General features: G+C 58.8%; 184 protein-coding genes, 5 tRNA genes, 3 rRNA genes, 1 other RNA gene and 3 pseudogenes (2 of these 196 running past the window's edge). 122 read left to right on the forward strand and 74 right to left on the reverse strand.

Annotated features, from left to right (window positions below):
* Nucleotides 1-256: the beginning of a TetR/AcrR family transcriptional regulator gene (locus RHP74_RS03810; RefSeq protein ID WP_010463768.1), read on the reverse strand. It extends 395 nt beyond the left edge of the window; 256 of the gene's 651 nt are visible here — the first part of the coding sequence; the start codon lies at nucleotides 254-256; its stop codon lies beyond the left edge, outside the window.
* 206 nt (nucleotides 257-462) lie between these two features.
* Entirely contained in the window at nucleotides 463-1,383 is a 921-nt protein-coding gene (locus RHP74_RS03815) for a LysR family transcriptional regulator (RefSeq protein ID WP_010463766.1), read from the reverse strand.
* A gap of 139 nt (nucleotides 1,384-1,522) precedes the next feature.
* Between RHP74_RS03815 and RHP74_RS03820 the strand changes: the two genes are divergently transcribed.
* The 13 genes from RHP74_RS03820 to RHP74_RS03880 all read left to right on the forward strand — a co-directional run bounded on the left by RHP74_RS03820 (nucleotide 1,523) and on the right by RHP74_RS03880 (nucleotide 22,139).
* Entirely contained in the window at nucleotides 1,523-2,872 is a 1,350-nt protein-coding gene (locus RHP74_RS03820) for an aspartate aminotransferase family protein (RefSeq protein ID WP_311097915.1), read from the forward strand.
* A 64-nt stretch (nucleotides 2,873-2,936) separates the two neighbouring features.
* On the forward strand, nucleotides 2,937-4,430 hold the full coding sequence (locus RHP74_RS03825) for a CoA-acylating methylmalonate-semialdehyde dehydrogenase (RefSeq protein ID WP_010463762.1): 1,494 nt from the start codon (nucleotides 2,937-2,939) through the stop codon (nucleotides 4,428-4,430).
* Between the two features lie 625 nt (nucleotides 4,431-5,055).
* A 16S ribosomal RNA gene (locus RHP74_RS03830) occupies nucleotides 5,056-6,594 on the forward strand.
* 82 nt (nucleotides 6,595-6,676) lie between these two features.
* Nucleotides 6,677-6,753 (forward strand) — tRNA-Ile (locus RHP74_RS03835).
* Between the two features lie 27 nt (nucleotides 6,754-6,780).
* Nucleotides 6,781-6,856: transfer RNA gene (locus RHP74_RS03840), tRNA-Ala, on the forward strand.
* Nucleotides 6,857-7,105: 249 nt separating this feature from the next.
* Nucleotides 7,106-9,997: ribosomal RNA gene (locus RHP74_RS03845) — 23S ribosomal RNA — on the forward strand.
* A 158-nt stretch (nucleotides 9,998-10,155) separates the two neighbouring features.
* Nucleotides 10,156-10,271, forward strand: a 5S ribosomal RNA gene (gene rrf / locus RHP74_RS03850).
* The 16S, 23S and 5S rRNA genes sit together here with 2 tRNA genes alongside, the layout of an rRNA operon.
* Nucleotides 10,272-10,427: 156 nt before the next feature.
* Nucleotides 10,428-13,880, forward strand: coding sequence for an exodeoxyribonuclease V subunit gamma (gene recC, locus RHP74_RS03855; RefSeq protein WP_311097917.1), 3,453 nt, complete (start codon nucleotides 10,428-10,430; stop codon nucleotides 13,878-13,880).
* Entirely contained in the window at nucleotides 13,877-17,566 is a 3,690-nt protein-coding gene (recB, locus tag RHP74_RS03860; RefSeq protein ID WP_311097919.1) for an exodeoxyribonuclease V subunit beta, read from the forward strand. The genes recC and recB overlap by 4 nt, the downstream gene beginning before the upstream one ends.
* Complete coding sequence (gene recD, locus RHP74_RS03865) at nucleotides 17,563-19,674, forward strand: exodeoxyribonuclease V subunit alpha (protein WP_102595236.1); 2,112 nt, start codon at nucleotides 17,563-17,565, stop codon at nucleotides 19,672-19,674. The genes recB and recD overlap by 4 nt, the downstream gene beginning before the upstream one ends.
* Before the next feature lie 114 nt (nucleotides 19,675-19,788).
* On the forward strand, nucleotides 19,789-20,364 hold the full coding sequence (locus RHP74_RS03870; protein ID WP_010463742.1) for a YfiR family protein: 576 nt from the start codon (nucleotides 19,789-19,791) through the stop codon (nucleotides 20,362-20,364).
* Nucleotides 20,361-21,629, forward strand: coding sequence for a diguanylate cyclase domain-containing protein (locus tag RHP74_RS03875; RefSeq protein WP_145309835.1), 1,269 nt, complete (start codon nucleotides 20,361-20,363; stop codon nucleotides 21,627-21,629). The genes RHP74_RS03870 and RHP74_RS03875 overlap by 4 nt, the downstream gene beginning before the upstream one ends.
* A gap of 6 nt (nucleotides 21,630-21,635) precedes the next feature.
* The gene (locus RHP74_RS03880; RefSeq protein WP_010463740.1) at nucleotides 21,636-22,139 is read left to right on the forward strand and encodes an OmpA family protein; all 504 of its coding nucleotides are present in this window, start codon (nucleotides 21,636-21,638) and stop codon (nucleotides 22,137-22,139) included.
* Here the strand turns inward: RHP74_RS03880 and RHP74_RS03885 are convergent.
* Entirely contained in the window at nucleotides 22,136-23,083 is a 948-nt protein-coding gene (locus RHP74_RS03885; RefSeq protein WP_010463739.1) for a LysR family transcriptional regulator, read from the reverse strand. The genes RHP74_RS03880 and RHP74_RS03885 overlap by 4 nt on opposite strands.
* Nucleotides 23,084-23,246: 163 nt before the next feature.
* Between RHP74_RS03885 and RHP74_RS03890 the strand changes: the two genes are divergently transcribed.
* Nucleotides 23,247-24,773, forward strand: coding sequence for a CoA-acylating methylmalonate-semialdehyde dehydrogenase (locus tag RHP74_RS03890; protein WP_010463738.1), 1,527 nt, complete (start codon nucleotides 23,247-23,249; stop codon nucleotides 24,771-24,773).
* Between the two features lie 10 nt (nucleotides 24,774-24,783).
* On the forward strand, nucleotides 24,784-25,671 hold the full coding sequence (gene mmsB / locus RHP74_RS03895; protein WP_077747330.1) for a 3-hydroxyisobutyrate dehydrogenase: 888 nt from the start codon (nucleotides 24,784-24,786) through the stop codon (nucleotides 25,669-25,671).
* Between the two features lie 218 nt (nucleotides 25,672-25,889).
* Here mmsB and RHP74_RS03900 read toward each other — a convergent pair whose 3' ends face one another.
* Nucleotides 25,890-26,234 carry a cupin domain-containing protein gene (locus RHP74_RS03900; RefSeq protein ID WP_007946320.1) on the reverse strand — a complete coding sequence of 115 codons (345 nt, stop codon included), beginning with the start codon at nucleotides 26,232-26,234 and terminating at the stop codon, nucleotides 25,890-25,892.
* A 520-nt stretch (nucleotides 26,235-26,754) separates the two neighbouring features.
* On the opposite strand from RHP74_RS03900, the gene RHP74_RS03905 reads away from it, so the two are divergent.
* The 11 genes from RHP74_RS03905 to RHP74_RS03955 all read left to right on the forward strand — a co-directional run bounded on the left by RHP74_RS03905 (nucleotide 26,755) and on the right by RHP74_RS03955 (nucleotide 41,453).
* Nucleotides 26,755-27,324: an acyl carrier protein gene (locus RHP74_RS03905; protein ID WP_010463734.1), complete on the forward strand. Its 570-nt coding sequence runs from the start codon at nucleotides 26,755-26,757 to the stop codon at nucleotides 27,322-27,324.
* Nucleotides 27,325-27,332: 8 nt separating this feature from the next.
* Nucleotides 27,333-28,607, forward strand: coding sequence for a beta-ketoacyl-[acyl-carrier-protein] synthase family protein (locus tag RHP74_RS03910; protein WP_010463731.1), 1,275 nt, complete (start codon nucleotides 27,333-27,335; stop codon nucleotides 28,605-28,607).
* Nucleotide 28,608: 1 nt separating this feature from the next.
* Nucleotides 28,609-29,667 carry a beta-ketoacyl synthase gene (locus RHP74_RS03915; RefSeq protein ID WP_172792203.1) on the forward strand — a complete coding sequence of 353 codons (1,059 nt, stop codon included), beginning with the start codon at nucleotides 28,609-28,611 and terminating at the stop codon, nucleotides 29,665-29,667.
* Nucleotides 29,664-30,959 carry a beta-ketoacyl synthase gene (locus RHP74_RS03920; RefSeq protein WP_083375108.1) on the forward strand — a complete coding sequence of 432 codons (1,296 nt, stop codon included), beginning with the start codon at nucleotides 29,664-29,666 and terminating at the stop codon, nucleotides 30,957-30,959. Before RHP74_RS03915 ends, RHP74_RS03920 begins: the two co-directional genes overlap by 4 nt.
* Nucleotides 30,956-32,173: a beta-ketoacyl synthase N-terminal-like domain-containing protein gene (locus RHP74_RS03925; RefSeq protein ID WP_311097930.1), complete on the forward strand. Its 1,218-nt coding sequence runs from the start codon at nucleotides 30,956-30,958 to the stop codon at nucleotides 32,171-32,173. The genes RHP74_RS03920 and RHP74_RS03925 overlap by 4 nt, the downstream gene beginning before the upstream one ends.
* Before the next feature lie 45 nt (nucleotides 32,174-32,218).
* Entirely contained in the window at nucleotides 32,219-35,089 is a 2,871-nt protein-coding gene (locus RHP74_RS03930) for an aminotransferase class III-fold pyridoxal phosphate-dependent enzyme (RefSeq protein WP_311097932.1), read from the forward strand.
* A 9-nt stretch (nucleotides 35,090-35,098) separates the two neighbouring features.
* Nucleotides 35,099-35,836 carry a 3-oxoacyl-ACP reductase family protein gene (locus RHP74_RS03935; RefSeq protein WP_010463726.1) on the forward strand — a complete coding sequence of 246 codons (738 nt, stop codon included), beginning with the start codon at nucleotides 35,099-35,101 and terminating at the stop codon, nucleotides 35,834-35,836.
* Nucleotides 35,833-36,597 carry an SDR family NAD(P)-dependent oxidoreductase gene (locus RHP74_RS03940; protein ID WP_010463725.1) on the forward strand — a complete coding sequence of 255 codons (765 nt, stop codon included), beginning with the start codon at nucleotides 35,833-35,835 and terminating at the stop codon, nucleotides 36,595-36,597. The genes RHP74_RS03935 and RHP74_RS03940 overlap by 4 nt, the downstream gene beginning before the upstream one ends.
* Before the next feature lie 2 nt (nucleotides 36,598-36,599).
* Nucleotides 36,600-37,898, forward strand: coding sequence for a DUF1302 family protein (locus RHP74_RS03945; RefSeq protein ID WP_010463724.1), 1,299 nt, complete (start codon nucleotides 36,600-36,602; stop codon nucleotides 37,896-37,898).
* 69 nt (nucleotides 37,899-37,967) lie between these two features.
* Nucleotides 37,968-38,804: an outer membrane lipoprotein-sorting protein gene (locus tag RHP74_RS03950; protein ID WP_010463723.1), complete on the forward strand. Its 837-nt coding sequence runs from the start codon at nucleotides 37,968-37,970 to the stop codon at nucleotides 38,802-38,804.
* Nucleotides 38,805-38,837: 33 nt separating this feature from the next.
* Nucleotides 38,838-41,453: an MMPL family transporter gene (locus RHP74_RS03955; protein ID WP_311097935.1), complete on the forward strand. Its 2,616-nt coding sequence runs from the start codon at nucleotides 38,838-38,840 to the stop codon at nucleotides 41,451-41,453.
* 64 nt (nucleotides 41,454-41,517) lie between these two features.
* Here the strand turns inward: RHP74_RS03955 and RHP74_RS03960 are convergent, their stop codons facing one another.
* The 3 genes from RHP74_RS03960 to RHP74_RS03970 all read right to left on the reverse strand — a co-directional run bounded on the left by RHP74_RS03960 (nucleotide 41,518) and on the right by RHP74_RS03970 (nucleotide 43,649).
* A complete protein-coding gene (locus tag RHP74_RS03960) occupies nucleotides 41,518-41,928 on the reverse strand; it encodes a MerR family transcriptional regulator (RefSeq protein ID WP_200667718.1) in 411 nt (136 codons plus the stop codon).
* Between the two features lie 199 nt (nucleotides 41,929-42,127).
* Nucleotides 42,128-42,703 carry an NAD(P)H-dependent oxidoreductase gene (locus RHP74_RS03965; protein WP_077747337.1) on the reverse strand — a complete coding sequence of 192 codons (576 nt, stop codon included), beginning with the start codon at nucleotides 42,701-42,703 and terminating at the stop codon, nucleotides 42,128-42,130.
* Nucleotides 42,704-42,758: 55 nt separating this feature from the next.
* Complete coding sequence (locus tag RHP74_RS03970) at nucleotides 42,759-43,649, reverse strand: LysR substrate-binding domain-containing protein (protein ID WP_010463719.1); 891 nt, start codon at nucleotides 43,647-43,649, stop codon at nucleotides 42,759-42,761.
* 203 nt (nucleotides 43,650-43,852) lie between these two features.
* Here RHP74_RS03970 and RHP74_RS03975 point away from each other — a divergent pair, with 203 nt between their 5' ends.
* Nucleotides 43,853-44,617, forward strand: a complete 765-nt coding sequence (locus RHP74_RS03975) for a sulfite exporter TauE/SafE family protein (protein ID WP_102595224.1) — start codon at nucleotides 43,853-43,855, stop codon at nucleotides 44,615-44,617.
* Here RHP74_RS03975 and RHP74_RS03980 read toward each other — a convergent pair.
* Complete coding sequence (locus RHP74_RS03980; RefSeq protein ID WP_311097941.1) at nucleotides 44,607-44,921, reverse strand: putative quinol monooxygenase; 315 nt, start codon at nucleotides 44,919-44,921, stop codon at nucleotides 44,607-44,609. The two genes, RHP74_RS03975 and RHP74_RS03980, sit on opposite strands and share 11 nt — an antisense overlap.
* 161 nt (nucleotides 44,922-45,082) lie before the next feature.
* Between RHP74_RS03980 and RHP74_RS03985 the strand changes: the two genes are divergently transcribed.
* The 8 genes from RHP74_RS03985 to RHP74_RS04020 all read left to right on the forward strand — a co-directional run bounded on the left by RHP74_RS03985 (nucleotide 45,083) and on the right by RHP74_RS04020 (nucleotide 53,725).
* A complete protein-coding gene (locus RHP74_RS03985) occupies nucleotides 45,083-45,673 on the forward strand; it encodes an NAD(P)H-dependent oxidoreductase (RefSeq protein WP_010463714.1) in 591 nt (196 codons plus the stop codon).
* Nucleotides 45,674-45,809: 136 nt separating this feature from the next.
* Nucleotides 45,810-46,721 (forward strand): LysR family transcriptional regulator, encoded by a 912-nt coding sequence (locus RHP74_RS03990; protein ID WP_145309814.1) that lies wholly within the window; start codon nucleotides 45,810-45,812, stop codon nucleotides 46,719-46,721.
* Nucleotides 46,722-46,824: 103 nt separating this feature from the next.
* Complete coding sequence (locus RHP74_RS03995; protein ID WP_077747342.1) at nucleotides 46,825-47,718, forward strand: NAD-dependent epimerase/dehydratase family protein; 894 nt, start codon at nucleotides 46,825-46,827, stop codon at nucleotides 47,716-47,718.
* Nucleotides 47,719-47,923: 205 nt separating this feature from the next.
* Nucleotides 47,924-49,369, forward strand: a complete 1,446-nt coding sequence (locus RHP74_RS04000) for a SulP family inorganic anion transporter (RefSeq protein ID WP_311097943.1) — start codon at nucleotides 47,924-47,926, stop codon at nucleotides 49,367-49,369.
* Nucleotides 49,370-49,551: 182 nt separating this feature from the next.
* Entirely contained in the window at nucleotides 49,552-50,901 is a 1,350-nt protein-coding gene (locus RHP74_RS04005; protein ID WP_145309808.1) for a gluconate:H+ symporter, read from the forward strand.
* A 15-nt stretch (nucleotides 50,902-50,916) separates the two neighbouring features.
* Nucleotides 50,917-51,777 (forward strand): MurR/RpiR family transcriptional regulator, encoded by an 861-nt coding sequence (locus RHP74_RS04010; RefSeq protein WP_077747344.1) that lies wholly within the window; start codon nucleotides 50,917-50,919, stop codon nucleotides 51,775-51,777.
* Between the two features lies 1 nt (nucleotide 51,778).
* The gene (locus RHP74_RS04015; protein WP_311097947.1) at nucleotides 51,779-53,236 is read left to right on the forward strand and encodes a D-aminoacylase; all 1,458 of its coding nucleotides are present in this window, start codon (nucleotides 51,779-51,781) and stop codon (nucleotides 53,234-53,236) included.
* A 120-nt stretch (nucleotides 53,237-53,356) separates the two neighbouring features.
* Nucleotides 53,357-53,725, forward strand: a complete 369-nt coding sequence (locus RHP74_RS04020; protein ID WP_311097949.1) for a glyoxalase superfamily protein — start codon at nucleotides 53,357-53,359, stop codon at nucleotides 53,723-53,725.
* A 117-nt stretch (nucleotides 53,726-53,842) separates the two neighbouring features.
* Here the strand turns inward: RHP74_RS04020 and RHP74_RS31345 are convergent, their stop codons facing one another.
* Nucleotides 53,843-54,706: a methyl-accepting chemotaxis protein gene (locus RHP74_RS31345; RefSeq protein ID WP_409201930.1), complete on the reverse strand. Its 864-nt coding sequence runs from the start codon at nucleotides 54,704-54,706 to the stop codon at nucleotides 53,843-53,845.
* 42 nt (nucleotides 54,707-54,748) lie between these two features.
* A pseudogene (locus RHP74_RS31350) lies at nucleotides 54,749-55,762 on the reverse strand (methyl-accepting chemotaxis protein); the annotation flags it as partial.
* Nucleotides 55,763-56,025: 263 nt separating this feature from the next.
* Here RHP74_RS31350 and RHP74_RS04030 point away from each other — a divergent pair.
* Both RHP74_RS04030 and RHP74_RS04035 read left to right on the forward strand, forming a co-directional pair.
* Nucleotides 56,026-56,697, forward strand: coding sequence for a histidine phosphatase family protein (locus tag RHP74_RS04030; RefSeq protein ID WP_311097951.1), 672 nt, complete (start codon nucleotides 56,026-56,028; stop codon nucleotides 56,695-56,697).
* Nucleotides 56,698-56,723: 26 nt separating this feature from the next.
* On the forward strand, nucleotides 56,724-57,587 hold the full coding sequence (locus tag RHP74_RS04035) for a phosphatase PAP2 family protein (RefSeq protein ID WP_010463694.1): 864 nt from the start codon (nucleotides 56,724-56,726) through the stop codon (nucleotides 57,585-57,587).
* Here the strand turns inward: RHP74_RS04035 and RHP74_RS04040 are convergent.
* The 4 genes and pseudogenes from RHP74_RS04040 to RHP74_RS04055 form a co-directional block, all read right to left on the reverse strand.
* Nucleotides 57,538-58,977, reverse strand: coding sequence for a glycosyltransferase family 39 protein (locus RHP74_RS04040; protein WP_311097954.1), 1,440 nt, complete (start codon nucleotides 58,975-58,977; stop codon nucleotides 57,538-57,540). The genes RHP74_RS04035 and RHP74_RS04040 overlap by 50 nt on opposite strands.
* Before the next feature lie 84 nt (nucleotides 58,978-59,061).
* The gene (rimJ, locus tag RHP74_RS04045; RefSeq protein ID WP_154913999.1) at nucleotides 59,062-59,649 is read right to left on the reverse strand and encodes a ribosomal protein S5-alanine N-acetyltransferase; all 588 of its coding nucleotides are present in this window, start codon (nucleotides 59,647-59,649) and stop codon (nucleotides 59,062-59,064) included.
* A gap of 61 nt (nucleotides 59,650-59,710) precedes the next feature.
* A pseudogene (locus tag RHP74_RS04050) lies at nucleotides 59,711-59,947 on the reverse strand (RAD55 family ATPase); the annotation flags it as partial.
* 276 nt (nucleotides 59,948-60,223) lie between these two features.
* The gene (locus RHP74_RS04055) at nucleotides 60,224-61,630 is read right to left on the reverse strand and encodes a DUF2252 domain-containing protein (protein ID WP_311097956.1); all 1,407 of its coding nucleotides are present in this window, start codon (nucleotides 61,628-61,630) and stop codon (nucleotides 60,224-60,226) included.
* Nucleotides 61,631-61,762: 132 nt separating this feature from the next.
* Here RHP74_RS04055 and RHP74_RS04060 point away from each other — a divergent pair, with 132 nt between their 5' ends.
* The 5 genes from RHP74_RS04060 to RHP74_RS04080 all read left to right on the forward strand — a co-directional run bounded on the left by RHP74_RS04060 (nucleotide 61,763) and on the right by RHP74_RS04080 (nucleotide 65,753).
* Complete coding sequence (locus RHP74_RS04060) at nucleotides 61,763-62,692, forward strand: YeeE/YedE thiosulfate transporter family protein (protein WP_010463686.1); 930 nt, start codon at nucleotides 61,763-61,765, stop codon at nucleotides 62,690-62,692.
* Nucleotides 62,693-62,750: 58 nt separating this feature from the next.
* Entirely contained in the window at nucleotides 62,751-63,002 is a 252-nt protein-coding gene (locus RHP74_RS04065) for a helix-turn-helix domain-containing protein (RefSeq protein WP_010463684.1), read from the forward strand.
* On the forward strand, nucleotides 62,999-64,198 hold the full coding sequence (locus RHP74_RS04070) for a type II toxin-antitoxin system HipA family toxin (protein WP_311097961.1): 1,200 nt from the start codon (nucleotides 62,999-63,001) through the stop codon (nucleotides 64,196-64,198). The genes RHP74_RS04065 and RHP74_RS04070 overlap by 4 nt, the downstream gene beginning before the upstream one ends.
* Before the next feature lie 96 nt (nucleotides 64,199-64,294).
* Nucleotides 64,295-64,864: a type IV toxin-antitoxin system AbiEi family antitoxin gene (abiEi, locus tag RHP74_RS04075; protein ID WP_042932396.1), complete on the forward strand. Its 570-nt coding sequence runs from the start codon at nucleotides 64,295-64,297 to the stop codon at nucleotides 64,862-64,864.
* Nucleotides 64,851-65,753, forward strand: coding sequence for a nucleotidyl transferase AbiEii/AbiGii toxin family protein (locus RHP74_RS04080; RefSeq protein WP_145309794.1), 903 nt, complete (start codon nucleotides 64,851-64,853; stop codon nucleotides 65,751-65,753). Before abiEi ends, RHP74_RS04080 begins: the two co-directional genes overlap by 14 nt.
* Nucleotides 65,754-65,803: 50 nt before the next feature.
* Here RHP74_RS04080 and RHP74_RS04085 read toward each other — a convergent pair whose 3' ends face one another.
* The 5 genes from RHP74_RS04085 to RHP74_RS04105 all read right to left on the reverse strand — a co-directional run bounded on the left by RHP74_RS04085 (nucleotide 65,804) and on the right by RHP74_RS04105 (nucleotide 68,848).
* Entirely contained in the window at nucleotides 65,804-66,058 is a 255-nt protein-coding gene (locus RHP74_RS04085) for a hypothetical protein (protein ID WP_311097963.1), read from the reverse strand.
* A 35-nt stretch (nucleotides 66,059-66,093) separates the two neighbouring features.
* The gene (locus RHP74_RS04090) at nucleotides 66,094-66,465 is read right to left on the reverse strand and encodes a DUF6124 family protein (RefSeq protein ID WP_311097965.1); all 372 of its coding nucleotides are present in this window, start codon (nucleotides 66,463-66,465) and stop codon (nucleotides 66,094-66,096) included.
* A 391-nt stretch (nucleotides 66,466-66,856) separates the two neighbouring features.
* Complete coding sequence (locus RHP74_RS04095) at nucleotides 66,857-67,024, reverse strand: hypothetical protein (protein WP_172792220.1); 168 nt, start codon at nucleotides 67,022-67,024, stop codon at nucleotides 66,857-66,859.
* On the reverse strand, nucleotides 67,021-67,746 hold the full coding sequence (locus tag RHP74_RS04100; RefSeq protein ID WP_077747356.1) for a zeta toxin family protein: 726 nt from the start codon (nucleotides 67,744-67,746) through the stop codon (nucleotides 67,021-67,023). Before RHP74_RS04100 ends, RHP74_RS04095 begins: the two co-directional genes overlap by 4 nt.
* A gap of 178 nt (nucleotides 67,747-67,924) precedes the next feature.
* The gene (locus tag RHP74_RS04105) at nucleotides 67,925-68,848 is read right to left on the reverse strand and encodes a hypothetical protein (protein WP_311097967.1); all 924 of its coding nucleotides are present in this window, start codon (nucleotides 68,846-68,848) and stop codon (nucleotides 67,925-67,927) included.
* Nucleotides 68,849-69,265: 417 nt separating this feature from the next.
* Here RHP74_RS04105 and RHP74_RS04110 point away from each other — a divergent pair, with 417 nt between their 5' ends.
* The 10 genes from RHP74_RS04110 to RHP74_RS04155 all read left to right on the forward strand — a co-directional run bounded on the left by RHP74_RS04110 (nucleotide 69,266) and on the right by RHP74_RS04155 (nucleotide 84,027).
* Nucleotides 69,266-70,198: an NAD-dependent epimerase/dehydratase family protein gene (locus tag RHP74_RS04110; RefSeq protein WP_010463668.1), complete on the forward strand. Its 933-nt coding sequence runs from the start codon at nucleotides 69,266-69,268 to the stop codon at nucleotides 70,196-70,198.
* A gap of 62 nt (nucleotides 70,199-70,260) precedes the next feature.
* A complete protein-coding gene (locus RHP74_RS04115; protein ID WP_311097970.1) occupies nucleotides 70,261-73,074 on the forward strand; it encodes a bifunctional glycoside hydrolase 114/ polysaccharide deacetylase family protein in 2,814 nt (937 codons plus the stop codon).
* Nucleotides 73,052-76,645, forward strand: a complete 3,594-nt coding sequence (locus RHP74_RS04120; protein WP_311097972.1) for a tetratricopeptide repeat protein — start codon at nucleotides 73,052-73,054, stop codon at nucleotides 76,643-76,645. The genes RHP74_RS04115 and RHP74_RS04120 overlap by 23 nt, the downstream gene beginning before the upstream one ends.
* 28 nt (nucleotides 76,646-76,673) lie before the next feature.
* A complete protein-coding gene (locus RHP74_RS04125; RefSeq protein ID WP_010463662.1) occupies nucleotides 76,674-77,192 on the forward strand; it encodes a hypothetical protein in 519 nt (172 codons plus the stop codon).
* Nucleotides 77,193-77,197: 5 nt separating this feature from the next.
* Nucleotides 77,198-78,565 (forward strand): PelD GGDEF domain-containing protein, encoded by a 1,368-nt coding sequence (locus tag RHP74_RS04130; RefSeq protein ID WP_145309782.1) that lies wholly within the window; start codon nucleotides 77,198-77,200, stop codon nucleotides 78,563-78,565.
* A complete protein-coding gene (locus RHP74_RS04135) occupies nucleotides 78,543-79,532 on the forward strand; it encodes a lipopolysaccharide assembly protein LapB (protein ID WP_010463659.1) in 990 nt (329 codons plus the stop codon). The genes RHP74_RS04130 and RHP74_RS04135 overlap by 23 nt, the downstream gene beginning before the upstream one ends.
* The gene (gene pelF, locus RHP74_RS04140; protein WP_010463656.1) at nucleotides 79,529-81,043 is read left to right on the forward strand and encodes a GT4 family glycosyltransferase PelF; all 1,515 of its coding nucleotides are present in this window, start codon (nucleotides 79,529-79,531) and stop codon (nucleotides 81,041-81,043) included. The genes RHP74_RS04135 and pelF overlap by 4 nt, the downstream gene beginning before the upstream one ends.
* Nucleotides 81,044-82,414: an exopolysaccharide Pel transporter PelG gene (gene pelG / locus RHP74_RS04145; RefSeq protein WP_010463655.1), complete on the forward strand. Its 1,371-nt coding sequence runs from the start codon at nucleotides 81,044-81,046 to the stop codon at nucleotides 82,412-82,414.
* 193 nt (nucleotides 82,415-82,607) lie between these two features.
* Complete coding sequence (locus RHP74_RS04150; protein ID WP_311097978.1) at nucleotides 82,608-83,567, forward strand: enoyl-CoA hydratase/isomerase family protein; 960 nt, start codon at nucleotides 82,608-82,610, stop codon at nucleotides 83,565-83,567.
* 37 nt (nucleotides 83,568-83,604) lie between these two features.
* Nucleotides 83,605-84,027 (forward strand): organic hydroperoxide resistance protein, encoded by a 423-nt coding sequence (locus tag RHP74_RS04155; protein WP_102593588.1) that lies wholly within the window; start codon nucleotides 83,605-83,607, stop codon nucleotides 84,025-84,027.
* A gap of 119 nt (nucleotides 84,028-84,146) precedes the next feature.
* Here the strand turns inward: RHP74_RS04155 and RHP74_RS04160 are convergent, their stop codons facing one another.
* Nucleotides 84,147-84,524 (reverse strand): DUF6124 family protein, encoded by a 378-nt coding sequence (locus RHP74_RS04160; protein ID WP_145309778.1) that lies wholly within the window; start codon nucleotides 84,522-84,524, stop codon nucleotides 84,147-84,149.
* Between the two features lie 520 nt (nucleotides 84,525-85,044).
* On the opposite strand from RHP74_RS04160, the gene RHP74_RS04165 reads away from it, so the two are divergent.
* Nucleotides 85,045-85,581: a dihydrofolate reductase family protein gene (locus RHP74_RS04165; protein WP_077747361.1), complete on the forward strand. Its 537-nt coding sequence runs from the start codon at nucleotides 85,045-85,047 to the stop codon at nucleotides 85,579-85,581.
* A gap of 549 nt (nucleotides 85,582-86,130) precedes the next feature.
* Here the strand turns inward: RHP74_RS04165 and RHP74_RS04170 are convergent.
* The 17 genes from RHP74_RS04170 to RHP74_RS04250 all read right to left on the reverse strand — a co-directional run bounded on the left by RHP74_RS04170 (nucleotide 86,131) and on the right by RHP74_RS04250 (nucleotide 108,246).
* A complete protein-coding gene (locus tag RHP74_RS04170) occupies nucleotides 86,131-89,742 on the reverse strand; it encodes an SIR2 family protein (protein ID WP_223508468.1) in 3,612 nt (1,203 codons plus the stop codon).
* Nucleotides 89,743-90,162: 420 nt separating this feature from the next.
* Nucleotides 90,163-90,459: a hypothetical protein gene (locus RHP74_RS04175; protein WP_223508467.1), complete on the reverse strand. Its 297-nt coding sequence runs from the start codon at nucleotides 90,457-90,459 to the stop codon at nucleotides 90,163-90,165.
* On the reverse strand, nucleotides 90,456-91,436 hold the full coding sequence (locus tag RHP74_RS04180) for an integrase domain-containing protein (protein WP_311100424.1): 981 nt from the start codon (nucleotides 91,434-91,436) through the stop codon (nucleotides 90,456-90,458). The genes RHP74_RS04175 and RHP74_RS04180 overlap by 4 nt, the downstream gene beginning before the upstream one ends.
* Nucleotides 91,414-91,761, reverse strand: coding sequence for a hypothetical protein (locus RHP74_RS04185; RefSeq protein ID WP_223508466.1), 348 nt, complete (start codon nucleotides 91,759-91,761; stop codon nucleotides 91,414-91,416). Before RHP74_RS04185 ends, RHP74_RS04180 begins: the two co-directional genes overlap by 23 nt.
* A complete protein-coding gene (locus tag RHP74_RS04190) occupies nucleotides 91,745-93,145 on the reverse strand; it encodes a YfjI family protein (RefSeq protein WP_223508465.1) in 1,401 nt (466 codons plus the stop codon). Before RHP74_RS04190 ends, RHP74_RS04185 begins: the two co-directional genes overlap by 17 nt.
* 1,325 nt (nucleotides 93,146-94,470) lie before the next feature.
* Nucleotides 94,471-95,130: a hypothetical protein gene (locus RHP74_RS04195; protein WP_252879409.1), complete on the reverse strand. Its 660-nt coding sequence runs from the start codon at nucleotides 95,128-95,130 to the stop codon at nucleotides 94,471-94,473.
* Nucleotides 95,120-96,253 carry an XRE family transcriptional regulator gene (locus RHP74_RS04200; RefSeq protein ID WP_311097986.1) on the reverse strand — a complete coding sequence of 378 codons (1,134 nt, stop codon included), beginning with the start codon at nucleotides 96,251-96,253 and terminating at the stop codon, nucleotides 95,120-95,122. The genes RHP74_RS04195 and RHP74_RS04200 overlap by 11 nt, the downstream gene beginning before the upstream one ends.
* Nucleotides 96,254-96,743: 490 nt before the next feature.
* Nucleotides 96,744-97,259, reverse strand: coding sequence for a helix-turn-helix transcriptional regulator (locus RHP74_RS04205; RefSeq protein WP_311097987.1), 516 nt, complete (start codon nucleotides 97,257-97,259; stop codon nucleotides 96,744-96,746).
* A 332-nt stretch (nucleotides 97,260-97,591) separates the two neighbouring features.
* Nucleotides 97,592-98,848, reverse strand: a complete 1,257-nt coding sequence (locus tag RHP74_RS04210; RefSeq protein ID WP_311097989.1) for an integrase domain-containing protein — start codon at nucleotides 98,846-98,848, stop codon at nucleotides 97,592-97,594.
* Nucleotides 98,849-99,036: 188 nt separating this feature from the next.
* Nucleotides 99,037-99,430, reverse strand: a transfer-messenger RNA (tmRNA) gene (ssrA, locus tag RHP74_RS04215).
* Nucleotides 99,431-99,545: 115 nt separating this feature from the next.
* Entirely contained in the window at nucleotides 99,546-99,797 is a 252-nt protein-coding gene (locus RHP74_RS04220) for a hypothetical protein (protein ID WP_010463560.1), read from the reverse strand.
* A gap of 367 nt (nucleotides 99,798-100,164) precedes the next feature.
* Entirely contained in the window at nucleotides 100,165-100,440 is a 276-nt protein-coding gene (locus RHP74_RS04225; protein ID WP_083375056.1) for a hypothetical protein, read from the reverse strand.
* 206 nt (nucleotides 100,441-100,646) lie between these two features.
* Nucleotides 100,647-103,457, reverse strand: coding sequence for an FAD-binding and (Fe-S)-binding domain-containing protein (locus RHP74_RS04230; protein ID WP_311097992.1), 2,811 nt, complete (start codon nucleotides 103,455-103,457; stop codon nucleotides 100,647-100,649).
* Complete coding sequence (locus RHP74_RS04235; RefSeq protein WP_311097994.1) at nucleotides 103,454-104,125, reverse strand: lactate utilization protein C; 672 nt, start codon at nucleotides 104,123-104,125, stop codon at nucleotides 103,454-103,456. Before RHP74_RS04235 ends, RHP74_RS04230 begins: the two co-directional genes overlap by 4 nt.
* Complete coding sequence (locus tag RHP74_RS04240; RefSeq protein ID WP_010463552.1) at nucleotides 104,125-105,579, reverse strand: LutB/LldF family L-lactate oxidation iron-sulfur protein; 1,455 nt, start codon at nucleotides 105,577-105,579, stop codon at nucleotides 104,125-104,127. Before RHP74_RS04240 ends, RHP74_RS04235 begins: the two co-directional genes overlap by 1 nt.
* The gene (locus tag RHP74_RS04245) at nucleotides 105,576-106,400 is read right to left on the reverse strand and encodes a (Fe-S)-binding protein (RefSeq protein WP_311097998.1); all 825 of its coding nucleotides are present in this window, start codon (nucleotides 106,398-106,400) and stop codon (nucleotides 105,576-105,578) included. The genes RHP74_RS04240 and RHP74_RS04245 overlap by 4 nt, the downstream gene beginning before the upstream one ends.
* A 151-nt stretch (nucleotides 106,401-106,551) precedes the next feature.
* Complete coding sequence (locus RHP74_RS04250; protein WP_077747381.1) at nucleotides 106,552-108,246, reverse strand: lactate permease LctP family transporter; 1,695 nt, start codon at nucleotides 108,244-108,246, stop codon at nucleotides 106,552-106,554.
* A 262-nt stretch (nucleotides 108,247-108,508) separates the two neighbouring features.
* Here RHP74_RS04250 and RHP74_RS04255 point away from each other — a divergent pair, with 262 nt between their 5' ends.
* On the forward strand, nucleotides 108,509-109,276 hold the full coding sequence (locus RHP74_RS04255; protein ID WP_010463546.1) for a GntR family transcriptional regulator: 768 nt from the start codon (nucleotides 108,509-108,511) through the stop codon (nucleotides 109,274-109,276).
* 123 nt (nucleotides 109,277-109,399) lie between these two features.
* On the opposite strand, the gene smpB is transcribed toward RHP74_RS04255, so the two are convergent.
* The gene (smpB, locus tag RHP74_RS04260) at nucleotides 109,400-109,882 is read right to left on the reverse strand and encodes an SsrA-binding protein SmpB (protein WP_007900551.1); all 483 of its coding nucleotides are present in this window, start codon (nucleotides 109,880-109,882) and stop codon (nucleotides 109,400-109,402) included.
* Nucleotides 109,883-110,000: 118 nt separating this feature from the next.
* On the opposite strand from smpB, the gene RHP74_RS04265 reads away from it, so the two are divergent.
* From RHP74_RS04265 to RHP74_RS04275, 3 genes are read left to right on the forward strand one after another with little or no spacing between them, the layout of a single operon-like run.
* Nucleotides 110,001-111,404: a sodium-dependent transporter gene (locus tag RHP74_RS04265; RefSeq protein ID WP_010463541.1), complete on the forward strand. Its 1,404-nt coding sequence runs from the start codon at nucleotides 110,001-110,003 to the stop codon at nucleotides 111,402-111,404.
* A 7-nt stretch (nucleotides 111,405-111,411) separates the two neighbouring features.
* A complete protein-coding gene (locus RHP74_RS04270) occupies nucleotides 111,412-111,846 on the forward strand; it encodes a type II toxin-antitoxin system RatA family toxin (protein ID WP_010463538.1) in 435 nt (144 codons plus the stop codon).
* Nucleotides 111,839-112,153, forward strand: coding sequence for an RnfH family protein (locus RHP74_RS04275; RefSeq protein ID WP_102593595.1), 315 nt, complete (start codon nucleotides 111,839-111,841; stop codon nucleotides 112,151-112,153). The genes RHP74_RS04270 and RHP74_RS04275 overlap by 8 nt, the downstream gene beginning before the upstream one ends.
* Before the next feature lie 61 nt (nucleotides 112,154-112,214).
* On the opposite strand, the gene RHP74_RS04280 is transcribed toward RHP74_RS04275, so the two are convergent.
* Nucleotides 112,215-112,742 carry an outer membrane protein assembly factor BamE gene (locus tag RHP74_RS04280; protein WP_010463534.1) on the reverse strand — a complete coding sequence of 176 codons (528 nt, stop codon included), beginning with the start codon at nucleotides 112,740-112,742 and terminating at the stop codon, nucleotides 112,215-112,217.
* A gap of 97 nt (nucleotides 112,743-112,839) precedes the next feature.
* Between RHP74_RS04280 and fur the strand changes: the two genes are divergently transcribed.
* On the forward strand, nucleotides 112,840-113,244 hold the full coding sequence (fur, locus tag RHP74_RS04285) for a ferric iron uptake transcriptional regulator (RefSeq protein WP_003197684.1): 405 nt from the start codon (nucleotides 112,840-112,842) through the stop codon (nucleotides 113,242-113,244).
* A 75-nt stretch (nucleotides 113,245-113,319) separates the two neighbouring features.
* On the opposite strand, the gene recN is transcribed toward fur, so the two are convergent.
* Nucleotides 113,320-114,993: a DNA repair protein RecN gene (recN, locus tag RHP74_RS04290; protein WP_010463523.1), complete on the reverse strand. Its 1,674-nt coding sequence runs from the start codon at nucleotides 114,991-114,993 to the stop codon at nucleotides 113,320-113,322.
* 239 nt (nucleotides 114,994-115,232) lie between these two features.
* Between recN and grpE the strand changes: the two genes are divergently transcribed.
* From grpE to RHP74_RS04330, 8 genes are all read left to right on the forward strand, one after another.
* Entirely contained in the window at nucleotides 115,233-115,799 is a 567-nt protein-coding gene (grpE, locus tag RHP74_RS04295; protein WP_077747384.1) for a nucleotide exchange factor GrpE, read from the forward strand.
* 103 nt (nucleotides 115,800-115,902) lie between these two features.
* Complete coding sequence (dnaK, locus tag RHP74_RS04300; protein ID WP_077747385.1) at nucleotides 115,903-117,819, forward strand: molecular chaperone DnaK; 1,917 nt, start codon at nucleotides 115,903-115,905, stop codon at nucleotides 117,817-117,819.
* A gap of 297 nt (nucleotides 117,820-118,116) precedes the next feature.
* Complete coding sequence (gene dnaJ, locus RHP74_RS04305; RefSeq protein ID WP_010463516.1) at nucleotides 118,117-119,241, forward strand: molecular chaperone DnaJ; 1,125 nt, start codon at nucleotides 118,117-118,119, stop codon at nucleotides 119,239-119,241.
* A 10-nt stretch (nucleotides 119,242-119,251) separates the two neighbouring features.
* Nucleotides 119,252-120,055 (forward strand): 4-hydroxy-tetrahydrodipicolinate reductase, encoded by an 804-nt coding sequence (dapB, locus tag RHP74_RS04310; protein ID WP_010463514.1) that lies wholly within the window; start codon nucleotides 119,252-119,254, stop codon nucleotides 120,053-120,055.
* A gap of 258 nt (nucleotides 120,056-120,313) precedes the next feature.
* Complete coding sequence (carA, locus tag RHP74_RS04315; protein ID WP_010463512.1) at nucleotides 120,314-121,450, forward strand: glutamine-hydrolyzing carbamoyl-phosphate synthase small subunit; 1,137 nt, start codon at nucleotides 120,314-120,316, stop codon at nucleotides 121,448-121,450.
* 121 nt (nucleotides 121,451-121,571) lie between these two features.
* The gene (gene carB, locus RHP74_RS04320; protein ID WP_010463509.1) at nucleotides 121,572-124,793 is read left to right on the forward strand and encodes a carbamoyl-phosphate synthase large subunit; all 3,222 of its coding nucleotides are present in this window, start codon (nucleotides 121,572-121,574) and stop codon (nucleotides 124,791-124,793) included.
* On the forward strand, nucleotides 124,790-125,266 hold the full coding sequence (greA, locus tag RHP74_RS04325) for a transcription elongation factor GreA (protein ID WP_010463507.1): 477 nt from the start codon (nucleotides 124,790-124,792) through the stop codon (nucleotides 125,264-125,266). The genes carB and greA overlap by 4 nt, the downstream gene beginning before the upstream one ends.
* Nucleotides 125,267-125,294: 28 nt before the next feature.
* Nucleotides 125,295-125,699, forward strand: a complete 405-nt coding sequence (locus tag RHP74_RS04330) for a hypothetical protein (protein ID WP_010463505.1) — start codon at nucleotides 125,295-125,297, stop codon at nucleotides 125,697-125,699.
* A gap of 9 nt (nucleotides 125,700-125,708) precedes the next feature.
* On the opposite strand, the gene RHP74_RS04335 is transcribed toward RHP74_RS04330, so the two are convergent.
* Nucleotides 125,709-126,017 carry a YhbY family RNA-binding protein gene (locus RHP74_RS04335; protein WP_008057408.1) on the reverse strand — a complete coding sequence of 103 codons (309 nt, stop codon included), beginning with the start codon at nucleotides 126,015-126,017 and terminating at the stop codon, nucleotides 125,709-125,711.
* Nucleotides 126,018-126,122: 105 nt separating this feature from the next.
* Here RHP74_RS04335 and rlmE point away from each other — a divergent pair, with 105 nt between their 5' ends.
* From rlmE to RHP74_RS04415, 16 genes are all read left to right on the forward strand, one after another.
* Complete coding sequence (gene rlmE, locus RHP74_RS04340) at nucleotides 126,123-126,752, forward strand: 23S rRNA (uridine(2552)-2'-O)-methyltransferase RlmE (RefSeq protein WP_008005470.1); 630 nt, start codon at nucleotides 126,123-126,125, stop codon at nucleotides 126,750-126,752.
* 202 nt (nucleotides 126,753-126,954) lie between these two features.
* The gene (gene ftsH / locus RHP74_RS04345; protein WP_010463496.1) at nucleotides 126,955-128,868 is read left to right on the forward strand and encodes an ATP-dependent zinc metalloprotease FtsH; all 1,914 of its coding nucleotides are present in this window, start codon (nucleotides 126,955-126,957) and stop codon (nucleotides 128,866-128,868) included.
* Between the two features lie 8 nt (nucleotides 128,869-128,876).
* Nucleotides 128,877-129,728, forward strand: a complete 852-nt coding sequence (gene folP / locus RHP74_RS04350; protein ID WP_102593597.1) for a dihydropteroate synthase — start codon at nucleotides 128,877-128,879, stop codon at nucleotides 129,726-129,728.
* Between the two features lie 16 nt (nucleotides 129,729-129,744).
* Complete coding sequence (gene glmM, locus RHP74_RS04355) at nucleotides 129,745-131,082, forward strand: phosphoglucosamine mutase (RefSeq protein WP_010463493.1); 1,338 nt, start codon at nucleotides 129,745-129,747, stop codon at nucleotides 131,080-131,082.
* A 66-nt stretch (nucleotides 131,083-131,148) separates the two neighbouring features.
* The gene (gene tpiA, locus RHP74_RS04360) at nucleotides 131,149-131,904 is read left to right on the forward strand and encodes a triose-phosphate isomerase (protein ID WP_010463491.1); all 756 of its coding nucleotides are present in this window, start codon (nucleotides 131,149-131,151) and stop codon (nucleotides 131,902-131,904) included.
* 4 nt (nucleotides 131,905-131,908) lie between these two features.
* On the forward strand, nucleotides 131,909-132,292 hold the full coding sequence (gene secG, locus RHP74_RS04365) for a preprotein translocase subunit SecG (RefSeq protein WP_010463489.1): 384 nt from the start codon (nucleotides 131,909-131,911) through the stop codon (nucleotides 132,290-132,292).
* A 22-nt stretch (nucleotides 132,293-132,314) separates the two neighbouring features.
* Nucleotides 132,315-132,400 (forward strand) — tRNA-Leu (locus RHP74_RS04370).
* A 96-nt stretch (nucleotides 132,401-132,496) separates the two neighbouring features.
* Nucleotides 132,497-132,573, forward strand: a tRNA-Met gene (locus RHP74_RS04375).
* A gap of 138 nt (nucleotides 132,574-132,711) precedes the next feature.
* Nucleotides 132,712-133,170: a ribosome maturation factor RimP gene (rimP, locus tag RHP74_RS04380; RefSeq protein WP_010463487.1), complete on the forward strand. Its 459-nt coding sequence runs from the start codon at nucleotides 132,712-132,714 to the stop codon at nucleotides 133,168-133,170.
* A 47-nt stretch (nucleotides 133,171-133,217) separates the two neighbouring features.
* Nucleotides 133,218-134,699, forward strand: coding sequence for a transcription termination factor NusA (gene nusA / locus RHP74_RS04385; RefSeq protein ID WP_010463485.1), 1,482 nt, complete (start codon nucleotides 133,218-133,220; stop codon nucleotides 134,697-134,699).
* A gap of 27 nt (nucleotides 134,700-134,726) precedes the next feature.
* Nucleotides 134,727-137,255, forward strand: coding sequence for a translation initiation factor IF-2 (infB, locus tag RHP74_RS04390; protein WP_010463483.1), 2,529 nt, complete (start codon nucleotides 134,727-134,729; stop codon nucleotides 137,253-137,255).
* 159 nt (nucleotides 137,256-137,414) lie between these two features.
* Nucleotides 137,415-137,816, forward strand: coding sequence for a 30S ribosome-binding factor RbfA (gene rbfA, locus RHP74_RS04395; protein ID WP_007942872.1), 402 nt, complete (start codon nucleotides 137,415-137,417; stop codon nucleotides 137,814-137,816).
* A gap of 3 nt (nucleotides 137,817-137,819) precedes the next feature.
* Nucleotides 137,820-138,737, forward strand: coding sequence for a tRNA pseudouridine(55) synthase TruB (gene truB, locus RHP74_RS04400; RefSeq protein WP_034148331.1), 918 nt, complete (start codon nucleotides 137,820-137,822; stop codon nucleotides 138,735-138,737).
* 117 nt (nucleotides 138,738-138,854) lie between these two features.
* Nucleotides 138,855-139,124: a 30S ribosomal protein S15 gene (rpsO, locus tag RHP74_RS04405; protein ID WP_003176135.1), complete on the forward strand. Its 270-nt coding sequence runs from the start codon at nucleotides 138,855-138,857 to the stop codon at nucleotides 139,122-139,124.
* Nucleotides 139,125-139,319: 195 nt separating this feature from the next.
* Nucleotides 139,320-141,425: a polyribonucleotide nucleotidyltransferase gene (pnp, locus tag RHP74_RS04410; RefSeq protein ID WP_010463478.1), complete on the forward strand. Its 2,106-nt coding sequence runs from the start codon at nucleotides 139,320-139,322 to the stop codon at nucleotides 141,423-141,425.
* 128 nt (nucleotides 141,426-141,553) lie between these two features.
* Nucleotides 141,554-141,629, forward strand: a tRNA-Thr gene (locus RHP74_RS04415).
* Between the two features lie 11 nt (nucleotides 141,630-141,640).
* On the opposite strand, the gene RHP74_RS04420 is transcribed toward RHP74_RS04415, so the two are convergent.
* Nucleotides 141,641-142,675, reverse strand: a complete 1,035-nt coding sequence (locus tag RHP74_RS04420) for a hypothetical protein (RefSeq protein WP_311098033.1) — start codon at nucleotides 142,673-142,675, stop codon at nucleotides 141,641-141,643.
* A 315-nt stretch (nucleotides 142,676-142,990) separates the two neighbouring features.
* Here RHP74_RS04420 and RHP74_RS04425 point away from each other — a divergent pair, with 315 nt between their 5' ends.
* Nucleotides 142,991-143,296, forward strand: coding sequence for a DUF6388 family protein (locus RHP74_RS04425; protein ID WP_077747454.1), 306 nt, complete (start codon nucleotides 142,991-142,993; stop codon nucleotides 143,294-143,296).
* Between the two features lie 83 nt (nucleotides 143,297-143,379).
* On the opposite strand, the gene nadC is transcribed toward RHP74_RS04425, so the two are convergent.
* Nucleotides 143,380-144,228 carry a carboxylating nicotinate-nucleotide diphosphorylase gene (nadC, locus tag RHP74_RS04430; protein WP_010463472.1) on the reverse strand — a complete coding sequence of 283 codons (849 nt, stop codon included), beginning with the start codon at nucleotides 144,226-144,228 and terminating at the stop codon, nucleotides 143,380-143,382.
* A gap of 283 nt (nucleotides 144,229-144,511) precedes the next feature.
* Between nadC and RHP74_RS04435 the strand changes: the two genes are divergently transcribed.
* The 4 genes from RHP74_RS04435 to RHP74_RS31355 all read left to right on the forward strand — a co-directional run bounded on the left by RHP74_RS04435 (nucleotide 144,512) and on the right by RHP74_RS31355 (nucleotide 150,532).
* Nucleotides 144,512-146,719, forward strand: coding sequence for a DUF1631 domain-containing protein (locus tag RHP74_RS04435; RefSeq protein ID WP_311098036.1), 2,208 nt, complete (start codon nucleotides 144,512-144,514; stop codon nucleotides 146,717-146,719).
* A gap of 64 nt (nucleotides 146,720-146,783) precedes the next feature.
* Nucleotides 146,784-147,359, forward strand: a complete 576-nt coding sequence (ampD, locus tag RHP74_RS04440) for a 1,6-anhydro-N-acetylmuramyl-L-alanine amidase AmpD (RefSeq protein WP_311098039.1) — start codon at nucleotides 146,784-146,786, stop codon at nucleotides 147,357-147,359.
* Nucleotides 147,356-148,192, forward strand: a complete 837-nt coding sequence (ampE, locus tag RHP74_RS04445; protein ID WP_010463467.1) for a regulatory signaling modulator protein AmpE — start codon at nucleotides 147,356-147,358, stop codon at nucleotides 148,190-148,192. The genes ampD and ampE overlap by 4 nt, the downstream gene beginning before the upstream one ends.
* 1,635 nt (nucleotides 148,193-149,827) lie before the next feature.
* Nucleotides 149,828-150,532, forward strand: coding sequence for a methyl-accepting chemotaxis protein (locus RHP74_RS31355; protein ID WP_371857853.1), 705 nt, complete (start codon nucleotides 149,828-149,830; stop codon nucleotides 150,530-150,532).
* Nucleotides 150,533-150,580: 48 nt separating this feature from the next.
* On the opposite strand, the gene RHP74_RS04455 is transcribed toward RHP74_RS31355, so the two are convergent.
* A complete protein-coding gene (locus RHP74_RS04455; RefSeq protein WP_010463463.1) occupies nucleotides 150,581-151,357 on the reverse strand; it encodes a TatD family hydrolase in 777 nt (258 codons plus the stop codon).
* 3 nt (nucleotides 151,358-151,360) lie between these two features.
* Nucleotides 151,361-152,356: a catabolite repressor/activator gene (cra, locus tag RHP74_RS04460; RefSeq protein WP_010463461.1), complete on the reverse strand. Its 996-nt coding sequence runs from the start codon at nucleotides 152,354-152,356 to the stop codon at nucleotides 151,361-151,363.
* A gap of 291 nt (nucleotides 152,357-152,647) precedes the next feature.
* On the opposite strand from cra, the gene ptsP reads away from it, so the two are divergent.
* The 4 genes from ptsP to RHP74_RS04480 all read left to right on the forward strand — a co-directional run bounded on the left by ptsP (nucleotide 152,648) and on the right by RHP74_RS04480 (nucleotide 159,907).
* Nucleotides 152,648-155,509, forward strand: a complete 2,862-nt coding sequence (gene ptsP, locus RHP74_RS04465) for a phosphoenolpyruvate--protein phosphotransferase (protein ID WP_311098043.1) — start codon at nucleotides 152,648-152,650, stop codon at nucleotides 155,507-155,509.
* Complete coding sequence (gene pfkB / locus RHP74_RS04470; RefSeq protein ID WP_010463457.1) at nucleotides 155,509-156,450, forward strand: 1-phosphofructokinase; 942 nt, start codon at nucleotides 155,509-155,511, stop codon at nucleotides 156,448-156,450. Before ptsP ends, pfkB begins: the two co-directional genes overlap by 1 nt.
* Before the next feature lie 11 nt (nucleotides 156,451-156,461).
* Nucleotides 156,462-158,201: a PTS fructose-like transporter subunit IIB gene (locus RHP74_RS04475; RefSeq protein ID WP_077747395.1), complete on the forward strand. Its 1,740-nt coding sequence runs from the start codon at nucleotides 156,462-156,464 to the stop codon at nucleotides 158,199-158,201.
* A gap of 164 nt (nucleotides 158,202-158,365) precedes the next feature.
* Nucleotides 158,366-159,907 carry an alkaline phosphatase gene (locus tag RHP74_RS04480; RefSeq protein WP_102593602.1) on the forward strand — a complete coding sequence of 514 codons (1,542 nt, stop codon included), beginning with the start codon at nucleotides 158,366-158,368 and terminating at the stop codon, nucleotides 159,905-159,907.
* A 131-nt stretch (nucleotides 159,908-160,038) separates the two neighbouring features.
* Here RHP74_RS04480 and RHP74_RS04485 read toward each other — a convergent pair whose 3' ends face one another.
* Complete coding sequence (locus RHP74_RS04485) at nucleotides 160,039-162,567, reverse strand: sulfite reductase flavoprotein subunit alpha (protein WP_311098045.1); 2,529 nt, start codon at nucleotides 162,565-162,567, stop codon at nucleotides 160,039-160,041.
* 231 nt (nucleotides 162,568-162,798) lie between these two features.
* Nucleotides 162,799-165,114, reverse strand: coding sequence for a TonB-dependent siderophore receptor (locus RHP74_RS04490; RefSeq protein WP_311098047.1), 2,316 nt, complete (start codon nucleotides 165,112-165,114; stop codon nucleotides 162,799-162,801).
* Nucleotides 165,115-165,320: 206 nt separating this feature from the next.
* Between RHP74_RS04490 and RHP74_RS04495 the strand changes: the two genes are divergently transcribed.
* Entirely contained in the window at nucleotides 165,321-166,001 is a 681-nt protein-coding gene (locus RHP74_RS04495; protein ID WP_311098049.1) for a Fe2+-dependent dioxygenase, read from the forward strand.
* Nucleotides 165,998-166,774 carry a tetratricopeptide repeat protein gene (locus RHP74_RS04500; protein ID WP_311098051.1) on the forward strand — a complete coding sequence of 259 codons (777 nt, stop codon included), beginning with the start codon at nucleotides 165,998-166,000 and terminating at the stop codon, nucleotides 166,772-166,774. The genes RHP74_RS04495 and RHP74_RS04500 overlap by 4 nt, the downstream gene beginning before the upstream one ends.
* Nucleotides 166,775-166,849: 75 nt before the next feature.
* On the opposite strand, the gene RHP74_RS04505 is transcribed toward RHP74_RS04500, so the two are convergent.
* The 5 genes from RHP74_RS04505 to RHP74_RS04525 all read right to left on the reverse strand — a co-directional run bounded on the left by RHP74_RS04505 (nucleotide 166,850) and on the right by RHP74_RS04525 (nucleotide 172,196).
* Nucleotides 166,850-168,013 (reverse strand): type III PLP-dependent enzyme, encoded by a 1,164-nt coding sequence (locus RHP74_RS04505; protein ID WP_010463443.1) that lies wholly within the window; start codon nucleotides 168,011-168,013, stop codon nucleotides 166,850-166,852.
* Between the two features lie 732 nt (nucleotides 168,014-168,745).
* Complete coding sequence (locus tag RHP74_RS04510; RefSeq protein ID WP_311098053.1) at nucleotides 168,746-169,903, reverse strand: ABC transporter ATP-binding protein; 1,158 nt, start codon at nucleotides 169,901-169,903, stop codon at nucleotides 168,746-168,748.
* Nucleotides 169,900-170,553 (reverse strand): ABC transporter permease, encoded by a 654-nt coding sequence (locus tag RHP74_RS04515; protein ID WP_010463438.1) that lies wholly within the window; start codon nucleotides 170,551-170,553, stop codon nucleotides 169,900-169,902. The genes RHP74_RS04510 and RHP74_RS04515 overlap by 4 nt, the downstream gene beginning before the upstream one ends.
* A gap of 12 nt (nucleotides 170,554-170,565) precedes the next feature.
* Complete coding sequence (locus RHP74_RS04520) at nucleotides 170,566-171,459, reverse strand: glycine betaine ABC transporter substrate-binding protein (protein ID WP_145307006.1); 894 nt, start codon at nucleotides 171,457-171,459, stop codon at nucleotides 170,566-170,568.
* Between the two features lie 20 nt (nucleotides 171,460-171,479).
* Nucleotides 171,480-172,196 (reverse strand): ABC transporter permease, encoded by a 717-nt coding sequence (locus tag RHP74_RS04525; protein ID WP_145307004.1) that lies wholly within the window; start codon nucleotides 172,194-172,196, stop codon nucleotides 171,480-171,482.
* Nucleotides 172,197-172,560: 364 nt separating this feature from the next.
* Between RHP74_RS04525 and RHP74_RS04530 the strand changes: the two genes are divergently transcribed.
* The 5 genes from RHP74_RS04530 to RHP74_RS04550 all read left to right on the forward strand — a co-directional run bounded on the left by RHP74_RS04530 (nucleotide 172,561) and on the right by RHP74_RS04550 (nucleotide 178,564).
* Nucleotides 172,561-174,144 (forward strand): peptide chain release factor 3, encoded by a 1,584-nt coding sequence (locus RHP74_RS04530; RefSeq protein WP_010463432.1) that lies wholly within the window; start codon nucleotides 172,561-172,563, stop codon nucleotides 174,142-174,144.
* Nucleotides 174,145-174,521: 377 nt separating this feature from the next.
* Entirely contained in the window at nucleotides 174,522-175,907 is a 1,386-nt protein-coding gene (locus RHP74_RS04535; RefSeq protein ID WP_311098057.1) for a DUF6002 family protein, read from the forward strand.
* A 14-nt stretch (nucleotides 175,908-175,921) separates the two neighbouring features.
* Nucleotides 175,922-176,956 carry a hypothetical protein gene (locus tag RHP74_RS04540; RefSeq protein WP_311098059.1) on the forward strand — a complete coding sequence of 345 codons (1,035 nt, stop codon included), beginning with the start codon at nucleotides 175,922-175,924 and terminating at the stop codon, nucleotides 176,954-176,956.
* The gene (locus RHP74_RS04545) at nucleotides 176,949-178,133 is read left to right on the forward strand and encodes an MFS transporter (protein ID WP_077747404.1); all 1,185 of its coding nucleotides are present in this window, start codon (nucleotides 176,949-176,951) and stop codon (nucleotides 178,131-178,133) included. Before RHP74_RS04540 ends, RHP74_RS04545 begins: the two co-directional genes overlap by 8 nt.
* Nucleotides 178,134-178,300: 167 nt before the next feature.
* Nucleotides 178,301-178,564: a hypothetical protein gene (locus RHP74_RS04550; RefSeq protein WP_409201924.1), complete on the forward strand. Its 264-nt coding sequence runs from the start codon at nucleotides 178,301-178,303 to the stop codon at nucleotides 178,562-178,564.
* Between the two features lie 177 nt (nucleotides 178,565-178,741).
* On the opposite strand, the gene RHP74_RS04555 is transcribed toward RHP74_RS04550, so the two are convergent.
* From RHP74_RS04555 to RHP74_RS04590, 8 genes are all read right to left on the reverse strand, one after another.
* Complete coding sequence (locus RHP74_RS04555) at nucleotides 178,742-179,722, reverse strand: peptide ABC transporter ATP-binding protein (protein WP_010463420.1); 981 nt, start codon at nucleotides 179,720-179,722, stop codon at nucleotides 178,742-178,744.
* Entirely contained in the window at nucleotides 179,722-180,690 is a 969-nt protein-coding gene (locus tag RHP74_RS04560) for an ABC transporter ATP-binding protein (RefSeq protein WP_010463418.1), read from the reverse strand. The genes RHP74_RS04555 and RHP74_RS04560 overlap by 1 nt, the downstream gene beginning before the upstream one ends.
* A 10-nt stretch (nucleotides 180,691-180,700) precedes the next feature.
* Nucleotides 180,701-181,630, reverse strand: coding sequence for an ABC transporter permease subunit (locus RHP74_RS04565; RefSeq protein ID WP_409201925.1), 930 nt, complete (start codon nucleotides 181,628-181,630; stop codon nucleotides 180,701-180,703).
* Between the two features lie 7 nt (nucleotides 181,631-181,637).
* On the reverse strand, nucleotides 181,638-182,648 hold the full coding sequence (locus RHP74_RS04570; protein ID WP_038978933.1) for an ABC transporter permease subunit: 1,011 nt from the start codon (nucleotides 182,646-182,648) through the stop codon (nucleotides 181,638-181,640).
* 74 nt (nucleotides 182,649-182,722) lie between these two features.
* Nucleotides 182,723-184,318: an ABC transporter substrate-binding protein gene (locus RHP74_RS04575; RefSeq protein ID WP_102594418.1), complete on the reverse strand. Its 1,596-nt coding sequence runs from the start codon at nucleotides 184,316-184,318 to the stop codon at nucleotides 182,723-182,725.
* Nucleotides 184,319-184,396: 78 nt separating this feature from the next.
* Complete coding sequence (locus tag RHP74_RS04580) at nucleotides 184,397-185,815, reverse strand: OprD family porin (RefSeq protein ID WP_010463411.1); 1,419 nt, start codon at nucleotides 185,813-185,815, stop codon at nucleotides 184,397-184,399.
* Nucleotides 185,816-185,987: 172 nt separating this feature from the next.
* Nucleotides 185,988-187,589: an ABC transporter substrate-binding protein gene (locus tag RHP74_RS04585; RefSeq protein ID WP_010463409.1), complete on the reverse strand. Its 1,602-nt coding sequence runs from the start codon at nucleotides 187,587-187,589 to the stop codon at nucleotides 185,988-185,990.
* A gap of 307 nt (nucleotides 187,590-187,896) precedes the next feature.
* Entirely contained in the window at nucleotides 187,897-189,522 is a 1,626-nt protein-coding gene (locus RHP74_RS04590; protein ID WP_083375031.1) for an ABC transporter substrate-binding protein, read from the reverse strand.
* A 1,083-nt stretch (nucleotides 189,523-190,605) separates the two neighbouring features.
* On the opposite strand from RHP74_RS04590, the gene RHP74_RS04595 reads away from it, so the two are divergent.
* Complete coding sequence (locus RHP74_RS04595) at nucleotides 190,606-190,974, forward strand: DUF6124 family protein (protein WP_311098067.1); 369 nt, start codon at nucleotides 190,606-190,608, stop codon at nucleotides 190,972-190,974.
* Between the two features lie 219 nt (nucleotides 190,975-191,193).
* On the opposite strand, the gene RHP74_RS04600 is transcribed toward RHP74_RS04595, so the two are convergent.
* Nucleotides 191,194-191,910 carry an SIMPL domain-containing protein gene (locus RHP74_RS04600; RefSeq protein WP_010463403.1) on the reverse strand — a complete coding sequence of 239 codons (717 nt, stop codon included), beginning with the start codon at nucleotides 191,908-191,910 and terminating at the stop codon, nucleotides 191,194-191,196.
* 343 nt (nucleotides 191,911-192,253) lie between these two features.
* Here RHP74_RS04600 and RHP74_RS04605 point away from each other — a divergent pair, with 343 nt between their 5' ends.
* The 4 genes and pseudogenes from RHP74_RS04605 (at nucleotide 192,254) to RHP74_RS04620 (ending at nucleotide 196,895) form a co-directional block, all read left to right on the forward strand.
* On the forward strand, nucleotides 192,254-193,516 hold the full coding sequence (locus tag RHP74_RS04605; protein ID WP_010463401.1) for an ATP-binding protein: 1,263 nt from the start codon (nucleotides 192,254-192,256) through the stop codon (nucleotides 193,514-193,516).
* Entirely contained in the window at nucleotides 193,509-194,069 is a 561-nt protein-coding gene (locus tag RHP74_RS04610; RefSeq protein WP_007901386.1) for a response regulator transcription factor, read from the forward strand. Before RHP74_RS04605 ends, RHP74_RS04610 begins: the two co-directional genes overlap by 8 nt.
* Before the next feature lie 96 nt (nucleotides 194,070-194,165).
* Nucleotides 194,166-195,892: pseudogene (locus tag RHP74_RS04615) on the forward strand (ABC transporter ATP-binding protein/permease).
* A 253-nt stretch (nucleotides 195,893-196,145) separates the two neighbouring features.
* The gene (locus RHP74_RS04620; RefSeq protein ID WP_031318393.1) at nucleotides 196,146-196,895 is read left to right on the forward strand and encodes a FadR/GntR family transcriptional regulator; all 750 of its coding nucleotides are present in this window, start codon (nucleotides 196,146-196,148) and stop codon (nucleotides 196,893-196,895) included.
* Here RHP74_RS04620 and RHP74_RS04625 read toward each other — a convergent pair.
* From RHP74_RS04625 to RHP74_RS04635, 3 genes are all read right to left on the reverse strand, one after another.
* Nucleotides 196,892-197,116 carry a hypothetical protein gene (locus RHP74_RS04625; RefSeq protein WP_221108279.1) on the reverse strand — a complete coding sequence of 75 codons (225 nt, stop codon included), beginning with the start codon at nucleotides 197,114-197,116 and terminating at the stop codon, nucleotides 196,892-196,894. The two genes, RHP74_RS04620 and RHP74_RS04625, sit on opposite strands and share 4 nt — an antisense overlap.
* Nucleotides 197,117-197,368: 252 nt before the next feature.
* Nucleotides 197,369-197,560 (reverse strand): hypothetical protein, encoded by a 192-nt coding sequence (locus RHP74_RS04630; RefSeq protein WP_311098072.1) that lies wholly within the window; start codon nucleotides 197,558-197,560, stop codon nucleotides 197,369-197,371.
* 13 nt (nucleotides 197,561-197,573) lie between these two features.
* Nucleotides 197,574-198,875 carry a phospholipase gene (locus RHP74_RS04635; RefSeq protein WP_311098074.1) on the reverse strand — a complete coding sequence of 434 codons (1,302 nt, stop codon included), beginning with the start codon at nucleotides 198,873-198,875 and terminating at the stop codon, nucleotides 197,574-197,576.
* Nucleotides 198,876-199,111: 236 nt separating this feature from the next.
* Between RHP74_RS04635 and kdgD the strand changes: the two genes are divergently transcribed.
* The 5 genes from kdgD to RHP74_RS04660 all read left to right on the forward strand — a co-directional run bounded on the left by kdgD (nucleotide 199,112) and on the right by RHP74_RS04660 (nucleotide 205,751).
* The gene (kdgD, locus tag RHP74_RS04640; protein ID WP_010463384.1) at nucleotides 199,112-200,023 is read left to right on the forward strand and encodes a 5-dehydro-4-deoxyglucarate dehydratase; all 912 of its coding nucleotides are present in this window, start codon (nucleotides 199,112-199,114) and stop codon (nucleotides 200,021-200,023) included.
* A gap of 58 nt (nucleotides 200,024-200,081) precedes the next feature.
* On the forward strand, nucleotides 200,082-201,527 hold the full coding sequence (locus tag RHP74_RS04645; RefSeq protein ID WP_010463382.1) for an aldehyde dehydrogenase family protein: 1,446 nt from the start codon (nucleotides 200,082-200,084) through the stop codon (nucleotides 201,525-201,527).
* 165 nt (nucleotides 201,528-201,692) lie between these two features.
* Nucleotides 201,693-203,060, forward strand: coding sequence for an MFS transporter (locus RHP74_RS04650; protein ID WP_010463380.1), 1,368 nt, complete (start codon nucleotides 201,693-201,695; stop codon nucleotides 203,058-203,060).
* 11 nt (nucleotides 203,061-203,071) lie between these two features.
* Nucleotides 203,072-204,625, forward strand: a complete 1,554-nt coding sequence (garD, locus tag RHP74_RS04655) for a galactarate dehydratase (RefSeq protein WP_010463378.1) — start codon at nucleotides 203,072-203,074, stop codon at nucleotides 204,623-204,625.
* Nucleotides 204,626-204,809: 184 nt separating this feature from the next.
* Entirely contained in the window at nucleotides 204,810-205,751 is a 942-nt protein-coding gene (locus RHP74_RS04660; protein ID WP_288112301.1) for an AEC family transporter, read from the forward strand.
* Between the two features lie 101 nt (nucleotides 205,752-205,852).
* Here RHP74_RS04660 and RHP74_RS04665 read toward each other — a convergent pair whose 3' ends face one another.
* The 6 genes from RHP74_RS04665 to gatC form a co-directional block, all read right to left on the reverse strand.
* Nucleotides 205,853-206,233 (reverse strand): carboxymuconolactone decarboxylase family protein, encoded by a 381-nt coding sequence (locus RHP74_RS04665; protein WP_010463373.1) that lies wholly within the window; start codon nucleotides 206,231-206,233, stop codon nucleotides 205,853-205,855.
* Nucleotides 206,230-207,288, reverse strand: coding sequence for a calcium/sodium antiporter (locus RHP74_RS04670; RefSeq protein WP_282412071.1), 1,059 nt, complete (start codon nucleotides 207,286-207,288; stop codon nucleotides 206,230-206,232). The genes RHP74_RS04665 and RHP74_RS04670 overlap by 4 nt, the downstream gene beginning before the upstream one ends.
* A gap of 50 nt (nucleotides 207,289-207,338) precedes the next feature.
* Nucleotides 207,339-207,713, reverse strand: coding sequence for a septal ring lytic transglycosylase RlpA family protein (locus RHP74_RS04675; RefSeq protein ID WP_102594410.1), 375 nt, complete (start codon nucleotides 207,711-207,713; stop codon nucleotides 207,339-207,341).
* A gap of 148 nt (nucleotides 207,714-207,861) precedes the next feature.
* Complete coding sequence (gene gatB / locus RHP74_RS04680; protein ID WP_010463367.1) at nucleotides 207,862-209,307, reverse strand: Asp-tRNA(Asn)/Glu-tRNA(Gln) amidotransferase subunit GatB; 1,446 nt, start codon at nucleotides 209,305-209,307, stop codon at nucleotides 207,862-207,864.
* A 10-nt stretch (nucleotides 209,308-209,317) separates the two neighbouring features.
* Nucleotides 209,318-210,769, reverse strand: coding sequence for an Asp-tRNA(Asn)/Glu-tRNA(Gln) amidotransferase subunit GatA (gatA, locus tag RHP74_RS04685; RefSeq protein ID WP_311098080.1), 1,452 nt, complete (start codon nucleotides 210,767-210,769; stop codon nucleotides 209,318-209,320).
* 16 nt (nucleotides 210,770-210,785) lie between these two features.
* A complete protein-coding gene (gene gatC, locus RHP74_RS04690; protein ID WP_007901429.1) occupies nucleotides 210,786-211,073 on the reverse strand; it encodes an Asp-tRNA(Asn)/Glu-tRNA(Gln) amidotransferase subunit GatC in 288 nt (95 codons plus the stop codon).
* 210 nt (nucleotides 211,074-211,283) lie between these two features.
* Between gatC and mreB the strand changes: the two genes are divergently transcribed.
* The 8 genes from mreB (at nucleotide 211,284) to tldD (ending at nucleotide 222,606) form a co-directional block, all read left to right on the forward strand.
* A complete protein-coding gene (mreB, locus tag RHP74_RS04695; RefSeq protein WP_002555108.1) occupies nucleotides 211,284-212,321 on the forward strand; it encodes a rod shape-determining protein MreB in 1,038 nt (345 codons plus the stop codon).
* 188 nt (nucleotides 212,322-212,509) lie between these two features.
* The gene (gene mreC, locus RHP74_RS04700; RefSeq protein ID WP_409201931.1) at nucleotides 212,510-213,595 is read left to right on the forward strand and encodes a rod shape-determining protein MreC; all 1,086 of its coding nucleotides are present in this window, start codon (nucleotides 212,510-212,512) and stop codon (nucleotides 213,593-213,595) included.
* Nucleotides 213,595-214,086 carry a rod shape-determining protein MreD gene (mreD, locus tag RHP74_RS04705; protein WP_010463359.1) on the forward strand — a complete coding sequence of 164 codons (492 nt, stop codon included), beginning with the start codon at nucleotides 213,595-213,597 and terminating at the stop codon, nucleotides 214,084-214,086. Before mreC ends, mreD begins: the two co-directional genes overlap by 1 nt.
* Before the next feature lie 43 nt (nucleotides 214,087-214,129).
* Nucleotides 214,130-214,726 carry a Maf family protein gene (locus RHP74_RS04710; protein ID WP_311098083.1) on the forward strand — a complete coding sequence of 199 codons (597 nt, stop codon included), beginning with the start codon at nucleotides 214,130-214,132 and terminating at the stop codon, nucleotides 214,724-214,726.
* A gap of 57 nt (nucleotides 214,727-214,783) precedes the next feature.
* On the forward strand, nucleotides 214,784-216,241 hold the full coding sequence (gene rng, locus RHP74_RS04715; protein ID WP_010463355.1) for a ribonuclease G: 1,458 nt from the start codon (nucleotides 214,784-214,786) through the stop codon (nucleotides 216,239-216,241).
* A 75-nt stretch (nucleotides 216,242-216,316) separates the two neighbouring features.
* Entirely contained in the window at nucleotides 216,317-220,120 is a 3,804-nt protein-coding gene (locus tag RHP74_RS04720; RefSeq protein WP_311098086.1) for a YhdP family protein, read from the forward strand.
* Between the two features lie 178 nt (nucleotides 220,121-220,298).
* Nucleotides 220,299-221,159 (forward strand): carbon-nitrogen hydrolase family protein, encoded by an 861-nt coding sequence (locus RHP74_RS04725; protein WP_145306976.1) that lies wholly within the window; start codon nucleotides 220,299-220,301, stop codon nucleotides 221,157-221,159.
* Between the two features lie 4 nt (nucleotides 221,160-221,163).
* The gene (gene tldD, locus RHP74_RS04730) at nucleotides 221,164-222,606 is read left to right on the forward strand and encodes a metalloprotease TldD (protein WP_010463350.1); all 1,443 of its coding nucleotides are present in this window, start codon (nucleotides 221,164-221,166) and stop codon (nucleotides 222,604-222,606) included.
* 49 nt (nucleotides 222,607-222,655) lie between these two features.
* Here tldD and yjgA read toward each other — a convergent pair whose 3' ends face one another.
* On the reverse strand, nucleotides 222,656-223,180 hold the full coding sequence (gene yjgA, locus RHP74_RS04735) for a ribosome biogenesis factor YjgA (protein ID WP_010463348.1): 525 nt from the start codon (nucleotides 223,178-223,180) through the stop codon (nucleotides 222,656-222,658).
* Between the two features lie 108 nt (nucleotides 223,181-223,288).
* Here yjgA and pmbA point away from each other — a divergent pair, with 108 nt between their 5' ends.
* Nucleotides 223,289-224,635, forward strand: a complete 1,347-nt coding sequence (gene pmbA, locus RHP74_RS04740) for a metalloprotease PmbA (protein WP_010463346.1) — start codon at nucleotides 223,289-223,291, stop codon at nucleotides 224,633-224,635.
* A 105-nt stretch (nucleotides 224,636-224,740) separates the two neighbouring features.
* Here pmbA and RHP74_RS04745 read toward each other — a convergent pair whose 3' ends face one another.
* Entirely contained in the window at nucleotides 224,741-225,688 is a 948-nt protein-coding gene (locus RHP74_RS04745) for an IS110 family transposase (RefSeq protein WP_042932411.1), read from the reverse strand.
* 370 nt (nucleotides 225,689-226,058) lie between these two features.
* Here RHP74_RS04745 and RHP74_RS04750 point away from each other — a divergent pair, with 370 nt between their 5' ends.
* The 5 genes from RHP74_RS04750 to RHP74_RS04770 are packed head-to-tail and all read left to right on the forward strand — an operon-like array spanning nucleotide 226,059 to nucleotide 229,822.
* Nucleotides 226,059-226,472: a FagA protein gene (locus RHP74_RS04750; protein ID WP_077747419.1), complete on the forward strand. Its 414-nt coding sequence runs from the start codon at nucleotides 226,059-226,061 to the stop codon at nucleotides 226,470-226,472.
* Nucleotides 226,447-227,829, forward strand: a complete 1,383-nt coding sequence (locus tag RHP74_RS04755; RefSeq protein WP_311098093.1) for a class II fumarate hydratase — start codon at nucleotides 226,447-226,449, stop codon at nucleotides 227,827-227,829. Before RHP74_RS04750 ends, RHP74_RS04755 begins: the two co-directional genes overlap by 26 nt.
* A gap of 27 nt (nucleotides 227,830-227,856) precedes the next feature.
* Nucleotides 227,857-228,285, forward strand: coding sequence for a hypothetical protein (locus tag RHP74_RS04760; protein ID WP_311098095.1), 429 nt, complete (start codon nucleotides 227,857-227,859; stop codon nucleotides 228,283-228,285).
* A 1-nt stretch (nucleotide 228,286) separates the two neighbouring features.
* Nucleotides 228,287-228,898 (forward strand): superoxide dismutase, encoded by a 612-nt coding sequence (locus RHP74_RS04765; RefSeq protein ID WP_083375016.1) that lies wholly within the window; start codon nucleotides 228,287-228,289, stop codon nucleotides 228,896-228,898.
* A 30-nt stretch (nucleotides 228,899-228,928) separates the two neighbouring features.
* On the forward strand, nucleotides 228,929-229,822 hold the full coding sequence (locus RHP74_RS04770; protein WP_311098097.1) for a ZIP family metal transporter: 894 nt from the start codon (nucleotides 228,929-228,931) through the stop codon (nucleotides 229,820-229,822).
* A gap of 8 nt (nucleotides 229,823-229,830) precedes the next feature.
* On the opposite strand, the gene RHP74_RS04775 is transcribed toward RHP74_RS04770, so the two are convergent.
* Complete coding sequence (locus tag RHP74_RS04775; RefSeq protein ID WP_221108290.1) at nucleotides 229,831-230,106, reverse strand: HPr family phosphocarrier protein; 276 nt, start codon at nucleotides 230,104-230,106, stop codon at nucleotides 229,831-229,833.
* Nucleotides 230,107-230,121: 15 nt separating this feature from the next.
* Nucleotides 230,122-230,686, reverse strand: partial view of an RNase adapter RapZ gene (gene rapZ / locus RHP74_RS04780; RefSeq protein WP_145306962.1) — the 3' portion only. The gene runs 293 nt beyond the window's last position; 565 of the gene's 858 nt are visible here — the last part of the coding sequence; its start codon lies off the right edge, out of view; the stop codon is at nucleotides 230,122-230,124.

Here is a 230,686-nt window from a genome sequence, read left to right on the forward strand (position 1 = left end):
TCAAGGTATTAAAGGTGCTGTCCCATAACTCAAGGATGTTGCTCAACACCGCCACGTACAAACCGAGTTTGTTGGTGAAGTAATAATGCAGGTTCGCCTTGGGCAACCCGGCATTCAAGGCGATGGTGTTCATGCTGGTGCCTTTGAAACCGTGACGGGCAAATTCGTCTTCGGCGGCTTTGATGATGGTCTCTTCGTTCTTCTGACGAATGCGGCTGGCGGGTTTGCCGCCGTGAGCGGGGACTTCAAAGGTCATAGGCACTTCCGGACAAGTGGATGGGTGTAGCCACTGCGTTGATAGCGCACCCACAAGCTCCAGACAAGTCCCGACGCAATAAAACCTGAAGACCACAATTCCTGTAGGCCAGTGCTTGCTCGCGAAAGCGGCGTGTCAGTCGACATTAATGCAGCTGAAACACCGCCTTCGCGAGCAAGCTTCGCTCCTGCCGGCTTTCGCCACTTTCAACGTGTCGCGGCCAGGCTTTCGAGGAAGCTTTCCAGCACTAAATGTGGGCGCCGGCCCTTGCGCGTGACCGATGCGAGGCTCAGGTCATAAAAGCGCACGTTGGGTTTCAGCGCCCGCAATCGACCTTGCTGCACCCAGAGGCTGGCGTAATGGTCCGGCAGGTAGCCGATGAAGCGCCCGGTCAGGATCAGGAAGGCCATGCCCTCACGGTCCGAGGCACTGGCGGTGCAATTGAGCGCCTGGTAATGGGCCTGGATTTCCGCGGGCAAACGGAAGGTCGGCGCGATGGCGTCCTGGCTATTGAGGCGCTCGTCATCCAGTTGTTTATCGTCGACATAAAACAACGGATGACCGACTGCGCAATACAGCAGCGAGCGTTCGCTATAAAGCGGCTGATATTCCAGCCCCGACAGTGCGCTGGCCTGCGGCACCACACCGACATGCAATCGACCGTCGAGCACCCCTTGTTCAACTTCATTTGGCGCGATCATGCGGATCTGAATCTGCACGTCCGGCCCGCGTTCCTTCAGTTGTGCCAGCGCATGGGTGATGCGCATGTGGGGCAGGGTGACCAGGTTGTCGGTCAGGCCGATGGTCAATTCGCCGCGCAAGTGTTGGTGCAGGCCGTTGACCTCAGTGCGAAAACTTTCCAGCGCACTTAATAGCTGCAAGGCCGATTGATAGACCTCGCGACCTTCCTCGGTCAGGGAAAATCCGGCGCGACCGCGTTGGCATAAACGCAGGCCGAGGCGCTGTTCCAGATCGCTCATCTGCTGGCTGATGGCCGAGCGGCCGATCCCCAATACCGACTCTGCCGCAGAAAAGCCTCCGCACTCCACCACACTGCGAAAGATCCGAAGCAGGCGGATATCAAAGTCACTGACTTGCGCCAGCGGATCGGGGCGACGGCTGCTCATGCTTTAATTACTCAAAGTTTAGTGGATGGCTGACTGAACGTTAGAAGAGTTGGATTTCACCGACTTTATCCTCGTGGCAATTTAGCTGCAAGAACGCTTTTGATCTCTATGCCGCTTATTGCCCTGCGAGGTTTTGCCCATGAACTTGCCCGAAAACGCCCGATCTCCTTTGGCCAGCCAGCTCAAGCTCGATGCCCACTGGATGCCCTACACCGCCAACCGTAATTTCCAGCGCGATCCACGACTGATCGTTGCTGCTGAGGGCAGTTGGTTGACGGACGACAAGGGGCGCAAGGTCTACGATTCGCTGTCGGGTCTGTGGACCTGCGGCGCCGGGCACACTCGCAAGGAAATCCAGGAAGCGGTTGCCAAGCAGTTGGGCACCCTCGATTACTCGCCAGGCTTCCAGTACGGCCATCCGTTGTCGTTTCAACTGGCCGAGAAAATCACCGATCTGACGCCGGGCAATCTGAATCACGTGTTCTTCACTGACTCGGGCTCCGAGTGCGCTGACACGGCGGTGAAGATGGTGCGTGCTTACTGGCGTCTGAAAGGCCAGGCCACCAAGACCAAAATGATCGGTCGTGCCCGTGGCTATCACGGTGTGAACATCGCCGGCACCAGCCTCGGTGGCGTGAACGGCAACCGCAAAATGTTCGGTCAGGCGATGATGGACGTCGATCACCTGCCGCACACCTTGCTGGCGAGCAATGCCTATTCCCGTGGTATGCCGACGGAGGGCGGTATCGCCTTGGCCGATGAACTGCTCAAGCTGATCGAGTTGCATGACGCTTCGAACATCGCCGCCGTATTCGTCGAGCCAATGGCCGGTTCCGCTGGCGTGCTGGTTCCGCCGCAGGGTTATCTGAAGCGTCTGCGCGAGATCTGCGATCAACACAACATCCTGCTGGTGTTCGACGAAGTGATCACCGGTTTCGGCCGCACCGGTTCGATGTTCGGCGCCGACAGCTTCGGTGTGACCCCGGACCTGATGTGCATCGCCAAGCAAGTTACCAACGGCGCGATTCCGATGGGTGCGGTGATTGCCAGCTCCGAGATCTACCAGACCTTCATGAACCAGGCGACGCCAGAGTACGCGGTGGAATTCCCGCACGGTTACACCTACTCCGCGCACCCGGTGGCTTGCGCCGCTGGCCTGGCTGCACTCGACCTGCTGCAAAAGGAAAACCTGGTGCAGAACGTGGCTGAAGTCGCGCCACATTTCGAAAATGCGCTGCACGGCCTGAAGGGCTCGAAAAACATTATCGATATTCGTAACTACGGTCTGGCGGGCGCGATCCAGATCGCACCGCGTGATGGCGACGCCATCGTGCGTCCGTTCGAAGCGGGCATGGCTCTGTGGAAAGCCGGGTTCTACGTGCGCTTCGGCGGCGACACCCTGCAGTTCGGCCCAACCTTCAACAGCAAGCCGCAAGACCTTGATCGTCTGTTCGACGCGGTCGGCGAAGTGCTGAACAGAATCGACTGATTTTCCCTTCTATATAGAGGCGCCCGTTGACGGACGCCTGTGGACAACTTTTCTGGAGCCCCGCATGAGCCTTATCCCGCATTTGATCAATGGCGAACTGGTGACCGAAGACGGTCGCACGGCCGACGTGTTCAACCCGTCCACCGGCCAGGCCATCCACAAGCTGCCGTTGGCCAGCCGCGAAACCATTCAGAAAGCCATCGACTCGGCCAAGGCTGCGTTCCCGGCCTGGCGTAACACGCCGCCGGCCAAACGTGCTCAGGTGATGTTCCGCTTCAAGCAACTGCTGGAGCAGAACGAAGCGCGTATCGCCCAGTTGATCAGTGAAGAGCATGGCAAGACCCTGGAAGATGCTGCCGGTGAACTGAAGCGCGGAATCGAGAACGTTGAGTTCGCCTGCGCTGCGCCGGAAATCCTCAAGGGCGAGTACAGCCGTAACGTCGGTCCGAACATCGATGCCTGGTCGGACTTCCAGCCGTTGGGCGTGGTGGCGGGTATTACTCCGTTCAACTTCCCGGCCATGGTTCCGCTGTGGATGTATCCACTGGCGATCGTCTGCGGTAACTGCTTCATCCTCAAACCGTCCGAGCGTGATCCAAGCTCGACGCTGTTGATTGCTCAACTATTGATCGAAGCCGGCCTGCCTAAAGGTGTGCTGAGTGTGGTGCATGGCGACAAGGCGGCGGTGGACGCGCTGATCGAAGCGCCGGAAGTCAAAGCGCTGAGCTTCGTTGGCTCGACGCCGATTGCCGAATACATCTACGCCGAAGGCACCAAGCGCGGCAAACGCGTCCAGGCACTGGGCGGCGCGAAGAACCATGCGGTGCTGATGCCGGATGCGGATCTGGACAACGCGGTCAGCGCACTGATGGGCGCGGCTTACGGTTCTTGCGGCGAGCGTTGCATGGCGATCTCGGTGGCCGTGTGTGTGGGCGACCAGGTGGCGGATGCGTTGGTGGCCAAGTTGGTACCGCAAATCAAGGCGCTGAAAATCGGTGCGGGTACTTCCTGTGGGCTGGACATGGGGCCACTGGTTTCCGGTCAGGCTCGCGATAAAGTCAGTGGCTATATAGAAGACGGCGTTTCTTCGGGCGCGTCCCTGGTGGTTGATGGTCGTGGATTGAGCGTGGCCGGTCATGAGGAAGGTTTCTTCCTGGGTGGCTGCCTGTTCGACAACGTCACGCCAGAGATGCGCATCTATAAAGAAGAGATTTTCGGGCCAGTGTTGTGTGTGGTTCGGGTCAACAGCCTGGAAGAGGCGATGCAACTGATCAACGATCACGAATATGGCAACGGCACCTGCATCTTCACCCGTGATGGGGAAGCGGCGCGGTTGTTCTGTGATGAGATCGAAGTCGGCATGGTCGGCGTCAACGTGCCGTTGCCGGTGCCGGTGGCTTATCACAGCTTCGGTGGCTGGAAGCGTTCGCTGTTTGGCGATCTGCATGCGTATGGCCCGGATGGCGTGCGCTTCTATACCCGTCGCAAGGCCATTACCCAGCGCTGGCCGCAGCGTGCGAGCCATGAAGCGTCGCAATTCGCATTCCCTAGCCTGTAAGTAGAAGGGCAGAAGGCCGAGCCCTTGGGGCTCGGCCTTCGTGTTTTCGGGCTTTTTTAATCTATATGACAGAAATGTGAAGATAGGTGTTGACGGCAGATTCTGGAAGTCTATAATTCGCCCCACTTCCGGCGCAGTCGAAACGGAAAACTCCTTGGTAAACAAAGAGTTACGCAGTTTTCGACAGCTAGTTGCTTCAGGTCATCGAAGCCCAGAAGGAGTTGATCAAGCAGGGTTGTTTGGCTTGATTGACGGTTCGATCTTCTCGGTCGAAAGCGGAGAAAAAGAGGTGTTGACAGCAGCGAGTAACGCTGTAGAATTCGCCTCCCGCTAACGAGAGATCGGAGGCGCAAGTGGTTGAAGTTGCAAAGGAAACTTTGAAAACTTCTGAAATAACCGCTTGACAGCAACAGAGGCTGCTGTAGAATGCGCGCCTCGGTTGAGACGAAAGATCTTAACCAACCGCTCTTTAACAACTGAATCAAGCAATTCGTGTGGGTGCTTGTGGAGTCAGACTGATAGTCAACAAGATTATCAGCATCACAAGTTACTCCGCGAGAAATCAAAGATGTAACCAACGATTGCTGAGCCAAGTTTAGGGTTTCTTAAAAACCCAAAGATGTTTGAACTGAAGAGTTTGATCATGGCTCAGATTGAACGCTGGCGGCAGGCCTAACACATGCAAGTCGAGCGGCAGCACGGGTACTTGTACCTGGTGGCGAGCGGCGGACGGGTGAGTAATGCCTAGGAATCTGCCTGGTAGTGGGGGATAACGCTCGGAAACGGACGCTAATACCGCATACGTCCTACGGGAGAAAGCAGGGGACCTTCGGGCCTTGCGCTATCAGATGAGCCTAGGTCGGATTAGCTAGTTGGTGAGGTAATGGCTCACCAAGGCGACGATCCGTAACTGGTCTGAGAGGATGATCAGTCACACTGGAACTGAGACACGGTCCAGACTCCTACGGGAGGCAGCAGTGGGGAATATTGGACAATGGGCGAAAGCCTGATCCAGCCATGCCGCGTGTGTGAAGAAGGTCTTCGGATTGTAAAGCACTTTAAGTTGGGAGGAAGGGCAGTTACCTAATACGTATCTGTTTTGACGTTACCGACAGAATAAGCACCGGCTAACTCTGTGCCAGCAGCCGCGGTAATACAGAGGGTGCAAGCGTTAATCGGAATTACTGGGCGTAAAGCGCGCGTAGGTGGTTTGTTAAGTTGGATGTGAAATCCCCGGGCTCAACCTGGGAACTGCATTCAAAACTGACAAGCTAGAGTATGGTAGAGGGTGGTGGAATTTCCTGTGTAGCGGTGAAATGCGTAGATATAGGAAGGAACACCAGTGGCGAAGGCGACCACCTGGACTGATACTGACACTGAGGTGCGAAAGCGTGGGGAGCAAACAGGATTAGATACCCTGGTAGTCCACGCCGTAAACGATGTCAACTAGCCGTTGGGAGCCTTGAGCTCTTAGTGGCGCAGCTAACGCATTAAGTTGACCGCCTGGGGAGTACGGCCGCAAGGTTAAAACTCAAATGAATTGACGGGGGCCCGCACAAGCGGTGGAGCATGTGGTTTAATTCGAAGCAACGCGAAGAACCTTACCAGGCCTTGACATCCAATGAACTTTCCAGAGATGGATTGGTGCCTTCGGGAACATTGAGACAGGTGCTGCATGGCTGTCGTCAGCTCGTGTCGTGAGATGTTGGGTTAAGTCCCGTAACGAGCGCAACCCTTGTCCTTAGTTACCAGCACGTAATGGTGGGCACTCTAAGGAGACTGCCGGTGACAAACCGGAGGAAGGTGGGGATGACGTCAAGTCATCATGGCCCTTACGGCCTGGGCTACACACGTGCTACAATGGTCGGTACAGAGGGTTGCCAAGCCGCGAGGTGGAGCTAATCCCAGAAAACCGATCGTAGTCCGGATCGCAGTCTGCAACTCGACTGCGTGAAGTCGGAATCGCTAGTAATCGCGAATCAGAATGTCGCGGTGAATACGTTCCCGGGCCTTGTACACACCGCCCGTCACACCATGGGAGTGGGTTGCACCAGAAGTAGCTAGTCTAACCTTCGGGGGGACGGTTACCACGGTGTGATTCATGACTGGGGTGAAGTCGTAACAAGGTAGCCGTAGGGGAACCTGCGGCTGGATCACCTCCTTAATCGACGACATCAGCTGCTCCATAAGTTCCCACACGAATTGCTTGATTCATTGAAGAAGACGATAAGAAGCAGCCCGAAATTGGGTCTGTAGCTCAGTTGGTTAGAGCGCACCCCTGATAAGGGTGAGGTCGGCAGTTCGAATCTGCCCAGACCCACCAATTTTGTGTGGGAACCTGTAGAAATACGGGGCCATAGCTCAGCTGGGAGAGCGCCTGCCTTGCACGCAGGAGGTCAACGGTTCGATCCCGTTTGGCTCCACCACTACTGCTTCTGTTTGTTGAAAGCTTAGAAATGAGCATTCCATCGTGATGATGGTGAATGTTGATTTCTAGTCTTTGGCTAGATCGTTCTTTAAAAATTTGAGTATGTGATAGAAAGATAGACTGGACGTTACTTTCACTGGTAACGGATCAGGCTAAGGTAAAATTTGTGAGTTGCTCTTAATTGAGTATTATCGAATTTTCGGCGAATGTCGTCTTCACAGTATAACCAGATTGCTTGGGGTTATATGGTCAAGTGAAGAAGCGCATACGGTGGATGCCTTGGCAGTCAGAGGCGATGAAAGACGTGGTAGCCTGCGAAAAGCTTCGGGGAGTCGGCAAACAGACTTTGATCCGGAGATGTCTGAATGGGGGAACCCAGCCATCATAAGATGGTTATCTTAAGCTGAATACATAGGCTTAAGAGGCGAACCAGGGGAACTGAAACATCTAAGTACCCTGAGGAAAAGAAATCAACCGAGATTCCCTTAGTAGTGGCGAGCGAACGGGGACTAGCCCTTAAGTGGCTTTGAGATTAGCGGAACGCTCTGGAAAGTGCGGCCATAGTGGGTGATAGCCCTGTACGCGAAAATCTCTTAGTCATGAAATCGAGTAGGACGGAGCACGAGAAACTTTGTCTGAATATGGGGGGACCATCCTCCAAGGCTAAATACTACTGACTGACCGATAGTGAACTAGTACCGTGAGGGAAAGGCGAAAAGAACCCCGGAGAGGGGAGTGAAATAGATCCTGAAACCGTATGCGTACAAGCAGTGGGAGCCCACTTTGTTGGGTGACTGCGTACCTTTTGTATAATGGGTCAGCGACTTATTTTCAGTGGCGAGCTTAACCGAATAGGGGAGGCGTAGCGAAAGCGAGTCTTAATAGGGCGTCTAGTCGCTGGGAATAGACCCGAAACCGGGCGATCTATCCATGGGCAGGTTGAAGGTTGGGTAACACTAACTGGAGGACCGAACCGACTACCGTTGAAAAGTTAGCGGATGACCTGTGGATCGGAGTGAAAGGCTAATCAAGCTCGGAGATAGCTGGTTCTCCTCGAAAGCTATTTAGGTAGCGCCTCATGTATCACTGTAGGGGGTAGAGCACTGTTTCGGCTAGGGGGTCATCCCGACTTACCAAACCGATGCAAACTCCGAATACCTACAAGTGCCGAGCATGGGAGACACACGGCGGGTGCTAACGTCCGTCGTGAAAAGGGAAACAACCCAGACCGTCAGCTAAGGTCCCAAAGTTATGGTTAAGTGGGAAACGATGTGGGAAGGCTTAGACAGCTAGGAGGTTGGCTTAGAAGCAGCCACCCTTTAAAGAAAGCGTAATAGCTCACTAGTCGAGTCGGCCTGCGCGGAAGATGTAACGGGGCTCAAACCATACACCGAAGCTACGGGTATCACTTAGGTGATGCGGTAGAGGAGCGTTCTGTAAGCCTGTGAAGGTGAGTTGAGAAGCTTGCTGGAGGTATCAGAAGTGCGAATGCTGACATGAGTAACGACAATGGGTGTGAAAAACACCCACGCCGAAAGACCAAGGTTTCCTGCGCAACGTTAATCGACGCAGGGTTAGTCGGTCCCTAAGGCGAGGCTGAAAAGCGTAGTCGATGGAAAACAGGTTAATATTCCTGTACTTCTGGTTATTGCGATGGAGGGACGGAGAAGGCTAGGCCAGCTTGGCGTTGGTTGTCCAAGTTTAAGGTGGTAGGCTGGAATCTTAGGTAAATCCGGGATTCTAAGGCCGAGAGCTGATGACGAGTGTTCTTTTAGAACACGAAGTGGTTGATGCCATGCTTCCAAGAAAAGCTTCTAAGCTTCAGGTAACCAGGAACCGTACCCCAAACCGACACAGGTGGTTGGGTAGAGAATACCAAGGCGCTTGAGAGAACTCGGGTGAAGGAACTAGGCAAAATGGCACCGTAACTTCGGGAGAAGGTGCGCCGGTGAGGGTGAAGCATTTACTGCGTAAGCCCATGCCGGTCGAAGATACCAGGCCGCTGCGACTGTTTATTAAAAACACAGCACTCTGCAAACACGAAAGTGGACGTATAGGGTGTGACGCCTGCCCGGTGCCGGAAGGTTAATTGATGGGGTTAGCTAACGCGAAGCTCTTGATCGAAGCCCCGGTAAACGGCGGCCGTAACTATAACGGTCCTAAGGTAGCGAAATTCCTTGTCGGGTAAGTTCCGACCTGCACGAATGGCGTAACGATGGCGGCGCTGTCTCCACCCGAGACTCAGTGAAATTGAAATCGCTGTGAAGATGCAGTGTATCCGCGGCTAGACGGAAAGACCCCGTGAACCTTTACTATAGCTTTGCACTGGACTTTGAATTTGCTTGTGTAGGATAGGTGGGAGGCTTTGAAGCGTGGACGCCAGTTCGCGTGGAGCCAACCTTGAAATACCACCCTGGCAACTTTGAGGTTCTAACTCAGGTCCGTTATCCGGATCGAGGACAGTGTATGGTGGGTAGTTTGACTGGGGCGGTCTCCTCCTAAAGAGTAACGGAGGAGTACGAAGGTGCGCTCAGACCGGTCGGAAATCGGTCGTAGAGTATAAAGGCAAAAGCGCGCTTGACTGCGAGACAGACACGTCGAGCAGGTACGAAAGTAGGTCTTAGTGATCCGGTGGTTCTGTATGGAAGGGCCATCGCTCAACGGATAAAAGGTACTCCGGGGATAACAGGCTGATACCGCCCAAGAGTTCATATCGACGGCGGTGTTTGGCACCTCGATGTCGGCTCATCACATCCTGGGGCTGAAGCCGGTCCCAAGGGTATGGCTGTTCGCCATTTAAAGTGGTACGCGAGCTGGGTTTAGAACGTCGTGAGACAGTTCGGTCCCTATCTGCCGTGGACGTTTGAGATTTGAGAGGGGCTGCTCCTAGTACGAGAGGACCGGAGTGGACGAACCTCTGGTGTTCCGGTTGTCACGCCAGTGGCATTGCCGGGTAGCTATGTTCGGAATAGATAACCGCTGAAAGCATCTAAGCGGGAAACTAGCCTCAAGATGAGATCTCACTGGGACCTTGAGTCCCCTGAAGGGCCGTCGAAGACTACGACGTTGATAGGTTGGGTGTGTAAGCGCTGTGAGGCGTTGAGCTAACCAATACTAATTGCCCGTGAGGCTTGACCATATAACACCCAAGCAATTTGCTGACCTGAAAAGGCACCAGATTGCGGTGTGTGAAGACGAAATGAACCGAAAGTTCGATTGTTCACAAACACCGAGATCTATCACATACCCATTCGCTGGAGCGTGCGCCGTAAGGCAAGCGACCTGGCTACCGAATTTCTTGACGACCATAGAGCATTGGAACCACCTGATCCCATCCCGAACTCAGCAGTGAAACGATGCATCGCCGATGGTAGTGTGGGGTTTCCCCATGTGAGAGTAGGTCATCGTCAAGATTAAATTCCGAAACCCCTATCTGCGTATGCAGGTAGGGGTTTTGTTTTGTCCGCAGGAAAGTTCGTACAGCAACATCGGACGGCTCCCGGCTGTCACAGTCTCCCGACAATGCTAAGGTTCGGCCCTAGCTTTTGTATTTTTCCAAGGAAGCCTTTATGCCGGACGCGACGTCCCTCAGTGCTGGTTTTATGGTGGTTCACGGTAACCGCCTGGACGAGTTGCGCAGTCTGGTGGTCAGCTGGATGCGCCGCTACCCGCTGGCTCCCTTGGAAAATGAAATCGCCCTGGTACAGAGCAACGGCATCGCCCAGTGGCTGAAACTGGCTCTGGCTGAAGACCCTGAAGAAGACGACATGGGTGGCTGCGGCATTGCGGCAGCCATCGACGTTCAACTCCCAGGCAGCTTCATGTGGCAGCTCTATCGCATGGTTCTGGGTCGTGATGAAATTCCGGTCAAATCCCTGCTCGATAAAGCTCCACTCACCTGGCGTCTGATGCGTCTGCTTCCCCAGTTGATCAATCAACCGCACTTCGAACCGCTGCAACGCTTCCTTACCAATGACACTGACCTGCGCAAACGCTACCAACTGTCCGAGCGGCTGGCTGATCTGTTCGACCAATACCAGGTATACCGGGCCGACTGGCTCGAAGACTGGGCGGACGGTCGTCATCAATTGCGAAACGGCCGAGGCGAAGCCAAGCCCCTGACCCCAGCCAACTGCTGGCAGGCAGAGTTATGGCGGGCTCTGTTGCTGGATGTGGGTGAGCAAGGCATGGCGCAAAGCCGTGCCGGTGTTCATCAACGGTTCATCGAGCGCATCAACAGCCTCGACGTGGCCCCCAGCGGATTACCTTCCCGGGTCATCGTTTTCGGGATCTCCTCTCTCCCGGCGCAAGCGCTCGAAGCTCTCGCCGGACTGGCGCGATTCAGCCAGGTTCTGCTTTGCGTACACAACCCATGTCGTCATCATTGGGCAGACATCGTCGCCGATAAAGACCTTCTGCGGCATCAATACAAGCGCCAGGCTCGCAAGAGCGGAATGCCTGTCGTGCTTGATCCGCAAACCCTTCACCAACATGCACATCCGCTATTGGCGGCATGGGGCAAGCAGGGGCGGGACTACATCAATCTGCTCGACAGCTACGACGATCCCAACAGCTACCGCTCGGCATTCCGTGATGGGCGCATCGACTTGTTCAGTGATAGCCAGCCACAGACCATGCTCAACCAGTTGCAGGACGACATCCTTGAACTGCGCCCCTTGAATGAAACCCGCGAACTCTGGCCGCCTGTCGATCTCAATCAGGACGAATCCATTCGTTTCCACATCGCCCATAGCGCCCAGCGCGAAGTGGAAATCCTCCACGATCAGTTGCTCGCACGCTTCAGTGCCGATCCAGACTTGAAGCCTCGCGACATAATCGTGATGGTTCCGGACATCGACAGCTACGCTCCGCATATCCGTGCAGTCTTCGGTCAACTTGATCGCTTCGATCCGCGCTTCATCCCCTTTACACTGGCGGATCAAGGCCAGCGCGGTCGTGATCCACTGCTGATTGCTGTCGAACATCTACTCAAACTGCCCGACAGCCGTTTCCCCGTCAGTGAGATCCTCGATTTGCTGGATGTTCCTGCACTGCGCGCTCGCTTCGGTGTCGAGGAACGTGACCTGCCCACCCTGCATCGCTGGATCGAAGGCGCTGGTATTCGCTGGGGAATGAATGCCGAGCAGCGCGCGGGTCTGGGTTTGCCTCAAGAACTGGAGCAAAACAGTTGGCGTTTTGGCCTGCGCCGGATGCTGCTTGGTTATGCCGTCGGCAGCGCCGCTGCTTGCGAAGGCATTGAGCCTTACGACGAGATTGGCGGTCTGGATGCGGCGCTCATCGGTCCTTTGGTTGCACTGCTGGACGCGTTGGAGATTGCCCATCAGGAACTGACTCAACCTGCACCGCCTAAGCAATGGGGCGTCAGGATGCAAGCTTTGGTGCAGTTGTTCTTCCAGGCCAGCAATGAACATGACGACTACTTGCTGGGTCAACTCGAAGAACTGCGGGAAACCTGGCTCGAGACCTGCGAATCAGTGGGCTTGCATGATGAGCTGCCCTTGACCGTGGTCCGTGAAGCCTGGCTGGCAGGCCTCGACCAGGGCCGGCTGTCCCAGCGTTTTCTGGCCGGAGCCGTCAACTTCTGCACCTTGATGCCGATGCGGGCGATCCCCTTCAAACTCGTCTGTCTGCTCGGGATGAATGACGGAGATTACCCGCGTGCACAACCGCCGCTGGACTTTGATCTCATGGGCAGCGATTACCGCCCGGGTGATCGTTCCCGGCGCGAGGATGATCGCTATCTCTTGTTGGAAGCCCTGTTGTCGGCACGTGACCAACTCTATATCAGTTGGGTCGGCCGTAGTATTCGGGACAATAGCGAGCGCCCAGCCTCGGTACTGATTGGTCAACTGCGCGATCATCTTGCCGGTGGTTGGCGATTACAGGTCGACAGTGAAAAACTGCTGGAATCGGTGACTCAGGAACACCCGCTGCAACCCTTCAGCGCACGCTATTTTCATGAAGGTAATGACTTGTTCAGTTTCGCAAGCGAGTGGCAGGTGCTTCATCAAGCCAGTGAACAGGCAACGGGCATCAAGCCCCTTGATGCCTATGTTCAGGAAGAGCCGCTGAGCCTCGGTCAATTGCAGGATTTCCTGCGCAATCCCGTGCGACATTTTTTCAGTCAGCGACTCAAGGTGTTCTTCGAAGCGGCTGAAGCCCCCTTGGCCGACGAAGAGCCCTTCGTACTCGACGCTCTCCAACGCTATAGCCTCAGTGACAGTTTGCTCGAAGCGGCGCTCGGGCAACTGGATCACGTCGATCATGCGCTTGAGGCCCAGGCAACGCGTCTGCAAAACAGCGGGCTCTTGCCCATGGCCGGTTTCGGCGAATGCCTGCAGCGAGAGTTGATCGAGCCGCTGCCAGATCTGTTGCAGCGTTATCAACAACTCCTTGCGTTGTGGCCAACGCCGCTGACTAGTGCGTTGCCTGTGAATCTGGAACTGGAAGGCCTGCGCCTGGAAGGCTGGCTCAGTGGCCTGCACCAACGTGCGGATGGCGGCCTGTTGTCGATTACCACGATTCCCAACAGCATTGGTTCGATCAAGACCCGCAAGTGGCATCGGCTGACGCGACCTTGGGTCAATCACCTGGTCGCTTGCGCCAGCGGCATGTCGATGACCACCGCGCTGGTCGCCAGTGACGACAGTCTGCTACTGGCCCCTTTGGAGCAGGGCGCTGCACGTCATGCCTTGAGTAACCTGTTGCAAGCATGGCAAACCGGCATGCGCCAACCCCTGCCGATTGCCGTGAAAACCGCCTTCGCGTGGCTCTCTCAAACTGACCCGGCCAAAGCCGACGCCGCTGCTCGCAAGGCCTATGAAGGCGACGGTCAAACCACCGACGGCGAACGCCGCGAAAGTCCGGCACTGGCACGACAGTTCGCTGATTACGACGCGCTGACCGCCGAGGAGACTTTCCCCGATTGGTGCAACGCTTTGTACAAACCGATGCTTGAAGCCCCCTGGCGTTCATTGACCAGCGAGGAGGCGCGTTCATGACCACGAAAACACCGCTGGCCCTGGCTTTTCCCCTGAGCGGCAGCCAACTGATCGAAGCCAGCGCCGGTACCGGCAAGACGTTCACCATTTCTGCGCTGTACTTGCGTCTGGTCCTTGGTCACGGTGGCGAATCGAGTGGGTTTGGGCGTGAACTCTTGCCGCCGCAAATCCTCGTGGTCACGTTCACTGATGCCGCGACCAAAGAGCTGCGCGAGCGTATTCGTACCCGACTGGCCGAAGCGGCCCGATACTTTCGTGACGAGACCCAGGCACCCGATAGCCTCATCGCGGAGTTGCGTGACCAGTACCTCCCGGAACAGTGGTCCGGCTGTGCAAACCGTCTGGACATTGCCGCGCAGTGGATGGATGAAGCCGCCGTCTCGACCATTCACAGTTGGTGCCAGCGCATGTTGCGTGAGCACGCGTTTGACAGTGGCAGCCTGTTTACCCAGACCCTGGAAACCGATCACAGCGACTTGCTGGGTGAAGTCCTGCGTGATTACTGGCGGCTGTTCTGCTATCCGATGCAAGGTGATGCGCTGAACTGGGTGCGGGGTAATTGGGGAGGGCCAGCGGCGTTATTACCGCGAGTACGTAGTTTATTCGCCAGTGAGCGTGACAGCACTGAAGGCAAGGAGCCTGCCGAGCTGATCGCCGAGTGCTTGCAGGAACGGCGACTGGCCTTGCTCGAACTCAAGATGCCCTGGCGCCAATGGGCGGGCGAACTGCTTGCCATCTGTCACCAAGGTGTTGCGAGCAAAAGTGTCGATGGTCGAAAGATGCAGGCACGTTATTTCGAACCCTGGTTCGAAAAGCTCAAAGCATGGGCCGAAGATGAATCCCTTGAGCAACTGGATATCGGCACGGGCTTCGCTCGCCTGACGCCTGACGGCATGGCCTTAGCCTGGAAAGGCGCCGCCCCCAGTCATCCGGGGCTGGACGCCATGCCCGGGCTCAAGGCCAGCCTCGACGGCTTGCCAACCCCCGACGCGGCCGTTCTGCAACATGCTGCGCAATGGGTCGGGGCACGGTTCGAAGAAGAAAAACGCCGCCGCGCGGAAATGGGCTTCGACGACATGTTGCTGCGCCTCGATGCGGCGTTGCAATCCAAGGGTGGTGAACGCTTGGCGACCTTGATCCGCGAACAGTTTCCGGTGGCGCTGATCGATGAGTTCCAGGACACCGACCCGGTGCAGTACCGGATTTTCGAAAGCATCTATCGCATCGAAGACAACAACCCTGAAGGCGGCCTGTTTCTGATCGGCGATCCCAAGCAAGCGATCTACGCCTTTCGCGGCGCCGACATCTACACCTACTTGCGAGCCCGCCAGGCCACCGCCGGCCGTCTGCATACCCTGGGTACGAATTTCCGTTCCAGCCATGGCATGGTCAATGCGGTGAACCATGTGTTCGAGCGCGCGGAGTCTCGTGAGCTGGGGCGCGGCGCGTTTCTGTTTCGTGAAAAGAACGGTGAGAACCCGGTACCGTTCCTGCCCGTCGAGTCCCAAGGGCGCAAAGAAGTTCTGCACATCGATGGCCAGTTCGTGCCGGCTCTGAACATCTGGCACCTGTCCGCCGATCAGCCGCTGTCCGGCGTGGAATACCGACAAAAACTCGCCGCCGCGTGCGCCAGTGAAATCACCGCGTTACTTAATGGTGGCCAGGAAGGTCGGGCAGGTTTCATTGAGAAGGACATGGACTTCCGGGGCCTGCTACCCGCGGACATCGCGATTCTGGTTCGCGACGGCAAAGAGGCCCAGGCCGTGCGGGGCGAACTGTCTGCACGCGGGGTGCGCAGCGTTTATCTGTCGGACAAGGATTCGGTGTTCGCCGCTCAAGAAGCCCACGACCTGCTGACCTGGCTCAAAGCCTGTGCCGAGCCGGATGTCGAGCGACCGCTGCGAGCCGCATTGGCCAGCATCACGCTGAACCTTTCCCTGGCGGAACTGGAGCGGCTGAATCAGGACGAACTGGCCTGGGAAGCGCGGGTCATGCAGTTCCGCGGTTATCGCGAGCTGTGGCGCAAGCAAGGCGTGCTGCCCATGTTGCGGCGCTTGCTGCATGACTTCCAGTTGCCTCGATCGTTGATCGCCCGCAGCGACGGTGAGCGGGTACTGACTAACTTGCTGCACCTGTCCGAGTTGTTGCAACAAGCCGCTGCGGAGCTTGATGGCGAGCAAGCGCTGATTCGTCATTTGTCCGAGCATCTGGCGTTGTCCGGTCAGGCCGGCGAAGAACAGATCCTGCGTCTGGAAAGCGACGAGCAACTGGTTAAGGTCGTGACCATTCACAAGTCCAAGGGCCTTGAGTATCCCTTGGTGTTTCTGCCGTTCATTTGCTCGGCAAAACCGGTGGATGGCAGCCGTTTGCCGCTGCATTACCACGATTCAAACGGCAAGGCGCAGGTGACTTTAAAACCGACTGCGGAGTTGATCGCCCTCGCCGATGATGAACGTCTGGCGGAGGATCTGCGTTTGCTCTATGTCGCCCTGACCCGGGCGCAACATGCCTGCTGGCTGGGTGTGACCGATCTCAAGCGCGGCAATAACAACAGCTCGGTGCTGCACCTTTCTGCATTGGGTTACTTGCTCGGCGGTGGTGCCCCTCTGGCCGAGTCCGCAGGTTTGAAACGCTGGCTCGAAGACCTCCAGCAGGACTGCCCGGCGCTTCTGTACGGTGATATGCCGCCAGCGACGGCCGAGCATTACCATCCGCCACGCAATGACGCGACGTTGCTTGCGCCGCTGATACCCAAGCGCAAGGCCAGTGAAAACTGGTGGATTGCTTCGTACAGCGCTTTGCGTATCGGCGACAGTCTGAGCGTAGGCAGTGACGAGGCCCCGGAGAACCCGCAGGCGCAAAAGCTCTTTGACGATGAACGTCTCGATCCGCAGGCGCCACGAGAAGTGGCCGTCGGTGGTGCCGATATCCATCGGTTCCCCCGCGGCCCCAACCCCGGCACCTTTCTCCATGGTTTGCTGGAGTGGGCCGGTGATGAAGGTTTTTCTGCTGCACCACAAGTCGTGGAAGATGCCATTGCCCGCCGCTGCAACCGCCGAGGCTGGGAAGGCTGGATCACCACGCTGAGTGATTGGTTGCAGCACTTGCTCAAGTCTTCGTTGCACCTCGGCGGGGGGCAGCCTCCGGTCGTGTTCGAGCAGCTCACTCAATACCGCGTCGAGATGGAATTCTGGTTCGCCAGCCATAAAGTCGACGTGCTCAAGCTGGATGAACTGGTGCGCCAATACACCCACAACGGCATCGCCCGGGTCGCCGCTGAACCGGTCTCGCTCAACGGCATGTTCAAGGGTTTCATCGACTTGACGTTCGAACACGACGGCCGATATTACGTTGCCGACTACAAATCCAACTGGCTGGGCCCTGATGACGCGGCGTACACCGAGCAGGCCATGGAGCAGTCGATTCTCGATAATCGTTACGACCTGCAATACGTGTTGTACCTGCTGGCCCTGCATCGCCAGCTCAAGGCGCGGCTTGCCGACTACGATTACGACCGGCATGTCGGTGGCGCTCTGTATTTGTTCTTGCGCGGCACACGGGCATCCACCCAGGGCGTCTATTTCTCCCGTCCGCCCAGAGAGCTGATCGAGCGTCTGGATCGGCTCTTCCAGGGCAAGCCAGAACCCAAGGCCGAACCCGCCTGGGAACAGGGAGTATTGTTATGAGCCGCACCTTCGCCGATTTGCTGCCCACGTCATTGGCAGCCGAAACCATGGCGGATCTGGCACCCCTGAGTCGTGCCGATGACTTGTTGCTTTTACTCTCGCGCTGGGTCGAACGCGGCTGGCTGCGGGCGCTGGACAAAGCCTTCGTGGCCTTCCTCCACGAGCTTGCCCCCGACGACGATCCGTTGGTGTTGCTTGCCGCCGCATTGACCAGCCACCAACTGGGTCACGGCCATGTCTGCCTGGACCTGTTCGAGACGCTCAAAGAGCCGGATTTTGCCCTGTCGCTGCCACCCGAAGGCGATCTGCAAAGTGGCGCGATGCTGTTGCCGTCGCAACTGCTTGAGGCGCTGGATGGCGCCCATTGGTGCAAGGTCCTGGCGTCCAGCCGTCTGGTGGCTCTGGCGGTCGATGGTCGTGAGGCTGCGCAATCGCGGCCCTTGGTGTTGTCGGGCAAGCGCCTGTACCTGCGTCGCTACTGGGTTTACGAAAGACGCATCGACAACGCCCTTCGCCTGCGCCTGGCTGAACACGAAACAACGCCGAACGACTTGCCCCAGCGACTCACTGGTTTATTCGGTCCAGCCAGGCCCGGCGAAGTGATCGATTGGCAGAAACTCGCCTGTGCCTTGGCTACCCGCAGTGCGTTCAGTATCGTCACCGGCGGCCCGGGGACCGGTAAAACCACCACGGTCGTGCGGTTGCTCGCATTGCTCCAGGCGCCAGCGGTGGAGGCCGGCAAACCGTTGCGAATCCGCCTTGCCGCACCCACCGGTAAAGCGGCGGCACGGCTGACAGAATCCATCAGCCAGCAAGTCCGGACGCTGGAAGTCGATGAAAACGTAAGAAACAAGATCCCCTCTGACGTGACTACCGTGCACCGCCTGCTTGGCAGTCGCCCCGGTACCCGGCACTTCCGTCACCATGCCGGTAATCGCTTGCCGCTGGATGTGCTGGTGGTGGACGAAGCCTCAATGATTGACCTGGAGATGATGGCGAACTTGCTCGACGCGATGCCGGCTCATGCCCGGCTGGTGTTGCTCGGTGACAAGGACCAACTGGCATCGGTGGAGGCCGGTGCCGTGCTCGGTGATTTGTGCCGCGACGCCGAGGCCGGTTGGTACAGTCCGCAGACGCGCCAGTGGCTGGAGACGGTCAGTGGTGAAAGCCTGCTGGCCAGCGGTTTGCAGGAAGACACTGACGCGACTCACCCCCTGGCCCAGCAAGTGGTGATGCTGCGTCACTCGCGCCGGTTCGGTGAAGGCAGCGGCATTGGCCAGTTGGCGCGATGGGTCAATCAGCAGCAACCGGAGGAAGCCCGCACGTTGCTGGCTGCTCGAAGTCACGCCGACGTGTTTTCCCTGCCCCTCAAAGGTGAGCACGACCGGGCGCTGGAACACTTGCTGCTCGAAGGCCATGGCGACGGACCGCAAGGTTATCGCCACTACCTGAGTGTGCTTCGCAGCCAGCGGCCACCGCTCGACAGCCTGCTCGAAGACTCCCGCTGGACCGATTGGGCGCGTCAGGTATTGCAAGCTTTCGACGCCTTCCAGTTGTTGTGCGCGGTACGCAAAGGGCCATGGGGCGTGGAGGGATTGAATCAACGTGTAACCGCCGCGCTGCTCAAGGCTCGAGTGATCGACAGCGACCAGCAGTGGTACGAAGGTCGCCCGGTATTGATGACGCGTAATGACTATGGCCTGGGGTTGATGAACGGTGATATCGGTATTGCCCTCAAACTGCCGGAACGTGATGGGCCTGAGGCTGGCAAGCACGTACTGCGTGTAGCGTTCCCGCGCAATGATGGCCAGGGTGGCGTGCGATTTGTTCTACCGAGTCGACTCAACGATGTCGAGACGGTTTATGCCATGACCGTACACAAATCCCAGGGCTCGGAGTTTGCCCATACGGCGTTGATTCTGCCGGATGCGCTGAACCCTGTACTGACCAAGGAGTTGATCTACACCGGGATCACCCGGGCCAAGAACTGGTTCACCTTGATCGAGCCACGGGCCGGAGTGTTTGAGGAGGCCGTGCGGCGCAAGGTCAAGCGCTTGAGCGGGTTGATGCTGGAGTTGGACGATGGGGTTGAGCCGAGCCATCGATAGGCTGGCGTGTACGCCGGAAACTGTCCGAAGTGCCGTAGTGCACCGCCTCGCTGGGGGGTAAACGCTATGCTATCGTTGCGACATTATTTCGTAACATCGAAGAGAATCCCCCGCATGAAGGTGGCTGTCTGGACGACAGGGCGCGTCGTTAGCCGCAAGCAAGTGCTGCTCGCGGGGCTCCTCTGCTTGCTGACCGGTGTCGTGTTCGCTCAATCGGAAACCCCGGTGAGCATGGCCGACCAACGTGCCAGATCGGTCACTCAGGTTGTCCTCGGGATTCTCAGTTATGCGCGCTGGCCTGTTGAGCCTGCGCAACTGCGCCTGTGCGTGGTCGGCCCCACCGAATACACCGACGACCTGGTCAAGGGCACAACCCAAGCCACCGGCCGGCCCGTCACTGTGCGCCGGCTGTTGGCCGACAATCCGTCGATCGTCGGTGAATGCGATGCGGTGTACATCGGCAAATTGACCGACGACGAGCGCCGCCAACTCTTTGCTTCGCTGACAGGACGCCCGGTGTTGAGCATCAGCGAGAGCGATGATCAATGCACCGTCGGCAGTCTGTTCTGCCTCAGGGTCACTGATGATCAGGTATCTTTCGAGGTCAACCTCGATTCCGTCGCCCGTAGCGGCGTGCGCATTCACCCCAGTGTGCTGCAACTGTCCCGCCGCAAGCCGGCGGCGCCATGAGTCTATTCAAACCGGGTAGTCGTCCAACGTTGCGCTCGGTCATTGGCCGGGGACATTTGATCGTCGCCCTGGTCGCCGTGGCCATGGCCAGCGTCTCGCTGACACTGCTGGGTGTATTGGCGTTGCGGGTGTATGCCGACCACAACCTGCACCTGATCGCACGCTCGATCAATTACACCGTGGAAGCCGCGGTGGTGTTCAACGATAAAGCCGCTGCCACTGAGGCCCTGGCATTGATCGCCTCTACTGAAGAAGTCGCTGACGCCAGGGTGCTGGATGAAAAAGGCCGGTTACTGGCCCGTTGGCAGCGACCGGAAAGCGGCTTGCTCTCTGATCTGGAATTGCAGCTCGCCAAAGCCTTTCTGGAAAAACCCATCGACATGCCGATCGTTCATCAAGGTCGGGAAATCGGCAGCATTCAGCTCACCGGTCACGGTGGCAGCTTGATGCGTTTTCTGCTCAGCGGCCTGATGGGCATTATTCTGTGTACAGCCATCAGCGCCTGGGTCGCACTCTATCTGGCACGCCGACAACTTCGCGGGATCACGGGGCCTCTGCGAAGCCTGGCCGCCGTAGCCCACGCCGCCCGCAGCGATCGAGCCTTCGACCGGCGCGTGCCACCCGCCGATATCGCTGAACTCGACAACCTGGGCAACGACTTCAATGCCTTGCTCGATGAACTCGAGTCCTGGCAGACCCACCTGCAAAGCGAAAACGAAACCCTGGCGCACCAAGCCAGCCACGACAGCCTCACCGGATTGCCAAACCGGGCGTTTTTCGAAGGCCGTCTGATGCGTGCACTGCGCAATGCCCACAAGCTCAATGAGCGCGTGGCTGTGCTGTTTCTCGACAGTGACCGGTTCAAGGAAATCAATGACAGCTTCGGTCATGCCGCCGGCGACGCAGTGCTGGTTGCCGTCGCCAGCAGGGTTCGGGCGCAGTTGCGTGAAGAGGATCTGGTGGCGCGGCTGGGTGGTGACGAATTTGCGGTGTTGCTGACGCCGCTGCATAAAACCGAAGACGCCGAGCGGATCGCTGACAAGATCCTTGCCAGCATGGAAGAGCCCATCCCGTTACCGGGTCATACCCAGGTCCTGACTTCACTCAGTATCGGTATCGCCGTGTACCCGGATCATGGTGCCACCCCGGGCGCATTGCTCAATGCCGCCGATGCGGCGATGTACCAGGCCAAGCGCCTTTCCCGAGGTGCGCAGCACACGTCCGGGGCGGAGCACCCGGTCGCCCACGTACACACCAGGAGCTAAATTGCCGTGTTCTCAATTACCCAGCGTTCCCCGCGATTTTTCGCAATCACCTTGTTCATGGCCGTCCTGGCATTGACCGGGTGCCAGACCGCACCGCAAAAGGGGCTGACCCCGGCGCAAATCACTGTACTCAAACAGCAAGGCTTCGAGCTGACCGATGAGGGCTGGGCGTTCGGTCTATCCGGCAAAGTGCTGTTTGGCAGTGACGATGACAGCCTGAACGCCGCCAGTACCGGGATCGTCCAACAGATCGGCAAGGCCTTGCTGGGTGTCGGCATCGAGCGAGTGCGGGTCGACGGTCACACGGATGCCTCGGGCAAAGAGTCCTACAACGAACAACTTTCCCTGCGTCGCGCGAAAAGCGTCGGCAAAGTGCTGACCACGGTGGGCATGAAAGAAGAAAACATCCAACTGCGCGGTCTTGGCAGCAGTCAGCCGGTGACGTCGAACGACACCGCCTCTGGCCGCACCGAAAACCGCCGGGTATCGATCGTGGTGAGCGCCGATTAGTCGGCGAACAACATCTCCCGGCTTTCGCCCATCAACAGACTCTGATTCTGCTCGGTGACAGAACGGATGTAATCCCACAACAGGGTGATCCGCTTGAGCTTGCGCAGGTCCTCGCGGCAGTACATCCAGAACTGCCGCGTGATGTTGATCTCTTCCGGCAACACCGGAAGCAAGCGCGAGTCCTGCGCCGCGAGGAAGCACGGCAGAATCGCCAATGACCGTCCTTGCTGCGCCGCCACGAATTGTGCGATCACGCTGGTGCTGCGCAAGTTGGCGCTGGCGCCGGGCAACACATTCGCCAGGTACAACAGCTCCGAGCTAAACGCCAGATCGTCGACATAACTGATGAATGAATGCTTGCCTAAATCTGCCGGGCGGCGGATCGGCGGGTGCTTGTCCAGATAATCCTGCGTCGCATAAAGCTGCAGTTTGTAGTCGCAGAGTTTGCAGCAGACGTAAGGGCCATGTTCCGGGCGCTCCAGGGCGATGACGATGTCCGCCTCGCGCTTGGACAGGCTGATGAAGTGCGGCAGCGGCAGGATGTCCACCGAGATCGCCGGGTAGGCGTCGACAAAATGGCTCAGCTGCGGGGTGATGAAAAAACTGCCGAAGCCTTCGGTGCAACCCATGCGCACATGCCCGGACAGCGCCACGCCGGAGCCTGAAACCTGTTCGCAGGCCATGTGCAGCGTGCTCTCAATCGATTCCGCGTAACCGAGCAATCGCTGACCTTCGGTGGTCAGGACAAAACCGCTGGTCCGGGACTTCTCGAACAGCAGCGTACCCAATGCGGCTTCCAATGAACTGATGCGCCGCGACACGGTGGTGTAGTCCACCGCCAGGCGCTTGGCCGCCGTGCTGGCCTTGCGGGTGCGGGCGACTTCGAGGAAAAACTTGAGGTCATCCCAGTTCAATGAGCCTAACGACGTGATGTTTTTTTGCATGATGGACCGGCTTTTATGTGCGTTCTTATTAGAAGTTTGCACATCTATACTCCAAAAACAGTCCGACAACCAATTCGCGACACACGCCTCATCTCAAGGCTGCTTTCTCGCCTTGGCTCTCAAGATAGTTCTCTAGATAACAACAACGTCCCGGAGACCCAACATGAACGCATCGCTCACGCCAAACGAAACCACTGTGCAAACGGTCAAGCTGTTGATCGACGGCGAGTGGGTCGAGTCCCAGACCACCGAGTGGCACGACATCGTCAACCCGGCCACCCAGCAAGTGCTGGCCAAGGTTCCGTTCGCCACCGCGCAGGAAGTGGACGCTGCGATCAGCGCCGCTCATCGCGCCTTCCAGACCTGGAAGCTGACGCCGATCGGCGCGCGGATGCGCATCATGCTCAAGCTACAGGCGTTGATTCGCGAACACTCCAAGCGCATCGCCGTGGTGCTCAGCAACGAGCAGGGCAAAACCATCGCCGACGCTGAGGGCGACATCTTCCGCGGTCTGGAAGTGGTCGAACACGCTTGCTCCATCGGCACCCTGCAAATGGGTGAGTTCGCCGAAAACGTCGCCGGCGGCGTCGATACTTACACCCTGCGTCAGCCCATCGGCGTTTGCGCCGGCATCACCCCGTTCAACTTCCCGGCGATGATTCCGCTGTGGATGTTCCCGATGGCCATCGCCTGCGGCAACACCTTTGTGCTCAAGCCGTCCGAACAGGACCCGATGTCGACCATGCTGCTGGTGGAACTGGCGATCGAGGCCGGTGTTCCGGCGGGCGTGCTCAACGTGGTGCATGGCGGCAAGGACGTGGTGGACGCGCTCTGCACCCACAAAGACATCAAGGCTGTTTCCTTCGTCGGTTCGACTGCGGTCGGTACTCACGTCTACGACCTGGCCGGCAAACACGGCAAGCGTGTGCAATCGATGATGGGCGCGAAAAACCATGCTGTGGTTCTGCCAGATGCCAATCGCGTACAAGCACTGAATGCGCTGGTTGGCGCCGGTTTCGGCGCAGCGGGCCAACGTTGCATGGCCACGTCCGTGGTGGTGCTGGTGGGCGCGGCCAAACAATGGTTGCCGGACCTGAAAGCGCTGGCGCAAAAACTCACCGTGAATGCCGGCAGCGAGCCGGGCACTGACGTTGGCCCGGTGATCTCGAAAAAAGCCAAACAGCGGATCCTCGATCTGATTGAGAGCGGCATCAAGGAAGGCGCCAAGCTGGAGCTGGATGGTCGCGACGTCACCGTTCCAGGCTTCGAGAAGGGCAACTTTGTCGGCCCGACCCTGTTCTCCGGCGTGACCCCCGAGATGCAAATCTACACCCAGGAAATCTTCGGCCCGGTGCTGGTGGTCCTGGAAGTCGATACCCTCGATGAGGCCATCGCACTGGTCAACGCCAACCCGTTCGGCAACGGCACCGGCCTGTTCACCCAAAGCGGTGCGGCCGCGCGCAAATTCCAGACCGAAATCGACGTTGGCCAGGTCGGTATCAACATCCCGATTCCAGTGCCGGTCCCGTTCTTCAGTTTCACCGGTTCGCGCGGCTCCAAACTGGGCGACCTCGGTCCGTATGGCAAGCAAGTGGTGCAGTTCTACACTCAGACCAAGACGGTCACCAGTCGCTGGTTCGATGACGACAGCGTCAACGACGGTGTGAACACCACCATCAACTTGCGTTAAGGAGCGGGACATGAAAATCGCTTTTATCGGTCTCGGCAACATGGGCGCACCGATGGCGCGCAACCTGATCAAGGCCGGCCACGCACTGAGCCTGGTGGACCTGAACAAAACCGTTCTGGCGGAGCTGGAACAACTGGGCGGCAGCATCAGCGCTTCGGCCCGTGAAGCGGCGCAAGGCGCGGAACTGGTGATCACCATGCTGCCCGCCGCTGTGCATGTACGCAGCGTGTGGCTGGGTGAGGACGGCGTGCTCGCCGGTATCGGCAAAGGCGTGCCAGCCGTGGACTGCAGCACCATCGACCCGCAGACTGCGCGCGATGTGGCAGCCGCTGCGGCCAAGCAAGGCGTGGCCATGGCCGATGCGCCAGTCTCTGGCGGTACGGGCGGTGCGGCGGCCGGGACGCTGACTTTCATGGTCGGCGCCACGCCTGAACTGTTTGCGACCCTGCAACCGGTGCTGGCGCAGATGGGCCGCAACATCGTTCATTGCGGTGAAGTCGGCACCGGGCAAATCGCCAAGATCTGCAACAACCTGCTGCTGGCGATTTCCATGGTCGGCGTCAGTGAAGCCATGGCGCTGGGCGATGCCCTCGGCATAGACACCACCGTGCTGGCGGGAATCATCAACAGTTCCACCGGGCGTTGCTGGAGTTCGGAGATGTACAACCCGTGGCCCGGCATCGTCGAAACGGCACCGGCCTCGCGCGGTTATACCGGTGGTTTCGGTGCCGAACTGATGCTCAAGGATCTGGGGCTGGCCACTGAGGCGGCACGTCAGGCGCACCAACCGGTGGTGCTCGGCGCGGTGGCCCAGCAGTTGTATCAGGCGATGAGCCAGCGTGGGGAGGGTGGCAAGGACTTCTCGGCGATCATCAACAGCTATCGAAAACCCCAGTAAGAAGTTTTCCGGGGAGTGTGATTAAAGGCTTTTGTGGCGAGGGAGCTTGCTCCCGCTGGTTCGCGAAGCGGACCTGATGCCCGTGAACGAGGTGCGTCAGATAAAACGCAGTTGCTGATTTTACGGCTGCTTCGCAACCGAGCGGGAGCAAGCTCCCTCGCCACAAGGAATGCGTATTTACCGGGAGACCACGTCGGGTGGTCTCCCGGTTTTTTGCATCAGGCAAACACGAAATACTTGCGCACGGTTTCAACCACTTCCCACGTGCCTTTCATCCCCGGCTCAATGACGAAAATATCACCGGCACGCAGATGGATCGGCTCTTTGCCTTCCGGGGTGATGATGCAATACCCCTCGCGGAAATCGCAGTATTCCCACTTCACGTATTCCACATACCACTTGCCCGGCGTGCAGATCCAGGTGCCCATGATCTTGCTGCCGTCTTCGCTGGTGTAGGCGTTGAGGTTGACGGTGTGCGGGTCGCCTTCGAGTTTTTCCCATTTGCAGGCGTCGAGCACCGGCAGCGGATGAGTATCGCGAAGAACGGTAATAGGTGCGGTCATGTGGACTCCGGGGCAGTGGATTAGAGAACTGAAGCCGCACCCTATAGCGCCCCGCACTCGGTCAGTTGTCTGTGCTCGACACTCAGTTACCCAGAAGCGCTGTGCCGATTTGCCTGGTCGGCTTCTAAATCCTCAATACGCATTATCTAAGGGCTAGGTTGAAAGTTATGAAGTTATAACTGTTTTCTTATCCGGTTTTTATTATTGGTACGTCTGTGCTGTCAGCCAGAAGTTAATACTTTCGAGCCCCTCTCTATTTAGCCGGCGATACAGTGTGCACCCCACCATACGCAGCCTTTGTTAAGTAAATAAGTCGACAGGCATGGGGCTTCGCACCAATCGAGTGCGGTGCGCAGGCCTGTTAGGACGTCTGTCTCAAGTGGTTAAAAAACTTTGAATAGTTCGTTGACTCTCCCCTTAAGGGCAGAGTTTAGATTTCCGCCGCGTCAGAAGTTGCTGTGGGAAAAGTTACTTCTCACATACGGAATTCATGAAGCAATCACGATATAGGGAGATAGAGATGAACAATCCATTGGAGTTGGAAAACGTCATTGTCAGCACCCGCGAGATCCTCGCGCAACTGTTGGTGATGAGCGTCGATGATATCGATGAGAACAGCAGTATCGTCGAGGATCTCAGCGCCGATTCGCTGGACATCGTCGACCTGAGTTTTCAACTGGGCCGTCAGTATGGCTGCACCTTGCCCAAAACCAGCGTGCTCGATCACGCCGTCGCTGTCTGCGGCGACGCCGGCGAGTTCCTGGCCAGCGGTCGCATCACTGAAAACGGCAAGGCCTTGCTTGAACAGAGCCTCAGCGCCTACTCCCCGGATCAACTCCAGTCCGGCATGCAACCGGCGCAGGTATTTGCCGCCACCACCGTGCGCAACTGGGCGCAACAGTGCCGCAACCTCTTCAACTATCTGCCGCAGAACTGCCCCGATTGCGGCGCTCAAAAAGCCGTGCTGAACGAACGTCAGCAAGTGGTCTGTGACGCGTGCAGTGCGCGGCTGGTGCCGGCCGACGGCGACGAGGTTTCACGCCAACTGGTGGAGCAATTTGTGGCCACTCACGTCAAAGAGACGGTGTAGGAGTTCTCATGCGGGCACGAGAAGTCTATGTGACCGGATTCGGTCTGGTGGCGCCCATGGCACTGGACGCCGCCACGTTGTTCGAGCGGATCTGCCAGAAGCAGTCCTGTGTTCGCGAACATCCACGGTTCAAGGCGCTGGGCTTCAACAACAGCGCTGCCGGGTTTATCGATGACGGCCAGTGGCAGCAGATCGCCGCGGGTTTCGGCGGCAATGCTGCGCTGCATCCACGGCAAAGTGTGCTGGCCGAGTTCGTCGCTCGACAAGCCATTCAGCATGCCGGTCTGACCCCGACAGCCTTTGCTCACACCCGCAGTGGATTGTTCCTGGGGGCCAACAAGTACTGCGCGGACAGTCACGATCTGCACCGGGCCAGTCGCTGCATGGATGAGTCCGGGCGTGTCGATCTGGATCAACTGCTGGATAACCCGGCGGCGTCGAGCGCGGTCTTCGGGCGCCGGGTCGATCAGCAGACCCAGCACCTGGCCGAGATGCTCGGTATCCGCGATCACATTTCGACCCACTCCGATGCCTGCGCCGCCGGCACCATGGCGATCGGCAGCGCCTACCGGGCGATCGAGCGCGGTGAAATCGACCTGGCCATTTGCGGTGCCGTCGAACTGATGGCCAACGAGTTGCCGTACTACATGTTCAACAGCCTGGGCGCGCTGTGCCAGGCCGACCTGCCGGCAAGCGAGCAGAGTCGACCGTTCATGCCGGACCGCTGTGGCTTCGTGATCAGCGAGGGCGCAGCCATGATCATTCTCGAATCCGCCGAGCATGCGCAACGTCGCAAAGCCGCGCCGTTGGGGCGCGTGCTGGGTTACGCGAATATGTGCGAGGCACAAAAAATGACCTCCAGCAGCCGGGACGGCAGCAAATACGAGGAATGCATGGAAGCTGCAATCGAAGACGCCGGGCTGCTCAGCAGCGCCGTGCAACACGTCAACACCCATGGCACGTCTACCCAGGCCAACGACAGCTGCGAGGCTTTGGCCTTGCAGCGCGTGTTCGGCGAGTGCCAGGAACATGTGACGTTCACTGCCAACAAATCGGCCATCGGTCATTCCCTGGCGGGCAGCGGCGCGATTGAAGCGGTGCTGTCATTGATCAGCCTGCGGGACGGCGTGCTGTTGCCGACCTTGAACTACGATCACGACCGCGCCGAATACCCCTCTCTGAAGTTTCTCAGCGAGCCCGTGCGTCAGTCGATCAATGTGGTGATGTCCAATTCGTTCGGGTTCGGCGGTGTTAACAGCTCGCTGGTTCTGGGGAGGGCATGACATGAGCATTGCCGTTTTCATCCATTCTGCCGCCGTGCTGAACGCCGCCGGCAGCGAATGTGCCGACCTGCTCGGAACGCCACCTTCGCCGCAACCGCTGGCATTTGACGCGACGCGACGGGCATACCCGCTGCCGACACCGCGTCTGGCCAGCGATCTGTTCGACCGCAAAATCCAGCGCAGCGTCGAACCTCAAGGCCTGCGGCTTTTGCATTGCACGGCGCGTCTGGCGCCCGCGCTCGCGGCCCTGCAACTGCCGCCGGCACGGATTGCCCTGACGGCGGCCATTCCAGAAGTCGACGCGCCAAGCCCTTGCTGGGACGCAGTGCAAGCGATCGGCGAGCAACCGCAAAAGCCACTGGCGCAACTGTTGGCCAATACACCGCCGCTGCATGCCCTGATGCTGCTCAACAGCAGCGTGATGGCCTACGTGGCCGAAGCGTTGCAATGCCACGGGCCGATGGGTGGGTTCTGTTCCCAGGAAAACGCCGGGCTCGATGCCTTGATCGAAGCCTGCCAGCAAATTGTCGAGCAACGTGCCGAAGCGGCGCTGGTGGTCAGCAGCAGTCCGAACCTGACGCCCGCCCTGTATCTGCGTGAACCCTATCAGGCAGACGAGCCGACTTATGGCGAAGGCGCCGCGGCACTGCTGCTCGGCTCGACGCCTTCGCGCACCAACCCGATGGCCTTGCGCATTGCCGGGTTCGCCCGGGGTTACAGCGCTGATCCGCAACGGGGCGCAGCGGTTGCCCGGCGGGTGATCGACCAGGCACTGAGCCTGGAAAAACTGTGCCTCGGTGACGTCCAGCAAATCGTCGCCAACCCCGAGGATGCGCAACTGATGAGCCTGTTCGCCGACCGACCGCAGGACGTTCGCAGCACTCATGCCATGACCGGTGATCTTGGTGCCAGCGCCTTGCTGACCGAAATCGCGCTGGCCTTGCACCTTACCCACAACGCTTCGGCGACACCGGGCTATACGCTGTTGGTCAGCCATAGCCGCGCCGGTCATTGGGGCGCCTTGCTGCTGGCCAGTGAAACCATGGAGAAGCACACATGAGTGCGACACGGATTGTGATTACCGGCATGGGCGCCGTGACCGGGTTCGGTTTCGAATGGCAGACCCTCTGGGAAAAAATGCTTGGCGCCGAACATTGCGTGCGTCCATGGCAGCCCGACGGGGTGGAAGACGGCACGTTCCCGGTGCGCTACGCCGCGGCCGTGGATATGAGCCTGTTGCCTGAGGCCCTGCAGGACCACCCGGCCTGGACCGTTGCATTGGAAAAACGCAGCCGTTTTGGCTGGGTGGCCGCCACCCAAGCGGTGAAAGACAGCGGACTTGCTCCTGAACAGCTACGTGAAGCCGCCGTGCTCTGCGCTTCGGGCGCGCCCCAACACATGCTGGCCGACATGCTGTTGACCCAGGCACCGGATGGCTGCACCCCGGGCTGGCAACACCTGATGCCCCGCGCTGGGCAGGTCAGTACCGAGGGCTCGCTGCGTCAGAGCAATGATCGACTGGCTCGGGTGATTGCCGACGGTTTGGGTTGCGAAGGTCCGGTGATCAATATCAGTAGCGCCTGCGCCGGAGCCTCCCAGGCCATCGGCAATGCTTTTCAGATGATTCGTCGCGGTGAAGTGAACGTGGCGATTGCCGGCGGCGCCGATTCGGTGCTGAACCTCGACACCATGGCCGCGCTGTACCTGCTCGGCGCGGCATCGAGCGAACAGCGCTGGGGTGTCGATTTGTGCCGGCCATTCGACCGTGATCGCAGTGGCCTGATTGCCGGCGAGGGCGGTGGTTTCTTGGTACTGGAAAGCCTTGAGCATGCGTTGGCGCGAGGAGCGACGCCGTATGCCGAAGTGCTCGGTTTCGGCAGCAGCCTGGACGCCTACAAAGTCACCGCCCCGCAACCCGAAGGTCGGGGCGCGGCGCTGGCGATGCAAGCCGCGCTGGACGACGCCGGCCTGCGTGCGCAACAGATCGATCTGATCAACGCCCACGGCACCTCGACGCCGCTCAATGACGTCGCCGAAACCCTGGCGATCAAAAGTGTGTTCGCCGAGCACAAGCACTACCGGTCCCTGGCCATCAGCGCCAACAAGTCGCAGTTCGGGCATTTGATTGCCGCTGCTGGCGCACCCGAATGCATGGTCACCGCGCTGGCGTGCCTGAACGATCTGGTCACGCCGACAGTGAACCTGCATGAGGTCGATGAGCAATGCGACCTGGACTATTGCGCCGGACAAGCGGTCAGCCGCCGGGTGGATTTTGCCTTGAGCAACTCCTTCGGTTTTGGCGGCCTCAACACTTCGCTGGCCTTGGGCAAATATCGGGAGCACGGACAATGACGGGCGCTACTGTGCGCGTTGCCATCGCCGGCAGCGGTTGCGTATTACCCAGCGGCTGGGGCGTGCAACGCTTCTGGTCAGCGGCCAGTGAAGCCCGCAGCGGTATCGCTTTGCTGCAGTCGAAACTGTTCCACAGTGAGCGCGTGACGGCGTTCGGGCATGTCAGTGATGAAGACCATCAAACCAGTCGCCAGGACGTGGCCCAGAACCTCCAGCGTTACTGCCCGCCGGCCGTGATCTGGGGCGTCAGCGCGGTGCGTCAGGCGTTGGTCGAAGCCGGGCTTGAACCAGGCAATGACGGGCTGCGCTACGGCCTCTATTGCTGCCAGGGCGGTTATACCCATCCGTCGTTGGCGGCCTATGGCGAGTTGCTCCACGAGTGCCGCGATGAGTCCGGTGCCGACATGCGGCGCCTTGCTCAACGGGTGTTGCGGGAGCGCGCGCTCGACCCGTTCCTGGTGCTCAAGAGCCTGAGCAACGGCTTGCTCGGGGTTGTCAGTCTGGCGCTGAAACTGGAGTGCGAATGCAACGCCTACATGCAAGGCGTGGCCGGCAATCTGGCGGCGTTGCGCGAGGCATGCGCGGCGTTGCAAAGCGGTCGTATCGATGCGGCGATTGTGGTCGGTGCCGGCAGTGAACTCGATCCGTTGGCGCTGGCCGCACTGGCCGAGGCTGGCGTGATCAGCACCGACGGTTCGCAAACCTTGCGTGCATTCGATCGCCAAGGCACGGGTGGGATTGCCGGTGAAGGCGCGGCGGCATTGATTTTGCGCCGGGCCGACGATCTACCGGATGGGCCGCAGACCTGCCTGTCGGGACTCACCGCCCATCCACGACTGGGGTCGTTGAACCTGCCGGACAAGCAGGTCGATCTGCTGGTCAGCAGCGCCAGTGGCGATCCGCACAAGGACACCGACCTGGCACGGACGCTGGCCCGCGCCGGTGCCTCGCATATCACCAGTAGCGTGCCGGTGACCGGCATTCTCAGCGGCGCGCCGAGCCTGGTCGACCTGATCCTGGCCCGTCATGCACTGCAGGACCAGCGTGTGCCGCCGATCATCGGGTTGCAGCAACCGGTGGAACCGCAGCTGCCGTTTGTGCTCGGTGAGGGCCGGGACGCGGTGCTGCGCGACTGCCTGATCATCAACCGTGACGACAACGGTTTCAGCGCCTGTTACCAGCTCGACTATCAGGCGGCCGGTCAGCCGTTTTGAACGTAATGAATCGCTTCTATTTTCTGATCAAGGGATATGACTTTTATGGATTACCGCGATTACGTACGACCTAAATTCGTTGAATTAATGCAGGCCCTGGGCCTGGAATGCCAGTTCCACCGGGCGCTGGGCAGCAAGCTGTTTTACCTCGACAAACAAGGCGCAGAGGTGACCGTCACCGACTTTCTGGGCGGTTACGGTGCAGCGTTGTTTGGCCACAATGACCCGCAGTTCGTCGACCAACTCTGCGGCCTGTTGCGCGCCGATGTGCCGTTCAATGCGCAGATGTCCGTGCGTGGCGCCGCCGGTATGCTGGGGCGCGAACTCAGCGAGGCGTTCAATCGGGAGTTGAACAACAACGAGCGCTACATTTCGACCTTCTCCAACAGTGGCGCCGAGTCGGTGGAAATCGCCGTCAAGCATGCCGAATACCGCCGTCAGAAAACCTTGCAGAAGCAGTTCGACGAACGGGATTTCGCCCTGGCCAACCTGACCGCCAGCGACAAGGCCTATGTCGAACTGGACGTTGATGACCTCGACCTGCCCGTCGGATTGCTGCCGGAAAATCTGTCCTACGTGACCGTGCGCCAAGTGGTGGAAGCGGTGCGTCAACACAACCTCGCGCAGTTGCATGTCGAGCCGGTATTCGTCGCCCTTCGCGGCAGCTTTCACGGCAAACTGGTGAACACCGTCCAGCTGACGTACGGCAAACAGTACCGTCAGCCGTTCGCCCGTTTTGGCCTTAACGTCGAGTTCATCGATCCGCAGCAACCCCAGCACCTCTTGGATTTGCCGGCCCGCCATACGCGGCATTGGCTTAGCCTTGAGTGGAGCGGCGAGACCTTGCAGGTACGTCGTGACGCTTTCAGCGCGATCACGGCGGTGTTGCTCGAACCGATCCAGGGCGAGGGCGGCATCAACGAGTTCGCCAACGAGTTCTACCTGGGCTTGCGTCGCCTGTGCAACGAGCAGCAATGCCCGCTGATCATCGACGAAGTGCAATCGGGTTTCGGCCGCACCGGCACTTTGCTCGGCGCCAGCCATTTCAACTTGCAGGGCGATTACTACTGCCTGTCCAAAGCGTTGGGCGGTGGCCTGATGAAAATTGCCGCGACGGTCATCCGTGCCAGCCACTACGAAAACGATTTCAGCTACATCCACAGCTCGACCTTCGCCGAAGACGATGCCTCGTGCCATATCGCCCTGTCGGCATTGCGCCGCTTGTTTGCCAACGACAGCGCGATGCTCAAGGAGGTGAACAGGAAAGGCGAATACCTCAAGTCGTCATTGCTCGAACTCAAAGCCGCGTACCCGGACGTGATTGCCGACGTGCGTGGTCGAGGGTTGCTGCTGGGGTTCGAACTGCACGACCTGACCGGCACCAGTTCGCTGGTGCAGGCGTCGGCGCAGTACAACGATGCGCTGGGTTACATCATTGCCGGCTACCTGCTGCAATTCGAATCGCTGCGGGTCGCGCCGTCGGGCAGCAACGCCAACGTGATTCGCCTGGAGCCGCCGGTGTGCATCACCTTCGAGGAAATCGACGGCTTGATCGGCTCGTTGCAAAAGGTCTGCGACATGCTGCGTCGCCGCGATGCCTTCCCGCTGGCGGCGGGTGTTTGCGCCGACAGCATCCCCGAAGTACCGGCCCGCGAGGTGAACTTCAAGGAACCTGAAAACCTCCCAAAGCCTGACGAGAACGTTCGCGTGGTGGCGCGCGTGGCGTTCATCAATCACCTGATCGATTCCGACATGCTCAGTGATGTTGACCCGTCGCTGTCGACCCTCAGCGCCGAACAGAAGCGCGAGTTCATCAAACGTATGGCCCCGGAGCGGCGTGCTGCGCCAATCGGCCCGGTGCTGATTCGTTCGAAACTCGGCACCGCCGTGGAATTCACCCTGTACCCGTTGTGCATGGACTCCGATGCCATGGCTGCGTACATCGCCAGTGGCGACCTGGACACCATCCGCGACGAAGTCGGTAATCGCATCCGTGATGCCCGGGCGGATGGCTACAGTGTGGCCGGTCTGGGCATGTACACCTCGATCGTCACCAACAACTGTCAGGCGCTGAAAATCCCCGACATGGCGCTGACTTCCGGCAATGCGCTGACCATCGGCATGGGCCTGGAAGCGATCGAGCAAGGCTGCAAGCAGCAAGGCCTGGAACTGAGCCAACAGACGGCGGCGGTGGTCGGTGCGGCGGGCAACATTGCTTCGACTTACGCTTCGTTGCTGTCCACCAGTGTCGAACACCTGATCCTCATCGGCAGCGGTCGCGACGGCTCACTGCGGCGCCTGGAGAAGACCGCCCAGCTGATTTACGCCGAGGCCGCCCGCGCGATTCTCAAAGGTGTCGCCGAGTACGACCGCCTCGCCAGCCGCTTGCAGAAACTCGACGGCATCGACGCGTTGTTGCAGGCCCACGGTGCTGGCGCCGACCTCGGTTTACGAGTGCAGCGTCTGGTCGAAGAGCACCTGGGGGCGAATGCGTTCATCACGGTCAGCAATGACCTTGAGGTGCTGAAACAGGCGCGCATCGTGCTCTGTGCGGCGAATGCCCCTCAACCGTTTCTCGGTGCCGATCACTTCGCCGAAAACAGCGTGATCTGCGACATCGCGGTGCCGCTGAACGTCGATCAGAACCTCTCCGGGCAACGGGCCGACGTGTTGTACATGCACGGCGGGATTGTCCAGACACCGTTGGGCGATGGCCTGATTCGTAACGTGCGCGCCTACCTCAAGGAAGGCCAGTTGTATGCCTGCATGGCGGAGTCGGTGTTGATGGGGTTGTCCGGGATGAAACAGCACTACTCCTACGGCGATATCAGCCGCGAGCAAGTGCAGCAGATTCGTGCCCTGGCCGCGACCCACGGCTTCAGCCTCGCGCAGTTCAAGACTGACAACTCACTCTAAGGAACGGTCATGCCGAATAAAGTAGCAGTGGTGACCGGTGGCAGTCGTGGTATCGGCCGGGCGATTGTCCTGGCCCTGGCCGGCGCGGGCTATCAGATTGCATTCAGTTATGTACGCGACGAAGTGGCCGCCATGTCCTTGCGTGACGAGGTTCAGGCACTGGGCCTCGAGTGCCTGGCGCTGCAATGCGATGTCAGCAGCGGCGACAGCATCAAAGGCTTTTTCGAACGGGTCGACGAGCATTTCCAGCGCGTCGATCTGCTGGTCAACAACGCTGGCATCACCCGTGACGGGTTGCTGGCGACGATGCCAAGCCGCGACATCGTCGAGGTGATCCAGACCAACCTGATCGGCACCTTGCTCTGCTGTCAGCAAGTGGTGCCGGGCATGATGCGCCAGCGCAGCGGTTGCATCGTCAACATCAGCTCGGTGGCAGCGCAGAAACCCGGCAAGGGGCAAAGCAACTATGCCGCGGCCAAGGGCGGTGTCGAAGCGCTGACCCGTGCCCTGGCAGTGGAACTGGCGCCGCGCAACATTCGGGTGAATGCGGTGGCGCCGGGCATCGTCAACACCGAAATGAGCACGGCGCTGATCGGCAGTCAGGAACAGGAAATCCAGTCACGGTTGCTGATCAAGCGTTACGCCGAACCCCATGAGATAGCCGAGGCGGTGCTGTACATCGCCGATCGCGGTTTGTACCTGACGGGTGAGGTCCTGCCGGTCAACGGCGGGTTGAAGATGCCATGAGCCGGACCATTCTGATTACTGGTGCCGCCAAAGGCATCGGCCGGGCGGTGGCAGAAAATTTTGCCGCCGATGCCGGGCACCGCTTGATCCTGCTGGATCTGGATTTACCGGAACTGCAACGCTGGGTCGACGAGCAACACGGACAGATCAAGGCCCGTGTCGAAACCCATTCGGCGAACATTGCCGACCTGGAGGGCATGGAAGCCTTCTTCAAAATGCTCGCCAAACAGGTGGACTACGTCGATGTGCTGGTCAACAGCGCCGGCATCTGCAACGAGAACGAACCGGAAGATTTGCACAACTGGCACAAGGTGATTTCGGTCAACCTCAACGGTACGTTCTACGTCACTTCTTTGTGCCTGCCGTTGATGCCGGACCGCGGGCGGATCATCAACATGTCGTCGATCCTCGGCCGCGCCGGCAAGGTCCGCAACACCGCGTATTGCGCTTCCAAGCACGGCATCGTCGGCATGACCAAAGCCCTGGCGCTGGACCTGGCACCACGGTTGATCACCGTCAACGCGATTCTGCCCGCATGGATCGACACGCCCATGCTGCAAGGTGAACTGGCGGCGCAAGCGGCCATTGCCGGGCTGACCCAGGAACAGATCCTGCGCAACGCCAAGAAAAAACTGCCGATGCGCCGCTTCATTCAAAGCGAAGAAGTCGCGGCGATGGTGCGTTACCTGGCCAGCCCCGAAGCGGGCGGGGTCACCGCGCAGAGCCTGGTGATCGACGGCGGTGTCGGGTTGGGAATGTAACCATGCCGGGATCACACATTAACCGTGCCGCGTGGGCGGTATTGGCCTGCATGGTCGCGCCGCCGGCGCTGGCTGAATTGACGGTCGACGACCTCAAGCCGGATTACGCCGACGCCGAGGTCGGCGTCGCCACCGCGTTGCGCCTGCACGGTGACGACCAGATCACCCAGAAGGCCATGTATTTCAAGGCCAACCTGGAAGACAACTGGGACGGTGGTTACTACAAGGCCAAGGGCCGGGTGCGTTACGACGCCCGCTACGACGGCAACAATCCGTACAGCGAGCGGGCGCGGGACAAATACCGCTTCGACGCCGACTGGCGGCATTTGTACTGGGGCCAGTCGGTGGGCGACGGCGAGGTGACTGTCGGCTGGCAGCAAGTGGTCTGGGGGCGTGCCGATGAGTTGCGGGTGCTTGATCAGATCAACCCGGTGGACTATCGCGATGGCCTGACTCCTCTACTGGAAGACAGCCGGATCGCGGTGCCCATGGTGCGGTTTGCGCAACCGGTGGGCGAGTGGGAACTGGAGGCGCTGTGGGTCACCGACTTTGTGAAAAACCAGCCGCCGGTGGCGGGCAGCGAGTTCGACGCGCCGCTGTTTGCCGCGCCGGATCCTCAGTATTTCCTGCTCGATTCCAAACCCGGCTACGACGGTGACAAGGGCTTTTCGTATGGCCTGAGCGCCAACGGCCGCATCGGTTCGGTGGACACCAGTTTCGTCGCACTGAACGCGCGCCAGCAGGACCCGGTGTACGCCGTCGAAGGCCTGGCCGATGACGGCCGCACGCGACTGGAACGCCAGTTTCCCCGTTACACCATGGGCGGCGCGGGGCTCGCGATCGACGCCGGTCACAGCATCGTGGTGCGCAGCGAAATTGCCTGGTTCGACAACTGGCGGGTGACCAATCCGACCCGCGCTTACGGCGCCGACAGCACCTCGATGGTCAAGTCGTTGCTGGGCGTCGACTACTTGCTGCGTGACTGGCTGATTTCCGTGCAGTGGCAGCAACAGCAATTGCTCGACTGGCAGGACGGCATGCTGCAAGACAAGCGCGAGCACCTGTTCACCTTATCCGCCGAGGGCACCCATTGGCAGGACCGACTCAAGAGCCGGCTGGTGGTCGCCGCCTCGCCACCGTTTAACGACGATGCGCTGTTGCAAGGCATCTTCACTTACAAACCGGTGGACTGGATCAAGCTCGGGCTGGAAGTGGATGTGTTCTTCGGCAAGCCCGACAAGCCCTTCGGCGAGTACGACAACCGCGACCAAGTGCGGCTGTCCGCCGGTTACCTGTTTTAACCCTATGACGCCTGCGTGCCCCTGGCGCATGGGCTCGACCATATTCATCTGACGAAAAGGGAAGTTCCCATGTTGCCGCTATTCAAAAGTCTGACCGCCGCCGCATTGATCCTGAGCGGCGCTTGCGCCACCGCCGCCGACGGCAAGAATGCCGATGAAATCATCCGCCAGGTGCGGGATCGAAACGACGGCAAAAGCTTCATGTCCCAAGTGTCGCTGATCCTCCACGACAAAAAGGGCAATACCCGGGTTCGCGAGTTCACTTACCTGCAAAAGGATTACCCGGACAGCGACAAATTCAGCATGTATTTCTCCGCCCCCACTGACGTGCGCGACGTGGCTTTTCATATCGAAAACCCCCACGAAACCCTGGGCCAGGAAGACAGCCAGTGGATGTACTTGCCGGTCAGCCGCCAGACGCGGCGGATCTCCACCACCGACAAGCGCGGCTCGTTCATGGGCAGCGAGTACTCCTACGCCGACCTGGACAAGATCCGGGTCAAGGATTACACCCAGACGCTGGTCGGCGAAGAACAGGTCAAGGGCCGCGACTGCTACGTGATCGAGCGTGAACCGGCGTCGCCCGAGGTGCTGGCCAAGACTGGCTACAACAAGCTGAAAGTGTGGATCGACAAGCAGAATTTCCTGGTCATGCGTCAGGATTTCTTCGACGTCAAAGGCGTGCTGGTCAAGCAGATGCGCACGCAAAAGGTCGACACCATCGACTCGATCGACAGCATCGTGTTGAGCGAAACCGAACACTTCATCGACGGCACGCGTTCAGAGATGCGCTTCAACCACCTGCAATACAACGTGCAACTGGAAGACCGTTTGTTCACCCAGACCGCCATCAAGCGCGGGCTGAAAACCGGCGATGTGCCGGACTTTGCCGTGTCTGCCCGCTAAGCACCGATCCCGACGACCCTGGAACGCATGATCATGGAAAGATACCTGAACTTCGTCGAGCGCTATGCGCGGGCGATCGTTTTCCTGCTGGTGGCGGTCACGGCGTATTTCACCTATACGCTGGGCTCGCTGATCTCCGACACCAACCCTTACTTGCTCAAGGAAACCCATCCGGCGCGCAAGACCATCATCGACTTGCAAAGCGAATTCACCGGCACGTTTGACTCGGTGATGGTGGCAATCAACAACCCGCAGACGGTGTTCAATAAGCCGACCCTCAACGCCCTGTTTTCGATGTCGCAATCGTTGCGCAAGATGATCCTGGCCAACGACGCCGACAAGGAACAGTTGACGCAAATCGTTGCGAAGCACCCAGACGACAGTCGTGCACAGTTGCTGGCGCGGGACATTCTGGAGAACGGTTTTTCCCAGAACGACTACGCCCAGGCCAAGGCCCTGCGTGATTACGCCCAGAGCCAGAACTGGGATGCCCATGATCAGCTGTTCCTGACATTTCTCGCCGAGCGAATCAACCCGATCCGTGAAATGGCGTCGATGGGCGACCTGGAAAACATCGTGCTGACCGGCGATGGCGAGTTGCTGATCCACAAGACCCTCAACGCCTACGACATGGACCCGGCGCTGGTCGAGTCGCAGATCATGGGCAACGAGCTGATGGTCGACGGGGTCGTCTCCAAGGACAAGAAAGTCGCGATGCTGGTGGCCGAGCTGGGCACCAAGCAAGACGACGCCCAGGCGCAACTGCGCGCCTACCAGATCGTGCGCGGCATTGTCGCGGACTATCAGGCAGCGCACCCAGAGTTCAAGGATGAGATCTTCATTGCCGGCATGCCGATCTTCATCGCGGCCCAGCAGGAGATCATCGACCATGACCTGGCGGTGCTGTTTCCGATTGTCTTTTTGTTGATCACCCTGCTGTTGATTTTCTTCTTCCGCAAACCGCTGGGCGTGCTGTTGCCGCTGTTCAATATTCTGTTCTGCACCATCTGGACACTGGGCCTGATGGCTTTGTTGCGGGTGCCGTTCGACTTGCTGACCAGTGTCCTGCCGGTGTTTCTGTTCACCATTTGCTGCTCGGATGCGATCCATGTGATGGCCGAGTATTACGAGCAGAAAAACGCCGGTAAAAGTAACCGTGAAGCCAATCGCGAGACGCAACGGCTGATGGTGGTGCCGGTGGTGTTGACGACGGTGACTACCATCGCCACCTTCATGATTTCCACGACCAACAACATCGTCAGCATCCGCAATTTCGGCGTATTCATGTCCATCGGCCTGACGGCGGCGCTGATTATTTCACTGTTGCTGATTCCGGCCTGGATTTCGATCTGGGGCAAGGACCAGACTCCGAAAACCCTCGCTGCCGTGCACAAGGAATCGATCATTTCGCGTTATCTGGTGGCGTTCTGCGCGCGGTTGATCCAGTGGCGCAAACCGATCTTGATCGTGACGCTGCCCTTGCTGATCTTGATGACGGTGTTCACCTTTCGCGTCGATATCGAAGACTCGGGCATCGCCTACTTCAAGCCCGAGAGTCATATTCGCGTTTCGGACGAGTTCATCAACCAAGCCGGGGTCGCGGGCACGGCACCGGGCTGGATCGCCATCGACAGCAAAGAGCCGCGCGGCGTGCTGACCACTGAAGTGGTGCAGTTCATCGACAAGCTCGACCACTTCATCAAGCAGCAACCGCACGTCAGTTACGGCTATTCCCTGGCGACTTACGTCAAGCGTATGAACCTAGTGCTCAACGACATGAACCCCGACTACTTGCGCGTGCCCCAGGCGCTGGAGCAGGTGACGTCGGTCAATGATGAGGGGCAGGTCGAGCGGTTCGAGGTGCCGGGCAATTCACTGATCGAGCAACACGTAATGCTGTTCGAGAACGGCGGCGGCTCGGACCTCAATAATGTGCTCAACGCCGACTATTCCAAGGCGTTGACGCTGTACACCATGACGTCGTCGGTGGCCAGCGACTACCAGGCCATGCTGGATCAGCTCGATGCCTGGTTGCTGGTGAACAAACCGGCCAATCTCGAAGTGACGCACGCCGGCACGCCGTTGATCTGGACCGGCGTGTTGCAGGAAATCACCCAGGGCCAGGTCTTGAGTTTTTCCCTGGCGTTGCTGGTGGTCACGCTGATGATGATGTATTGGCTCAAGTCGGTACGGTTGGGCGTACTCGGCATGCTGACCCTGTTGACCACCTCGGTGACAGTCTATGGCTTCATGTTCCTGTTCGGCATCGAGCTGAACATCGGTACGACGCTGGTGACCTTCCTGGTGGTGGGTGTGGTCGATTACGCGGTGCACCTGCTGTCACGGATCAAACTGTTGGTGCAGCAAGGCATTCATATCGACGCGGCCATTTTGCAGGCGATGCACAGCGTCGGCCGTTCGACCGTGGTCAACGTGGTGATTTTCTCCGTGGGATTCATGGCGCTGCTGTTTTCCGACTTCAAGCCGATTGTCGATTTGGGCGCACTGGTGGCGATGGCGCTGTTTTCCAGCGGTGTCATGACCATTCTGCTGGTGACGCTGGTGTCTCCGTGGTTCTTCGCCGCGATTGTTCCGGTAGCGCCGCTGCCGGAAAAAGATCGAGCCGCAGGGAAGCCCGCCTTGATCTGACCTGATGACCGGCAGCGCAGGCGCGCCAGTGACATGCGAGGGATCATCCTGCGCAGCAGGGTAGTCAGTTCAGCGTAGTGCCCGGGTTTTTTTCGCCATAGCGGGCGATACGCTCGAACTGACATTCATCTCGGGCATCGTTGAGGTTGTTTTCGAATTCTTCGAGGCCGTTGTGCAGTTGCTGTAGAGCGCCGATCTGGGAGACCAGCTCGGCCTTTTTTTCGGCGATCGCTTTTTGCGCCATGTCCCACGGGAATTCGTCACCTTGGTAGTTGTTCAACATCAACCGCAGCTCTTTGAGCTTGAAACCCAGTTGCTGGGCGCACTTGATGAACGTCAACACCTCGACACTCTGCTGGCTGTAGATACGGTATTTGCCTTCACGCTTGGGCTCGGGCAATAGGCCGATTTCTTCGTAATGGCGAATGCTTTTGACTGTGGTGCCCGACAGCTGGGCGGCTTTGCCGATATACATAAAGATCCGTCTCGATGATCAAACAGGGCGTAGCGCGACCAGACCTCATGCCTGATCGGAGCGAATAATATAGTGAATAACATTCAATGGTTGCAGCGGCGTGTAAATGACGCGCACAGCCGACGAACGACCGCTTGAGAGGGAACGTGAGGACGGACTGACGGCGAGGGTGCGCCGTCAGCAGGCAGCGAAGGGTGCGTCAGCTACCGGCGGTAACCCGGGCCTGTTCGAGCCAGGCGTCACGCTGGGTCGACTTCGAACCCAGGATCGGCCCGAAAGTCAGGGTCTTCAACGGCTTGATGCCGCAGAACTCCAGGGTCGTCTTGCGCATCTGGTGCAGGCCGGGCATGTGATAGACCCATTTGTAATACCAGGGCGGCGTGTCCATGGTCACCAGCAGATGCGCGGTCCGGCCCTTGAGCAGTTTGTCGGGGAAGGCCTTGCCCTCACGGTATTTGAAAGCAAAACCGGGCAGGAAAATGCGGTCGAGAAAGCCCTTCATCAACGCCGGTATGCCGCCCCACCAGATCGGATAAACGAACGTCAGGTGTTCGGCCCAGGTGATATCGGCCTGGGCTTGCAACAGGTCCGGCTCCAGCGGCTGGATAGTGTTATAGCCGTGGTGCAAGACCGGATCAAAGTCCAGCGCATCCAGACGCAGCAGGCGCACGTCATGTCCGGCATCCTTGGCGGCCTGGACGTAAGTTTCGCTCAACGCCCCGCAGAAACTGTCGGTGGAGGGGTGGCCCAGAATCACGAGCATTCGTTTGCTCATCGCGTGTACTCCTGAAATGAAGCCCGCAGCATAGAGTCTGCCCCTTACGGTAGAGTCAAGGCGTTCCCGGCGTCAGTGCCTCCAGCAAGGCCCGGGCGTAACCGGGCAGGCTGTCGACATCACGGGCACAGATTTTCAAGGTGCGGTTGGCCCAGTCTTCGGGAAGAGCGCGGGTCGTGACCCCTTGTACCTGTGGCCAGCGCTCGATGGCCACCCGCGGCACGATGGCCAGTCCTGCGCCGCGCGCAACCATGCGAATGACCCCATCGAAGCCGTCGGCACGAATGCGGATCGGCATGCGCTGGCCAATGTGCAGGGCCTGTTCTTCCACGTGGATGGCCAAGGCACTGCTGGCGCCCAGGGCCACATAGTCGTGGTTCAAGGTGTCGGCGAAGGTCAATGATGGCTGGTCGGCCAAGGGATGATCAGGAGGCAGAATCAACACCAGCGGGTCCTCGCGAAACGGCCGGGTGTGCAGGTCATCGGTGTCCACCGCGTCGGACACGATGCCGAGGTCTGCCGCCCCTTGGCGCAACGCATGGGTGATGCGGGCGCTGGGCAATTCTTGAAGGTCGATGTCGAGGTTCGGATGCTCGCGCAGAAAGTCGGCGAGCAACTCCGGCAGGTATTCGGTGATCGCGGTGGTGTTGCACAGCAATCGCACCTGACCTTTGACCCCCTTGGCGTATTCGGCCAGATCCTGTTGCAGGCGCTCGGCTTGTTGCAGCAGGGCACGGGCGTGTTTCGCCAGGGCTTTCCCGGCCGGGGTGGGTGTGACACCGCGCCGGCCACGCTCAAGGAAGTCGATGCCGAGGGAGGATTCCATGGCCCGGATTCGGGCGCTGGCCGCTGCCAGGGATAAGTGGCTGCGGGCGGCACCGGCGGTGATGTTGCCAGTGTCGAGGATGTTCAGGTAGAGGCGCAGGTCGGTCAGGTCGAAGTGCATGGCAGCAACCTCTAAATATGTGTTGCCTGGAAGGGCGCCTTCGCGAGCAGGCTCGCTCCCACTTTGGAATGCGTTTTAACTGTGCGAGCCTGCTCGCGAAGGCGTCAGTCGTAACGACGCAGTTGTCAGCCTCTTGTCAAGCAAGAGGCAGCCTCAGTATATGGCAGATTTTCAACCCGCCAATCCAGGCTCACCATGGCCCCATGAATACTCTCTCTGCGTTCTATCAAAACCTCGGTCTGACCCTTTCCTTGCTGGTGATCGCCACATTCCTGCTGGCCGGCATGATCAAAGGCGTGATCGGCCTCGGATTACCCACCATCGCCATGGGCCTGCTCGGTCTGGCTATGGCCCCGTCACAGGCTGCCGCGCTGCTGATCATCCCGGCCACCCTCACCAATGTCTGGCAACTGGCATTCGGTGGGCATTTGCTCGGTTTGATCAAACGGTTGTGGCCGATGCTCCTGGCGATCTTCATTGGCACCGGGGCGGGCACGGTGTGGATCGGCATGGCCGGTGGTCAGTGGGTGGTGCGGGCGTTGGGCGGGGCGCTGATGCTCTATGCACTGAGCGGTCTATTTCTGCCGGCGTTGCGCGTGAGTGGTCAGAGCGAACGCTGGCTTGGTCCGCTGTGTGGAGTTGTGACGGGCGTCATCACCTCGGCCACCGGCGTCTTCGTGATTCCGGCGGTGCCGTATCTGCAAGCACTGGGTTTGAGCAAGGATGAACTGGTGCAGGCCCTGGGCCTGTCGTTCACCGTCTCGACCCTCGCCCTGGCCGCCGGCCTGTTATGGCGCGGCGCCCTTGGCGGTGGTGAACTGAGTGCGTCGTTGCTGGCGTTGATCCCGGCAGTGCTCGGCATGTTGCTCGGCCAATGGCTGCGTCAGCGGATCAGTGCCGTGCTGTTCAAGCGCGTGTTCTTCATCGGCCTCGGTGTGCTCGGCGGCCATTTGCTAATCAACGGGTAGCGGAGGACGGGCTAAGCATCTCGATGGCGCGGATATCAAAATCCCGTTCCAGGTATTCCATGCGCATGTCGCGGAACTGCTGCATGTGCGGCAAGTTCGAGTGCACGTCGAGGTGCGCCTGGGACTGCCAGATCTCGTAGAAGATAAACAGGGTCGGGTCCTGTTTGTCGCGCAGCATGTGGTACTCGATGCAGCCGGGCTCGGCGCGACTCGCTTCTACATAGCCGCTGAAAAACGCTTCGAAAGCGTCGGATTTTGCCGGGCGGGTCTTGGCGTGCAGGATGAAGCCTTGCAGTTCACTCATCAGAAATCTCCTCAAGTTCAGAATCGGCGCAAGTTTATGGCAACAATCTCCTGTCGATTCGTGCGTATTGGTCAAATGTATTTTGCGAATTCAGCGCTTATTCCGCGCGAGGCAGCTCGTTACTCTGCTGCCATCGAATTCCTGACCTTCCGAGATTTCTCATGAAAAAAGTCCTGTTGCTCAATGGCGGCAAAAAGTTCGCCCACTCCGATGGCCGCTACAACACCACCCTGCATGAAGCCGCGTTGAGCGTGCTGGATCGCGGCGGCATCGATGTAAAAGCCACCTTCATCGACGAGGGCTACGACGTTGCTGAAGAAGTCGCCAAATATCTCTGGGCCGACGTGATCATTTATCAAATGCCCGGTTGGTGGATGGGCGCACCGTGGACGGTGAAGAAGTACATCGACGAAGTCTTCACTGAAGGCCATGGCAGCCTCTACGCCAGCGACGGCCGCACCCGTTCCGACGCCTCGCAAAAATACGGCAGCGGCGGTTTGGTGCACGGCAAGCAATACATGTTGTCGCTGACCTGGAACGCACCGCAGCAAGCCTTTGACGACCCGACCGACTTCTTCGAAGGCAAAGGCGTGGACGCGGTGTACTTCCCGTTTCACAAGGCCAACGAATTTCTCGGCATGAGCGGTTTGCCGACGTTCCTGGCGGTCGATGTGATGAAGCGTCCGAATATCGAGGCTGATGTGGCGCGCTATGAACAGCACCTGACCGAGGTGTTCGGCCTCAAGGCGTGAGCTCGGTTACTATCGATACCTGAAGCCAGAACCTGTAGGAGCCAGGCTTGCCGGCGAAGGCGTTTTAGCGGACGCCTTCGCCGGCAAGCCTGGCTCCTACAGAGGCCGGCGCTGAATTGATCGATGAGGGGCGTCCGTGAAAGCCAGATCCGATGAGTTGCAGATTTTCGTCTGCGTGATTGAGTGCGGGTCAATTTCCGCGGCAGCCGAACAGGTTGGGCAGACGCCTTCGGCGGTCAGCCGCACGCTGTCGCGGCTGGAGGCCAAGCTCGATACCACGCTGATCAACCGCACCACGCGGCGCATGGACCTGACGGAGGAGGGCAAGTATTTCTTCGAGCACGCCAAGCTGATTCTCGATCAGATGGACGAGCTCGAAGAACGCCTGACCTCACGCCAGCAAACCCCGTCCGGGCGTCTGCGGATCAACGCCGCCTCGCCGTTCATGCTGCACGCCATCGTGCCGTACATCGACGAGTTCCGCCGCCTCTACCCCGACATTCAGCTCGAACTCAACAGCAACGACCTGATCATCGACTTGCTCGAACAAAGCACCGATATCGCCATCCGCATCGGCGCACTGGCCGATTCAACCCTGCACGCACGCTCACTGGGTTGCAGCCCGCTGCACATCCTCGCCAGCCCGGCGTACCTTGAGCAACACGGCACGCCAACGGCGGTTGCAGACCTGGCCGGGCATGCGTTGCTGGGCTTTACCCAGAACGAGGGCCTCAACCAGTGGCCGCTACGGTATGTGCACGGTGATCGCTGGCCGATTCAGGCGTCGATCAGCGCCTCCAGCGGCGAGACGATCCGGCACCTGGCGCTGGAAGGCCAGGGCATTGCCTGTCTGTCGCACTTCATGACGATCGACGACATTCGTGCCGGTCGCTTGCAGGTGCTGCTGGCGGATTTCAACAGCGGCTATCGCCAACCGATCAACGCGGTGTACTACCGCAACTCGCAACTGGCCCTGCGCATTCAATGCTTCCTGGACTTCATTCAGGGCAAGTTGGCGGCTTATGCGAATGCGGACTTCACAGGCTGATTCGTGATCCCTGCGCAAGAGTGATTTGGGTCAGCGGGTCTGTTTCACCACGGGACGGTCCTCGATACTCAGTGCATCACTTATTCACGCAGGGAGTTTCTCCATGAACGTATTCGTTACCGGCGCTGCTGGTTTCATCGGCGGCTCCATTGCCACCGGTCTTGTCCGGGCGGGCCATAAAGTCACCGGCCTGGTTCGCAACGCCGACCAAGCCACTGAACTGAGCGCAATCGGTATCATCCCGGTGATCGGCACTCTTGACGACAGCGCACTACTGGCTGAACAAGCCCGCGCCGCCGATGCCGTGATCAACGCTGCCAGCAGCGATCATCGTGGCGCGGTGGAAGCCTTGCTCAATGCGTTGCGCGGCTCCCACAAAGTGTTCCTGCACACCAGCGGTTCGAGCATCGTCGGCGATGCCTCCGGCGGTAAAGCCAGTGACGTCATCTACTTCGAAGACAACCTGCCGGAACCGACCGTCGACAAGGCTGCCCGCGTGGCCATCGACAACCTGATCCTCGCCGCGGCGAAAGACGGCGTGAACTCGGCCGTGATCTGCAACACCCTGATTTACGGCCACAGCCTGGGCGTCAATCGCGACAGCGTGCAATTGCCGCGCTTGCTCAAACAGGCGCGTAAAAGCGGTGTGGTCCGACATGTCGGCACGGGTCAGAACATCTGGTCCAACGTACACATCGAAGACGTGGTGTCCCTGTATCTGCTGGCACTGACCAAAAACGTGCCGGGTACGTTCTACTTCGTCGAAAGCGGTGAAGCGTCCTTCATCGACATGACCACGGCCATGGCTGAAGCCCTGAAACTGGGTAAGGCGCAAGACTGGCCGTTGAAAGACGCCGAAGCCGAATGGGGTTATGAAATGGCCAACTATGGTCTGGGCTCCAACAGCCGGGTGCGCGGCAAGCATGCGCGTGAATTGCTGGGCTGGGAGCCGAAACGGACGTCGGTGGTTGAATGGATTCGGGACGAGATGGTTTGAGTTCGCTTTAGACCGCGTCGCTGCAATCGCGAGCAGGCTCGCTCCCACAGTTTGATCTTCATTGGACACAGATTTTGTGTGTAACGGACATCCACTGTGGGAGCGAGCCTGCTCGCGATTGCGTTTTCAGCAACCCAACAACTGGCCGGATCGCCCCCGATTCCGTAACATCCGCACCCTCTCTCCCTGTCGTGTTCGATCCTCCATGAAACCAAAACGTCTGCGCGCCGATGTCCTGGCCGGACTCACCACTTCTTTCGCCCTGCTCCCCGAATGCATTGCCTTCGCGTTGGTGGCCCACCTCAATCCGCTGATGGGGCTTTACGGCGCGTTCATCATTTGTACCCTGACCGCGCTTTTCGGCGGGCGGCCGGGGATGGTGTCCGGTGCGGCGGGTTCGATGGCGGTGGTGATCGTCGCGCTGGTGGTGCAACACGGCGTGCAGTATCTGCTCGCGACCGTGTTGCTCGGTGGCCTGATCATGCTGGCGTTCGGGCTGCTGAGGCTTGGCAAACTGGTGCGCATGGTGCCGCACCCGGTGATGCTTGGGTTCGTCAACGGCCTGGCGATCATCATTGCGCTGGCGCAACTCGAACACTTCAAGGATGGCGAAACCTGGCTCAGTGGCACGCCGTTGTACCTGATGACCGGGTTGGTGGTGTTGACGATGGCGATCGTTTACCTGCTGCCGCGCCTGACGCGTGCCGTGCCGCCGGCGCTGGTGGCGATCCTGAGTGTCGGGCTGGCGGTGTATCTGCTCGGCCTGCCGACGCACACTTTGGGCGACATGGCGCACATCGCCGGCGGCTTGCCGACGTTCGCGCTGCCAGACATTCCCTGGAGCCTGGACACCCTGCGCATCATCGCCCCCTACGCGATCTTGATGGCGCTGGTCGGCCTGCTGGAAACCCTGCTGACCCTGAACCTCACCGATGAGATCACCGAAAGCCGTGGCTTCCCTGATCGCGAGTGCGTGGCGTTGGGCGCGGCCAATATGGTCTCGGGGGTTTTTGGCGGCATGGGTGGCTGCGCGATGATCGGTCAGACCGTCATCAACCTCAGTTCCGGTGGTCGTGGCCGGCTGTCCGGGGTGGTGGCCGGGGCGCTGATTCTGCTGTTCATTCTGTTTCTGTCGCCGCTGATCGAACGCATCCCGTTGGCCGCGCTGGTCGGCGTGATGTTTGTGGTGTCGCAGCAAACGTTCGCCTGGGCGTCGTTGCGGGTAGTGAACAAGGTGCCGCTGAACGATGTGTTGGTGATTGTGGCGGTCACGGTCATCACCGTGTTCACCGACCTGGCCACTGCCGTGTTGTGCGGGATCATCATCGCGGCGCTCAACTTTGCCTGGCAGCAGGCGCGCGAGCTGTATGCCGATGCTCATCTCGAGAGCGATGGCAGCAAGTTGTACCACCTGCATGGCACGTTGTTCTTCGCCTCGACTACGCCGTTTCTCAATCAGTTCGACCCCGCCAACGATCCGCCAGTGGTGACCATCGACTGCCGCCACCTGAGTTTTGTCGACTATTCGGCCATCGCCGCTCTGAAGACTTTGCGTGAACGCTACGCCAAGGCCGGCAAGCATCTGCGGGTGCTGCATTTGTCCGAGCGCTGCAAGAAGCTGCTCAAACGTGCCCGCGTGAATCACGACTGAAATCAACGCAGGCGCGATGTAAATCCGCCTGCCTGATTTTCATATCCACCGACCTGGCATACCTCTGCGCGACATCCCTTACCTCTGCACGAAAATAACTTTCACCTCGTTTGAATGTCGCGCCTCGAAATGATTTAAGAGTTTCACAATCCATTCGACGTGACCCTTTCGAGGAGTACCGCATGACCCTGTCCTTCGGCTATTGGCTGTTGGTGTATGCCGCCATCGCCATCATTGCCCTGATCGTTCTGATCGCCCGTTACCGACTCAATCCGTTCATTGTCATTACCCTGGTCTCCATCGGCCTCGCGCTGCTGGCGGGCATGCCAGCGTCCGGGGTGGTCGGCGCTTACGAGGCCGGGGTTGGCAAAACCCTGGGGCACATTGCCCTGGTGGTGGCGCTGGGCACGATGCTCGGCAAGATGATGGCCGAGTCCGGCGGTGCCGAGCAGGTGGCGCGGACCTTGATCGACCGTTTTGGCGAGAAGAACGCGCACTGGGCGATGGTCTGCATCGCGTTTCTGGTCGGGCTGCCGCTGTTCTTCGAGGTCGGTTTTGTATTGCTGGTGCCGATCGCCTTTACCGTGGCCCGGCGGGTTGGCGTGTCGATCCTGATGGTTGGTTTGCCGATGGTCGCTGGCTTGTCGGTGGTGCATGCGCTGGTGCCGCCGCACCCGGCGGCAATGCTGGCGGTGCAGGTGTATGGGGCGTCGGTCGGACAGACCTTGATGTACGCGATTCTGATCGGCATTCCGACCGCAATCATCGCCGGTCCCTTGTACGCCAAGTTCATCGTGCCGCGCATTCAACTGCCGGCGGAAAACCCGCTGGAGCGGCAGTTCCTCGACCGTGAACCGCGCGACAGCCTGCCGGGTTTCGGCATCACCATGGCGACCATTCTGTTGCCGGTGGTGCTGATGCTGATCGGTGGCTGGGCCAACCTGATCTCCACGCCGGGCAGCGGTTTCAACCAGTTCCTGCTGTTCATCGGCAACTCGGTGATCGCGCTGCTGCTGGCGACGTTGCTGAGTTTCTGGACCCTCGGCATCGCCCAAGGCTTCAGCCGCGAATCGATCCTCAAGTTCACCAACGAATGCCTGGCGCCGACCGCCAGCATCACCTTGCTGGTCGGCGCCGGCGGTGGCTTGAACCGGATCCTGGTGGACGCCGGGGTGACCAACCAGATCGTCAGCCTGGCCGATGAATTTCACCTGTCGCCGCTGATCATGGGTTGGCTGTTTGCGGCGTTGATGCGCATCGCGACCGGTTCCGCCACCGTGGCCATGACCACGGCCTCGGGCATCGTCGCGCCGGTGGCCATTGGTCTGGGGTATCCGCACCCCGAGTTGCTGGTGCTGGCGACCGGCGCCGGGTCGGTGATTTTTTCCCACGTCAACGACGGCGGCTTCTGGTTGATCAAGGAATACTTCAACATGACCGTTGCCCAGACCTTCAAGACCTGGACGGTGCTTGAAACCATTATTTCGGTGGTGGCTTTCGCGCTGACCGTGGGTCTTTCTTACTTGATCTAACCGGAGCCGCCTGCCATGGACATCCTCTACCAGATCCGCGCCCGCCAGGATTCCTTCAGCGCCGGTGAAGGACGCATCGCGCGGCTGATGCTCAACGACGTCGGCTTTGCCTCGGCCGCCAGCCTCGATGAGCTGGCGCAGAGGGCAGAGGTCAGCACCGCCACGCTGTCGCGGTTTGCCCGCACGGTGGGCTGTCGCGACCTGCGTGATCTGCGCCTGCAACTGGCCCAGGCCAGCGGCGTCGGCAGCCGCTTCCTTGACCCGGCGGGGACGCCGGATCAGTCGGCGTTCTATGGGCAGATCGTCGGCGATATCGAGTCGACCCTGCGTCAGCATCTGTCGGCGTTCGACGAGTCGCGGTTCGCCGATGCCGTGAAACTGCTGGGCAAGGCGCGAATGATTCATGCATTCGGCCTGGGCGGTTGTTCAACCTTGTGCAGCGATGAGCTGCAAGTGCGGCTGGTGCGATTTGGCTACCCGATTGCGGCGTGCCACGACCCGGTGATGATGCGCGTCACCGCCGCCAGCCTTGATGCCGAACGCGCGGTCATTGCCTGCTCGCTGACCGGCATCACCCCCGAACTCATCGACGCGGTCGAACTGGCCCGCAACTACGGTGCACGGATTATCGCCATCACCCGGGCCGACTCGCCGCTGGCGCAATTGGCCGATGTGCTGCTGCCGCTGCAAGGCGTCGAAACCTCGTTTATCTACAAACCGACAGCGGCGCGCTACGGCATGCTGCTGGCCATCGACGTGCTTGCCACCGAGCTCGCACTGGCCAACCCTGAAGACAATCAAGAACGTCTGCGGCGGATCAAACTCGCCCTGGACGATTACCGCGGCGGCGACGATCGCTTGCCGCTGGGAGACTGACATGATGTACGACACGCTGATCCGCAACGCCTTGGTCATCGATGGCAGCAACAGCCCCGGTTACCCCGCCGATGTGGCGATTCAGAACGGCCGCATCGCGCGCATCGGCGACTTGCATGAGGCGACCGCCCGCGAGGAAATCGACGCTGCCGGCCGCGTGCTGGCGCCGGGTTTTATCGACGTGCACACCCATGACGACACGGTGGTGATCCGCCAGCCGCAGATGCTGCCCAAGCTCAGCCAGGGCGTGACCACGGTGATTGTCGGCAACTGCGGGATCAGCGCGTCACCGGTGAGCCTGCGTGGCGATCCGCCCGATCCGATGAACCTGCTCGGCACCTCGGCAGCCTTCGTTTATCCGACGTTCAGTGATTACCGCGCAGCGGTCGAAACCGCGAACACTACGCTGAACGTCGCCGCGCTGGTGGGCCACACCGCGTTGCGCAGCAACCATCTCGACGACCTGTTTCGCACCGCCACGCCTGATGAAATCAGCGCGATGCGCGAGCAGTTGCGTGAAAGTCTTGAGGCGGGCGCCTTGGGGTTATCCACCGGTCTGGCCTACGCCAGCGCGTTCTCGGCGTCCACCGACGAAGTGATGCAACTGACTGAAGAGCTGACGGCGTTCGGCGCCGTGTACACCACCCATTTGCGTAGTGAATTCGAACCGGTGCTGGAGGCGATGGACGAGGCGTTCCAGATAGGCCGGCATGCGAAATCCCCGGTGATCATTTCCCACCTCAAATGCGCGGGGGCCGGTAACTGGGGGCGCAGTCCGCAATTGCTGGCTTCGCTTGAGGAAGCGGCGAAAACTCATCCGGTGGGCTGCGATTGTTATCCCTACGCGGCGAGTTCTTCGACCCTGGACCTCAAGCAAGTCACCGACGCCCATCGCATCACCATCACCTGGTCCACGCCACACCCGGAATTGGGCGGCCGCGACTTGATGGACATCGCCGCCGAATGGAGCGTGCCGTTGCTTGACGCTGCACGCCGTCTGCAACCGGCCGGCGCGGTGTACTACGGCATGGACGAGGCCGATGTGCGAAGAATCCTCGCCCATCCCTTGTCGATGGTGGGGTCCGACGGATTGCCGGAAGATCCGTTCCCGCATCCGCGCTTGTGGGGCGCTTTCCCACGTGTGCTCGGACATTTCAGTCGCGACGTCGGCCTGTTTCCACTGCATACCGCCGTACACAAAATGACCGGATTGTCGGCGGCACGTTTTGGCTTGAAGCAAAGGGGTGAGATTCGTGAAGGGCATTGGGCGGACCTGGTGTTGTTCGATCCGCTGAGCATTCGCGACGTGGCGGACTTCAGTGACCCGCAACAGGCGGCCGAGGGGATTGAAGGTGTATGGGTCAACGGCGTGTTGAGTTACAGCGATGGCCAGGCGAACGGGAAACGGGAAGGGCGGTTTCTGGCGCGGGAAGGGGATTTGCGTGACGGGTTTCAGTAGTTATTCCGAGAAATACGTCACAGTGATGGCACATTGCGATTAAAGAATGTCAACGCCAAGCCGAAGCGCTGACATCAAGCCCAACTTCAACGGGTGTCTTTTCAGTCAGGGAGCAACCCAATGAGCTTCGGCAAAACCACCTCGATCCTGCGGATTTTCGACGAGGCCAAGGCATTGGAATTCTACGTCGACTTTCTGGGGTTCACCGTCGACTGGCAGCATCGCTTCGAGCCGAATTCCCCGCTGTACCTGCAAGTCTCCCGTGGCGAATGCGTGCTGCACCTGTCCGAGCACCCTGGCGACGGCAAGCCGGGTTCGGCCCTGCGCATCGAGACCGATGAGCTCGAGGCCTTCCAGCAGCAACTGCTGGCGAAGGCGTATCCGTTTTCGCACCCGCAGATCCAGGCCATGCCCTGGGGAAGCCAGGACATGACCATCAGTGATCCGTTCGGCAACCGGTTGGTGTTTACCAACGCGATCTGCCTGTAAAAAGCTTCATCAGTTCCTCCAAATCACCCGTGAGCGTTACGGACGGATAAATGCTCCGTAAAAATGACGAAGCCCTTTATTTAAAGGGCTTCTGCGGGGCTGGAGAGCGGCGGTGCTTTAAACCCTGAAGTGACTGACCATCATCTGCAACTGATTCCCCAACCGCGCCAGCTCAACACTGGACTTGGCCGTTTCATCGCTGGCGGCGGCAGTCTGTTCCGACACGTCGCGCACGTTGATGATGCTGCGGCTGATTTCTTCGGCCACGGCGCTTTGTTGCTCGGCGGCGGCAGCGATCTGCTGGTTCATCGACTGGATGTTGGACACCGTGCGGGTGATGTTTTCCAGCGACGTGCCAGCCTTGCGGGTCAAGGCCACGCTGCTGTCGGTCAGGGCGCGGCTGTTGTTCATCACGGTCGACACTTGTTGGGTGCCATTCTGCAGACCGGCCACCAGGCCTTCGATTTCTTCGGTGGACTTCTGTGTGCGCTGGGCCAGGCCACGGACTTCGTCGGCAACCACCGCAAAACCACGACCGGCTTCACCGGCGCGCGCGGCTTCAATGGCGGCGTTGAGGGCCAGCAGGTTGGTCTGTTCGGCGACGGCCTTGATCACGTCCATGACGCTGCCAATCTTGTCGCTTTCCTGTTGCAGCACACTCATGGCTTCGGTGGAGCGCGCCACTTCAGTGGCCAGGCGTTCGATCTGGGCGATGGCTTCGTTGACCACTTTATCGCCTTCGCGGGCTTCACCATCAGCGGCGGCTGCGGCCTGGGAGGCTTCTTCGGCGTTGCGCGCGACTTCCTGCACGGTGGCCGTCATCTCGTGCATGGCGGTGGCCACTTGATCGGTTTCGATCTTCTGGCTGTTGACGCCGGCACTGGTTTGCTCGGTGACGGCGGACAGTTCCTCGGCAGCGCTGGCGATCTGGGTGACACCGTCGCGGATGCCGCTGATCAAGTCACGCAGGGTCACGCCCATGCGTGCGATGCCTTGCTGCAACACGCCGAGTTCATCGCGGCGCGTCACTTTGACGTCCTGGGACAGGTCGCCGCTGGCGATGCGTTCGACCACGGCCAGGGTGTCGCGTAGCGGGCCGGTGATCTGACGGGTGATGATCACGGCTGCAATGATGCCCACCAGCAATGCCAGCAATGTGCTGATCAACTGCAGTGTGCGCGCCTGGGCGCTTTCGGCGTCGCGACGGTCGAGCTGGATCTGATACAGCTGCTCGCTCAGGGTCACGATGGCGGCGCCCTGGTCGGTCATTTCCTTGCGCGCCTGCACGGCATCGCTGTTGGCGGTTTTATAGGCGATCAACGCGCTGCGGTAATTGCCCAGTGCGGTTTCCAGCTGACGCAGGGCATCTTGCTGGGTCTCGGCGAAATGCACGTTCAGCGGCTTCAGGCTGGCAATTGCTGAATCCAGTTGGGCGACGGCTTTTTGCTCGGTCTCGGCATTGGTGGTGGCGGTGTAGCCGCGCACTTCGTAGCGGGCCAGGATGAACGCTTCCTTGGCGGTGGTGACGGCCTGGAATTGTTCGAAACGCTGGTCACTCAGGGGCATTTGTTGCACGCGGGTGCTGATGGCGTCGATTAGCGTGCTGGCTGTTTCAGCGTTGGCGGCCATGGTGTCGCGGGCGCTGTTGCCGGTGCGGTAGGCGCTGCGCATCTTGTTCAGCGACGTCTTGTAAGCGTCGATGTAAGTGCCTTGCTCTTTGAGCAGCTTGAGGTTTTCCGGGCTCTTGAACTTCGACAACAGCGATTGTTGCTGAGCGGAAAAGGCGTCAAGGGTGGTCTGTACGTTCTGAGCGGCGGTTTCGTCGCCGTTGGTCAGCATGTATTGCAGGCGAACCACACGAAGTTTGGTCAAGCCGGAGTTGAGCTGGGTGATGTCGCTCATCCAGTTGCTGCGGTCAATCAAGCCGCCCAGGCTCGTCCACCCGGTCAGGGCCAGTACGCAGGTCAGTGCCAGGACCAGGCCGAACCCCAGGCCCAGTTTCATGTTCACGCTGATGTTGCCGAACCAGCTATTCATCAAATTCCTCCAGGAACGTTGCGCTTTCGATCGTCAGTTGGCTGGAAGATTGTTGTTTTTTTAGGTGCCAGCAAGGGTGTGTAGCAGGCCTGTATCGGCAGCAATCGCGAGAGCTGAAAGGTTTTTGTCGGACTGATTCTGTAACAAGGTTTTTGTGAGCGGCTTAAGCTTTTTTTCACATGGGTTTCACCGGCTGCCGACGCGCGCCTCTCTACCCTCGCGGCTTCGAATAACAATGGTGCATGCCGGCGAGGCGGCTTGATGTGGAATTGAGACTGAGTCTGTTCGGGATAAAACGCTCAATTAACCTGAGCTGTTTGACCCGCCATCGAAACACCGTAGTGGTGCTGGCCTCGGCGCTGCTGGTCATTCCATTGATCGTATGGCTGTTGCAGCCGGCCGCTGTGCCGGACCTGGCCCATGGCAATGTGGCGGGCGCACAAACGTTGGCCACCGAATGGGCCAAAGGCGACGTCATCGTGCTGGTCCGCCATGTCGAGCGCTGCGATCACTCGAAAGCCGCGTGCCTGAGTGGCAACGATGGCATTACCGATCGCTCGCGCAGCGTCGCGGTCAGTGTCGGTGCGCGGTTCGAACAATTGGGGTTGGACAAGTCCGATATCTACAACAGCCCGATGATGCGCACGTCACAGACGGCCGGCTACATGTTCAACAAGGTCGGTGTGGGCGAGGACTGGCTGGTGAGCTGCAAGGGCACGATGCTGCGCGATGCCCTGGCGCACAAAGTGGCGGGTCGCAATTTGATCCTGGTGACCCACAGCGAATGCATGGCGCAACTTGAAAAAGACCTCAAGGTGTCGACCTCCACGCTCGGTTATGGCGCTTCATTGTTTATTTCCGCCAGAAAACCTCTGACACCGAAAATGCTCGGCTTCATTGAAGCCTCTGACTGGCGTTCGGTGACCACCGAATGAATTTTTCCTCTGTATCAGGACACACGATGCTGACGTCTTCGCGCAACCACTTTTATTGGATGAACTTCGGTATTCCGTTGGCCTGCGCGGCCCTGGTTTTCCTGATGTTCGACATGACCCGGATCGACATCGCCTTCAGTAATCTTCTGTTTGATCCGGTTGCTCAGATCTTCCCGCTCGACAAGGTTCACTTCTTCGAAAAGCTCACCCACAAGTGGGCGCGCATCATTCCGAACTGGACCGCCGAGATTGCCTTGATCGGTGCGATGCTGTCGTTTGTCTGGCCGCTGATCAACACTTCAAAGCATCCTCGCCTTGGTGGTTTTCTGGAACGGAGCAAGGCGGCATCGGTGTTGCGATTTGCCAACGAACATCGTCGGGATTTTCTGTTCGTCGTCTTCGCATTTGCCATCTGCACCGGCGTGATCCATTTCCTCAAGGCGCACACCAGCGTGTACTGCCCGATCGAAACAACCCTCTACGGTGGGAAATTGCCCCACGTGGAGTGGTACAACAACTTCCAGCTGTTCAGGGAGGCCGGTGATGGCCGTTGCTGGCCGGGTGGCCATGCTTCCGGCGGTTTTACCATGCTCGCGCTGTACTTCGTGGCTCGCCGCTACCGCTGGCGCTACTCCAAGGCGCTGATGTACGGAGCGTTGCTGCTCGGTTTTGTCTATGGCACGACACGTGTCCTGCAAGGCTGGCACTACATGTCCCACACCTTTTGGGCCGGGATCTTCGTGTGGCTGGCCTGTTTGCTGACAGCGTTGCCATTTTACGGACGAGCGCTGCTGGAGATGCCGGTGCTGCAAAAGGCTGAAGCGCCAACCGCCGAGCCGCTTATTGGTTCACAAAGTAGTAAGCCTGACGCCCCACCTTCATGCTCTTGAGCACTTTCAACGGCGCGGCCGGTTCGACTTCACCAGACATGACCGCCACGTTGCTGGGTGAGGCCGCCAGAAACTCATGCAGTTGCGCCTCGGTGTCCAGGCCCTTGAGCACTTGTCGGGTGTAGAACACGCTGGCACCGCCCACCCGTTCGTTGGCCTGGAACAGGGCGATGTGTTGCCCGTTGGCCTGCATCGTCTGGATCTGTGCAGTCAACGGCAGGAAGGACAGTTTGCGGTCCGCATGGGGCAGCGCCCATTGAGCGGCGGCCAGGTAGCTGCCGATCACCAACGCGATCACGCCAATGGCTGCGCCGCGTCGATGCCGTGCGATGTGCTCCAAAAGGTTCGAGGCCCCTTCGCGCATCTTCAGCCGCTCGAACAGAACGCCCGCATACTCCGCCGCAATCACCGCCGCCGCAGGCGTCATCGACATGAGATACACCGTGCGCTTGCTCGACGCCAATGTCAGCATCACAAACTGCGCCACGATCCACAGGGTGAAAAACAGCAAGTAACGATTGGCCATCAGGCTTTTGCGAAAATGCCACAGCCCCAGGTACACCAGAATATTCCACGGCAGAAACGCCTGGGGCAGCTTGGCCAGGTAGTAGTAGTACGGTTCGTAATGCCCGGCCTCGACGAAGGATCCACTGAAGCGCCCGACACTGTTGGTCAGCAGCACTTCCCCCACGGCCTGCGCGCCACCACGCTGGTACAGCACGGCGAGCCAAATCATCAGCGGGATCAATCCAGCCAGCGTCAGTAAACCGGGACGCAACCAGTCGTGGATTTTCAGGCGCCTGTCCATCAAGGTCTCGGCCAGCAGATAGGCGAAAATCACCACGCCCGGCATCGCCAGGCCGAGGACGCCTTTGCTCAGTGTGGCGATAGCGATTCCCGAGGCGAACAGCAGCGCGTTGCCGGGCGTCGATTGACGTTGCCCCTGAAAGAACGCCAGCAACGCCAGGGTCACGCCGAGGGCGAGCAACGCGTCTTCACCGACGCCGCGCACGTTGCTCCAATAACTGGCCATGGTTGCCAGAAAGATTCCCGCCGTCCAGGCAATCGCCTTGGGCCGGCCGATCCGCCGCAGCATCGCGTACAACAGCATCACGCTGAACAGCCCGGCGAACGCCGAGGCCAGTCGCACCGCCCACGGCGTGCCGCCAAATGCACGGATGGCGCCGGCATCGAGCCACAAGCTCAAAGGTGGTTTTTCCAGAAACGGTTCGCCGAACAAACGGGGCGTCACCCAGTCGTTGTCCAAGTGCATCTGCATGGCGATCCCGGCCACCCGGGCCTCGGTGGACCCTTGCAGTTGATGATTGCCCAAGGCAAAGAAAAACAGCAGGGCGGCCAGCAGGAACAGTGAAGTGGCGGGACGCGACATAGGCTTCTGGCTACCGAGCAGGTGGACCGGGAAGCCCGAGCATACGGTGCGAATGCTTAATGAATTGTGAACGGCCGCGAAATATTACGAGAGGCGCCTGGACCAGCGCTGTTCCGGGGTTTCAAAGCGATCATTGATCAACGCGGTCAACACGTGATCCTGCCAGCGCCCGGCGATACTCAGGTAGGCCTTGGCGTAGCCTTCACGTTCAAATCCCAGACGTTCCAGCAGCCGCGCGCTGCGTTCGTTGCCAGGGATGTAATTGGCCATGATCCGGTGCAGTTTCTGCTCATCGAACATGTAGCCGATGCCTGCTTCCAGTGCTTCCTGCATCAAGCCTTGGCCCTGACGGGATTCGTCGATGTGGTAACCGAGATAACACGCCTGAAACGCTCCGCGAGTGATGCCGCTGAAATTGCAGGCGCCGATCATCTGGCCGTTGTCCGGGTCCAGCAGCGCGAAATGCACCGCCAGGCCGGCCTCGAACGCACTGGCTTGCACCTCAAGGCGCGGACGAATGTTTTCAGCGCTGTGGTAGTCGGAGGGGCGAATCGGCGACCACCGGGCAAGGTGCCTTTGGTTGCGCCGGTAGAAATCGCTTTCCAGCGCCGCCTGTTCAGGGGCGAGCACCGCCAGCGTCAAGCGTTTGCAGGGCAGGGACAACAACGGCATAGGGCGCTCCGGTTCGGGGGGATCGTCGCGCAAGCATTACGCGACCAACGGAAAAACTCTACAGGCCGTTATCATCGATGCTGTACAGGCGCAATTCATCGGAATGGGCGCTGGCCTGTACCTTGACCACCGCCATGATGCGCAACAAGCGGCTCTGCACTTCGATGTAGCGCTGGGCAATGATTGCATCGGTGAGAAACGCCGTGTCGTAAGGGCTGAAACGCAGGTCGGTGCAGCGGTCTTCCAGTTCCGAGGTCAGCAACACACTGACACCGATGCTCGTCAGTGCGGTGACGAAAACTCCGGCAAACCTCCGCCCAGCACCTCGTCCAGTCCTGGCACGCCGGTGGCAGACATCGAGGGTACACCCAATAAGGTGGTTGGGCGTGATTGGCGACAGTTCCAGAGGAGACACTGGGTGACACCGACCGCTGCTGGTTGATCAAAAGGCAAAAAAAAGCCCGCGGGAGGGCGGGCAAACCGTAGTTTCTTGAATGAGCGGGAGCACTGTACCGGTTGGGGGGAGGTGGTGGGGTGAAGAAAAGTTCATGTGTGGATGGACCGCGTTACCCGCTTAGGGCAAATGATCTGCCGCAAAGTCTGCCTCGGAGCGAGCTTGTAACCGACCCTTGCGGCAGGCCTGCTGGAATCGCTCAAAGTCTTGCTCATTCTGCGTTGCATAACTTTTCGCATACTTGAACAGCGCGTCGGCCAGCGCATCGCTCTTGCCAATGTAACCGCTGATCTGCGCGGCCTGCCCGGACGATTTGGCATGCGCGCGAGCGAGGGCTCGACCACAGACGCGACCATACGCGGCGAAGGTGTCCGCATCGAACGTCTCGAGTTCGGCCGAGATTTTCATGTCGCGCAATTGCCGCACGTAGAAGTGTCGACCGCTGGGGCCAGTGGTCCAACCGAGAAACAGGTCACTGGCCGATTGCATCAATCGTTGACCCTCAACCACCCGCTGACCGTTATGCCGCACTGTTGATTTCGTCTTCACGTAATCGGCCAGCACCGAGCGCCGTGCTTCCTTGAATTGCAGGAACAGCGGGAATTCCTGATCGTCGGTCAGCAAGACCACCAGACAACGGGTGCCAACACTGCCGACACCCACCACTTTGAACGCCATGTCCTGGGCGTGAAAACGTGAATACAACGCCCGTCGGTCAGCCTGCAGCGTGCCGGGATACTCACGCATGAAGGCGTCGTAGATTGGCCGCCAATCCGAGTGGCGTAGCCAGTCATCATCGGCATCCAGCAATGTGGTGTTTTTGTGCAGGTGGAAAATTTCCGGCAGGTCATCGCGAATGATCAGACGACCATGGGCGTCACGTTCGCTGATTTTCGGCAGTAGCTCGGCGTGGGATCGGCCCTCGGCCTTTTCGATGGCACGCTCGATATGCTCCAGCGTTTTTTTGTTCGCCTGCTTGCGCAAGTCGTCGTAACGGATGGACTCGTACCAGGTTTCCAGCGAGCTTTGTTCGGCGCACTCGAGCATGGTTTCCTGATAAGCGCTGACCACTTCGCGGCAGACCGTCTCTTCGATCGTTTCGCCATGACGCAGATCGCGGGCGGCCACTACGATACTCGCCACCAGCCGTTTAACGTCCCACTCCCAAGGGCCAGGATGGACCTCGTCGAAGTCGTGGACGCCGAACAACAGATTGCGTTCGGGCGTGGCGAACCCGCCGAAATTCATCAGGTGGCAATCGCCGCAGATGGGCGATGTCAGTCCCATGGTTGGCGTTGCGGCGAGGTCGTGAGCCTGCAACAGCGCGTTGCCGCGATAGAAGGTGAAGGGGGAAACGAGCATTCGACCGTAGCGTAATTCGACCAGGGATTTGATCCGGCCCTCGCTGGACGCTTTGATCAGCGGGAGTGGGTCGCGGCTCATTTTTCCCGTTGACGCTTGAGTATTGCGGGGGCAGTTCTTGCGCGCATCCTTGCCTTGCTTCAAGCGGTCTTTGAGGGTGGTCATGGGGGCTCGTTTGATGGGGGCGTATGCGGATTGAGTGTAGAAGGCCTTTGCCGGATCACCCGTAGTTTGGGCAGCGGCTAATCTATCCTTCAGAGACCTGTTCGATGTGGCGGCCCGGAAACAAGGAGGCCTGTGCTTTCCCTGCTGATTTCACTGCTGTTGGCCTTCCTTATCGGTTGGGTATCCCAGCGCATGGGCATGTGCCTGGTCAATGCCACCGGGTTGTTGCTCAGACGCCGGCCGACACTGTTTGTGTCGCTCATCTCTTGCGGTCTGTTCGGCCTGTTACTGGCACCGTTTTACCGGCTGTTTGGCATCAGTCAGCCGTTGTTCGTTCCTGACGTCGGCTACGTGTCGCTGGTCGGGGGCGGGTTGCTGTTCGGCATCGCCTCGGTGCTCAACGACGGTTGCAGCGTAGGCACCCTCACCAAACTCGCCAGCGGCAACCTCAGCAAAGCCTTCACGATTGTTGGCTGGGTGGTGGGGATCGTCCTCTGGTATCACCTGAACATGCTGACCGAACACAAAACCCTGCAAATGCCGACGATCTCCAGCCACCAATACTGGCTGACCATCGGCATCGTGCTGATGGCATTACTCTTCCTGATCCGCGTTCACGGCGACAAACACCTGGTGCTGTCCAGCATGCTCCTGGGCGCTTTGACCAGCGCCCTCTACACCTTCGAACCGCTGTGGACCCCGAGCGTGTTCTTTTACGACCTCTCGCAAATGTTCTGGGCCTCGGGCGACGGCTCACTGACCAGCCAGCGCGTCGCGGTGTTCGTCATGCTCATGGTGGGGATGCTCAGCTACACGTTGCATCGACGGACGTTCAGCTATCAGCGGTTTGAATGGCGGGCCGCGGGGAAGCATTTACTGGCGGGGGTGCTGATGGGGATTGGTGCGTCGATGATGCTGGGTGGAAATGATTCGCAGATTTTGCTGGTGTTTCCGACGATGACTTGGGTGGGCGCGGTGCCGTTGGGGGCGATTGTGGTGGGGATATTGGTGGGGATTGGGGTGAGGCGGGTGAGGGGGAGGATTCGTGAGACTAGAAGTTGAGTTGGCTTTAATGTGCCGTATACAATACATTTGTCTTTCAATGTTGCGGTAACGACACATGGATTACGCTCTGCTAATTTCCCGTCTCGGCAACCAAATACGCGAAAAGCGTATGAATCGTGGCCTGACGCAAGCTCAGCTTGCCGAGCTCGCAGGACTGACACGATACAAAATCATTGCCGTAGAGAAGGGGACCCTTTCTGTAGGAATGATCGCCTATGCGCGGATGCTGGCAGCGCTGGATTGCGAATTAGCGGTCATTCCGGCAGCTATGCCGACGCTTGAAGAGCTTGGGGGGCTGTTCGAATGAAAATGACTTCTCTTAAAGTCAGCACGCCAGAGGGGAGAAGCGGCAGCATCCTCACCAGTGCTGAGGATTTCCTGTTTCGCTATGACGAAGATGCATTGCCCCCCATGGCAATCAGTTTGTCGATGCCTGTACGCCCCGACGAGTTTCGCCGCCGAGACCTGCACCCGATTTTCCAGATGAACCTGCCGGAAGGTTATGTCCTGGAACAACTACGTAATCGCCTGGCTAAAACCGTCAACGTCGATCCGATGCTGTTGTTGGCACTGTCTGGTAGCAGTTCGCCAATCGGTCGGGTTCAGGTGCATTCCGAAACGGTCGATTCTTTGCTTGCCGGACAGCAGTTTCCCGGGGAAAGGCTCGATGAGATTCTGACGTGGGACGGTGCCGAAGATATCTTCGCTGACCTGCTCGATCGTTACATCCTGCGGGCGGGCATTTCGGGTGTTCAACCTAAAGTGTTAGTGCCTGAACAGCAGGAAACGGCCTTGCCGCGAGTCACCTCGAAAACCTCGGACTTGATCATCAAAAGTGGTCGAGAGGAGTTTCCAGGCCTGGCGATCAACGAGTTCCTTTGCATGTCCATTGCCAAGGAAGCAGGTATTCCCGTTCCGGAGTTTTTCCTGTCCGATAATGCACAGCTGTTTGTCATGCGGCGCTTTGACCGAGACGATCAGCAAAACCCGATCGGTTTCGAAGACATGGCTGCGTTGATGGGGCTTTCGGCCGATCAGAAATACAGCAAAAGTTACGCGGCAATCGCCAAGGCGGTACGGCTGTTCTGCCCCGCTAAACATCAGCGAACTTCCCTTGATCAACTGTTCGATAGCGTCGCATTGAGCTGCATCGTCGGAAACGGTGATGCTCACTTGAAGAATTTTGGCCTGCTCTACTCGGAACCTACGCAACGCGATGCGTGCCTGGCACCGGCTTACGACATCGTCAACACCACGGCCTATATCCCCGAGGATGTATTGGCGCTGGATCTGGCGGGTAACAAGTCTTTGTTCGCCTCCCGGCAAGGGTTGCTGGAGTTTGCACATACGTGTGAGATCGAACGGCCAAAGGAACGTATTCAGAACTTGCTTACTGCACTCGAAGTGGTGCTTGAACGTTACCCGCAGCATCGGGAGCGAGCACCTCATGTTGTCAGTGCCATTCAACAAGCGGCTGCGCCATTTGCGCTGACGTTCGGGTAATGCTTGTTTTGGGTTACGGCCGAAAAAAGAATATTGGCTTTTTCAATGACTCAACAGTAAGTTACACAAAGTGAAACCTTCTGTAGAGTCATGGGTATGCATCCACACTCAAAATCCACCCAGCCAATGGGGCGGCTTCTCCGAAAACTGACCCGTCTGGCCAGCGAAGAACGCTACCTGTTCACCCCCGAAGATCTCAGAGGGGTGGTGCCCGATATTTCCGAAGGTGCTTACAAAACCTTGTTGAGCCGCGCAGCTTCGGAAGGTCATCTTGCTCGGGTGTGCAGAGGGCTTTACCTGTTTGAAGCGGCCAAACCGTCTAGCGGATTGGTGCTGTTTCATGCCGCTGCCAGGCTACGTGCCAAGGAGTTCAACTACATCAGCCTTGAAACGGCATTGAGCGATAGCGGCGTTATCTCTCAGATCCCCATCAACTGGATCACGCTGATGTCTTCCGGTCGCAGCAGCACCATTTCATGCGGACGCTGGGGCACCATCGAATTCGTGCACACCCGCCAGAAACCTCAAGATCTGGTTGGCCTGGTTCACTATGACGCGCGTTGCCGCCTATGGCGGGCAACACCGCAACAAGCATTGCGGGACATGAAGGCCGCGAAACGAAACATGGATTTGATCGATTGGAGCGTCGCCAATGAGTTTGTTTGATGAACTGGTAGATGAAGCACTTAAACACAAACAGGATCTGGCGCCATTGCGGGTCGTGGTGGAAAAGGAATTGCTGCACCACGACATCATGCTCGCACTGAGCTCTGCCGGCATGCTCGCCAAACTCACCTTCATCGGTGGAACCTGCTTGCGTGCCTGTTACGGCTCAAACCGCTTGAGCGAGGATCTGGATTTCACTGGTGGCGCTGACTTCAATCGCGAGAGTCTGACTGAGCTTGCTCACGTTCTTGTCTCAACGCTGAAAACCAAATATGGCCTTGAAGTTGAAGTCGGTGAGCCTGTTCGTGAGGAGGGGAATGTTGATACCTGGAAGCTGAAGGTTCAGACCCGACCCGGGCGCAAAGACCTTCCGGCGCAACGCATCAACATCGATGTGTGCTCCATTCCGAGTTATCAGCCACAACCCATGTTGCTGCTGAATCCGTATGGCGTCGACATGGGCACGAGTGGCCTTATTTTGCAGGCAGAAACGCGCGAAGAAATCTATGCCGACAAAATTGTGGCTTTTGCTCTGCGCCCTAACCGAATCAAGAACCGGGATCTCTGGGACATGGTCTGGCTACGTCAGCAAGGTGTAACGCCGCAGCTGGATTTGATTGGGAAGAAACTCAGCGATCATTGCTGTGGGCAGGATGAGTTCTTGAGGTTGTTCAAGGAGCGTTCAGAGCAGCTCGATGCAGATCCGAAAGTGGTGCTCGAATTCCGCAAGGAAATGAATCGGTTCCTGCCAGCAGACTTGGTCGCTCAAACCGTCAATGACCCGGCGTTCTGGACGTTTTTGGTCGGACATATACGTGAATTGTATGTGACGACGGAGAAAGCGTTGACCGGAATGGATAGCGCTCAGGGGTTTGGTTTCAAGATGTAAAGTCCAGTAGTCATAAACAATGGGCGATCTCAGGGAGATCGCCCATTTTTTTATGCCGAAACTTGAGCCTGCAATCGACGGCCGACCACATCCATCAAATCGCAGCCATCGCGCAGCGAAGTCACCAACACCCGCGCCAGTTCACAGTGAACCCCCTCGTTCACAGCAAAACTCTCCAGCAATTGAGTCGCCGTGCGAATTCGGTAAGCCGCAGTTTCGTGCAATACGTCCAGCGGTGCTTCGGTGTCGATCAGCAGCGACGCGATGGTGCAGTCGATGCCGGTGACAGGCATGTATCGATCCATGACAAAACCTCCATTTGGTAAAAGAGCGCGACCACTCAGTGGTGGCGGGCGGACGGAATTTCGGACACGCCATCGGGCGGGTCGAGGTTGTCCAGCGCTCGGTTTACCAACAGTTCGCCCAGCACCGCCAACTGCTGAATCGCCAGTGCCACGTTACGGCGCGAGCCTTCGAGGTCGCAGGCCAGGTCGGTGGTCATGACGTTGAGTGAGGCGAGGGTTTCGCAGGCGTGAGCGAGCAGGGTTGGCGTGTCGACGGCGGGGAGGAGGGTGAAAACGTGACTGATGGGCTCGGGGTGATTTGGGTTGCGGAGGCGGGCACTGATGGTTCGTTCGGTGGCTTTGGAAAGATCCGATAAGTCGGGCGACTCTTTTGCCGAGTCCGGCGGGTTGGGGCTGTGTTTTTTCATGGTGCATCTCCGGTTTGTAAAAGGAGCTGCCATGCCCCTGCTGTCAAACAGGGAAGGGTGGCAGCCGTACGCAGGTTGACAGACCGGCAAACCAGAAAGCCGGTGCATCCGAAGATGCCCCACGCACAGCCGCCATGAAAAAACTGCACACGTGCAAGGATGCCGTTTTATCAGGAAGAGTGAAAGTTTCTGGTTGTCAGCCTGTCAAAGCCGATCGCTGATTTGCAGCGACACCTGAAGGCTATCGATGCAGAACCGCTTCCGCCAGTTCATGAAAGCCGATACGAGTTGCGGGAAGTTTCCTAGGACGGACTACACGCCTCTCAGGCCCGCGTTCATACAAACAAAAAAAGCCCGGCGCTTGGCCGGGCTTCGTTATCAGAACCGTGAGTTAACCTCGTTTGGCTTCAGCTTCCATCATCACGAGGTTTTGCTGCTTGGTAGCCTCCGTCAGCACTTCACTGTAGACACGCTTTTTCTGCTCCGACTTGGCGTTACGAATAAAGTCGGCAAAGGGGCTCTTGGTGCCCTTAGTAAAACCTAGCTTGATCGATATCATGAATGTGCTCCTGATCCTAACCCGAGCTGAGCCATTAAATCGGCTCGCGTGTGTCGCTCAGGGATATGGTAGTCAATTTTATCGACCCCAGCTTTGTAAAGACGTCCCGAATTGTCGATGTGCTTGAGCAGCAAATCCACGTGAACGTTTCCGCCGTACTCTAGCTTAAGAGCATTTACCACGTCACGTGCGGCGAAATATTGATCGACGAAATGCTCTGGCCGAATTCTTCTGCCTTCGGCTTCTTCACGGGCTTTGACGAACTCCCATGCCAAGAGCGGATTTTGGTAGACGTAAAGGATTTGCACGAATCTACCCCTTCCAAGGGATCGCTCCACATTCCTTCTCGCCACATCAATATTAGAAAGTGTTCCATCCAGTACAAAAGACTGTCTCTGATCGAAAGCACAATCTAGAATTTTTTCGACCAAAATCGACACTCCGCTTTGGAAAACCCAGGCGTTTCCTCCCGCATAGTCAGTAAATTCGCTACGTAGCTCATCAGGGTCAATTCTAAGGATTGCTGTATCAGCAAATAGATTCACTAAGGCAATTGATGCCTCTGTCTTCCCTGCTCCTGGTGAGCCAGCCATAAATACTGACACGGGATCTTGCTCTGGAGGGTACAACAATTTGTCGGTCCGGCGCCTAGCTATGGCTTTCTTATTCGATCGCGCAAAATAGATAGCTTCGTCTCGCATGAGCTGTTCAGCAGGAGTCATTTGTTCATTCCTGTGCTAAGCAAAATGTCAGGGGGAACAGAAAACGACGACGAATCTGTTTGGACGAAAGAATAACGATTTGCTTGCAAAGCTCCAGTTCATGGCAATCGCCAAAACTTGAAGGAAATCTCCTAGGACCGTATACCGACGTTGTGCAGGCTCTCCAGTTACCGAATGCTCAATACACGATAACTTCACCCCTCCGCAAAACCCACCCAGCCTCCCCAGCCATCAACCGATACCGAACCTCGCGCATCTTCCCCGTCCTCCCGGCCCCGGCGTCCGCACTCTCATAAACCGGAAAGCGCCGCACCAGCACATTTTCCACCACCGCAAACTCATCCTCGCCCTGATAGCCCTCGGCTGCCTCGACGTCCTCACTGACCGGCGGAAGATAAATCTCGCTGAGCGATTTTTTGCGATTCGCTGAATAGGCGACGAGTTCACCCGGCAACCCGCGTCCCGGTGATCGGGCAAAGACGTAAAGCTCTGGCGAGCCATCCCGATCAAGGTCCGCCACCTCGGCCCGGACGACGTTTCCCGTCAATGGCCGTGTGAAGTCTGAATTATCGGTTTCCAGCCCTTGAGGTGAAATACGCAGCACACGGTGGTCATCGATCCCCTCCGTCGTCACATGAAACCGGATGCCCTGTAATTCAAGCGTCTGGTCAAACGGTCGAGTGCTGCCCGAGGCATCAGCGGGGCTTAGGTTCAATGAAAGGTTGTAGTTCGCCACCTCATTGCGCCGTGCGGCGTTGCGCATGAGGTACACCTGAACCGTGTACTCACCATCGGCGGGTAATGGCCCCATGAAATGATTGCCCATGATCGAGCCGTTAAACAGCGCGTAGTCCGCGCCTTTGGCGGTGATGTTGAAGTAGGCAGATGTATTGGAAGGCTTGAGGTCGACGGTCAGTATTTGACCCGCCTTTGCACTCACTCGGTATTGCGCGGTGAGCGGGCCCTGGATGGACTGGTTGAACTCGACAGCGTCGGCGCCTTTTTCGAAAGTGACTCGTTCGACTCGTGGCGTAACTTTAGTGGCCGCTTGTGCAGACAGGGAAACAATGGCCGCAAGCGCGGCGGCAAGCCAGATGTTCATGTTTGATTTCCTGCAAGCGCGACAACGCTCAATAGCCCGACCCAAATTGATTACAGCTCATCTGATCATATCGTGTGCTTGAAATGATGCTCCCAAGGCTTCACGCCAGCGCGCCGGTCTGATTCGCGAAGCTGAGCTGAAGCGTCGAAGATGAGGAGGGCTTGAAGCCTGGCGTGAGTTCCGGCGCAGACGGAGTTTGCGGGTCAGAAGTGGCAATTGTATGACGGCCTGTAACTGATAACTGCCGTCAAATAAGTGACGATTTTGGGGGCTAATTACCGCTCGGCGATAAATTAGACAAAGTATTGACAGTGTCAATCTGATCTCCCATTATCGGCCGCGTTTTGATGGCCTTGCGCCACAAAGTTGGCGGACTTCAACCACTCGTATCCGCTCTAATGTTCAGGGAGAGATTTCATGTTTGTTGAGCGAATACTGGTGACTGGCGGTGCCGGTTTTATTGGGTCGCACCTCGTAGAAGCCTTGCTGGGCAAGGGCTACAAGGTTCGCGTGCTGGATAATTTGTCGACTGGAAAAGTCAGCAATCTGCCGATGGACAATGCCAATCTGAACCTGGTCATCGGTGATGTCGCGGACGGCGCCGTAGTGGCACAAGCCATGCGCGATTGCGGTGCTGTCGTTCACCTGGCCGCAGTGGCCTCGGTGCAAGCATCGGTGGATGATCCGGTCAGCACCCATCAAAGCAACTTCGTCGGCACCCTCAACGTGTGCGAAAGCATGGTGAAGGCCGGGATCAAGCGCGTGGTGTTCGCGTCCAGCGCTGCTATCTACGGCAACAACGGCGAAGGCACGGCGATTCACGAAGACACGCCAAAATCCCCGCTCACGCCGTATGCCAGCGACAAACTGGCCAGCGAGCAATACCTCGATTTCTATCGCCGCGAACATGGTCTGGAACCGATGATCTTTCGGTTCTTCAACATCTTCGGCCCACGCCAGGATCCGTCATCGCCGTACTCCGGCGTGATCAGCATCTTTACCAAGCTGGCCTTGGCCGAGCAGTCGGTGGCGATTTTCGGCGACGGTTCGCAGACCCGCGACTTCGTCTATGTCCAGGACCTGGTGAGCATTCTCGTGCAGTCCCTGGAAGTCAGTGAACCGAGCCCCGGCGCGGTAAACGTTGGCCTGAGTCGTTCCACCAGCCTCAACGATCTGATCGCCGAATTGGGCACCGTCACCGGCAGCCCGTTGAAGGTGATTCATCACGCGCCACGTCAAGGCGACATTCGCCATTCGCGCGCCAACAACAGTCGCCTGCTGGAGCGTTTCAAGCTCCCGGAACCGACCGCCATCGGCAAGGGGCTGTCGCAGCTTATTCGCAGCCTGTAACCCGGCCGGTTCCACTGTCCGACATCCAAGCAGTATCGGTTCAGTCCATTCAAGAGTGAGTTATGGAAATCGTTTTTCGCAGGACGCGTGTCCGCGCGGCCGCTAAACGGCTGCTCGCCGCTTTAGCGTTGTTCGTGAGTGGGCCCGCTGTTCAGGCCGCAGCATTGCCGCAACCCGCCAGCGTGGTTTTCTGGTACGCCGATCAACCACCCATTTCCGAGTTGGCTCAGTTCGACTGGTCAGTGGTCGAGCCGGGGCATCTGACCGCGGGCGACGTCAAAACCCTGCGCAAGTTGGGCAGCCAACCGTTCGCCTACCTGTCGGTGGGCGAGTTCCATGGTGGCAAGGCCGAACTCGACAAAGCCTCTCTCACCGGGGCGGTCAGCCCGGTGCGCAATGGCGCGTGGGACAGCCAGGTCATGGACCTCGCGGCACCTGCCTGGCGTGAACATTTGTTCGGCCGAGCCAAGGCGTTGCAGGCCGAAGGCTACGCCGGGTTGTTCCTCGATACCCTCGACAGCTTCCAGTTGCTGCCGGAGTCGGCACGAGAAACACAGCGTGTGGCACTCGCCGGTTTCCTGCGGGAATTGCACCAGCGCCAACCGAACCTGAAGCTGTTTTTCAACCGTGGCTTCGAAGTGCTGCCCGACCTCGATGGCGTGGCCGCCGCCGTTGCAATCGAATCGATTCATGCCGGTTGGGATGCTTCCGCCAAGCGTTATCGCCCGGTACCGGAAGCCGACCGCGAATGGCTGGAAACCCAGATCCAGCCGTTGCGCGCCAAAGGTATTCCGCTGGTAGCGATTGACTATCTGCCGCCGGAGCGCCGCGATGAAGCGCGCAAACTGGCCAAGCGTCTGCGCGATGAGGGCTTCATTCCCTATATCGGCACGCCTGAGCTGGACTCGATGGGCATCAGCAGCATCGAAATCCAGCCGCGCCGAATCGCGCTGCTTTACGACCCGCGCGAAGGCGATCTGGTGCGCAACGCCGGGCACACCTTGCTCGGCGGTTTGCTTGAATACCTCGGCTACCGGGTCGATTACCTGCCGGTCGACGGCTCGCTGCCGGAGCACCGTTTCAGCGGTTTGTACGCCGGGATCGTGACCTGGATGACCAGCGGCCCGCCGCAGGACGCATCGGCTTTCAATAGCTGGATCGGCAAACGTCTGGACGAACAGGTGCCAGTGGTGTTCTTTTCCGGCCTGCCGATTCAAGACCCGCTACTGCTCAAGCGCCTGGGCCTGAACCGCTCGGCGCCGATCGGTACTCAGGCCTTGACCATCAGCTATCAGGACAAGGCGCTGATCGGCGCTTTCGAAGCCCCGGTGCAGCCCCGGTCCCGTGACCTGACCGCAATCTCCCTGCTGCCCAAAGGCCCGAAAGCCGCGTTGCTGCTGACCGCTGCCGACGGCCAGACATTTGCCCCGGTGGCGACGGCCGAGTGGGGCGGTGTTGCCCTTGCGCCGTACATTCTCGAAACGAATAACGAACGCAGCCGCTGGATTCTCGATCCGTTCGCTTTCCTCCAGGCCAGCTTGCGCCTGCCGGTTCAGCCGCGTCCGGACACCACCACCGAAAACGGCCGCCGCATCGCCACCGTGCACATCGACGGCGATGGTTTTCCGTCGCGCGCTGAAGTGCGCGGCACGCCGTATGCCGGCAAGCAGGTGCTCGACGATTTCATCCGGCCCAACCCGTTCCTGACTTCGGTGTCGATCGTCGAAGGCGAGATTTCACCGCGCGGCATGTTCCCGTTCCTGGCGCGCGAACTGGAACCCATTGCCCGTGAGTTGTTTGCCAACCCGAAAGTCGAAGTCGCCACCCACACCTTCAGCCATCCGTTTTTCATGCAGCCGGAAGTGGCGCAGAAACGTGAGAACTTCAACCCGGAATACGGCTTGAAGATGGCCATTCCGGGCTACGACAAAATCGATTTCCGCCGCGAGATTTTTGGCTCGCGCGACTACATCAACCAGCAGCTCACCACCCCGGAAAAACCGGTGAAGCTGGTCTTCTGGCCGGGCGATGCCTTGCCCTCGGCAGCGACCTTGAAGCTGGCCTACGACGCGGGCCTGAAAAACGTCAACGGCGCCGAGACCATGCTGACCAAGGCGAACCCGTCGCTGACCGGCCTCAATCCTTTGCTGCGTCCCACCGAAGGCGGCCTGCAGTACTACGCGCCGATCATCAACGAGAACCTCTACACCAACCTGTGGAAGGGGCCGTATTACGGTTTCCGCGATGTGATCGACACCTTCGAACTCACCGACAGCCCACGGCGCTTGCGCGGCCTGCACCTGTATTACCACTTCTATTCGAGCACCAAGCAGGCCTCGATCAAGGCGATGAACGAGATCTACGGCTACATGAAGGACCAGCAACCGATGTCGCTGTGGATGAGCGACTACCTCGATCGTGTGCACGGTTTGTATCAGGCCAGTCTGGCGCGCACCGCCGAGGGTGACTGGCAGGTTCGCGGCATGGACGCGCTGCGCACCCTTCGACTCGACCCGCAAATGGGCTGGCCGGACCTGCTGCGTTCGCAAGGCGTTGCCGGTGTTCGTGACTTGCCGCAAGGCCGGTATGTGGCGTTGAGCAGCGACCAGGCGTTGCTGGTGTTGCGTCCCGACCGGGATGAACGGCCGGCGCTGGAGGAGGCCAACCTGCCGTTGGTGGACTGGAAATATGTGGATGAAAAACACGTGAGCTTTTCGTTTGCCGGTCAAGTGGACCTGAGCTTCTCCGTGCGCTCGGCGAGCAGATGCCGGGTGGAAGTGGACGGGCAAACTTTTGCAGGCAAGGCATCCGCCGGTCTGTGGACTTTTCAATTACCAATGAAGCAGGTGAGTCATGGTCAGCTCTACTGCATCTAACGCCTCAGCAACTAAAAGCCGGCGCCTGCTCAATCCCTGGGCATTGGCGGTGGTGGCTGTGGCCGTGGGCGGCCTGTTGTGGCTGACGTTCCAGCGCGAAGAAGTGTTCCAGCCGGACGGCCGTGAGCCCGATGCGGTCTCGGCCAATTACGCCGAATTGCTGCTGGCCGCGCACCCGGATGACGATCACCTGCGCTTGCAGCTGGTCGATCTGCTGATCCGTCTCGGCGACTACCCGAAAGCGCGCCTGCACCTTGAGAACTGGCCGAAACCGGTCGTTGAGTTGCAGGCCTATTACCGGCTGGAACTCGATGCATTGGAAGCGGCGAAAGCCGATGATCCGATCGCGCAGAAAGCCTTGATCGAACGCCTGCAAAGCTTCGATCACCGCCTGTTGCCGCTGCCGCAATTGCACAACCTGGCCAAGCTGGCGTTGACCTTACAGGCGCCAGCTTTCGCTGCCAGCGTCTACGAAGAAATCGCCGATCGCGACCCGGCCCAGCGCATCGCTTCGCTCAAGTCCGCCGCGCAGTGGTACCTGGCCGGTGAGCAACCTGGCCGCGCCGCCGACATTTATCTGCTGCTCAAACAGGACAGCCAACAAGCGTCCGAGCGTCGCGAATACGCGCAACTGGCGTTCAACAGTCTGTTGGCCGCCGGTCGCGGTGAACAGGCTGCGCGCGTACTGGCCGATGAACTGGATCAGCTCAAGGATCCGCAAACCGATTCGCCGTGGCTGGAGCAAGGCGTCGACGTTGCCGTTGGCAGCAAACGCTTTGATCTGGCGCAGCGCTTTCTGGATCAGTGGCGCGTGTTGCAGCCGGACAACCCACAAATCCTGCGCAAGGAATTCAGCATGCGCCTGGCCCTCGGCGATTTGGCCGGTGCGTGGGACAGTGGTCAGCAGCTGGTGGCTGAGCACCCGGATGACTTGGCATTGCTCGAGCAAATGGGGCATCTGGGCGAATGGCGTGGCGACAGTCAGGCCGCCCTCGGCTACTGGATTCGCCTGCTCAAGCTGCACGAAGACCCGCAAACCCGTGAACACGCCTGGCGTTTGGCGAGTCAGCAGTTCGACTTTGACCATGCGATTCCCTTGCTCGCCGAGATCAAGGAGCAACGTGCGCTGACCGACGTCGAACTCGATGCGCTGATCTACGCTCACGAATCCCGCGGCACACCGGCCCAGGCCGAAGCCTGGTTGCACGCCTACTTGCGCAAGTACCCGGCGCATCGCCTGGCCTGGACACGCCTGCTGCAGAACCTGGAAAACACCGGGCAGTTCGCACAGAAAACCGAGGTCTATCAGCGCTACTCGAAACGCTTCGCGCTGACGACGACCGAGCGCATCGACTGGGCCAATACCGACCTTAAGCTGTTTGATAATCAGGCGGCGTGGGAGGTATTGCAGGTTGATAACCGCAAGATCACCGATGAGGGTTACTGGCGCTTGCGCGCTGCGCTGGCGTGGGATCTGGAGCTCGATGACGAGCTGCAGTTTTCCCTGGAGAAACTCCTCGCGCTCAAGGGTTCGCTGAACAGTGGCGACGAGAGTCAGCTGATCACGATGTACCGCACCAGCGATCCGAAGCGGGCGCTGACCATGATGGTCGGCAGCTGGAAGCGCACCCGGGATCCGCAGCGTCTGGTTGAATCCTTGCAGCAAGCCCAGGAATTGCAGGACTGGCCGCAAGTGGTCGCGCTGCTCAAAGACGCCGAGCAATACCCGGAAGCCAACGAGCAAGCACAAGTGCTGGCGATTCGCGGTGCCTTGGCGGTGCAGCAGGGAAATATCGACGAGGCGCAGCGTTTGTACCTGTTGGGCCTGTCGCGTTTCCCGGATGACAACCTGTTCCGCGAGCGCCTGATGTGGCTGTACGTTGATCAAGGCAACACCGCCGCGCTCAAGCCTTTGCTGACGGAATGGAAACCCCAGGCGCGTCAGGACCGAATCCTCTGGCTGCCGTTCGCCAGTGCCAGCCAGATGCTCGGTCGCGATACCGAAGCGTTGGCCTGGTATCGGATGTACCTCAAGACCAGTCCGCAGGATTGGCTGGTGCGTGCGGCCTACGCCGATGCATTGGAAAGCGCCGGTTATCAGGACGCGGCCCAACGGTTGCGCCTGAAGCTGCTGCGCAGCTCCGAAGGCGAAGACATTCAGCCATCGTCCCAGCGTTATGCGATCTGGTTGCGCTTGATGGCCAGCAGTTATTCGCCGGCCAAGGCACAGCAGGAGGTGGCGAAGTGGAAAGACGGCTCGCCGGCCATGCTGCAATTGTGGTTCGAGCGGTTGCTGGCGCGTCTCGACGCGACGAACCAGGAATCGCAGAAAGACCAGTGGCTGGAGTGGGCGCGCAGCCAAGGCTTGAAGGTTCAGCGTTACGAAGAAATACAGCAGGCGCTGCGCAGCCGCAACAAGGCGCAAATCGAAACGCTGTTGGCCAGTAGCGACCTCAACCCGGCGCAACGCGCCCAGGCCTTGAGTCGTCTCGGCCGCTTCGACGAAGCCCTCGACCTCAGCCAGTCCGCGCTGGGTGACGATCAACCGGCTGCCGTGCGCGAGCAGTTGCGCCGTCAGGCTGCCGAGTTGCAGGAATTGACGCCGCAGGGCGCGCAGCTGTCCTGGCATCAACAGGATTTCGGTGGCCTGGAATTCAACACCCCGCGCCTGCAAATCGCGCACAACCTTGGCGCTCAGTGGTACGCCAATCTTGAGTTGGAGAATGGCACCTACAACAGCGATCAGCTGATCGAATCGCGCATGGGCGATGAGCGCAACGCTGCGCTGACCCTGCAACGTTCGGTGGAAGACGGCGGCTACAAACTGTTCGCCGACACCAGCCAGCGCAAGGACGACGACCGCACTGGCCTGGGCCTGTCCCGGACCTGGCAGTTGAGCGCCAGCGACCAGATCGAGACCGGTCTGGACTGGCATCGCAAAAGCGAAGACAGCGGCCTGATGCGCGCTTTCGGCCAGCACGACAGTGTGTGGGTCGGCGGTCGTCACGGGTTCTCGGCGCGGGATCAGATCAGCTGGGAAGTGGCACAGAAATCGTTCTCGACTCGTGCGGGCGATTCCTTGGGCAACGGCCAGGCGCTGAAGATGGAATACAACCACTCGCTGGAATTCGCCGGACCTAACTGGACCGTGCGCAGCGGTGTCGATTATCAGCACAACAACGTCAAGGACCGCACGCTGGAGTACCTGTCCAGCGCCAACGACGGTCCAGTGAAAAGCGTTGATGACTCGGACGATCCCGCGATCGTGACGGCCAACGATCTGCTGCAAAGCCGTTACGGCCAACTGTATGTCGGTAGCTCATGGCGTCGCGGCTTGCCGGGCGCCCTGGTGCGCACTCGCCCGCAATACACCTGGCTGGTGGATGTAACGGCGGGCTGGCAATGGCTGGATCAAACCTTCAACTACGGCATCAACACCGGGATCGGCGTCGAAGTGCTGGGCGGTGACGAATTGGCCCTCACCGTTGGCTACCAATCCGCGCCACAAGGCGGGGACGGTCAGGCGGGCGGAACACTGGGTGTGAGCTACGGCGTGCGATTCGGACGCTGATCATGAAATGTTTACGGGAGAAAAACTGATGCAAGCAATTCGTAATCTGAGCCTGGCTCTGGCAGTCCTGTTCGTCGCCGGTTGCGCCAGCTTTACCGGCGACACCAGCCCGAACTTTGCGCGTACTGCGAAGTGGGGCACCGTGCCGATGATCAACTACTCGCAAACCCCGCAAGCCGGCGAACGCGCCGAGCAGATCCTGCTCAGCGTGCTCAGCAGCCACGGTCTGCAACCACGGGTTTACCCGGTCAGTACTCAGGGCGAACAAGCACTGATGGACGACAACGAACGTTTGGCCGGCGCCCTCGATTGGGCACGTGATCAGAAGCTTGATTACGTGGTCGCTGGCAGCGTTGAAGAGTGGCAGTACAAGAACGGTCTGGACGGCGAACCGGCAGTGGGCATCAGCCTGCGCGTGCTCGAGGCCAGCAGCGGTCGTGTGCTCTGGAGCAAGAGCGGCGCGCGTGCGGGCTGGTCCCGTGAAAGCCTCGCCGGCACCGCGCAAACGGTGCTCGACACACTTGTTGGCGCCCTTCGGTTCGAGTGAATGCAATGAATTCTCCTCACATGGATTACAGCCTCGCGCCGCGTGCCAGCGGCCCGGTGTCTTGGCTGGAAACGCTGTTGGTCACCGGCGCGGCGATTGGCCTGGGCTTATGGCTGACCCCGCAAGACCCGTTGCAAATGCACGCCGGTTTTCCCTGGCCGGTGCTGGCGCCGCTGCTGTTGGGTGTGCGCTACGGTTTCGTGCGCGGCTTGCTCAGCGCCAGTCTGCTGGTGATGGCGTTGTTCGCCCTGCGCTACAGTGGGCATGAAGCCTACGCCCAGCTTGATCCGTCATTCATTGTTGGCGTGCTGGTCAGCGGCATGCTGGTGGGCGAGGTTCGCGATCTGTGGGAACGGCGCTTGCAGCGTCTGCAGATGGCCAACGATTACCGCCAGTATCGACTCGACGAATTCACCCGCGCGCACCAGATTTTGCGGGTCTCCCACGACCTGCTGGAGCAGCGCGTGGCGGGCAGCGATCAAAGCTTGCGCAGTTCCTTGCTGGGCTTGCGCGACAAACTGCGGGTGATGCCGGACGAAGGCGATGCACTGGCCGCGCTGGCCGAGCCGATCGTGGCCATGCTCGGTCAGTACGGTGCGCTACGCGTGGCCGGGCTGTATCGCGTCGATGAACGCGAAGAGAACGTGTTGCCCGAAGCCTTGGCGACCATCGGCGTCATGGGGCCGTTGGGCACCGAAGACGGTCTGGTCAAGCTGTGCCTGGAACGCGGTGAACTGGTCAGCGTGCGTCAGGAACTGATTGATGCCGGCAGCTCGGCGCAATTCTCGTCGTTGCAGGCCTGCATTCCGCTGATCGATGCCGAAGGTCGTTTGCTGGCGATTCTGGCGGTGCGGCAGATGCCGTTCTTCGCGTTCCAGGATCGCACGCTGAGCTTGTTGGCGTTGCTCGCCGGGCACATCGCCGACCTGCTGCGCCGCGACCCGCAAGTGCTGCAACTGGCCGACGCTGATGCGCAGCAGTTCACGCTGCAACTCAAGCGTTCGCTGGTGGATGTCGAGCAGCACAAACTGGCGGCCGGCCTTTTTGCCTTCGAATTGACCCGCCCCAACGATGAGCTGTCGCGTCTGTTCGAGCGCAGCCAGCGTGGCCTCGACCTGCAATTGCCGCTGCGTAATAACCGCGATCATCAGCTGTTGCTGGTGCTGTTGCCGTTGACCAGTCCGCAAGGCACCGAAGGTTATCTGGCGCGGATGAACCTGATGCTGCACGAGCACTTTGGCATTGAAAGCAGCCTCGACAGCCTCGGCGTGCGCGTGTTGCCGTTCAACCTGGAGCCTGGCTGTGAACGCAACGGGCTGCGTAATTTCCTGTTCAACGAGTGTGGCCTGAATGATCAGCAAGTGGCTGTTTAGCGGAGCCTTGTTGTTAGAGGCGGGCAGTTGGGCCAGCTTGTGGCTCACCGCGCCCGAGTTGCAACAATTGCTGGTGTTCACCCTCAGCCACGGCCTGGCGTGCGTGATGTTGTGCGCGGCCGTGTGGCTGTTGCTGCCGGCGCGCTACCGTTCGCCGCTGCCGTGGAGCCCGCTGTTTATCTTTAGCCTGGCGTTCTTCGTGCCGGTGCTCGGCGCGGTCGGCGTAGTGGCGGCGATCTTCCCGGCGCTGTACCTGCCGCGCAAACGCGACAAGCAAGCGTGGCAAGCGGTGGGCATCCCGAAACTGCCGTTCCGCGCGCAATTGCAACTGCACTCGCCGATCTTTGCCGATGGCGGTTTGCAGGACGTGTTGCGCCATGCCCCGGATCCGGATCAGCGTCTGGCCGCCCTCTTGGCGACTCGGCGCATGCCCGGCAAAGAAGCGGTGCCGATTCTCAAGCTGGCCCTCGGTGACCCGAGTGACGATGTGCGGCTGCTGGCGTATTCGATGCTCGACAAGCAGGAAAGCGACATCAACCTGCACATCCAGATCGCGCTCGGCGAACTGGTCAACGCCAACGCCAAGACGGCGGGTGCGCTGCACGGCAGGCTGGCGCGTTGGTATTGGGAGCTGGCGTATCTGGGCCTGGCGCAAGGCAGCGTGCTTGATCACGTGCTGACCCAGGCCAGCGAACATGCCGAGCAAGGCTTGAAAGCGGGCGAGGGCGGTGAGCTGTTCCTGCTGGCAGGGCGAATCGCGCTGGAGCGAGGCGATGTCGAGCGTGCCGAAGTGCTGCTGAGTCAGGCTCAAGAGAACGGCATGGGCGCGGCGCAGGTGCTGCCGTTTCGCGCCGAGCTGGCGTTCGAGGCCGGTCGTTACCACGAAATTCCCGGTTTGCTCGCCCGCCTTCCCGAGGAAACCCGTCAGCGGCCGCCGTTCGCCGCATTGGTCAGGAGCTGGACATGAGTCACAAGGAACAGGCACCGGTTGCCGACATCTGTCTGCTGCTCGAAGGCACCTGGCCTTACGTGCGTGGCGGCGTTTCCAGCTGGATTCACCAGATGATCCTCGGCCTGCCGGAACTGACCTTTTCGGTGATGTTCATCGGCGGCCAGCGTCAGGCCTATCCGACCCGGCGCTACGAAATACCGGCCAACGTGCTGCACATCGAAGAAGTGTTCCTCGAAGATGCGACCCATCCGACCAACACGCACGTAGAGCCGCGCGAGGCTGACCCGCAGCAGTTGCAGGATTTGTATCGCTTCCTGCATCACCCGGATGCGCCAGACCCGGCCCTGGGCGAACGCTTGCTCGACTGCATCGCCCAGGGCCACATGACCCTCGACGACGTGCTGCGCAGCCGCGCCAGTTGGGAGTCGCTGAGCGAAGGCTATCGCCAGCATTGCGCCGATCCGTCCTTCGTCAATTATTTCTGGACCCTGCGCGCGATGCAGTCGCCGTTGCTGATGCTCGCCGAAGCCGCGCAACGGATGCCGAAGGCGCGGGTGCTGCATTCGATTTCCACCGGGTACGCGGGCTTTCTGGGTTGCATCCTCAAGCAGCGTTGGAATTGCACCTACTTGCTCAGCGAACACGGGATCTACACCAAGGAACGCAAGATCGACCTGGCCCAGGCCAGCTGGATCGCCGAGAGTTCCGGTCAGGCGCTGAACCGCAGCCTCGATGCCGGCTCGGGTTACATCCGCACCTTGTGGGTGCGTTTCTTCGAGCGCATTGGCCAACTGACCTACAACAGCGCCGACAACATCATCGCGCTCTACGACGGCAACCGTCAGCGCCAGATCAAGGACGGCGCCCTCGCGACCCGTACTCAAGTCATTCCGAATGGCATCGACCTGCCGATGTGGACCGCAGCGCTGGAATCCCGCGCCCACGGCATTGCGCCTGTGGTCGGTTTGATCGGCCGTGTGGTGCCGATCAAGGACGTGAAAACCTATCTGCGGGCGATGCGCGGGGTGATCAGTGCCATGCCGCAAGCTGAAGGCTGGATCGTCGGTCCGGAAGAGGAAGACCCGGAATACGTCAGCGAATGCCGCAGCCTGATGGCCAGTCTGGGCCTGGAAGGCAAGGTGCATTTCCTTGGCTTCCAGCGCATTCAGGACATCCTGCCGAAACTCGGCCTGATGGTGCTGACCTCGATCAGTGAAGCGCAGCCGCTGGTGATCCTCGAAGCCTGGGCCGCCGGTACGCCGGTGGTCAGCAGCGACGTGGGTTCGTGCCGCGAGTTGATCGAAGGCGGCAGTGCCGAAGACCGTGACCTCGGACACGCCGGCAAAGTGGTGGCGATTGCCGACCCACAAGCCACGTGCGCCGCGATCCTTGAACTGTTGCGCAGCCCGCGACGCTGGCAGGCCGCCCAGGCCAGCGGCTTGTTGCGGGTCAATCGTTACTACACCGAAGCCTTGATGCTGCAGCGTTACCGCGACCTGTATCAAGCCGCCATGGAGAACAGCTAAATGGCCGGTATTGGCTTTGAACTGCGAAAAATCCTTTCGCGTGATTCCTACACGGCGACCTTGCACGCCTACGTCTACGCCGGGCTGATCAGCTCCGGGCCGTGGGTGTTGTCGATCATCAGTGTCATGCTGGTGGGCATCATCAGCATCGGCCTGTTGCTGCCGAACATGCTGGTCGGACAGTTCCTGGTGACGGTGACGTACCTGATGGCCACCTCGTTGATCCTGACGGGCGGCTTGCAGTTGTTCTTCACGCGATTCGTCTCCGACCGTTTGTTCGAGCACAAGTACGATCAGATCCTGCCCAACCTGTTGGGGGTGTTGTTGCTGGTCACCCTCGGCGCCGGGTTGTTGGGGATCGTCGTGCTGGGCTTGTTGTTCGATGAGCCGCTGATTTACCGCGTACTGGTGTTGGCGAACTTCGTGGTGCTGTGCAACTTGTGGCTGGTGATCATCTTCCTCTCGGGGATGAAGGCCTATAACCGCATTCTGCTGGTGATGCTGGTGGGTTACACGCTGATGGTCGCGAGCGCCTACCTGTTGAGCTTTTTGCAGATGCCGGGCTTGCTGCTGGCGCTGTTGATCGGGCACAGCACGCTGCTGTTCCTGTTCCTCTACGACATCCTGCGCGAGTACCGCGCCGAGAAGCTGATCGCCTTCGATTTCCTCGACCGGCGCAACGTGTTCCTCAGCCTGCTGGCCACCGGTTTCTTCTACAACCTGGGGATCTGGATCGACAAATTCCTGTTCTGGTTCAACCCCGGCACCTCCAACGAAATCGTCGGCCCGCTGCGCGCTTCGATCCTCTACGACTTGCCGATCTTCCTCGCGTATCTGGCGATCATCCCCGGCATGGCGGTGTTTCTGGTGCGCATCGAGACCGACTTTGCCGAGTGGTACGACCGTCTGTTCCGGGCGATCCGCGAAGGTGAAACCCTGCAACACATCGGGCAACTGAAAACCGAGATGACCTTGTCGATCCGCCAGGGCCTGCTGGAAATCTGCAAGGTGCAGGGGCTGACGGCGGTGCTGTTGTTCCTGTTCGCGCCGCGCCTGCTGGAATGGCTGGGTATCTCCAGTTATTACCTGCCGCTGTTCTACATCGACCTGATCGGCGTGAGCATCCAGGTGGTGTTCATGGCGTTGCTCAACGTGTTCTTCTACCTCGACAAGCGCACCGTGGTGCTGGAGCTGTGCGTGCTGTTTGCGGTGTTGAACGCGATGCTGACGTTGTTCAGCATGTACCTGGGGCCAAGCTTCTTCGGGTATGGGTTTACGCTGTCGTTGCTGATTTGTGTATTGCTGGGTTTGCACAGGCTTTCGACGGCGCTGGAAGATCTGGAGTACGACACTTTCATGCTGTCTCGCTGACGTTACGGTTCAGGCAAAAAAGGCACTGGCGATCATCGCCAGTGCCTTTTTTTTGTCCGACTGACGTCACTTGTCAGCCGGAGTTGCGCTGCTAGGCTTGTTCAGCCGGACCTTTCCGACATGCCCATTATCTGCTTCAGACTGTAGAACGTTGTTCGCGGGGACCACATGTTTTTCAACTGGAGGTTTTCCCATGAGACTGCAGCTATTCAATGCCACGATCATTGTCGCCAGCATGGCGGCCACCGACCCGTCTCTCGCCGGTGAAGCATCGACCGCATCCGCTTCACAACCCGACAAGACCCCGTCCACCCACGCAGCAAAACAGGAGATCAAGCTCACCCGCCTTACCCCCGAGTATTGGCGCGTCACCTTCCACAACCCGCCGTACAACATCTACGGCCCCGAGACCATGCCGCAACTGAATGAGGTCGTCACGGCCATCGAGACCGATCCGAAAGTGGTGGTTGTGGTCTTCGACAGTGACGTTCCAGACTTCTTCCTCACCCACTACGACTTCGTCCCGCCGCTGACCGACACCACCAGCCTGCCCAACGGCCCCACCGGCCTGCCACCGCTGCCCGATATGCTGGTTCGCTTGAGCAAGGCGCCCGTGGTCTCGATAGTGTCCATTCGCGGTCGCGCCACCGGCGTCGGCAGCGAACTGGCCCTGGCCAGCGACATGCGTTTCGCCAGCCGCGAAAAAGCCATCCTCTCGCAATGGGAAATCGGCGCCGCCCTGGTGCCCGGCGGCGGCCCGATGGCACGCCTGCCACGGCTGATGGGTCGTGGGCGCGCGCTGGAAGTGCTGCTCACCGGCAACGACATCAATGGCGAACTCGCCGAACGCTACGGCTACGTCAACCGTGCGCTGCCCGATGCCGAACTCGATGCATTCGTCGACACCATGGCCCGGCGCATTGCCCGGTTCGACAAACAGTCGATCGCCGACATCAAGCGCCTGGTCGACGCCGCCAGCCTGCCACCCAACGAAGCCATCGCCGCCGAATGGGACGGTTTCATCGGCTCGGTCAAACGCCCGGCGGCGCAGCAACGCATCACCCAACTGATGGAGCTTGGCCTGCAGAAAAAAGCCGACGTCGAAAAACGCCTGGCGCACTACACCGGCACCCTGGGCGAGGCCTCGAAATGAGCTCGCCGTCGTTCAATCCTGATCAGGAGTCACTGTCATGAGTGCTGCACTGGAAACCGTTCTCTACACCGCAAAAACCCACACAGTCGGCGGTCGCACCGGCACCGGCAAATCAAGCGACGGCGAGCTGGACGTCAAATTCAGCTCGCCCGGCTCGGGCAAGCCGGGCACCAATCCGGAGCAACTGTTTGCGCTGGGGTATTCCGCCTGCTTCATCGGCGCGATACAGGTGGCGGCGGGCAAGATGAAGATCAAATTGCCGGAAGACACCTCGGTGGACGCCGAGGTCGATCTGGGCAAAACCGGCGCTGGGGATTTTCAATTAGCGGTCAGGTTGAACGTCAACTTTCCCGGGTTGGAAGAGAGGGTGAAACGGGAACTGGCTGACGCTGCGCACGAGATGTGCCCATATTCGCGGATGACGCGGGGGCATGTGTCGGTGGATTTGAAGGTGCTTTGAATCCCAGCCACCCACCGGACTAATGTGGGAGCGAGCCTGCTCGCGAATACGGTTTGTCATTCAACAACAATGTCGACTGATTCGCCAATTTCGTGAGCAAGCCCGCTCCCACAGGGGTATCAACTGCGTGGTGAAGATCTCGGCACTTCAACGTTATCCAGCATCCGATTCACCGCCAGTTCAGCCAGCATCACAATCTGCTGAATCGCCATCGCCGTGTGTCGATGCGGACCTTCCAGATACCCCGCAAAATCACCCGCCATCACACTGGCCTGGGCCAACGATTCACAGGTATGGGCGAGCAAGTCTTCGTCCTTGATATCCGGCGCAACGAGAAACATCGTGCTCGGCTTGCGGATCATGGGGGATTTCAGGGCGCAGGGGTTCAGGTAGTGATCGAGCGCACGGTCGGCGGCTTCGTGGAGTTTTTTTGAATCGATGGATTCGTAGGGGGAAACGTCGTCCGGGGCGGGCGGGTTTGGTGTTTCTTTGATCATGGTAAAAGCTCCTAAATAATTGGAGCTGCCACTTTCGTTTCCAGGCGAGAGGGTGGCAGCTGTGCGAGGGCTGGAAAACCGAGGTAGGAGCTAACCCTTGGCAGACCCGAAGGTCTCCCGCACACAGCCGCCATAACATTGAAACGCGGGCCGAAAAAACGCCGCATTATGTCATGTGGACTACTGATTAGCTCTTTCCCTCGGGTTTCCAGGCCCGGTCGCTGATGTGCAGCGACCCACAAAGCCTATCCGCTCCGCTTCCTACCCGACAACCGCCGGAACCTGTCGGAAACGTCCCTGAAAATCACAGCGTCTGTAGGACCCACCCCGGATTTTTTGTTTAAAAATGCTTCCAGGATCAGAAGTTTCTGTCAGTCCTAGCCTGGTTCGAAGCCCCTACCCGAAATTTCAACCCGCCCACATTCCAGCACTCCCACGACTTCGTATAACTGCCAAGCGAAGGCGAGCCGCTTATTCGGCTTATGATCCTGCGTAAACGTCGTTTAATAAGGAGGTCCCGATGGCCACTGCACATGTTTTCATCGCCGTCAGTCTGGACGGCTTCATCGCCCGGCCAGATGGCGACATCGACTGGCTCCTGCAACGTGATGATCCAACTGAAGATCATGGCTACTCTGCCTTCATCGCCGACAAGGAGGTCATCGTGATGGGGCGGGGAAGCTATGAGAAGGTGCTGACCTTCGACACATGGTTTTACGATCGGCCCGTCGTGGTGCTTTCTGCACAGCTGGCCAATTCGCCGGTGCCCGAGGCCCTGAAGGGCAAGCTGCGTTTCTCGAACCTTGCCCCCAGGGACGCGATGGCGGAACTGGCGAGGCAGGGCGTGCATCGGGTCTATGTCGATGGCGGGCAGTTGGTGCAATCCTTCCTGCGCGATGGATTAGTCGCCGATATGGTGATTACCACCGTACCCGTGCTGATCGGATCGGGAAGGCCATTGTTCGGAGCCCTTCAGCAGGACATTGGATTGAAACTGGTATCCAGCCGCAGCTTTCCTTCAGGTCTGGTGCAGTCCACCTATCGGTTGGCGCCATGACCCGCTCATAGTACTAACGAGGTGGCAGGCACGCGTTTCAGGTCGCTTTGCAGCCGCCACCACCCATCCGACAGGCCCACAGGCCGGGGGTACACTGGATTCTCGCGGTGTTGACGGGACAGAACGAGAACTGGCGTATACGAGCGCATGAGCATGTGACGCGCTGGATTTTCAGGCACAAAAAAGACGTCCGTGGACGTCTTTGATTGATCATTTGGTGGGCCGGGGTAAGTTGAATCGGTCCTGTAAATTATTGATTTATAAAATTAATAACTATTTGAATTTTTAGTTGGAATACCAGTTGGAATACTGTGCTCCATTTGACCATCCGTTTGTATTTGATCTGACCAGCACGCCTCGTAACCATGATTGGCAATGAACTGCCCATAGCTGGGATTTAATTCGTTTTTGTTTAGGGTTCTGCTGAGATGTAGAGTTTATTTGATTTGTGTACGTCGTGCAGGGAAGTAGCGGAGGCATAGCATTTGGTTGATGATCGCCTAGTAGAAGGCGCGGCTCCTTACGCCGCGCGCTTTAGGTGTTTTCGATTTACATCGAAAAAGTCGCAAACCGTACTTCGGGTAGGGGGTCAGTTGTTGCAGCCTCTATCATGGTTTTTAGGTCGCTGTAAGTATTATTAGAAGACTCTAGGATGATGTGAGCTAGCTTCACACACTCTGCACGTATAAGTGAGGCGTCTACCGCATCCCTGCTGTCATGGTCAATTGTATGGTAATTAGACTCTTCAAAGATAATGGGAAGACTATCTCGGATCGTACCTAGCTCGTCGTTGTCTAATAGGTTTTTTCTGTAAGACTCTCTGATAACCCATAGGAGATGCGCAAGACTAGTTTTACGTCCTGATTCAACTAGATATACGACTCTTGAGATCAGGTTTTTTGCGTTATCAGAGTCTGTTAATTCCCTGAGTTTGAGTGCGGCTAATGCCGCGAATCTAACCTTGTTTGGTTGCTTTTCTTGTAGGGATCGGCGAATTACTCTGTGAATTTCGACATCAATTTCTTCACTTACTCCGTGAAAATGGACTAAGGCTAGAGCGAGAGAAGATGCCAAAGTATGGCTAAAATATTCCTTGAGCGTCTCAAAACGTTCTAGGGTCAAATCTTGAGGCAGTAAGGATGGGACGATAGAGTACGCGAGAGCTTGACCGATCAAGTCTGCAATGTCTGCGCTTTTAGATTCGAATATATTTAGCGGGCTGTTCGCATCCGTTGGAAGGCGCCAAAGAGTCATTACATCGAAGTAATCAATGGCCTGCTGATGAGTTGGAAGAATCTGTGCGGAAGTATCGGTCGAAGCAGCAATAATGGCACTCAAATGCGTAGGGTTTGTGTTACAGGGCTTTGCAAATAAAGTATTCGAAATTAGTAGATTAAGCCTTGTTGTATCGCTTGTGGGAAAATATTTAAATACGTGCGGGAAAAAGTCGGAATTTGGTAGGGCTGAATAATTAAAGTCTTTCCCAAATATAGCAATGGAAAGTTCATCGTTCTCTGAGTCAGACGTGAAATTATTGATGAGCAATGGTAATAGTCGGCTAAGGGATGGAGTGGAGATCGATGGTAGCTTAATGATGTTATTTATACCGCTTATGATTTCTGAAGGAATATCAGGCAAAGGGTTTGTTATGCCTTGGCGAGGCGCTAGAGAGTCAGTAGAAATTGTTCGGATAATTTCAGAAATTCTATGATTTAAGCTGTGGTTGTGGCTTCTAACTCCAGGCTTGTATATGACTGGGTTAGGCCACTCTGGATTACCCTTAGTATGTGGGAGAGGGAAATTCAAGGCGTCTAGTAGAAGTTCGTGATGCTGGCTCTCAGGAATGCTGGCGAGTGCGTTGTTCAATAAGTTGCTTATAGGGCTGTGTAGCCATATAGCACTGGCATATTTTTCATGTCCCATGGATATTGCTAGTTGAAAAGCTTTTTTTGAGATTTCAGGTGTCGCTCGAATCAAAAGTCTACCAAGTACTTCAATGAATACTCTAAGGCGTTGTATGTGCTGAACTTTATTTTCTAATGTTGCGGTTGCAAGTTTATTTTGCCAATAGGCTACAGCGTTGGTGCAGTAGTTTATTGCGTTGTCTATATCTTCCTGCTTTGCGCATGCGAGCTTCATTCTCGAAAAGGCATTTGTAATGGCTTTGGATTTCTCGTAACTAGATATGCGAAGAGTTAGGCTGAATCGCTCTCTATTTGCTAAAATATTAAGTGTCGTAATGTTTTCGATGATGGACTTTATGAAGTTGACGTCCTTCCATGTTATTGGCAGTCCTGCGTTTCGAGACGTGCCATCGACTAAAAGAAGGATATGAAGTTCATTGCTTAAGTTGATTGAGTCTGACTTTTCTCTGTAGTGTCCAGGGGTGAATAAGGGTTCTATTTGTTGCTTGTAATGGCTTTCTAGCTCCTTATGTACTCGTCTTTCGATATGTTCAATATGATCGCGTGGATCGCATTTCCATTTCTTATAGTTGGATGGGAGCGGGTCAATAGGCTTGCCAAAATTCCCAAGATTTATTCCGTGCATTACAAAGTGAGCCCACGACAAGCGGGACAATATGTATAAGGAAGTGCTGTCTTTGCGATATTGATTACGAAGTTCATTGTACGCCATCGAAACTAGGGTTTCACCCTCATCGGATAGCCCTAACTCCGATAAAAGAGAGGCTTTCCTTATTTTCCAAATGGACTCCTGTTCTGAGATTTTTCTCGTAAAAAGCTCAAGTTCAATATAGTTAAGGTTGTCTCTGGCGATTAAGGCCTTATGGTATGCGATCTCATTAATAACATCAGGCCAGTGCTTTGAGTTTTCTTCTAGTATAAGGGTTGTTATGTCTGATACCGAAAGGCTATTTACGGTGTCGTATTCATGCCAGCGTGTATTTTGAAGTAGTAGTAAAGCTATTTCTAATTGCTGCTTCTTATTTAGAGTGTCTGATGTTTCAGGGTTGCAGATTTTTAGTAATTCATTGGCTAGCCATTGGGGGACTATTTCATAAGTTAAGCTGTGGCGCCATGCTTTTTCATATAGCAGCTTCGCACGATTACTGGCTGAAATTAGAGTTAGTGAATTTGGATTGAAAGTAGATATGCTTATTTGTGTTTGTAGTTCCCAGCGCAGCGAAGGAGGGCATACCAGCCATCCTGGATATGAATTTCTATCTGATTCAAGTGTTGAGATATATTGTTCAATGGGTGTTGAGCTTTCTATTCGTTTTGGACTCCAATCGGAGGGCTCATCCGGCTTGAGCAGATTTAGTATTTCGAAGAAGATCTCAGTGGCCTTTATATGCTTTAAATTTGGGTCGTCATAGCCGTCAACAAGGCTTTCCAAATCGATAGGGGCTACATTCAAAGATTCTAAGTATTTACGTTTTCCAGGCGTTAAGCGAAGCGCACCGATTAAATAAATTTTTCGGGCGTGAGCAGTAAGATTGTCTCTAACCCAGCCAGCCCATTGTAGAAAATTTGGGTCGTCGCCTGAAAATCCTATTAGGCATAGTTCATTTTCAATAAATATTTGTCTTGCGAAATTTACGTAGGCTGCATGTGTTTGTGGGTATTTTCTATAATCTTCTTGAGTGAAAATTAGCTCTTCAGTTATATCGATTGTTCCATGTAACTTAACGATCCTTGGGGGGCGGACGTACGAGAGATCAGCTTGTTTAGTTACAGTATTATACACCCGATGGTGAACGTTTACGGCGGCACGTTCTAATAGTGTGTCCCAATTGGTAGTAAGGATTTCCGTCCATGGAAAATCTAGCAGTGTGTTGTAAAATTTTCCAGGACGCCAGGCGGAGTCATTGATGCTGCTTCTTAACAGATCGATCATCGTTTGTTGCCCAAAATGAGCACGATATTCTTCAGCTAGGCGGAGAGGATCTGAGTAGGGCAGATCTGGGTTGGAGGGATCAAGTTCCTGTGCCAGTTTACGCGAAAGATCTAACCAAAGAGGGGGGGATTTCGACGTGTCGCCACTCTCCGCGGCACATCGAGTAAATCCTGCACCTATCATTATTGCAGCGCCATGATTCGAAGGATTTTGTTGCCATAAAGCGGCTGCAAGCTTTTTTATTAACGCGTAATCGGGCAATCCCATTGCTTTTTGAATGATGTCAATTTCGTCTGAGCTCATTGTATATCCTTTGTGGTGGCTGTTGAACGTTTCATAGATTATGTGTATTTGAGTATGGGTGTCAAATTGCCATTAATTGTAAAACTAATGCATGGAAATGCTAGTTGTTCGATTAATTTAGATGGGGTGTGAGTTTATAATTAAGGAGTTTGATTGCGCTCAAGCTCCGCGGTATTAGCCTCGTTAGATTTCTTTATTTTATGAGGGCGCAAGCGGGAAAAGCGTGGCTGTAGCGAAATTCATACGGGCGTGCTTATAAACGTGAGTGGTGAGCTTAGAGGCGTGCGCCTCACCATGGATTAAAATTCAAGGTCAAAAAATTAAGCTAGCTATTTGAGTTGGTAGCATATTCAGTGTTGCGGCGATTAAATATTCCACGCTGAGGTTGTTGAAGGCGGACAAGTGAGCCTAGAGGGCTGCCTATACGTGACTAGTCGAGCGACCGATCAGCAATTCTCGGTCATTCCCTAATCGCCTCCAGACCAATAGGGCCGTGAGTTGATAGTAATACCGGGTAGCATCGGAATGGCCCTTCAGATGGTGAGCCAGGAACCAGCACACATGCTTGCGCTGCCAGGTCCAGGGATTATCTCGCTGCCATCGTTGTTGAATGGCCGCTTGCATTGCTCGGGCTTGCCTTAGGTGTCGTTGCTGGGTTGTCTTCGAGCCGGTCAGTACGCCGCTCAGGAACAAACCCATATCAAACGGTTTGCTCATGATCGGCCTCCAATGTACGCCGACACTACATCGATTCGGTTATGCCCGAGCTCAAGGCTGATTTGTTGGCGCGCCTGCTGATCAAGGTCGCGGTCAATGCGATAGCACTGTCCACCATTGACCGGTGCGGAGTGGCCAGTGAGCTGTTCGTAACGCTCGCAGGCGTAGGCCGCTCGCAGTTCATGGAAACCCTTCAGCCCGTGTTCATGCAGCGTTTCACGGGCGGGGAGTACAGCCCGATGCAGAAACGCGGCGTAGCTTTCGTCTCGGGCCAGCAAGTTGCGGCTGCGGGGCGGCGACGCATGACGGGCCAATTGCAGCGCCGCCTTCACCGCTTCATTGGCCACAACCCATCGCGGCGCTGATGCCCCTGAGCGGCCGCCTTTGGTGCCGTCCTGGATGTTGATGCGGCCTAAGTGTTCGGCTTCGCGGTGCAGTCGTGGCAGGTCAGCCAGGATCGCTTCGCGCAGGCGCATGCCGGTTGCTCGGGCCAAGCGGACAATCGCGGCCACCCGCTCGTGTCGCTGTTCGCCCAGTACCTCCACGACTCGTTGAACCTGTTGGCGGTCCTGGCCATCCGGCGCGCGGGTGCGTACGGTCGAGCGCTGCTGTCCTAACGCCTGGCTCGGGCTGGCGATCCTCACGTCCTGATCACCGCGCAGCACAGCGAGGGTGCGGTTGACGCTGCTCAGGCGATTCTGCGCGGTGGCGATGCAGAGTTCACCTTGCTGGATCTGATGACGCAGATACGCGGCGTAGTCTTGCAGCGTCTGTCGATCGATCTGGCGTGCATCGTTGTAACCGGGGCCGTCCTCTGACCGACACCAACGCACGAACGCTTGCCAGCGATCGCTATGCGCTTTGACCGTGGCGAAGCGGCCGCCGGCAAACAGATCCTTTAGCGCTTGTGGGCCGGCGTAGCTCAGCTGGCGGCCATAGCCAAAGTTGCGACCCTCACGCCGACCGACCAAGGACATCATCATCACCATTTTCGTTGTCTTGCAGAAAGAGCAGCAGGGCTTTCCAGTGGGGACTGAGCCTGTCCACTTGCTGCCAGTGTGTCGGGCGGATCAGGAGGGTGTTTTCGTGGTGTTGCAGCAGTGCACCTTCCTCACGCAGTTGCTCGATCAGCAGGGCGAGGCTGGCAGGGGCAATTGGTGGCGTGGCGACAGCGGCGACAGTGGCGACAACCCGCGTCGTTTCTGGCCTGGCACGTGGCGACAGGGTGGCGACACGTCGCGATTCTGGCGGCGGTTGATGTTGCGCCTGGTAGCGGCGCACCGCGTCATTGAGGCGAAACATGGCGGACCTCGAAAGTTTTGCCGTCGCGGCTGCTCAGCCAGCGATGAGTGATCAGTACGACTAATAAAGAGGCGGTATGGTCGGCGCTCTTGCGGGCAAAGCGAGGGCCGTTGCGATTGACGTCGCGAATGCTGAAGTGGGTCCAGCCTTTCTGTACCAGCCAGCGCAGCAGCCGATCCGCTTCTTCGCATCGGCTATTGACCGGCTCCTGTTCGGTCAAACGCTGGATCTCGGCCAGGTAGTAATCCATCAACGTGGAAGCGCGCTGGATGTGTCCTTCGTCCAACGCACTGGCCTCTTCAACCATGGCCAGCACGCCCGCGATGCGCAGCACATTCGCCGGGGCTTTGCCCGCGAAAGGCTGGACGCCGGCTAGCTCGCCGAACTCGCCAGACTGGCACTCAATGGTGTCGTGAATATCAATCCAGGCACGACGGGCACGGGCAGTCAGCTTGAGCATGGCGGGATTGAGTGAGCCATCCTTGTGAAGCGACCAGGGCTTTTGCAGCAGGGCGGTGATCCGCTGTTGGTAGCCCTGGACTTTGGCATCTCGGGTCAGGTCGATTGCCTTGTAGAGTCGCTGGCCAGCCAGGCGCTCGGGCCAACTGATCAGGCAACGGCCGAGGATGCCTTGGCCATTGATCACCGGGTCTTTGAACAGTTGGTTGGCCAGGTAGGGCTGCAGCATCAGATGCAGACTGAGGCGGCGGTCATAGGCGCGCAGGCTTTCTCCGGCCATGGAACGCGCCCGGTCGATCGGGCTGCCATCCCACAATGTCGATAAGGTGGTGATCGCCTTGAGCAGATTCTCTTTGCTCATGGTGCTGCTACCCAAGAACTGTCCACCTTCATCATTAAACAAGCCCATGCTGGGCAAACCCTGGCACAGGCTTTTGACCAGGGCCTCAATGGTCGGCTCGGCAATGATCAATCTTGGCGGTGCCGGCTCAGATAGTTTGCTGCCTTCCGCCTCCGAGGGCGTCTTTGAGGCTTTGGGTTTGGCCATGATGCTGGTAGCGGCGCGATAGGTTTTGAGCTTTTCCGCATATAGGGTCCACTGCTGTCGTTCCCAGTCGCGCGCCGCCTTCAGGGCCAGTTGATCCACCGCGCTTTTACGATCACCCGAGGACGCCACCGTCAGGAGGTAGAGGGACAGCGGATAGGTTCGGCCATCGAGTTGGACATTGGCATGGCCCTGGCTCACCAGGGCCGCGCTGGCCAGCACCGATTGTGCCGCCATGGCGCAGGGAACGCCGATCACCTCAGCCAGTCGTTCGACCGCAGGGCCCAACAGATCCCCGAGTGCATCGACCGGGTAGGGCAGTGGCGCCTGCTGGTACTCCAGCAATGGTTGTGGGGGCTCGAACGCTTCGCACAGTTGCATCGCTATTCTCCTGAAATTATCGACTTCGTCCTCACTCATCCCGCCACGGTTGTTGAGTGTTATCAGGGATCAAGCCCCCTGCGACCTGTGAGGTTTGTCCACTTACGCGGGACTGACGGCTCCTTACGGCTGGGAGCTTGGGCATCTCATGATCTGGCCTCCTGAACACCTCCGAAGAAGTGGGCGGGTGGAGGCTGCACTGGCTGACGAGACCGGTGCCGCGAGATCCTGAGTCAGGTGAAGGCAGTGAGGCGATGACTGGGGCATGCCTGATTGTCAGTCAGGTGCAGTCCATTCCTTGGGCTGCGGCACCATCATCGGCATCGCTGTGGCGAGTGAGCATTCGGTGTTTGTCACGCCGATTGTCACAAGGGGGAAAGCCGCAAAGGCCCGTGCGAGCAGGGCTGCAGCAGTGTGAGATGCGCCCGTCTCTTTAGGGGCAAAGAGACGGGCAACAGGTTGGCGCAAGAAATGGCCAAGCGAATAAGTTGCTGCAGAGCAGCCAGGAGGGGGCATGAGTTGCCGCAGTGGGCATACTGGAAAAAATGGCATCCATCACATTGCTGTGACCGTGCGAGCCGCCGGACGCTAATCGCACTTGGGGTGAACCACCCACAATGTGGCGTAGCCTCAAAGGTTCTGGCTACTTGGGTGCTGTCGAGGACAGCGCTTGTACAGTTCTGGTTTAGCGCTCGATCTGCTCGCGGTCAACAGTATTTTGGGGGCGGCTCTTGCGCCAATCGGTAGCGCTGGAAGACCTTGGAATCCGGTGGTTTTCCATAGTCGGGTGGTCGTTCGTCGGGTTTTAATATGAGCCCCTGCGCATGGGAATGCGGAGCCTTCCCATGCGCAGGGGCTTGGCCGGGAAAGCATAAGAGCGGGATCGGCGTATGCGGCCGGTGAACGCACCTTCCCTTTGGTTATTGGGACAGTGCGGATGCCGTCTGCTCGGCCTCCTTGGCTTCGACGATTTTCCTGCACCAACGTTTCTAATACCAGCAGACTCAGCGCGCAGAGTCCCATAGGGCTTCTGTAAACCTGTTTTGCGCCGTTAACCACATAGGTTTACAGCTTTGAAAAATGGTTTACAGCTAGGGCTACGACTGAGGGTGTGGGTATCGTAGAGGCCGGCGTGAGACGTGACAGCCTAAGCAAACTGAGGCCCTTCGACGTCCTCATCTGCCACGGCTGACGGCAAGTCATCAGCAGGTACAAGCGGCATTCCTAAGTAGAGGAGCATGGTTCCACACACTTTGGCGTGATCATCCCCAGATGGTTTCGGCTCAAATGCAGAAAGGTAACTGGGCGCCGGCTTGGTTTCTGTGTCAGGCATCCGGATTGCTCTGGGCTGGGGGGAGGCCAGTAGGAGATACGGGTGGTGAGCTGCTTCCGGTTGACGCAAGGCTGACGCCACGATTCATGTTGTACCGGTACTGAAGCGCGAGATCGTAAGCGGTATTGAAATGTGGCCCTAAAGTGCCGCCCATAGACTGGTGCTGGCTGGTCACGGTGCCGTGGTCGGTATCGGTTAGCAAGTTTTTGAAGATGAGCCAAGAATGCAGGTGAGGGGTCGTCTGGGTAAGCGTGTTACCTACATCTACGGATAGCTTGCGCGCTTTCTTATCATCGGTGATGAAGGCTTGCCTGATGCTCATTGCGAAAGCGATGGATGACAACTCACCCTTGCCAAGCCGCTTTCGGTTTTCCAAATCTGCAATTGCCTGAAGATCATTGATAGTGCAGGAGTGAGCCTGGAATCTGCCTCGCTGCTGCTCACGTTTGAGCCGTTCCCTGAGCTCCAGATCAGCCTCGGTAGGGTTCGTGCGAGGCTTGACCAAGCACTCGTAATGCACAAATGCGGTCATGCAGAACTCGCAATTCGCTTCCCGCGCTGCCGCATACAGGCGGATAGATGACAATACATTCCAGACCGAACAGGTGTCTGCCACATTAATACGGTGAAAGCTGGAAGGATCAATGGCCATGAAGGGTTCGTCCGTAAAGTTTTGCTATCCCCGCAAGCTCTGCGTAGCCACAAAGCAGGGCTTCCGATAGTCGGCCCAGGCTTATCAGATCTTGGCTGTAAGCGTCCAGGCATAGGCCGACGTAGTGATCGGACAAGCCTCGTGTAAGCAGGCTAGCCTTTCTAGCGCGCTGCTCAGGAGTGAGTCGTTCAGGGAGCTCGGGATCGACCTTTGCCTCTTTCGGAACGCGATACTGGCGAATACGCCGACTTGTGTCGTTATCGACTAGTCGCGCCTCCTTGACGGCTATCCCCAAGGCATCACAGCTCACTCGGAATTTATTGGCCCAGAGCTGTGTATCACTTTCCGACCAGCCAGAAGGATCTGGCAGCTGGCGGATGACCTCCTCAGGCATGAGATAGCAGGATGCGAAACGGTTCGCGCGCACCTCGCGCATATCTGCCCCGTCTCCCTGCAGTGTCACACTCGCGCCTTCATGACTGTCGAAGATGGCGTGAGCCATCTCGTGGGCAGCACTGAAGCGTTGTCGATAGACGTCTTCGGTGTAGTTGACCAGGATGCATTTTCCTGCGGTGGGATGTTGGATGAAAACGCCCGAGATTTTGGAGTTGGAAAGCTTTCTTCGGAACACGTGGACGCCTACCGATCGGAACTCGGCATAAACGTCCAGAGGCACTTGTCTTTCACCATGACCCATCACTTTACGCAGCGCCTTGGCCGCATCTTGCGCATGCCCTTTGAAGTAGGTTCCAGTAGGCGCGAAGGAGAACTCCTGGGATGTGCCATGCAGTTCTTGGGTTAGGAACTGCTCCGTGTCGCAAAGGTACAAAAACTCCTGGATGGCCGCGCGATCTGCTTTCGAGAATTCTTTGCCGTGTGCCCTGTACAGGGTCTCCGTCTGCTCGAACGGGGCAACCTGCTCGTTGGAAATGAAAAACTTGAAGTCACATCGATAGAAGTCGGCGAGGATGAGAATTTCGTCACCCGTCGGCTCAACAACGCCCAGTTCGATTTCACTCAGGCGATCCACTGAGATCGCCGTGTCTTTGGCCACGTCTTCTTCCGTGGCTTCCAACTGGTTCCGATAGCGCTGTAATTTTTCGCCAAGCGATTGAAGGTTCATGCTGCACTTATGTCCTAGACGGCACTGACGTGTGAAAACATCTTAGCTCAGGTTGTCTTGGATGTTGGTACCGCGCGAATCCCGATTTCTTTCAAGGCATGGACATGTGGGGCCGGCGAAGCTGCGAAGCCGTTCAGGGATTCCTGGACGACCTGTGTTTTGAATGGCTTGGGATGAGAGGTTCCTTGGCGCATGGCATTCGCCTGTTTGGGCAAAATACGGCTCCTACCTAAATAGGAGCACACCGCCGCCGTAAGCGATAGCTTCAGAAAGGCCTATCCGCGGAACGCTTACATAACTCAGAAGCCATAAATATGGATTCCTGTCCCTTAGTGAGGACCCGGATGACTTTGGCAGCGGCTCATTTCGGGCGTTCACTCGCAATTCTGATGTGGGTTCGATGGCGTCGGAGAAACTCCCTGGTTTCGCCGACGTAGAACGGTTCTTGGGCGTCTGGGTCAATGATGGCGTAGACGATATACTGTCGTGATCAATATATAGCTGTATGTCCCGCATTTGACTTTAATTGTTGCTCTTTATAGATAGGGTCTAATGCGAACCAGAAGACAGCTATCGGGGTGACTGTGCCGTTAGCGTTGTAGATAGGGCCGCTTAATACTGAGTTGTAGCCCCACTGCTGTGCGATTGGGCGCGAGCGAAAGCCTACCGAAGAGTAATAGTCTTGAGCTTCTTTTAAAAGCAGATCCTCATTAAAGTCTAAGTCTTTAGATATGACGGCCCAGCCATTCTGGCTAAGTAAAGTTGCATAGCGCTCCATTGCCGAGAGAACCGTAGATGAGAGTACGCCAAGTCCCGTACATACTCTGAACAATATCTCCATCGTAAGAGGGCTTCGCCCAGTTTCAATTTTTGTCCACGCGCTAGGGGTTCTATTGCACATTTCTGCAATCTGCGCTTGATGGATATTGCGCTCAAGGCGGAGTTCCTTGAGGATCAGAAGAGTAATAGTAGAAAAGGTCGTTACTTTACTGTCGTTGTTAATCATGTTCACCTCACGTCGTTTTGTTAGGTACGAAAAAAATATAGCTTATGAGTTCTCTTTGGTCAATAGAATATTCCCTTTGTTCATTTTAGTGTTCCTGATAGGAATATTTGGTTGAGCTGCCATCAAGTGCTGGTGTGGGCAAATGGAGCTTGATGGGAAGCGTTTTTGGCCGGAGGAGCGTAAGCATGCGGCATGGCGACTGGTGCCACTTCTGTCTCCATGCTGCACGCTACGGATTACGAGGGTTGTCACCGGTGTCGCCGCTGTCGCCAACAGAACGGTCACTCTATCTGGGGCGTCATTTGTGGCTACCTGCGCCATCCCTTGAACCCTCAGCGTATCGGCACTACGTTGCGCTCCCTGGTTTGATTTATCGCAGATGCCGACAGGCTGCCGGTGGCCGCCTTCTGAATATGCTCACTCCACCAGGCCATCATCGGACGCCGGCGTTCGATGTAGTCGGCTCGGTTGTAGGCGCTCCGCACCTCATTCTTGTCGACATGCGCCAGCGCGACTTCTATCAGCTCAGGATCCCACCCATGCTCGTTCAGGATGGTGCTGGCCATGGAACGCATGCCGTGGCTGACCAAGCGGTCCTGGAAGCCCATGCGTTTCAACGCCATGTTGGCAGTCTGACTGTTGGCATGGGTGCGCGGGTTTCTATCTGCCGGGAACACGTATTCCCTGTGACCACTGTGGGGCTTGAGTGCCTCCAGTAACGCGAGTGCCTGTTCGGTCAGCGGGATGGTGTGCGGACGACGCTTTTTCATTCGCTCCGGAGGGATGGTCCAGATGCGTTTTTCGAAGTCGATATCTGCCCATCGGGTGGTCGCCGCTTCGGAGGGGCGGGTCATGGTGTGCAGCTGCCATTCGATCAGGCAGCGGGTCGTCCGTTTGATGCTGGCGTTCGCGATTTCCATCATGAGCTCGGGAAGCTCATCAGCTGGTAGCGCGGCCATGTTCTCTTTTTTGGGTTTCTTGAAGACCGCTCGAATGCCGCTGAGAGGGTTGGCAAAGATCATTCCGGAATTGACCCCGTAGGTCATGATCTCGTTAAGGCGCTGGCTTACCCGCTTCACGGTCTCGAGGCTACCTTTGGCCTCAATCGGCCTAAGGAGCTTGATGACCATCGGGGCATTCACTTCTGATAACGGCGTTGATTTCATGCTCGGAAATACATGCAACGTGAGTGAGCGCCAGATGTCTTCGGCATACGCCGGGGTGACGGAATCCTTCTTCAATTCGAACCACGCGGTGGCTACGTTCTCGAACGTATGTTCCGTTTCCGCTCGTTTGGCTTCCTGCAATTCATTACGCTGAGCTTTGGGGTCGATGCCCTGTGCAAGCAGCTCTCTGGCCTCAACGGTTTTCTTCCTGGCTTGCGCAAGAGAAACCTCGGGATAGGAGCCGAGTGCCATGTTGATTCGGTTCTTGGTTACTGGATGCGGGTAGTTGAAATTCCACTGCATCGAGCGATTGACCCTGACTCGCAGCTGGAGCCCGTCGCCATCGGTGAGGACGTAATCCTTGTCTTTCGGTTTGACCGCCTTGAGCTGGCGGTCGGAGAGGCGGGTGGTTTGAGCGCACATGAGAAGTACTCCATGACACCTTTTGGTATTCCCAAGATTAGCGCCGGGTAGCCGGGAATACCATTGGGAATACCAAGCCGCCTGGAACTCAAAAAACCTGGAAAGCCCCCCGCAGCCCCTGAAACCCCCATATTCACTGGATTTCAGGCACAAAAAAAGACGTCCGTGGACGTCTTTAGATGATGAAATGGTGGAGCCGGGGGGATTTGAACCCCCGTCCGCCAGTACTCCGCTGTCGGTACTACATGCGTAGCCGTTTCTATTAAGTTAACCCTCAGCGACCCGAAGGGCAGGGTGCTTTGGGCGAGTTGTGTAAGTTTTAGCCGCTTCGTCCACAACGTACTGCACGGCGATTCTGTTCTATATGACAATCACTTTGGGTTTACAGACATCCCCTGATGATTGCTGGACCCGAAGGTACCAGGAGGGAAGGGCTAAGGCTGCTTACGCAGCGAGAGCGTATTCCCCGTAGGTTTCGTCATTGGCAACTATAGAAAGTTGCAACAGTGGATTTACGAGTTCTGTTACCAACTCGGCATGCACCTAAAGTTTCGCAACCGGCGTCGAATCCTAAACGGCCCCGAGCCTGTTGCTCGGTGAATCAAAGTGAGCAACAAGCCTGCGCATTGTACGCCAACACGCGTGAGAAGGCCAACCCGAAGGTTGGCCGCGAGTGGTTACTGGTTGGGTTCGTTGCTCAGTTTGTCAGCGCCAATGCCTGGATGGCCTCGGTGGCGCATTTTTTGTCGTCCCCGGCGGCTTTTGAAGTTTTGGCGCTGGCCAGCAGTCTTTTGATCTCCGGTGCGTTGGTGGAGGTCGCTGGTAGCGCATTCACTTTGGCTTCGAGTTCCTGCAGTTTGCTCGTGCAAAGGTCGTTGTCCGCTGCAAATACGGGAGAGGCCAACACTGCAGCAGACATGAACAAACCCGCGAGTGCGGTACGTTTCATGGATATCTCCTTGTACTGATGGTCTCGGTGCTGCCGTATGAGCGGGCGGCTCGGGCGAGTCCGAAAAATAAGCCACGATTGATTGGGGCCTACCTAAAAGACTACGACACTGCGCAGAAATTCGGTTTTTTCAGAATGGCTATGAAAAAGCTGTTTGATAGTCGATGGGTGCAGTGGCACTAAAAATGGGGGCAATTGCCTCTGTATCGCGGGTGGGGTTGTGTAAGTTTCAGCTGATTCAACCGGCGTCAAATCCTGAACGGCCCCGAGCCTGTTGCTCTGTGATTCAAAGTGAGCAACACGCCCGCGCCGTGTGCGCCACCGCGGTGGATAAGGCCAACCCGAAGGTTGGCCTGGTCACACGGGATTACTTGTTGGTTGGGTTTCGCGTTTGAATTTTCTCAAGCAAACCGCTAGTGATTCCAACGCACCCCTTGTCGTCCCCTGCGGCTTGGGCTGCTTTTGCTTTGTCCAAACCGGCTTGTACGTTGTCCTTGGCGTTTTCTGATGTGGCGGGATCAGAGTCCAGTACCTGCTGAATTTGGCTTATGTTTTGTTTGCAAAGGTCTTTATCTGCCGCAAACACCGGCGAGGCCAACAGTGCGGTGGTGATGAACAATCCAGCAATTGCAGAGTGCTTCATGGGTATCTCCTTGCGCATGAGGGCTCGGTGCTGCCGGTGAAGTAGGCTGCTGGCCGAGGTGGTTATAAGCCCGTTCACAGGGCCTAGCTAAATGACTATAGCCGCATGCTGGAGTTCGGTTTTTTTTTGAAGGCGTGTCGAGAAGATTGGCGCAACAGCAGTGCATGAAAAAGGGGCGAAATCGCCCCATTTTCACCAAAGTGCCCTCAAGCCGGACGCACTTGCGTCACACGATCCACCAAGTAAACCAGACCGTGATAGTCGATCCCGCCATGTTGGCTCAGGCCGATTTCGCAGGTGCGGCTGGTGGAAATGCCTTCTGCGCAGAACTGCACGGCGTCTTTCAGGCTGCGCAGTGAGTGAGCGTTCAGTTCGGGGGTGGTGAAGCCCTTGTCCCCTGCAAAACCACAGCAGTGAATGCCCTCTGGAATGACCACGTTTTTGCTGCATTTACGCGCCAGATCAATCAGCGCCTGACTCTCGCCAAGGTGCTGGGTGCTGCAAGTGACGTGCACCGCGATCGGCGCTTCCTGCGGTGTGAAATCCAGGCGATCCATCAAATGCGTACGGATGAATCGCACCGGGTCGTAAAGGTCGAGTCGGACTTCGCCCAAATCCTGAACCAGCCGTAACGTGCACGGGCTGGTGTCGCAATAGATCGGATCGAGCCCGCCGCGACTGGCGTGCAGCAATGCGCCGATCAGTTCCTGACGTTTGTGCTCGGCCTGTTCCGCATAACCTTTGGAGGCAAATGGCTGACCGCAGCAGAGGCTGTCCTGATTGTCGGGAAAGACGACCTGGTAACCGGCTTTTTCCAGCAGCCCACGGGTTTTGTCGTGCAGCGACATCTGCTCTTTATCACCCGCCGCCGGGCCCATGACCCGCGAGACGCACGCCGCCAGATACACCACACGAGGGCGTTGGTCCGATACGACCGGGCTGAAACGAATGGCTTTTTCTGGCTGCGGCATAGCGTTGGTCCATTGCGGGACCTGACCTTTGGACAACTTGGTCAACGTCGCCGACAGCTTCGCCAGGCGCGGTGCGCCCAGCAGCATCCGCGCACCGTTGGCGACATGCAGGGTGAAACGCGCGCCTTGCAGTGCCGTGGCGAAATTGCCTTCAAGCCAGTTGGCGGTTTTCGTATGCGTCGCCTTGCGGCCGCGAAGCTTTTTCACCAGCTCGCCAGTGTTGATGCCTACAGGGCAACGTTGCGCACACAAACCGGTGGCGGCGCAGGTGTCGATGCCTTGGTATTCGTAGGCGGCTTCAAGTTCGGCGGTGTCGACGCCTGCGCGTTTCTTCGCCTGAATATCGCGCCAGATCACGATGCGCTGGCGCGGGCTCAGGGTCAGTCCTTTCGACGGGCAGACCGGTTCGCAGAAACCGCACTCGATGCACTTATCCACAATCTCGTCGGCGGCCGGCAGCGGTTTCAGGTGCTTGAGGTGGATCTGCGGATCTTCGCTGAGCACCACGTCCGGGTTGAGGATGCCGTTAGGGTCGAGCAGCCGTTTGAGTTGCCACATCAGTTGATAGGCATCGCTGCCCCATTCCAGCTCGACAAAGGGCGCCATGTTGCGGCCGGTGCCGTGCTCGGCCTTCAACGATCCGCCAAACTCCACCGCCACCAACTGCGCCACGTCGTCCATGAATGCCTGGTAGCGTGCGACTTCTTCCGGGTTGTTGAAGCCTTGGGTGAAGACGAAGTGCAGATTGCCTTCCAGGGCATGGCCGAAGAGGATCGCCTCGTCGTAGTGGTGTTTGTCGAACAGCTCGATCAGGCGGTTAACGCCAATGGCCAACTGTTCCACCGGAAACGTCACGTCTTCGATGATCACCGTGGTGCCGGTTTTGCGCACCGCACCGACGGCAGGGAAGGTGTCTTTGCGGATAGCCCAAAGTCGAGCGTTTTCAACTGGGTCCTCGGTGAAGTCGACTTGTTTTTCCACCGGGAAAGAAGTCAACGACGCCATGATCTGCGCCAGTTGTTCCTGTAGCAAAGTGGACGATGCTGCGCGGGATTCGATCAGCAAGGCGCAGGCATTGTTCGACAGCTGTTGTACGAAAGCGGGCATGCCGGGTTTGTCCTGCACCGAGCGCAGGCTGCGACGGTCCAGCAGTTCCACGGCGGACACTGGCTGGCTTTTCAGCACGGTGACGGCGTTGCAGCAGGTCTCCACATCCGGAAACACGATCAGCGCCGAAGCCTTGTTCGGGTGGTCGATGACCGTGTCGTAGGTCACCGCGCTGATGAAGCCGAGCGTGCCTTCGGAGCCCACCAACAAATGGCTCAAGATATCCACAGGCTCGTCAAAATCCACCAGCGCATTGAGTGACAGGCCGGTGGTATTTTTCAGGCGGTACTTGTGGCGGATTCTCGCAGCCAGTTCGGCATTGGCGCGGGTTTCGCGGCCCAATGTCGCCAGACGTTCAAGCAGCGCGGCGTGGCTCTGGTGAAACGCGGCAACGCTCTCCGCATCTTCGGTATCGAGATGGCTGCCGTCGGCCAGGACCAGACGAATACCGGCCAGCGTGTGGTAGGTGTTCTGCGCGGTGCCGCAGCACATGCCGCTGGCGTTGTTGGCGACGATACCGCCGATTTTGCAGGCGTTGATCGAGGCCGGATCTGGACCAATCTTGCGCCCGAACGGTGCCAGCCAGGCGTTGGCCTGCGCGCCGATCACGCCCGGTTGCAGGCGGATTTGCGTGCCTTGGCCGCGGATCTCGCGACCGTTCCAGTTATCCCCAAGCACGATCAGCACCGAATCGCTGATGGCCTGGCCGGACAGGCTGGTACCAGCCGCGCGGAAGGTCACCGGGACCTGGTCACGTTGCGCCAGTTTCAGTAGCGCCACCACTTCGTCTTCGGACTCGACACGGATCACCAGTTTCGGAATCAGTCGATAAAAACTGGCGTCGGTGCCAAAGGCCAATGTCGACAATGGGTCGTCGAAGCGCCGCTCTTGGGGGATCAGTTGCTGCGCATCTCGCAGGAAAGCCGCCGGTAGAGTCATTGGTCCTCCAGAATCAAAACCACCAGGTCTTTCGGACCGTGCGCACCGTAGGCCAGGACTTGCTCGATGTCGGCCGTTTTCGACGGGCCGGACACCAGCAGGGCGTTGGTCGGCATGCCTTGCACCCAGTTGAATTCCTGTTGGACCTGATAGAAGTTGTCGCGAATTTCACTGGCCTTCAGCAGGGCAAAATGCACGGGCGGAACCAGGCTCATCAAGCGCGGTTCCTCCCGTGTTGGCCAGAGAATCAGACTTCCGGTGGCGGCAATTGCGCCGAGGGTGGTGGTCAGGCTGGCCGGGGTGTCGTTGAACAGCTCGGCTTTCCACTCTTCAACCGGACGGTCGTAGGACTTGAGTGTAGGCAGATCAGGATTGTTCGCCCAGTGTTGAGTGACGCGTTGCCCATGAGGCGTAGTCGGCGCGATCAACAAGCTCGGCAACTGACGGTCTCGCAACAACTGTGCGAGCAGCGCCGGCCAACCTTCGCCGGACGTGAGGTGGATCTCGGTGTGCACCGCTTCCATCAGTTTGCGCAATTGCGGGATGCGTTGCTCGGCGGTGTAGGTGTAAGGCGCAGTCACCAGCTCGACGTCGAATTCGTCGGGCACGGGCGTGGTGCCTGTCAGACTTTTCCGTAGCTTGGCGAGGATGTTTTGCTTGGCGCTCATCAACGATCTCCCTGTTTGGCCAGATGCTCGCGGGCCATGTCATGCAGTGAGCGGGCAGCGGGTTTCGGTGCGCTGTGGTTTTGCGTCCACGGGCCAACATTGTTCGGTGCCAGGGCACGCAGTCGTGTGGCGACAAAGCCGAACAGACGATACAGCGTCGGCGAGCTGTTGAGTCTGGCCCAGGCGTTCCAGATAAAACGTTCCTTGCGCGAATATTTGCTGCCCTGACCGCGCATGACTTGATGCGCACTGTCCGGGGCTTTGACGTTCTCTTCCCGCAGGCGACGCAGCAGTGCCGGGATCGGAATTTTTACCGGGCAAACTTCACCGCAAGCACCGCAGAGCGACGATGCGCTCGGATGGTCCGGGACGTTCGCCAGGCCGACCATGTGCGGGGTGATGATTTTTCCGATAGGCCCAGGGTAAACCTCCCCATAGGCGTGACCGCCAATTCGGGTGTACACCGGGCAATGATTCATACAAGCACCGCAACGGATGCAGTTCAGGGTCTGGCGCAATTCGCTGTCGGCGAAGGCCTGGCTGCGACCGTTGTCGAGCAGGACCAGATGCACTTCCTGCGGACCGTCGAGTTCATGTTCCTTGCGCGGGCCGGAGATCATGTTGACGTAGGTGGTGATCGGCTGGCCGAGGGCCGAGCGGGTCAACAGCGACAGCAGCGGGACCACGTCGCGCAGGTTTTCCACGACTTTTTCGATGCCGGTCACCGCGATGTGCACTGGCGGCACCGTGGTGGTCATGCGGCCGTTGCCTTCGTTTTCCACCAGCAGCAAGGTGCCGGTTTCGGCCACGGCGAAGTTGACGCCAGAAACGCCGATGTCCGCTTCGAAGAATTTCTGTCGCAAGACTTTGCGACCGATCTGAATGAGTTGGTCAACGTCCTTGGTGTACTCCACGCCAAGTTTGTCGTGGAACAAGGACGCGACCTGACCGGCATTCTTGTGGATCGCCGGCATAATAATGTGTGAAGGCTTCTCGTGATCGAGCTGGACGATGTACTCCCCCATGTCCGACTCCAGGCATTCAATGCCTTGAGCTTCTAGGACATGGTTCATCTCCATCTCTTCGCTGACCATCGATTTGCCCTTGATCACTTGCCGCCCCTCGTGAGCGCGGATGATCGATAGGACGATGCCATTGGCCTCGTCCACCGTTTCCGCCCAGTGCACTGTCACACCGTTGCGGGTCAGGTTCTGTTCCAGCTGCTCGAGCAGGTCGGGCAACTTGGATAACGCACGGGCACGGACTGCATTGCCCAGCGCTCGTAAATGTTCTCTTTCATGGGCATCGCTGAAGGACGCTGCCCGTTTTGTCATCAGAGAATCCATCGCAGTACGAAAGTTGTTTCGCAGCTGCTTGTCACCCAATGCCTTGTGAGCCCGGGTGCGAAAGTCTTCTTCCACGGCAACCGTAGGAATAATCGCGGAAGCGTTCATAGAACACCTCCGGTTCGCTGCCAAAGGAAACTGGCCAGGTGTTGGCCGCGCAACGCTTCCTTCTGTTTCTCCAGCGAGCCGTTGATGTTCATCAGGCAACCACAATCGGCACTGAGGACCTTGTGTGCGCCGGATTCCTTCAACGACCTTGTCTTGTCAGCCACCATCGCGCCGGAAATATCTGGCATACGGACGCTGAACGTTCCACCAAAGCCACAGCATTCACTTTCGTGGCTGTGGTCGACGCGCTCCACGTTGCTCAGTTGCGACAACAACTCGCGACCATGCAAGTGGGTGTTCATTTCACGCCGTGCCGAACACGAGGTGTGCAACGCCACTTTTACCGGCTCGCCGCCGTCCTTGAGCTGCACCTTGCAGACAAACAGCAGGAACTCGGCCAGTTCGTAAGTCCGGGCCGCCAGCGCCTGAACCTGCTTCAACGTCTGCGGCTCGTCTTTGAACAAGTCGGCGTAGTGTTCGCGCAACATCCCGGCACAGGATCCCGACGGCACCACCACCGGGTCATCCCCGGCGAACAGCGCCAGTTGCGAGCGCGCCACGGTCCTTGCCTGCTCGGTGTAACCCGAGGTGTAGGCCGGTTGTCCGCAGCAGCTCTGCCCTTGCGGGTACTCGACACGGATACCTTCGCGTTCCAGCAAGTGAATCGCGTCCATCCCGGCCTCGGGGTAGAACAAGTCCACCACGCAGGTCCCGAACAGGTAGACCCGTGACGGTTTCTCGCTGGGGTATTGCCGAGGCTCGGGCAGTGGCGGGGCGACGCGGGTCGCATTCGGCACGGCGTTGTAAAAAAGCTCGCTCATCAGGCGTGTCTCCGGGTGGACCCGGTTATCCGTCTGCTGAGGCTGCTGAATATAGAGAGGGAAACTTTCAGCAGCCTTACAGACCGGGTTGTGAATAGCTGACGCCGGAATCGTGGTCCGGCGTCGGTTTTTTCGATGTGGCTTGTAGTCCCTAGTGCACCAACATGCCAGTGAGCCAGTAGGCCTGGATGTAGGTGATCAGGCCGACGATGGTTGCAAAGAACAGGCTGTGCTTGAGGGTGAAGCGGAACAGGTCCGATTCCTTGCCCACCAGACCGGTGGCGGCGCAGGCCACGGCGATCGATTGCGGCGAGATCATCTTGCCGGTCACGCCGCCGCTGGTGTTTGCCGCCACCAACAGCACATCGCTCACGCCGATCTGGTGCGCGGTGGTTGCTTGCAACGAACTGAACAGCGCGTTGGACGAGGTATCGGACCCGGTCAGGAACACGCCCAGCCAGCCGAGGAATGGTGAGAAGAACGGGAATGCCGCGCCAGTGCCTGCCAATACCAGTGCCATGGTCGAAGACATGCCTGAGTAGTTGGTGACGAAGGCGAACGCCAACACCATGCCGATCGACAGAATCGGCCAGCGCAGCTCGTAGAAGGTCTCTTTCAAAGTGGTAAGACCAGTTTTGATGTTGATCTTCAGCACCAGCATCGAGATCAGCGCGGAGAAGAAAATCGCCGTGCCGGTCGCGGAAATCGGATCGAGTTTGAACACCGCTGTAATGGCGGTCGGCGCAGTCACGATCGGTGCGACCTTGATCACCATCTGATCCAGGTGCGGGATGGCGAAGTTGAACACCCAGCTGTACATCGAACCGCCGGCGGCGAACATGGCCTTGAACGGTTTCAGGGTCCAGATGGTGACCAGCACGGTGAGGATCAGGAACGGCGACCAGGCTTTGACGATTTCAAACAGGCTGTAAGGCGACGCCACGCTGGTGCGCGGCTGACCGAAACCGCCGGCGCTGGCGGTCACCACGGAGGCCGAGACGGCACCGGCGATGTGTTGGCCGGCGGCGCGTTTTGGCTGCCAGACTTTCAGGAACAGCGTCAGGGAAATCAGGCTGGCCAGGGCCGAGGTGATGTCCGGCAACTCAGGGCCGATGAAGTTCGACGTGAAGTATTGGGTGATGGCAAAGCTCAAGCCGGCCACCAGCGCAGCAGGCCAGGTTTCCCGAACGCCGCGCAGGCCGTCCATCATGAACACCAGCCAGAACGGCACGAACAGCGACAGCAACGGCAGTTGGCGGCCGGTCATGGCGCCGATCTTGAACGCGTCAATGCCGGTCACTTGCCCGGCCACGATGATCGGAATCCCCAGGGCACCGAAAGCCACTGGCGCGGTGTTGGCGATCAGGCACAGGCCAGCGGCGTACAGTGGGTTGAAGCCCAGTCCTACAAGCAGCGCGGCGGTAATCGCTACCGGTGCACCGAAACCAGCGGCACCTTCCAGGAACGCACCGAAGCAGAAACCGATCAGCAGCACCTGCAAACGCTGGTCGTCGGTGATCGACAATACCGAGCTGCGGATCACTTCGAACTGACCACTCTTGACCGTCAGTTTGTAGAGGAACACGGCCGCGACAATGATCCAGGCAATCGGCCACAGACCGTAGGCAAAGCCATAGCCTGCGGCGGCGAAGGCCATATCGACCGGCATCTGGAAGGCAAAGATCGCAACGGCGATGGACAACGCCAGGGTGATGCTGCCGGCCACATGGCCTTTGAGGCGGAACACCGCCAACGCCAGGAAGAAAAACACGATGGGAATAACGGCCGCGAGCGCGGAAACGCCAAGGCTGCCGAGCGGGGTATAGAGCTGTTGCCAGGTTTGCATATGGGGTGGCCCCTAATTGTTGTTGGTCAGGCACTGGTCAGCGTTCTTGGATAATTGGTAATACCAATTTACAATCGCTGTTGGCTAGGGTAAAAGCCTTGTATGCGGTGTGTCAATTTGTCGCCCTAAAACTTTTGTCGAATAAGTGCTGAATAGTGGGCGTGATCCGCTTTAACAAATGCCGTCTGGTAGGTGCTGGCACAGCGCCGATAGGCCAGAATAGAGGGCCCGGCGAGCCGTCGGGACCGTGGAGAATTGAGTTATGGGGTTTGATCAGATTCGTCAGCGCCGTTTGTCTGACGATATTGTCGAGCAACTCGAGGGGATGATCCTTGAAGGCACGTTGAAGTCTGGCGAGCGCTTGCCGGCCGAGCGCGCGTTGGCCGAGCAGTTCGGCGTATCACGCCCCTCGTTGCGCGAGGCGATTCAGAAACTGGCGGCCAAAGGCTTGTTGGTCAGTCGCCAGGGCGGCGGCAATTATGTGGTGGAGTCGCTGGGTTCAACCTTCAGCGATCCACTGTTGCATCTGCTGGAAAGCAACCCGGAAGCCCAGCGCGATCTGCTGGAATTTCGTCATACGCTGGAAGCGTCCTGCGCCTATTACGCGGCGCTGCGCGCCACGGATGTCGATCGCGAGCGACTGACGGCGGCATTCAATGAATTGCAGGACTGCTACACGCGTCACGATGAGGTGAGCCGGGCGGAAGAGGGCGCGGCGGATGCGAAATTTCATTTGGCGATTGCCGAAGCCAGTCACAACGCTGTGTTGCTGCACACCATCCGCGGGCTGTTCGATCTGCTCAAGCGCAACGTGGTGACCAACATTGGCGGCATGTACAAGCAGCGCACGGAAACCCGCGACATGCTGATCACGCAACATCGGGAGTTGTACCTGGCGATTATCGAAGGGCGGGCGGAACAGGCGCGAGAAGTCTCCAGCCGACATATTTTGTATGTGCAGGAAGTGCTGGAAGAAGTGCGTCAGGAAGTGCAGCGCATGGCCCGGGCGGAGCGGCGCAAGGGGATGTAGCCATGATCGTTCCCCGCTCCGCGTTGGAATGCATCCCGTGACGCTCCGCGTTACAAAGCGGACGCAGAACGTCCATTGCTGCATTTCCACGCAGAGCGTGGGAACGATTATCAGACCGAAAGATTAATCTTCCTTGCCCTTGTTGCGCACCGCACGCTGCAACTCGCGACCGGCGTCGCGTTCGCGTTCGGTATCACGCTTGTCGTATTCCTTCTTGCCCTTGCCCAGAGCGATCTCGCACTTGACCATGTGCTTGCTCCAGTACCAGGACAGGCACACGCAGGCATAGCCTTTTTGCTGCACGGCGGCGGCCAGCTTTTCAAGCTCGCGGCGGTTGAGCAACAATTTGCGGGTGCGGGTCGGATCGGCGATGACGTGGGTGCTGGCGGTCATCAGCGGCGTAATGTGGCTGCCGAGCAGCCAGGCTTCGCCATCCTTGAGCAGCACGTAACTGTCAACCAGTTGCAGCTTGCTTGCCCGCAGACTTTTTACTTCCCAGCCGGCCAGGACCAGACCAGCCTCGAACTTATGCTCGATGAAGTAATCGTGTCGCGCCTTTTTGTTTTGCGCGATGGTCCCTGTTGGGTGTTTCTTCTGTTTAGCCATAGGGGCGGCATTATAGGGAGTTGCACGCGAGTCGGCTACGGTATCGCTACGTGCTTGAGCAGGTTGATTGAATCCCGGACAATGCGGCCTCTTTTTTGAACGCTTGGGCGTGATAACGATGTCGACAGACAAGGTTTCTGTCCACGGCAGTTGGGCTAGCCGCTGGGTCTTCATACTCGCCGCGACCGGTTCGGCCGTGGGCCTGGGTAGTATCTGGAAATTCCCGTACATGGTCGGCGTCTACGGCGGCGGCGCCTTCGTGCTGATGTTCCTGGCCTGTATCGCGCTGATCGGTGTGCCGGTCATGCTGGCCGAAACCCTGATCGGCCGCCGCGCGCGGCAGAGCCCGGCCAACGCCTTGAAGGTGCTGGCGGTGGAGGCGGGGCATTCGGGCAAGTGGTCCTGGGGCGCATTCGCCGGGATGATCACGGCGTTGCTGATCCTGTCTTTCTATAGTGTGGTCGGCGGCTGGTCGCTGGATTACATCATCGACATGGGCCGTGGCGACTTCCAGGGAGCAACGCCCGATCAGGTCGGCGCGTACTTTGGCAATGTGATCGCCGATCCGTGGCGCCTGACACTTTGGCACACGATTTTCATGCTGCTGTCTGCCGTCGTCATCGCCAAAGGCGTGGTCGCCGGGCTTGAACGCAGCCTGCGGATCATGATGCCGCTGCTTTTCGTGATGATTCTGGTGCTGCTGGGCTACAGCATGACCACCGGGCATTTCATGGAAGGCGTGCACTTCATGTTCGACTTCCACCCGGAAAAAGTCCTCGACGGCTTGTTGCCGGCCATGGGGCACGCGTTCTTCTCCCTGAGTGTGGGCGTTGGTTCGATCATGATTTACGGCGCTTACATGCCCAAGCATTCGTCGATCTCCGGCACCGTGGTCGGCGTGGCGCTGCTCGACACCTTCGTTTCCCTGGTGGCTGGTCTGGCATTGTTTCCGATTGTGTTCGCTGCGGGCTTGAACCCGAGCGAAGGCCCGGGCCTGATGTTTGTCAGCCTGCCGTTCGCCTTCGGTAACGTAGCGTTCGGCCAGTTGATGGGCGTAGTGTTCTTCGTACTGGTCGCGGTGGCTGCCTGGAGCTCGGCGATTTCCCTGCTCGAGCCGATGGTGGCTTACCTGGTCGAGCGTACGAAAGTCAGTCGCGCCTGGGTGACTTTCTGGCTGGCGTTTATCTGCTGGTTCGTGGGGTTGGGCACGGTGTTTTCCTTCAATATCTGGAAGGAAGCCAAATTTTTCGTGAACGAAGGCGGGATGTTCCATCTCTATCAATGGGGTGCGGCAGGTGGCCTGGACTTCTTTGGCGTGATCGATTTCTTCACGTCGCGGATCATGTTGCCACTCGGTGGTTTGTGTTTCGTGGTGTTTGCGGGCTGGGTGATGGGGCGTGAAGCGGTGCGCGACGAGTTGTCGGTCCGCAACCCTGCGCTGTTCGCCCTGTCCTTGTTCTTGATGCGCTATGTGGCGCCCATCGGCATTCTCGTAGTGTTTGCCGCACAGCTGTGGAAGTGACGCTGACATGACGACACACATTCAACGTTCGGCTCTGCTGCCTTACCCGGCGCAAGCGCTGTATGACCTGGTCAACGACGTGGCGCGTTACCCGGAATTTCTGCCGTGGTGTTCCACCGCTGAAGTGCTGGAAAGCACTCCCGAGCACATGCGTGCCAGCGTGGGCGTGGCCAAGGGTGGGTTGAGTCAGCATTTTGTTACCAGAAACACTTTAGTGCCCGGCCATTCGATCGAGATGAACCTCGAGGAAGGACCTTTCACCCAGTTGCATGGCATTTGGGTGTTCAAGCCGTTGGGCGAAAAGGCCTGCAAGATCAGTCTGGACCTGTCCTTCGATTACGCCGGGCCGATTGTTCGCGCAACCTTGGGGCCGCTGTTCAATCAGGCCGCAAACACGTTGGTGGACGCGTTTTGCCAGCGCGCCAAACAAATGCATGGTTGAGTCGAAGGTTGACGTCGAGGTGGTCTACGCCGCAGTTGATCGTCAGGTGCTTCTCGCAGTGTCGGTGCCAGCAGGAACGACGGTGCGCGCGGCTTTGCTGGCGTCAGGCGTTGGCGAGACCTTCGCGGAGCTGGATCTGACCCATTGCCCGGTGGGGATCTTCGGTAAAGTAATTACTGATGCGGACACTCGTCCTGTGCAGGCGGGTGATCGCATCGAGATTTACCGGCCATTGCTGGCAGATCCGAAAGAGGTTCGTCGGCTGCGTGCCGCCAAGGCTGCTGAGGCCAAGGCCCGGAATCAGTAAGCCGCCCAAGCGCCAGACAATAAAAAACCCGGACATGCCGGGTTTTTTATTGCGTCGCAAATTATTGCGGCGAGGTTTCCAGCGGTTCTGGCGTCGGGACCGGAACGGTTTCTACACCGTCTACGTCCTTCTGGATCTGGTCCAGCAACGAGCCTGGCTTGACCGGTTTTTCCGGTTTCGGCTTCTCGGCGTTTTCTGCTGGTGCAGTGACTGTTGTGCCACTGTCCTTGCCGAGAATGGCTTCGTCGCGGCTCACGCCTGGCATGAAATCACCAGAGAGGCTGACAAGTTGGTCATTTGGGTTGAAGATAACGCTAATGCGTTCCTGTTGGCGTTCACCGCCACCCGGTTGCAGGCTGTACAGATAATCCCAGCGATCGGCATGGAACGTGTCGGTCAGCAGAGGGTTGCCCATGATAAACCGTACTTGCTTACGGGTCATTCCCGGGCGTAACTGGTTTATCATGTCCTGCGTGACGACATTGCCCTGCTGGATGTCGATTTTGTAAACCCCGGGGAATGAACAACCGGCGAGTGCGAGCAGTCCCACAAAGGTGAAACTGGTTAGCAAGAGCTTGGTGTTTTGCATCGGTGGGCGACTTCCACTATCTTGGCTGGGACAACGTAAACGCCGATCATACCCGCATTAAGAGAAGCTGCGAAGCAGCATCGCGAGAAAGCTGACCATGGTTGAAAATAGCGAACTACGCAAAGCCGGCCTCAAAGTGACCCTTCCACGGGTCAAAATTCTGCAAATGCTCGATTCCGCCGAGCAACGCCACATGAGTGCCGAGGATGTTTACAAGGCGCTGATGGAGGCTGGTGAGGACGTCGGTCTGGCCACGGTTTACCGTGTACTGACTCAGTTCGAGGCAGCTGGCCTTGTGGTGCGGCACAACTTCGACGGAGGCCATGCGGTCTTCGAGCTGGATGACGGCAAGCATCACGACCATATGGTCAACGTCGAAACCAGCGAAGTGATCGAATTCTTCGACGAAGAAATCGAGCGTCTGCAGAAAGCCATCGTCGATAAGTACGGCTTCGAGATGGTTGATCACAATCTGGTGCTGTACGTGCGCAAGAAAAAGTAAGCATGTCGCGCGAATTTTACATTCGCGAAACGAGCGAAGGCGACCCAAGGGTCGCCTTCGTGCTTTCTGCCGTCCTTAAATTTTTGCGGTGACGACCATTTTTTTCGCGTGAGCCAGGGATTCCTTGGTCAGATCGATGCCACCCAGCATCCGCGCTACTTCTTCGACGCGATCATTCTTGCTCAGTTTGGAAACAGCCGTGTGGGTCGCCTCTTCGCCGCGCACCTTGTGCACGAATAGATGTTGATGGCCCTGGGCGGCCACTTGCGGCAAGTGGGTCACTGTCAGCACCTGTCCGCGTTCACCGAGGCGACGTAGCAGTTGGCCAACGATCTCCGCGGTGGGGCCTCCGATGCCCACGTCTACCTCATCGAATACAAGTGTCGGCACACGTGAGGTCTGTGCGGTGATCACCTGAATAGCCAGGCTGATCCGAGACAGTTCGCCACCCGAGGCCACTTTGGCCAAGGCTTTTAATGGCTGACCGGGGTTGGCGCTGACCAGCAGCTCGACCTGCTCCAGTCCATTAGGCAGCAGTTCGTCGCTGCTGTTAGGACGTAATTCGATAGTGAAGCGCCCGCCGGGCATGCCCAGTCGCTGGATTTCCTGTTCCACGGCGCTGGCCAGGCTGTTCGAGGCTTGATGGCGCAGGTCGCTTAGTTCTCGAGCCTTCTCCTGATAATGACGGGCATAAGAAGCCAGCTCATCGCTCAGTCGCTCGATGGATTCATCGTTGGCGTTCAGGGTTTCGATTTCATCCAGCAAGCGCTGCTGCATCTCGGCGACTTCGGTCGGCTGGATGCGGTGCTTGCGCGCCATGGTGTAGATCGCATCCAGGCGTTCTTCCAGGTATTGAAGGCGTGCCGGGTCGGCGTCGAAGTTGTCGAGAAAGCGGTTGAGCTCGCCCACGGCTTCTTCGACCTGTATCTGTGCGCTAGTCAGCAGGCTGCTGGCTTCACCCAGTGCGCCGATCGAGTTATTGACGCTCGATAGACGATTGAGGCTGGCGGTCAGCGCGTTCAGGACATTCCCGGAATCACTTTCGCTGCATTGCTCGACCACTTGCCGACAGATACCCAGCAGGGTTTCTGCGTTGGTGAGGTTCTTGTGCTCCTGTTCCAGTTGTTCCAGCTCGTTTTCGCCGAGGCCGAGGTTTTCCAGCTCTTCGAGCTGATAGCTGAGCAATTGATGGCGAGCGCGCTGCTCGTCGCCGGAATTGGAGAGGCGCTCCAGCTCCTGGCGAGTCTGGCGCCAGCGTTGGGCGGCCAGATGCACCTGGCGGGCAAGATCAGTGGCGCCGGCGTATTCGTCGAGCAAGCGGCGGTGAGTGTCGGTCTTGAGCAGGGATTGGTGTTCGTGCTGGCTGTGGATATCGATCAGCAGTTCGCCGAGGGCTTTGAGGTCGCCGAGCGGGCAGGGCGTGCCGTTGATATAGCCACGAGAGCGTCCTTCGGCGGTGATGACCCGTCGCAAGATGCACGGGCCGTCGCTTTCCAGGTCGCGCTCCGCCAGCCAGGCGCTGGCTTCCGGGATGTCGACCAGGTCGAAGGTTGCAAGGATGTCGGCCTTGTCGGCGCCGGGACGGACCACGCCGCTGTCGGCACGGTCGCCCAGGGTCAGGCCGAGGGCGTCGAGCATGATCGACTTGCCGGCACCGGTTTCCCCGGTTATCACGCTCATCCCGCGATCGAGCTCGAGATCGAGATGTTCAACGATGGCGTAGTTATGTACGGACAGGTGCACCAGCATAAAGGCCGCTCCCAGGCTTTAGGTCTGGTTATTTATACAGTGTTTTATTTGCGGCTGACAATGCCCCTGAATAGCTCGATCGACTCGGTCTGACGAAATGCCTGGTCGTCGCGTAATCACAATGCAGCGTTTTTTGTAGGGTTAATCGCAACCCGCCCCTTGAAGCTGATTTTTGCGGCCCCATATACCGGGACAGAAGCGCGAGTTGAGCTCGCGGACGTTATTGAAAGGAGAATTCTATGGCTGACGAACAGACAGTGGATACGCAAAATCTAGACGCCGATCAGGCTGCCCCGGATTCGGGTGATGAACTGGCGGCTCGCGTACAAGTGCTCGAGGAGCAATTGGCTGGCGCTCATGATCAAGCTTTGCGTGTAGCGGCTGATCTGCAGAACGTCCGCCGTCGAGCCGAGCAGGACGTAGAAAAAGCGCACAAATTCGCCCTGGAAAAATTTGCTGGCGATTTGTTGCCGATCATCGACAGCCTGGAGCGTGGCCTGGAGTTGTCCAACCCGGATGACGAAAGCATCCGCCCAATGCGCGAAGGCATCGAGCTGACCCTGAAAATGTTCCAGGACACCCTGAAGCGTTATCAGCTGGAAGTGATCGATCCGCATGGCGAGCCGTTCAATGCCGTTCAGCACCAGGCAATGGCCATGCAGGAAAGCGCCGACGTTGAGCCGAACAGCGTGCTCAAGGTGTTCCAGAAAGGGTATCAGCTCAACGGTCGTCTGCTGCGCCCGGCCATGGTTGTGGTGAGCAAGGCCCCTGCGCCAGTTTCGCCTTCTATTGATGAGCAGGCTTGAAATTAGCCACAAGGCCCCCATTTAGAAGTCAAGCGTTTAAGTGCTACCGCAGTTAGCCACCACTGCTGCGGCAACCAAATCCAAAAGTTTCGGGAGAATAAACATGGGCAAAATTATCGGTATCGACCTGGGGACTACCAACTCCTGCGTCTCCGTGCTTGAAAACGGCGTAGCCAAAGTTATCGAAAACGCTGAAGGCGCGCGTACCACGCCGTCGATCATCGCTTACGCCAACGACGGCGAAATCCTGGTTGGCCAGTCCGCCAAGCGTCAAGCTGTGACCAATCCGCATAACACCCTGTACGCGGTGAAGCGTCTGATCGGTCGTAAGTTCGACGAAGAAGTCGTACAGAAAGACATCAAGATGGTCCCGTACAAAATCGCCAAGGCTGACAACGGCGACGCATGGGTTGAAGTGAACGGCCAGAAAATGTCGCCGCCACAGATCTCGGCTGAAATTCTGAAGAAAATGAAGAAGACCGCCGAAGACTACCTCGGCGAGCCAGTGACCGAAGCGGTCATCACCGTTCCGGCTTACTTCAACGACAGCCAGCGTCAAGCCACCAAAGACGCCGGCCGTATTGCTGGTCTGGACGTAAAACGTATCATCAACGAACCGACCGCGGCCGCTCTGGCCTACGGTATGGACAAGGCGAAGGGCGATCACACCGTGATCGTTTACGACTTGGGCGGCGGTACCTTCGACGTTTCCGTGATCGAAATCGCTGAAGTCGATGGCGAGCACCAGTTCGAAGTATTGGCCACCAACGGTGACACTTTCCTGGGCGGTGAAGACTTTGACATTCGTCTGATCGACTACCTCGTCGACGAATTCAAGAAAGAAAGCGGCATGAACCTCAAAGGTGACCCGCTGGCCATGCAGCGCCTGAAAGAAGCCGCTGAAAAAGCCAAGATCGAACTGTCCTCGAGCATGTCGACTGATGTGAACCTGCCGTACATCACTGCAGACGCCACCGGTCCTAAGCACTTGAACGTGAAAATCTCCCGCGCCAAGCTCGAAGCGCTGGTAGAAGACCTGGTTCAGCGCACCATCGAACCTTGCCGCATCGCGCTGAAAGACTCCGGTATCGACGTTGGCGCCATCAACGACGTGATCCTGGTGGGCGGTCAGACCCGTATGCCACTGGTTCAGAAGTTGGTGACCGAGTTCTTCGGTAAAGAAGCACGTAAAGACGTGAACCCGGACGAAGCCGTTGCCATGGGTGCTGCTATCCAGGGTGCCGTACTGGCCGGTGACGTGAAAGACGTTCTGCTGCTCGACGTCAGCCCGCTGACCCTGGGTATCGAAACCATGGGTGGCGTGATGACCGCGCTGATCGAGAAAAACACCACGATTCCTACCAAGAAATCGCAAGTGTTCTCGACTGCCGACGACAATCAGGGCGCCGTGACCATTCACGTGCTGCAAGGTGAGCGTAAGCAAGCGGCACAGAACAAGTCCCTGGGCAAGTTCGACCTGGCCGAGATTCCACCAGCACCACGTGGCGTGCCACAAATTGAAGTGACCTTCGACATCGACGCCAACGGCATCCTGCACGTAGGCGCCAAAGACAAGGCCACCGGCAAGACTCAGTCGATCGTGATCAAGGCCAACTCCGGTCTGTCCGAGGAAGAGATTCAGCAGATGATTCGCGATGCTGAAGCCAACGCCGAAGAAGACAGCAAGTTCGAAGCGCTGGCCGCAGCCCGCAACCAGGGCGATGCACTGGTTCACTCGACTCGCAAAATGGTCGCTGACGCCGGCGATAAAGTGACGGCTGAAGAGAAGACTGCAATCGAAGCCGCTGTTGTTGCTCTGGAAGCCGCTGTCAAAGGCGACGACAAGGCTGCAATCGAAGCCAAGGTTGAAGAGTTGTCCAAAGTCTCCGCTCCAGTGGCGCAGAAGATGTACGCCGAACAGGCCCAGCCTGCCGAAGGCGCGGCACCTAACGACGAAAAAGCCGAAAAAGCCGACGACGTTGTTGATGCCGAGTTCGAAGAAGTCAAAGACCACAAGTAAGTTGTTGGTCGCCCGGTTGACTGCCTTCTGGCGGTGACTGGTAGGATGTCGCCGCGCGGGAGCTTGCTCCCGCGTTGGCGTGTCTGGAGTTAGCGAATTTTTACAGCATGCGACAACGCTCGAATGCTGGCGGTATGGCCGGGAATGCTCCTGCTTCTCGAGCTGAAAGTACCGCATTGAATCAAAGACCAGGATCGTTGAATTGACGTGAGTTGGGTCCGGGCCTGTATTGGGGCTCAACGAGTTTGGCGAGGCTCAGGAGGGGTTTGCCGGACGTCCTTAAGAGTGCAAAGACTTATGGCAAAGCGTGACTATTACGAAATATTGGGTGTTGAGCGTGGTTCAAGCGAAGCAGACCTGAAAAAGGCCTACCGTCGCCTGGCGATGAAGCATCACCCGGACCGTAATCCCGATGACAAAGCGTCGGAAGAGATGTTCAAGGAGGCCAACGAGGCCTACGAAGTCCTGTCCGATTCCAGCAAGCGCGCGGCCTACGACCAGTACGGTCATGCCGGCGTCGACCCGAGCATGGGTGGCGGCGGTGCCGGATTTGGCGGTCAGAACTTCTCCGACATCTTTGGTGATGTCTTCAGTGACTTCTTCGGTGGTGGTCGCGGCGGTGCCCGTGGCGGCGCTCAGCGCGGCAGCGACTTGCGTTACACCCTGGAGCTGAACCTGGAAGAAGCGGTGCGCGGCACGACCGTGAATATCCGCGTTCCGACACTGGTCAACTGCAAGCCCTGCGACGGCTCGGGTGCCAAGAAAGGCTCCTCGCCAGTAACCTGCCCGACATGCGGCGGTATTGGCCAGGTGCGCATGCAGCAGGGCTTCTTCTCGGTGCAGCAGACCTGCCCGCGTTGCCATGGCCAGGGCAAGATCATTTCCGACCCGTGCAACTCCTGCAACGGCGAAGGCCGTGTCGAAGAGTACAAAACCCTCTCGGTGAAAGTGCCGGCCGGTGTGGATACCGGTGATCGCATTCGTCTGTCCGGCGAAGGCGAGGCGGGTGCGCAGGGTGGACCGACGGGCGATCTGTACGTGGTGATCAATGTGCGCGAGCACGCGATCTTCCAGCGCGACGGCAAGCACCTGTTCTGCGAAGTGCCGATCAGTTTTGTTGATGCTGCGCTGGGCGGCGAGCTGGAGATTCCGACCCTTGATGGTCGAGTCAAACTGAAAATCCCTGAAGGGACCCAGACCGGCAAGCAGTTCCGTGTTCGCGGCAAAGGCGTTGCGCCTGTGCGTGGCGGTGGAGCCGGTGACTTGATGTGCCGTGTGGCGGTCGAAACCCCGGTCAACCTGGGTCGTCGTCAGCGCGAATTGCTGGAAGAGTTCCGCAGCTCGCTGGCGGATGACAACAGCCATTCGCCGAAAACCACCGGTTGGTTCGAAGGCGTGAAGCGCTTCTTCGGCGATTTGTAAGGAGACAGGCATGCGACGTATTGCAGTGATGGGCGCCGCCGGGCGCATGGGCAAAACCCTGATCGAGGCCGTGCAGCAACAGCAGGGTGCGGGTCTGACGGCGGCCATTGATCGTCCGGACAGCTCGCTGGTCGGCGCAGATGCCGGCGAACTGGCTGCGCTGGGTCGTATCGGTGTGCCGCTGTCGGGTGATCTGGATCGCGTGGTCGACGAGTTCGACGTGCTGATCGACTTCACGCACCCGACGGTGACGCTGAAGAACCTCGCGTTCTGCCGCAAGCATCACAAGGCGATGATCATCGGTACCACCGGTTTCAGCGTTGAGGAGAAGCAGCTGCTGGCGGAAGCGGGCAAGGACATTCCGATTGTCTTCGCGGCCAACTTCAGCGTCGGCGTTAATCTTTGCCTGAAGCTGCTCGACACCGCTGCCCGGGTACTGGGTGATGATGTCGATATCGAAATCACTGAAGCCCATCATCGGCATAAAGTCGATGCGCCGTCCGGTACTGCCGTGCGCATGGGTGAAGTGATTGCCGATGCGCTGGGGCGTGATCTGAAGAAGGTGGCGGTTTACGGTCGTGAAGGCCAGACCGGCGCCCGCGCTCGCGAAACCATCGGCTTCGCCACGGTGCGTGCCGGTGACATCGTCGGTGATCACACTGTGCTGTTCGCCGCTGATGGTGAGCGTGTCGAGATCACGCATAAAGCGTCCAGTCGCATGACCTTTGCCAAGGGTGCAGTACGTGCCGCCTTGTGGCTGGATGGGCGCGAGCCGGGTCTTTATGACATGCAAGACGTGCTCGACCTGCGTTAAGAAGTGCCTGAAATCGGGTTCAAACACGGCGTTTGAGCCCGGTTTTACTCCGCCAAGCGACGTCCTGTCGCATTCTCCGGCCTTTAAGGCTCATTGGCGGTAGACCGAAAATGCCTTTTTCTGTAAGCTACAGCTTTAGTGTGTTCACTAAAAGCGCGCAGAATAATTCAGTGAATGAGCGGGGTGACGTGTCCATACGTCACTCCGCTTTTTTACACCTGCGATCGCCCTTTCAGGCTTTATTTACGGGAGGTCTTCTTGACTAAGCCAGCCATACTCGCCCTTGCTGATGGCAGCATTTTTCGCGGCGAAGCAATTGGAGCCGACGGTCAAACCGTTGGTGAGGTGGTATTCAACACCGCCATGACCGGCTATCAGGAAATCCTTACCGATCCTTCCTACGCCCAACAGATCGTTACCCTGACTTACCCGCACATCGGCAACACCGGCACAACGCCGGAAGACGCCGAGTCCGACCGCGTATGGTCCGCTGGCCTGGTCATCCGTGACCTGCCACTGGTTGCGAGCAACTGGCGTAACACGATGTCCCTGTCCGACTACCTGAAAGCCAACAACGTAGTGGCAATCGCCGGTATCGATACTCGCCGCCTGACACGCATTTTGCGTGAAAAAGGTGCGCAGAACGGCTGCATCATGGCAGGTGACAACATCTCCGAAGAAGCCGCCATCGCCGCCGCCCAGGGTTTCCCTGGCCTCAAAGGCATGGACCTGGCGAAAGTCGTCAGCACCAAAGAGCAATACGAGTGGCGCTCGACTGTCTGGGATCTGAAAACCGACAGCCACGCGACCATCGAAGCCTCCGAGCTGCCCTACCACGTGGTCGCCTACGACTACGGCGTCAAGCTGAACATCCTGCGCATGCTGGTCGAGCGCGGTTGCCGCGTGACCGTGGTGCCGGCTCAGACTCCAGCCGCTGACGTTCTGGCGATGAAGCCGGACGGCGTGTTCCTGTCCAACGGCCCTGGTGACCCTGAGCCTTGCGACTACGCGATCCAGGCGATCAAGGACGTGCTCGAAACCGAGATTCCGGTCTTCGGCATCTGCCTCGGTCACCAGCTGCTGGCCCTGGCCTCCGGTGCCAAGACCCTGAAAATGGGCCACGGCCACCACGGTGCCAACCACCCGGTCCAGGATCTGGATACCGGTGTAGTGATGATCACCAGCCAGAACCACGGTTTTGCGGTAGACGAAGCGACCCTGCCGGCCAACGTCCGCGCGATTCACAAATCGCTGTTCGACGGCACCCTTCAAGGCATCGAGCGTACCGACAAAAGCGCCTTCAGCTTCCAGGGTCACCCTGAAGCCAGCCCTGGCCCGAACGACGTAGCGCCATTGTTCGATCGCTTCATCAACGAAATGGCCAAGCGACGCTAATCGCTCGCCTTGATGTTGCAAAGCTTGAGGGGCGGTCCCGAACATCGGCGGCCCCCCTCAAGGCTTCACAGATTGAACAAGACGGCTTGCCGACTGACCTGCGGATTTGAGTGACAAACCCATGCCAAAACGTACAGACATTAAAAGCATCCTGATTCTCGGCGCTGGCCCGATCGTGATCGGCCAGGCCTGCGAATTCGACTACTCCGGCGCCCAGGCCTGCAAAGCCCTGCGCGAGGAGGGTTACCGCGTCATCCTGGTGAACTCCAACCCAGCGACCATCATGACCGACCCGGATATGGCTGACGCCACCTACATCGAGCCGATCAAATGGCAGACCGTTGCCAAGATCATCGAGAAAGAGCGTCCGGACGCGCTGCTGCCGACCATGGGTGGCCAGACTGCTCTGAACTGCGCCCTGGACCTGGAGCGCGAAGGCGTTCTGGAGAAGTTCGGCGTAGAGATGATCGGTGCCAACGCTGACACCATCGACAAGGCCGAAGACCGTTCGCGCTTCGACAAGGCGATGAAATCCATCGGCCTGGACTGCCCGCGTTCGGGTATCGCCCACAGCATGGAAGAGGCCAACGCAGTGCTCGAGAAGCTTGGCTTCCCGTGCATCATCCGTCCGTCCTTCACCATGGGCGGCACCGGTGGCGGTATCGCTTACAACCGCGAAGAGTTCGAAGAAATCTGCGCCCGCGGTCTCGACCTGTCGCCGACCAAGGAACTGTTGATCGATGAATCCCTGATCGGCTGGAAAGAGTATGAGATGGAGGTTGTCCGCGATAAGAAGGACAACTGCATCATCGTCTGCTCCATCGAAAACTTTGACCCGATGGGCGTGCACACCGGTGACTCGATCACCGTTGCTCCGGCACAAACCCTGACGGACAAGGAATACCAGATCATGCGTAACGCCTCTCTGGCGGTACTGCGCGAGATCGGCGTGGAAACCGGCGGCTCCAACGTCCAGTTCGGCATCTGCCCGGACACTGGCCGCATGGTAGTCATCGAGATGAACCCGCGTGTATCCCGCTCTTCGGCACTGGCCTCGAAAGCCACTGGTTTCCCGATTGCGCGTATCGCTGCCAAGCTGGCGATCGGCTACACCCTGGACGAGCTGCAGAACGAAATCACCGGCGGCGCTACTCCTGCATCCTTCGAGCCGTCCATTGACTACGTCGTGACCAAGTTGCCACGCTTCGCCTTCGAGAAATTCCCGAAAGCCGACGCGCGCCTGACCACTCAAATGAAGTCGGTCGGTGAAGTCATGGCGATCGGCCGGACCTTCCAGGAATCCCTGCAGAAAGCTTTGCGCGGTCTGGAAGTGGGCGTTTGCGGCCTGGACGAGAAGCTCGACCTGAGCAATCCGGAAAGCATGAGCATCCTTAAGCGCGAACTGACCGTGCCGGGTGCCGAGCGTATCTGGTACGTGGCTGACGCGTTCCGCGCCGGTCTGTCGGTCGAAGACATCTTCGGCATGAACATGATCGACCCGTGGTTCCTGGTGCAGATCGAAGACCTGATCAAGGACGAAGAGAAGGTCAAGACCCTGGGTCTGGCTAGCATCGACCGCGACTTGATGTTCAAGCTCAAGCGCAAAGGCTTCTCCGACATGCGTCTGGCCAAGCTGCTGGGCGTGACCGAGAAGGCGCTGCGTCGCCACCGTCACAAGCTGGAAATCTTCCCGGTCTACAAGCGCGTTGACACCTGCGCGGCCGAGTTCGCCACCGACACCGCCTACATGTACTCGACTTACGAGGAAGAGTGCGAAGCCGCACCGACGGGTCGCGACAAGATCATGATCCTGGGCGGCGGTCCTAACCGCATCGGCCAAGGCATCGAGTTCGACTACTGCTGCGTACACGCGGCACTTGCTCTGCGCGCCGACGGTTACGAGACCATCATGGTCAATTGCAACCCGGAAACCGTTTCGACCGATTACGACACCTCCGATCGCCTGTACTTCGAGCCGGTGACCCTGGAAGACGTGCTGGAAATCTGCCGCGTCGAGAAGCCAAAAGGCGTGATCGTCCAGTACGGCGGCCAAACCCCGCTGAAACTGGCTCGCGCCCTGGAAGAAGCTGGCGTGCCAATCATCGGCACCAGCCCTGACGCCATCGACCGTGCCGAAGACCGTGAGCGCTTCCAGCAGATGGTTGAGCGCCTGAATCTGCGTCAGCCGCCAAACGCTACCGTGCGTAGCGAAGACGAAGCGATTCGTGCTGCCGCCAAGATCGGTTACCCGCTGGTGGTTCGTCCGTCCTATGTTTTGGGCGGTCGTGCGATGGAAATCGTCTACGAAGAAGAAGAACTCAAGCGCTACCTGCGCGATGCGGTGAAGGTGTCCAACGACAGCCCGGTGCTGCTCGACCACTTCCTCAACTGCGCCATCGAAATGGACGTGGATGCGGTCTGCGACGGCACCGACGTGGTGATCGGCGCGATCATGCAGCACATCGAGCAGGCCGGCGTTCACTCCGGTGACTCGGCGTGCTCCCTGCCGCCGTACTCGCTGCCTGCGCACATCCAGGACGAGATGCGCGAACAGGTCAAGAAAATGGCCCTGGAACTGGGCGTTGTCGGCCTGATGAACGTGCAGTTGGCGCTGCAAGGCGAAGACATCTACGTCATCGAAGTCAACCCGCGCGCTTCCCGTACCGTACCGTTCGTGTCCAAGTGCATCGGTGTTTCCCTGGCCATGATCGCGGCACGCGTGATGGCCGGTAAAACCCTGAAAGAAATCGGCTTCACCAAAGAAATCATCCCGAACTTCTACAGCGTGAAAGAGGCGGTGTTCCCATTCGCCAAATTCCCTGGTGTGGACCCGATCCTGGGCCCAGAGATGAAGTCCACCGGTGAAGTGATGGGCGTGGGTGACACCTTCGGCGAAGCGTTCGCCAAGGCCCAGATGGGCGCCAGCGAAGTGCTGCCGACCGGCGGCACCGCGTTCATCAGCGTGCGTGACGACGATAAGCCACTGGTTGCAGGCGTGGCCCGTGATCTGATCAACTTGGGCTTCGAAGTGGTAGCCACTGCCGGTACTGCCAAGCTGATCGAAGCCGCAGGCCTGAAAGTGCGCCGTGTGAACAAGGTGACCGAAGGTCGTCCGCACGTGGTCGACATGATCAAGAATGACGAAGTCACCCTGATCATCAACACCACCGAAGGTCGTCAGTCGATTGCTGATTCGTACTCCATTCGTCGTAATGCCCTGCAGCACAAGATCTACTGCACCACGACTATTGCTGCTGGCGAAGCCATCTGCGAGGCGCTCAAGTTCGGTCCCGAGAAGACCGTACGCCGCTTGCAGGATCTACACGCAGGATTGAAGGCATGATCAAGTACCCTATGACCGTCCAGGGCGCGAAAGCCCTGGAAGAAGAACACGCTCACCTGACCAAGGTCGTCCGTCCGAAGCTCAGCCAGGACATCGGCACGGCCCGCGAGTTGGGTGACTTGAAGGAAAACGCCGAATACCACGCTGCCCGTGAGCAGCAAGGGATGGTCGAGGCGCGGATTCGTGACATCGAGGGCCGGATTCAGAACCAGGTGATCATCGACGTCACGACCATTCCTCACACCGGCAAAGTGATTTTCGGTACCACCGTTGAAATCGCCAACGTCGAGACTGATGAAAGCGTCACTTACCACATTGTGGGTGAGGATGAGGCTGACTTTAAACTCGGCAAGATTTCGGTGGGCTCACCACTGGCCCGCGCCTTGATTGCCAAGGAAGAGGGTGACGTGGTTGCCGTGAAAACGCCTGGCGGCGTCATCGAGTACGAGATTGTCGAAGTACGCCACATCTAAACGCAGGCGCCCGCTCCGTGCGGGCTCCATGCTTTGGCAGCTCACTCAGATGTTGTGGGTGGGCGGCTTGTGGCTGTTACATATCGGTCTGCTGCCGGTGCTAGGCCAGATTGGTCTGGCGCCGCTGCTGATTGACGAAATTGCAGGCATGCTTGATGCGCTGATGGTGGGTTTCGCCACAGCGTGTGTGATTTTTCAGGCTTTGGTGCTGATTCAGGCCGAGGGCCTTGTCAGTCTATGGCGCGATATTCGTGGGCAACTGCTGCTGATGGCGCTGTATGCGTGCGGGATGTTCTTCGCGGTGCGCGTCGGTTGGCCGGATGCCGTGCGCTGGCAGGTGTTCAGTTACCTTGTTCTGGGCTTTTCCGGGGTGGTGCTGGTGTTGCAGCCGGTACCCGGATGGAGTGGCAGGGTGCGCGAAGCACACCCTTGACCCTTGCCATCACTTGAAGCGATGAACGTTCGACAGCTGCTTGTTGACGCTGAAGTTCTTGCGGTAAATCAGTGCCATCTTGCCGATGACCTGAACCAGGTCCGCTTTGCCGACCTTGCACAGTTCTGCAATGTTCGCCAGGCGCGACTCGCGATCGAGGATGTTGAGCTTGATTTTAATCAGCTCATGATCCGCCAAAGCGCGTTCAAGTTCGGCTAACACACCTTCAGTCAAACCGTTGTCAGCCACAATCAAAACTGGTTTCAGATGATGGCCAATGGATTTGTACTGTTTCTTCTGCTCTTGAGTGAGCGGCATAATCTGACCCCTGCGTCTGATCTTGTAAAAAGCGGCGGCCAGTTTACCCGAGCGAGTCCGGGACCGCCCAGTTAATCACGACCCGTTTTATTTTCGAGGTGGCCCGTGGCCCGTTCCAAGACAAGCCTTAAATGGCTGCAAAGACATGTCAATGATCCCTATGTGAAGCAGGCGCAGAAGGATGGTTATCGCTCGCGTGCGAGTTACAAGCTTCTGGAGGTCCAGGAGAAATACAAACTGATCCGTCCGGGTATGAGTGTTGTCGACCTGGGGGCGGCGCCCGGCGGCTGGTCGCAGGTCACTAGTCGGCTGATCGGTGGTCAGGGGCGTCTGATCGCCTCGGACATCCTTGAAATGGACAGCATTCCCGACGTGACTTTCATTCAGGGTGACTTCACCCAGGACGAAGTGCTCGCTCAGATCCTCGAAGCCGTGGGTAATTCGCAGGTGGACCTTGTGATTTCCGATATGGCCCCCAATATGAGTGGTACGCCTGAGGTGGATATGCCCAAAGCCATGTTTCTATGTGAGCTGGCTCTTGATCTGGCGGCTCGGATACTCAAGCCGGGTGGTAATTTCGTGATCAAGGTGTTTCAGGGCGAAGGGTTTGATGCTTACGTGAAGGACGCTCGTCAGAAATTCGACAAGGTCCAGATGATCAAGCCGGATTCTTCCCGTGGCAGTTCTCGCGAGCAATACATGCTGGCTTGGGGCTATCGTGGCCGTAGCGAGTAAATCGAGGTTTTTTTGCGGGTCGATAGGATTTTCGTATTTCGCCCCGTGAGCATTAGCGAATATTGTGTAGAAAGTGTTTCACAAAGGGTTACAGACGGCGCCTGCCAGAGTCGTAGGTAATGTAGTAAGTTAGGCCGGTGAATATCATGCGAAGCGCGCGCCATTAGCGGAGCTTGCTTCAGAGGGTAGTTAATTGAACGATATGGCAAAGAATCTGATCCTGTGGTTGATCATCGCGGCTGTCCTGGTGACGGTGATGAACAACTTCTCCAGCCCTAACGAGCCGCAGACCCTCAACTATTCCGACTTCATCCAGCAGGTCAAGGATGGCAAGGTCGAGCGCGTAGCAGTTGACGGCTATGTGATTACCGGTAAGCGCACCGATGGCGATAGCTTCAAGACCATTCGTCCTGCCATTCAGGACAACGGTCTGATCGGCGATCTCGTGGATAACCACGTCGTGGTCGAAGGCAAGCAGCCTGAGCAGCAAAGCATCTGGACTCAACTCCTGGTCGCCAGCTTCCCGATCCTGGTGATCATCGCCGTGTTCATGTTTTTCATGCGGCAGATGCAGGGCGGTGCGGGCGGCAAGGGCGGGCCGATGAGCTTCGGCAAGAGCAAGGCACGCCTGCTCTCCGAAGATCAGGTGAAAACCACCTTGGGTGACGTTGCCGGTTGCGACGAAGCCAAGGAAGAGGTCGGTGAACTGGTCGAGTTCCTGCGTGATCCGGGCAAGTTCCAGCGACTGGGCGGCCGCATTCCACGCGGCGTGCTGATGGTGGGTCCTCCGGGTACCGGTAAAACCTTGCTGGCCAAGGCGATTGCCGGCGAAGCCAAAGTACCGTTCTTCACCATTTCCGGTTCCGATTTCGTCGAGATGTTCGTCGGTGTCGGTGCCAGCCGTGTTCGCGATATGTTCGAGCAGGCCAAGAAACACGCACCCTGCATCATCTTTATCGATGAAATCGATGCTGTCGGTCGTCACCGTGGCGCCGGCATGGGTGGCGGTCATGACGAACGCGAGCAGACACTCAACCAATTGCTGGTTGAGATGGATGGCTTTGAAATGAATGACGGCATCATCGTCATTGCTGCAACCAACCGTCCCGACGTACTGGACCCTGCGTTGCTTCGTCCGGGCCGTTTCGACCGTCAGGTTGTGGTCGGTCTGCCGGATATTCGTGGTCGTGAGCAGATTCTCAAGGTTCACATGCGCAAAGTGCCAATGGGTGACGACGTCGCTCCTGCGGTGATTGCACGTGGTACGCCTGGTTTCTCTGGTGCCGACCTGGCTAACCTGGTGAACGAGGCCTCGTTGTTCGCTGCCCGTACCGGCAAGCGCATCGTCGAAATGAAAGAGTTTGAACTGGCGAAAGACAAGATCATGATGGGCGCCGAGCGCAAATCCATGGTCATGTCGGAGAAAGAGAAGCAGAACACCGCTTATCACGAAGCGGGTCACGCCATCGTCGGTCGTGTCGTGCCAGAGCACGATCCGGTCTACAAGGTGTCGATCATCCCGCGCGGTCGTGCGTTGGGTGTGACGATGTTCCTGCCGGAAGAAGATCGCTATAGCCTGTCCAAGCGTGCGCTGATCAGCCAGATCTGCTCGCTGTACGGTGGCCGTATCGCTGAAGAAATGACCCTGGGCTTTGACGGTGTTACCACCGGCGCGTCCAACGACATCATGCGTGCCAGCCAGATTGCGCGGAACATGGTGACCAAGTGGGGTCTTTCGGAAAAACTCGGTCCGTTGATGTATGCCGAAGAAGAGGGCGAAGTGTTCCTTGGTCGCGGCGGCGGTGGTCAGGGTGCGAGCTTCTCTGGTGAGACAGCCAAGCTGATTGACTCCGAAGTGCGCAGCATCATTGACCAGTGCTACGGCACGGCCAAGCAGATCCTCACGGATAACCGTGACAAGCTCGACGCCATGGCGGATGCCTTGATGAAGTACGAGACGATCGATGCCGATCAGATCGATGACATCATGGCCGGACGTACCCCTCGCGAACCACGCGACTGGTCGGGTGGCGGCACCGGTACTTCCGGGACACCTCCGGTGGTCCAGGATGAGCGTCCGCAAACACCGATCGGCGGTCCGGCTGCTGACGTCTAAGGTTTGAAATGACTTCTGTTCAGTCCTCGACCCGGTTGCCTTGCGGCAACCGGGTTCTTGATTTGGCCCAGACGCATGTCATGGGTATTCTCAATGTCACTCCCGATTCCTTTTCTGATGGCGGCCGATACAGCCAGCTCGACGCGGCCCTGCGCCACGCCGAGGCGATGGTAGCGGCGGGCGCCACGCTGATCGATGTCGGTGGCGAATCGACCCGGCCCGGTGCAAGGGCGGTTTCGCCACTTGAAGAGTTGGAGCGCGTGGCGCCTATCGTTGAGCTCATCAATCGCGAACTGGATGTGATTATTTCGGTTGATACCTCCACTCCGGCGGTCATGCGCGAAACCGCACGGCTCGGAGCGGGCTTGATCAATGATGTGCGCTCGCTGCGCCGAGACGGTGCCCTGGATGCGGCAGCCGCCACCGGATTGCCGGTGTGTCTGATGCATATGCTCGGTGAGCCGGGCGATATGCAGGACAATCCGAGCTACGGGGACGTGACCAGGGAGGTTGGCGAGTTTCTCGCTGAGCGCGTGGCCCAGTGTGCGTTGGTGGGAATCCCTGCTGAGCGGATTATTCTTGATCCGGGGTTTGGGTTCGCGAAAACCTTGCAGCACAATCTAAGCTTGTTCAAGCATATGGAAGACCTGCATGCCTTGGGGCGGCCCCTGTTGGTTGGGGTTTCGCGAAAGAGCATGATAGGTCAGGCCTTGAATCGCCCGGTTGGAGAACGCCTGTTTGGTGGTCTGGCGCTCGCGGCGCTGGCTTCGGCCAAGGGGGCGCGTATATTGCGCGTCCATGATGTAGCCGAAACAGTGGACGTGGTGCGAATGATCGCCGCAGTGGAATCAGCCGAATAAGAATGATGGAGCACTTATGAGCAAAAAATACTTTGGCACCGACGGTATCCGTGGTCGGGTCGGTGAATACCCGATAACTCCTGATTTCATGCTCAAGCTCGGTTGGGCTGCAGGCATGGCGTTCCGCAAAATGGGCGCCTGCAAGGTGCTGGTTGGCAAGGACACCCGAATCTCCGGTTACATGTTTGAGTCCGCGCTCGAGGCTGGTCTTACGTCGGCAGGTGCTGACGTGATGCTGTTGGGCCCGATGCCGACGCCGGCGATCGCTTACCTGACGCGTACCTTTCATGCTGAAGCCGGTATTGTGATCAGTGCCTCGCACAATCCTCATGATGACAACGGCATCAAGTTCTTCTCCGGAAAGGGCACCAAGCTGCCGGATGAAGTCGAACTGATGATCGAAGAGTTGCTCGACACCCCGATGACCGTGGTTGAGTCGAGCAAGATCGGCAAAGTGTCGCGCATCAACGACGCCTCTGGCCGCTATATCGAATTCTGCAAGAGCAGCGTGCCGACCGGTACCAACTTCGCCGGCCTGAAAATCGTGATCGACTGCGCTCACGGCGCGACCTACAAGGTTGCACCTAGCGTGTTCCGCGAGTTGGGTGCCGAAGTCGTTGTGCTTTCTGCTCAGCCAAACGGCTTGAACATCAATGACAATTGCGGTTCGACCCATATGGGGCAGTTGCAGGCTGCGGTATTGGCCGAACACGCCGATCTGGGTATTGCCTTTGACGGTGACGGTGATCGCGTCTTGATGGTCGACCACACAGGCGCCATCGTAGATGGTGACGAGTTGCTGTACATCATCGCCCGCGATCTGCATGAGCGCGACAAGCTGCAAGGCGGCGTGGTTGGTACATTGATGAGTAACCTGGGGCTCGAATTGGCCCTGGCGGATCTGTCGATTCCTTTCGTGCGTGCCAACGTTGGCGACCGTTATGTGATCGCTGACTTGCTGGAGCGTAACTGGTTGGTAGGCGGTGAGAACTCGGGTCATATCGTCTGCTTCAATCACACCACCACAGGTGATGCGATCATCGCGGCGTTGCAGGTGCTGATGGCGCTGAAAACGCGCTCGGAAGGACTTGCTCAGGCCCGTCAGGCGCTGCGCAAGTGCCCTCAGGTGCTGATCAATGTCCGGTTCGGCGGGGGCGCGAGTCCGCTCGACCATCCGGCGGTCAAGGAAGCCAGCGACCGTGTTACCCAGGCTATGGCCGGCCGCGGGCGCGTGTTGTTGCGCAAGTCCGGGACGGAGCCGTTGGTGCGCGTGATGGTTGAAGGCGAGGACGAAACACAGGTCCGTGGCTACGCCGAAGAGCTGGCAAAACTGGTTACTGAAGTTTCTGCCTGAATTCGGCTTGCCAGCCATGATTGTGTTGGGTAACATCTGCGCCCACTTTGACCGACGAGGTACAGCATGCGTCGCCCTATGGTAGCTGGTAACTGGAAGATGCACGGTACCCGCGCCAGCGTCGCTGAGCTGATCAATGGCCTTCGTCATCTGGCCTTGCCGAGCGGTGTTGATGTAGCGGTATTCCCGCCTTACTTGCATATCAATCAAGTGATTGATGGCTTGAACGGCAAGTCGATTTCGGTCGGCGCGCAGAACTCTGCGGTGGAAGCCATGCAAGGTGCACTGACCGGTGAAATCGCGCCGAGTCAATTGGTGGATGCAGGTTGTTCCCTGGTTCTTGTCGGGCATTCCGAGCGCCGCCAGATTATGGGCGAGCAGGACGGTGTGCTGATTCGCAAGTTCGCAGCGGCGCAGGCATGTGGCTTGATCCCGGTGTTGTGCATAGGGGAAACCCTTGAGCAGCGCGAAGCCGGTAAAACTCTAGAGGTTGTCGGGCGTCAGCTAGGCAGTATCATAGAGGAGCTGGGTGTAGGTGCCTTTGCAAATGCAGTAATTGCTTACGAGCCAGTCTGGGCCATTGGCACTGGGCTGACTGCTTCGCCGCAACAAGCGCAGGATGTGCATGCAGCCATTCGCGCTCAGTTGGCGGCAGAGAATTCTGAGGTCGCACAAGGTGTGCGGCTTCTATACGGCGGCAGCGTGAAGGCGGCCAATGCGGTCGAACTGTTCGGCATGCCGGATATCGATGGGGGGCTCATTGGTGGAGCTTCCCTGAATGCAGATGAGTTCGGTGCGATTTGTCGCGCCGCGGGAAACTGAAAAAATGCTGGAAACAGTCGTAGTCGTTTTTCATCTGCTGGGTGCATTGGGCGTAGTTGCTCTGGTATTGCTGCAGCAGGGTAAAGGTGCGGATGCTGGCGCGTCTTTCGGAGCAGGTGCTTCAAATACTGTGTTCGGAAGCCAAGGTTCCTCTACCTTTCTTAGTAAGTTTACTGCTATACTTGCCGCCGGTTTCTTCATAACCAGCTTAGGGTTAGGTTACTTTGCTAAAGAGAAAGCTCAGCAGCTGACTCAAGTAGGTTTGCCAAACCCGGCAGTGTTGGAAGTTCCAAAGCAACAACCGGCTTCTGATGATGTACCGGTGCTTCAAGAGCAAAAGTCGGCTACTCCAGCGACTGACGTGCCTCCAGCTCAAGAGCAAAAGTAAGAAGGGTTTCAAACGTAGTATTGCCGAGGTGGTGGAATTGGTAGACACGCAACCTTGAGGTGGTTGTGCCCATAGGGTGTAGGGGTTCGAGTCCCCTTCTCGGTACCAATTATCAGGAGAGCCCGCTGTTGCGGGCTTTCTTGTAGGTGGAAGGTTACATTGACCCTGTCAGGGATCGGTCGTATACTTCCGCCCCAGCTTTGTCGCGGGGTGGAGCAGTCTGGTAGCTCGTCGGGCTCATAACCCGAAGGTCGTCGGTTCAAATCCGGCCCCCGCAACCAGTTTAAGGAGCCCCTTTTAAGGGGCTTTTTGTTAGCTGGACACTTTCTACGCCGCTGTTCGACGGCGTTTCAAGGATGGGCGTTTCGCCCATTTTTTTATTTTGCATAGCATGCACATACATGCACGAGGGGGTTCAGGTGTCGAGCAAGCTAGAAGAGTTGCAGGCCTTGTTGGCCCCGGTGGTCGTGGCCCTGGGCTATGAATGCTGGGGTATTGAGTTTTCGGCTCAAGGTCGCCACTCAATGTTGCGCGTTTATATTGATAAAGAGGGCGGTGTGCTGGTGGACGATTGTGCCATCGTCAGCCGTCAGATCAGCGGTGTCCTGGATGTTGAAGATCCAATCGCCGTTGAATACACCCTTGAAGTTTCCTCGCCTGGCATGGAACGCCCACTGTTCACTATTGAGCAGTTTGCAAAATTTGCCGGTGAACAAGTGAAGATCAAGCTGCGCTCGCCTTTTGAAGGACGACGCAACTTTCAGGGCCTTCTGCGCGGTGTAGAAGAGCAGGACGTCGTGGTGCAGGTAGAAGACCATGAGTTCCTGTTGCCGATCGATATGATCGACAAGGCCAACATTATTCCCAGTTTTGACTGAGACGCGGATCCCGCGGATCCAATGGCTTGCGAAAGGCGAGGCGTACGATGAGCAAAGAAGTACTGCTGGTTGTTGAGTCGGTATCCAATGAAAAGGGCGTACCGGCAAACGTAATTTTTGAAGCGCTGGAGCTGGCCCTGGCCACTGCTACCAAAAAGCGTTTCGAGGACGAAGTCGATCTGCGTGTGGAAATCAATCGCCACACCGGTGCTTACGAGACATTCCGTCGCTGGACGGTCGTCGAAGAAGCAGACCTGGATGATCCGGCCATCGAAACCTGGCCGAGCAAGGTTGCCGAAACGCACCCGGGCGCCCAGGTGGGTGATGTAGTCGAAGAGAAAATCGAATCCATCGAGTTCGGCCGCATTGCTGCACAGACTGCCAAGCAAGTCATCGTGCAGAAAGTTCGCGAAGCCGAGCGCGCTCAAGTCGTTGACGCTTATCGCGAGCGCCTGGGGGAAATCATCTCCGGCACCGTGAAGAAAGTGACCCGCGACAACGTGATCGTCGATCTGGGCAACAACGCTGAAGCGTTGCTGGCTCGTGAAGACATCATCTCTCGCGAAACCTTCCGGGTTGGCGTGCGCTTGCGTGCGCTGCTCAAGGAAATCCGCACCGAGAACCGCGGCCCGCAGCTGATCCTGTCGCGTACCGCGCCGGAAATGCTGATCGAGTTGTTCCGCATCGAAGTGCCGGAAATCGCTGAAGGCCTGATCGAAGTAATGGCAGCCTCCCGTGACCCGGGTTCGCGTGCCAAGATCGCGGTCCGCTCGAAAGACAAACGCATCGACCCGCAAGGCGCTTGCATCGGTATGCGCGGTTCGCGCGTCCAGGCAGTGTCGGGTGAGTTGGGCGGTGAGCGTGTGGATATCGTCCTGTGGGATGACAACCCGGCTCAGTTCGTAATCAACGCCATGTCCCCGGCTGAGGTTGCGGCAATTATCGTTGACGAAGATGCCCATGCAATGGACATCGCCGTTGGCGCAGACAATCTGGCTCAGGCCATCGGTCGCGGTGGTCAGAACGTGCGTCTGGCTAGCCAGTTGACTGGCTGGACCCTGAACGTGATGACCGAATCGGACATCCAGGCTAAGCAGCAAGCAGAAACCGGCGACATCCTGCGCAACTTCATCGACGAGCTGGAAGTCGACGAAGACCTTGCACAGGTGCTGGTAGATGAAGGCTTCACCAGCCTGGAAGAGATTGCCTACGTACCGTTGGAAGAAATGCTCAACATCGAAGGCTTTGACGAAGAAACCGTCAACGAGCTTCGCGCTCGCGCCAAGGATCGTTTGTTGACCAAAGCCATCGCTACTGAGGAAAAGCTGGCAGACGCCCATCCGGCCGAAGACCTGCTCTCGCTTGAGGGTATGGACAAGGATCTGGCGATGGAACTGGCGGTGCGCGGCGTAATTACCCGCGAAGACCTGGCCGAGCAGTCTATTGACGACCTGCTCGACATCGACGGCATTGACGATGATCGTGCCGGCAAGTTGATCATGGCCGCCCGAGCCCACTGGTTCGAGTAATTAGGCGCGGCCTGAGGAGAGAAGTGCATGACGCAAGTCACGGTGAAACAACTGGCCGATGAGGTCAAAACACCGGTAGAGCGCCTGTTGCAGCAGATGCGTGAGGCAGGTCTGCCGCACACCGCCGCCGATGAAGGTGTGAGCGATAGTGAGAAGCAGTCTTTGCTGACTCACTTGAAGAGCAGCCACAAGGCGAAAGTGGAAGAACCGCGCAAGATCACGCTGCAGCGCAAAACCACCAGCACCCTGCGTGTTGCTGGCAGCAAAAGCATCAGCGTTGAAGTGCGTAAGAAGAAAGTCTTCGTACAGCGCAGCCCGGAAGAAATTGAAGCCGAGCGCAAACGCGAACTGGAAGAACGCCGCGCAGTAGAAAATGCTGCTCGTCAGAAGGCTGAAGAAGAAGCCAAGCGTCGCGCCGAAGAAGAAGCGCGTCGCCAGCCTGCTGCTGCGCAATCCGCTACTAACGACGCCGTTGCAGCCCCTGCTGCAGTTGCCGAGCCAGTACGCGAAAGCGCGCCGGTTGTAGCCGCTGCTCCAGCACCGTCTGCTGACGTTCGCAACAAGCAGAACGAACAGCGCCGTCCGGACAAACCACGCGCCGACGATAACAATCGTCGTGGCAGTGGCGATGGTGAGCGCAAAAACGCTCCGCATCGTGCTTCGGTTAAAGAGAAAGCGCCTGCTCCACGCGTTGCCCCACGTACTACCGACGAAGAAAGCGATGGCTTCCGTCGTGGTGGTCGCGGCAAGGCCAAGCTGAAGAAACGCAACGCCCACGGTTTCCAGAGCCCAACCGGCCCTGTCGTGCGTGATGTGCAGATCGGCGAGACCATCACTGTTGGCGATCTCGCCAATCAGATGTCGGTCAAGGCTGCTGAAATCATCAAGTTCATGTTCAAACTGGGTACGCCAGCGACCATCAACCAGGTGCTTGATCAGGAAACTGCTCAACTGGTAGCCGAAGAACTGGGCCACAAAGTGACCCTGGTCAGCGACACCGCCCTGGAAGATTCCCTGGCCGAGTCCCTGAAGTTTGAAGGTGAGACGTTCTCCCGTGCGCCAGTCGTGACCGTAATGGGCCACGTTGACCACGGTAAGACGTCGCTGCTCGACTATATCCGTCGTGCCAAGGTAGCTGCTGGCGAAGCCGGCGGTATCACCCAGCACATCGGTGCGTACCACGTTGAAACTGATCGCGGCATGGTCACTTTCCTCGATACCCCGGGTCACGCCGCGTTTACCGCAATGCGTGCCCGTGGTGCCAAGGCGACTGACATCGTGATCCTGGTGGTTGCAGCGGACGACGGCGTAATGCCGCAGACCATTGAAGCGGTCCAGCACGCCAAGGCTGCCGGTGTTCCACTGGTTGTTGCAGTGAACAAAATCGACAAGCCGGGCGCTGATCTCGATCGCATCCGTAGCGAGCTGTCGGTTCACGGCGTGACTTCGGAAGAGTGGGGCGGCGACACCCCGTTCGTATCGGTTTCGGCGAAAGTCGGTACTGGCGTGGACGAGTTGCTCGAAGCTGTTCTGCTGCAAGCCGAAGTTCTGGAACTGAAAGCGACGCCTTCGGCTCCTGGCCGTGGTGTGGTGGTTGAATCGCGTCTCGACAAAGGTCGTGGCCCGGTTGCAACCGTTCTGGTTCAAGACGGTACCCTGCGCCAAGGCGACATGGTCCTGGTCGGTTCGAACTATGGCCGTGTACGCGCCATGCTCGACGAGAACGGCAAGCCGATCAAAGAAGCCGGTCCTTCCATCCCAGTCGAGATCCTCGGCCTGGACGGTACCCCGGACGCTGGCGATGAGATGAGCGTGCTGTCGGACGAGAAGAAAGCCCGTGAAGTGGCTCTGTTCCGTCAAGGCAAGTTCCGCGAAGTCAAACTGGCTCGCGCTCACGCCGGCAAGCTGGAAAACATCTTCGAAAACATGGGTCAGGCAGAGAAGAAGACGCTCAACATCGTCCTCAAATCCGACGTCCGTGGTTCGCTGGAAGCGTTGAACGGTGCCTTGAACGGCCTGGGTAACGACGAAGTGCAAGTGCGTGTTGTCGGTGGCGGCGTCGGTGGTATCACCGAGTCCGACGCTAACCTGGCACTGGCCTCCAACGCTGTACTGTTTGGCTTCAACGTGCGTGCCGATGCTGGCGCTCGCAAGATCGTCGAGCAGGAAGGTCTGGATATGCGTTACTACAACGTGATCTACGACATCATCGAAGACGTCAAGAAAGCCCTCACCGGTATGCTGGGCAGCGATGTTCGCGAGAACATCCTGGGTACCGCTGAAGTGCGTGACGTGTTCCGTTCGCCGAAGTTTGGCGCGATCGCCGGTTGCATGGTTATCGAAGGTGTTGTTCACCGTAACCGTCCAATCCGTGTACTGCGTGAAGACATCGTTATCTTCGAAGGCGAGCTGGAATCCCTGCGCCGCTTCAAGGATGACGCTTCCGAAGTACGTGCCGGCATGGAATGCGGTATCGGCGTGAAGAGCTACAACGACGTCAAAGTCGGTGACAAGATCGAAGTCTTCGAGAAGGTTCAGGTTGCTCGCAGCCTCTAACTCGCGCACTTCAAGGGCCACGCCAAGCCGCCGCATGCAAATGCGCGGCGCAGCGTCAGGACTCTAAACGCAACGCCCGGTCTGGCTTTTGTCAGGCCGGGCGTTTGCCGCTTTCAGACCCCTCGGGTTTCACCGTGGGGCAGTAACAGGTAACAAGACATGGCAAAAGAATACAGCCGTACCCAACGTATCGGCGATCAGATGCAGCGTGAGCTGGCACAGCTGATCCGTCGTGAAGTCAAAGACCCGCGCGTCGGTCTGGTCACCATTACCGCTGTTGAAGTCAGCCGTGACGTCGGTCACGCCAAGATCTTCATCACCGTGATGGGCCAGGACAACGCCGAAGACATCGCGCAAAGCATCAAGGTGCTCAACTCAGCCGCCGGTTTCCTGCGCATGCAGTTGGCTCGTGAAATGAAGTTGCGCAGCGTTCCGCAGTTGCACTTCCACTACGACGAAAGCGTCGTGCGTGGCGCGCACCTGTCGGCCCTGATCGAGCGTGCGGTGGCTGAAGACAATCAGCACCCGGTAGCGGCTGAACCCGAAGACGCCAAGGAGTAATCGGTGGCTCAGGTCAAACGTATCCGTCGTAACGTCAGCGGTATCATTCTGCTCGACAAGCCATTGGGGTTCACCTCTAACGCCGCGTTGCAGAAGGTTCGCTGGCTGCTGAACGCCGAGAAAGCCGGTCACACCGGCAGTCTCGATCCGCTGGCCACCGGCGTGTTGCCGTTGTGCTTCGGTGAGGCCACCAAGTTCTCGCAATACCTGCTCGATTCCGACAAGGGTTACGAAACCCTGGCGCAACTGGGCAAGACCACCACCACGGCCGATGCCGAGGGTGAAGTTTTGCAGGAGCGTCCGGTGACCGTTGGTCGCGCAGATGTCGAAGCTGTTCTGCCGAAATTTCGCGGGCAAATCAGTCAGATACCGCCGATGTACTCGGCGCTCAAGCGTGATGGCCAGCCGCTGTACAAGCTGGCCCGTGCAGGCGAAGTAGTGGAGCGTGAACCGCGTTCTGTTACTATTGCGCGCTTGGAATTGCTGGCCTTTGAAGGTGATACTGCGCGGCTTGCGGTGGATTGCAGCAAAGGCACCTATATTCGCACCCTGGTGGAGGATATCGGTGAGCAACTCGGTTGTGGCGCTTACGTGGCTGAATTGCGACGTACCCAGGCCGGGCCTTTCACGCTGGCGCAGACGGTCACGCTTGAAGAGTTGGAAGCGGTACATGCCGAAGGCGGCAACGAAGCGGTCGACCGCTTCCTGATGCCATCGGACAGCGGCCTTCTGGATTGGCCACTGTTGCAGTTCTCGGAGCACAGTTCGTTCTACTGGCTTAACGGCCAACCGGTACGAGCCCCGGATGCACCGAAGTTCGGCATGGTACGGGTACAGGATCACAACGGTCGCTTCATCGGTATCGGTGAAGTGAGCGAAGACGGGCGCATCGCGCCACGTCGACTGATTCGGTCAGAATGACCGGACGAGGGTGGCTGTTAACAGGCACGGTCACTACTCATTTTTAGATACAGGGATTTGTCCCTGGCCTGTTGAAGCTGTTTCTTTGAAACAGTTTCCTGATAAAAGGATTGCCTCATGGCTCTCGACGTTCAAGAAAAAGCTCAAATCGTAGCTGACTACCAGCAAGCTGTTGGTGACACTGGTTCGCCAGAAGTGCAAGTTGCACTGCTGACCCACAACATCAACAAGCTGCAAGGTCACTTCAAGGCCAACGGTAAAGACCACCACTCCCGTCGTGGTCTGATCCGCATGGTTAACCAGCGTCGTAAGCTGCTGGACTACCTGAAAGGCAAGGATCTGGGTCGTTATCAGGCTCTGATCGGTCGCCTGGGTCTGCGTCGCTAATAAGCGATTGCGCTAGAGGTTGGTTGTCTGTCGTGCGCCAGTGGGTTTCCCGCTGGCACATGGCAGGCTCCCAGCCTCAAGTTTTATCTGGATAGTCGTTTTACCCTGGACAGGCGTTGGGCCGATTCCCGACATTGCCCAAGAATTTCGCAAGAAGACAAGTTCCCCAAGAGCCACAAAAGAAGGTAGGACACCGTGAACCCGGTAATCAAAAAATTCCAGTTCGGTCAGTCGACCGTTACCCTCGAGACTGGCCGTATCGCCCGTCAGGCCTCCGGCGCAGTATTGGTCACCGTTGACGACGACGTCAGCGTGTTGGTGACTGTGGTCGGCGCCAAGCAAGCCGATCCAGGCAAGGGCTTCTTCCCTCTGTCTGTTCACTACCAGGAAAAGACTTACGCTGCCGGTAAGATCCCTGGCGGTTTCTTCAAGCGTGAAGGCCGTCCTTCCGAGAAAGAAACCCTGACTTCCCGACTGATCGACCGTCCGATCCGTCCGCTGTTCCCAGAAGGCTTCATGAACGAAGTGCAGGTTGTCTGCACCGTCGTTTCCACCAGCAAGAAAACCGATCCGGACATCGCTGCGATGATCGGTACCTCGGCTGCGTTGGCTATCTCCGGTATTCCTTTCGATGGCCCGATCGGCGCTGCCCGCGTTGCATTCCACGAAAGCACTGGCTACCTGCTGAACCCGACTTACGAACAACAGAAAGCTTCGAGCCTGGACATGGTCGTTGCCGGTACTTCGGAAGCCGTGTTGATGGTTGAATCGGAAGCCAAAGAGCTGACCGAAGACCAGATGCTGGGCGCGGTACTGTTTGCTCACGACGAGTTCCAGGTGGTGATCAACGCCGTCAAGGAACTGGCCGCCGAAGCTGCCAAGCCGACCTGGACCTGGGCTCCACAGCCAGAAGCCACTGCTCTGCTGGGCGCTATCCGTGCCGAGTTCGGCGACGCGATCTCCCAGGCTTACACCATCACCATCAAGGCCGACCGTTACGCTCGCCTGGGTGAGCTGAAAGACCAGGTGGTTGCCAAGCTGTCCGGTGAAGAAGGCCAGCCTTCGTCCAGCGAAGTCAAAGCCGCTTTCGGCGAAATCGAATACCGCACCGTTCGCGAAAACATCGTAAACGGCAAGCCACGTATCGACGGTCGCGACACCAAGACCGTACGTCCTTTGAACATCGAAGTCGGTGTTCTGCCAAAGACTCACGGTTCGGCGCTGTTCACCCGTGGCGAAACCCAGGCGCTGGTTGTTGCAACACTGGGCACCGCCCGTGACGCACAGCTGCTGGACACCCTGGAAGGCGAGAAAAAAGACCCGTTCATGCTGCACTACAACTTCCCTCCGTTCTCGGTAGGTGAGTGTGGTCGCATGGGTGGCGCTGGTCGTCGCGAAATCGGTCACGGCCGTCTGGCCCGTCGTTCGATTGCAGCCATGCTGCCTGCTGCCGACGTGTTCCCTTACACCATTCGTGTTGTGTCGGAAATCACCGAATCCAACGGTTCGAGCTCGATGGCTTCCGTTTGCGGCGCTTCCCTGGCTCTGATGGACGCCGGCGTTCCGATGAAGGCACCGGTTGCCGGTATCGCCATGGGTCTGGTTAAAGAAGGCGAGAAGTTCGCCGTCCTGACCGACATCCTGGGTGACGAAGACCACCTCGGCGACATGGACTTCAAAGTAGCCGGTACCGCCAAAGGTGTTACCGCGCTGCAGATGGACATCAAGATCAAAGGCATCACCGAAGAAATCATGGAAATCGCTCTGGGCCAAGCCCTGGAAGCGCGCCTGAACATCCTCGGTCAGATGAACCAGATCATTGGTCAGTCTCGCACCGAACTGTCGGAAAATGCTCCGACCATGATCGCGATGAAAATCGACACCGACAAAATCCGTGATGTCATCGGTAAAGGCGGCGCGACCATTCGTGCGATCTGTGAAGAGACCAAGGCTTCGATCGACATCGAAGACGACGGCTCGATCAAGATCTTCGGCGAAACCAAGGAAGCGGCTGAAGCAGCACGTCAGCGCGTTCTGGGCATCACCGCAGAAGCTGAAATCGGCAAGATCTACGTTGGTAAGGTTGAGCGCATCGTCGACTTCGGCGCATTCGTCAACATCCTGCCTGGCAAGGACGGTCTGGTACACATCTCGATGCTGAGCGATGCTCGCGTTGAGAAAGTGACCGACATCCTGAAAGAAGGCCAGGAAGTGGAAGTACTGGTACTGGACGTGGACAACCGCGGCCGTATCAAACTGTCCATCAAAGACGTAGCAGCGGCCAAGGCTTCGGGCGTTTAATCACCCCCGCTTGATTGCTTCAACGTTATAAAAAATGCCCCGCAGTGAAAGCTGCGGGGCATTTTTTTGTCTGTGAAACAGGGTGTGAAGTTGCTGGCTTTCGAACCCGGTGCTAGGTTTAGCCCACCGCCCGTGTAGCTCAGCCGGTAGAGCAGCGCACTCGTAACGCGAAGGTCGCAGGTTCGATTCCTGTCTCGGGCACCATTCCCCCCCTGTTATTTCACCTTTCTGCTCAAATCTTCCACGGTGCGTTTCAGCTGATCCAGTTGGTTGTCCTGATCGCTGACTTCCCGCTTAAGGCTGGACAGGTCGCTGGAGCTCGAGCTGGAACTCGATCCGGCGCTGCGCTTGAGGTCTTCCACCTGGCTGGCAAGCCTTTTCAAGTCGTTTTCCTGTTCATTGACGGTACGCTTGAGGTCGTTCATTTCGCTGGAGCTTGAACTTGAACTGGAGTTCGAGCCGCCGCTGCTGCGCTTCAGATCGTCCATCTGACTGGCGAGCTTTTTCAGGCCGTTGTCCTGTTCGCTGACCGCGCGTTTCAGATCACTCACTTCGCTGGAGCTTGAGCTTGAGCTGAAATTCGAGCTGCTGCTGCGCTTCAGATCGTCCATCTGACTGGCGAGCTTTTTCAGTCCGTTGTCCTGTTCGCTGACCGTCCGCTTGAGGTCGTTGACTTCGCTGGAACTGGAGCTGGAATTCGAGCTGCTGTTACGTTTGAGCTCGTCCACGGCCTTGGCAAGGTTGACCAAACCGGTGTTCTGTTCGCTGACCGTGCGTTTCAGGTCGTTCACTTCGCTGGCGCTGGAACTGGAGCTCGAACCACTGTTGCGTTTGAACTCGTCCATGGCCTTGGCGAGGTTTTTCAGCGCCGTGTCCTGATCACTGACGGTGCGCTTGAGTTTATCCACTTCGCTGGCAGTCGAATTCGAACCGGACACCGTGTTCTTTTTCAACTCTTCGATGAGCCGCGCCTGTGCAGTGACGGTTTTCTTCAGCTCTTCCAGATCAGCCGTACTGGTTTTAACAACTCTTTGTAATGTTTCCACCTCCTCGATACTGACGTCGGATCTGACCATCACGTTTGTGCCGTAATAGTTGTGGAAAACGAGGAATTTATCGGAGGAATTAGCGCTGTCAGGTTTGTACTCCAGACCGGCTTGAGCGGTATTGGGCAGTGCCAGGCTGCCGAGAAGAAGGGCCGCCATGCCGGTTGCAAACAGGGTAGATGGAAGCTTGGGAAAATTGCGCATCACCGATTCCTTGTGAAGTGCCTATATGGCACATCGCTATGACTTTACCTTTTGAACGTTGTTCCTGGGTAGCGAGGGAAAATTTTCAGAAAGGCCGATCAACGGTTTTTTTGTAGATTTGATGTAAAAGTCCATATAAATCGTCGACCAAACGTCCTATATTCGGACGTTGCACACGTACCACTTCTGCAGTTTTCAGATGATCCCCGAATGGTTCTGAAGGCCAGACAAACCGGGCTTCACACGGTTTTTTGCGTCAGAGAGATCCTTGATGATCCAGATCCATCTTCCATTCCCCAGATCAGCGAGAACGCCATGACCGTTAAAGAATTGACCCAAGAAGCCAGACACGAAGAAGCGCTTAAAAAGTACCTGCTTGAATCACCCCAGCTAGCGGAAGAGATCAAGGACCTGCCCGCCGACGATCAGAAAGACCAGATCCAGTGGGCGTTCGAGGATGAGGCGGAGTCCCAGGGCTTGCAGCCATGGGAACTGACGCTCAAGTACACCTCGACCCCTGAAGAGTTCGAGGCTGCGCGCCTGGTGCTGCACAAGGAGGCGGCCGAGGTGTTAGGGGTCGAGTGGGAAGAGTACTGCGAGATGAACAATCTGGTGGTTTGAGAGCAGCTTCAGGCTTCAAGCGGTAAGCTGCAAGTAAAAGCAAAACTGCTTGAAACTTGGAGCTTGCCGCTCGAAGCTGCGTTTTAGAGGCTTAAGCGCATCGACAGGTCGACAGCCTTCACATCCTTGGTCATCGCACCAATCGAAATGTAATCCACCCCGGTTTCGGCGATCGGCAGCAGCGTGTTTTCGTTGATACCACCGCTGGCTTCCAGTTTCGCCTTGCCCGCGTTCAGGCGCACGGCTTCACGCATGTCATCCAGGCTCAACTCATCGAGCATGATGATGTCGGCACCCGCCGCCAGGGCTTCTTTCAATTCCGCCAGGCTTTCCACTTCAATCTCGACCGGCTTGCCCGGGGCGATCTTGTGCGCGGCGTTGATGGCCTCAGGAATGCCACCGCAGGCGGCGATGTGGTTTTCCTTGATCAGGAAGGCGTCGTACAGGCCGATGCGGTGGTTGTGGCAACCGCCGCAGGTCACGGCGTACTTCTGCGCCAGACGCAGCCCTGGCAGAGTTTTACGGGTGTCGAGCAGCTTCACCTGGGTCTCGGCGACAAAATCCGCCAGGTATTGCGCGCGCGTGGCCACGCCCGAGAGCAATTGCAGGAAATTCAGTGCGCAGCGTTCGCCGGTCAGCAGCGAGCGTGCCGGGCCCTCGAGGTGAAACAGCGCCTGATTGGGTTTCACCCGTTCGCCGTCACGCACCTGCCAGTGCACCGCGACCCGTGGATCGAGTTGCCGGAAAACGGCATCGACCCATGCGGTGCCGGCAATGACCGCGGCGTCGCGGGTGATGATGGTGGCTTTTGCCAGGCGTTCGGCCGGGATCAGCTGTGCGGTGATGTCGCCGCTGCCGATGTCTTCGAGCAACGCACGGCGCACGTTGGCTTCGATTTCGGCGGTCAAATCGGCGAGACGTAGATTCGGCATAACGGGCTCCACAAACAAAGTGGCCCGATTATAGGGCCATGGCGCGAGGCAACCCAAGGCATCAGAGGCGTTCCCCTCACCTGCAAACCTGCATTTGGTCGATTCCCTTGAATCATCGGCGCTAAGTCAACGTCTTTCCTATGCGTCTATTTCGATACGAAGCACAGAGTCTGCTGGTACACGGGAGCGCTTTTGCAAGATAATCCGCCTTGCTTTTGACGTCATGGCTTTGACGTTCGTTTGGATACGACTATTCGCAGAATCACCGTTTCAGGAGGCTTGGATGCACAACGACGGGAATGTAGTGCCTTTGCACAAGGCGGCTACCGGTCAGGCGACGCAATCGCCGCTCGCCCGCCTGCCTGTGATTCTGCTTCAGGTTCGCGACAAGGCCACTCAACAGCTCAGGCATGGCTTGCAGGAGCTGTTTGATAACGCCGACGACACGCTGTTCGAAATGGCTGATCGGGCCCGCAGCGATGTCGAGCAGAACCTCTTTTTCGAAGCCATGCGCGACTTGCGACTCAAGCGAAAAAGCATCGAACGCGGTTTTCTCGAACACTTCTGCGAGGCGTTCGTCAGTCTCTCGCAGCACGACAGCGCACAGGCAGCCTTGCCTCAGGCATTGGCGTTTGAAACCGATGCATTGCCCAATGACGATCTGGAACGCAGCGTCGCGGTGGACGCCATGGTCAGCAAAGTGCTGAACCGCGACGGGTTCGCCCTTGACCAACTGACAGCCCGACTCAGTGCGTTGCTGGACAAGGCGCTGGACGATGAGCACAACCCGCTGGGGCCTGCGCGGCTCTGCGAGTATTTCTTGCAGGCCTGGCGCAACCTGGGGGTGGAGATCAAGGTCAAGCTGATCATTCTCAAACTATTTGATCGCTACGTGCTCAGCAGCACTGATCAGCTGTACGCCGAAGCCAATCAACTGCTCATCGCGACCGGCGTGTTGCCCGACCTCAAGCCCGCTCCCACGCGGCGAGCCAGCGATCATGCCGCCGCCAGCGCCTATGCCGAACCGATCGAAGTCGGCATCCACTCGGGCCATGCACCGGTCGACGATGGCGTGCAGGAAGTCTTTGCCGCGTTGCAGGAGCTGCTGCTACACGTGCGCGGCAGTGTCGCGCCGACCCTCGAAGCCAGTGCCCAGACACAGCCCATTTCCACCCGAGACCTGTTGCGCCTGCTCTCGCACTTGCAGCAATACGTGCCGGCGCTGGCGACCCAGGACGACTTCGATCTGCGTAACCAGCTCGAACAGCTGCTAACCCGGGTCAGCGTCAAAAGTGGCAAGTCGCGCGTGGTCGGCGTGGCTGACGAAGACGTGATCAACCTGATCGCCATGCTCTTCGAATGCATCCTTGATGACCGCAACCTGCCTGACTCCCTCAAGGCGCTGATTGGTCGGTTGCAGATTCCGATGCTCAAAGTGGCGGTGCTCGACAAGAGCTTCTTCAGCCGCGCCAGCCACCCGGCCCGGCGTCTGCTCAACGAAATCGCTGCCGCCGCGATGGGCTGGGGGGAGTGCGATGACCACGAGCGTGACAGCCTGTACCTGCGCATCGAGCAAGTGGTCCAGCGCCTGTTGAACGACTTTGTTGACGATCCGGCGATCTTTTCCGAATTGCTGGCGGATTTTCTCGCCTTCACCAGTGATGAGCGCCGCCGCAGCGAACTGCTGGAACAGCGTACCCGTGACGCCGAGGAAGGCCGCGCCAGGACCGAACTGGCTCGCCAGCGTGTCGAGCAGGCGCTGAATCAGGCGTTATTGGGCAAAGTGCTGCCCCAGGCTGTGGTGGTCTTCGTGCAGGAGGCCTGGAGCAAAGTGCTGTTGTTGACCTGCCTCAAACATGGTGATGCGTCGGCGCAATGGCAGGCCGATGTGCAGACTATGGAGCAATTGATCTGGAGCGTGCAGCGCCATGACGAGCCCGATGCCGGCCTGCGTTTGTTGGCGCTGGTGCCCGGGCTACTGAAGGCCTTGCGCGACGGATTGAGCAGCTCGGCGTTCGATCCGTTCGCCACCAGTGAGTTTTTCAGTGAGCTGGAAACCTTGCACGTGCAACGGTTCGAGCGCCCGGGTCAGACGGCTGAACAACCCGTCGACCCGCCGGTTATGGTCGAAGTGCTGCAGCAAATCGTGCTGCACACGGCGGACGAAGGCCTGGCCGATGTGGTGTCTGTGCGGTTGCCGGCGGACGATGCCGGTTTGCTTCAGGTCGATCAACTGCGTCCGGGCTGCTGGGTCGAGTTTCAGGAAGACGATGAAAACACCCTGCGTTGCAAGCTGGCAGCGATCATCGATTCCACCGGCAAATACATCTTTGTCGACCGCACGGGAATGAAAGTGCTGGAGCGCAGCCGCACCGGCCTGGCCCTGGAATTTCGCCGTGGCGCGGTGCGGGCGCTGGACGATACCTTGCTGTTCGACCGGGCCCTGGAGTCGGTGCTGGGCAATCTGCGGCGTCTCAATCGCGGCAAGTGATCGCGCCCCGAGGGCCTATCGCGGCATACTGGGCGCCAACACAGTCGTCGTTGAAGGAACCTGTATGCAGTTGGACCCCGCGAGCGGTTGGTGTCAGGGCGTGCGTGTATGCCGCTCGCCCAACTTCAATGCGCGCCCCTCGGGCGAAATTTCCCTGCTGGTGATCCACAACATCAGCCTGCCGCCAGCGCAGTTCGCCACCGGCAAGGTGCAGGAATTTTTCCAGAATCGTCTGGATGTCACGGAGCATCCCTATTTTGCAGGTATTGCTGACCTGCGGGTGTCTGCGCACTTTCTGATCGAACGTGACGGCACCGTCACTCAGTTTGTCTCTTGTCTTGAGCGCGCCTGGCACGCCGGTGTCTCGAGTTTCGAGGGGCGGGAGACCTGCAACGATTTTTCTGTGGGCATCGAACTTGAGGGCACGGATGATCTTCCGTTCGAGGACGCCCAGTATCAGGCGTTGACGACTCTGACCCGACAACTGCAAAGCACATTTACGGCGATCACGGCGCAACGCATCTGCGGGCATAGCGACATCGCACCGGGGCGCAAGACGGATCCGGGACCCGCGTTCGACTGGGCACGCTACCGCGCCGCCTTGGCAAATGCCGCTTTGGAACAAGAGGAACAACGATGAGTTTTCTGGTGTTGCTGTTGGCCGTCTGGATCGAGAAATTCTCGGCCTTGCGCCATCGGGTCCAACGTGACGGCGGTTGGGTGCGTGAACTGAACAAGCTTGAAGTCAGCCCGCGCCTGATTGATCGGCCATGGCTGGTATTGGTGGTGCTGGTGTTGTTGCCGGTGGCGCTGCTGGGTTTGTTGCTGGTGGTGCTTGAACCGGTGGCCTACGGGTTGCTGGCATTGCCGGTGCACCTGCTGGTGGTGATTTACAGTCTGGGTCGCGGCGATTTGCTGGCTGGCCTGGGACCGTTTCGCGATGCCTGGCGCCGGGAAGACCTGCAAGCCGCCGCCCATGTGGCGAAGCGCGACGTGGACATCTGCGCCGATAGCGGCGAGCAACTGCTTGAGCGGGTCGAAGGGCATTTGCTGTGGGAGGCGTACCAGAGCTTTTTCGCGGTGATTTTCTGGTACTTCGTGCTGGGCCCGGTCGCCGCACTGAGCTACCGGCTGCTGGCGCTGGCTGAAGAGCACGGGCAGAACCCTGCTGTGGTCGAGCGCGCTGCACAGTTGCGTCATGCGTTTGATTGGGTGCCGGTGCGTCTGTTGGCGGCCAGTTTCGCGCTGGTCGGAAATTTTGTCGCGGTCAGCCGCGTCATGCTGCATGAACTGCTGAACTGGAACATCAGCGCTGCCCAGTTGATCGAGAAAGTTGGCCTGGTGGCTGGCGAAATTCCTGCACCGGTCGTCGGACCGGATGGTATCAACAGCCTGGACCGGATCTGGGAATTACTGCTGCGAGCGGCGGTGCTCTGGTATGCAGGTTTTGCGTTGTGGACGGTCCTTCCGTAAACCAACGGCTGTCTTGCGTGAACATCTTTGTGGGGAGGGGGCTTGCTCCCGGGGCGCAGCGTCCTCAAACGGCCAGGCGAATATGTCAGGAAAACCCGCTCGCCTGCATTGCGTCTGCTTCGCAGACGAGCGGGAGCAAGCTCCCTCGCCACAAGATGATCATCGATCTCAAGTCCGGCGATCTGCCGTTAACCTTAAGTTACAAAACCCCCAGCCGATTTAAGCTATACAGGGATAGCGCTGAATAGTGGCTATCTGCCGTCGACCCGCGCCTGCCAATAAAAATAAGAATCAAAAGGGAGACTTCCAGTGAAGAGCTTGCTCTATCCCGCCGTCGCGCTGATGAATCGCCTGAGCTTCGGCATGAAGTTCAGCCTGATCAGTGTGCTGTTCCTCGTGCCGATGCTGGTGACCAACTTCTATCTGGTCCGCGACTCCTATCGTGAATTCCAGGGCACACAAGTCGAGCTGCAAAGCCTCGACCTGCTCGGCAGCAGCCTGACCCTGCGGCGTGATCTGGAAACCCTGAACAACCTGGTGCAAATCAACGTCACCCTTGGCCAGTCCGGCAAGGCCGGAAACGTCGAGACGAAGATCAGCACTCTGGAGCAAAGTGTTCTGGCCCGCCTGCAAGGGCTGACGGCGATGACCACTGATCCGGAGCAGATCACGGTTTTCGATGGCAAGCGCGATGAAATGATCGCGGCGTTCAAGGCCCAGCAAGCGGAAAACTCCCTGCAAAGTAAAAGTGGGATGATCGGCAAGTTGCTCGGCAGCGCGCAGATTTTCAGCCAGATCATTGCCAGTCAAGCCGGCCTCAGCCGCGATACCCAGAGCGACATGCGTCAGCTCAGCGAACTCATTACCAACGTCACTCCGCCTGTGACGCAGATCCTGGGCGACGGCCGGGCGATGGGTTCCTATTCGCTTGGGCAAGGTTTTCTGAATTCGTCGTCGAGCACCCGATTTGATGAGCTGCTGGCGCAGATCGAAAAGCTCCAGGGCGAATACGGTCTGAAGCTCAATGATGCATTGGGTTCCAGCAAAGCGGCGCGTGACACCCTGGCCGCCCAGGCCGAGAGCAGCAAGGCCTCGCTGAAAAAGGCCAGTGAACTGTTCGAAGAACAGGTGGTGATGGCCGACACCCTCGATGCGCCATGGCAGGCCTTTTACGACCAGGTCACCGGCCTGATGGACCAGACCTACCAACTCAACGAAGCCACCCTGGCATTCCTCGGCACCCAGTTGCAGCAGCGACTGGAGCAGAACCGCACCCACATGATCTTGCAGGCCGTGGCGCTGTCGGTGGTGTTTGTGTTGATTTTCTACCTCTACGGCGGCTTCTACGCCTCGACCCGCACCACCCTCAAACGTCTGGGCGCGACGCTGGACAAAGTTGCAGCGGGCGACATGACCGTCACCTTCCGGGCCGAAAGCCGCGATGAGTTGGGCGAGTTGGGCGAGGTGTTCAACGGCACCGTGAAGAAAATCCATGACCTGATCGAGCGCGTAGGCCAGACCGTCAACGAGGTCGAGCGCCAGGCCGGACAAGTCGAAAGTGTCTCTGCCCAAAGCAACCAGGCGGTGGCGGGGCAGCGTTCGCAGATCGAGCAGGTCGCCACGGCCATGAACCAGATGTCTGCCACCTCCCTTGAGGTGGCGCGCAGTGCCGCCGCAGCAGTCAGCAGTGCCCACAGCGTCAACGACGAAACCATCAGCGGTCGCGGCCTGGTGGCGTCCCAGCAGGGCAGCATCGCGCAACTGGCCAGCGAGATCGATCAGTCGGTGCGGGTGGTCAACCAATTGGCCAGCGACAGTCAATCCATCAGCCGCGTGCTGGAAGTGATCAAGAGCATCGCCGAGCAGACCAACCTCTTGGCGCTCAACGCCGCGATCGAAGCCGCTCGGGCCGGTGAGCAAGGGCGTGGTTTTGCGGTGGTGGCCGATGAGGTGCGGACCCTCGCCAAGCGCACTCAGCAATCGACCGAAGAAATCGAGCAGATGATCACCAAGCTCCAGAATGGTGTCGGCGCGGCGGTGAAAGCCATGGGCGTCAGCCATCAGGTGGCCGATGGCACCGTCGGGCAGTCGGAAAAGGTCCAGCAAGCGCTGGAAAACATCCTCGGTGCCGTCGGCATGATCGTCGACCAGAACCAACAGATCGCCGCCGCGGTGGAGCAGCAGACGGCAGTGGCCCACGACATCGACCAGAACATCGTCGAGATCAACCGCGCGGGTGAACGTACCGCCGAAGGGGCGCACCAGACCGAGGATGCCAGTCGAGCATTGTCGGCCCAAGTGTTGGAACTCAAACAACTGATCAGCGCGTTCCGGGTCTGACGACACACAAGGATCAAATGTGGGAGCAGGTTTTTGTGCAGGGCTGATTTACCAGTTGAACAACTCGCAGGCATTGGCCGTGCTTGCGGCCGCCAATCGCTCGGGGCTGATCGCCATGATGCCGGCCAGCGCCGAGCAAATCGCCGGCAGGTGCGCCGGGCTGTTGCGTTGACCGGGAAACATGGCGGGCGCCATGTCCGGTGAATCGGTTTCCAGCACCACTGATTCCAGGGGCAGGTCAGCGAGGACGCGGTGCATGCGCAGCGCCTGCGGCCAGGTCGCGGCGCCGCCCAGGCCCAGTTTGAAACCGAGCTTGATGTATTCGCGCGCCTCTTCCTTGCTGCCGGCGAAGGCATGAATGATGCCCGCGCGTTTCAATCGAAACCGTTTGAGCGTGGCAATCACCGCGGCATGGCTGCGCCGCACATGAATCAGCGCCGGAAGATTGAAGTCCACCGCCAGTTGCAGTTGCGCGTCGAACAAGGCCTGCTGGCGCTCACGGTCGAGGGTTTCGATGAAGTAATCCAGACCGATCTCACCCACGGCACACAATTGCCGATGACCCGCCAGGCGGGTCAGCCAGTCACCGAGTTCGAGTAAATCGTCAGGGCGATGCTGGTCCAGGTACACCGGGTGCAAACCGAGCGCCGCATGCAGGTCGGGGTCGCTCTGCACCAAGTCCCAGACCCGCTGCCAATTACCCTGATAAACCCCCAGCACCACCATTCGCCGTACCCCGAGGGCGCGGCTTTCGGCGAGCAGCGCCGTGCGGTCCTCGTCGAAGTCCGGAAAATCCAGATGAGTGTGGCTGTCAATCAGCTCCACGGTTCAGTCCTGGCGAATACGCTGCTTGAAGGTCCGCGCGATGGCTTGCACGCCGGGTTGGTAGTCGGACTGCTCGATGGCGGCCAGCGCCAGCGCCAGGGCCTTGTCGGCAATCAACTGATGCTGCTGGGCCATGGCGTTGACCGGCAGCGGCAAGAAGTCCAGCAACTGCGTGTCGCCGAAGGTGCCGAGGCGCAGCGGTCGGGTTTTCAGCGGGAAGTCGTGCAAGGCATCGAACACGCCTTGAAGCAGCACGTAAGACGTGGTCACCAGCGCATCCGGCAAATGCCCCAGGCGCTGCAACAATTCCTCCATCAACTGCTTGCCGCACTCACGGCTGAACGATTCGCCGTGCTCGATCAGCACGTCGCCTTTGAACCCGCTTAACGCCTCCTTGAACCCGGCGGCACGTTCCTGGCTGATGCTCAGCTCGGGCCGGGCACCGATCAGCGCGATTTGCTTGGGCAGCGGGTCGAGCAGGCTGCGGGTCAGTTGCAGGCTGGCCTCGCGATCATCGCTGATCACCGAACAGAAATGCTCAGGCTCCATCACCCGGTCGATGGCGATGATCGGAATGCCTTTGGCCTGCAACAGACGATAACTGTCATCACCGGCCGGCAGGCAACTGGCGACGATCAAGGCATCACAGCGCCGGGCGCGGAACAGTTGCAGCAATTGCCGCTCACTGTCCGGCGCATCGTCGGAGCTGGCGATCAGCAATTGATAACCGCGCGCCCGGGCGCCTTGCTCGAGCAGTTTGGCGATTCTTGCGTAACTGGGGTTTTCCAGGTCCGGCAGAATGAAGCCCAAAGTGCGGGTGTGCCGACTGCGCAGCCCCGCCGCCTGAGGGTTGGGCGTGAAGCCATGTTGTTCGACGACCGCACGAACGCGCTCGACGGTGGCACTGCTGATACGTTGCTGCTCGGCCTTGCCATTAATGACATAACTGGCGGTGGTAACGGACACACCGGCCAACTGTGCGATATCACTGAGTTTCAACTCGGGATTTCCTTGTTTGTTCGAGCTTGCCCCGACATTTTCGCCAATCCTACCCGATTCGGGCAGACGACCATTGTCGCAACGCTTCCGACAAGTTGGACTTCAAGGATGGGACATAATCGAGTAACGTGCCAATCATTCTAGATTAAACGTTTCAGCAAGCGTATTTTCTACGTTATAAGCGCATTTGGCCGGTTCTGCCGTGAAACCGCCAAAAATGATGACGAAGCGCCTAAGCTGGAATCATCCAAAACAATACCTGGCGCCCACAGACGCCAAAAAGGAGAAAGCATGCTCGAGCTCACCATAGAGCAGATATCCATGGGCCAGTCGGCTGTGGATAAGTCCGAAGCCTTGCAATTACTGGCCGGGCATCTGGTCACCGATGGCCTGGTGGCCGAGGGTTATCTCGCCGGTTTGCAGGCGCGGGAAGTCCAGGGCTCGACCTTTCTCGGTCAAGGTATTGCCATCCCCCACGGTACGCCGGAAACCCGCGATCAGGTGTTTTCCACCGGTGTGCGGCTGATGCAATTCCCCGAAGGCGTGGACTGGGGCGACGGCCAGATCGTTTACCTGGCGATCGGCATTGCCGCCAAATCCGATGAACACCTGCGACTGCTGCAACTGCTGACCCGTGCCCTCGGAGAAACCGACCTGGGCCAGGCCCTGCGTCGCGCCAGTTCCGCCGAAGCCTTATTGAAACTGCTGCAAGGGGCACCGCAGGAACTGGCGCTGGATGCACAAATGATCGGCCTTGGTGTCTCCGCCGATGACTTCGAAGAACTTGTATGGCGCGGCGCGCGTTTGCTGCGCCAGGCCGATTGCGTGAGTAACGGGTTCTCCGCCGTCTTGCAACAGGTCGAAGCGCTGCCGCTGGGCGATGGCTTGTGGTGGCTGCACAGCGAACAAACGGTCAAGCGTCCGGGCCTGGCGTTCGTCACGCCGGACAAGCCCATGCGCTACCTCGGCCAGCCCCTCAGTGGCCTGTTCTGCCTGGCCAGCCTCGGCGAGGCGCATCAGGCTTTGCTCGAACGCCTGTGTGCGCTGCTGATCGAAGGCCGTGGCCATGAACTGGGTCGCGCCACCAGCAGCCGTAAAGTCCTCGAAGTGCTGGGCGGTGAACTGCCGGCGGACTGGCCGAGCGCGCGCATTGCGTTGGCCAACGCCCACGGTTTGCATGCCCGCCCGGCGAAGATCCTCGCGCAGTTGGCGAAAAGTTTTGAAGGCGAAATCCGCGTGCGCATCGTCGATGGCGAGGACAGCGCCGTGTCGGTGAAGAGCTTGAGCAAACTGCTCAGCCTCGGCGCCCGGCGCGGTCAGGTATTGGAGTTCGTCGCTGAACCGAGCATCGCCGCCGATGCCTTGCCAGCCTTGCTGGCCGCCATCGAAGAAGGCCTCGGTGAAGACGTCGAGCCGTTGCCTGCCGTGAGCCAGCAGCGCGAGGTGTTTGCCGATGTCGCCGAAGTGCTCCTGGCGCCAGCGTCCGGCAGTCTGGTCCAGGCCATTGCCGCTGCACCGGGCATCGCCATTGGCCCGGCGCACATTCAAGTGCTGCAAACCATCGAATACCCGTTGCGTGGTGAGTCTGCCTCCATTGAGCGTGAACGTCTCAAGCAGGGCTTGGTGCACGTGCGCCGCGACATCGAAGGCTTGATCGAACGCAGCAAATCCAAAGCCATCCGCGAGATTTTCATCACCCACCAGGAAATGCTCGACGACCCGGAATTGACCGATGAAGTCGACACCCGCCTCAAGCAAGGCGAAAGCGCTGAAGCGGCGTGGATGGCGGTGATTGAAGCGGCGGCCAAACAACAGGAATCGTTGCAGGACGCCTTGCTCGCCGAACGGGCTGCCGACCTGCGCGACATCGGTCGTCGGGTGCTGGCGCAACTCAGCGGCGTCGAAACCCCGAGTGAACCCGATCAGCCGTACATTCTGGTGATGGACGAAGTCGGCCCGTCCGACGTTGCCCGTCTCGATCCGACCCGTGTGGCCGGCATTCTTACGGCCCGTGGCGGCGCGACTGCTCACAGTGCGATTGTCGCCCGGGCGCTGGGCATTCCGGCCTTGGTCGGCGCCGGTGCGGCGGTGTTGCTGCTGGCGCCGGGCACGCCGTTGCTGATTGATGGTCAGCGCGGTCGCCTGCATGTGGACGCCGACGCGGCAACCTTGCAGCGCGCCACCGAAGAACGCGACACCCGCGAACAACGCCTGAAAGCCGCCGCCGAACAACGCCATCAACCGGCGCTGACCACCGACGGCCATGCGGTCGAAGTGTTCGCCAACATCGGCGAAAGTGCCGGCGTGACCAGCGCGGTGGAGCAGGGTGCCGAAGGCATCGGCTTGCTGCGCACTGAACTGATTTTCATGGCCCATTCCCAGGCGCCGGACGAGGCCACCCAGGAAGTCGAATACCGCCGCGTCCTCGACGGCCTGGCCGGTCGTCCCCTGGTGGTTCGCACCCTCGATGTCGGTGGCGATAAACCACTGCCATACTGGCCGATTGCGAAAGAAGAAAACCCGTTCCTCGGCGTGCGTGGCATTCGCCTGACCTTGCAGCGTCCGCAGATCATGGAAGCGCAATTGCGCGCCTTGCTCCGTGCAGCGGACAACCGCCCGTTGCGGATCATGTTCCCGATGGTCGGCAGCGTCGATGAGTGGCGCCAGGCGCGGGACATGACCGAGCGTCTGCGTCTGGAAATCCCGGTGGCTGATCTGCAACTGGGGATCATGATCGAGGTGCCATCGGCGGCCTTGCTGGCGCCGGTGCTGGCCAAGGAAGTCGACTTCTTCAGCGTCGGCACCAATGACCTGACTCAATACACCCTGGCCATCGACCGAGGGCATCCAACCTTGTCGGCCCAGGCTGACGGCTTGCACCCGGCGGTGCTGCAACTGATCGACATCACCGTGCGCGCGGCCCATGCCAACGGCAAGTGGGTCGGCGTGTGCGGCGAGCTGGCAGCCGATCCGCTGGCGGTGCCGGTGCTGGTCGGTCTCGGCGTGGACGAACTCAGCGTGTCCGGTCGCAGCATTGCCGAGGTCAAGGCACGCATCCGCGAACTCAGCCTCAGCCAAACCAGAATTCTCGCCCAACAGGCCCTGGCCGTGGGCAGCGCCAATGAAGTGCGCGCATTAGTGGAGGCCCTGTAATGGCCAAAATCCTGACCCTGACGCTCAACCCGGCGCTGGACTTGACGGTGCAGTTGCCGCGCCTCGAGCCCGGCCAAGTCAATCGCAGCGACGAAATGCACACCCACGCCGCCGGTAAAGGCGTGAACGTGGCGCAGGTGCTCGCCGACCTCGGCCATCAGCTGACGGTCAGCGGTTTCCTCGGTGAGGACAACCTTCAAGCGTTCGAAACCCTGTTCGCCAAACGCGGTTTTGTCGATGCGTTCATCCGGGTGCCCGGTGAGACGCGCAGCAACATCAAACTGGCGGAAAACGATGGTCGGATCACCGACATCAACGGTCCGGGGCCGATGGTCAATGCGACGGCTCAGCAGGCGCTGCTGGATCGACTCGAGCAGATTGCGCCCGGTCATGACGCGGTCGTGGTGGCCGGCAGCCTGCCGCAGGGCATAAGCCCGCAGTGGTTGCAGGCGTTGATTGAACGTTTGAAAAACCTCGGTCTGAACGTTGCCCTCGACAGCAGCGGCGAAGCCTTGCGTGCAGCGCTCAAGGCCGGCCCGTGGCTGATCAAACCGAACACTGAAGAGTTGGCCGACGCGCTGGGCTGCGAGGTGATATCGGTGGCGGCACAAGCCGAAGCGGCGAGCCGTTTGCACGCTCAAGGCATCGAGCATGTGGTGATCTCCCACGGGGCCGATGGCGTGAACTGGTTCAGTGTCGGCTCGGCGATGCACGCCACGCCGCCCAAGGTCAGCGTCGTCAGCACCGTGGGCGCAGGCGATTCGTTGCTGGCCGGCATGCTCCACGGTTTGCTCAGTGCCGACACGCCTGAACAGACCCTGCGCACCGCCACGGCAATCGCCGCGATGGCGGTCACGCAGATCGGTTTCGGAATTGGCGATGTCGCGCAGTTGGCGCGGCTCGAACAGGGCGTGCGCATCCGCACCCTGACAGAACAATAAGAGGGTTTGTCATGAAGTTAGCCATTGTTACGGCCTGCCCGAACGGCATGGTCACCAGTGTGCTGTGCGCCCGTTTGCTTGATGCAGCGGCCCAGCGTCAGGGCTGGAGCACCAGCGTCGAAGTGGTCGATGCCGCGCATCCGGAACGTCAGCTGTCGGCTGCCACGATTGAAGCGGCCGAGTGGGTGTTGCTGGTCACCAGTGCGCCGGTGGAGATGTCGCGATTCATCGGCAAGAAAGTGTTCCAGAGCACGCCCGCGCATGCCCTGCAGGATGTCGAAGCGGTGCTACGACGCGGGGCTGAAGAAGCTCAGGTGTATGTCGCGCCCGAAGCTGTCGAGCAACCTGCTACCACCGTTCAAAACGCGCCACGCCTGGTGGCGATCACGGCGTGTCCGACCGGTGTCGCTCACACGTTCATGGCGGCCGAAGCCTTGCAGCAAGCGGCCAAGCGTCTGGGCTACGACCTGCAAGTGGAAACCCAAGGCTCGGTCGGTGCGCGCAATCCACTCAGCGCTGCAGCGATTGCCGATGCCGATGTGGTGCTGCTGGCGTGCGATATCGAAGTCGCCACCGAGCGTTTTGCCGGCAAGAAAATCTACCGTTGCGGTACTGGCATTGCGTTGAAGCAAGCCGAGGCGACGCTGAATAAAGCGCTGGCCGAAGGCAAGCAGGAAACCGCTTCGACCGGTGCCAAAGGCCCGGCCAAACAAGAGAAGACCGGTGTCTATAAACACCTGCTGACGGGCGTGTCGTTCATGCTGCCGATGGTGGTGGCGGGCGGTCTGATGATCGCCTTGTCGTTCGTGTTCGGCATTTCCGCATTCAAGGAGGAAGGCACACTCGCCGCCGCACTGATGCAGATCGGTGGCGAGACCGCGTTCAAGTTGATGGTGCCGCTGCTGGCGGGTTACATCGCCTACTCGATCGCCGACCGTCCGGGCCTGGCGCCGGGGATGATCGGTGGCCTGCTGGCGAGCACCCTCGGTGCCGGTTTTATCGGCGGGATCATTGCCGGTTTCATTGCCGGTTATGCGGCGCAGGCGATCAATCGTTATGCGCGCTTGCCGCAAAGTCTTGAGGCACTGAAACCGATCCTGATCATCCCGTTGCTGGCGAGCCTGTTCACCGGCCTGGTGATGATTTACATCGTCGGCAAACCGGTGGCGGGGATGCTCGAAGGGCTCACGCACTTCCTCGACAGCATGGGCACCACCAACGCGATTCTGCTCGGTGTGCTGCTCGGCGGGATGATGTGCGTCGACCTTGGCGGGCCGATCAACAAAGCCGCGTATGCGTTCTCGGTGGGGCTGCTGGCCTCGCAAAGTTATGCCCCGATGGCCGCGACCATGGCCGCCGGTATGGTGCCGCCGATTGGCTTGGGTATCGCCACGTTTATCGCACGGCGCAAATTTGCCCAGACCGAGCGCGAGGCCGGTAAAGCGGCGCTGGTATTGGGGCTGTGTTTCATCTCCGAAGGGGCGATTCCGTTTGCCGCCAAAGACCCGTTGCGAGTGATTCCGGCGAGCATTGCCGGTGGCGCATTGACCGGTGCGTTGTCGATGTATTTCGGCTGCAAACTGATGGCGCCGCACGGTGGGTTGTTTGTGTTGGCGATCCCGAATGCGATCAACCATGCGCTGTTGTATTTGCTGGCGATTGTGGCGGGGAGCCTGCTGACGGCGGTGGCGTATGCGCTGCTCAAGCGGCCGGAAGCTGTTGAGATGGCACTCGAACCCGCCAAAGCCTGACACCACGTTGTACGAGCGAGGCTTGCCCGCGAAGACGGTTTAACATTCAACAAACAGGTGTCTGTCGGATCGCCTTCGCGGGCAAGCCTCGCGTCTACAGGGGGAGCGGTGTCACATCGGTTTCATGCGCACGTGTTTTAGTTTTCCTTTTCAGGGAGAACACCATGAGCGAATTCGACCTCGGCCGTCGCCGTGTCATGCAAGCCGTCGGCGCCGGGCTATTGCTTCCAGGGCTGGCGCCGGCCGTCATCGCCTCGGTCAAGGACCGTCCGCAGCTCACCGATGGCGTGCAGTCCGGCGATCTGATGGGCGACCGGGCGATGATCTGGAGCCGCAGCGACCGACCGGCGCGGATGGTGGTCGAATGGGACACCCGCAGCCTGTTTGGCAACCCACGCCGATTCGTCTCGCCATTGGCCGATGCGCGCAGCGATTTCACCGCACGGGTCGAGCTCACGGGGCTGCCGGCCGATCAGGCGATTTTCTATCGCGTGTATTTCGAAGACGCCCAAAGCGGTGTCACCAGTGAACCCTGGTTCGGTCATTTGCGCAGCGTGCCGCAAACCCGGCGCGACCTCCGTTTTGTCTGGAGCGGCGACACCGTTGGCCAAGGCTTCGGCATCAATCCGGACATTGGCGGCATGCGCATCTACGAAGCCATGCGTCTGCGCCTGCCCGACTTCTTTATCCACAGCGGCGACACCATCTACGCTGACGGCCCGGTGCCGGCGCAACTGGCCACCGAAAGCGGCCGGGTGTGGCGCAATATCACCAGCGAAGCCAAGAGCAAGGTCGCCGAGACACTCGACGATTATCGCGGCAACTACCGCTACAACCTGATGGACGAGAACATCCGTCGCTTCAACGCCGAAGTCCCGCAGATCTGGCAGTGGGATGACCACGAAGTGGTGAATAACTGGTCACCGGGCAAGCAATTGGATGAGCGCTACAAGAGCAAAGATATCCACAGCCTGGTCGGTCGCGCCCGCCAGGCCTGGCTCGAATATGCGCCCATGCGTTTGCAGAGCGCTGATGGCGGCGGGCGGATTTATCGCAAGCTCGGCTACGGGCCGATGCTGGATGTGTTCGTGCTGGACATGCGCAGCTATCGCGAAGCCAATGACGACAACCTCGGCACTGCCAAACCGTTTCTCGGTCGTGAGCAACTCGACTGGCTCAAGGCTTCGTTAAAAGCCTCCAGTGCTCAATGGAAGGTCATCGCCGCCGACATGCCGATCGGCCTCGGCGTCCCCGACGGAGAAGTCAGCCCCGGTGTCGCGCGCTGGGAAGCAGTGGCCAACGGTGATCCAGGACCGGCCCAGGGACGTGAGCTGGAAATCGCTGAACTCTTGGGCTTTTTACGGGCGCAGCAGGTGCGCAATTACGTGTTCCTGACGGCCGATGTGCATTACTGCGCAGCCCACCATTACCACCCGGACCGCGCCGCATTCCAGGACTTCGAACCGTTCTGGGAATTTGTGGCCGGGCCGTTGAATGCCGGGAGCTTCGGACCCAATCCGCTGGACAAGACCTTCGGGCCCGAGGTGGTTTTCGAGAAAGCACCACCGGCGCAGAACACCTCGCCGTTTGCCGGGTTCCAGTTTTTTGGCGAGGTGAATATCGATGGGCAGACGGGGGAGATGAGTGTGGTGTTGCGGGATCTGGATGGGGTGGCGGTGTTTGAGCGCAAGCTTCAGCCAGCCTGACCGTTTCCACCAACAACACACAACCAATGTGGGAGCGAGCCTGCTCGCGAATGCGGTTTCACATTCAACAGCGTCGTTGTCTGACCCACCGCTTTCGCGAGCAGGTTCGCTCCCACAGGGATTGTGGTGGTTCAGTAGACGTCGCGGCGGTAGCGGCCCTGCTCGATGAGGCGGTCGACTTCTGCAATCCCGAGCACTTCGTTGAGTACGTGATCCACGCCTGAAGCCATCCCCTGCAAGCTCCCGCAGATGTAAATCACGGCGCCGTCAGCCAGCCATTGCTTCAATAGATCGGCCGACTCACGCAGCCGATCCTGCACATAAATCTTCTCGGCCTGATCCCGCGAGAACGCCAGGTCCAGTCGCTCCAGATCGCCTGAAGTCAGCCATTCCTCAAGCTCATCGCGGCACAGATAGTCGTATTCCCGATGACGCTCACCGAACAGCAGCCAATGCCGTTGCTGCCCATCGGCAATGCGTGCCTTGAGCAAACTGCGCAGTCCAGCCAGCCCGGTGCCGTTGCCCAGCAGGATCATCGGCACCGGCTCGGTCGGCAGGTGGAACCCGCTGTTGCGCCGCACTCGCAGGCTGATGGTGCCCCCCACGGGAGCGTGTTCGGTCAGCCAGCCGGAGCCGATGCCCAGGCTGCCATCGGTGTGCATTTCCTGGCGCACGATCAGTTCCAGAATGCCGTCAGCCGCAATCGAAGCAATGGAGTATTCGCGCATGGCCAACGGCACCAGCGCATCGACCAGTGCCTGAGCGTGCAGGCCGACCAGATGGGTTCTGTTTTCCGGCAGTTGTCGGCTGGCGAGGGCGTGCTCCAGCGGTTGCGACAAGCCATTGAAGGTCACCATCGCCCGGCCTTCAATACCCAGGCCATCAAGGAAATGCTCGATTGCCCACGGGCAATTGCGGGGCAGGACTTCCACCAGATCCCCCGCCAGCCAACTGCTGGTGGTCGGTGCGGTGAGGCCCAGCAAGTACACCGGTGAACCGCTGCTGTCCGGGTTCATCAACTCGCGGCGGGTCAGGGTCCAGTTGTCGTAGCTCGGCGCCTGCCAGGTGTCGACCGGTGCTTGCCCGGTCAACAGGCCGAGTTGCTGCTGCCAGTGACGCAAGGCGTAAGGGTCGCCGCTGTCGACTTCCACTGGGGCGAACAACGTCTTGCCGCCATGCTCGCCAAGCCAGGTGTGCAAGCGTCGGGCGAAGCCGCAGAAGTGTTGATATTGGCGATCACCGAGACCCAATACCGCGTAGTTCAGGCTTTTCAGGTTCGACGCCTGGCCCAGCACCTTGCGTTCGAAGCCGCGGGCGCTGTCCGGCGCTTCGCCGTCGCCGAAGGTGCTGACCACGAACAGCGCATTGCTGGATTCACGCAAGTCCTGTTCGCTGACATTCGCCAAGGGTTGGACTTTTACCGGCAGGCCGGCCGCCTGCAATTGCCCGGCAGTCTGCCACGCCAGTTGCTCGGCAAAGCCGCTTTGGCTGGCGAAGCCGATCAACCAGGCTGGCGCATTGTTGCCCGTTTGCGCGAAGTTTTTGCGGGCGTCCTTGATCTGCTTTTTCTTGCGGCGACGGTCCAGGTACAACAACCAGCCAGTGACAAAGAACAGCGGCATGGTCAGCGCGGTGAGGGTCAGGATGATCCGCCCGACGATGCCGAAGTAACTGCCCACGTGCAGCGCGTAAATGCTGGTCAGCAGTTGTGCCTTGAGGCTCTTGTCGCTGTAACGGTCATGCCGTTTGACGAGGCCGGTGGCCGGATCGAGGCTGATCTGGTTCAGCGCACGGTCATGGGGCGAGGAGTTCAACAGGTAGAAGACCGTCGCCGGTTGGCCGGCCACGGGCGGCATGCGGATGTTGTAGGCACTGAGTGCCGGACCTGCGGCGCTGTAGATGCTGCTCCACATGGCGGCGTAATCGGCGGTGGGCGCCGGGCCGCTTGGGGCAGGACCTCGACCGCCGCGAACGCGCTCGTTCTGCGGAGAGTCGGACAGCAATTGGGTCAAGCCCTTGTTGTACCACTCATAGGACCAGGACAACCCGGTCAGCGCTGACAGGAGGTAAAACACCAGGCACCAGGTGCCGGCCACCGAGTGCAGGTCCCAGTTGAAACTGCGGCCCTTTTTCTTCCAGTCGAGGGTCAGCCAGGCGCGCCAGTTTTTCCATTGGCGCGGCCAGCGCAGGTACAGGCCGGACAGGCAGAAAAATACCAGGATCAGCGTGCAGGCCCCGGTGATCTGCCGCCCGGTATCGCCCATGGCGAGAAAGCGGTGCAGTTGCAGCATCAGGCCGAAGAAGTCCTGACCGGTGGCTTCACCCATGAACTGGGCGGTGTACGGATCGAAGTAGCGCATCTCGCCCCGGCGTTCGCCCGGTGGCGGGGTGAAACTCACCCGCGCGGCGTTGCCGCTGTCGGTCTCGACCCAGAGCATCGCGACTTTCTTGCCGGAGGCGCCCTCGATTTTTTCCACCAGTTCGGCGGGCGGCAGGACGCCGGCAACCTGCTTCTCGACCTGCAACACAGAAGGATTGAGCACGCTGAGGATCTCATCCTCAAACGACACCATCGCCCCGGTGATGCCCATCAGGGCCAGGACCAGCCCGGCACTGATGCCGAAAAACCAGTGCAACTGGAACAGGGTTTTCTTCAACACGTCGCTCGCCTTGTTCGTTCGAAATAATCATCACGGCGCGCATTATGCCGTGGGTTGCTGAGAAACATTCTTTTTTACGTACAAAAGCCCCGTTCATGCAGATGAACGGGGCCTGACCTTATATCGCCGGCTGCTTTATGTGGGAGCGAGCCTGCTCGCGAAGGCTGTAGCCGTCGCCACAGATGAGGTGCGGCAACCATCCATTCGCGAGCAGGCTCGCTCTCACATTGATCAGAAGTGGAAGTTGGTGCTCAGCAATGCCGTGCGGCCCGCCGCCTGGTTGGCGAAGTGGGTCGAGAAGGCTTTGTCGTAGTAGGTTTCGTCGGTCAGGTTCTGCACGTTCAGTTGCAGGTCGACGTTTTTGCTCAACTTGTAGGCAGCCATTGCGTCGTAACGAACATAGGACTCGACCATGGTGGTGTTGGCCACGCTGCCGAAGACGTCGTCGACATAGAACGCACCACCACCGATGGTCAGCTTCGGCGTGACCTGATAGGTCGTCCACAGGCTGGCACTGTTTTTCGGGGTGTTCGGCAGTTCGTTGCCATCGTTGGCTTTACCCAGCGGGCCGCCATCGACTTGTTCGCTGTTCATGTAGGCGTAACCGGCGAAGACCTGCCATTTTTCGGTGATCTTGCCGCTGGCCGACAATTCGATGCCCTGGACGCGGGTTTTACCGGCGTTTTCATAGGACGTGGTGTCGACCTGGACGCGGGCGTTGTCTTTCTCGGTGCGGAAGATATCGGCGGTCAACGACAGGCGATCGTTCAGCAAGTCCCACTTGGTGCCGATTTCGTAGTTCTTGGTGGTTTCCGGCTCCATGTCGCTGCTCAGCAGATTGCCGTTGCGATCCGGAGTGCCGCCCAACGGGTTGCCTTCCTGACCTTCGCCCAGCGTGTTGCCCGGTGGCGTGGCGGAGGTGGCGTAGGACGCGTAGATGCTGCCGTTTTCGGCCGGTTTGTAAACCACGCCGAACTGGCCGGTCACGAACTCGCTGACGTCATCCCCTTTGGACGTGGTCACGCTGGACGCGTTGTAGGTTTTGTATTTGGTGTCGAAATGGTCGTAACGCAGGCCCATGTTCACCAGCCATTGCTCGGACAACTCGAGGGTGTCGAACACATACAGCGCGTAGGTATCGGACTCGGTATCAGTGCCGGCGTAGTTCCGCGAGATCGCACCGTTCCATGGGTCGTTCGGGTTCGGGTTGGCCAGCGAGGTGCAGTTGTAGCCGCTTGGCGCGCCGATCAGTGCCGGCGAGCAGTTGGTGGTCGACGCCGCGGTTCGAGGGGTGGTGTCGACGTTGACGTTGTACGAGGATTTCTGGCTTTCCTCGCGGCTCAGCTCGATGCCGGTGGCGAAGCTGTTTTTGAAGCCCGCAATGTAGACGTCACCAAACAGATCGGTCTGGTTCGTGGTGGTCTCGGTGTTGCTCACGCGGGTGTTGGCCCGGCGCCAGACGCTGCCGTTGTTCACGTTGCCCTTGCTGTCGTCCGGCTGGGTCAGGATGTAATCCTGCATGCTGCTGCCGTGGCGCAGGGTGTTCTTGACGGTCAGCGCATCGCTCAGGTCGTGCTCGATGGCAAAGGTTGCCGTGTCGGTGCGGCCCTTGCGGAAATCGCGATCCAGCCCGTAGAAGTTGCTGTGATCGCCGCCGGCGAACGGCTTGTCCGGATTCGACTTGGTGCGGGCGGCGGAACCTGCGACAGGGATGGTGTACGGAATGCCCGAGTCTGGCGTGTCGTTGCTTTCCAGATGGTAGTAATCGAGGTTGACCCGGGTGTCGGTGCCCAGGCCGAATGCCAGCGACGGGGCGATGCCCCAGCGGTCGTAGTCGACGCTGTCACGGCCGGCGACATTGCTTTCGTGGCTCATCAGGTTCAGACGGCCAGCGGCGGTGTCGGTGAACTGGTAGTTGCCGTCCAGGGTGTAACGCTGGGTCTGGTCCGAACCCCAGGTAAAACCACCGTCGAACGAGTCGCCCAAGTGGGCCTTTTTGCTCACCAGGTTAATGCTGCCGCCCGCCGCGCCACGGCCGCCAATGGCCGAGTTCGGACCTTTGCTGACTTCGATGGATTCTACGGCGAAGATCTCGCGGCTCTGCGAACCGGTGTCACGCACACCGTCCAGATAGGTGTCGCCCTGAGCGTCGAAACCACGAATGAACGGACGATCGCCTTGTGGGTTTCCACCTTCACCGGCACCAAAGGTGATGCCCGGAACGGTGCGCAGCGCATCCTGCATATTGAGGGCGCCGGTGTCCTTGAGCACTTGCTGCGGGATGACGGTGACCGAGCGCGGTGTGTCCACCAGCGGTGCGGTGTACTTGGGCGAGGAGGCTTTTTCAACGTTGTAGGAAGTCGCATCCTGGGCATCGCCAGTGATGGAGGTCGCCCCCAGGGAAATCGCATTGCCCGGCGCTTTTTCGTCGGCCTTTTCGGCTGCGAAAACCATGTGGCCGGCAGAACCGGCCGTGATCGCCACGCCAATTGCAGACGCGAGCAAGCGCGGTGAACTGACCGGTAAATGTGAGTGTTGGCGTGACATGTGAATTCCCCTCCCCAAGGATTTGAGGCCGCGGAATATAGGGTAGACGCGTATTTGTATCAATTGCGAAACGTTACTATTCGCGAGGAATTTACATTCTTTACAATTTGACCTTACGGTTTTTGATGATTCGTTCGTCGTGGGGGTTTTACACAGTCAATAAGAATCAATACCATTGCCGCCTCTTTACCTCCAGGTGTCCTCCCATGCTGCTGCACATTCCCGGCGTGTTCGCGAAAGAAGAAGTGCAGCGCATCCGCGAGGCTCTGGAGCAGGCGAATTGGGCCGATGGCAAAATCACCGCCGGCTACCAGTCGGCCAAAGCCAAGCACAACCTGCAGCTGCCTGAAGGTCATCCTCTGGCCAAGGAAGTGGGGGCGGCGATGCTTGAGCGGCTGTGGAAAAATCCGCTGTTCATGTCCGCGGCTTTACCGCACAAAGTGTTTCCTCCGTTGCTGAACTGTTACACGGCGGGCGGCAGTTTCGACTTCCATATCGACAACGCCGTGCGTCAGCCCAAGGGCGGTATCGAGCGGGTTCGCACCGACCTGTCGGCGACGCTGTTTTTCAGCGAACCGGAGGACTATGACGGCGGCGAACTGGAAATCCAGGACACCTTCGGCACCCAGCGCGTGAAATTGCCGGCCGGCGACATGGTTTTGTATCCCGGCACCAGTCTGCACAAGGTCAACGCCGTCACCCGCGGCACCCGCTATGCGTCGTTCTTCTGGACCCAAAGCCTGGTGCGCGAAGACAGTCAGCGCGCGTTGCTGTTCGAGATGGACGGGGCGATCCAGCAATTGACTCAGGACATGCCCGATCACCCGTCGTTGATCCGCCTCACGGGCATATATCACAACCTGTTGCGTCGTTGGGTCGACGTATGAGTTTCCAATTGCGCCGCGAGGAAGTCCTCGACGGTGATTCGCTCAAAGCCATGCTGGAAGAAAGCCCCGCTCGTGCAGCCCAGGCGATTCTGATCGCTGCCCGTGAAAACATTCTCGATGCTCAAGCCTTGCTCGGGCAGATTCTGCTGGACGGGAATGGCATCGGGCAGGACCAGCCGCTGGCCGTGCGCTGGTTCGGGATTACCGCCCGGCGCGGGCATCTGATGGCGCGCAACATGCTCGGTCGTTGTCATGAACATGGCTGGGGGTGTGCGGCGGACGCTTCGGTTGCCGCGCAGCATTATCGAATCGCCGCCGACGCCGGGCTGGATTGGGCGATGTACAACTACGCCAATCTGCTGGCGACCGGGCGAGGTGTGATGGAGGATCAGGTGCAAGCGCTGAGTCTTTATCGTCGCGCCGCAGAACTGGGCCATGCGAAGTCGATGAACCTGTTCGGTCGTTATCTGGAAGAAGGACGGGTTTGCCCGGCGGATCCGCAAGCTGCGCGTGAGTGGTATCGACGCTCGGCGGTCGGTGGTGATTTTCGTGGGCAGTTCAGTCATGCCGCTGTGCTGGCCGACGAGGGGCATATCGAAGAAGCGCTGGGTTGGTTACGCAAGGCGCTGGACGGCGGAAATATAAATTTCCTGCGGGTGGCGAGTCAGACGTTGTTGACTGCGCAGAACGGGCAAGTTCGCGAATTGGCTACCGATTACGCTCAGCGCTGCGCCGACCTTGAGCGGGAGCTCGTCCCCCTGCAAGCGCTGTAGAGTGCCGGGGGAGAAGTTTTCAGATACAAAAAAGCCCATGACATGTCATGGGCTTTTTGATTGTCGCTTTAGCGCTTACAGGTAAAACGATTTCAACGGCGGAAAGCCATTGAATTCAACCGCGCTGTAACTGGTGGTGTAGGCACCGGTCGACAGCCAGTACAGACGATCACCGATGGCCAGGTTCAGCGGCAGACCGTACTTGTAGTTCTCATACATGATGTCGGCGCTGTCGCAGGTTGGGCCGGCGATGACCACTTCTTCCATCTCGCCTTTCTTCTCGGTCCAGATCGGGAACTTGATCGCTTCGTCCATGGTTTCGATCAGGCCGGAGAACTTGCCCACATCCGTATAAACCCAACGCTCGACGGCGGTACGGGATTTACGCGCCACCAGCACTACTTCACTGACCAGGATGCCGGCGTTGGCGATCAACGAACGGCCTGGCTCCAGGATGATTTCCGGCAGGTCATCACCGAAGTCTTCCTTGAGGAAACGGATGATTTCTTCGGCGTAGGTTTCCAGGCTGTTGGTGCGAGTGATGTAGTTGGCCGGGAAGCCGCCGCCCATGTTGATCAGCTTGAGGTGGATGCCGTCTTCTTCTTTCAGGCGTTCGAAGATCACTTTGACCTTGGCGATCGCCGCGTCCCAGACGCTGATGTCGCGCTGTTGTGAACCGACGTGGAACGAGATGCCGTAAGGCACCAGGCCCAGGTCGCGGGCGAGGATCAGCAGGTCCATGGCCATGTCGGTCTGGCAGCCGAATTTGCGCGACAAAGGCCAGTCAGCCGTGGTCGAGCCTTCGGTGAGGATGCGCACGTAGACTTTCGAACCCGGCGCAGCCTTGGCAATGTTGCGCAGGTCTGCTTCGGAGTCGGTGGCATACAGACGCACGCCCTTGTCATAGAAGTAGCGGATGTCCTTGGATTTCTTGATGGTGTTGCCGTAGCTGATGCGATCCGGGCCAACGCCCTGGTTCATCACTTTGTCGAGCTCGTAGATCGACGCGATGTCGAAGTTCGAGCCTTTCTCTTTGAGCAGGTCGATGATTTCGACGGCTGGGTTGGCCTTGACCGCGTAGTAGACCTTGGCGAATTCGAAACCGGCGCGCAGGTCGTCATAGGCCTGGCTGATCATCGCGGTGTCGATCACCACGAACGGGGTTTCTTGTTTGTCGGCAAACGCCTTCATTTTGTTGAAGGTATCGCGCGCGAAATAGTCTTCGACGTTGATCGACATGCTGGGAACTCCTACTGGCAAACTGTAATTAACAATGGGTGCGAGGGTGTGTCATCAATGAAATCGCGAGTGCGTTGCGCCTGAGCGCGTGCCAGGCAAGGCGCAGGCCGCCGCTAATGGTCATTCCCTTCGCAAGGCCTGCAACGCAGCATGGCGCGCGCTCAGGCACAACCCGAAGGGCCGGGCCTGCTTTTGCGCAGGGCTGCGTTGCTCGTCCCTTATTTGGAACAACCAAACCGCGGGCCTCGCGCCTTGCCCTGCGCAAAAGCAGGCTCCGGCGCACTCGTGATTTCATTGATGACACACCCTCCTGAACGTCCTCCGTATCCCCACTTTGGTTCGCCTACTTCCCAAGGCATGTCGCCGAAAGCAAAAAGGCCACGGGAGGCGGTGCTTTCCCTTGGCCTTGCTGTCTCGTCGTCAGTACTTGAGCCGGATGGATCGTTTCCAGCATGGACGTTCGGCGCGAACTTTAGGGCGTGAGGGGCTTGAGATCAACAAAAAATGTCGCGTTTTTGCACGCTTCCGTCGTGCGGTCCTGGATAGCTACTGATGTAACCGACCTGCATGACAGTGTGATGTTCCCGTTGGAGGGACATTTGAGTTGTTTCAGAGGGATTTGTGGTGGCCCATTCGCCAGATCAGCCTCGCTCCTACAGGTTTTCGGTATGTCGTGATGTTGCGTACGACACCGCACCTGTAGGAGCGAGGCTTGCCCGCGAAGGCGTCAGATCAGGCTACAGCAGTCTCGGCAGGCGAAACGATACTGGTCTTGCCCCCACGGGACTTGCCGGAACTCAGGTACTCGGCAATCGATTCCTGAGTCACTTCCCCCAGGAACACCCGCTCCGCATCCATCACCGGCAACCACGAGCGGTTGAACTCGTACATGCGCGACAGCAGGATGCGCAAATGCTCGTCAAACGCCGCCGTGGCGTTGAACTCACGCAAGTACTGCGCGCAAGTCCCTGTCTGACGGTGCAGGTCGCGACGTCGTACATAACCCAGCGCCTTGTTGTCAGCACAGGTGACCACGACATAGCGACGGTCCAGTTCGTCCATCAACTCCAGGGCATCGGCCACTGGGGTTTCCGGACTCACCGACGGTGCGTTATCTGCCGCGTCTTCGGCTTTCACCAGCAACAGACGCTTGAGGGTGCTGTCCTGGCCGACGAAGTTGCTGACAAAGTCATCCGCCGGGTGCGCCAGCAGCGTGTCCGGGTGATCGATCTGCAGCAGCTTGCCAGCGCGGAAGATTGCAATCTTGTCGCCCAGCTTGATGGCTTCGTCGATGTCGTGGCTGACCATGATCACAGTCTTGTTCAGCGCCCGTTGCATCTCGAAGAACTCGTTCTGGATCATCTCGCGATTGATCGGGTCGACCGCGCCGAAGGGTTCGTCCATCAGCAACAACGGCGCGTCGGCCGCCAGTGCCCGAATCACACCGATCCGTTGCTGTTGGCCACCGGACAATTCACGCGGGTAGCGATTCAGGTACTGCTTGGGTTCCAGCTTGATCATGCTCATCAACTCGCGGGCGCGGTCGTGGCATTTCTGTTTGTCCCAGCCCAACAGGCGCGGAACGATGGTGATGTTTTCCTCGATGGTCATGTTCGGGAACAGGCCGATCTGCTGGATCACATAACCGATGTTACGGCGCAAGGTCACGGCGTCGAGGTCGGTGGTGTCTTCGCCGTTGATCAGGATCTTGCCCGAGGTCGGCTTGATCAAGCGGTTGATCATTTTCAGCGTGGTGCTTTTGCCGCAGCCCGATGGCCCGAGGAATACGCAGATTTCGCCTTCATTGACGGTCAGGCTTACCGAGTCCACGGCTTTCACATCTTTGCCGTTGCTTTGGAAGGTCTTGCTGAGGTTTTGAAGTTCGATCATTTGAGCAGTCCTTTTGGAGTCAGCGTGCGTTGCAGCCATTGCAGAAGCAGGTCGGCGAAGATGGCCAGGAGACTGACCAGCACGGCGCCGACGATCAGCATCGACATATCGCTGCGGCTGATTGAAGCGAGAATAAGTACACCGAGGCCACCGGCACCGATGGTCGCGGCGATGGTCATGACACCAATGTTCATGACCACGGCGGTGCGCACACCGGCGAGGATCACCGGCACGGCGATGGGCAGTTCGACCATGCGCAGGCGCTGGCCGAAGGTCATGCCGATGCCGCGAGCGGCTTCGCGAATGCCCGGTTCGACGCCGGTCAGCGCCAGGTAGGTGTTACGCATGATCGGCAGCAGCGAGTACAAAAACACCGCCGTGATTGCCGGCATCGGACCGAGGCCCTGGCCGAATTTCGAGTAGAACGGCAGCAACAGGCCAAACAGCGCAATCGACGGCACGGTCAGCAGCACCGTGGCGCTGGCTTGCAGCGGGCCGGCGAGGGTCGGGAAGCGCGTCATCAGCACGCCCAACGGCACGCCCACGAGGATCGCCAATGTCACGGCGATGCCGACCAGGGTGATGTGCTGCCAGGTCAGGTGCAGCACCAGCGGCCAGTCGAGATGGGAAAAGGCGTTCAGAAATTCCATGTCTTTTCCTCCTCAGTTCAAGGGATGCTGGCGCAGAAAGTCTGCGGCAACGGATGAAGGGCTTTCGTGATCGACATCGACCCGCGCGTTGAGCTGGCGCATGGTGGCGTCGTCGAACAGTTCAGCCAGCGGCTTTATTTCTTCCGCCAGTTTTGGATGGGCGTCGAGGTAGTCCTGACGCACCACAGGCGCGGCGGTGTAGTCCGGGAAGTAGTGCTTGTCGTCTTCGAGCAGTTTGAGCTTGAAGGCGTTCAAGCGACCGTCGGTGGTGTAGACCAGACCGGCAAACACCTGGCCATTGCGCAGGGCGGTGTAGACCAAACCGGCATCCATCTGCCGAATGTTCTTGCGGGACAGGTTCATGCCGTAGAGATCGACCATGCCGTCCAGACCGTCGGAACGGTTGGCGAACTCGGTATCCAGCGCCACCAGATGATTGGTCTTGGCCTCAGCCTGCAGCACCGTGTTCAGCTCGCTGATGGTGTTGATCTGCGGGTAAGCCTTCGCGGTGGTTTCCGGCAGGGCCAGGGCGTAGGTGTTGCTGAATTTCGACGGAGTCAGCCAGATCAGGCCTTTTTTCGCGTCGAGTTCCTTCACCTTGGCGTAGGACTGCGCACTGTCGAGCTTCTCGGTGATGTGGTTGTAAGCCACCAGCGAGACGCCGGTGTATTCCCACATCAAATCCAGCTGACCACTTTCTTGGGCGCTACGGGCCAGGTTGCTGCCCAGACCGCCGGTCACCTGAGTGTCGTAACCCTTGGTGCGCAGGTATTGGGAGGTGATTTCCGCCAGCAGGGTTTGTTCGGTGAACACCCGGGCGCCGATGCGGATGACCGGTTTTTCTGCGGCTTGGGCGATTCCTGCGAACAGCAGGGCGCAGCCTAGAAACAAGCATATTTTTTTCATGAGATTTCCTTTGCCGAGGCTTAAGACGGGCGCAAGCCGCGTTCGAGCCAGAGGCGGCTGGCGAGTGTCACCAGGCCGTCGAGCAGCAAGGCCAGCAGGGCGGTGCAGGCCGCGCCGAGCAGCAGTTGCGGCTGATTGTTCAGGGCGATGCCAGGGAAAATCAGGCTGCCCAGGCTGTTGGCGCCGATCAGGAACGCCAGCGGTGCCGTCCCGACGTTGATCGCCAAGGCCACACGCACGCCGCCGATGATGATCGGCACGGCGTTCGGCAGTTCGACCCGCCACAGCACTTGCGTCGGTGTCATGCCGATGCCGACGGCCGCTTCCTTGAGGGAACCCTGAACGTTTTTCAGGCCTTCATAGGTGTTGCGCACAATCGGCAACAGCGAGGCGAGGAACAGCGCGAAGATCGCGGGGCCGCTGCCGATGCCGAGGATCCCCAGGGCGATGGCCAGTACGGCAAGAGGCGGCACGGTGTTGCCGATGTTGAAGATCTGCATTAAGCGTTCAGCGCGGCCCACCATGCTCGGGCGGCTAAGGAAGATACCGGCGGGGATGCCCACAACGAGGGCGGCCAGCATGGAGACAAGGACAAGGATCAAGTGAGCTTGCAGGTAAAACAACAAATCGTCGCGGTAATGTTCGATCGTGTTGATGCCAATCCAATGGACCAGCAGGGCCAGGAGAGCGACGACAACCGCACCTCCTATCAGCCCCTTGCCATAGCGAATAGCCACAGGCGGACTCCTTTTTTCTTTGTCGGCGAACGCAGTCCCGTGTGGCATGCCATTCCTGGCTGCCGGGAAAAACAACGTTCGCGAGAAGCAGCTCTTCATGCTGATGCAACCGCATGAGATCGAGCCATAAGCGCAGCCTCGTCAGGCTAACTTGCAGGTTTTTCAAACCCTGCTACGAGAGCTGTAACAGGGGAGTGGACGTCTGCACCTTTTAAAAGGTTCCATAGTTAGCAGCAATTAGCCACCCTGGATCTCCCGTTGGACCTGTCGATCGCCATGGGCGAGAGGGCGAACGGTGGTCCGTGACGGTCGGTTTGCGCTATACTCGCCGCCCTTTTTTGAATCACCTGCCAGGCGATTTCCCATGACCAAACAGGCCGCCGAAGTCGCGAAACGCCGCACTTTCGCCATTATTTCCCACCCCGATGCCGGTAAAACCACCATCACCGAGAAGCTCTTGCTGATGGGCAAGGCGATTGCGATTGCTGGCACGGTGAAATCCCGTAAATCCGACCGCCATGCCACCTCCGACTGGATGGAAATGGAAAAGCAGCGTGGTATCTCGATTACCACGTCGGTCATGCAGTTCCCATATCGCGACCACATGATCAACCTGCTCGACACCCCGGGCCACGAAGACTTCTCCGAAGATACCTACCGCACCCTGACGGCGGTGGACTCGGCCTTGATGGTCCTCGACGGCGGTAAGGGTGTAGAGCCTCGGACCATCGCGCTGATGGACGTCTGCCGTCTGCGTGACACGCCGATCGTCAGCTTCATCAACAAACTCGACCGTGACATCCGCGACCCGATCGAACTGCTCGACGAAATCGAAGCGGTCCTGAAGATCAAGGCAGCGCCGATCACCTGGCCGATCGGTTGCTACCGTGACTTCAAGGGCGTTTATCACCTCGCCGACGATTACATCATCGTGTACACCGCGGGCCACGGCCACGAGCGCACCGATGTCAAAATTATCGAGAAGCTCGATTCCGACGAAGCTCGCGCGCACTTGGGCGATGAATACGATCGCTTCGTCGATCAGCTGGAACTGGTGCAGGGCGCCTGTCACGAATTCAATCAACAGGAATTCCTCGACGGCCAGCTGACGCCGGTGTTCTTCGGTACTGCCCTGGGCAACTTCGGTGTCGATCACGTGCTCGATGCCGTGGTCAACTGGGCGCCGAAACCGTTGGCCCGTGTTGCCAACGAGCGTACCGTCGAGCCAGTCGAAGAGAAATTCACCGGCTTCGTGTTCAAGATCCAGGCGAACATGGACCCTAAACACCGCGACCGTATCGCCTTCATGCGTATCTGCTCCGGCAAGTACGAAAAAGGCATGAAGATGCGCCACGTGCGCACCGGCAAGGACGTGCGGATCGGCGACGCGCTGACCTTCTTCTCCTCCGAGCGCGAGCAACTGGAAGAAGCGTTTGCCGGCGATATCATCGGCCTGCACAACCACGGCACCATCCAGATCGGCGACACCTTCACCGAAGGCGAAGCCCTGAGCTTCACCGGTATCCCGCACTTCGCCCCGGAACTGTTCCGTCGCGTGCGCCTGCGTGATCCGCTGAAATCCAAGCAACTGCGTCAAGGCTTGCAGCAATTGGCAGAAGAGGGCGCCACCCAGGTGTTCTTCCCTGAGCGCAGCAACGACATCATCCTCGGCGCCGTCGGTGTGCTGCAGTTCGATGTGGTGGCCAGCCGCTTGAAAGAGGAATACAAGGTCGAGTGCTCTTACGAGCCGATCACCGTCTATTCCGCTCGCTGGATCGATTGCGACGATAAGAAGAAATTCGAGGAGTTCCGGGTCAAGGCCGTGGAAAACCTGGCGGTCGATGGCGGTGGTCACCTGACGTACCTGGCGCCGACGCGGGTCAACCTGGCGTTGATGGAAGAGCGCTGGCCGGACGTGAAATTCCGTGCGACGCGTGAGCATCACTAAGCGCTGAGTCGCAAAATCAAAAGCCCCGGTCGTGAAAGCGCCGGGGCTTTTTCATGCCCGACACAATTCCCTGTGGGGGCGAGCCAGCTCGCGATGGTGGTCAGGACGTCACGGTTTATCAGGCGGCCCGCATTATCGTTGACGTCTTTCGCGAGTGCTGGCCGGACGTGAAATTCCGCAAGGCGGGCGAACGTCATCAAGCGATGAGTCAGTACGCGTATGTCAGGCATCTCTGTAGGCGTTTTTACGGAGTTCTGTAGCTGGGCTCTGCTTTTTACTTCTCTAGTCTTTTACGCGAGACATGGAAGTCGTTGACGTCTAGCTTTCGGTGGACATTTCGCAAGTAGCGACTTTCCACGAGCAGGAGCACAAGACAAATGGACGTAATGAAAACCGATGCGGCTGCACTGACAACCCAACGACCTCTGACTCCCATTTCTGTCATCGAACGTTACTACGATCTGATCGTCAGCAGTGCTCCCTGTTTCGAAGTCAGCATCCGTGACGACGCTTTTGAGCCTTCCATGAAGCTGCCCGAAATGGAGCCGCGAATGCAGGCCTTCCTTTCTGTCGCCACTGCGCAATTTTTTGAGGTGGGCCGTTACCGAGGTATGCCGTTGCGTTTGTTCGACCTGAGGCAAAACGCAAGTACTCAAACCACAAAGACCTTTGCCTCGACGCTGATCGTTGCGCGCGCCATTCGCCATATTCAGGATACCGGCGACAGTATTGTGTTGTTTTCCCCCTCATCCGGAAACAAAGCCATCGCTCTACGTGATGCGGTTCTACGGGCAATTAAATACAAGCTGGTCCACCCAGAGCAGTTACGCATTGTCACGCTGACGCCTGCCCTGACGACTGAAAAGTTGCGTAGATCCGAACTTTACGACGATCCTAGATTGCGTGCTTTGAATCCTGTGTTCGTGCTGGATACTGAGTCGCCGGAAGCAGTAAAGGTTGTTGGTCAACAGTTCAAGGATCTCTTCAATCGTCGTCCATTGGGTGATTCGAAGTTGTGGCATTCCCTCCGGCTCGAGAACTACCGGTTTTCTGATCAAGCCCGGGCTTTTTTTGATTTTGAGTATGGTGACGCCTGGGACACTGACCGCAAGACCGTGCATGTGCATGCTGTGTCGAGTGCTTATGGTCTTCTGGGATATTGCTCAGGTGTGGACGTGATGAAGCGTCACGGGACACAGGTTTCCACTCCGTCATTTTTGTTGGTTCAACATCTCGCAACCAGCGACATGGTTCTGCACTTGCTCGACGGAAATTTTGAGGGTGCTTCTGCTCCACGCTATAAGCAGGGGGCCGACGGTTTATGGGTGCAGTCGGAGTCTGCGCACTTTCCTGCCACAACATGGAGTCCAGACGAAGTACTCGAACACACTTTTTATACACACCTGCCACCTACCGCAGTGGAAATGACTGCGCGGGTCAGGGCCAATGGCGGCTCGGGAATAGTCGTTTCGCTTCATGAGTGCATGCAGCGCTACAGTGAATGCGCTCAATTTCTCGCGAATACGCCCGTCAGCTTGCCAGCCGATCCTCGTGATCTGAAAGAGTGGTCATTGGTGATGGCCATGACAGGTTGCCTGAATGCAATTGATCGACAACTACTTGAGGGTATGGACGGTTGCACCGTCCACGCGTCGGGCACCTATTGCGGGCGGGATTTTGAATGCATTCCCACAGAGGGTTTGTCTTTTATTGATAGTGCTGAAGAGATGATGGAGATCCTTCGCAGTCCTTGTAATCCATGAGCTTTGATCCTCACATGATCAGCAAAGCGCTCTGCCATTTTCGCGTCTATCGGGGCGACTCCAGAGCTGGAGAATCGGCATGCCTGGTTTATGCAGAAGTGGCGGAAGGTTTGGTTTATATCGCACCGTTTGTGGCGCAGTGTTTTTTTGAGAAGTCGTATATAGAGCAGGAAGGAACTCTGGAGTGGCACCAGCTTGAGGGTTTCATAAAGCAGGATCAAACCGACTTGTACTTGTTGATGGCTCCCTTGGAGGTCATTCAGCAATACCGGCAGCCTGGCGATATTGTTGGCGTGAGCAGGATTCACCAGCAAGTTGATGTTTCAGCTGGATGGCAGCAGGTACTGAGCCAATTCTCCCATCGAGAAAACAAGCGTCGCACTCAATTGGCCGGGCAAGGTTTTGATTTCGATGTGTCGTTTGAAGATAAAGACTTCTTTGCGTTCTATCGGTCGATGCACGTCCCGACAATGAGCGCCCGTTACGGGTGTTTTGCGCGAAGCGTGCCGGAGCAAGCGGCTTATCTCGACTTATTTAAACAAGGCGTTTTGTTTCGAGTTCATTTAAAGGGTGAGTGGGTGGCGGGCAGTATTTCCCAGATTAATGAATCGACACGCACCTTGAATGCGCGGTTGATCGGAGTGAAGGAGGGAGCCGCCGTCTACCGGGCCAATGGAGCGCAGAATTATGTCTACCACGCGATCCTTGAGTGGGCATCTGACCATCCAGCGATTGATTGTGTCGACTTCCAGGGCTGCGAGCCATTTCTGAGCAAAGGAACATTCCAGTACAAGAAACGCTTTGGGACGACGGCAGTGGTTCCTGAAAACGCATTCGGTCAATGGCGGTTGTTGATTCGAACAAGGGCGCTTTGTGTGTCCACCAGACACTTTCTGATCAATAACCCTTTACTGGGTCTGGATGCCGAGGGGCGGTTACAAGCGCAATATTTTTTTGATGCAGAGCATGAGGTTCGCTCGGATATTCCTTTCGCTTCAAAGGGCATCCAAAGCGAAGTAAGGCGCAACCTGGATCAATGGGATGACTGATCGGTACATTTACCCGATTCGGCTCAGTGGCTATTTCTGCCCAATGGCCTGGGTGCTTGCTGCGTTGATTTTTATCAGCCGTTTGAGCGCCATGGTGAAGCTGTTCATGGCGTTGTACCTGCGTCAGGCGTTGGCGTTGCCGATTGAAACCGTTGGATGGTTGTTGTCCGGGTACGGAGCCGGCTTGTTGATAGGGTCGATGGGGGGAGGACTGCTGAGTGAGCATTTCCCGACGGCTCGACTCACTGCCGCGCTGTTTTTTGTTTCAGCGTGGATTTTGGTCTTGTTGGGACTGGTTACAGATGTGCTTTTGTTGGCAGGTCTGCTTCTGTTCAGCGGGGTACTTGATGGTGCGATTCGCACCCTTCATCAGCGGTTGATCATGGAGTATTGCGAGGTTGCACAGCGGACTCGCTCGCAGTCATTGAACCGTGTTGCCAGCAATTTGGGCATGGCAGTTGCCGGAGTGGTGGGTGGCGTCCTGGCGCAGACGGATTTTCGTTGGGTATTTTTTCTCAGTGCCGCCATGTCTCTGCTGGCCTTGGTCTGGTTTGTTCGGGCGACACATCAGCGAGATATTCTGAGGCAGGATGAGGACTCCGAGGGGGCTTCAGGTTCTTGCGTACCGTATCGCGACAAGCCTTTCCTCTGGCTGTTGGGGGCCTCAGTCTTGCTCGGTCTTGCCTTTGAGCCGGTCTACAGCATGTTGGGCAACTATTTACTTGATTACTATCGGTTGGGTGCTGAAGTCATTGGTTGGCAATTTGCGCTCAACGCAGTGCTGGTGGTGGTACTGCAAATCCCGATATCTCATTGGAGCGAGCAATGGAGCGCACGCTGGCGGCTGCTGGCAGGCAGCATTTTGCTGGCCTGCGGGCTTGGCATGTTGCCCTTGGGCGCCGGTGTGTTTTATCTCTGCCTCTCGACCGCTATCTGGACGCTTGGCGAAATTCTCTTCATGCCTACTTTGAACGTGATGGTCATGAAGCGCGCACAAGCGGGTAAAAGCGGGCACTACTTTGGTCTTTTCTCAATGTGTTGGAGCGCGAGTGTGCTGCTTTCTCCGACGCTTGGAGGCCACCTTTATGGCCACTTTGGTGGGCATAGTGTCTGGCTTGGGTGTGCGGCCTTGGCGATCTTGTCCATGCCACTGGTTTGCCAGGCAACTCGCAGATAGCTCGCGTAATTTAGCTGATCTGGTTATAGGCATTATTCAAATCCGTTCTCCCCACCCACTGCATTTCCCGCGCATCGTTAGAGTCCTATCTGGAGAACCCAACCCGCCCCATCGGGACCGGATGTCTACCAGTGCCGTCGGGCCACCACGTTTCACCTGCGATAAGGATGGAATCAGCCGTGAGCATTTTTCAACGCATTGTGTTGTTGCTGAAAGTTTGGGTACTGCTGTTGGTTGGCATGTCAGCGGCCTGGGCGGAATGCCCGGACCATGGTGAGCAGGCTTCGAGTGGGCAGGTGACGCACACTGGGCTGATGATCGCCGCGTCCGAGTCGGAGCCAGGCGACCAAGGGCAGGGCGGCAGTGCGGACGACGATGATTCGACCACTGATGAACCGGACAGCGATGATGAAGGCGACAGCCAGACATAAACCGCAGGCAAATGAAAACCCCTTCTGTCCCGGCTGATGCGCAGCCGGGGCAGAAGGGGTTATTGAACAGCTCACCTATTGTTGTGGGAGCGAGCCTGCTCGCGAAAGCGGCGTGTCAGTCGACATTGATGTTGACCGGGTTAACGCCTTCGCGAGCAGGCTCGCTCTCACATTTTTTTATGCCGCGCCGTCGAGGAACTGCTCGGCGTAGTGGCAAGCCACCTGACGGCTGTCGAGCAGGCGCAGGGCCGGCTCTTCGGTGCTGCAGCGCTCGGTCGCGTAAGGGCAGCGCTTGTGGAATGCGCAGCCGGACGGCGGGTTCAGCGGGTTGGGCAGTTCGCCGACGATCTTGATCTTCGGCTTGTTCGGGTCCGGGTGAATGGTCGGGGTGGCCGACAGCAGCGCCTGGGTGTACGGGTGCAGAGGACGCTCGTAGATGTCGTTCTTCGGACCCATTTCCACCGGGCGGCCGAGGTACATCACCATCACGTCATCGGCGACGTGTTGCACCACTGCCAGGTTGTGGGAGATGAACACGTAGGCGGTGTTGAACTCTTGCTGCAAATCCATGAACAGGTTGAGCACCTGCGCCTGAATCGATACGTCCAGCGCCGAGGTCGGTTCGTCCGCGACCAGCACTTTCGGTTGCAGCATCATCGCGCGAGCGAGGGCGATCCGCTGGCGCTGACCGCCGGAGAACATGTGCGGATAACGCTGATAGTGCTCAGGACGCAAGCCTACCTGCTTCATCATCGCCTGTACTTTCTCGCGACGTTCCGAGGCGCTCAGGCTGGTGTTGATCAGCAGCGGCTCGGCGAGTTGATCACCGACTTTCTGCCGAGGGTTCAACGAGGCGTAAGGGCTCTGGAACACCATCTGCACGTCTTTGCGCAGTTGTTTGCGCTGAGCCTTGTCGGCGCCGGCGACTTCCTGCCCGGCGATTTTCAAGGAGCCGGAGGAGGGCTCTTCGATCAGCGTCAGGGCGCGGGCCAGGGTGGATTTGCCGCAGCCCGACTCACCTACAACGGCGAGGGTCTTGCCGGCTTCCAGTTCGAACGACACACCGTTCAGGGCGCGCACGGTCGCATGGCCCTTGAACAGGCCACGGGACACTTCGTAGTGACGGGTCAGGTCGCGGGCGGTAAGTACGACGGCCATTACGCCACCTCCTGATTCAGCGGGTAGAAGCAGCGGGCGAGGCTGTTGCTTTTCGGGTCCAGGGCTGGACGCTGGGCGCGGCAGCTGTCTTGCACATACGGGCAGCGTGGCGACAGCAGGCAACCCTGCGGACGGTCATAGCGACCGGGAACGATGCCCGGCAACGTGGCCAGGCGCGTGGCACCCAGGCTGTGTTCCGGAATCGCCTTGAGCAGCGCTTCGCTGTAAGGGTGTGCCGGAATGTCGAACAACTGAGGAACCTGACCCACTTCAACCGCCTGGCCGGCGTACATCACGCACACACGCTGAGCGGTTTCGGCCACGACCGCGAGGTCGTGCGTGATCAGCACCAGGCCCATGTTCTGCTCTTTCTGCAACGCCAGCAGCAGGTCCATGATCTGCGCCTGGATCGTTACGTCCAATGCCGTGGTCGGTTCGTCGGCGATCAGCAGTTTCGGTTCGCCGGCAATCGCCATGGCGATTGCAACACGCTGGCTCATACCGCCGGAAAGCTGATGCGGGTAGGCGTCCATACGACTGGCGGCGCCCGGGATTTCCACTTTTTCCAGCAGTTCGATGGCGCGTGCGCGGGCCTGCTTGCCGGACATTTTCAGGTGCAGGCGCAGCACTTCTTCAATCTGGAAGCCGACGGTGTAGCTCGGGTTCAGCGCGGTCATCGGGTCCTGGAAGACCATGGCCAGGTCTTTGCCGACGATTTGCCGACGCTGACGGTTGCTGAGCTTGAGCATGTTCTTGCCGTCGAAATTCAGCGCGTCGGCGGTGACGATCCCCGGGTGCTCGATCAAGCCCATCAGCGCCATCATGGTCACGGATTTACCGGAACCCGACTCGCCAACGATGGCCAGGACTTCGCCCTTGTCCACGGTAATGTCGAGCCCGTCGACCACCGGAACCGCGTTCTTGTCGCCGAAGCGAACGTTGAGATTCTTGATTTCTAACAGTGACATTTGAATCTCCTCAGGCGGCGTTCTTGAGTTTCGGGTCCAGCGCATCGCGCAGACCGTCGCCCATCAAGTTGATTGCCAGCACGCTGAGCAAAATGGTCAAACCAGGCAGACTTACCACCCACCAGGCGCGTTCGATGTAGTCGCGAGCCGACGCCAGCATGGTGCCCCACTCAGGGGTTGGCGGTTGTACGCCAAGGCCGAGGAAGCCCAGTGCCGCGGCATCGAGAATCGCCGAAGAGAAACTCAGGGTGGCCTGAACGATCAGCGGGGCCATGCAGTTGGGCAGCACGGTGACGAACATCAGGCGTGGCAGACCGGCACCGGCCAGACGCGCGGCGGTCACATAGTCGCGGTTCAATTCGCCCATCACCGCAGCGCGGGTCAGACGAACATAGGACGGCAACGAAACCACGGCGATGGCAATAATGGTGTTGATCAGGCCAGGGCCGAGGATGGCGACAATCGCCACCGCCAGCAGCAGGGACGGCAGGGCCAGCATGATGTCCATCAGACGCATGATGGTCGGGCCGAGCAGTTTCGGGAAGAAGCCGGCGAACAGGCCCAGAAGGATGCCCGGAATCAGCGACATCACCACCGACGACAAGCCGATCAGCAGGGACAGGCGCGAACCGTTGATCAGGCGCGACAGCAGGTCGCGACCCAGTTCATCGGTGCCGAACAGGAACTGGATCTGCCCGCCCTCCAGCCAGGACGGCGGGGTCAACAGGAAGTCACGGTATTGCTCGCTCGGGTTATGCGGAGCAACCCACGGCGCGAAAATCGCGCAGAAAATCACCAGCAACATGAACATCAGGCCGGCAACGGCGCCTTTGTTCTTGGAAAACGCTTGCCAGAATTCTTTGTAAGGGGACGGGTACAGCAGGCTTTGATCGACTGTTACCGCTTGATTTTGAGTTGAAGCTGGAGTGGTCATGGTCATGATGATCTCAGCGCTGGTGACGAATGCGTGGGTTGGCAAAGCCGTAGAGGACGTCCACGACGAAGTTCACCAGAATCACCAGGCAGGCGATTAACAGGATGCCGTTCTGCACCACGGGATAGTCCCGTGCGCCAATGGCTTCGATCAGCCATTTGCCGATGCCGGGCCAGGAGAAGATGGTTTCGGTCAGAACCGCACCGGCCAGCAATGTGCCGACTTGCAGGCCGACCACGGTCAATACCGGGATCAGCGCGTTGCGCAGGCCGTGAACAAAGACCACGCGCGACGGCGACAGGCCTTTGGCGCGGGCGGTACGGATGTAGTCTTCACGCAGCACTTCGAGCATCGACGAACGGGTCATCCGCGCAATCACCGCCAGCGGGATGGTGCCGAGTACGATGGCCGGCAGGATCAGGTGATGCAGGGCATCAAAAAACGCACCGACGTCATCGGCCAGCAGCGTGTCGATGAGCATGAAACCGGTCCGCGGCTCGATGTCGTAGAGCAGGTCGATCCGCCCGGACACCGGGGTCCAGCCCAGGGATACCGAGAAGAACATGATCAGGATCAGGCCCCACCAGAAGATCGGCATCGAGTATCCCGCCAGGGAGATGCCCATCACCCCATGGTCGAACAGGGATCCTCGCTTGAGTGCCGCGATCACCCCGGCCAGGAGGCCCAGGATGCCGGCGAACAACAGCGCGGCCATGGACAGTTCCAGGGTCGCGGGGAATAGAGAACTGAACTCGGTCCAGACACTTTCACGGGTACGCAGGGATTCGCCAAGGTCGCCGTGGGCCAACTTGCCGATGTAGTCCAGGTACTGGGCATACAGCGGTTTGTTCAGGCCAAGGCGTTCCATTGCCTGAGCGTGCATTTCGGGGTCGACCCGACGTTCGCCCATCATCACTTCCACGGGGTCGCCAGGAATCATGCGAATCAACGCGAAAGTCAGCAAGGTGATGCCGAAGAATGTGGGGATCAATAACCCCAATCGGCGGGCAATAAAACTAAACATCTTGTGTGGTACCTCATCAGCCGGTTAGGCGTGCCTGGTGTCCCTGGAGTCAGGGACACCGGGAGTTTTCTTATCTACTTCACCTGGGTGGTGGCGAAGTTATTAGTGGTGAGGGGGCTAATGTGATAGCCCTCTACGTTGTTGCGCATTGCGGTGAACATTCTAGTGTGCGCCATGCTGATCCATGGCTGGTCCTGGTTAAAAATAACCTGAGCCTGTTCGTACAGCGCTGCCCGCTCGGCCGGATCGGTTTTTTCCCGGGCCTGGTCGATCAGTGCCTGGAACTTGTCATTGCACCAGCGCGCATAGTTTTCGCCGTTCTTCGCGGCTTCGCAACTGAGCATAGGCGTCAGGAAGTTATCCGGGTCGCCGTTGTCGCCCGCCCATCCGGCGGAAACCATATCGTGCTCGCCGTTTTTCGCGCGTTTGAGCATTTCGCCCCATTCCATCACGCGGATGTCGATCTTGATACCGACCTTGGCCAGGTCGGCCTGCATCATCTGCGCGCCGAGCATCGGGTTCGGGTTGGTTGGACCGCCGCCGTTGCGGGTGAACAGGGTGAAGGTGGTGCCTTCCGGTACGCCGGCTTCCTTGAGCAGGGCGCGGGCCTTGTCCAGGTCACGGGCCGGATTTTTCAGGCTGTGGTTGTAGCCCAGCAGCGTATCCGGGAACGGGTTGACCGCCACTGTTGCGTTGCCTTTGCCGAACAGCGCGTTGACATAAGCCGCCTTGTCGAACGCGATGTCGATGGCCTTACGCACACGCACATCGCTCATGTATTTGTGCGAGGTGTTCATGGCGATGTAGGAAACGGTCATCGCGTTCATCTCATCAACCTTCAGGTTGGTGTCTTTCTTGATGCTCGGGATGTCATCCGGTTTCGGATACAGCGCGACCTGGCACTCGTTGGCCTTGAGTTTTTGCAGGCGCACGTTGTTATCGGTGGCGATGGCCAGGATCAGCGCATCAGCCGGTGGCTTGCCACGGAAGTAGTCCGGGTTGGCCTTGAAGCGAACCTGCGCGTCCTTCGCGTAACGCTGGAAAATGAACGGGCCGGTGCCGACCGGTTTGTTGTTCAGGTCGCCGGTCTTGTTCGCCTTGAGCAGCTGGTCGGCGTACTCGGCGGAATAGATAGAGGAGAAGGCCATGGCGATGTCGGCCAGGAATGGCGCTTCGCGACGGGTCAGGGTGAATTTGACGGTGTTGTCGTCAACTTTCTCGACGCTTTTCAGCAGTTCCTTGAAGCCCATGCTTTCAAAGTACGGGAAGCCCACGCTCGACAGTTTGTGCCATGGGTGGTTCGGGTCCAGCTGACGCTGGAAACTCCAGACTACGTCGTCGGCGTTCATGTCGCGGGTCGGCTTGAAGTATTCGGTGGTGTGAAACTTGACGCCTTTACGCAGGTGGAACGTGTAGGTCAGACCGTCCTCGCTGATCTCCCAGGAGTCGGCCAGTGCCGGAATCACTTCAGTGGTGCCGGGCTTGAAGTCCGCCAGACGATTGAAGATGGTTTCGGCCACCGCATCGGCTGTGACTGCAGTCGTGTACTGGACCATGTCGAAGCCTTCCGGACTGGCCTCGGTGCAGACCACCAGAGGTTTGGCCGAGACGCCAACAGCGACACTCAGCAACGCGGCTGCAATGGCCGCACGTAGGGGAAGCATTTTCATCAAGAACCCTCTGCAATCGGTTAAAGGACAAAAGCCGAACGGCCGATTCGTCACTGAATCAGCCGTTCGGCAGGTGTATTACAGAATGTTGAACGGGATGGTGGTCACGAGACGGAACTCGTTGAGGCTGCCATCCGCCTGGTTATCACTGGCGCGGTGAGCGGTGTAGGTCGCGCGGATAGCCGTGGCCTTGAGCGGGCCGCTCTGTACGGCGTACGAAGTACCAATGCCGTATTCATAGTGGGTTTCGCCGTCCATCGACTGCACGCCGTCGTAACCGCCGCCGGCATAGTGAGTACCGTCGATGCCCCAGCCACGAGCCTGGTAGATGTTGAACTTCAGGCCTGGAATGCCGTATTCAGCCATGTTCAGACCATATGCAATCTGGAAGGATTTTTCGTTCGGGCCGTTGAAGTCCGACAGCAGGGAGTTGGCCAGGTAGATGCCGTTGGTTTCGTGCAGGTAGTCGAAGTACTCGTTACCGTTCACTTCCTGGTACGAGAAGGTCAGGCTGTGGGCCTGGTGAGTCAGGCCCAACGACAGGGAGTAGGTGTCGTTGTCGATTTCGCCCAGCAGCTTTTTGCCTTCGTCGACGGTTTTGTAGTAATTCAGGCCGGTGGTCAGGCTCAGTACCGAGCTGTCACCCAGAACGTGGGTGGCGCCGAAGTAGTACTGGTTCCACAGGTCTTCGGCCTGGGTGCCCCACAGGCTGGTGGTCAGGCTGGCGAACGGCGTGTAGGTGATACCGGCGGTGTTGACGTGATCGGCTTCAGCGGTACCGTCGCCGTATTCGGAACGGAATTTGCGCTGGCTCTGTTCGGTACGCGGCGAGTTACGGTCAAAGGTGGCGATGTCGAAAGTCAGGTTTTCCAACTCTTCGCTGTGCAGACTGACACCCTCGAAGCTCGAAGGCAGTGGACGGTTACCGATGACATCTACTTGCGGGCTGCTGAAGTTCTGGCGACCGGCAGTCAGTGTGGTATTGGAGAAACGCGCCTTGACGTTGGCCAGGCCCAGTTTGCTCCACTGATCAACAGCGTCACCGCCATTTTCAGTCAAAGTACGGTTGTTGCCACGGCCGCCACGACCTGGCTCGGGAGCACCACCGTTGCCGGATGCGAGGTCTTTGCGATCGCGGTCCAGAGCAATGGCGTTGTACGCCGCCACTTCGGTGCTGAAACCGACAGTACCCTCGGTGAAGCCCGAGTTGTACTTGATGATCGTGCCTTGAACCCAGTTGATTCGACGGTCAGTCGTACGAGTCTCACCATTTTTACGATAGTTGAGCGTCGCGCCCCGCTTGAACGACTCATTCGCATACCAGTTACGCGTGGAACCGGTGATCGATTGGCCTTCAACAAAGCCGGTGGCTTCGCTTTGGGCGCTTTTCTCTTTCACGGTAACCGGGGTGAAAGCCTGGCTTTGGGTTTCTGCGTAAGCCGAGGCGGTTACGCTGCTGATGGCCAGGGCCAATAACGCGGTGCTGCTCAGTTTCATGGGTGAAGCTCCTTACTTTCTTTTTTTTAATGCCGGTCTTTTTTGGTGATCCGGCTATTTGGTTTAGAACACATACAAGGCTTCGCAAACGTTTGCTTAATGCCGGATTGGCGAATTACGGCAATACGTTTGCGTGAGGGCGCAATGCGCCCCCAGCGTTCTGGCTAATCGGTTATTGGTCGATACTGACGCCCGAGAACACGTTACGACCGAATGGACTCACCTTGAATCCTTCGATTTTGGCGCTCAACGGCTGGTTAACCGTCGAATGGGCGATAGGCGTGATCGGCACTTGTTGCTTGAGGTAGTGCTGCGCCTGTTTGTAGAGCACGGTGCGCTGGTCGCGGTCGGTGACGACCTTGGCCTGCTTGATGAACTTGTCGTAAGCCGGATCGCACCACATGGAGTAGTTGTTGCCACCAATGGCGTCGCAGCTGTAAAGCGTGCCGAGCCAGTTGTCCGGGTCCCCATTGTCGCCGGTCCAGCCAATCAGGCTGACGTCGTGTTCGCCATTCTTGGTGCGCTTGATGTACTCGCCCCATTCATAGCTGACGATCTTCACTTTGAGGCCGATTTTTGCCCAGTCAGCCTGGAGCATTTCGGCCATCAACTTGGCGTTCGGGTTGTAAGGGCGCTGAACGGGCATCGCCCACAAGGTGATTTCGGTGCCTTCTTTCACGCCGGCAGCCTTGAGCAGTTCCTTGGCTTTTTCCGGGTTGTAGGCAACGTCCTTGATCGTGTCGTCGTAGGACCATTGGGTCGGTGGCATGGCGTTGACGGCCAATTGACCGGCGCCTTGGTAAACGGCGTTGAGAATGCCCTGCTTGTTCACCGCCATGTCCAGCGCCTGACGCACTTCGAGCTGGTCGAAAGGCTTGTGGCGCACGTTGTAGGCGATGTAGCCCAGGTTGAAGCCGGGCTTCTCGATGAGCTTGAGTGCCGGGTCGTTCTTCAACGCGGGAACGTCGGCGGGGCGCGGGCTCAATGTGATCTGGCACTCATTTGCCTTGAGCTTCTGCACCCGCACCGACGCGTCGGTGTTGATCGAGAAGATCAGGTTGTCGAGCTTGACCCGGCTCGGGTCCCAGTACTGCTTGTTGCCGGTGTAGCGGATGTTGGAATCTTTCTGGTAGCTCTTGAAGGCGAACGGGCCAGTGCCGATCGGCTTCTGGTTGATGTCGCTCGGCTTGCCTTCGGCCAGCAGTTTGTCGGCGTATTCGGCGGACAGAATAGCGGCGAAGCTCATGGCGATGTTCTGGATGAACGCGGCGTCGACGCTGTTGAGCGTCATGACCACGGTCAGCGGCCCGGTCTTCTCGACCTTGGCGATGTTCTTGTTCAGGCTCATCCCGTTGAAATACGGGAACTCGGTCGGATAAGCCTTACGGAAAGGTTGTTGCGGATCGAGCATGCGATTGAACGTGAACAGCACGTCATCGGCGTTGAAATCTCGGGTCGGCGTGAAGTACTTGGTCGTGTGAAATTTCACACCTTCGCGTAGGTGAAAGGTGTACTTGAGGCCGTCCTCGGAAATATCCCAGCGAGTGGCCAGGCCGGGTACGACGTTGGTGGCGCCTTTTTCAAACTCTGCCAATCGGTTGTACAACGGCTCGGCGGCATCGTTATCGGTCGATGTCGTGTACTGCGCAGTGTCGAAGCCAGCCGGGCTGCCTTCGGAGCAGAACACCAGGCTGTTATTGGCGGCCTGGCTGATGGAAGTGGCGGCCAACAGGCCGGTGCCCAGCAATGCGGATAAAACCAAGGTATGGCGCATGACGCTCCCTTTTCTTGTTCTCTAAGTGTCTTCAATGAACCGCCGTCCCGTCCGCGGACGTGGAGGCATCACTGAGTTCAAACCATGCCATGCAGCAAAACCGAGAGCCCACGCATGAACTGGTCAGATCCCGACGGTATGAGCCGTGGGTCCGGCAGTAAATGCGCAGAGTCCGAAAGACTTGTGGGAAAAGGCAACGCATCCGACATCACGATGGTCATCCGTGACGGAATTGGATGTAGGCGTTTTCCTACTTTCTCGGCAGATAAAACAACGGCGACGTTAAATACGTCGCCGTTGCAAAACCTTATTTGCTGACGCTGACGCCGTAGAAGGAGTTCAAGCCAAACGGGCTGATCTTGAAGTCCTGCACGTTGTCGCGCATGGGTTGGAACACCGTCGAGTGAGCGATAGGTGTCATTGGAACAGCGTCTTTGAGGACGTGTTGCGCCTGTTTGTACAGTTCGGTGCGCTTGCCCTGATCGGTCGTGCGCTTGGCCTCTTTGACGATGCCGTCGAACTTCTTGTCGCACCACTTGGAGAAGTTGTTGCCCTGCAGCGAGTCGCAGCCGAACAGCACGTTCAGCCAGTTGTCCGGGTCACCGTTGTCGCCGCTCCAGCCAATCAGCATCGCGCCGTTTTCGCCGCCTTTGGAACGCTTGATGTACTCGCCCCACTCGTAGGTCACGATCTTGGCCTTGATACCGATCTTGGCCCAGTCGGACTGCAGCATTTCAGCCATCAGTTTGGCGTTCGGGTTGTAAGGACGCTGTACCGGCATCGCCCACAGGTTGATCTCGGTGCCTTCCTTGACGCCGGCTTCCTTGAGCAGCTCTTTGGCTTTCTCAGGGTTGTACGGCGCATCCTTGATGGTGGTGTCGTAAGACCACTGGGTTGGCGGCATGGCGTTGACGGCCAGTTGACCAGCACCCTGATAAACGGAGTCGATGATCTGCTGCTTGTTGACGGCCATGTCCAGTGCCTGACGCACTTTCAATTGAGCCATCGGGTTCGGCTGATCGCTGCCCTTGATCTTGTCCATCACGTTGTAGGCGATGTAACCCAGGTTGAAACCAGCCTGGTTAGGCACCTTCAAGGTCTTGTCTTCTTGCAGCGCCTTCAGGTCGGCTGGACGTGGGAACAGAGTGATCTGGCACTCGTTCTTCTTCAGCTTCTGAATACGCACCGACGGGTCGGTGGTGATGGCGAAGATCAGGTTGTCGATCTTGACGTCGTCAGGCTTCCAGTAGTCCTTGTTCCCGGTGTAGCGGATGTTGGAATCTTTCTGGTAGCTCTTGAATACGAACGGACCGGTGCCGACCGGCTTCTGGTTGATGTCGGCGGCCTTGCCTTCCTTGAGCAGCTGGGCAGCGTACTCGGCGGACTGGACGGAGGCGAAGCTCATGGCCATGTTCTGGATGAACGCGGCATCAACTTCTTTAAGGGTGAACTTGACGGTGTGGTCGTCGACTTTATCGATCTTGGTGATGTTGGTATCCATCCCCATGTCGGTGAAGTACGGGAATTCGGTCGGGTACGCTTTGCGGAACGGGTCGTTCTTGTCAATCATCCGATTGAAGGTGAACAGCACGTCGTCGGCGTTGAACTCACGAGTCGGCTTGAAATACGGGGTGGTGTGGAACTTCACGCCTTCACGCAGGTGGAAGGTGTAAGTCAGGCCATCATCGGAGATGTCCCACTTGGTTGCCAGACCAGGAATCACGGCGGTGCCGCCGCGCTCGAACTGGGTCAGGCGGTTGAACATGGTTTCTGCAGAGGCGTCGAAGTCGGTTCCGGTGGTGTACTGGCCTGGGTCGAAACCGGCCGGGCTGCCTTCGGAGCAGAACACCAGGTTAGTCGCAGCGGATGCGAAAGGTGCGGAGGCTAACAAGCCTGCGCCGACTAAAAACGGAATGACCGCGTGTTTAAGCATGTTGGCCTCATGATTTGTTGTCATTTTTGGAATTAGAGGACGACCTCGTGAGTCGTGCCTGCGGATACTTATGCAGGGGCCATACCCATTGCAAGATCCGGAGCGACCACAGGCGTTAAACGGTGGCACGAACGTACCTTAATGTCGCATATGTATAAATTCATGCGCATTTGACCGTTTGCGCAGGGTTTTTTCGGTGCATCTGGCGCACCGCGACGGGGCAATCGGCGCGACTTTCGCACCCGGTTGGAGCGAGGTGTTACTTATTTATACCCATCTTTGATGGGCGTGGATGAGAGGTGTGGGCGTGAATGAGATTGAGTTGTAGTTGGGTGGGTAGGTGTTTGTTGTTTAAAGGGTTGTTGTGTCTGTGGGGGCAGATTGTTGCGTTACTGTCTGGCAGTGGACATCTGTGGGGATGATTTGGATCCGGGAGGTGATGGAGGCTACGTGGGAGTGGTGGGTAGTACCCAGGGTGCAACCTGTCTGCTGCTTGCGGTAGCACTATTGGCTGTTTTCCACGTGTTGAGCGTCTTATCCCTGAGCTTTTTATGACAGATATGCATAGGTCAAGTGTTGGCGACGAGCCTGTTTGCCGATCCTTACTTCCAGATGACCCCAGTCCTCTGTAGGAGCGAGGCTTGCCCGCGAAGGCGGCCTGACAGCCGACCTGTCTCTTTCTGTTGCTCCCGATTGATCGTTCCCATGCTCCGCGTGGGAATGCCGCCCGGGAGGCTCCGCGTTTCATTTTTGTGTGTTGAAAGATGTGTAAAAAACACAGCGATTTCCCACGCATTTTTCAGGTTGCCGGGTAGGAAGCAGTCCTTCTAACCTTTGGTCGTCGCTGCAATTTCAGCGACCGGGCGTGGAAACCTGGATCCCTTAGTAGCCGCATAGCTGGACCATCGTATTTATTGCCGACGTCTTCGTTCGTCTGCAAACTGCGTCATGGCGGCTGTGCGTGGGCAGACTTCGGTCTGGCCGGGTCCTACTAACCGGTATTTCCACCCTGCGTGCAGCCGCCACCTATTTGTCGTGTGGAAACGACAATGGATGGCTCCCATTTTAAGTAGGAGTTTTTCCATGGATAAGTTAATCCCCGATCCACCCTTCAACACCACAACCCCCACCGCCGAAGCCACCGAAGCCGAAACGCTCCTCAAGGATCACGAAGCCATAAAGCGCGCCCTCGATTACTACCTCGATCCCCCCGATCAATACGCCCCCAAACCCCGCCGTCCCAGCACCATGTTCATGGTCGCCCCGGACATGGACAGCGAAAGTCTCCTGGCACAAGCTTGCGAGTCATTGGCGTCCGCCAGTGTCATGGCCAGTGATTTCGCAGCAAACCTGATCGGCCCGCAGAGAAATACGGTGTTGGCGATTCAGCAGATCATCATGCTGGCGGAGTTGGCGGTGAATCGGGCGCTGGATAACGTCGATCCGGCGTAGACCGCGTTATCGTTTTTCGCGAGCAGGCTCGCTCCCACTGGGGGCGAGTGTGTACATGGGTTTTGTGTACGACTCTGATCCCATGTAGGAGTGAGCCTGCTCGCGATGACGGTGGATCAATCACCACAAAATCATCAGACAAACCTGCCGGCTTTCCGCCAGGCAACAAAAAACGGCGATCACTTCAGTGACCGCCGTTTCTGTGTACGGGTTATCGAATCAAGGCATCAACACTTCAATCGCACCATCTGCCGTCATGCTCACCTGGCTGGTGCCGGCCTCAACCTCTGGCGTCACCGGAGCGCCATCCATGCCGGCCGCTTTCATCATCATCGGCCCACGCATGTACGGCTGTGGATAACCGTTGCTGTTCAGGTTCAGGCTGACGATTTTGTAACCCTTGCCACCCAACGCATCGGTTGCCAGCTGCGCGCGGGCCTTGAAGGCGGTGACAGCTTCTTTAAGCAGCGCATCTTCGCTGGCCTTGCGCGTTGGCGTGGCGATGGCGAAGTCCATGCCACCCATTTTCAGGTCGGTCAGCAGTTCGCCGGTCAGCTTCGACAGTGCGGCGAAGTCGGAGCTTTCCATGCGCAGCTCGGCGCGTTCACGCCAGCCGGTGATTTTCTGGCCCTTGGTGTCGTAGATCGGGTAGCTGTTGCGGCTGCCCTGGCGCAGGGTGACTTCCTTGACTTGTTTGGCCTGGGCCAGCGCTTTGTTCATGGTGGTGCTGACGTCGGCGGCGAGTTTGGCCGGGTCGGTGTTCTGTTCTTCGGTGTAGAGGGTCACGATCATCTGATCGCGGGCCACTTCCTGGCTGACTTCGGCACGCAGGGCGATCTGGTTGTAATGAAGTTCGTCGGCGGCCAGGGCCGGGAGGCTGGCGACGGTGCCAACGCTAAGGGCAAGAAGGGCGGCGCTGCGGCGGAAACTGTGCATGAAAACTCCTTGGAGGTGCGCAGGGGTTAAGGTCCGAGCCTGCGTGAAACCATCAGACTCTAACTTTATTGATCCGGTTCGCACAGTTACAACTTCCATACAGATGGAATGGGGGAGACCGTGTCGAGGCCATTCGCGGGCAAGCCTCGCTCCTACAGGAATGTGTCGTACGCCAATCCTTTGAACGACACATTCCTGTAGGAGCGAGGCTTGCCCGCGAAGGCGTCCTTATAGACGCAGCAGGACTTCCTGCCATGTGGCTGTTTGCCGCACTTTTGCCTGCCAGCCCCCGTGCTTGGTTATACTCCGTGCGATCCGCCTGGAGCGCTCATCAGGAGAGCTCATGCTCGCCCCCGTTCAAATCACTTCCGCCACTCGCCAGAACCTTTGGCGGCTGACCTTCATCCGAACCTTGGTACTCGCCGCTCAGGCCGGTTCCGTAGGCCTGGCCTACTGGTTCGATCTGCTGCCGTTGCCGTGGGTGCAACTGGCGATGACCCTCGGCTGCTCGACGCTGCTGTGCGCGTTCACGGCGGTTCGCCTGCGCACCTCGTGGCCGGTCACCGAGCTGGAATATGCCCTGCAACTGGCCTGTGATCTTTTTATCCACAGTGCCTTGCTGTATTTCTCCGGCGGTTCGACCAACCCGTTCGTTTCCTATTACCTGGTGCCGCTGACCATCGCCGCCGTGACGTTGCCGTGGCGCTATTCGGTGATTCTGTCCGGTATCGCGCTGGCGCTTTATACGTTGTTGCTGGCACGGTTCTATCCGCTGGAAACCTTCCCCATCGCTCGGGAAAACTTGCAGATCTACGGCATGTGGCTGAGTTTCGCCCTCGCCGCCGCCGTCATCACATTCTTTGCCGCGCGCATGGCCGAAGAGCTGCGCCGCCAGGAAGAACTGCGCGCCATCCGTCGTGAAGAAGGCCTGCGCGACCAGCAATTGCTGGCCGTCGCGACCCAGGCGGCCGGCGCCGCCCATGAGTTGGGCACGCCGTTGGCCACCATGAGCGTGTTGCTCAAGGAAATGCGCCAGGACCATCCCGACCCGCTGTTGCAGGATGATTTAAGCGTGTTGCAAGATCAGGTCAAACTCTGCAAAGAGACCTTGCAGCAACTGGTGCGCGCCGCCGAGGCCAATCGACGCCTGGCGGTGGAAATGCAGGACGTCACCGACTGGCTCGACGAAGCGCTGAACCGCTGGCACTTGATGCGCCCGGAAGCCAGTTACCGTTTCCAACGGCTGGGCCAAGGCACGGTGCCACGCATGGCACCGCCGCCAGACCTGACGCAAGCCTTGCTGAATTTGCTCAACAACGCCGCCGATGCGTGCCCCGAAGGGCTGCAAGTGACGCTGGACTGGAATGCCGAGGACCTGACCATCAGCATTCGCGACCATGGCGCCGGCGTGCCGCTGGCCATTGCCGAACAGATCGGCAAGCCGTTTTTTACCACCAAGGGCAAAGGTTTCGGCCTGGGCCTGTTTTTGAGCAAGGCCAGCGTGACACGCGCCGGCGGCTCAGTGAAACTCTACAGTCATGAGGAAGGCGGCACGCTCACCGAGCTGCGCCTGCCCCGTGTCGCCCGAGGAGACGAACATGAGTGACGAGATCCAAGTTGAAGGCGAAGAACTGCCGCATTTGCTGCTGGTAGACGACGATGCAACCTTTACCCGTGTGATGGCCCGCGCCATGGCCCGCCGTGGTTTTCGCGTAAGCACCGCCGGTTCCGCCGAAGAAGGGCTGACCATCGCCCAGGCCGACATCCCGGATTACGCCGCGCTGGACCTGAAAATGGACGGCGACTCAGGCCTGGTGTTGCTGCCCAAACTGCTCGAACTTGACCCGGAAATGCGCGTGGTGATCCTCACCGGCTACTCGAGCATTGCCACCGCCGTCGAGGCCATCAAGCGCGGCGCTTGCAACTATCTTTGCAAGCCGGCTGACGCTGACGACGTGCTGGCCGCGCTGCTTTCCGAGCATGCCGACCTCGACACCCTGGTGCCAGAAAACCCGATGTCGGTGGACCGCCTGCAATGGGAGCACATCCAGCGTGTGCTGACCGAGCACGAAGGCAACATCTCCGCCACTGCCCGCGCCTTGGGCATGCACCGCCGCACGCTGCAGCGCAAACTGCAAAAGCGTCCGGTCCGCCGCTGAACGGACGCTGAACGATTAACGCCAGCCCTCGCGATAACCCGAACCGATCATCTATGATCGGTTCGGGTGTGTTCTTTTCTTTATCGAGCCTTTTCCATGAATCAGAACGCTGAGTATTCCGCGGTCAACGATGCTGTGCGCGGGCAGTTTTTTCGCAAAGTCTGGGCGATGACCACGCCGTATTGGCGCAGCGAAGAGAAGGGCAAGGCCTGGACATTGCTGATCGCCGTGATTGCGCTGTCACTGTTCAGCGTGGCGATTTCGGTGTGGGTTAACAGTTGGTACAAGGATTTTTACAACGCCCTGCAAAAGAAGGACGAAGCGGCTTTCTGGCAACTGATTCTGTACTTCTGCGGGATCGCGGCGGTGGCGATTCTCGGTGCGGTGTATCGGCTCTACCTGACGCAGATGCTGACGATTCGCTGGCGGGCCTGGCTCACCGAGCAGCACTTCGCCCGTTGGCTCGGTCATAAAAACTACTACCAACTGGAGCAGGGCGGTTACACCGATAACCCTGACCAGCGGATTTCCGAAGACCTCAATAGCTTCACCTCCAATACGCTGGGCCTGGGGCTGGGCCTGATCCGCAACGTCGTCAGTCTGGTGTCGTTTTCGATCATTCTGTGGGGTGTGTCGGGCAGCATCGAAGTGTTCGGTTTCACCATCCCCGGCTACATGTTCTGGTGCGCTCTGGTTTATGCCGCCGTCGGCAGCTGGCTGACGCACTTGATTGGCCGTCGTTTGATTGGCCTCAACAACAATCAACAACGCTTCGAAGCTGACCTGCGTTTTTCCATGGTGCGGGTTCGCGAGAACGCGGAAAGCATCGCGCTGTACAACGGCGAACCCAATGAAAACCGCCGTCTGAGCGGGCGCTTCGGGCTGGTCTGGCATAACTTCTGGGACATCATGAAAGTGTCCAAGCGCCTGACCTTCTTCACCTCCGGTTATGGCCAGATCGCAATCATTTTCCGTTTATGGTCGCCGCGCCGCGTTACTTCGCCGGCAAGATCGAGCTTGGCGAGCTGATGCAAATCAACTCAGCGTTCGGCAACGTGCAGGAGAACTTCAGCTGGTTCATCAGCGCCTACCAGGACTTGGCCGCTTGGCGAGCCACCTGTGATCGTCTGCTGAGTTTCCGCCAGGCGATGACCGACAACGAAGAGCGAGCGCCGGCGATTGATGTGCAGAATTCGGGTACAGCCTTGAAGGTGCACAACCTGGGCCTCGATCTGGCCGACGGTCGTCACTTGCTGACCAACGCCGACATGACCGTGGAGGAGGGCGAGCGCGTCATGCTCAGCGGTCGTTCCGGCAGCGGCAAGTCGACCTTGCTGCGGGCGATGGGGCACCTGTGGCCGGCGGGTCATGGCAGCATTCGTCTGCCGACGGCGCGTTACCTGTTCCTGCCACAAAAGCCGTATCTGCCGATTGGCACGTTGCGCGAGGCACTGAGTTATCCACAGGCCGGCGGGACTTATCCGCACGAGCGGTATGTGCATGTGCTGGAAACTTGCCGCTTGCCGCACCTCGTTGCGCGCCTGGACGAGGCCAATCACTGGCAGCGCATGCTGTCGCCGGGTGAACAGCAACGGCTGGCCTTCGCTCGTGCGCTGCTCTATGCACCACAGTGGTTATACATGGACGAGGCGACGTCGGCGATGGACGAAGAGGATGAGGCTTCGCTGTATCAGGCCTTGATCGATGAAATACCGGGGTTGAGCATCGTCAGCGTCGGGCATCGCAGCAGTCTGAAGCGTTTCCACCCACGGCATGTGCGCATTGAAAATGGTCATCTGGTGGACCAGACCGTGATCGCATAACACCACAATCCGTGTGGGAACGAGCTTTTGTGGCGAGGGGATTTATCCCCGTTCGGCGGCGCAGCCGTCGCAGAACCACTGCACTCGGCATACCTGATGCACCGAGGCTGTGGGTTTTGGGCTGGCTGCGCCATCCAACGGGGATAACTCCCCTCGCCACTGGTTGCTCTTACAAAAGTGGGTGGTGGTGATCGTACAACCGCGTTGAGCTATGATGCGGTTTCAGCCGCAATTTTAGAGACAGACGTTCACCATGGAAAACCCGATCGACGCACCACGCCTCCCTCGCAAGCGCCGCAGCCTCGCACAGGAATTGGTGACGGTGCTGTCCGAGCAGATCCGCGACGGCCACCTCAAACGTGGCGACAAATTGCCCACCGAGTCGGCGATCATGGATGCCCATGGCGTCAGCCGAACCGTGGTTCGCGAAGCAATTTCACGTTTGCAGGCCGCTGGCCAGGTGGAAACCCGTCACGGCATCGGCACCTTCGTGCTCGACACCCCGAGCCCGAGCGGTTTTCGCATCGACCCGGCGACCGTGGTCACCCTGCGTGACGTATTGGCGATTCTGGAACTGCGCATCAGCCTCGAAGTGGAGTCCGCCGGCCTCGCTGCACAACGCCGCAGCCCGGAACAGTTGGCCTTGATGCGCGCCGCGCTGGACGCCTTGAATGAAAGTGCCGCCCACGCCAGTGATGCCGTGGCGTCCGACTTCCAGTTCCACCTGCAAATCGCCCTGTCGACCGGTAACCGCTACTTCACCGACATCATGACCCACCTGGGCACCAGCATCATTCCGCGCACCCGCCTGAACTCCGCGCGCCTGGCCCATGATGATCAGCAGCACTACATGAGTCGCCTGAGCCGTGAGCACGAAGAGATTTACGATGCGATTGCGCGCCAGGATTCGGATGCGGCGCGGGCGGCGATGCGTTTGCATTTGACGAACAGTCGGGAGCGGCTGCGCCATGCTCATGAAGAGGCTGAGGCGCAGCGCGGCTAGGGGTAAGGATCTTCTACCTCGACCGTTTTGTAATCGACATACTCAATAGTGTTGTTCAGCAACACCTTGAATATTTTCAGGGTGATTTTCCAATACTGGCCGGGCAGTGTTTCAAACTCGACGATGTCATCGACGCTGATATTGAGGTCAAAGTCAGTTGGCGTTTCCAACGCTGCTTGTCTGGTTCTGGCCGGAAAGTTAAAGCGGTGGATTGTGGACATGAGCGTTTGGCCTGTGCAGCAAATGATTGTCTAATTAAGCGTCGTTGTTAGCGGGGGCGAAACTGTAAGAAATAACAGTTTTGATGAACGGTCAGTGCTTACTTCCAGCTATTGCTGTGTTTGTCAGAATGCCATCGCGAGCAGGCTCGCTCCCACAGGGGATCTTCAGTGAACACACTATGGGTGTTTACCCCCGGTCAAATGTGGGAACTAGCCTGCTAGCGATGGGCCGGCAGCTTTAATACTGAATTGTCAGCCTGAGCGCAGAATCGAACGATCCACCCTTACAGCCAACTCAGCCACCCCGGGCTTGGCATCAAACGTCACATCCCCACGCTCATCCACCACCGCCCGTCCAATCACCACGCCCTTGGATAACAACTCAAGCGGCGCTCCCCTCGGCGATTGCCCCAAAGCCAATTCCAGTTTCAATTTGATAGTCATTTCGATCTCCTTATCAGGCGACATTGCCAGTGGGTTTGTAGTCCTTGAGCAGCAAGTAAGTACTCCAGCCCCACCAGTCATCGACGGTGGCGGTGTCGTTCAGGTTGTTGACGTCCTTGCGCCGCAGCACCTTGCTGCCTTCAACCCGGAACAAGGGTGAAAAGTTGTTCGCAGGATTCAATACGGCTTGCAGATCCGGGGTCTTTTTCAAGGCGCCAAAATTATCGGGAACCGTGACGGTGCCGCTGAGATACGCCGCAAACACTTCATCCGCCGACACCTGCACCGCCTGATTCACCTGGACACGATTGGCGCTGTCGATGGCGTCGAAGTAGCGTTTGTCACCGTACCCACGCCAGTGATCGCCGTTGCCGTTGCGCACATTGAGGCCGAACTTGCTGTCTTCGTCGTGCATGAAGCGGGTAATCAGTGAGCCCAGATCACTGGGCGTGACCACCGCAGCCAACTGTTTACGCGGTACTCGTAAATGGCCGGCAGAAAACAGGTCGGTCAGGTAGTGATCGGCAAACGCGTTCATCGCGTAGGCCAGTTCCAGCTGCTTTTCATCGTTGCTGCTGTGAGCCTTCACCGCTTGTTGCAGGGCTGCCGTGTGCCCGGAGATATAGGCCAGCAGCGCCCATTCGGCAAAGTGGTCAGCATTATTGGCGGCCAGTTTCAGATAGCGCCCCAAGGGAAACAGCGCCGAGACGAAACTGCCGCCGCCCGTGATTCTGTTCCACTCTTCTGACAACGTATCTCCGAGTGCGTCATACGCCTCGTGAGGCTGTTTGCCGTCTTTGATTGCCTGTTTAACGGCGGCGATTTCCTTCTGCATGACGCCGAGGATCAGCTTGGCTTCGGCATTGGACGCCGGCAGCACCGCCAGCGAGTTGAAGGCATTGGTAAAGCGCTGGACGCGGTCGGCAGGCGTGGCGCCTTCGCTGACTGGTTGATCGGGAATGCCATAAAAGTCACCGCCCAGAGCGATGACCTGACCGTAAGTCAGCGCCAGTCCATTGGGTAAATGCAGCGCTACCTGCGAGGCGGGCACAGCGGGCGCGTCCTTGATAAAACGCAGCAACGTACCGTCACCGATGGCGGTGTGCTCGCCGCCCTCAAACCTCAGCTGTGGCTTGCCTTTCAAGGCTTTGCCAGGCGTAGCGTTAGTTGTTTGAGGTGCGTCGTGATGTTCGCCGAGCTTCAGCATAAGCGAACTGTTGGCGGTGACGGCGATACCGTCTTCAGTAAAAAGATCGTCCAGGTTCGCGATGATCTGTTCTGGTTTTTCCTGCGGTTGAGCGTGTAGACCTGACATTTCTGGCTCCTTGATATGTCGTCGGTATGATTCAAGATAGCTGTATGTATATACAGCTAATCAGAGCTTAGGTGAGAAACTTCCTACGTCAAGAAAATCCCCTTCCGACACAAATTTCCAGGCGCGACGATGAAATGCAGTTGACGGTTATTATTTAAGTTGTACGATGACCTACAACTCGGCCACAGGCTGAACGCTTTTCTCACACAAACGTTGCTACCCAGGGTGTTCGAATAATGAATCCACAAGAACTGAAGTCCATCCTCTCTTCTGGCCTGCTGTCTTTCCCGGTCACCGATTTCAATGCTCAGGGCGACTTCCATCGCGCGGGCTATATCAAACGTCTCGAATGGCTGGCCCCATACGGCGCCACGGCGTTGTTCGCCGCAGGCGGCACCGGTGAGTTCTTCTCTCTGGCGGCCAGCGAATATTCGGAAATCATCAAGACCGCCGTCGACACCTGCGAAAACAGCGTGCCGATTCTGGCTGGTGTGGGCGGTTCGACTCGCCAGGCCATCGAGTACGCACAGGAAGCCGAGCGCCTGGGCGCCAAAGGCTTGTTGCTGCTGCCGCACTACCTGACCGAAGCCAGCCAGGACGGCGTTGCCGCCCACGTTGAAGCCGTGTGCAAATCGGTGAACATCGGCGTGGTGGTTTACAACCGCAACGTCTGTCGCCTGACCGCGCCATTGCTGGAACGCCTGGCCGAGCGCTGCCCGAACCTGATCGGCTACAAGGATGGCCTGGGCGATATCGAGTTGATGGTATCGATCCGTCGCCGCCTCGGTGATCGCTTCAGCTACCTGGGCGGTTTGCCGACCGCTGAAGTCTATGCCGCTGCTTACAAGGCATTGGGCGTACCGGTCTACTCCTCGGCGGTGTTCAACTTCATCCCGAAAACGGCGATGGATTTTTACCACGCCATTGCCCGCGAAGATCACGCCACTGTTGGCAAGATCATCGACGACTTCTTCCTGCCGTACCTGGACATCCGTAACCGCAAAGCCGGTTATGCGGTGAGCATCGTCAAGGCCGGGGCAAAAATTGCCGGTTATGACGCAGGTCCTGTGCGTGCACCGCTGACCGATCTGCTGCCAGAAGAGTACGAAGCTCTGGCCGCGCTGATCGACAAGCAAGGTGCGCAGTAACACACCCGATTAATAAGGCCGCTGAGCAATCAGCGGCCTTTTGCGTGAGGAGATTGTTGTGGCTGATACAAAGCGTTTCGATAACTACATCAACGGTGAATGGGTGGCGGGCAGTGATTACTGCGCCAACATCAACCCGTCCGAACTGACCGACACTATCGGCGACTACGCCAAGGCTGATCTGGCCCAGGTCCACGCCGCCATCGACGCCGCTCGCGCTGCGTTTCCGGCCTGGTCGACTTCGGGCATTCAGGCTCGCCATGATTCGCTGGATAAAGTCGGCACCGAAATCCTCGCCCGCCGCGAAGAGCTTGGCACCTTGCTGGCCCGGGAAGAGGGCAAGACCCTGCCTGAAGCCATCGGCGAAGTGACCCGCGCCGGTAACATTTTCAAATTTTTCGCCGGTGAGTGTTTGCGTCTGTCCGGCGACTACTTGCCGTCGGTGCGCCCGGGTGTGAACGTCGAAGTCACTCGCGAAGCCTTGGGCGTCGTTGGCCTGATCACCCCGTGGAACTTCCCGATCGCGATCCCTTCGTGGAAAATCGCCCCGGCCCTGGCTTACGGCAACTGCGTCGTGCTGAAACCGGCCGATCTGGTGCCGGGTTGCGCCTGGGCGCTGGCGGAAATCATCTCCCGCGCAGGCTTCCCGGCCGGCGTCTTCAACCTGGTGATGGGCAGCGGTCGCGTGGTTGGCGATGCGCTGGTGCAGAGCCCGAAAGTCGACGGCATCAGCTTCACCGGTTCTGTCGGTGTCGGTCGTCAGATCGCCGTCAGCTGCGTCTCGCGTCAGGCCAAGGTTCAGCTGGAAATGGGTGGCAAGAACCCGCAGATCATTCTCGACGATGCCGACCTGAAGCAAGCGGTCGAGCTGTCGGTGCAGAGCGCGTTCTATTCCACCGGTCAGCGTTGCACGGCGTCGAGCCGCTTCATCGTCACCGCCGGGATTCACGACAAGTTCGTCGAAGCCATGGCCGAGCGCATGAAGTCGATCAAGGTCGGTCACGCGTTGAAAACCGGCACCGACATCGGTCCGGTCGTCTCGCAAGCGCAGCTTGAACAGGACATGAAGTACATCGACATTGGCCAGTCCGAAGGTGCTCGTCTGGTCAGCGGCGGCGGCTTGGTGACTTGCGACACCGAAGGCTACTACCTCGCGCCAACGCTGTTTGCCGACAGCACAGCTGCGATGCGCATCAGCCGTGAAGAGATCTTTGGCCCGGTGGCGAACATCGTTCGCGTCGCCGATTACGACGCCGCGCTGGCCATGGCCAACGACACCGAATTCGGTCTGTCGGCGGGCATTGCCACCACGTCGCTGAAGTACGCCAACCACTTCAAGCGCCACTCCCAGGCCGGGATGGTGATGGTCAACCTGCCGACGGCGGGCGTGGATTACCACGTTCCATTCGGCGGGCGTAAAGGTTCATCCTATGGTTCCCGCGAGCAAGGTCGCTACGCGCAAGAGTTCTACACGGTCGTGAAGACCAGCTACATCGGTTCGTAACGCAACACCCTCTGTGGGAGCGAGCCTGCTCGCGAAGGTCTTGAGGACGCGGCGGTAAACCTGATGCCCCGCGTCATCGTTGACCACCATCGCGAGCAGGCTTGCTCCCACAGAAAAACCAAAGATTCACCCGCGCATAAAAATAATCAGTGGGAGTACATGTACATGCAAGCGACCAAGCCGACTCACGTCCGCTATTTGATTTTGCTCATGCTTTTCCTGGTGACCACGATCAACTACGCCGACCGGGCCACTATCGCCATCGCGGGCTCCAGCCTGCAAAAAGACCTCGGCATCGACGCGGTCACCCTCGGTTACATCTTCTCTGCATTCGGTTGGGCTTACGTGGCCGGGCAAATTCCCGGTGGCTGGCTGCTGGACCGTTTCGGCTCGAAAAAGATCTACGCGCTAAGCATTTTCACCTGGTCGCTGTTCACCGTTCTGCAGGGCTATGTCGGCGAATTCGGCATGTCCACCGCAGTGGTTGCGCTGTTCATGCTGCGCTTCCTGGTGGGCCTGGCCGAAGCGCCATCCTTCCCGGGTAACGCCCGTATCGTCGCGGCCTGGTTCCCGACGGCTGAACGCGGCACGGCCTCGGCGATCTTCAACTCGGCGCAGTACTTTGCCACCGTGTTGTTCGCACCGCTGATGGGCTGGATCGTCTACAGCTTCGGCTGGCAGCACGTGTTTATCGTCATGGGCGTGATCGGCATCATCTTCTCGGGGATCTGGCTGAAGGTGATCTACAGCCCGCGCCAGCACCCGATGATCAACGACGCCGAGTTCAAGCACATCGCCGACAACGGCGGCATGGTCGACATGGACCAGGACAAAGGCAAAGGCAAAAAAGGCGACGGTCCGAAGTGGGACTACATCCGCCAGTTGCTGACCAACCGCATGATGCTCGGCGTGTATCTGGGCCAGTACTGCATTAATGGCATCACCTACTTCTTCCTGACCTGGTTCCCGGTGTACCTGGTGCAAGAACGCGGCATGACCATCCTAAAGGCCGGTTTCATTGCTTCGTTGCCGGCGATCTGCGGCTTTATCGGGGGGGTGCTTGGCGGGGTGATTTCCGATTACCTGCTGCGCAAGGGCCATTCCCTGACCTTCGCTCGCAAGGCACCGATCATCGCGGGTTTGCTGGTCTCCAGCAGCATCGTGGCGTGCAACTATGTTGATGTTGAGTGGATGGTTGTCGGCTTCATGGCCCTGGCCTTCTTCGGCAAAGGCGTGGGTGCGCTGGGTTGGGCGGTGGTGTCCGACACCTCGCCGAAACAGATTGCCGGCCTGAGCGGTGGCCTGTTCAACACCTTCGGCAACATCGCTTCGATCACCACCCCGATCGTGATCGGCTACATCATCAGCTCCACCGGTTCGTTCAAATGGGCGCTGGTGTTTGTCGGTTGCAACGCACTGGTTGCAGTGTTCAGCTACCTGGTGATCGTCGGTCCGATCAAACGTGTGGTGCTGAAAGAGCCGCCAGTCAGCGGTCCTGAAACCAATAACAAATTGTCTCAAGCGCATTCCTGAGGAGCGGCGTCATGCAGTTGATTGAACATTCCGACTCGCCGCGCTACATCCGCCTGCACGAGCGGGACAACGTCGTGATCGTGGTCAACGACCAAGGCGTACCGGCCGGTACCGAGTTTCCAGATGGCCTGGTGACGGTGGACTTCGTGCCGCAGAGCCATAAAGTCACCCTCGAGGACATTCCCGAAGGCGGCCAGGTGATCCGTTACGGCCAGACCATTGGCTATGCGTTGCAGCCGATCCCGCGCGGCAGCTGGGTCAAGGAAGATCAACTGCGCATGCCCACCGCGCCACCGCTGGACAGCCTGCCGCTGTCCACCGAAGTACCGGCGGCCCAGGCACCGCTGGACGGTTACACCTTCGAGGGGTATCGCAACGCCGACGGTACCGTTGGCACGCGCAATATTCTCGGGATTACGACGACCGTCCAGTGCGTGACCGGCGTGCTCGACCATGCGGTCAAGCGCATCAAGGATGAGTTGCTGCCCAAGTACCCGAACGTCGATGACGTGGTGGCGCTGACCCACAGCTACGGCTGCGGGGTGGCGATCACTGCCACTGACGCGTACATCCCGATCCGCACCGTGCGCAATCTGGCGCGCAACCCGAACCTGGGTGGCGAAGCCTTGGTCATCAGCCTGGGCTGCGAGAAATTGCAGGCCGGGCAGGTGATGCACGAGGGCGACAGCTCGGTGGATTTGAGCGAGCCGTGGTTGTACCGCTTGCAGGATTCGAGTCACGGTTTCACTGAGATGATCGAGCAGATCATGGCGCTGGCCGAGACCCGTTTGAAGAAGCTCGATCAGCGTCGCCGGGAAACTGTGCCGGCGTCCGAGCTGATTCTGGGCATGCAGTGCGGCGGCAGCGATGCGTTTTCCGGCATCACCGCCAACCCTGCGCTGGGTTATGCCTCTGATTTGTTGTTGCGCGCTGGCGCGACGGTGATGTTTTCCGAAGTCACCGAGGTGCGCGACGCGATTTATCTGCTGACCTCCCGCGCGGAAACTGAGGAGGTTGCTCAGGAGCTGGTGCGGGAAATGGACTGGTACGACCGTTACCTGGCCAAGGGTGAGGCGGACCGCAGCGCCAACACCACGCCGGGCAACAAGAAGGGCGGGTTGTCGAACATTGTCGAAAAGTCCTTGGGCTCGATCGTCAAATCCGGTAGCAGTGCGATCAATGGCGTGCTCGGCCCTGGCGAGCGCTTCAAGCGCAAAGGGCTGATCTTCTGCGCGACCCCGGCCAGTGATTTTGTCTGCGGGACGTTGCAGTTGGCGGCGGGGATGAACCTGCATGTGTTCACCACCGGGCGCGGCACGCCTTATGGTTTGGCGATGGCGCCGGTGGTCAAGGTATCGACCCGGACCGAACTGGCACAGCGCTGGCCGGACCTGATCGACATCGATGCCGGGCGGATTGCGACCGGACGCGCTTCGATTGAAGACCTTGGGTGGGAGTTGTTCCACTACTACCTGGACGTGGCGAGCGGCAAGAAGCAGACGTGGGCCGAGCAGCACAAACTGCATAACGACATCACCCTGTTCAACCCGGCGCCGATCACCTGACCTGTGGCGAGGGAGCTTGCTCCCGCTGGGGCGCGAAGCGGCCCCCAAAATGGGCCTGCTGCGCAGTCCAGCGGGAGCAAGCTCCCTCGCCACAGGTTACTCATCGCCTGCTCGACCAGACGCCAACGTCATGGGTGGCTTATCATTAGCCCCCTAACGACGCCCACCCAAGGTTCCCCCCGGCATGCTGGCTATCTTCCTCGAAACCCTGAACATCACCGCGCCGGTGTTTGCCATGCTGTTTCTGGGGGTATTGCTCAAGCGCATCGACTGGATCAACGACAACTTCATCCACACCGCGTCGGCCCTGGTGTTCAACGTCACCATGCCGGCGCTGCTGTTTCTGGGCATCCTGCATGCCGACCTGCACGCCGCGTTGCAACCGGCGCTGCTGATCTACTTCTCGCTGGCCACCCTGGCGTGTTTTGCCATCGCCTGGGGCTGGGCGATCTGGAAGTGCCCGCGTGAAGATCGAGGGATTTATACCCAAGGCGCTTTTCGCGGCAACAACGGAGTCATCGGCCTTGCGTTGGCGGCCAGCATGTACGGCGATTACGGGATTTCTCTCGGGGCGATTCTCGCGGCGCTGGTGATCCTGTTTTACAACACGCTCTCGACCATTGTGCTGGCGGTGTACAGCCCGGTGATCAAGTCCGATCCGTGGAGCATCTGCAAAAGCGTGATGGTCAACCCGCTGATCATCAGCGTGTTGGCGGCGGCGCCCTTTGCCTATTTCAAGATCGGCTTGCCGGGATGGCTGGAAACGTCTGGCCAGTACCTGGCGCAAACCACGTTGCCGTTGGCGTTGATCTGCATCGGCGGCACGCTATCACTGGCGGCATTGCGCAAAAGCGGCAAGATGGCGCTCAGCTCAAGTCTGGTGAAGATGATCGGCTTGCCAGTGATGGCGACGTTGGGGGCATGGCTTTGGGGATTTCGCGGGGCTGAGTTGGGGATTCTGTTTCTGTACTTCGGCAGCCCGACCGCCGCGGCCAGTTTTGTCATGGCCCGCCAGGCCAACGGCAATCATGAACTGGCGGCGGCGATCATCGTGATCACCACGTTGATGGCGGCGGTCACCACCAATGTCGGAATCTTTTTGTTGCAGTGGGGTGAGTGGATCTAGCGTCGGGATTTTCGCTGGTGTCCAGGGCTGGCAAGCCTCGCCCTGTAGGAGCGAGGCTTGCCCGCGAAGGCGCCAGTCCTGTAACCATAACTTTTGAAGACTCACTCAGGCTTCTGATAGCTGTCGATCACTTCCTGCGCCGCCCGAAACGCATCAATCGCCGCCGGCACACCGGCGTACACCGCGCAATGCAGCAACGCCTCGCGAATCTCTTCCACGGTGCAGCCGTTGTTCAGCGCGCCGCGGACGTGGCCTTTCAACTCCTGCGGGCACTTCAACGCCGTCAGCGCGGCGAGGGTGATCAGGCTGCGGGTTTTCAGCGGCAGGCCTTCGCGGTTCCACACGGCGCCCCAGGCGTGTTCATTGACGAAGTCCTGCAGCGGCTGGGTGAACTCAGTGGCATTGCCCAGCGCGCGGTCGACGAACGCATCGCCCATCACCTGGCGGCGGACTTCTACACCAGGCTTTTTGTTGTCAGTCATGGCATTTCCCTCTTGTGGTGTTGGCGACGCCAGGCGCGCAGCGATGTGAACAGCAGAAACGCCACCAGCGCCGGCAGGACGAAAAACAGCATCAAGTGTTCAAGCTTGCCGGCCAGGGGCATGCCGGTGGTGAACGACACCACGTGCAGACCGTAAGCGAGATACAACCCCAAAAACAGCAGACCTTCGGCGCGGGTCACCCGGTAACCGGTGTAGAACAGCGGCAGGCACAGCACCGCCACACCGAGCATCACCGGCAGGTCGAAATCCAGGGCATTGGGCGAGACCGACAGCGGCGAGGGGGCGACAAGCGCGGTCAGGCCGAGTACGCCCAGGAGGTTGAACAGGTTGCTGCCGATCACGTTACCCACGGCAATGTCCCGCTGACCGCGCAAGGCCGCGATCAATGAGGTGGCCAGTTCCGGCAGGGAGGTGCTGATGGCGACGATGGTCAGGCCGATGACCCGCTCCGACAGACCCAGATCGGTCGCAACCGCCACGGCGGCGCCCAGCAACAAATGGCCGGCGTAGACCAGCATCGCCAGTCCGGCGACGATCATCAGCACGCTGCTGAACCACGCTGCCTGGGGAGTTCCGTCGTGGGAGGGCGGACGGGTCGAGTGCCGCGACTGGCGCAGCAACAAGCCCAGGTACAGCGCCAGGGCCGCCAGCAGAACGATGCCGTCCATGCGGGTCAGCTCTTCATTCCACGCCAATACAAACACCAGCAGGCTGGCGCCGATCATCAGCGGAATATCCAGGCGCACCAGTTGCCGTGAAACCCGCAGCGGAATGATCAGCGCCGAAAGCCCCAAGGTGACGAGGATGTTGAAGATGCTGCTGCCGATCACGCTGCCGACGGCGATGTCGGCGTTTTGCGCCAGGGTGGCTTGCAGGCTGACCGCCATCTGCGGTGCGCTGCTGCCCAAGGCGACGATGGTCAGGCCGATGATCAGCGGCCGCACCTGCAAGCGCGCCGCCAGGCGCACGGCGCCACGGACCATCAGTTCGGCACCGGCGATCAGCAACAGCAGGCCGCCGAGCATCTCAATCAGGCTGATCAGGGGTAAATCGGCAAGTCCGAAAATGGTCGGGGCTCCGTCTGTTAATCGTCGAGGGCTTGCACGCGAACCCGTGCGGTGCCGCTACGGAGCATACCCAGTTGTTCGGCGGCCTCGTGTGAAAGATCAATCAGGCGCCCGCGGGTGTGCGGCCCGCGGTCGTTGATTCGGACCACGCAGGACTTGTCGTTATTCAGATTGGTGACCTTCACCCGCGTGCCGAACGGCAATTGGCGATGGGCGGCGGTCAGGGAATTCTTGTTGAAACGCTCGCCGCTGGCAGTGCGTTTGCCTTGGTGTTTGGCACCGTAATAGGACGCCGTACCGGTCTTGTCGTAGCCGTGTGGGTCGATGACATCGTTACTGGCGCAACCGGCCAGCAGAGCGAGCAGGGCGCAGGCACCCAGTAGACGCTTCATTTAAAGGTATCCACATACAAATGTGGGAGCGAGCCTGCTCGCGATGGCGGGCTATCTGACACATCAATGTTGGATGTGCTGCCGTCATCGCGAGCAGGTTCGCTCCCACAGGGATCGGAGCCAGGCTTTAAATCTGGCTCCATGCTCATCAGCCTTCGAGCTTGCTTTTCAGCAGTTCGTTGACCTGTTGCGGGTTGGCCTTGCCTTTGGAGGCTTTCATGGCCTGGCCGACGAAGAAGCCGAACATCTTGCCGCGTTTGGCTTCGTCTGCCGCGCGGTATTGCTCGACCTGCTCGGCGTTGGCCGCGAGCATTTCGTCCAGCACCGCCGAGATCGCGCCGCTGTCGGTCACTTGCTTGAGGCCGCGCTTGTCGATGATCTCGTCCGCGCTGCCTTCGCCGTTGGCCATCGCTTCAAACACCACCTTGGCGATCTTGCCGGAGATGGTGTTGTCCTTGATGCGCAGCAGCATGCCGCCCAGTTGCTCGGCCGAGACCGGCGACTGGTCGATTTCAACGCCTTGCTTGTTCAGCAGGCTGCCCAGTTCAACCATCACCCAGTTGGCCGCCAGCTTGGCGTCGCCGCTGATGCTCACGACTTTCTCGAAGTAATCGGCTTGCTCGCGGCTGGTGGCCAGGACGCTGGCGTCATACACCGACAGGCCGAACTGCGCCTGGAAGCGCTCGCGTTTCTGTGGTGGCAATTCCGGCAGCGTGGCGCGTACTTCGTCGAGGAACGAGTCTTCGATGACCACCGGCAGCAGGTCCGGGTCGGGGAAGTAACGGTAGTCGTTGGCTTCCTCTTTGCTGCGCATCGGACGGGTTTCGTCCTTGTTCGGATCGTACAGGCGGGTCTGCTGGATCACTTTGCCGCCGTCTTCGATCAGCTCGATCTGACGACGCACTTCGCTGTTGATCGCCTTCTCGATGAAGCGGAACGAGTTGACGTTCTTGATCTCGCAGCGCGTGCCGAATTCAACCTGGCCTTTCGGGCGGATCGACACGTTGCAGTCACAACGCAGCGAGCCTTCGGCCATGTTTCCGTCGCAGATGCCCAGGTAACGTACCAGCGCGTGGATGGTCTTGACGTAGGCCACGGCTTCCTTGGCGCTGCGCATGTCCGGCTCGGAGACGATTTCCAGCAGCGGCGTGCCGGCACGGTTCAGGTCGATGCCGGTGGCGCCGTTGAACTCTTCGTGCAGGCTTTTACCGGCGTCTTCTTCCAGGTGCGCACGGGTGACGCCGACACGTTTGATCGTGCCGTCTTCCATGGCGATGTCCAGGTGGCCCTTGCCGACGATCGGCAATTCCATCTGGCTGATCTGGTAGCCCTTCGGCAGATCCGGGTAGAAATAGTTTTTACGGGCGAACACGTTGTGCTGGCCGATCTCGGCATCGATCGCCAGGCCGAACATCACGGCCATGCGCACGGCTTCCTGGTTCAGCACCGGCAGTACGCCAGGCATGCCGAGGTCAACGAGGCTGGCCTGGGTGTTCGGCTCGGAACCGAACGTGGTGGAGCTACCGGAAAAGATTTTCGACCGGGTGGTGAGCTGGGTGTGAATCTCCAGCCCGATCACGACTTCCCATTGCATGTGTTTCTCCTCAGAAGCCGGTTGGGGTGCGGGTGTGCCAGTCAGTGTTTTGCTGATACTGATGGGCAACGTTCAACAGGCGACCTTCCTGGAAATACGGGGCGAGCAATTGCACGCCGACCGGCAGGCCATCGACGAAACCGGCAGGCATGGACAAGCCCGGCAGACCCGCGAGGTTGGCGGTGATGGTGTAGACGTCTTCCAGGTACGCAGCCACCGGGTCGCTGTTTTTGGCGCCGAGCTTCCAGGCCGGGTTCGGCGTGGTTGGGCCGAGGATGATGTCGACCTCATTAAAGGCTGCCATGAAGTCGTTCTTGATCAAGCGACGGATCTTCTGCGCCTTCAAGTAGTAGGCGTCGTAGTAACCGGCCGACAGCGCGTAGGCACCGACCATGATCCGGCGCTGCACTTCCGGGCCGAAACCTTCGCCACGGGAACGCTTGTACAGATCGATCAGGTCTTTCGGGTTCTCGCAGCGATGGCCAAAGCGCACGCCGTCGAAACGCGACAGGTTGGACGAGGCTTCCGCCGGGGCGATCACGTAGTACGCCGGGATCGCGTGCTGCATGTTCGGCAGGCTGATTTCCTTGATCACGGCACCGAGCTTTTCCAGCTCCTTGATGCTGTTGTGGATCAGATCGGCAATGCGCGGGTCGAGGCCGGCGCCAAAGTATTCCTTAGGCACGCCGATGCGCAGGCCTTGCAGCGAGCCGTTGAGGCTGGCGCTGTAATCCGGCACTGGCTCGTCGATGCTGGTGGAATCTTGCGGGTCGAAACCGGCCATGCCTTGCAGCAGGATCGCGCAGTCTTCGGCGGTGCGAGCCAGAGGGCCGCCCTGATCGAGGCTGGACGCGTAGGCAATCATGCCCCAGCGCGAAACACGACCGTACGTCGGTTTCAGGCCGGTCAGGTTGGTCAGTGCGGCAGGCTGGCGGATCGAGCCGCCGGTGTCGGTGCCGGTGGCTGCCGGCAACAGACGAGCGGCAACGGCTGCAGCCGAACCGCCGGACGAACCGCCCGGAACGTATTCCAGGTTCCACGGGTTTTTCACCGGGCCGTAGTAGCTCGACTCGTTGGCCGACCCCATGGCGAACTCGTCCATGTTGGTCTTGCCCAGGGTCACTGCGCCGGCAGCCGCCAGTTTGGCGACGACCGTGGCGTCGTACGGGGCTTTGAAGTTGTCGAGCATCTTCGAGCCACAGCTGGTGCGGATGCCCAGGGTGCAGAACAGGTCTTTGTGGGCGATCGGCGCGCCGAGCAGGGCGCCGCTCTCACCTTTGGCGCGGCGTGCGTCAGCGGCTTTCGCCTGCTGGAGCGCCAGGTCTTCGGTGAGGCTGATGAAGCTGTTGAGCTGCGGATCGAGCTGGGCGATACGCGCCAGCAGGGTTTTGGTCAGCTCTTCGGAAGAAAACTTTTTATCGGCGAGTCCGCGGGCGATCTCGGCCAGAGTCAATTGATGCATTGCAGGCTCTTTCCCTTTAGTCGATGACTTTCGGAACCAGGTACAGGCCGTTTTCGACCGCTGGTGCGATGGACTGGTAGGCCTCGCGATGATTGGTCTCGGTCACGACGTCTGCACGCAGGCGCTGGCTGGCTTCCAGTGGGTGGGCGAGCGGCTCGATACCGTCGGTATTGACCGCCTGCATTTCGTCGACCAGCCCGAGAATGCTGTTCAGGGCTGAAGTAATGTGTGGAAGATCGGCATCATTGAGGCCAAGGCAGGCCAGATGAGCGATTTTTTCCACGTCGGAGCGTTCAAGCGCCATGGGAATCTCCAGTGGAAAACAGAACGGACGGCGTCCGTGTGTTAGATTGTCGGAACACTACCGCATTTCTACGGTCATAAGGCCGCGATTGTGGGGGTTGGTGCACAGAAAAGCGGCCAATTTAACATATTGGCGCCTTGCCCAAAATCCCTGTCGTTGTTAGAGTTTGCCGCACTTTTTTACCCACGCGTTGCCTAGGGTCCCTTTCCCATGTTCAAGAAACTGCGTGGCATGTTTTCCAGCGATCTTTCCATTGACCTGGGCACTGCCAACACCCTTATTTACGTGCGCGAGCGCGGTATCGTCCTGAATGAGCCATCGGTTGTGGCTATTCGGACACACGGTAACCAGAAAAGTGTCGTTGCTGTCGGCACCGAGGCGAAGCGTATGCTTGGCCGTACGCCGGGCAACATTGCTGCCATTCGTCCGATGAAGGACGGCGTGATTGCCGACTTCAGCGTCTGCGAAAAGATGCTGCAATACTTTATCAACAAGGTTCACGAAAACAGCTTCCTGCAGCCAAGCCCGCGTGTGCTGATCTGCGTTCCGTGCAAATCCACCCAGGTTGAGCGTCGTGCCATCCGTGAATCGGCCCTTGGTGCCGGTGCACGTGAAGTGTTCCTGATCGAAGAGCCGATGGCTGCCGCGATCGGTGCCGGCCTGCCGGTTGAAGAAGCACGCGGTTCGATGGTCGTCGATATCGGTGGCGGTACCACTGAAATCGCGCTGATCTCCCTGAACGGTGTGGTGTACGCCGAATCCGTTCGTGTTGGCGGCGACCGCTTCGACGAAGCGATTATCACCTATGTGCGTCGCAACTACGGCAGCCTGATCGGCGAATCCACCGCCGAGCGCATCAAGCAGGAAATCGGTACGGCCTACCCGGGCGGCGAAGTGCGTGAAGTCGACGTTCGTGGCCGTAACCTGGCCGAAGGCGTTCCACGTGCCTTCACCCTGAACTCCAACGAAGTGCTGGAAGCTCTGCAAGAGTCCCTGGCCACCATCGTTCAGGCTGTGAAAAGTGCGCTGGAGCAATCGCCTCCGGAACTGGCTTCCGACATCGCCGAGCGTGGCCTGGTACTGACCGGTGGTGGCGCCTTGTTGCGTGACCTCGACAAGTTGCTGGCCCAGGAAACAGGTCTGCCGGTGATCGTTGCCGAAGACCCGCTGACCTGCGTTGCTCGCGGCGGTGGCCGTGCATTGGAAATGATGGATAAACACACCATGGACCTGCTGTCGAGCGAGTGATCTCGCCCGATGCATCTATGCTGTTGAGCGCGCAGGCGGCACTTTGCAGTGCTGCCTGTTTGCGTTTACCTTCTGTCAGTCTGTATCCAGGCCGGTCTGCCGTATGAATAAACAAAACATTTGCCTGGGAGGAGCGGCTTATTAAACCGCTTTTCACCAAAGGGCCTTCACTGGGCGTGCGCTTGTTGGTGCTGGTCGTGCTATCGGTCGCGCTGATGGTGGTCGATGCCCGCTTCACACTGCTCAAGCCAGTGCGTAGCCAAATGTCGCTGGTACTGATGCAGTCTTACTGGATCACGGACCTGCCGCAGCGGCTATGGCAGGGGGTGGCCAGCCAGTTCGGCAGCCGTACCGAGCTCGTCGCCGAAAACGAAAAACTCAAGACCGAAAACCTGCTGTTGCAGGGGCGCATGCAAAAGCTTGCCGCCCTCACCGAGCAGAACGTTCGGCTGCGCGAGTTGCTCAATTCCTCTGCGCTGGTCAACGAGAAGGTCGAAGTGGCCGAGTTGATCGGCATGGACCCCAACCCCTTCACCCATCGCATCATCATCAATAAAGGTGAGCGTGACGGTGTGGTCCTCGGTCAGCCGGTGCTCGATGCCCGCGGCCTGATGGGCCAGGTGGTCGAATTGATGCCTTACACCTCCCGTGTGCTGTTGCTGACCGACACTACCCACAGCATTCCGGTGCAGGTGAACCGCAACGGTCTGCGGGCGATTGCCAGCGGCACCGGCAACCCGGAGCGCCTGGAACTGCGTCACGTCGCGGACACGGCTGATATCAAGGAAGGCGATCTGCTGGTCAGTTCCGGTCTCGGTCAGCGATTCCCTGCGGGTTACCCGGTTGCGACGGTCAAGGAAGTGATCCACGATTCCGGCCAGCCGTTTGCCATCGTGCGTGCCGTGCCGACCGCGGCGTTGAACCGCAGCCGTTACCTGCTGCTGGTGTTCACCGACGGTCGCACAGCCGAAGAGCGCGCCAACGATGCGGCCCAGGCGCAAGAAGCACTGGACCAGCACGGCGGTGGGCCGATCATTCCGGCGACCGTGCCTAAACCTGTGCCGGCGACCGTGGTGGTGCCCGTGCCTGCTGCTACGCCCGCCGCAACACCGGCAGCACCAGCACCGGCGGCACCCCCGGCAAAACCTGCGGCCGCCAAGCCCCCCGCATCGCAACCTGCCGCAACCAAACCGCCAGCCACTCAACCAGCGGCGGTGAAGCCTGCCGCTAAACCGCCTGTCTCCGCGCCGGCTTCCACTGGGGGACGAGAATAATGGTCGGTGCAACCGCATCCCGAAATGACTGGATGATCTGGCTGACGTTTGCCATTGGCATGCTGCTCAGCGTTTCACCGCTGCCGCAATTCATGGAAATCCTCCGTCCGCTCTGGCTGGCCTTGCTGCTGGCCTTCTGGGCGTTGTACTTGCCGCAGAAAGTCGGCATGGTCACCGCGTGGTGCCTGGGCCTGGCCGAAGACGTGCTGTACGGCACGTTGCTGGGCCAGAACGCGTTGATCCTGACCCTGATCACCTTCCTGGTGCTGTCGCTGCAACAGCGTCTGCGCATGTTCCCGATGTGGCAACAAAGCCTGGTGATCCTGGTCATCTTCGGCCTCGCGCAGCTTGTTCAACTATGGCTCAGCGCTTTGACCGGCAATCGACAGCCCACACTGGCGCTGGTCTTGCCAGCACTGGTCAGTGCATTACTCTGGCCGTGGATCAGCTACGGTTTGCGCGGTTTGCGTCGGCGCTACAAGATCAATTAATTCGGTCAGGCATCTGCCAGTACCTCGACAGGGAGATGTCTAGATGAAAGTGCTTTACCTCGCCTCAGGCTCGCCGCGTCGGCGTGAACTGCTCACGCAGATCGGCGTGCCGTTCTCCGCCATCAGCGCGGACATCGATGAAACCCCTTTAACTCAAGAATCCCCGTCGGCCTATGTCGAGCGCCTGGCGCGCGGCAAAGCCGAGGCCGGGCGCGGCGCGGTCGTGTCCGACGCCGATTTTTGCGTGCTGGGCGCCGACACCGCCGTGGTGCTCAACGGGAAAATTCTCGGCAAACCGGTGGACGAAGCCGATGCGTGCGCCATGCTTATGATGTTGGCCGGTCATGAACACGAAGTGTTGACCGCCATTGCGGTGCTCGACGGTGAGCGTTGTGAGTCCCGGGTCGTACGCAGTCTGGTGCGCTTTCGCAACATCGCTCACGATGAAGCGGCGGCCTACTGGGCCAGTGGCGAACCCCGGGACAAGGCCGGTGGTTATGGCATTCAAGGACTGGGCGCGGTGTTTGTCGCCGGGCTCAATGGCAGTTACTCGGCAGTGGTTGGACTGCCGCTGTGCGAAACCGCTGAGCTGCTCGGCCATTTCGGCATACCCTGTTGGCAAACCCTTAACGCGCGCTGAGCGTCGTACTGACAAGATGCGGCCATTATCGTGAACATGCCTGGACGAGACCCTGCCATGAGTGAAGAGATTCTGATCAACATCACGCCGATGGAATCGCGCGTGGCAGTGGTCGAAAACGGTGTCCTGCAAGAGGTCCATGTCGAGCGCACGCAAAAGCGCGGGATCGTCGGCAACATCTATAAAGGCAAGGTCGTGCGGGTATTGCCGGGCATGCAAGCCGCCTTCGTCGATATCGGCCTGGACCGCGCCGCGTTCATTCACGCCTCGGAAATATCCCTGCGCGAAGGCCCAGCGGTGGAGAGCATCAGCGCGCTGGTTCACGAAGGCCAGAGTCTGGTTGTCCAGGTCACCAAGGACCCGATCGGCTCCAAAGGCGCACGCCTGACCACTCAGCTGTCGATTCCGTCGCGTTATCTGGTGTACATGCCGCGCACGGCCCACGTCGGCATTTCGCTGAAGATCGAAGACGAAGCCGAGCGCGAACGCCTCAAGCAAGTCGTCACCGATTGCGTGGCCAAAGAAGGCATCAAGGAGGCGGGCGGTTTTATCCTGCGTACCGCCGCCGAAGGGGCCGGTGCCGATGAAATCCTCATGGACATCCGCTACCTGCGCCGTCTCTGGGATCAGATCAACGAGCAGATCAAAACCATCGGTGCGCCGAGTGTGATCTACGAGGACCTCGGCCTGGCGTTGCGTACGCTGCGAGACCTGGTGAGCCCGAAGATCGAGAAGATCCGCATCGACTCTCGGGAAACCTTTCAGAAAACCACGCAGTTCGTCGCCGAACTGATGCCGGAAATCGCCGATCGTCTTGAGCATTATCCGGGCGAGCGGCCGATTTTCGACCTGTACGGCGTCGAAGACGAAATCCAGAAAGCCCTTGAGCGCAAAGTGCCGCTCAAGTCTGGCGGTTATCTGGTGGTCGACCCGGCCGAAGCCATGAGCACCATCGACGTCAACACCGGGGCGTTCGTCGGCCATCGCAACCTCGAAGAAACCATCTTCAAGACCAACCTCGAAGCCGCGACCGCCATTGCCCGCCAGCTGCGCCTGCGCAATCTGGGCGGGATCATCATCATCGACTTCATCGATATGGAAGACGAAGAGCACCAACGCCAGGTGCTGCGGACCCTCGAGAAGCAGCTGGAACGCGATCACGCCAAGACCAACATCATCGGCATTACCGAGTTGGGGCTGGTGCAGATGACGCGCAAGCGCACCCGTGAAAGCCTTGAACAAGTGTTGTGCGAACCGTGCAGCAGCTGTCAGGGCCGCGGCAAGCTCAAGACGCCGGAAACGGTCTGCTATGAAATTTTCCGCGAAATCCTCCGCGAGGCGCGTGCCTATCAAGCGGAAGGCTATCGTGTATTGGCGAACCAGAAAGTCGTCGACCGTTTGCTTGATGAAGAGTCGGGTAATGTCGCTGAGCTTGAAGGATTTATCGGACGCACCATTCGTTTCCAGGTGGAAACCATGTATTCCCAGGAACAATACGACGTGGTGCTGCTCTGAATCGCTGTGTTTCACCCTTACTAGAACGGCTGGCCTCAGCTTTTTGCAGTATTTTTGCCATGGGAGCCAACTGACATGGAACGTCTGACACGCATTTTGGCCGCACTGACCCGCTGGGGTCTTGGCCTGTGCGCGTTGGTCCTGGTGTTGATGGCGTTGTACGTCAGCCTCGGCCGGGAGCTGACGCCTCTGGTGGCCGAATACCGCGCCGACGTCGAAACCAAAGCCAGCGCCGCCTTGGGCATGCCGCTGCAGATCGGCAAGCTGGAAGGTAACTGGAGCGGCTTCGCGCCGATTTTGCTGGCGCACGATGTGACGGTCGGCGAGGGCGCCAACGCCCTGCACCTGGATCAGGTGCGAGCGGTGCCAGACCTTTGGGAAAGCCTGTTGGCTCGCGAAGTGCGCATTGCCCACCTGGAACTCAACGGCCTGAAGATCAGCCTCAAGGAAGGCGCGGACGGTCAGTGGGCGCTGGAAGGGTTGCCCGTGCAACAGGACCAGCCGCTTGATCCGGAGCAACTGCTCAACCGCCTGCAAATGGTCCAGCAGCTATCGGTAATCGACAGTCAGGTGACGTTGCAACCTGTGGACCACTCGCCGCTGACCCTGACTTACGTTGGCCTGAATCTGAAAACCGGCGTCTCTCGCCAGCGCCTTGATGTCCGTCTTAATCTGCCAGATGGTCAACCGGTGGCCATGAGTGTGCACACGCGGATCCGCGCCAGCCAGTGGAAGGATGGCGAGGCCGAGGCCTACCTGAGCCTGCCGCAAAGCGACTGGTCGAAATGGCTGCCCGAACGTCTGACCCGGCAATGGAACTTCTCCGAGCTCAAGGCCGGCGGCGAGCTTTGGGTGAACTGGGGCAAAGGCGCGCTGCAAAGCGGTGCCATTCGTTTGAACGCGCCGCAACTCAAGGGCGCCTTCGGCGAACGCAAGCCGATCCAGATCAACAATCTGGCGCTCAACGGTTATTTTCAGCGCAGCACCGAAGGCATGCTGGTGACCCTTGATTCTCTGGCCATGAACTTCGGCGAGACCCGCTGGGAGTCGCGCTTGCAACTTCGACAAACCGCCGCCACCGACAACGCTGAAGAACTTTGGCATTTGCAGGCCGACCGCCTCGACCTCACTCCGCTCACGCCGCTGATTAACGCCTTGGGGCCGCTGCCCGAAGGCGTTGCCACCGCGGTCGAGCGACTCAAGGTGACCGGTGGGCTGCGCAACGTGCTGATCGATCTGCGTCCCAATGCCACCGATGACAGCAAGTTCAGCTTTGCTGCCAACCTCGATCAGGTCGGCTTCGACGCGTATCACGGCGCTCCGGCAGCACGAAATGTCAGCGGCAGCATTAGCGGTGACCTCGGTCAGGGCGAACTGCGGATGGACAGCAAGGATTTTGTCCTGCACCTGGATCCGATTTTCGCCAAGCCGTGGCAATACATTCAGGCCAACGCCCGGCTGACCTGGAAGCTCGACAAGGAAAGCTTCACCCTGATCGCGCCGTACCTGAAGGTGCTGGGGGAGGAGGGCAAGATTGCCGGTGACTTCCTGATCCGCCTGCATTTCGACCACACCCAGGAAGACTACATGGACCTGCGGGTCGGCCTGGTGGACGGCGACGGTCGCTACACCGCCAAGTACCTGCCGACCATGCTCAGCCCGGCGCTGGACGAATGGTTGCGCACGGCGATTCTCAAAGGCGCGGTGGACCAGGGCTTCTTCCAGTATCAGGGCTCGCTGAACCAAGGCGCCGCCGACACCGCGCGCAGCATCAGCCTGTTCTTCAAGGTGCACGATGCCGAACTGGCCTTTCAGCCGGGTTGGCCGCATGTCAGCAAGGTCACCGGTGATGTGTTCGTGGAAGACAGTGGCGTGCGAGTTCTGGCCAGTAAGGGCCAATTGCTCGACACGCAGGTTCGCGACATTTACGTCAATATTCCCCATGCGCCGGAAGGGCAAAGCGTTCACCTGTTCCTCGACGGCGGGTTTTCCGGCGGGTTGGGTGATGGCCTGAAGATTCTCCAGGAAGCGCCAATCGGCACGGCTGAAACCTTTGCCGGATGGGAAGGCGAGGGCGATCTGCAAGGCAAGCTGAAGCTGGATATTCCACTGGTCAAAGGCGAGCAGCCGAAGATTCTTGTCGACTTCAAGACCGCCAAGGCGCGGTTGAAGCTGGCCGAGCCTTCCCTGGAGCTGACGCAGCTCAAAGGTGATTTCCGCTTCGACAGCGCCAAGGGCTTGAGCGGGCAGAACATCACTGCGCGTGCCTTCGATAAACCGGTCACCGCGCAGATTTTTGCCGATGGCAGCGCGGGCAATCTCAAGACTCGTGTGACGGCCTCCGGTCAGGTCGAGGTCAAGAAGCTCACTGACTGGTTGAGCGTCACCCAGCCATTGCCGGTGTCCGGCCTGATCCCGTATCAACTGCAACTGAGCCTGGATGGCCCTGACAGCCAGCTCTCGGTCAATTCCAGCCTCAAAGGCGTGGCGATCGACTTGCCGGCGCCGTTTGGCATGACTGCCGATGCTGGCCGCGACACCACGTTCCGCATGACCCTGCAAGGGCCGGAACGCCGCTACTGGGTCAATTATGGTGCGCTGGCAGACTTCACGTTTGCGGCGCCTCCCGGCAATTTTGCCGACGGTCGTGGCGAGTTGTTCCTGGGCGGCGGCAGTGCCGTGCTGCCCGGCGCCAAAGGGCTGCGAGTGCGCGGCGTGCTGTCGGAACTGGATGTCGGGCCATGGAAGGATCTGGCGGACAAGTACGCTGGCCAGGATCCGGGCGGCAGTGCCAAGCAGTTGCTCAGCAGTGCAGACTTCAAGGTTGGCAAGCTCAGCGGTGTCGGCACGACGCTCGATCAGGCCTCGGTGCAGTTGAACCGCAAACCGGCTGCGTGGGCCTTGCAACTCGACAGTCAGCAGGTCAAGGGCAGCGCGAGCATCCCCGATGCGAAAGGCGCGCCGATTGCGATCAATCTGCAAACCGTGCGGTTGCCGGCACCCGACCCGACGGTCCTCGCCGACGAAAACTCACCGGATCCACTGGCCTCGGTGGATCCGACCAAGATCCCGGCGCTGGACATCACCATCAATCGGCTGTTCCAGGGGCAGGACCTCGTCGGCGCCTGGTATCTGAAAGTCCGTCCGACTGCCAAAGGTATTGCGCTCAATACTCTGGACCTGGGCCTCAAAGGTATTTTGTTGCAGGGCAGTGGCGGCTGGGAGGGCATACCTGGCAGCTCCAGCAGTTGGTACAAAGGACGGATCAGCGGCAAGAATCTCGCTGACGTGCTCAAAGGCTGGGGTTTCGCGCCGAGCGTCACCAGTGAAGAGTTTCACATGGATGTCGACGGTCGCTGGCCGGGTTCACCGGCGTGGCTGGCCACCAAACGTTTCTCCGGCACCCTCGATGCTTCGTTGAATAAAGGCCAGTTCGTTGAGGTCGAAGGCAGCGCCCAGGCCCTGCGGGTGTTTGGCCTGCTCAACTTCAACTCGATCGGTCGTCGTCTGCGCCTGGACTTCTCCGACCTGTTCGGCAAAGGCTTGAGTTATGACCGGGTCAAAGGTCTGCTGGCCGCGACCAACGGGGTTTATGTGACGCAGGAACCGATCCTGCTGACTGGTCCGTCGAGCAACATTGAACTGAACGGTACCCTGAACCTGGTGGCCGACCAGGTTGACGCAAAACTGCTGGTGACTTTGCCGGTGACCAACAACCTGCCGATTGCCGCGTTGATTGTCGGCGCACCGGCCATCGGCGGTGCGCTGTTCCTGATCGACAAGCTGATCGGTGACCGCGTGGCACGTTTCGCCAGCGTCAAATACACCGTCAAAGGCCCATGGAAAGAGCCGAAAATCACCTTCGACAAGCCTTTTTGAAAAGCCACTCTCCAGATCTATGGAGTAGCATGGTCCTCGGTTCTGATGCTACGCCCCTGATCTTTGTAGGCGCGAGGCTTGCCCGCGAATCGACGCACCGCGGTGTGTCAGGCAAGATGCCTTCGCGGGCAAGCCTCGCTCTTACAGGGTTGTGTTGATTCCCGATAAGGAAAAGGCCATGTCTTTTGCGGTGATTCAAATGGTCAGCCAGAGCGACGTGCTGGCCAACCTGGCCCGAGCCCGGCATCTGCTCGAAGAGGCTGCGGCGGGTGGCGCGCAGCTGGCGGTGCTGCCGGAAAACTTCGCCGCCATGGGCCGTCGCGACATTGCTGACATCGGCCGCGCCGAGGCGTTGGGTGAAGGTCCGATCCTGCCGTGGTTGAAACAGACCGCCCGTGACCTCAAGTTATGGATAGTGGCCGGCACGTTGCCGTTGCCGCCGTTGGGCCATCCGACGTCCAAGGCGCATGCCTGTTCGTTGCTGGTCAATGAGCAGGGCGAAACGGTGGCGCGCTACGACAAGCTGCACCTGTTCGACGTGGATGTGGCAGACAATCGCGGGCGTTATCGCGAATCCGATGACTATGCTTATGGCAGTGGGGTTGTGGTGGCGGACACGCCCGTCGGCCGGGTCGGCCTGACAGTGTGTTACGACCTGCGTTTCCCGGAGTTGTACAGTGAATTGCGGGCTGCGGGCGCGCAATTGATTACCGCACCGTCGGCATTTACCGCGGTGACCGGCGCAGCACATTGGGAGGTGCTGATTCGCGCGCGGGCCATCGAGACTCAATGTTATGTGCTCGCGGCCGCCCAGGGTGGGACGCATCCGGGACCGCGAGAAACCTGGGGGCACGCTGCAATCGTCGACCCTTGGGGACGCGTGCTGGCACAACAGGATCAAGGCGAGGCCGTGCTGCTGGCCGAACGCGATAGCAGCGAACAGGCGTCCATCAGGACGCGGATGCCGGTGTCCAGTCACCGGCGCTTTTTCTCGCAGGGCGCACAGCGACCTGCCCGGAACGACGAATTTAAGGCGTAAACATATGAGCGAGTTGTTGTCCTCCGTCAGTGAACACCTCCTGGCGCCCGGTGGCGTAACGATCGAGAGCCTGCAAGGTGTGCTCGGCGATCTGGCCGGTCCGGGCATCGATGCGGCGGATCTGTATTTCCAGGGGCAGATTTCCGAGTCCTGGGCGCTGGAAGACGGGATCGTCAAGGAGGGCAGCTTCAACCTCGACCAAGGCGTGGGCGTGCGTGCGCAATCGGGTGAAAAAACCGGTTTCGCCTACAGCAATGCCATCACCCTGGAAGCCCTCGGCGCTGCGGCCCGGGCGGCACGTTCGATCTCCCGCGCCGGGCAGAATGGCACGGTGCAGGCGTTCACCTCGGCGGACGTCACCCAGTTGTACGGGCCGGACAACCCGCTGGAAGTGATGAGCCGCGCGGAAAAAGTCGAACTGCTCAAGCGCATCGACGTCGCGACTCGCGCCCTCGACCCGCGTATCCAGCAAGTCACCGTGAGCATGGCCGGCGTCTGGGAGCGCATTCTTGTCGCTTCGACCGACGGTAGCCTGGCCGCCGATGTGCGGCCGCTGGTGCGCTTCAACGTCAGCGTGATCGTCGAGCAAAACGGTCGCCGCGAGCGCGGTGGTCATGGCGGTGGCGGTCGTACCGATTACCGCTATTTCCTCAGCGATGACCGTGCCATGGGCTACGCCCGTGAAGCGCTGCGTCAGGCGCTGGTCAACCTTGAAGCCATTCCTGCGCCGGCCGGTACGTTGCCGGTGGTGTTGGGTTCGGGCTGGTCCGGCGTGCTGCTGCACGAAGCGGTCGGCCACGGTCTGGAAGGTGATTTCAACCGCAAGGGCAGTTCGGCCTACAGCGGGCGCATGGGCGAGATGGTTGCGTCCAAGTTGTGCACCATCGTCGATGACGGCACGCTGGCCGGTCGTCGTGGCTCCCTGAGCGTCGACGACGAAGGCACCCCGACCGAGTGCACCACATTGATCGAAAACGGTGTGCTCAAGGGTTACATGCAAGACAAGCTCAACGCACGCCTGATGGGCGTGGCCCGCACCGGCAACGGTCGTCGTGAGTCCTATGCGCATCTGCCGATGCCCCGGATGACCAACACCTACATGCTGGCCGGCGAAAGCGACCCGGAAGAAATCATCAAGTCGGTCAAGCGCGGCATCTATTGCGCCAACCTCGGCGGCGGGCAGGTGGACATCACCAGCGGCAAGTTCGTGTTCTCCACCAGCGAGGCGTACCTGATCGAAGACGGCAAAATCACTGCCCCGGTCAAAGGCGCGACGTTGATCGGCAACGGCCCGGAAGCCATGAGCAAGGTGTCGATGGTCGGTAACGATCTGGCGCTGGACAGTGGCGTGGGGACGTGTGGCAAGGATGGGCAGTCGGTGCCGGTGGGTGTCGGCCAGCCAACGCTGAAAATCGATGCGATCACTGTGGGTGGCACAGGATCGTAAAAGGATGGAGCTTCGGGTGAGCCGCTTGGCGACTCACCCGATTCGAGATTTAACGCAGGCCGCGTTGAGTCTCGTCCAGCTCACGGATGTACTTGAAGATTTTACGGCTCGATGCCGGTGGCTTGTTGGTCGCCAGTTCGTGCTGGGCCTGACGGATCAGGGAGCGCAACTGCTGACGATCAGCCTCCGGGTAGTCGAGCACGAACTTCTCCAGGACCGCATCGTCGCCCGCGATCAAGCGATCGCGCCAGCGTTCCAGGCCATGGAAACGTTCGTTGTACTGCCGGGTGGAGGCATCGAGTTGATCGAGCAGCGCCAGAATGGCGTCAGTGTCCTGATCGCGCATCAGTTTGCCGATGAACATAAGGTGCCGTTTACGCGCGATATTCGCGGTGTGCTTGGGCGCATCAGCCAGTGCCCGGCGCATAGCGTCGGTCAACGGCAGTTTTGCCAGCAAGTCAGGCTTGAGCGTTGTAAGGCGCTCGCCGAGGTCAACCAGAGCATGAAGCTCGCGTTTAACCTGGGATTTGCTTTTTTCTCCCGTATCGAGGGAGTCGTCGTAAGAATCAACCATGGTGGCCGTCCGCAAAGAAACGCCGCCATGATAACCAGTCGGGGGCCGCTTGTCCGGCCCGGTCGCTCGAAGGCCCCAGCCGAAAGCAGAATTTGAGTGGAGAACAGCATGAGTGCAGTTGAAAGCGTCGGCCCACAAGCGTTGCCGGCACTGCAAGAACAAGTCGAGCAGATCATCGCTGAAGCCAAGCGTCAGGGGGCCAGTGCCTGTGAAGTGGCCGTGTCCCTGGAGCAGGGCCTGTCCACCTCGGTGCGCCAGCGTGAAGTCGAAACCGTCGAATTCAACCGCGACCAGGGCTTTGGCATCACCTTGTACGTCGGTCAGCGCAAAGGCTCGGCCAGCACCTCGGCCAGTGGTCCTGAGGCGATTCGTGAAACCGTCGCGGCGGCGTTGGCCATCGCCAAGCACACCTCCGAAGACGAAGCTTCCGGCTTGGCAGATGCCGCGCTGATGGCCAGGGATCTGCAGGATTTCGACCTGTTCCATGAATGGGACATCACCCCGGAGCAGGCCATTGAGCAGGCGCTGACCTGCGAAGCCGCGGCATTTGCCGCCGACAGTCGGATCAAGAACGCCGACGGTACGACCCTCAGCACCCATCAAGGCTGTCGCGTTTACGGCAACAGCCACGGTTTTATTGGCGGTTATGCGTCGACCCGGCACAGCCTGAGCTGCGTGATGATCGCCGAGGCTGACGGCCAGATGCAGCGCGATTACTGGTACGACGTGAACCGTCAGGGTAACTTGTTGGCCGACCCGGTGAGCATCGGCCAGCGTGCCGCGCAACGGGCCGCGAGCCGATTGGGCGCGCGTCCGGTGCCGACCTGTGAAGTGCCGGTGCTGTTTTCCGCGGAACTGGCCGGTGGCTTGTTCGGCAGCTTCCTCTCGGCGATTTCCGGCGGCAGCCTGTATCGCAAATCGTCGTTCCTTGAAGGCACGCTGGGTCAGAAACTGTTCCCGGAATGGCTGACCATTGATGAGCGTCCACACTTGATGCGCGCCATGGGCAGTTCGGCGTTCGACGGTGATGGTCTGGCGACTTACGCCAAACCGTTCGTCGAGAAAGGCGAGTTGGTGTCCTACATCCTCGGCACTTACTCCGGGCGCAAGTTGGGCATGCCGAGCACCGCCAACGCGGGTGGCGTGCACAACCTGTTCGTCACCCATGGTGATGAAGACCAAGCCGCCTTGCTGCGCCGCATGGGGCGTGGCTTGCTGGTCACCGAGCTGATGGGCCAGGGCCTGAACATGGTCACCGGCGATTACTCCCGGGGCGCGGCGGGTTACTGGGTCGAGAACGGCGAAATCCAGTTCGCGGTCCAGGAAGTGACCATCGCCGGCAACATGCGCGACATGTTCAAGCAGATCGTTGCCGTCGGTAATGACCTGGAATTGCGCAGTAATATTCGCACCGGTTCGGTGTTGATCGAGCGGATGACCGTCGCGGGCAGCTAAACCCTTACCGCTAAGCAAAAAAGCGCGCCACCCATCAGGTGGCGCGCTTTTTTTATGTGCCATGCACCGTTCCCTGTGGGAGATTCTATGGTTGAGGGGAAACCCTCAACTGACCTTTGACTGATATTCGCTCTGCCCTTTCAGCAAGGCGAATGCCACCCGCGCAAGCTTGCGAGCCAGCATCACCAGCGCCTCAGTAGTGCTGAAGCCCCGGGCTCTTTGGGCTTCGTAAAACCCTTTCCAGGCTTTCGTACGGCTAGCCGACATCGCTGCATTGTGCAGAAGCCGGCGGGCCTCGGGGTCACCGCGCTTGGTCAAACTGCGGCGACCGTCCTTCTGTCCTGATTTAGACACCCGTAAATCCATGCCCAGGAAGGCGATAAACGCATCCGCGTTTCTAAAATCCCCGCGCTGAAATGCAGTTATCAAGCGAGCCCCAGTCAAAAATCCAATGCCTTCAACTTTCAGGCAACGTTTCAGTTGACCGAGTAAACCGGCTTCTTTGAGCTGATCGTTGATCGTCTTTTCGATCAGCGTTTCAAGCTGCTGCATGGACTTCACTTGTTCTGCAAAAGCCGCTTTCAGCAGCGGCTCATTCGACCAACTCTGCACCAGGCCAACCCTAGCCTGGACCAAGGCAGCCCGGCGGCGGAAGAGGCTCAGGAGCTGGCGGTACAGCGGTGATGGAGGGGTCCAAGGGCGCAACTCCTCGGCTTCGTTCTTCAGGTAACGGGCCAGCAACTTGGCGTCCAGCGCGTCGGTTTTGGCGCGGATTTTCACGCCTTCGCGATAATGTTTGAGTTCATAGCCTCCCACCATGTAAATCGCACATCCGGCCTCATAGGCCAGATCAGCAAAGTCCAGGTGATAGATGTTGGTCGCCTCAATGGCAATAGCCACCGTCCCCGGCAACGTATTCAGCCACTGCTTGATGGATGTTTTAGTGTTGGGAATCTCTTTAAGCAAATCGTTATCAGCCTGATAAATCACCAGTTCATTCTTGGCGACATCCACGCCCACGATCGGTTTTGATAGAGAGACCGGCATTGCCATGGGATTTCCTCCGAGATAAGGTTTGAGCACTTGAAGGGCTCACCCAGAGGCGCAGGCTTGTTCCTATCGTCGGTCTAGCCAGATGCATTCTTTATCGGCGCTTGGGTGAAAGGAGGAGGGGCGAAATCTCCCACAGTCTGTACTGCGTCAACAGTCAGAATCGAGCCTTGTCCCTCCTCCTCCCTTCAAGTCCTACCATACAAGCGAGCCTGCTCGCGATAGCGGAGTGTCAGACGACACAGATATTGAATATTCGGTCGCCTTCGCGAGCAGGCTCGCTCCCACAATGGATTTCGGTGCGTGCTCACGGGGTTGTTTTGGTTCTCATTATCATCTAATAATAAATCTCATTACCGAGTGAGCCCGGATCATGAGTTCTGCCTTGCACGAGCAGCCTTACCTCGAAAGCTGGCGCTGGATGAGTCGCCAGATCCGTTGCGCGATGGACCCCGACGAGCCGCGCCTGATCGAACATTACCTGGCTGAAGGCCGGTATCTGGCGTGTTGCACGGCCACTTCTCCCTGGACCATCGCCGAGACGTCCTTCCGTTTGTTGCTCGACACCGCCGCCGATGTCGCGCTGCCGTGGCACTGGCGGACTTACTGCCTCGACCAAGCCTGGCGCCCGCTGCGCGAACTCGAACGCCTCTCTCTGTGCAAATGCCGCCTCAAACGCTGGCAAAGCTACACCTGGCAATTGGCGATCTGCGAGTTACAGCCCTCGATTCCCCTAAACGAACTGGTGCAAGGATTTTCTGATGACAGACCCTCAGACTCGTATTGAGCGTGACAGCATGGGCGAGCTTCAAGTCCCGGTGGACGCCCTCTATGGCGCACAGACCCAACGTGCGGTGGATAACTTCCCGATCAGCGGCAAGCCGATGCCAGTGCAGTTCATCCGGTCGCTGATTCTGGCCAAAGCCGCCGCTGCCCGTGCCAATGTCGAGCTCAAGCAAATCAGCGAATCCCAGGGCAAAGCCATCGTCGATTCGTCACTGGGGCTGCTTCAGGGCGACTTCATGCAGCACTTCCCGGTGGACATCTTCCAGACCGGTTCCGGCACCAGTTCCAACATGAACGCCAACGAAGTGATTGCCACCCTGGCCAGCCGCCTGCTCGGCGAGCCGGTGAACCCTAATGATCATGTGAACTGCGGTCAAAGCAGCAACGACATTATCCCGACCACCATCCATGTCAGCGCTGCACTTGCCTTGCATGAGCAGCTGCTGCCGGCGCTGGTGGGTCTGGTACAGGTCATCGAGCGAAAGGCTGAAGAGGTTCATCACCACGTCAAAACCGGTCGCACGCACTTGATGGACGCCATGCCGGTGCGCATGAGTCAGGTCCTGAATGGCTGGGCGCAGCAGCTCAAGGCCAACATCGGTCACTTGCAGGACTTGCTGCCGAGCCTGCAATCCCTGGCTCAGGGCGGTACGGCGGTCGGCACCGGGATCAATGCACATCCGCAATTCGCAGCGCGTTTCAGCCAACAGCTGAGCGAGCTGACCCACGTTCAGTTCACGCCGGGCAAGGATCTGTTTGCGCTGATCGGCTCCCAGGACACCGCGGTGGCAGTCTCCGGCCAGCTTAAAGCGACAGCGGTTTCGTTGATGAAAATCGCCAACGACCTGCGCTGGATGAACTCCGGCCCGCTGGCCGGCCTCGGCGAAATCGAACTTGAAGCCTTGCAGCCGGGCTCTTCGATCATGCCCGGCAAGGTCAACCCGGTGATCCCGGAAGCCACTGCCATGGTCGCCGCCCAAGTGATCGGCAATGACACAGTCATCACCATCGCCGGTCAGTCAGGCAATTTCGAGCTGAACGTGATGCTGCCGATCATCGCCCAGAACCTGCTGAGCAGCATCGAATTGCTGGCCAACTCAAGTCATCTGCTGGGTGAGAAGGCCATCGCCAGCTTCAAGGTCAACGAATCTCGAATCAAAGAGGCGCTGTCGCGCAACCCGATTCTGGTGACCGCACTCAACCCGATCATTGGTTACCAAAAAGCCGCTGAAATCGCCAAGAAGGCCTATCAACAGGGGCGTCCGGTGATCGATGTCGCCCTGGAGCACACCGACCTGACGCGCAGCCAACTGGAAGAATTACTCAACCCAGAGAAGCTCACCGCAGGCGGCGTGTAATCACCGCTACCGCTTTGGAGGCTCACCATGGAGCACTGGAAACGCACGATCGAAAGGGCCAATCGCCATTTCATGCTGGGCGAATTGGTCGATGCCCGCGAGGCTTACTTGCAGGCACTTGCCCTGGCCCAGGTGTTGTTCGAGCGCTGGGCGGATGCCGACGAAGCGGTGGCGGCCTGCGTGATTTCCCATCACAACCTGGCGGATCTGCATTTGCGTCTGAACCAGCCGGAGGAGAGCGCCGAATATTTGTGCGCGATCCATCAGCGGTTGCTGCAAACCCTGCAGGACCCGCGCCTGCCCCCGGCACTGCGTGAAGCCGCACAGCGCCAAAGCAGCAAAACCTATGTCGAGCTGCTGAATTTCATCAGCGACCACAGCGAATATCCGCGCACCCACCGTTTGCTGCACACCGATACCGTATCGCCTGCGCCTCTACACCATGGAGTCCATTGAAATGGCTTTTACCTTGCCTGCCCTGCCTTACGCTTACGATGCCCTGGAACCGCATATCGATGCGCAGACCATGGAGATCCATTACACCAAGCACCACCAGACCTACATCAATAATCTCAACGCCGCGGTCGAAGGCACCGAATTTGCCGAGTGGTCGGTGGAAAAACTGGTCGCCAGCGTCCGGCAGCTGCCGGAAAAACTCCGCGCGGCGGTGATCAATCAGGGCGGCGGCCACGCCAACCATTCGCTGTTCTGGGAAGTGATGGCGCCTCACGGTGGCGGCAAACCCGAAGGTGCGCTGGCCAAGGCGATTGATGAGCAACTGGGTGGCCTGGACAGTTTCAAGGATGCCTTCACCAAAGCTGCGCTGACCCGCTTTGGCAGTGGCTGGGCCTGGCTCAGCGTCACGCCGCAAAAGACCCTGATAGTGGAAAGTAGCGGCAACCAGGACAGCCCATTGATGAATGGCAATACGCCGATCCTTGGCCTGGATGTGTGGGAGCACGCTTACTACCTGCAATATCAGAACCGTCGTCCGGAATACATCAATGCGTTCTACAACGTGATCAATTGGCCTGAAGTCGCTACGCGTTATCAGGCTGCGCTGGTTTAAGTCCTCTATAAAAACAATCCAAGGCTGACTATGGGCACTGAAACACTGGCGTTTGGCAGCGGACGAATGTTTCGTTACGCGTTGGGATCGCTGTTGCTGCTGGCGGGCATGTCGTTGTTGGTCGCGCACGGGCTGGCGTGGCTCGATCTCGAACCCAAGCTGCTGCGTGCACTGCAGGGCGGGGCGATTTGTGCCCTGGGCACTGCGTTGGGCGCGGTTCCGGTGCTGGTGATTCGCCGCATGCCGCAGGCGGTCAGCGATACGTTGCTCGGTTTTGGTGCCGGAGTGATGCTCGCGGCGACGGCGTTTTCGCTGATCGTTCCGGGGATCTCGGCTGCTGAAAGCCTGGGGCTGACACCCTGGGCGGCCAGTGGCCTTATCAGCTTCGGCATCATGCTTGGCGCGTTCGGGCTGTTTCTGGTGGACCGTAAAGTGTCGGGCGCCTCGCCGGAAATGCTCGTTGGAACCCAGGAGCGCCCGGTCATCCCGCCACGGATCTGGTTGTTTGTATTTGCCATCATTGCCCATAACATCCCCGAAGGCATGGCGGTCGGGGTTTCGGCCGGTGGTGGGATGCCGGATGCTGACAGCCTGGCCATGGGCATTGCGTTGCAGGATGTGCCGGAAGGGTTGGTGATTGCGCTGGTACTGGCAGGGGCGGGGATGTCGCGGGTCAAAGCTTTCCTGATCGGTGCGGCATCAGGTCTGGTGGAGCCGGTCTTTGCGCTGTTGTGCGCCTGGCTGGTGAGCCTGGCCGAATTGCTGTTGCCGTTAGGGTTGGCGTTGGCGGCGGGGGCGATGTTGCTGGTGGTCACCCATGAAGTGATTCCCGAGTCGCGGCGCAATGGTCACGACAAGCTGGCAAGTCTTGGGTTGTTGATCGGGTTTTGTTTGATGATGGTGATGGATACGGCGCTCGCTTAGGCGAATGTTCAACCGCCTTCGTCGAAGTAGTTATCGATCAGTGCGACCAGCGCATCCATCGCTTCCTGTTCCTGCTCGCCTTCAGTGCTCAGGTGGATTTTGGTGCCCTTGCCGGCCGCAAGCATCATCATGGCCATGATGCTTTTGCCATCGACCGCGGATTCTGGCGTACGTCCTACTCTGATGGTGCAACCCGGGAACTGACCCGCAACGCCAACGAATTTTGCCGAAGCGCGGGCATGAAGGCCCAGCTTGTTGATGATTTCAATTTCCCGAGCAGGCATCGCGATGTGAATCCTTTAGCTGAGGTCGCGGTGGCGAACCTGGACGTTCTTCAGGGATTGTTGCAGGACCTGGCCCAGACGTTCGGTCAGGTAGACGGAGCGGTGATGCCCGCCGGTGCAGCCAATGGCAATGGTGACATAAGCGCGGTTGCTGGCGGCAAAGCGCGGCAACCACTTGAGCAGGTAAGTGGAGATGTCCTGGAACATCTCTTCGACGTCCGGTTGTGCCGCCAGGTATTCGGCCACCGGTTGATCAAGCCCTGATTGGTCGCGCAATTCCGGCTTCCAGTAAGGGTTGGGCAGGCAGCGCACGTCGAACACCAGGTCTGCATCAACCGGCATGCCCCGCTTGAACCCGAAAGATTCCACCAGGAACGCAGTGCCGCTATCTGGCTGGTTCAGCAGACGCAGCTTGATGGTATCGCGCAGCTGATACAGGTTCAGGTTGGTGGTGTTCACCTTGAGGTCCGCCAGATCGGCGATCGGCCCCAGCAAACTGGTTTCGTCCTGAATCGCCTCCGCCAACGAACGGTGGGCAGTACTCAGTGGGTGGCGGCGGCGGGTTTCCGAGAAGCGTTTG

This window comes from Pseudomonas sp. SG20052, assembly GCF_031766055.1.
GTDB lineage: Bacteria > Pseudomonadota > Gammaproteobacteria > Pseudomonadales > Pseudomonadaceae > Aquipseudomonas > Aquipseudomonas mandelii.

Bases quoted from the DNA above. Each gene is read 5' to 3' on its own strand.
- RHP74_RS03815 (WP_010463766.1), bottom strand. From the start codon at position 1,383: ATGAGCAGCCGTCGCCCCGATCCGCTGGCGCAAGTCAGTGACTTTGAT.
- RHP74_RS03820 (WP_311097915.1), top strand. From the start codon at position 1,523: ATGAACTTGCCCGAAAACGCCCGATCTCCTTTGGCCAGCCAGCTCAAG.
- RHP74_RS03825 (WP_010463762.1), top strand. From the start codon at position 2,937: ATGAGCCTTATCCCGCATTTGATCAATGGCGAACTGGTGACCGAAGAC.
- recC (WP_311097917.1), top strand. From the start codon at position 10,428: ATGCCGGACGCGACGTCCCTCAGTGCTGGTTTTATGGTGGTTCACGGT.
- recB (WP_311097919.1), top strand. From the start codon at position 13,877: ATGACCACGAAAACACCGCTGGCCCTGGCTTTTCCCCTGAGCGGCAGC.
- recD (WP_102595236.1), top strand. From the start codon at position 17,563: ATGAGCCGCACCTTCGCCGATTTGCTGCCCACGTCATTGGCAGCCGAA.
- RHP74_RS03870 (WP_010463742.1), top strand. From the start codon at position 19,789: ATGAAGGTGGCTGTCTGGACGACAGGGCGCGTCGTTAGCCGCAAGCAA.
- RHP74_RS03875 (WP_145309835.1), top strand. From the start codon at position 20,361: ATGAGTCTATTCAAACCGGGTAGTCGTCCAACGTTGCGCTCGGTCATT.
- RHP74_RS03885 (WP_010463739.1), bottom strand. From the start codon at position 23,083: ATGCAAAAAAACATCACGTCGTTAGGCTCATTGAACTGGGATGACCTC.
- RHP74_RS03890 (WP_010463738.1), top strand. From the start codon at position 23,247: ATGAACGCATCGCTCACGCCAAACGAAACCACTGTGCAAACGGTCAAG.
- mmsB (WP_077747330.1), top strand. From the start codon at position 24,784: ATGAAAATCGCTTTTATCGGTCTCGGCAACATGGGCGCACCGATGGCG.
- RHP74_RS03900 (WP_007946320.1), bottom strand. From the start codon at position 26,234: ATGACCGCACCTATTACCGTTCTTCGCGATACTCATCCGCTGCCGGTG.
- RHP74_RS03905 (WP_010463734.1), top strand. From the start codon at position 26,755: ATGAACAATCCATTGGAGTTGGAAAACGTCATTGTCAGCACCCGCGAG.
- RHP74_RS03910 (WP_010463731.1), top strand. From the start codon at position 27,333: ATGCGGGCACGAGAAGTCTATGTGACCGGATTCGGTCTGGTGGCGCCC.
- RHP74_RS03915 (WP_172792203.1), top strand. From the start codon at position 28,609: ATGAGCATTGCCGTTTTCATCCATTCTGCCGCCGTGCTGAACGCCGCC.
- RHP74_RS03920 (WP_083375108.1), top strand. From the start codon at position 29,664: ATGAGTGCGACACGGATTGTGATTACCGGCATGGGCGCCGTGACCGGG.
- RHP74_RS03925 (WP_311097930.1), top strand. From the start codon at position 30,956: ATGACGGGCGCTACTGTGCGCGTTGCCATCGCCGGCAGCGGTTGCGTA.
- RHP74_RS03930 (WP_311097932.1), top strand. From the start codon at position 32,219: ATGGATTACCGCGATTACGTACGACCTAAATTCGTTGAATTAATGCAG.
- RHP74_RS03935 (WP_010463726.1), top strand. From the start codon at position 35,099: ATGCCGAATAAAGTAGCAGTGGTGACCGGTGGCAGTCGTGGTATCGGC.
- RHP74_RS03940 (WP_010463725.1), top strand. From the start codon at position 35,833: ATGAGCCGGACCATTCTGATTACTGGTGCCGCCAAAGGCATCGGCCGG.
- RHP74_RS03945 (WP_010463724.1), top strand. From the start codon at position 36,600: ATGCCGGGATCACACATTAACCGTGCCGCGTGGGCGGTATTGGCCTGC.
- RHP74_RS03950 (WP_010463723.1), top strand. From the start codon at position 37,968: ATGTTGCCGCTATTCAAAAGTCTGACCGCCGCCGCATTGATCCTGAGC.
- RHP74_RS03955 (WP_311097935.1), top strand. From the start codon at position 38,838: ATGGAAAGATACCTGAACTTCGTCGAGCGCTATGCGCGGGCGATCGTT.
- RHP74_RS03960 (WP_200667718.1), bottom strand. From the start codon at position 41,928: ATGTATATCGGCAAAGCCGCCCAGCTGTCGGGCACCACAGTCAAAAGC.
- RHP74_RS03965 (WP_077747337.1), bottom strand. From the start codon at position 42,703: ATGAGCAAACGAATGCTCGTGATTCTGGGCCACCCCTCCACCGACAGT.
- RHP74_RS03970 (WP_010463719.1), bottom strand. From the start codon at position 43,649: ATGCACTTCGACCTGACCGACCTGCGCCTCTACCTGAACATCCTCGAC.
- RHP74_RS03975 (WP_102595224.1), top strand. From the start codon at position 43,853: ATGAATACTCTCTCTGCGTTCTATCAAAACCTCGGTCTGACCCTTTCC.
- RHP74_RS03980 (WP_311097941.1), bottom strand. From the start codon at position 44,921: ATGAGTGAACTGCAAGGCTTCATCCTGCACGCCAAGACCCGCCCGGCA.
- RHP74_RS03985 (WP_010463714.1), top strand. From the start codon at position 45,083: ATGAAAAAAGTCCTGTTGCTCAATGGCGGCAAAAAGTTCGCCCACTCC.
- RHP74_RS03995 (WP_077747342.1), top strand. From the start codon at position 46,825: ATGAACGTATTCGTTACCGGCGCTGCTGGTTTCATCGGCGGCTCCATT.
- RHP74_RS04000 (WP_311097943.1), top strand. From the start codon at position 47,924: ATGAAACCAAAACGTCTGCGCGCCGATGTCCTGGCCGGACTCACCACT.
- RHP74_RS04005 (WP_145309808.1), top strand. From the start codon at position 49,552: ATGACCCTGTCCTTCGGCTATTGGCTGTTGGTGTATGCCGCCATCGCC.
- RHP74_RS04010 (WP_077747344.1), top strand. From the start codon at position 50,917: ATGGACATCCTCTACCAGATCCGCGCCCGCCAGGATTCCTTCAGCGCC.
- RHP74_RS04015 (WP_311097947.1), top strand. From the start codon at position 51,779: ATGATGTACGACACGCTGATCCGCAACGCCTTGGTCATCGATGGCAGC.
- RHP74_RS04020 (WP_311097949.1), top strand. From the start codon at position 53,357: ATGAGCTTCGGCAAAACCACCTCGATCCTGCGGATTTTCGACGAGGCC.
- RHP74_RS31345 (WP_409201930.1), bottom strand. From the start codon at position 54,706: ATGGGCGTGACCCTGCGTGACTTGATCAGCGGCATCCGCGACGGTGTC.
- RHP74_RS04035 (WP_010463694.1), top strand. From the start codon at position 56,724: ATGCTGACGTCTTCGCGCAACCACTTTTATTGGATGAACTTCGGTATT.
- RHP74_RS04040 (WP_311097954.1), bottom strand. From the start codon at position 58,977: ATGTCGCGTCCCGCCACTTCACTGTTCCTGCTGGCCGCCCTGCTGTTT.
- rimJ (WP_154913999.1), bottom strand. From the start codon at position 59,649: ATGCCGTTGTTGTCCCTGCCCTGCAAACGCTTGACGCTGGCGGTGCTC.
- RHP74_RS04055 (WP_311097956.1), bottom strand. From the start codon at position 61,630: ATGACCACCCTCAAAGACCGCTTGAAGCAAGGCAAGGATGCGCGCAAG.
- RHP74_RS04065 (WP_010463684.1), top strand. From the start codon at position 62,751: ATGGATTACGCTCTGCTAATTTCCCGTCTCGGCAACCAAATACGCGAA.
- RHP74_RS04070 (WP_311097961.1), top strand. From the start codon at position 62,999: ATGAAAATGACTTCTCTTAAAGTCAGCACGCCAGAGGGGAGAAGCGGC.
- abiEi (WP_042932396.1), top strand. From the start codon at position 64,295: ATGCATCCACACTCAAAATCCACCCAGCCAATGGGGCGGCTTCTCCGA.
- RHP74_RS04080 (WP_145309794.1), top strand. From the start codon at position 64,851: ATGAGTTTGTTTGATGAACTGGTAGATGAAGCACTTAAACACAAACAG.
- RHP74_RS04085 (WP_311097963.1), bottom strand. From the start codon at position 66,058: ATGGATCGATACATGCCTGTCACCGGCATCGACTGCACCATCGCGTCG.
- RHP74_RS04090 (WP_311097965.1), bottom strand. From the start codon at position 66,465: ATGAAAAAACACAGCCCCAACCCGCCGGACTCGGCAAAAGAGTCGCCC.
- RHP74_RS04095 (WP_172792220.1), bottom strand. From the start codon at position 67,024: ATGATATCGATCAAGCTAGGTTTTACTAAGGGCACCAAGAGCCCCTTT.
- RHP74_RS04100 (WP_077747356.1), bottom strand. From the start codon at position 67,746: ATGACTCCTGCTGAACAGCTCATGCGAGACGAAGCTATCTATTTTGCG.
- RHP74_RS04105 (WP_311097967.1), bottom strand. From the start codon at position 68,848: ATGAACATCTGGCTTGCCGCCGCGCTTGCGGCCATTGTTTCCCTGTCT.
- RHP74_RS04110 (WP_010463668.1), top strand. From the start codon at position 69,266: ATGTTTGTTGAGCGAATACTGGTGACTGGCGGTGCCGGTTTTATTGGG.
- RHP74_RS04115 (WP_311097970.1), top strand. From the start codon at position 70,261: ATGGAAATCGTTTTTCGCAGGACGCGTGTCCGCGCGGCCGCTAAACGG.
- RHP74_RS04120 (WP_311097972.1), top strand. From the start codon at position 73,052: ATGGTCAGCTCTACTGCATCTAACGCCTCAGCAACTAAAAGCCGGCGC.
- RHP74_RS04125 (WP_010463662.1), top strand. From the start codon at position 76,674: ATGCAAGCAATTCGTAATCTGAGCCTGGCTCTGGCAGTCCTGTTCGTC.
- RHP74_RS04130 (WP_145309782.1), top strand. From the start codon at position 77,198: ATGAATTCTCCTCACATGGATTACAGCCTCGCGCCGCGTGCCAGCGGC.
- RHP74_RS04135 (WP_010463659.1), top strand. From the start codon at position 78,543: ATGATCAGCAAGTGGCTGTTTAGCGGAGCCTTGTTGTTAGAGGCGGGC.
- pelF (WP_010463656.1), top strand. From the start codon at position 79,529: ATGAGTCACAAGGAACAGGCACCGGTTGCCGACATCTGTCTGCTGCTC.
- pelG (WP_010463655.1), top strand. From the start codon at position 81,044: ATGGCCGGTATTGGCTTTGAACTGCGAAAAATCCTTTCGCGTGATTCC.
- RHP74_RS04150 (WP_311097978.1), top strand. From the start codon at position 82,608: ATGAGACTGCAGCTATTCAATGCCACGATCATTGTCGCCAGCATGGCG.
- RHP74_RS04155 (WP_102593588.1), top strand. From the start codon at position 83,605: ATGAGTGCTGCACTGGAAACCGTTCTCTACACCGCAAAAACCCACACA.
- RHP74_RS04160 (WP_145309778.1), bottom strand. From the start codon at position 84,524: ATGATCAAAGAAACACCAAACCCGCCCGCCCCGGACGACGTTTCCCCC.
- RHP74_RS04165 (WP_077747361.1), top strand. From the start codon at position 85,045: ATGGCCACTGCACATGTTTTCATCGCCGTCAGTCTGGACGGCTTCATC.
- RHP74_RS04170 (WP_223508468.1), bottom strand. From the start codon at position 89,742: ATGAGCTCAGACGAAATTGACATCATTCAAAAAGCAATGGGATTGCCC.
- RHP74_RS04175 (WP_223508467.1), bottom strand. From the start codon at position 90,459: ATGAGCAAACCGTTTGATATGGGTTTGTTCCTGAGCGGCGTACTGACC.
- RHP74_RS04180 (WP_311100424.1), bottom strand. From the start codon at position 91,436: ATGTCCTTGGTCGGTCGGCGTGAGGGTCGCAACTTTGGCTATGGCCGC.
- RHP74_RS04185 (WP_223508466.1), bottom strand. From the start codon at position 91,761: ATGTTTCGCCTCAATGACGCGGTGCGCCGCTACCAGGCGCAACATCAA.
- RHP74_RS04190 (WP_223508465.1), bottom strand. From the start codon at position 93,145: ATGCAACTGTGCGAAGCGTTCGAGCCCCCACAACCATTGCTGGAGTAC.
- RHP74_RS04195 (WP_252879409.1), bottom strand. From the start codon at position 95,130: ATGGCCATTGATCCTTCCAGCTTTCACCGTATTAATGTGGCAGACACC.
- RHP74_RS04200 (WP_311097986.1), bottom strand. From the start codon at position 96,253: ATGAACCTTCAATCGCTTGGCGAAAAATTACAGCGCTATCGGAACCAG.
- RHP74_RS04205 (WP_311097987.1), bottom strand. From the start codon at position 97,259: ATGATTAACAACGACAGTAAAGTAACGACCTTTTCTACTATTACTCTT.
- RHP74_RS04210 (WP_311097989.1), bottom strand. From the start codon at position 98,848: ATGTGCGCTCAAACCACCCGCCTCTCCGACCGCCAGCTCAAGGCGGTC.
- RHP74_RS04220 (WP_010463560.1), bottom strand. From the start codon at position 99,797: ATGAAACGTACCGCACTCGCGGGTTTGTTCATGTCTGCTGCAGTGTTG.
- RHP74_RS04225 (WP_083375056.1), bottom strand. From the start codon at position 100,440: ATGAAGCACTCTGCAATTGCTGGATTGTTCATCACCACCGCACTGTTG.
- RHP74_RS04230 (WP_311097992.1), bottom strand. From the start codon at position 103,457: ATGACTCTACCGGCGGCTTTCCTGCGAGATGCGCAGCAACTGATCCCC.
- RHP74_RS04235 (WP_311097994.1), bottom strand. From the start codon at position 104,125: ATGAGCGCCAAGCAAAACATCCTCGCCAAGCTACGGAAAAGTCTGACA.
- RHP74_RS04240 (WP_010463552.1), bottom strand. From the start codon at position 105,579: ATGAACGCTTCCGCGATTATTCCTACGGTTGCCGTGGAAGAAGACTTT.
- RHP74_RS04245 (WP_311097998.1), bottom strand. From the start codon at position 106,400: ATGAGCGAGCTTTTTTACAACGCCGTGCCGAATGCGACCCGCGTCGCC.
- RHP74_RS04250 (WP_077747381.1), bottom strand. From the start codon at position 108,246: ATGCAAACCTGGCAACAGCTCTATACCCCGCTCGGCAGCCTTGGCGTT.
- RHP74_RS04255 (WP_010463546.1), top strand. From the start codon at position 108,509: ATGGGGTTTGATCAGATTCGTCAGCGCCGTTTGTCTGACGATATTGTC.
- smpB (WP_007900551.1), bottom strand. From the start codon at position 109,882: ATGGCTAAACAGAAGAAACACCCAACAGGGACCATCGCGCAAAACAAA.
- RHP74_RS04265 (WP_010463541.1), top strand. From the start codon at position 110,001: ATGTCGACAGACAAGGTTTCTGTCCACGGCAGTTGGGCTAGCCGCTGG.
- RHP74_RS04270 (WP_010463538.1), top strand. From the start codon at position 111,412: ATGACGACACACATTCAACGTTCGGCTCTGCTGCCTTACCCGGCGCAA.
- RHP74_RS04275 (WP_102593595.1), top strand. From the start codon at position 111,839: ATGGTTGAGTCGAAGGTTGACGTCGAGGTGGTCTACGCCGCAGTTGAT.
- RHP74_RS04280 (WP_010463534.1), bottom strand. From the start codon at position 112,742: ATGCAAAACACCAAGCTCTTGCTAACCAGTTTCACCTTTGTGGGACTG.
- fur (WP_003197684.1), top strand. From the start codon at position 112,840: ATGGTTGAAAATAGCGAACTACGCAAAGCCGGCCTCAAAGTGACCCTT.
- recN (WP_010463523.1), bottom strand. From the start codon at position 114,993: ATGCTGGTGCACCTGTCCGTACATAACTACGCCATCGTTGAACATCTC.
- grpE (WP_077747384.1), top strand. From the start codon at position 115,233: ATGGCTGACGAACAGACAGTGGATACGCAAAATCTAGACGCCGATCAG.
- dnaK (WP_077747385.1), top strand. From the start codon at position 115,903: ATGGGCAAAATTATCGGTATCGACCTGGGGACTACCAACTCCTGCGTC.
- dnaJ (WP_010463516.1), top strand. From the start codon at position 118,117: ATGGCAAAGCGTGACTATTACGAAATATTGGGTGTTGAGCGTGGTTCA.
- dapB (WP_010463514.1), top strand. From the start codon at position 119,252: ATGCGACGTATTGCAGTGATGGGCGCCGCCGGGCGCATGGGCAAAACC.
- carB (WP_010463509.1), top strand. From the start codon at position 121,572: ATGCCAAAACGTACAGACATTAAAAGCATCCTGATTCTCGGCGCTGGC.
- greA (WP_010463507.1), top strand. From the start codon at position 124,790: ATGATCAAGTACCCTATGACCGTCCAGGGCGCGAAAGCCCTGGAAGAA.
- RHP74_RS04330 (WP_010463505.1), top strand. From the start codon at position 125,295: ATGCTTTGGCAGCTCACTCAGATGTTGTGGGTGGGCGGCTTGTGGCTG.
- RHP74_RS04335 (WP_008057408.1), bottom strand. From the start codon at position 126,017: ATGCCGCTCACTCAAGAGCAGAAGAAACAGTACAAATCCATTGGCCAT.
- ftsH (WP_010463496.1), top strand. From the start codon at position 126,955: ATGGCAAAGAATCTGATCCTGTGGTTGATCATCGCGGCTGTCCTGGTG.
- folP (WP_102593597.1), top strand. From the start codon at position 128,877: ATGACTTCTGTTCAGTCCTCGACCCGGTTGCCTTGCGGCAACCGGGTT.
- glmM (WP_010463493.1), top strand. From the start codon at position 129,745: ATGAGCAAAAAATACTTTGGCACCGACGGTATCCGTGGTCGGGTCGGT.
- tpiA (WP_010463491.1), top strand. From the start codon at position 131,149: ATGCGTCGCCCTATGGTAGCTGGTAACTGGAAGATGCACGGTACCCGC.
- secG (WP_010463489.1), top strand. From the start codon at position 131,909: ATGCTGGAAACAGTCGTAGTCGTTTTTCATCTGCTGGGTGCATTGGGC.
- nusA (WP_010463485.1), top strand. From the start codon at position 133,218: ATGAGCAAAGAAGTACTGCTGGTTGTTGAGTCGGTATCCAATGAAAAG.
- infB (WP_010463483.1), top strand. From the start codon at position 134,727: ATGACGCAAGTCACGGTGAAACAACTGGCCGATGAGGTCAAAACACCG.
- rbfA (WP_007942872.1), top strand. From the start codon at position 137,415: ATGGCAAAAGAATACAGCCGTACCCAACGTATCGGCGATCAGATGCAG.
- rpsO (WP_003176135.1), top strand. From the start codon at position 138,855: ATGGCTCTCGACGTTCAAGAAAAAGCTCAAATCGTAGCTGACTACCAG.
- RHP74_RS04420 (WP_311098033.1), bottom strand. From the start codon at position 142,675: ATGCGCAATTTTCCCAAGCTTCCATCTACCCTGTTTGCAACCGGCATG.
- RHP74_RS04425 (WP_077747454.1), top strand. From the start codon at position 142,991: ATGACCGTTAAAGAATTGACCCAAGAAGCCAGACACGAAGAAGCGCTT.
- nadC (WP_010463472.1), bottom strand. From the start codon at position 144,228: ATGCCGAATCTACGTCTCGCCGATTTGACCGCCGAAATCGAAGCCAAC.
- RHP74_RS04435 (WP_311098036.1), top strand. From the start codon at position 144,512: ATGCACAACGACGGGAATGTAGTGCCTTTGCACAAGGCGGCTACCGGT.
- ampD (WP_311098039.1), top strand. From the start codon at position 146,784: ATGCAGTTGGACCCCGCGAGCGGTTGGTGTCAGGGCGTGCGTGTATGC.
- ampE (WP_010463467.1), top strand. From the start codon at position 147,356: ATGAGTTTTCTGGTGTTGCTGTTGGCCGTCTGGATCGAGAAATTCTCG.
- RHP74_RS31355 (WP_371857853.1), top strand. From the start codon at position 149,828: ATGTCTGCCACCTCCCTTGAGGTGGCGCGCAGTGCCGCCGCAGCAGTC.
- ptsP (WP_311098043.1), top strand. From the start codon at position 152,648: ATGCTCGAGCTCACCATAGAGCAGATATCCATGGGCCAGTCGGCTGTG.
- pfkB (WP_010463457.1), top strand. From the start codon at position 155,509: ATGGCCAAAATCCTGACCCTGACGCTCAACCCGGCGCTGGACTTGACG.
- RHP74_RS04475 (WP_077747395.1), top strand. From the start codon at position 156,462: ATGAAGTTAGCCATTGTTACGGCCTGCCCGAACGGCATGGTCACCAGT.
- RHP74_RS04480 (WP_102593602.1), top strand. From the start codon at position 158,366: ATGAGCGAATTCGACCTCGGCCGTCGCCGTGTCATGCAAGCCGTCGGC.
- RHP74_RS04490 (WP_311098047.1), bottom strand. From the start codon at position 165,114: ATGTCACGCCAACACTCACATTTACCGGTCAGTTCACCGCGCTTGCTC.
- RHP74_RS04495 (WP_311098049.1), top strand. From the start codon at position 165,321: ATGCTGCTGCACATTCCCGGCGTGTTCGCGAAAGAAGAAGTGCAGCGC.
- RHP74_RS04500 (WP_311098051.1), top strand. From the start codon at position 165,998: ATGAGTTTCCAATTGCGCCGCGAGGAAGTCCTCGACGGTGATTCGCTC.
- RHP74_RS04505 (WP_010463443.1), bottom strand. From the start codon at position 168,013: ATGTCGATCAACGTCGAAGACTATTTCGCGCGCGATACCTTCAACAAA.
- RHP74_RS04510 (WP_311098053.1), bottom strand. From the start codon at position 169,903: ATGATCGAACTTCAAAACCTCAGCAAGACCTTCCAAAGCAACGGCAAA.
- RHP74_RS04515 (WP_010463438.1), bottom strand. From the start codon at position 170,553: ATGGAATTTCTGAACGCCTTTTCCCATCTCGACTGGCCGCTGGTGCTG.
- RHP74_RS04520 (WP_145307006.1), bottom strand. From the start codon at position 171,459: ATGAAAAAAATATGCTTGTTTCTAGGCTGCGCCCTGCTGTTCGCAGGA.
- RHP74_RS04530 (WP_010463432.1), top strand. From the start codon at position 172,561: ATGACCAAACAGGCCGCCGAAGTCGCGAAACGCCGCACTTTCGCCATT.
- RHP74_RS04535 (WP_311098057.1), top strand. From the start codon at position 174,522: ATGGACGTAATGAAAACCGATGCGGCTGCACTGACAACCCAACGACCT.
- RHP74_RS04540 (WP_311098059.1), top strand. From the start codon at position 175,922: ATGATCAGCAAAGCGCTCTGCCATTTTCGCGTCTATCGGGGCGACTCC.
- RHP74_RS04545 (WP_077747404.1), top strand. From the start codon at position 176,949: ATGACTGATCGGTACATTTACCCGATTCGGCTCAGTGGCTATTTCTGC.
- RHP74_RS04550 (WP_409201924.1), top strand. From the start codon at position 178,301: ATGGAATCAGCCGTGAGCATTTTTCAACGCATTGTGTTGTTGCTGAAA.
- RHP74_RS04555 (WP_010463420.1), bottom strand. From the start codon at position 179,722: ATGGCCGTCGTACTTACCGCCCGCGACCTGACCCGTCACTACGAAGTG.
- RHP74_RS04560 (WP_010463418.1), bottom strand. From the start codon at position 180,690: ATGTCACTGTTAGAAATCAAGAATCTCAACGTTCGCTTCGGCGACAAG.
- RHP74_RS04565 (WP_409201925.1), bottom strand. From the start codon at position 181,630: ATGACCATGACCACTCCAGCTTCAACTCAAAATCAAGCGGTAACAGTC.
- RHP74_RS04570 (WP_038978933.1), bottom strand. From the start codon at position 182,648: ATGTTTAGTTTTATTGCCCGCCGATTGGGGTTATTGATCCCCACATTC.
- RHP74_RS04575 (WP_102594418.1), bottom strand. From the start codon at position 184,318: ATGAAAATGCTTCCCCTACGTGCGGCCATTGCAGCCGCGTTGCTGAGT.
- RHP74_RS04580 (WP_010463411.1), bottom strand. From the start codon at position 185,815: ATGAAACTGAGCAGCACCGCGTTATTGGCCCTGGCCATCAGCAGCGTA.
- RHP74_RS04585 (WP_010463409.1), bottom strand. From the start codon at position 187,589: ATGCGCCATACCTTGGTTTTATCCGCATTGCTGGGCACCGGCCTGTTG.
- RHP74_RS04590 (WP_083375031.1), bottom strand. From the start codon at position 189,522: ATGCTTAAACACGCGGTCATTCCGTTTTTAGTCGGCGCAGGCTTGTTA.
- RHP74_RS04595 (WP_311098067.1), top strand. From the start codon at position 190,606: ATGGATAAGTTAATCCCCGATCCACCCTTCAACACCACAACCCCCACC.
- RHP74_RS04600 (WP_010463403.1), bottom strand. From the start codon at position 191,910: ATGCACAGTTTCCGCCGCAGCGCCGCCCTTCTTGCCCTTAGCGTTGGC.
- RHP74_RS04605 (WP_010463401.1), top strand. From the start codon at position 192,254: ATGCTCGCCCCCGTTCAAATCACTTCCGCCACTCGCCAGAACCTTTGG.
- RHP74_RS04610 (WP_007901386.1), top strand. From the start codon at position 193,509: ATGAGTGACGAGATCCAAGTTGAAGGCGAAGAACTGCCGCATTTGCTG.
- RHP74_RS04620 (WP_031318393.1), top strand. From the start codon at position 196,146: ATGGAAAACCCGATCGACGCACCACGCCTCCCTCGCAAGCGCCGCAGC.
- RHP74_RS04625 (WP_221108279.1), bottom strand. From the start codon at position 197,116: ATGTCCACAATCCACCGCTTTAACTTTCCGGCCAGAACCAGACAAGCA.
- RHP74_RS04630 (WP_311098072.1), bottom strand. From the start codon at position 197,560: ATGACTATCAAATTGAAACTGGAATTGGCTTTGGGGCAATCGCCGAGG.
- RHP74_RS04635 (WP_311098074.1), bottom strand. From the start codon at position 198,875: ATGTCAGGTCTACACGCTCAACCGCAGGAAAAACCAGAACAGATCATC.
- kdgD (WP_010463384.1), top strand. From the start codon at position 199,112: ATGAATCCACAAGAACTGAAGTCCATCCTCTCTTCTGGCCTGCTGTCT.
- RHP74_RS04650 (WP_010463380.1), top strand. From the start codon at position 201,693: ATGCAAGCGACCAAGCCGACTCACGTCCGCTATTTGATTTTGCTCATG.
- garD (WP_010463378.1), top strand. From the start codon at position 203,072: ATGCAGTTGATTGAACATTCCGACTCGCCGCGCTACATCCGCCTGCAC.
- RHP74_RS04660 (WP_288112301.1), top strand. From the start codon at position 204,810: ATGCTGGCTATCTTCCTCGAAACCCTGAACATCACCGCGCCGGTGTTT.
- RHP74_RS04665 (WP_010463373.1), bottom strand. From the start codon at position 206,233: ATGACTGACAACAAAAAGCCTGGTGTAGAAGTCCGCCGCCAGGTGATG.
- RHP74_RS04675 (WP_102594410.1), bottom strand. From the start codon at position 207,713: ATGAAGCGTCTACTGGGTGCCTGCGCCCTGCTCGCTCTGCTGGCCGGT.
- gatB (WP_010463367.1), bottom strand. From the start codon at position 209,307: ATGCAATGGGAAGTCGTGATCGGGCTGGAGATTCACACCCAGCTCACC.
- gatA (WP_311098080.1), bottom strand. From the start codon at position 210,769: ATGCATCAATTGACTCTGGCCGAGATCGCCCGCGGACTCGCCGATAAA.
- gatC (WP_007901429.1), bottom strand. From the start codon at position 211,073: ATGGCGCTTGAACGCTCCGACGTGGAAAAAATCGCTCATCTGGCCTGC.
- mreB (WP_002555108.1), top strand. From the start codon at position 211,284: ATGTTCAAGAAACTGCGTGGCATGTTTTCCAGCGATCTTTCCATTGAC.
- mreD (WP_010463359.1), top strand. From the start codon at position 213,595: ATGGTCGGTGCAACCGCATCCCGAAATGACTGGATGATCTGGCTGACG.
- RHP74_RS04710 (WP_311098083.1), top strand. From the start codon at position 214,130: ATGAAAGTGCTTTACCTCGCCTCAGGCTCGCCGCGTCGGCGTGAACTG.
- rng (WP_010463355.1), top strand. From the start codon at position 214,784: ATGAGTGAAGAGATTCTGATCAACATCACGCCGATGGAATCGCGCGTG.
- RHP74_RS04720 (WP_311098086.1), top strand. From the start codon at position 216,317: ATGGAACGTCTGACACGCATTTTGGCCGCACTGACCCGCTGGGGTCTT.
- RHP74_RS04725 (WP_145306976.1), top strand. From the start codon at position 220,299: ATGTCTTTTGCGGTGATTCAAATGGTCAGCCAGAGCGACGTGCTGGCC.
- tldD (WP_010463350.1), top strand. From the start codon at position 221,164: ATGAGCGAGTTGTTGTCCTCCGTCAGTGAACACCTCCTGGCGCCCGGT.
- yjgA (WP_010463348.1), bottom strand. From the start codon at position 223,180: ATGGTTGATTCTTACGACGACTCCCTCGATACGGGAGAAAAAAGCAAA.
- pmbA (WP_010463346.1), top strand. From the start codon at position 223,289: ATGAGTGCAGTTGAAAGCGTCGGCCCACAAGCGTTGCCGGCACTGCAA.
- RHP74_RS04745 (WP_042932411.1), bottom strand. From the start codon at position 225,688: ATGGCAATGCCGGTCTCTCTATCAAAACCGATCGTGGGCGTGGATGTC.
- RHP74_RS04750 (WP_077747419.1), top strand. From the start codon at position 226,059: ATGAGTTCTGCCTTGCACGAGCAGCCTTACCTCGAAAGCTGGCGCTGG.
- RHP74_RS04755 (WP_311098093.1), top strand. From the start codon at position 226,447: ATGACAGACCCTCAGACTCGTATTGAGCGTGACAGCATGGGCGAGCTT.
- RHP74_RS04760 (WP_311098095.1), top strand. From the start codon at position 227,857: ATGGAGCACTGGAAACGCACGATCGAAAGGGCCAATCGCCATTTCATG.
- RHP74_RS04765 (WP_083375016.1), top strand. From the start codon at position 228,287: ATGGCTTTTACCTTGCCTGCCCTGCCTTACGCTTACGATGCCCTGGAA.
- RHP74_RS04770 (WP_311098097.1), top strand. From the start codon at position 228,929: ATGGGCACTGAAACACTGGCGTTTGGCAGCGGACGAATGTTTCGTTAC.
- RHP74_RS04775 (WP_221108290.1), bottom strand. From the start codon at position 230,106: ATGCCTGCTCGGGAAATTGAAATCATCAACAAGCTGGGCCTTCATGCC.